The following is a 230686-nucleotide window of genomic DNA, read 5'->3' on the forward strand; positions in this document are numbered from 1 at the left end:
CTGGGGCCAACTGACCGACGAACCCCTGCCCGACCAGACCGACCTGGCCACGCTGACCGCGTACCACATCGGACATTCCCTGCCGCCCAAGGGATCCCTGATCGCCGTGGACACCGGCAATGCGAACTCTGGTTTCAAACACCGCGGTGAACTGGTCTATCTACCGCCGGCCTGGTTCGCCTCGAATCCGCCACCGCGGCTGCCCGCGGTGATGATGATCGGCGGCGAGCTGAACACGCCCGAAGACTGGGCACGGGCCGGCGCGGCGGTGCAGACCGCCGACAACTTCGCCGCCCAGCACCACGGGAACGCTCCGGTGCTGGTGTTCGCCGATGTGGCCGGCGCGTTCAGCAACGACACCGAATGTGTGAACGGTGTCCGCGGAAACGTCGCCGACCACCTCACCAAGGATGTTGTGCCGTTTGTGATCTCGAAGTTCGGGGTGAGCGCCGACCCGGCGAACTGGGGCGTGGCCGGCTTCTCGATGGGCGGCACCTGCGCGGTGAACCTCGTCACCATGCACCCTGACCACTTCTCCAGCTTCGTCGACATCGCCGGTGATATCGCGCCGAACACCGGCAACCGGGAACAGACCATCGATCGCCTCTTCGGCGGCAACGCCGCGGCCTACGACGAGTTCGATCCGGTCACCGTGATGACCCGGCACGGACAATATTCCGGGGTGTCCGGCTGGTTCGCGATCAACGGTGCGGGTGTCTCGCCGCCCCCGCCGCAGGCCGGTGCCGCCAAGACACTGTGCGATGTGGGTACCGCCCACGGCATCGAGTGCGGCATCGTCACCCGACCCGGAAACCACGACTGGGCCTACGCCGGTTCGGCCCTTGCCGAGGCGTTGCCGTGGCTGGCGGCCAAGGTGCACACCCCCGAGGTCGCCCCGGTTCCGATACCCTCCGGTGCGCCGGCACCCGCCGCAGCCCCGGGTGGCCCCGCTCCCGCGGCGCCTGCCGCACCCGCTGCCCCGGTCCCGGCACCCCCGCCGGCTCCGCCCGCACCGCTACCGGCGATGCCGATGCACACCGCACCGGCGGTGCCGGCGGTGCAGCCGGTGGCCAACCATCGGGCCGCTCAGTAATCGCTCTCTGCGGCCAGCACCTCGGCAAGGAAGGCATCGGGAGCGCCATCCCGTAACCGACCCCGCGCGAATGCCCGAATTCGGTCCCTGGCGGCGCGGTCCTCGGTAGCCGGACCACCGACGGTGAGCGACGCGGCACGCCAGTCGTGGTTCCACGCAGCAGGCTCGGCGATCGGCAACTCGACGGTGGCGGTCCCATCGGCGGCCAGCACCGCATCGGCGGTGATCCCATCGCTGCGAAACCGCACGGCGATGCCGTCGGCGGGAGCCGTGACCGCGGCACGCACGGTCAGGACGACCCGGCCCGCACCGTCGACGTGCACCGCCCAGTCGACGGTGTCCTCGGCCGCGTCGAACACCGCCGGTGGCACCGCACCCCAACTGATCGATGCGGTCCCACCGGCGATCGACGCCTGCGCCACCGTGCCGGCTCCCCCGGCGGCCAACGCGTAGTCATCGCGTCGACCCGGTATCGGGACATCGACCGGATCCGGCAGATCCATCAGCTCGGCGCAGGATTGCAGCAGTTCGGTGATCCGGGGGTCGGCCGAACCGCCGAGGCCGGCGAGCACGGCCCGGTGGGGACGCAGCAGCTCCTCGACATCGCTGTCGAAGGTGTCCTCGACGAAGAAGTCCTGGGCGGCCGCCGTCAGGGTCGCGATCTCCGCATCCAGCACCACGGCATCGAGTCCGACGATCGAGTCGCGCATGCTCGCCGGCCACCACCGACGCAGCCAGTGCCCCAACGCCAACCGCCGCAGCGGGGCCAGCACCTCGACGGCCAGCGCCACCCCCGGAACATCGATGACCGCGGACGGCTCCGGCACCGCGTCGCCGACGGCGGCCGCCAGTGCGACGTGCCCGGACTCACCGACCACCCGCCACAGCCAATCTGCCGCACCGATATCGGTGAAGGTCAAGTGAACGGGAGCCGCGGGATCATCGACCGTCCACGCCAACACGGCGCCCGTGACCTCGAGCACCGCCACCGCGGGCGGCTCGGCAGGCGCACCACCGGTCGTCCAGAGACCATCCTGAGCAACCAGCTTCATCGCGTGGCCTCCAGTTGCAGCATCGATTTGATGCGCTGCCGGTGGTCGAGGCTGACCGACCGGGCCACCCCCTCCAGCAACGCACGCATCTCCTCGACGTCCCGGCAGCTCTCCTGCCACACATCCCGGCCGTGCAGACGCGCCCACAACCTGCTCAGGTAGGGCCGGGCGAAGGCAGCAAGGTCCTCGGTGACCTGCTGTTGGCGCGGATGCAGCACCTCACCGGCGGCAAGGAGCCGACGTGCGTGCAACACGTAGGCCTCCTTGCGCAGCCGCGCCTGGATCCGGGCCGCCAATGGGTAGCGCGGCATCGTCGCCTCCCGCAACGGTGCCAGCTCGACAGCCACCTCGATGCCGGCAACCAGCGCGGCTTGGATGTCTTCGGCCAGCAGGCCCCACGGGGCACACGCCCGGTCGACCTCTTCGGCGAGCAGCAGCGGCACATCCGGAAGCTCGTCACGATCCATTGCCCGCCGCAGCGTGGCCCGCACCCGGTCGGAGACACTGCGGTCCAGCGGCCGGTCGGTTTCGCCACCGCCGGTGATCGGGGGCGGCGGCTGCGGCACCGTCGAGCTGAGGCCGATCGCGGTCAGTGACCACGGCAGGTCGGGTTCCGCACAGTGGGCCCGGGCGCCGAGATTATAAGGCGTCGCATCGGACACAAGAGCCTCCCAGACACGTTGTCTGGCAGCAGATTCGCCATGTGTCACCGCATCGCCCAGGACCGTTGCCAACCCGGCAAGAAACGGGCCGGTGATGGCCGGCGACGGCGTCACGTCGGCCCAACTGCGCTGCACCTGGACCGCCAGTGCCCGGACGGTCGGTTCGTCGGCGATATGACGGTTGAGCACCTCGATGGCGTTACGGTCGCGGTCGTCGTGCAGACCACGCAACACACTCACCGCGGTATCTGAATCACCTTGAGCTGGAGCACCTTTGGTGACAGCAAGCTCGAAACACACCGGGAAGTACAACTCTTGGGCATTACCGGTGGTCAATCGCAGCTTGCGTCGGTGCGTCTTGAGCACGGTGAACCATTCGGCAGCGGCGCACAGCGCCACGGAATGGTCAAGTATCGCCCGGTGCATCTGCTGGGCCACCGCGCCGGAGACCACCGGGGCGGAGAACTGGGGATTGGACCGCAAACGCAACACCAGCGGATCGAGAATGCGTTTGACGGTACGACTCAGCGGGCCGCCGTCCGCGGTGCTGAGCACCTCCACGCCGGGCCCGATCGCCCGCCAGGCGCGATCGATGACGGCACGCCGCGGATACGCGGGCGTGACATCGGCGACCCGTGGCGTCGTCTCGGGCACGGTGCTCACTCGATCAGGATAGGCACGGCAGAAAAGTTGGGTTCGGTAGCGCCGCCACGGGGCGAACCTGGACCTCATGTCCGCGCACCCGCTTCTCGTCCTGTTCGCCATCGTCATGGCCGTCGGCCTGGCACTGCTGGTCGCTGCCGGCCGCAGTCGCCCCCGGCGCCCTGCTGCGCCGGCGGGGACATCTGTGGGTATCGGCACGGTGGCCTCCGTGCCGCCGGGCAGCGACACCATCACCGTGGAGGTGCACAGCGTGACCGCCGGGACGTTCACCGGGCGGCTGCTGGTGCCGGACGACCCGGTGGCAGCGGGCATCCGGCCCGGCGTGGTGTTGTTGGTGGCGTTCGACCCCGAAGCGCGCGAGGATCTTTCGCTGCCCGACGACATGGCGGCCATCCGGGCCGCATTCGACCGGATGCTGATCGGCAAGGGTTTGGTCACCGAATCGCAGGCGGACCTGATCCGGCGCGGGGTACGAGGAACCGGCGTGGTGACGGCCGCTCGTCCGACCGGCACCGGCCGGGAAGATCACTGCGAGGTCGTGCTCGATCTGATGGTCCGCCGGCCCGAGGGCGGGCAGTTCCCCGCACACGAGACGGCGTTGATCCCCGTGACCGCGTTGCGCCGGGTCTCCCCTGGTGCGGTGATCGATACCTACTACCTGCGTGACGACGAATCCTCGGTGGCGGTGTGCATCCCGCCCGCCTGACCGACGGCGAAGGTGGCCAGCGCCGCCCAGTACACCGGGGCGGCCAGCCGGTCGCCGGCCCGCCACCGCTGCAGTTGTGCCCGCTGCCAACGGTTCACCGCACACGCTGCATCGAAATCGGCGATCTCCTGGTGGGCCGTGTCCACCGCGGCGATCACCGCGCCCATCGGATCCGGATGCGCCCCGTCGGTGAAGCGACGGTACCCCGCGCTCGTCGGTAGCGACCACAGCGTCGCCGTCACCAACTCCGCGCCGCCCAGGACCATGGCCGCCACCAGACCGGTGGCCTCGTCGAACCGATAGTCACCGCCGGAAGCGCAGGCGAGCAGGGCGACCCGAGTCGGAAAGGTCAGATCGGCGACCAGCAGGTCGGCAGCGGTCAACGGTCGGTGATCGCCGATCGGATCGGCATAGCCGGGGACCGACGACCGGCAGGCCAGATGCAGCGCCGCGCGTTCGGCGTGCCCGACACCGGCCTCGGGGTCAGCAGGCTGCGCGCTGTCGCCCACGCTGGCATGCCCGACGAAGACGAGCCTACCCGGCCGCTGCGCCAGGGCTGCGGCGAGCCAGTGCCGGTCGGTATCGGTCCTACGGAACAACTCGACGGCGGACTCGACCCGGGGCAACACCGTCCGGTTGCGCATCAGCTCGGCGTAGTGCCGCGACAGCACGGTGTCGGCGGACGGGCGTCCCAACACCGACCCGAGCGCGGAGTCGGGCCGCTGACCCGGCACCCGCGGGTCGAGCAGCAGCAGCGGATCTCCCTGCGGTCGAGGCTGATTGACGCGGCGGATCCGGGCGATGTTGGCCGGAACGGCCATCACGACGTCGGCCAGCTCCAGGAGCCGTGCACCGGAGCTCAGCGCGGTCAGCGCACCGGCCGGCCAGGGAATCGCGGCGGGTTGCGGGCCGTCGGGGGTGATGGCGTCCTGGCGCGCCTGCAGCATCGCGGTCGCATCGGGGCGCAACAGTGGTCGGGCCAACACACCCCACGGGATGCGGCCCAACCGTGCGCTCGGCGCGATGTGCAGCACCGGGGCCCGATCGGAATACGCGTCGAGCAGCTGCCAGCCTTCGGATCCGATGAGCAGCACCCCTAGCCGGTAGGCCAGCATCAGCTCGGACTCGGGATCGTTGAACGCGCCGCGGGTCAGCGCCCGCTCCAGCGCGTCGGCCGTTGATTCGGAGCCGCGGGGATCCGGAAGCGCACCCTCGATCTCCTCGAGCGCGGCCAGCAGGATGGTCTCTTCGACCACCCAGGTGGCGGTCAGTTCGGGGTGACCGACGACGCGCAGGCTGGCGTAGGTGGCGATCCCGACGTCGGCGTACCGCAGTATCAGTGCCGGCCGGTCGCTCACCCCCATGTCGGCCAGGCCGGTTCATCGGCGGTGATGCGTCGGCGGTAACGCTGGCGGGCCAGCTGCCGGTACCGAGCCAGGATGGGTTCGGCGCCGGGATCCATCTGCAGCGGCGGCAGCGGTCCGAGCCTGGTCAGCGACGGTCCCCCGGCGACCGAACCGGAGGCGACATCGGCCAGTTCGAGCTCGGCCAGTTCGCGCTCGGGTGGTTCCAGCTCACTGTCCACCAGCACCGCCTGCGCCCCGGCCCACACCGGCGCCTCGGCCTCCTGACCGACTGCGGTGGCGAAACTACCTCGGGCACTGTGATATTCGATGAGTTCGGCGATCAGCACCGTGTTCTCCCACTCCCAGGCCACGGCGAAGGCACCGGCCAACATCGGGGCCGACACCCGGGCCGCCCAATGTGCGCGGGCATCGGCGTCGGCGATGGTGTGGCGCACCGAATCCACCGCGAGGGCGGCGGGCACCTTGAGCAGGGCCGCCTGTTCCAGTTTGGCCATGGCACGGACGAAGCCCGGGCTGTCGGTCTCGGCGTTCGTGGTACCCAGCGAGGCGGCATGCTTGGCCTCCACCTCGTCCCAGCTGTCGTCCGGATCGCCGGACCCGTCGAATCCCAGGTCCGCCAGCGCATCGGCACGCCAGACGGTGCCCAGCTGGTCATCACACCGCGCGTACTGCAGCCAGGTGCTGCGCGGCCAGTCGTCGAGCAGGGTGCGCGCCTGCGCGATGAGTTCGACCGCAGCGCCGAACCTGCCGAAGAATATCGGTATCCAACTGCGTTGCAACAGGATCCGATGAATGTGCAGTGGCTTTCCGAGTTCACGCCAATGCCGCTCGGCATGCTCCCAACATTGGTCGGCATCGGCAAGGGCGCCCGCGGCGAGTTTGGTCAGACCGAGGTGCAACCAACAGCGGGACACATCATGGGCGCGGGCGTATCGCGCGATGACGGGGTAGGCCTCGTTGATCAACTGCTCGACCGAGGTGTGGTCGCCGCGCGACCAGTTGCCGATCGCACGTTCCAATTGTGTCCTGGCGGTGTCGAGTTCCCATCCGTTCGACGCCGCACGGGCCCCCGCGCGGCGCAGCCACGGTTCGGCCTCGGCAAGCCGACCGGTCTGTACGCAGAAGCTGCCGTATCCGATGCCGGCCAGTACCAGCAGCCGGTCGTGGTGGCCTCCGGAATCGGCCGCGAGGTCCAGAGCGTCGAGCACCTGGTCCCAGAGCGGGACGGCCATATGGTGCAGATCGTCGTCGGCGAGCGCCTGGGCGCACAGGATCTGGGCGCAGGACACCAGAAAGCGTTGCTCGGCAGCCAGATCGGCGGGTCCGGATGACGCGGCCAACGTGGCCAGCACGGCGGCGGCCTGTTCATGCTCTCCCCGGGCGGCGTGCATACCGGTCTGCAGGAAATCGGCACGACGGGCGTAGCGGCACATCATGTGTACGGTCTCTTCGCCCGGATCGGGCTGAGCACGGTAGGCGGCGAGGCAGTCCCGGATCCGGGTGATGCATTCGATGACACCGGCATACGCGGTACGCACCAGGTAGATCTCACCGAGTTGGGCGAACACCTCCAGTGCCAGATCGTCGCGGTCGGCGTCCTCGATCAGCGGGAGCTGGGCGAGCAGCAGGTCCTTGGCCGCCGACTCGTCGGATGCCCACGCCAGCCGCCGGGCCCGGCCGAGCGCATCGGTGATCGACACGGCGTCATCATAGGACGGCAGCGGGCGGCGGACGCAGATGCGCGTCCGCCGCCGGCTCTTCGGCGTCAGTTGCAGCTGACCTTGATCTCGAACTTCTTCGTGATCATCCCGGCCATCGGGTTCTTCAGGTCCGCGCCCGTGGCCTCACCGGTGATGTCGTACGTGCTGCCGTCGACCTTGACCTCGGCCGACCCGGTGCTCGCACCGCCCATGGCGGCAACTGCAAGGGCGTTACCGTCGACCACCAGGCCCACCGACTCGACCTTGGGGGTCGCTTCGTCGGTCATCACCACACCGAGGCCCTGCTGGCCACCCACGGCGGCGCTGGCGACGTTGATCTTGCCGCCCGCCTTGACGCAGGTCACCGACTTCAGATCCAGTCCGGCCAGGTCCTGGCCCTCCACCTTGACCTCGGTGTCGCCGCCGGTGGCGACCTGCGCGGTGCTGTTGCCCGCGCTCGACGACGCGGCCGGCTCACTGCCCTTGTCATCGGAGCAGCCGACCAGGATGGTCGTTGCGGCGAGCACTCCGATGCCGGCGGCCAGAACGCGATTCTTCGTCATGTGTGTCCCCTTCATTCGCCCGTCGCCCCTGTGGCGCCGACGTGGGATCAGTACATCGACCCCCGATTGCTACCGATCCCAAACTTCGGTGCGGGTACCGTGACGACATGGCCGATGAGCAGCAGTCTTGTGCCGATGAGCCGCTCGACGTCGACCTTGTGCCGGTCGATCCGTCGCCGCTGCCGCCGGTGTCGGTTCCTGCCGACACCGGTTACACAGAAGCGGGTGTGCCGACCTTCGACTCGGTGCGCGAGAAGATCGAGACCCGCCTGGGTACCGCGATCGGTGGGGTGGAGCTGGCCGAGGAGACACCGGAGGGCCGGACGGTCGCCGAGCAGTACGAGGCGCGGCAGCGCGCCGCCGCGGATCGGCTGGCACAGATCCGCGAATCGATGAAGTCCGGCCAGGACTGACGCGGCGTGGCGGTGCGGGTTTTCACCGTCGCCGAGCGGCGCGCCCGGCTGGGTCGGCGGCACTTCCTCGCCGGACCCGGCGCGTCCGTGGATGAGGTAACGGCCGCGCTGCTCGGGCTGCATGCCACCGACCCGACGACCCCGTATCTGTCGTTGTGGGCCCGGCTGCCCGGATTCGAGCGCGACGACCTGAGCACCGCGCTCTACGACGACCGGCGGCTGGTACGGCAGGTGGCGATGCGGCGGACACTGTGGATGGTGCCTACCGACCGGTTGCCCGCCGTGCAGGTGGCCGCCAGTAACCGGGTCGCCGACACCGAGACCCGCAAACTGATCGCCGATGTGCAGAAGGCCGGGGTCGCCGCCGACGGATCGGCCTGGCTCGACAGGGCCCGCCGCGCCGTGCTCCGCCATCTCGATGACAACGGTCCCACAAGCGCGGCCGACCTGCGGCTGGCGCTGCCCGAGCTGGCCGGGACCTGGGATCCGGCACCCGGAAAGCCATGGGGCGGCCAGACTTCCCTGGCCCCGAGGGTGCTGACGGTGCTCGACGTGCGTGGCGACATCATGCGTGGCCACAACCAGGGTGGCTGGACATCTTCGCGACCGTTGTGGTGCTCGGCCACTGCCTGGATCGGCGAGGTCCCGAACGCCGAACCGGATGCCGCGGCCACCGACATGGTGCGAAACTGGTTGCGCAACTTCGGCCCTGCCACCGTTGCCGATATCACGTGGTGGTTCGGGCACACCCTAGGGTGGGTACGTCGGGCACTCGTCGACATCGGTGCGGTCGAGGTGGACCTGCACGGCTCGCCGGGAGTGGTGTTGCCCGACGATGTGGACATCGATCCACCGCCGCAGCCATGGGTGGCGTTACTGCCGGGTCTGGACGTCACGACGATGGGGTGGACCGAGCGGGACTGGTATCTGAACGACCTACGTGCACAGGTATTCGACACGCGGGGCAATGCCGGCCCGACGGCGTGGGTCGATGGCCGGGTGATCGGCGGCTGGCGTCAGACCGAGGACGCCCGGGTGGAGGTCCAGGTGATCGCCGACGTCGGCCGCGATGCGCGGAAGGCATTGCAACACAACGCGGATCGCCTGACGGAATGGCTCGACGGGGCACGGATCAAACCGCGCTTCCCCTCACCGCTGACGAAGGCCTGACCACCCACCGATCCCGCGGCGCCGGTGGTTATGCCACCGCAGAAGTGGTACCACCGGCAGTACTACCCGGCGCGTGATACTGCCGGTAGTACTACTTCTGGAAGTGCATCATGGCCGGCTGCCGTCAGGCGCTGACCTTGCTGCGGCGCCGTCGCGTCTTGGGCGCAGGCGCCTCCTCGACCGACGGCGGGTCGAGCATCTCCACCAGGAATTGGCCGGTGTAACTCTCGGGCGTGGCCGCGACATCTTCCGGAGTCCCCTGCGCGACAACGGTCCCGCCACCGGCGCCGCCCTCGGGCCCCATGTCCACGATCCAGTCCGAGGTCTTGATGACGTCGAGGTTGTGCTCGATGACGATCACCGTGTTGCCCTTGTCCACAAGGCCGTTGATCACCTTGAGCAACTTGCGGATGTCCTCGAAGTGCAGGCCGGTGGTCGGCTCGTCGAGGATGTACACGGTGCGGCCCGTCGAACGCTTCTGCAGTTCGGCGGCCAGCTTCACCCGCTGCGCCTCGCCGCCGGACAGTGTCGGCGCGGACTGGCCGAGCCGGACGTATCCGAGCCCGACATCCACCAGTGTCTTGAGATAGCGGTGGATCGAGGAGATCGGCTCGAAGAACTCGGTGGCCTCCTCGATCGGCATGTCGAGCACCTCGGAGATGGTCTTGCCCTTGTAGTGCACCTCGAGGGTTTCGCGGTTGTACCGCGCGCCATGGCATACCTCGCAGGGCACATAGACATCGGGCAGGAAGTTCATCTCGATCTTCAACGTGCCGTCACCCGAACACGCCTCACACCGGCCACCCTTGACGTTGAACGAGAACCGGCCCGGCTGGTAGCCGCGGACCTTCGCCTCGGTGGTGGCGGCGAAAAGCGTGCGGATCTTGTCGAACACCCCGGTGTAGGTGGCTGGGTTGGACCGCGGAGTCCGCCCGATCGGCGACTGGTCCACCCGCACCAGCTTGTCGAGCTGATCGATACCGTTGATCCTGGTGTGCCGGCCCGGAACCTGCCGGGCCCCGTTGAGCTTGTTGGCCAGCACGGTGGCCAGGATGTCGTTGACCAGCGTCGACTTACCCGAACCGGAGACCCCGGTGACCGAGGTGAGCACCCCGAGCGGGAACGCCACGTCGACCTCTTTGAGGTTGTGTTCGCGGGCACCGACCACGGTGAGTTGGCGCTTTCGGTCCACCGGCCGCCGGATGGCCGGCACCTCGATGCTCTCCTTGCCGGAAAGATAGGCGCCGGTGAGTGATTCGGGGTTGCGCAGCAGATCCTTGTAGGAGCCGCTGTGCACGATCCGGCCGCCGTGCTCGCCGGCCGCCGGGCCGATGTCGACCACCCAGTCGGCGTGCGCGATGGTGTCGAGATCATGCTCGACCACGATCAGCGTATTGCCCAGATTCCGGAGCCGGACCAGGGTGTCGATCAGCTTGCGGTTGTCGCGCTGGTGCAGGCCGATGGAGGGCTCGTCGAGCACGTAGAGCACGCCGACCAGACCCGAACCGATCTGGGTTGCCAGCCGGATACGTTGTGCCTCACCGCCGGACAGCGTGGCTGCCGCGCGGGAGAGGGACAGGTATTCCAGGCCGACGTCGAGCAGGAAGCCCAGCCGGGACTGGATCTCCTTGAGCACCTGCCCGGCGATAGCCGTCTCACGGGCCCCCAGGGTGAGCGCGTTGAGGAACTCCGCACAGTCGGCGATGGACAGTTCGGCAACCTCGGCGATCGACTTGGGACCGAGCGCTCCTGCCGACAACGACACCGCCAGAATCTCCGGCTTGAGCCGCGTCCCTTGGCATTCCGGGCAGGGAATATCGCGCATGAAGCCCTCGTAGCGCTCCTTCATCTGCTCGGAGTCGGTCTGCTCCATCCTGCGCTGCAGGAAGGCGAGCACACCTTCGAAGTCGGCGTAGTACGACCTGGTACGTCCGTACCGGTTCTTGTAGCGGACGTGCACCTGGTGGTCGGAGCCCTCGAGGATGGCCTTGCGCGCCTTGGCGGGCAGCTTCTTCCACGGGGTGTTGACGTCGAACCCCAGCTCCTCGCCCAGGCCCGACATCATCCTGGTGAAGTACTCGGAGGTGTGCCCCATCGACCACGGAGCGACAGCGCCCTCGGCGAGCGTCAGGTCCGGATCGGGCACGACGAGGTCGGGATCGACCTCCTTCTTGATGCCCAGACCGGTGCACTCCGGGCAGGCGCCGTATGGGGAGTTGAACGAGAACGACCGCGGCTCGAGGTCGTCGACGGCCAGCGGGTGGCCGTTCGGGCAGGCGAGCTTCTCGGAGAACCGCTGCTCGCGATGCGGGTGATCATCCTCGCGGTCGACGAAGTCGAGCACCACGATGCCGTCGGCCAGACCCAGCGCCGTCTCCACCGAGTCCGTGAGCCGCTGCTTGGACGATGCCTTCACGGTCAGGCGGTCGACGACCACCTCGATATCGTGCTTCTCCTGCTTCTTGAGCTTGGGCGGTTCGGAGAGCGGATAGACCACGCCGTCGACCCGCACGCGGCTGTAACCCTGGCTGTTGAGCTTGTCGAAGAGGTCGACGAACTCACCCTTGCGGGTGCGCACCACCGGTGCGAGGACCTGGAACTTGGTGCCGTCCTCCATCGCGAGCACTTGGTCGACAATCTGCTGCGGTGTCTGGCGGGCGATGCGCTCACCACAGACCGGGCAGTGCGGTGTGCCGGCCCTGGCGTAGAGCAGGCGCAGATAGTCGTAGACCTCGGTGATGGTGCCGACGGTGGACCGCGGGTTGCGGTTGGTCGACTTCTGATCGATGGAGACCGCCGGCGACAGCCCCTCGATGAAGTCCACATCGGGCTTGTCCATCTGGCCGAGGAACTGGCGGGCATAGGCCGACAACGACTCGACGTAGCGGCGCTGCCCCTCGGCGAAGATGGTGTCGAAGGCCAGCGAGGACTTCCCCGAGCCCGACAGGCCGGTGAACACGATCAGGGCGTCGCGGGGTAGATCAAGATCGACTCCGCGCAGGTTGTGCTCGCGCGCGCCCTTGACGATCAGACGGTCAGACAACGGGTTTTCCTCCCAAGACAGAATTCACGGCCCATGCTAAGTGCACCCACCGACAAGCCCGAGTCGAGCCGGATAGCGTGGGGGTGTGACCAGCCCTCAGATCCCGCTCAGCGAGTCCTACACCGGCCACGTCGACAGTGGCACCTCCGCTCGGCGCACCCTGCCCGCGGCGACGATCATCAAGGCCTCCGTCGGTCCCATGGACAACAACGCCTACCTGGTGACCTGTTCCACGACCGGGAAGACACTGCTCATCGACGCCGCGAACGACGGCGATGCCCTCCTCGCACTGATCTCCCAGCACGCCCCGGACGTCGCGCTCATCGTGACCACCCACCAGCACTACGACCATTGGCAGGCCCTGGAACAGGTGGCGAAGGCCACTGCCGCGCCGACCGCGGCGCACGCGCTGGACGCCGAACCCCTGCCGGTGGCCCCCGACCGCATCCTGTCCGACGGCGACACCGTCACCGTCGGTGAGCTCGACTTCACCGTGATCCACCTCCAGGGACATACCGAGGGCTCGGTCGCCCTCGCACTGACGGGCGCCGACGGCGAAACCACCCACCTGTTCACCGGGGACTGCCTGTTCCCCGGCGGGGTCGGCAAGACCTGGAAGGACGGTGACTTCGACCGGTTGCTCGGCGACGTGTCCGACAAGTTGTTCGACGTGTACCCGGATTCCACCGTGGTCTACCCCGGCCACGGTGATGACACGACGCTCGGTGCCGAACGCCCGCACCTGGCGGAGTGGAAGGAGCGCGGCTGGTGAAGCCGGTACCCGAGAAGCCCGGCCCCGGTCAGGAATCTGTGTGGGACTACCCACGTCCGCCCCGGCTCGAAGAATTCCGCGGCTCGATCACCGTCGAACTCGGCGGGACCGAGATCGCCACGACCCAACGCGGCTGGCGCGTGCTGGAGACCAGCCATCCGCCGACCTACTATCTGCCCGCCGATGCCTTCCGCCCCGGTGCGCTGCGCACAGCGGGCGGCTCGTCCTGGTGCGAGTGGAAGGGGCAGGCCAGCTATTTCGATCTCGTGTCGGGCGATACCGTCAGCGAGCGGGCGGCCTGGACCTACCCGACACCGACGCGCGGTTTCGAGCCCATCGCCGGCGCGATCGCGGTGATGGCCGCCGCAGTCCAGCGCTGTACGGTCAACGGCGAGACCGTGCTGCCCCAGCCGGGGGGCTTCTACGGCGGGTGGATCACCAGTTGGGTGACGGGACCGTTCAAGGGCATCCCCGGGTCGATGGGCTGGTAACCGGCATACCAACCGAACTCCGTCCGGACACCAGAAAGCCCGGCGCCCGCACTCGCGGCGGACACCGGGCTAACGGCTGTCAGGATGCGATCAGGACGTGTGCACGATCAGCACGTCGACCTTGGACCGGCGCGCGACATTGGCGGGCACCGATCCGAGCAGCCGGCCGGCGATGGTGCTCAGACCCACATTGCCGACGACCAGCAGGTCGGCCTTGACCTGTTCGGCGAGGTCGACCAGCGCATCGACGGGCGCACCGACGACGGCCTTCTCCTCGACCTCTTTGGCACCGGCGGCCTTGGCCCGGTCGGTGGCCTCACGCAGAATTGCGTAGATCGGCGCATTGCCGGTGGTCTTGTAGCCCTCGTCCTTCAAGACGTCGGCGGCGTGATGATCCTCGCTTTGCGGGAAATACGCGGTGGCGATAACCACTTTCGCTCCAGACCCAGCAGCGATCTCGCCCGCACGATCCACCGCACGCAACGACGAGTCCGATCCGTCCGTGCCGACCACGACGGTCCGATAGGCGCTCATTCATGCCCTCCAAGTTCGATGTCAAATCGATAGCTAGCCACCGAGACCCTAACGCCTCGCCCAACGCGCACGGGCGCAATTGGCCACACGACCCGCGGCGGGCGACACCTCGGCAGTGTTCGTCACCTCGAATCGTAGCCCCGATGAGCCCTGCGCAAACCGTTCCGTGACCGAGATGACCAGGCCAGCAGCCCGATCTGCCGTATCGCAGCACCCCCGCCCCGGTGATGTCCGACACCATGATCGACAGCACACGCCACGCGGGTGCCGCGTTTGCTGAGAGCGCGCGACACCACCCGGCCAGGACGCAGTACGGACGGTACCGGGATCGTGGCCGGTACCGTCCGTATCTGGATTTAGCTGTGTGTCACGCGATCTCACTTACCGGTGAGCTTGTCCTTGACGGCTTCGACGCCGTCCTTGACCTTGTCGGCGGCATTGGTGAGGTGATCTTTGACCGCGGCGACGGCCTGGTCGACCTGGCCTTCGGACTCCAGATCCGAATTGCCGGTGGCCGAGCCGACCTTCTCCTTGGCCTGGCCCTTGAGATCCTCGGCCTTGTTCTTGGCGTTGTCGGCGATACCCATTCTTTTCTCCTCTTCGTGTGTGAGCCCGCAGGGTTCTGCGGTCTCGGCCTATTTCGCTGCCCTTTCGGCCAGCAGTTGGAATTCGAGATCGGTGTCGGCGGCGCGGCGAAGGTCGTGCGCGCACCGATGCGCGAGCCGGCGGATCCGGGCCGAGTCGGTGCTCACCGGGAACTCGGCGCTGATGCGGACCACCGGGCGTCCGGACACGGTGCGGGTGGCCGCCTTCGCCGACGTCACCGCAGGGTGGTTACCCAGATCTGCCGCCGCCGCATCGGCCAACCGAGCCAGATCGACGGCTCCGTCGTGGGCGGTCGAGACCGTCCGCACCGAACGCGGCCGCAGGTGCGACAGGGTCAGCCACGCACCGATCAACAGCAGGACCACGCCACCGGCACCGAGCGCCAGCGACCACAGGTGCCACTCGGTCGCGCGTCCGAGCGCGGCGGGGTCGATGCGCGCCGCGGCATCCCTGGCCACGGCGACATCGGCGCCGTAGCCGATCACCCATGCCGCACCGGTCAGAATCAGCACGGCCACCAGTGCCGTGAGCACACGGTCCATTACGCGCAGTGACGTGCTCATCGCACACTCCCCCCGTCATCCCCGAAGTCCTGTTCATCGATCCATTGCCGTTGTCGGCCGCGCCGAACCCAGACGAACTCGTCGACCGGTTCGTGGGTGCGCTTGCGCGGCTTCAGCGCAGTGATCAGCAAGACCACCCCGATGAGCGCCGCCGCGACCGCGGCCGGCCAGCTCCACCACTGCCAGTGCGCGTCGGCCAGTGCCGAGAGCACGGGCGCGATCCACGGGTCATCGGGTGTCAGTGCGTCCCGCAGGGCCACCGCGCCGAGGGCCATCAGCAGGACTGCGACGAGCACGCCGCAGTAGGTGGCGCCGGCGATCCGGCGCGGAGCGAAGCGGCGTGACGCGGCACCGACGGAATCGGGCACCGGGACCTCGGCACAAGCATCCGAGTAGGCATCGGCTACCTGGGCCGGTGTTCGATCCGATTCGACGCGGGTGATGGTCACCTCGACCCGGTCCGGGTGCTCACCGAGCGTGGTGGCCAGTTCGCGCACCACCGCCGAGCGTGCCGAGGCCAGCACCGAGGCACTGTCGACGGGCCATGCCGCGGCGATCTGGACATCCACGCCCGACGTGTGATCGGCGATGGTGACCGAGGGCAGAGTCCGCCCTGGCACCATCGTGCGGTGGGCCACCACGCCCGGCGTGGCCAATACGGCACGTTCGATCACGCGTTCGCGCACCCGGTCGTCGATCAGCGTGCGCCCGCGGGTGGTCGGCTCCGCCACTCGCGTCACCGCCTCGCTCGTCATGGTCAGCTCCCCGACCTGCGACCGAGCGCGGTCAGATCGATGGTGCCGTCGAGGTGGGCACCGATGGCGGCACCTGCGGCACCGAGCACCAGGGCCAGCAGAAAGCCGATCAGCCCGCCGGTCACCGCCGCGATGGCCACCAGCAGGCCCGCGAAAAGCCCTGGTATCACATACTTCTGAGTCATTGCCTTCTCCTCTGAGGTTTAAGTCCGACGGCCTTGATCACGGAGCCGCCACATCTCCCACCACGATCTCCACCGGCACCCCGGCGGCGGTGCTCGCCACCTGCTGCACCCGGGTGGCGGTGTCGAGCAGGTTCCCCCGTAGCGCAAGGACGACGTGAACCTTGCCGTCCTGGGGGCCCAACCGGATCCCGCCGACCGTGCGGCCGGGCAGATACGTGGTCGGGACGCCGGGGCCGGAATGCAGGCCGACCACACCGTCGACGGCGGTCACCGCCGCGACGACGCGATCGACCCGCTCACTCGCGGCGCTCACTGGACGCGGGGTTGCGCGTCGGCCGCGATCTCCTCGCCGTTGTCGTCATCGGCGAAGTGCACGTCGTGCACGGTGATGTTGACCTCGGTCACCTCGAGGCCGGTCATGTTCTCGACCGCGGAGATCACGTTGTTGCGGATGCCGTCGGCGAGGTCATGGATGGCCACCCCGTACTCGGCGACGATGCCAATATCGACGGCCGCCTGACGCTCGCCGACCTCGACATTGACGCCCTGGGTGAGGTTCTGGGTACCGGGCAAAGTCTCGCGCAGTTTCCCCACCACCCGCGCAGCCTGGCCGCCGAGGTCGTAGACGCCGTCGACCTCGCGGGTCGCGATGCCGGCGATCTTGGACACGACGACGTCGGCGATGGTGGTCACGCCATGGTCGGAAGCCAACTTCTCCAACTCCTTGCCTGCGCTGTCCGTCTTGGCTGCGGAGCTGACCTCACGGGACGGTGTTGCGGTGGTCATGCGAGTCTCCTTCACGAGTTCCTCCAGCTCGGAACGTTTGTCCGGCTCATATGCTTAGTCGCGCCCGGGAGCGTGAAGCGCACGCACGGGAGACGTAGAACACAGCGGGTTTGAAATGTGCGCCAAATGGACAACTAGTGCGAGGTGCTCGACTCGCTGCCCGATGAGACGCTCGCCCGACGCGCTCAGCGGGGTGATTCGGCAGCGTTCGACGTGTTGGTCGTCCGCCACGCGCCGGCGTTGCTGAAGTTTGTCAGGCAAACGTATCCGGAGTCCGGCGACTGCGACGATATCGTCCAGGAGACCTTCATCGCCGCATGGAAGGCATTGCCCAACTTTGCATTCCGTTCTGCGTTCCGAACGTGGCTGTACTCCTTGGCGTCTCGCAAGACCGTCGATGCGATGCGCCGCCGGCGACCACAGAACGATCTGGACTCGGCACCGGAGACGCCCGACTTCCGACCTGGCCCCGGCCAGCGGGCCGAGCACGCCGCATTCTTGACGGCCCTGAATCGCGAACTGGCCAAGCTGCCCTACCCGGCGCGCGCCGCGTGGTGGCTCCGCGAGGTCTATGACCTGCCGGTGGCCGAAATCGCCACGGTGCTGCACACGACCGAGGGTTCGGTCCGGGGATTGTTGCAGCGCACCCGGAAACGTCTGGCCACCACACTGGAGGAGTTCCGACCATGAGGACGACCGGCCGGTTTTACAGTGGTGCCTCGGTGCGCAACACTGGAGACGATATGAGCACGGCAGCGCGGGACGATTACGAAGCCACCGCCGAGGCGGCGGCCTGGATCGCCGATGCCACCCGCCGATTTGCCGGTCTGCGCGAACCGGAGGCCGAGAGCGACACCCGTTGGGCCGAAACCAGTTCGGCTCTGTCCGAATTGAGAAGTGGCATTACCCAACGTATTTCGGCGTTGCCGCGACGAGGCAAGCTGATCCGGACCGCACGCAAGGGCATCGGCGTCACACATATCGCGTTGGCCAAGCTGCTCACCTGGGCGCTGGCCGAACCGGCGGCCGAGGTCGCCGCAGCCGTCGCCGATGTCGAACTCTGCGTCCAGGACGATGTCCTGACCGCCGTCCACATCCACCTCATCGGCATCGGCGCCGAGCCGCGACGACACACCTATCTGCAGGATGGTGATTCGCTGCGCCGCGATGCGGCTGTGGTGCTGCGCCAGACGATCGGTGTCGACACCGCCGAGATCACCGCGACCTGGGATGACGTGGTCGTCACCGGTCGGTGACACCGTGTTGGAATGGGCACGTTGAACCGGGTGGCGGCTTGCGACCCGCACCGGTGAGCTAGCGGCAACAGTTAGGGTCGAGCACCGAACACAGTGCGATCAAGGACTCATGGCGGGCGCGGTGATAGACATTCATTCCGCGCCGCTCCGACTCGACGAAGCCCGCTCGCCGCAATTGTGACAGGTGATGACTCACAGTCGATTCCGACAGCTCCACCGCAGCCGCCAGGTCACAACTGCACACTTCGCCCTCGCTGCTACTGAACAGCAATGACATCAATTTCACCCGCACCGGATCGGCCAACGCTTTGAGGCGCAACGCGATCTCCAACGCCGCATCGTCGTCGACCGGGCCGGCGGCGACCGGCGAGCAGCAGACCGGCGCGGATACGTCGATGGTCGGCAGCGCTTTCGGCATGAACCCATCCTGCCACACCTTATTGACAAATATCGAAGAGGTGGAAGGATCGGCTACGCCGGTAGTTCGACATAAGCCACAAAGGTAGGAGGCGGTCATGTCCCGCGCCCAACTCGCCCTCAACGTCGATGACCTCGATCAGGCCATCACGTTCTACTCCAAACTGTTCAACACATCCCCGGCCAAGGTGAAACCGGGATACGCCAACTTTGCGATCACCGAACCTCCGCTGAAACTCGTGCTCATCGAGAACCCCGGCCACGGCGGAACGATCAACCACCTCGGCGTCGAAGTCGAATCCAGCCAGGCCGTCCACGCCGAAATCGCCCGCCTCACCGACGAGGGCATGTTCACCGAAGAGGAAATCGGTACCACCTGCTGTTTCGCCACTCAGGACAAGGTGTGGGTGACCGGCCCGGCAGGTGAGAAATGGGAGGTCTACACCGTGCTGGCCGATTCCGACACCTTCGGCACCGGCACGAGCGCACCGGTCACCGATGGCAGCGGGGCAGGCACCTGCTGCACCGCCGACAGCGCATGACATCCAGAACCGATGCCGGCAGCGAATCGGTCGTCGTCGGGAAACTCTCGAAGCTCGACCGATTCCTTCCGGTCTGGATCGGTGCCGCCATGGTCGCAGGTCTACTGCTGGGCCGGCTGATTCCCGGCGTCAACACCGCCCTCAACAGCGTTCAGGTGCAGGGTATTTCGGTCCCCATCGCCCTTGGCCTGCTGATCATGATGTACCCCGTGCTGGCGAAGGTCCGCTTTGACCGGCTGGACACCGTCACCGGCGACCGCAAGCTGTTGCTGAGTTCCCTTGTCCTGAACTGGTTGATCGGTCCCGCGCTGATGTTCGCGCTGGCCTGGCTACTGGTCCCCGACCTGCCCGAATACCGCACCGGGCTGATCATCGTCGGCCTGGCACGCTGCATCGCCATGGTCATCATCTGGAACGACCTGGCCTGCGGTGATCGGGAAGCCGCGGCCGTGCTGGTCGCGCTCAACTCGCTGTTCCAGGTCGTCATGTTCGCCGTGCTGGGCTGGTTCTACCTGTCGGTGCTACCGGGGTGGCTGGGCTGGGACACCGCGTCCATCAACGCCTCACCGTGGCAGATCGCCCAATCTGTCCTGGTCTTCCTGGGCATCCCCCTGCTGGCGGGCTATCTGTCACGGCGGATTGGTGAGAAAGCCAAAGGCCGCACCTGGTACGAAACCCGATATCTACCGAAGGTCGGGCCGTGGGCACTCTACGGCCTGCTGTTCACCATCGTCATCCTCTTTGCACTGCAGGGCGAACAGATCACCAGCCGCCCGGTCGACGTGGTGCGCATTGCCGCTCCCCTGCTGGTCTATTTCGCCGTCATGTGGGGCGGTGGATACCTGCTCGGAGCCGCGCTCGGACTGGGTTATGAGCGCACCACCACGCTCGCGTTCACCGCAGCCGGCAACAATTTCGAACTCGCCATCGCCGTGGCCATCGCCACCTACGGCGCCACTTCCGGCCAGGCGCTCGCCGGGGTGGTCGGCCCGCTGATCGAAGTACCGGTCCTGGTCGCCCTCGTCTACGTATCCCTGTTCCTGCGCAAGCGCTTCTGGCCCCAGACGAAAGCACCGACCACATGAGCGACACCAGACCCGCAGTCCTGTTCCTCTGCACCCACAACGCAGGGCGCTCGCAGATGGCCATGGGTTTCTTCCGCCATCTCGCCGGGGACCGGGCGGACGTGTACTCGGGTGGATCAGAACCCGCCGCCACCGTGAACCCGGCCGCCGTAGCCGCGATGGCCGAAAAGCACATCGACATCTCCGGCGAGCGGCCGCAGCGGTGGACCCACGACATCGTCGAAACGGTGGATGTCGTGGTCTCCATGGGCTGCGGGGATGAATGCCCCTACATTCCCGGCAAGCGTTACGAGAACTGGGAACTCACCGATCCGGCCGGCAAGGACGTCGACGCGGTTCGTCCCATCCGCGACGATATCGAACGCCGCGTTCGAGAGCTCCTCGACGAACTCGGTGTCCACCAACGGATCTGATCCGCCGGCGGCCAGAGACCAACTGCGGTAGATACGGCTACGAGCGAGTGACGGGATTCGAACCCGTGTAAACGGCTTTGCAGGCCGGTGCCTAGCCACTCAGCCACACCCGCAGCACCGCTCAATCTGCCACCGACGGCGACGAGGTCACAGAGTTGCGCTCGCCGTGATCGTTACTTCCTCGATCTCCGGTCACCCCCGTCGCGCCGTCGTTCTCCCGACCCACCGGACGCTCCGAGGACCGAATCCCCGGTTCGACGGCGCTGGCCTCGGTGCGACTCGGCTCCCGGCCCATCGCCGGACGGTCGGTCTTGTCCGCTGAGCTGTCGTCTGCCGACGACCGACTCGAGGGCCTGGTGAGCTCCGCCCTGATCGACGCCTCGGATGGCTCGGACTCCGCGCGCGTCGGGGTGGTCGTCGGGGTGGTCTCGGCCTCCTCGGTGTCGGTGGACGCCGACGGATCAGCGGCCGGTTCGAGAACCGGTTCCAGCGCCGGGATTTCGACGACGGGCTCCTCCACCACCGGCTCCTCGATGACAGGCTCCTCCACCACGGGCTCGTCGACAACAGGCTCGTCGACCACAGGCACGTCCACTTCCGGGACTTCCTCGACAGGCGCTTCGACAACGGGTTCGACGACGGGTTCGACGACGGGTTCGACGACAGGCTCTTCCAGAACAGGTTCGCCGACAACGGGATCCGCCGACAACGGATCGGTCACCGGTTGGACACCCACCCCACCAACGGTCTCCTCGACGGCGACGGGCAGTTCGGCCGACACCGCCTCGCCCAGCGGTTCGGTGACCGCAGCGCCGAGCGACCGCGGGCTGTCGAGCGCCTCCGGTCCGTCGACCTCCGCCGGCACGTCCGTTCCAACTTGTTCGTCCGCCATGGCCCGCATGCCCGCGCCCACACCGACCGGTTCGGTCGCGGTGCTCGCACCGGAAAGCCCGCCGAGGATCGACCCGAGCAGGTTGGTGACCGCCGAGACCACCCCGGCCACCAGATTCGGCACGAAGCTCAACACCTGGGTCACCACGTGCTGAATGAGTTCCAGCAGCGAGCCCAACGGATTCGACGGGTTGCCCGGATTACCCGGCGAGCACCCGTCCAGACAATCGATCAGCCGCTGGAAGTCACGCAGCGCCTCGGGGCTGCCCTTGAAGTTGCCGTATTCGTCGAACAATCCGAAGAAGCGTTCGTCGCCAATGGCATTCATATCGTCTTTGGTCGTGTACATGAAGATGGGACCGCCGCCGGAGAACGCTTGCCAGGCATTCAGCAGATCGGTGATGAACGCCAGCTGCTTTTCCGGGGTGACAACGCTGGTCGGCAGACCGTATTCACTGATCCAGATCTTGAGTTGTTCCTCGCCCGGTTGCTGATGCTGATCCATCAACTCGCGGATCTTCTGGATCTGGAACAGCGGCATCAGTTCGCGCCAGTCCAAGTCGCCCTGCTCGGAGAATTTGGTGTCGAAATTGTAGGGGTGAATCGAGATCGCATCGAAGAACCCGTCGGCGCCGGCGGCGTACATCGCCTCCACGAAGTCGACGGCGTTCATCGTGGCATCGCCCCAGGTGAGAGTGGCGCTGACGACGGCGCCGACCACGGTGATATCCGGACTGACCGACTTGAGCGAGGTGTAGGTCGCCTGCAACAGCCGGGTGTACTCGACCGGGTCGATGGGGTTCCAGAAGAACGATGCGTTCGGCTCGTTCCACACCTCGTAGGCGGTGATCTTGTCGCGGTACCGATCGGCGACGGCGGCCGCGAAGTCGGCGAAGTCCTGCACATCGGACGGATGCCCGCTGCCGGTCGGGCCGTCGGTCGCCCAGTCGGGCGACCATTGCAGGACACCGAGGATGCCCATTCCCCGACGGTCCGCCTCGTAGACGATCTGATCGAGCTTGGCCCAGTCCAGGTCGGCCGCCCAGTCGACCGGAGCACCCATGGGGTCGGTGGGTTGGACGAAGATCCACGGCACCAGCAGCCGGACGTTCTTCACCCCGAGCGATTCGATCAGGTCGAGATGCTCGATCACCTGCTCGAGGTTGTCGGTGAAGTAGATGTTCGAGTCCGCCATGCCGACGGTCGACGGTGACTCGACTATCGCAGCGACATTGACGACCTCGTGAGCAACCACCCGATGGGTCGCGGGGATAGCAAATTGACTGCCGGTGGCCGCAACCAACGAAACGGTTGCGATGCCAATAACGATTCGGTTGGTAAAAGTGCGTACCAATCGAACACCTCGACCCCACATGTGACCACCCAGCTCTCCAGTAATGGCGTCGAACCTGCAGAGATCGACAATGCAGGGAAATTAGCCGACTGGACCGCCTTTCGCGCAACTTACTCAAAAGTAATGTGAGAATTACTCAGTGGTACATAACTGGACCAGTTGACAGCAAATAATTTTCACGTCGGTAATTTTCATGATTTCTCCGCGGGCGGAGATTCTGGCAAATGTGACAATAACTAGCCCTGCTGCGGCGCCTATGCCGCCGAGGGTCACAGGAGACGCAATAGTCCAGTTGGGAGCAGGCTTCCCAGAAACATCAACGGTTGACCGCCGCCACAGCAGAACTCAGCCGTACCATCACCCACTCTCCAGCTAAGTCCGCCACCGCTGTGCGTCCGGTGCGGGCAAAGTCCGCTCCCGGGTGTGGACAACGAGTGCCGATACCGGACACGGTGCCACTTCTCGACACCTGTCTTGAGATGTGAGATGCCGCCTCAATCGCGGATGCGTCGGTCCCGTCGGGTGGCGCGCCAGGCCGCGACGACGGCCACACACGCCAGCACCGCGAACACGATGAACAGCACCCGGGCTGCGTGCACGTCGTCGGTCGCGGAGTGGTTGACGACGACGCCCGCCAGCCCGGCCCCGAACGCACCGCAGATCAACTGGACGGTGTTGATGGCCGCGGCCGCGACGGGCCCCTCCGCCGGATCGTCGACACCGCCCATGGCCCACGCCGACAGATGGGGCCAGGCCATCCCGATCCCCGTTCCGGTGATCACCAACGCCGCCACCCACAACCCGACCGACCAACCCGCCATCGACTGCTCGACCATCACCGCCGAGCCCACCAGACCGACGACCATCACCACCGGCGAGGCGACCACGATCCGCACCACGACCGCGCGGCGATCGGCCGAAGCGCTCAGGATCTCGCTGACGGTCCAGCCCACGGCCAGTGCCACGCCCAGAAAGCCGGCCGCCAACGGCGCCAGATGTGCGAGCCGCTGACCGAACAACGGGACATACATGTCCACCATGGTCGAGGCCATCAACAGACCCAGCGTGAGATACATCCATTTCAGCGGCCCGCGCCGGAAGGCCGTGCGCGGCAGGACCGAGTGACCCGTCGCCGGGTTGGCCGCCGCCAGCGCCGCCCGGCGATCAACCACGATGAACGCACCGATCAGCGCCCCACTCAGCGCGAGGATCAGACCGGTCATGAGTAGGTCGGACGCCAGACCTGCCACGCTGACCAGCAGGGCCGCGGCGCCCAAGAGCACCAGCGACCAGATCGGAACCCTGCTTGCCGCCGGCCGATCACCGCGGGTGCGTCGGGGCAGCGATATCGGCACCAGTGCCGCGATGACCGCGGTCAGTATCACCAGGGCGCCGAAAGCCCAACGCCACGAGGCGAACTGGGCGAACATCCCGCCGGCTGCCGGCCCCAGGAGCGTCCCGACACCCCACATCGCCGATACCAGCGCCGAGGCTCGCGTCCACAGCGCCTGCGGTAACGCGGTGTTGATCACCGCGTAGCCCAGCCCCGCCAGTAGGCCGCCGGCCCCGCCCTGAACGGTGCGGCCCACCAACAGCAGTTCCATCGTCGGCGCCAACGCACAGGCGATACCGGCCAACCCGAAGACCGTCAACGCGCCGAGATACGCCGACCGCGGGCCGAACCGCGCCAGCACCGCGCTGACGGTCGTCGCAGCGGCCACCGAAGCAACCAGGTAGACCGTCATGACCCACGCATAGAAGCGCTGCCCGCCGATCTCGGCGACGGCGCTGGGCATCAGGCTGATGGTCAGGAACTCGTTGGTGGCATACAGTGCCACCCCGCCGGCCAGAACCGTCGATACGCCAAGGTGTTTCGGTCCGAGCAGCGCGCGCCAGCTGCTGCTGCTCGAGATACGGGTGTCGGTCACCACGCCAACTTAGAAGCTCAACCGCGGTTGAGTTCAAGTCGGCATCGCGCGACGGTCGCCACTCCCCTACTTCAGGCCTGCGGCATCCATGCCGCGCAGCTCCTTTTTCAGGTCCTGGATCTCGTCGCGGATTCGCGCCGCCAGCTCGAACTGCAGATCACGCGCGGCGGTCATCATCTGCTCGGTCAGATCCTTGATCAGATCGGCGAGCTCGGCGCGCGGCATATTCGCCGTGTCACGCCCCTCCACGATGCCGGCGCTGACGGCGCGCCCGGGCTCACCCTGCGCACGCCTGCCGCGCGAGGAGTTGCGGCCCGACCCACCGACCTCGACGTTCTCGGTATCGTCGGCCTCGCGATACACCTGGTCGAGGATGTCGGCGATCTTCTTGCGCAACGGCTGCGGGTCGATGCCGTGGGCCTCGTTGTAGGCGATCTGCTTGGCCCGGCGCCGCTCGGTCTCGTCGATCGCCTCTTTCATCGAGTCGGTGATCTTGTCGGCGTACATGTGTACCTCGCCGGACACGTTGCGCGCGGCACGGCCGATGGTCTGGATCAGGCTGCGCGGTGACCGCAGGAATCCCTCCTTGTCGGCGTCGAGGATTGCCACCAGCGACACCTCGGGCAGATCCAGGCCCTCACGAAGCAGGTTGATACCGACCAGCACGTCGTACTCGCCGAGCCGCAACTGCCGCAGGAGCTCCACACGACGCAGGGTGTCGACCTCGGAGTGCAGATACCGCACCCGGATACCCATCTCCAACAAATAGTCGGTGAGGTCTTCGGCCATCTTCTTCGTCAGCGTCGTGACCAGCACGCGCTCGTCGCGTTCGGTGCGCAACCGGATCTCGCCGATCAGATCGTCGATCTGGCCCTTGGTCGGTTTGACATGCACCTGCGGGTCGACCAACCCGGTCGGGCGGATGACCTGCTCGACGAACTCACCGCCCGCCTGGGCCATCTCGTAATTGCCGGGCGTGGCCGACAGATACACCGTCTGGCCGATCCGCTGGGCGAACTCCTCCCAGGTCAGCGGCCGGTTGTCGACCGCCGACGGTAACCGGAACCCGAAATCGACGAGGTTGCGCTTGCGCGACATGTCGCCCTCGTACATGCCACCGATCTGCGGCACCGTGACATGGGACTCGTCGATGACGAGCAGGAAGTCCTCGGGGAAGTAATCGATGAGGGTGGCGGGGGCCGTGCCCGCACCACGGCCGTCGATATGCCGCGAATAGTTCTCGATTCCCGAACAGAACCCGACCTGCTTCATCATCTCCAGGTCGTAGTTGGTCCGCATCCGCAGTCGCTGCGCCTCCAACAGCTTGCCCTGGCCCTCCAGCTCGGCCAGCCGCTCCTCGAGCTCGGCCTCGATGCTGGAGATCGCCACGGCCATCCGGTCCGGCCCCGCGACATAGTGGGTGGCCGGGAAGATCCGCACCGAATCGACCTTGCGAACCACATCACCGGTCAGCGGGTGCAGGTAGTACAGCGCCTCCACCTCGTCACCGAAGAACTCGATGCGAATGGCCAACTCTTCGTACGCGGGGATGATCTCGACGGTGTCCCCACGCACCCGGAACGATCCACGGGTGAACGAGATGTCGTTACGGTCGTACTGCACATCGACCAGCAGCCGCAGCAGGCCGTCGCGGGGCACATCATCGCCGACCTTCAGCTCGACCGAGCGATCCAGGTAGGACTGCGGAGTGCCCAAACCGTAGATGCAGGACACCGAGGCCACCACCACGACATCGCGCCGGGACAGCAGGCTCGAGGTCGCCGAGTGCCGCAGCCGCTCGACATCGTCGTTGATCGAGCTGTCCTTCTCGATATAGGTGTCCGTCTGGGCGATGTACGCCTCGGGTTGGTAGTAGTCGTAGTACGACACGAAGTATTCGACGGCATTGTGCGGCAACATTTCCCGCAGCTCATTGGCCAACTGGGCGGCCAAGGTCTTGTTGGGTGCCATCACCAGCGTCGGCCGCTGCAACCGCTCGATCAGCCAGGCCGTCGTCGCCGATTTACCGGTGCCGGTGGCGCCGAGCAACACGATGTCACGCTCGCCGGCGCGGACGCGGCGTTCCAGATCATCGATGGCTGCAGGCTGGTCACCCGCCGGTTGGTACTCGCTGACCACCTCGAACTTGCCACCCGAGCGCACGATGCCGTCGACGGCGTCGGCGGCAGGCCGGTATTCCGACTGCGCCAGCACAGGGTGTTCGGTAGCAAAAGCCATATCTCCAGATTAAGCGCGGGTACCGACAAGTTCATTCCCCGCGATCGCCCGGGCCGCGCTACCGTGACGCGGTGTCCGAACCCGCGCGCATCACCCTGCGACTCCATGGACCGATTCTGCTGGTGGGAGGCGTGGGAGGCGCGGTCGCGCGGGTCGCGAGCCGGCCGCTGACGCCCGACCCGCCCCATCTGCGGCGAGGACGCTGATATGCACCCGCCGAAACACGAATACTTCGACCTGTGCGCCGGCACCAACACCGATCCGAAGGGCATCGTGCGTGATGTCGACGTGTTCGACGTGCGCCCCTGGGGCCTCTACATGGCCCGACCCGCCCCGGGGCGAGACCAGTTCCACTACCTGGAGTCGTGGCTGCTGCCGGCGCTGAACCTGCGCGCCACCATCTTCCACTTCAACCCGGGCCACGAACGCGACCAGGACTTCTACCTCGATATCGGGGACTACACCGCCGGCGTGGACGGTTGGTCGGCCGAAGACCACTATCTCGACCTGATCGTGCGCACCGGCCGCGAGGTGGTCCTCACCGACACCGACGAGCTGATCGCCGCGGTGTGTGAGCGGCTGGTGACCCCAGCGGTCGCGGAGCGCGCCATCACCGTCGCCACGGCGACCATCGACGGTTTGGCCCGCAACGGCTATGACCTGGACCGCTGGCTGGCCGGGCACGGTGTGGTGCTGACGTGGCGGGCGTAAAGTCACCATCATGAGTGTTCGCAGGCACGCCGCGGTGCTCGCTGCCACGGCAGCGGGGCTGCTGCTGGCAGGACAGCTCCTTCCGGCTTCGGCGGTTGCCGAGCCCGACGCCGAACAGCCCCAGCCGGCGGCCACCGACCCCGCCCCGGCGCCGCTGCTGCACAACATCACCTACCGCGCGCGGGCCGACGGCACCTCGCGCGGCGCGATCGTGGCCTACAAGGCCGACGATCAGAACGTCAACAGCGAGCAGCCGACTCTGCTGCCGGGCCAGACGTTCGAGGTCAACACCGTGATGACCGACCCGAAACTGGCGGGCCTGGAGCTGTCCATCGAATGGCCGTACGGGTCCAACCTGCACTGCGAGATCCTGGTCGATGATCAGATCGTCGCCCAGGCCGACCAGTTCATCGCGCCGCGGCTCTTCCGGCCCAAGGACGATCCGCTGTACGGCACGATCCAATGCGGTGCGCCGCTGAACGATCCGGCCTCCGGTGCCGCGGCCGCCGGTGTGCCGGCGCTGCCCGGCTACCCCGGACAGCCCGCCGCACCTCCGCCGCCGGCCTGAGAACTCAGCTGCTCCAGCCGGTGCTCTTCGCCCACTCAGCGGCGCGGCGGTAGGCGTCGAGGAACCACGGCTCCTTGGCCTCGGCGTAGTCCGGCACCGTCAAGGCATGCCGCTTGGCGGCCAGATAGTCCTGGCGCACACCGGGGTTGGCCCGCAACCAGTCGACGAACAACAGCGCGAACTGCTGATTGGGCCACCCCTGCACCCGCAGGTGCACATTGGTCGCCCTTCCGGGGTCGGCCGAGGCGTGAAAACGCTTGCGCCACAACGAGTGATCGTCACTGTGCGCGGTGTCCGCGTCGAGACCGTCCACCCTGGGGTAGCCGGCCGTGCGCAGCGCGTCGGCCAGTTCGTCGGCGACCTCCAATGACGGGACCGTCACCTGGATGTCGATGACGTCCTTGGCATCCATCCCGGGGACCGCGGTCGAACCGATGTGATCGATACGCGTCGCGCGATGCCCGCAGGCCGTGTTCAACCGGGCGAGGATCCGCTGCGCCTGATCCGGCCAGCTCGCGTCGTAAGGCACGACCGCGGCATCGCGCCGGGCGGGACGACCCGCCTCCAGATTGTGCGCGAACGGCAGGATGCGCTCATGCCACAGGCCGCGGGCCTGCTCGACGAGCGCACCAGGTGAACCGGAGTTGTCCAGCCAGATATCGGCCACCTTGCGGCGCTGTTCTTCGGTCGCCTGCGCGGCGATGCGGGCCCGCGCGTCGGCCTCGGAGAAGCCGCGATACTCGATGAGCCGGGCGACTCGCAGTTCGACATCGGCGTTGACGATGATGACCAGCGGGAACAGCGGCGCCATCTGCGACTCCACGAGCAGCGGGATGTCCTCGACGATGACGGCGTCCTCGGAGGCGGCGGCGATCAGCTCCGAACGACGGTGTGCCACCAACGGATGGACGATGCCGTTGAGCGTCTTGCGCTTGTCCTCGTCGCTGAACGCGACGGCGGCCAGCGCGGGACGATTCAGGGCGCCGGCATCGGGCCCGTCGGCGTGCAGGATGTCATGGCCGAACGCGTCGACAAGGGCGGCCAGCCCCTCGGTGCCGGGTTCGACGACCTCGCGGGCGATGACGTCACCGTCGACGATGATCGCGCCCAGCTCGCTGAAGGTCGAGGACACCGTCGATTTGCCGGCGCCGATACCGCCGGTCAGTCCGATACGAAGCACGCCCCACAGTCTGTCAGGGCCCCGCGAGCAGACGCAAAAGTGCCGAAAACTGGGCGATTTGAGCAGTTCTGCGTCTGCTCGCCACGAAGCCCGGAGACGACGAACGCCCCGACCCAAAGGGCCGGGGCGTTCGTACTTCAGAACTGCTAGGCGTTGCCTGCGAGCTTCTCCCGCAGAGCGGCCAGCTGGGCGTCGCTGGCCAGCGAACCGCCGGCCGACTCACCCTCGGAACGCGACGAGCTGCTGGAGGACGACGGGCGGGCAGCCTCTTCGGCCTCGGCAGCGGCGAACTTCTCCATCTGCGCGGTGTGCATCTTGTGCCGACGCTCGGCCTCGGCGTACCGGGCCTCCCATTCGGTGCGCTGCTTGTCGAAGCCCTCGAGCCACTCGTTGGTGTCGGCATCGAAGCCCTCGGGGAAGATGTAGTTCCCCGCATCGTCGTAGCTGTCGGCCATGCCGTACTTGCTGGGGTCGAATTCCTCGGTGTAGTCCTCGTTGGCCTGCTTGAGGCTCAGCGAGATCCGGCGACGCTCCAGGTCGATGTCGATGACCTTGACCATGGCGTCGTCGCCGACCTGGACCACCTGGTCCGGAACCTCGACGTGGCGCTCGGACAGCTCCGAGATGTGCACCAGACCCTCGATGCCCTCTTCGACGCGGACGAACGCACCGAAGGGCACCAGCTTGGTGACCTTGCCCGGCACGATCTGGCCGATGGCGTGGGTGCGGGCGAAGTGACGCCACGGATCTTCCTGAGTCGCCTTGAGCGACAGCGAAACCCGCTCGCGGTCCATGTCGACGTCGAGCACCTCGACGGTGACCTCGTCGCCCACGGTGACGACCTCGGACGGGTGGTCGATGTGCTTCCAGGACAGCTCGGAGACGTGCACCAGGCCGTCGACGCCGCCGAGATCGACGAAGGCGCCGAAGTTGACGATCGAGGACACGACACCCTTGCGGATGGCACCCTTGGTGAGCTGGTTGAGGAACTCGCTGCGCACCTCGGACTGGGTCTGCTCCAGCCAGGCGCGACGGCTCAGAACCACGTTGTTGCGGTTCTTGTCGAGCTCGATGATCTTGGCCTCGATCTCCTTGCCGATGTACGGCTGCAGATCGCGGACGCGACGCATCTCGACCAGCGATGCGGGCAGGAAGCCGCGCAGGCCGATGTCGAGGATCAGGCCGCCCTTGACGACCTCGATGACGGTGCCCTTGACGGCCTCGTCCTTCTCCTTGAGCTCCTCGATGGTGCCCCAGGCGCGCTCGTACTGAGCGCGCTTCTTGGACAGGATCAGGCGGCCTTCCTTGTCCTCCTTGGTGAGGACCAGGGCTTCGACCTCATCGCCCACGGAAACGACCTCATTGGGGTCGACATCGTGCTTGATGGACAGTTCGCGGGAAGGGATGACACCTTCGGTCTTGTAGCCGATATCGAGCAGGACCTCGTCGCGGTCCACCTTGACGATGGTCCCTTCGACGATGTCGCCATCGTTGAAGTACTTGATGGTCTTGTCGATAGCGGCGAGGAAGTCTTCCGCGGAGCCGATGTCGTTGACGGCTACCTGCGGGGAAGTGACGGAGGGACTTGGCATGTGGTGGCTTGCTCCGGACAGGTTCAATCGTAGGGACAATGAGTTTGTGCTTTGTGGTTGTGCTGCACAATCGCGGGCCGGGCGGCAGATTCGACACCAGACTCATCGATGATGCGGTGTTCCCGCGGGGCCCGAGACATGACGGAACGCACAGGTACTGTTCGAGGGTACTAGAGGTGGTACACGCTGGACAAACCCGGCCCCCGCGGCCGGCTGTGGTTAGTCTCCTCACGTGCCCGCGCCGACGCCACCTTCGCACCTGCCGATCTGGCCGCCGACCGTTCGTAAGGTCGGTGCCCCGCTGGCGGTGATCATCGGCCTGAGCGTCATCGTCGGGCTGCTGATGATCCTGCTCACCGCGACCAACCCGGTGGGCACCGCCATCGGATTCGCCCTGTCCAGCATCGCGATCACCCTGGTGGTGCTCTGTTATCTGTGGCTGGACCGCTGGGAGCCCGAACCTCCGCGGCTGCTGATCCTGGCCTTTCTGTGGGGCGCCTCGGTGGCCATCATCTTGTCTCTGGTCCTTGAGCTGTGGGCCGATGCCGTGTTCATCCCGACCCCGGGCCTGCCGGAGGGTTTCGAGTCGACCGCATTGCGCGCACCGATCATCGAGGAAGCTGCCAAGGGCCTGTTCCTGCTGATCATGATGACCGGCCGGCGCCGCCACGAGCTGAACTCGCTGACCGACTGCCTGGTGTACGCCGGTCTGGTCGGAGCGGGTTTCGCGTGGTTCGAGGACATCCTCTACATCGCCAACAGCGAGTCGCCGGCCGGCTCGCTGGTGACCGCCGCGCTGCGGCTGATCATGGCGCCGTTCGCCCATTCGCTGTTCGTCTCGGCGCTGGCCGTCGGGGTGTACTTCGCGCTGCATCGGCGCAATCCGCTGGCCAAGCTGGGCTGCATCGTGGCCGGATATGTCGGCGCGGTGGTGCTGCACGCGATGTGGAACGGGTCGTCGGTGATCAGCATCGAGGCGTACTTCCTGGTGTACGTGTTCTGGATGATGCCGGTGTTCGTGCTGGCGATCTGGCTGGCGGTCAAGAGCAGGCACCGCGAGCAGGAGGTGGTGGCCGCCAAGCTGCCGAACATGGTGGCCGCCGGCCTGGTGACCGCGAACGAGGCCAGCTGGCTGCGGTCCATCCGCACCCGCAAGCTGGCCGTCGCCGAGGTCACCCGACATCGCGGCAAGGCCGCGGGCAAGGCGGTGCGGGGTTTCGCATCTCAGGTCGTGGAGCTCGCCTTCGTGCGGGATCGCATCGACCGGGGGTTCGGCGACGCCCGGGTGCAGGCGATGCTCACCGAGGAAGCCCATCGGGTGCATGCGGCGCGGGCCGCCACACCGGATCTGCAGTACCTGGCCGCCTACCGGATACCCGGTCCCTGACGAAGGCCGGCTCGGCGGCCCCGCCGGATCACCTGCCAGCACACCAGCCCGGCCTGCAGACCGAAGGCCACCGAGATCATCGATATCAACGTCGCCGGCAGCGCCGAATCCCCGTCGGCGCCGAACAACTCGGTGACACCGATCAGCCCCATCGAGCCGGGAACCAACAACCAGAACCCGGGCAGAATCATGGTGATCGCGGGCGGCGCGCCACGCCGTCGCGACACCGCCAGCGCCACCAGCGTCAGCACCAGACCGCCGCAGAAGCCGCTGGCGTAGCTGCCGAGCAGCAGGTCGCCGGCGTACTGCGCGGTGAAGGCGGTGTAGGTGATGAGCAGCAGCCAGGGCAGGAACGACACCGGTGGTGCCAGGAACAGCAGCACGCCCAGGCTGTAGACGGCGACGCCGAGCCATGGGGCCCACCAGCCGATGTGGTTGACCGCCTCCGAGCTCAGCTGGTCCTCGCGCATGCCGAGCAGCTGGGAGGCGATGAGAATCCCGAACGCCAGCTGGATGATCTGCACGAAGCCGGCGATCAATCTGCTCGTGCCGGCGATGACATCACGCGAGGTCAGCTCGATCACCGCCAGGGTGATCGCCGCGCCCGGCAAGAACACCGCAAGCGGCGGTATCAGCGCACGCAGCCCGACATGATCGAGGTCCAGTCGCAGCGCCGCCACGATGCAGATCGAGGCGACCGCGAAGGCACTGATCGCGGGCACCAACTGGGCCAGGATCGGGACACGCTGACCGGCGACCAGCAGACCGCCGACCATGGCGCCGAGGGCCAGCGCGGCGAGCACGTTGAGAAATGTGGGTTCCAGCACCAGGGACAACCCGGCGCTCTGGATCCCGTAGCCGATGATGGTCACCCAGGAGGGGTAACGCCGGGCGGTCGCGCCGATGGCATCCAGTCGGCTTTCGCCCTGTTCTGCGGACACCCGGCCGGCCAGGGCATCCGAGACCAGGCGGGCCAGCGGAAAGATCTGATCGAACCGCAGGTCGGCGTCCACCCGGGCACCGTGCACCGAAGTGCCGCCGGAGCCGTCCGGGCCGACCACCTGGACGTGGTTGGGCAGCGCGATGCCGTCGTTGCGCACCCCGAACCGGGCCGCGGTGCGGTCGAGCGTCTGGCGCACCAGCGTCACCGGGTAGTTCGCAGCGCACATGGCCGCACCCAGCCGGGCCAGGAAGCGGATCTGCTGATCGCCGTCGGAGTTCATCGGCACTGGGCCCTGACGCGGCGCTAGTGCGCCGCGGCGTCCCAGCTGCGTCCGAAGCCGACCGAAACCTCCAGCGGCACGTCGAGCGGGTACGCGTTGCCCATGTGTTCGCGCACCAGCTTCTCGAGCTCCCCCCGTTCCCCTTCTGAGACCTCGAACAGCAGCTCGTCGTGCACCTGCAGCAGCATCCGCGATGCCAACCCGGCCGATTTGATGGCCTGGTCGACGTTGATCATGGCCACCTTGATGATGTCGGCGGCGCTGCCCTGGATCGGGGCGTTGAGCGCGGCCCGCTCGGCCGCCTCCCGGACGTTGCGGTTGCTGCTGTCCAGCTCGGGCAGGTACCGGCGTCGACCCAGCACCGTGGAGGTGTAACCGTCCTTGCGGGCCTGGTCGACCACGTCACGCAGGTAGTCGCGGATGCCGCCGAACCGGTCGAAGTACCGGTCCATCTGTTCTTTGGCCTCTTCGGTGCTGATCTTCAGCTGCGCCGAGAGACCGTAGGCGCTCAGCCCGTAGGCCAGGCCGTAGGACATCGCCTTGACCCGGCGGCGCAGCTCCGGGGTGACCTCGTCGATCGGCACGTCGAAGGCCCGTGACGCGACGAACGAGTGCAGGTCCTCACCGGTATTGAAAGCCTCGATCAGACCCTCGTCCCGCGACAGATGCGCCATGATGCGCATCTCGATCTGGCTGTAATCGGCGGTCATCAGTTCGGCGTAACCCTCGCCCACGACAAACCCGTCGCGGATCCGGCGGCCGGCCTCGGTGCGGATAGGGATGTTCTGCAGGTTCGGCTCGGTCGACGAGAGCCTGCCGGTGGCTGCGATGGTCTGGTTGAACGTGGTGTGGATTCGGCCATCTGCGGCCGTCGATGCCAGCAGTCCGTCGACGGTGACCTTGAGCCGGGTGGCATCCCGATGGGCCAACAGGTGCTGCAGGAACGGATGCCCGGTCTTGTCGAAAAGCCCCTGCAACGCATCGGCATCGGTGGTGTAGCCGGTCTTGGTTTTTTTCGTCTTGGGCATCTCGAGCTCGTCGAACAGCACGACCTGCAGCTGTTTGGGCGACCCGAGGTTGATCTGCTTGCCGATCACCGCGTAGGCCGCCTCGGCCGCGTCGCGGATATAGTCGCCGAACTCGTTCTGCAGCCCGCGCAGGAACTCCACGTCTACCGCTATCCCGGTGCTCTCCAGTTCGGCGAGCACCCGCTGCACCGGCAGCTCCATGCGCTCCAGCAGCGAGGAGGAGTCGATCCGGGCCAGCTCTTCGTCGAGCGCATCGGCCAGGTCCATCACCGCGGAGGCTCGCAGCAGCAATGCCTGCACTGCCTGCTCGTCCACGCCCTCGTTATCGTCGAGTAGCGAAAGCTGTTGTTGCTCTGGGTTTTCGGCACGCAGCTCGCGCTTGAGATAGCGCAGCGACAGGTCATCGAGCGCAAAGCTGCGCTGGCCGGGCCGCACCAGGTAGGCGGCCAGCGCGGTATCGGAGGTGACGCCGGCCAGCTTCCAGCCGCGACCCTCCAGGTCGTGCATGGCGAGCTTGGCCTCGTGCAGCGCCTTGGGCGGGCCCGGGTCGGCCAGCCAGGCCGCCAGGGCGGCTTCGTCGTCGGGATGGATCGTGGCGGTGTCGATATAGCGCCCGTCACCGTCGTTGGCGACGATCGCCAGCGCGGTGGCATCACTGTCGAAGGCAAGGTGCGTGCCGACCACGGCGACACCGAACCGGTTGCCCAGGCTGTGCTCGGCCAGCCAGGCCGCCAGCTCGCCGGGCGCCAACGCCCCGCCCCGCACGTCGAAACCCTGGTCGACCTCCGGGTCCGCCGAGGCCAGCGTGTCGAAGAGCCTATCGCGCAGCACCCGGAACTCCAGGTCATCGAAGAGCCGGTGGATCTGATCGCGGTCCCAGGGCAGCATCCGCAGGGTGTCCGGAGTGTGCGGCAGCGGCACGTTCTTGACCAGCTCGGTGAGCTCACGGTTGAGCACCACCGAGGACAGGTTGGCGCGAAGCGCGTCGCCGACCTTGCCCTTGACCTTGTCCACATTGTCGACAAGACCCTGCAGGGAGCCGTGTTCGACGATCCACTTGGTCGCGGTCTTCTCCCCCACCCCCGGGATGCCCGGCAGGTTGTCACTCGGGTCGCCGCGCAGCGCGGCGAAATCCGGGTACTGCGCGGGAGTGAGGCCGTACTTCGCCGCCACCGCTTCCGGGGTGAACCGGGTCAATTCACTGACGCCCTTGACCGGGTACAGGATGGTGACATCGTCGCTCACCAACTGCAGTGAGTCCCGGTCTCCGGTGACCACCAGCACCCGGTACCCGCCGTCCTGGGCCTGGGTGGCCAGGGTGGCGATGATGTCGTCGGCCTCGAATCCGGGCTCGGCCAGCACGGTGATGCCCAGCGCACCGAGCACCTCCTTGGTGATGTCGATCTGCCCGCGGAACTCGTCAGGGGTGGCCGAGCGGCCCTCCTTGTACTCCGGGTACTTCTCCTTGCGGAAGGTCTGGCGGGAGACGTCGAACGCGGCGGCGATATGGCTGGGTTGCTCGTCGCGGAGCAGGTTGATCAGCATCGCGGTGAATCCGTAGACCGCATTGGTGGTCAGACCGCCCTGGGTCTTGAAGTTCTCGGCGGGCAGCGCGTAGAAGGCCCGGAAGGCCAGCGAGTTGCCGTCCAACAGCATCAGGGTCGGCTTCTGACCATCGGTCGACGGGTCGCCGGCCGGTTTCTTGGCGGTGCTCTCGGTCTTCGCGGGGCTCACGCACCCAACTCTAGGCACCCGCTCCGACAGTTCCGCACCGCTACCCTGAGCGGTCGCGGCCTGCAGTCGCCCGATCACGCAGCAGGCGCGCGGCCGGACCGCTCATGTCACGTCGCCACGCCCACACCAGTCGTCCCCGCAGCGCCGGGTCGAGGTCCACCGCGTGCAGTCCGGGGCGGTTGCGGGCCATCGACTCGGGCAGGATCGCGACGCCGAGCCCATGTGCGCCCAGGTCGGCGAGTTCCCGCGGACTGCTCGCCTCGAACGCCACGTTCGCGGTGATTCCTGCTTCGGCACAGGCATTGTCGAGGCGCATCCGCAGTCCCGTCCCGACCGGCAGGGAGATCAGCGGGTGGCCGGACAGTTCGGCCACCGGCAACCGCGACCGGCCGGCCAGCGGATGATCCGCGGCCACCGCCGCGACGACGGCCTCGTCGGTCACCGTGTGGACATCCAGCCCGGGCGGATGCTCGTCGACGCCGAGGGAGACGATGGCCAGATCGAGCCGTCCGTCGGCAAGCTTGTCCAGCAACGCATCGGAATTGTCGGTCGCCAAGGTGATTTCGACCGCCGGGTACTGCGCGTGGAAGTCCGCGATCAGTCCGGCGATATCCACCGGATGCAGTGTCACCGTGCCGATCGCGACCGCTCCCCGGACCAGGCCGGCGACCTCGTCGACCGCGCGTCGGGCCGAGCGCACGGCAGCCAGCGCCGCGCGCGCATACGGGAGGAGCGCTATACCGGCCTGGGTCAGCCGGACATCCCGGCTGGAGCGGGTCAGCAGCGTCTGGCCGACCTGGCGCTCCAGGCGCCGGATCTGTGCGCTCACCGCCGGTTGCGCCACCCGCTCCCGCTCGGCGGCCCTGGTGAAACTGCGCTCCTCAACCACCGCCACGAAGTACTCCAGTTGCCGCAGCTCCATAACTTCTGATTATAGATACTAGAACAAACATGTGTTGGAGTTATTAAGGCTGTTCACGCAGGCTTGTTGACATGGACGAACAGATGGTGATCGCCGGAGCCGGAATCGGCGGCCTGAGCGTCGCGTTGACCCTGCACGCACGCGGTGTCCGCACCGTCAACCTCGAACGCGTGAGTACCTTGCGCCCCCTCGGCGTGGGGATCAACCTGCTGCCGCACGCGGTCCGGGAACTGGACGAACTCGGACTGGCCACCGCGGTACGCGATATCGCGATCGCACCGCATTCGATCGAGTTCTACGCCTCCTCCGGCGACCTCCTGTTCCGCGAACCGCGCGGGCTGGCCGCCGGGGACAGCCACCCGCAGCTGTCGGTCCATCGCGGGAGGCTGCAGATGCTGCTGCTCGACGCCGTCACCGAGCGCCTCGGCGATGGCGCGGTCCGAACCGGAGTCGGTGTCACCGGATTCACCCAGGGTGCCGACGGCGTCCATGTGCACACCACGGCCGGAAAGATCTGCGGCGCAGCGCTGATCGGCGCGGACGGAATCAACTCGGCGGTACGCCGCACCCTTCACCCTGGGGCCGACCCGCTGATGTGGTCGGGTATCACGATGTTTCGCGGGGCCGCCGACATTCCGGCATTCCTCGATGGGCAGACCATGGCGATCGTCAAGGGTGATGACGGAATCGAACTGGTGGCCTATCCGATCGGCGAGCGTTTGGTGAACTGGGTTCTGCAGGTTCCCAACGGATCTGCAGGCGAGCTCGACGGTGACGCCCAGTGGAACTCGACGGCCGACGCTGCGCAGGTGCGCACGCACGTCGCGGACTGGCGGCTGGACCGGCTGAACCCGGCGGCCCTGATCGAGGCAACCGAACAGATTTACCGGTACCCCATGGTCGACCGGGAACCATTGCCGCACTGGGGAACCGATCGGGTGACCCTGCTCGGCGACGCGGCACACCCGATGTATCCGGTGGGGGCCAACGGCGGATCCCAGTCCATCGTCGACGCCAGGGTGCTGGCCGACGCGTATGCCGCGCTAGGGATCCCCGGGCTGCGCCGCTACGCCGAGCAGCGACGCCGCGAGACCGCCGAGGTGATCGTCGCCAACCGCGATATGCAACGCGCGTCCGGTCGCACTTCTGCCGATCTGCAACGCATCACCGCCAAGTACCGCCACGACACGGCGAGGAGTAACCACTGATGCCCACCTACATATTGATTCCCGGAATGTGCCACGGCGCGTGGTGTTTCGATGATCTGGCAGCGGCACTGCGCGCCGAGGGCCACCGCGTGCTGGCAGTGACACTCACCGGTGTCGCAGAACGAGCCCACCTGTTGCCGGGCGGGGTCAACCTGGACACCCACATCCTCGACGTCGTCGGCGCCATCGATGCAGGTGCCGACGGCGATGACGCACTCGTCCTGGTCGGGCACAGCTACGGCGGGATGGTGATCACCGGCGTCGCCGACCGCATACCGCACCGGGTGGCATCGCTGGTGTTCGTCGACGCGGTGGTCCCCCACGATGGTGAGTCCTGCTGGGATCTGGTCAACGAGGAGGAACGTCAGTGGTATGTCGGCGTCGATGCGACCGGTTTCGGCGTCCCACCGATGCCGTTCTTCGACGACCGCGCGACCGCGCACCCGTTGGCCACCGTCCTGCAGCCGCTGCGACTCGACGGCGATCTGAACCGGTTTCGTCGGCGGGTCTTCGTCTACGCATTGGGTTGGCCTGGTGATTCGCCGTTGCGGCCCTCCTACGAGCGGGTGCGCGACGATCCGAGCTGGGTTGTCCACGAACTCGACGGCAAGCACAACCTCATGCGCGACAACCCCGACGATCTGCTGCGCATCCTGCTGGCCCCGACCTGAGAACTGCAACACGTTTCAGTTTCGCGCTCGGTCTGGGTATTCTGACGTCCGTGCCAGCAGCATCGACAGCTCCCGCGGTGGAAGGGTGGTTCGCCACCGACGAGTCCGGGGCCACGCATCTGATCGGCGGTAAGTGCACCGCCTGTGCCACCTATGTCTTCCCGCCCCGGGAAAACAACTGCCCCAACCCCGGCTGCGACAGCGACACCCTGGCCTTGGTCCCGCTCTCCCGGCGCGGCACCGTGTGGAGCTACACCGAAAACCGGTACGCCCCTCCCCCGCCCTATCCCTGCCCAGACCCCTTCGAACCCTTCGCCGTCGCCGCGGTCGAACTGGCCGACGAAGGACTGATCGTGCTCGGCAAGGTCGTCGAGGGCACCCTGGCCGCCGACCTCAAGGTCGGCATGGTCATGGAGCTGACCACCATGACCCTCTACACCGACGACGACGGCACCGCACGCACCACCCACGCCTGGAGGATCGCTCAGTAATGGCAACCGAACCGGTTTACATCCTCGGCGCAGGCATGCACCCCTGGGGCAAATGGGGCCGCGACTTCACCGAATACGGCGTTGTCGCCGCACGCGCCGCCCTGGCCGAGGCAGGCCTGGACTGGCGCCAGATCCAGCTGGTCGCCGGCGCGGACACCATCCGCAACGGCTACCCCGGCTTCGTCGCCGGGGCCACCTTCACCCAAAAGCTCGGCTGGAACGGCATCCCCATCACCTCCAGCTACGCCGCCTGCGCCTCCGGATCCCAAGCACTGCAGAGCGCCCGCGCCCACATCCTGGCCGGCCTGTGCGACGTCGCCCTGGTCATCGGCGCCGACACCACCCCCAAAGGCTTCTTCGCCCCCGTGGGCGGGGAACGCAAAAACGACCCCGACTGGCAACGCTTCCACCTCATCGGCGCCACCAACACCGTCTACTTCGCCATGCTGGCCCGGCGTCGCATGGACCTCTACGGCGCGACCCTCGAAGACTTCGCGAACGTCAAGGTCAAGAACGCCCGCCACGGCCTGAACAACCCCAACGCCCGCTACCGCAAAGAAGCATCCGTCGAGGATGTGCTCGCCTCCCCGGTCGTCTCCGACCCACTACGGCTGCTCGACATCTGCGCCACCAGCGACGGCGCCGCCGCCGTCATCGTCGCCTCCAAAGCATTCACCGAGAAGCACCTCGGTTCGGTTGCCGGTGTCCCGTCCGTGCGCGCGGTGAGCCTGCAGTCTCCGCAGTACCCGCAGCATCTGCCCGAGCTGCCCGATATCGCCACCGACTCCACCGCAGTCGTGCCCGGGCCGGAGCGGGTGTTCAAAGACCAGATCCTCGATGCCGCCTACGCAGAAGCCGGCATCGGCCCCGAAGACCTGTCCCTGGCCGAGGTCTACGACCTGTCCACGGCACTGGAACTCGACTGGTACGAACACCTCGGACTGTGCCCACGCGGCGAAGCCGAACAGCTGCTGCGCTCCGGCGCCACCACCATCGGCGGCAAGGTTCCCGTCAACGCCTCCGGTGGTCTGGCCAGCTTCGGCGAAGCCATCCCCGCCCAGGCCATCGCCCAAGTCTGCGAACTCACCTGGCAGCTCAAAGGCCAGGCCACCGGCCGCCAGGTCGAGGGCGCCACCGTCGGCATCACCGCCAACCAAGGCCTCTTCGGTCACGGCTCCTCCGTCATCGTCGCCACCTGACGCCGATACCCCACCGCACCGGGCCGCGACACCGCTGCACGCACATCCGCGCGAAGATGGTGTCGTGAGCGAGAGCGTCGTCGTGCGGGTCAAACCCGGCAGCCGCAAGGGTCCGCTCGTCGAGGTCGGTGATGACGGGGAACTGACCGTCTATGTGCCCGAGCGCGCGGTGGACGGAAAGGCCAACGCGGCCGTCACCAAGCTGCTCGCCGCCCATCTGGGGGTACCGCGCAGTCGGCTGGAGCTGGTGTCCGGGGCAACCGCGCGGGTGAAGCGATTCCGCATCGCCTGACGTGAGCGTGCGTGAACTCCGCCGCGAACCCGGCGTGTCGGGCTGCAGACACGCACGCTCGCCGGGAAGTGGGAAGAGGGGCAGTTAGGCGACGCCGAGGTAGGCGGCGCGGATGCTGTCGTCGTGCAGCAGGTCGCGGGCGACCCCGGTGCGGGTCACCTCACCGGTCTCCAAGATGTACGCGCGGTCCGAACGGCTGAGCGCCTGCTGCGCGTTCTGCTCGACCAGCAGCACCGTCGTGCCCTGACTGTTGATCTCGGAGATGATCTTGAAGATCTGCGATATCACCATGGGCGCCAACCCCATCGACGGCTCGTCGAGCAACAACACCTTGGGCCGCGCCATCAGCGCCCGACCGATGGCCAGCATCTGCTGTTCCCCACCGGAGAGCGTGCCACCGACCTGCGTGCGTCGTTCGGCCAACCGCGGAAACGTCGTCAACACCCAGTCGAGCTTCTCGTCATGTTCGGCCTTTGACGGGAATTTGCGTCCATAGCAACCCATCTCGAGATTCTCGATGATGGTCATGCCCGGAAACACCCCGCGACCCTCGGGAGCCTGGATGAGTCCGTCGGCAACCCGCTTGTGCGCCTTGACCTTGCTGATGTCGACACCGTCGAACCAGACCGAGCCCGATGTCAACGAGAGCAGACCCGAAATGGCCCGCATCATGGTGGTCTTGCCTGCGCCGTTGGATCCCAGCAGGGTCACCAACTCGCCTTCGTGCACGATCAGCGACACACCGTTGAGGGCTCGGATCCTGCCGTAGTGCACGACGATATCGCGCACCTCGAGAAGGACCTTGCGGGAATCGACATCATGCGAGTTCGTCATCGGGCACTCCCAGGTAAGCGGCGATGACCGCCGGATCCTCGCGGATTTCTGCGGGCAGGCCGTCGGCGATCTTGCGGCCGAACTCCAGCACCACGATGCGGTCGGTCACCCCCATCACCAGCCGCATGTCGTGTTCGATCAACAACACGGTGTACCCGTCATCGCGGATCTTGCGAATCAGGTCGATCAGGGCCGACTTCTCGCTCGGGTTGAACCCGGCCGCGGGCTCGTCGAGGCACAACAGCTTCGGTTCGGTGGCCAGCGCCCTGGCGATCTCCAGGCGACGCTGATCACCGTAGGGCAGATTCTTGGCCTTCTCCTCACCACGATGGGCGATACCCACGAAGTGCAGCAGCGCCGCCGAGCGCTCGATGGCCGACTTCTCTTCCCGGCGGTGCCGACCCGACCGGAACAAGGCGCCGGGCACCGAGGTGTGGTGACGTGCATCGGTGCCCACCATGACGTTCTCCAGTGCCGTCATCTCACCGAACAGCCGGATGTTCTGGAACGTGCGGGCGATGCCGAGGCGGGTGATCTGGTGGCGTTTGATACGCCCGATGGGTGACCCGTCGAAGGTCACCGATCCCGAACTCGGCCGGTACACCCCGGTGATGGCGTTGAAGCAGGTGGTCTTTCCCGCACCGTTGGGTCCGATGAGGCCCAGGATCTCACCGCGTCTGATGTCGAACGTCACCGCGTCAAGGGCGGTCAGTCCACCGAACTTGACCGTGAGATCGTTGGTCTGCAACAAGACGTCGCCCTGATCGGTCTGGATCTCACGGTGCACGCCGGCGATCTCGGCGACGTTGTCCTCGAAGTTCTCCGGCGCGCTCATTTGGCCGGCTCCGTGTCGGTCGGGTTGGCCCGTAACAGTTTTCGTGCCGCCTTCGCGTATGTCAGCAGGTGTTGACGGGCCGGGAACAGACCCTGGGGCCGGAAGATCATGAGCACCACCAGCGCCAGTCCGAAGAAGAGGTACTTGAGGTTGCCCATGTCGATGCCGAGGAAGTGCACACCGAGCAGTCGGTTCGGCAGGTAGACGATGATGAACGCGCCGAGGATGACGCCCAGCTTGTTGCCCTGCCCGCCGAGCACGACGGCGCACAGGAACAGCATCGAGTTGATGATGTTGAAGGTGGGCGGTGCGACGTACTGGACCTGGCCCGCGTACAGCGCACCGGACAGTCCTCCGATGGCCGCGCCGATGGTGAACGCCCAGAGCTTGAACTTGAACGCGTTGACGCCCATCACCTCGGCGGCGTCTTCGTCCTCGCGGACCGCGATCCACGCGCGGCCGACGCGGCTGCGCTCGAGATTGCCGACGAGCAGCAAGATGATGACGACGAGCACGAGACCAAGCCAGAACCACCAGGTTCCGTAGTTGGTGTCACCGCCGGAGTTGGATACCGAGAACACGCCTTCGGGGTGCTGCTCGGTTTCCAGGAAGTGCGGGAAGGCCACTTCGTTGAGGCCGCGCGGGCCGTTGGTGACATCGGAGAGGTTGTCGGCGAGCAACCGGATGATCTCACCGAACCCGAGGGTGACGATGGCCAGGTAGTCGCCGCGCAGTCGCAGCGTCGGGGTGCCGAGGATCAAACCACTGAGCGCGGTGATCGCCATCGCGATGGGCAGGCAGGACACCCAGGCCCACGGCGTGCTGAAGAAGCCCGAGGCGCTCATCTGGTTCCACGGACTCTCCGGGCTGGTCAGCAGCGCCACCGTATAGGCGCCCACGGCATAGAACCCGACATAGCCGAGGTCCAGCAGACCCGCCTGACCGACCACCACGTTGAGCCCGATGGCGATGATGGCGATCATCGCGAACTGCGCCATAGTGCCACCGAAGCTGATGCCCGGCGTGTCGATGAAACCCGGTGTGAAAAGCGGTGAAAGCGCCAACCCGGTGAACAGCACGACGCCGAACACCCATTTCTGCGGGCGATTCAGACCGTCCCACCAGTCCATGACCTTCGCCCAGGGGCTCATACGCGTGCCTTTCCGAGGCTCTCACCCAGGATGCCGGTCGGTCTGACCAACAACACCAGCACCAGGAGGACGAAGGCGACCACATCGCGCCACTGGGTGCCGAAGACGGCCTGCCCGTAGTTCTCCATCACCCCGAGCAGCAATCCGCCGAGCAGTGCGCCGCGCAGATTGCCGATACCGCCGAGCACCGCCGCCGAGAAGGCCTTGATCCCGAGCAGGAATCCGCCAGAGTAGATGATGCCCTGGGGCACCTTCAACGTGTACAGCAAGGCCGCGGCACCGGCGAGCAGGCCGCCGATCAGGAAGGTCGTCATGATTACCCGCTCCCGCGAAACCCCCATCAGGGTGGCGGTATTGGGATCTTGGGCGACGGCGCGCACCCCGCGTCCCAGCTTGGTCCGGTTGAGTGCCAGATCGGTGAGCAGCGCCAGCACCAGCGCCGAGCCGATGATGACGATGGTGGTGTTGGAGATCGCCACCCCGAAGATCTCGAACTGGGTTCTCGGTTGCACCAACACGATCGGTTGTTGGGCGTTGGGTCCGCCGTAGCCGGGGATCAGCGTCGGCAGGATGAACAGCACGAATTGCTGCAGGACGAAGGACATGCCGATGGCGGTGATGAGGAAGGTCAGCGCACGGGCGTTTCGTTTGCGCAGCGGGCGGTAGGCGATGAATTCCAACCCCACCGCCGCACCGCCGGAGACCAGCATGGCGAACAGCATGGCCACGGCCAGGTACAGGATCGTCAGCGCGATGCCCTTGTTGTAGGCATTACCGCTCGGGGTGAAGCCCAGGATGACGTCGAGGGCGAAGTAGGCACCGAACATTCCCAGCATGAAGATCTCGGAATGCGCGAAGTTGATCAGTCGCAGCACACCGAAGACGAGCGTGTAGCCGACGGCGACCAGTGCATAGATCGCACCCCATGACAGGCCGTCGATCGTCAACTGCCAGAAGCTGTCGACCAGCGCACCGACGTTGAAATTGATGTTGGCGGCCAAGTTCATCCGGGACGGGGCTCCTCAGTGTGTCGTGGGCTCGCAATGGTCCGAGACGAACGAAGCGCGTCCGAGGGCAGGCGCTCCCGGACGCGCTTCGCGTCGACGATTACTGGACGTCGTACACCCAGATCAGCGTGGAGGTGAGCTCACCCACGGGCGTCCACTGGTATTCGCGGGCGACTCCCTGACCCTTGTAGTTGCGCACGTAGTCCAGCAGGGCCGGCCGGGTGATGGCACCCGAGTCGATGCCCTTGAGCAGGATGGTGCCCAGGTCGTAACCCTCGGTGCTGTACGTGCCGGGTTCCTGCCCGAACTTGTCGGTGTACTCCTGGGCGAAGCTGCCGGTGGCCGGGCCACACGGGCAGGCCAGCAGCGCACCCTTGGAGGACTCGCCCGCCTGCTTGACGAACTCGTTGTCCTTGCTGCCGTCGGCACTGACGAAGGTGCCGCCGAAGCCGCTGTCGCGCAGCTGCTGCACCAGCGGGGCGGCCTCTGCGTAGTAGCCGCCGAAGAACACCGAATCCGGTGCGGCACCGTTGATCTGGGTCACCGCGGCGGAGAAGTCCTTATCACCCTTCTTGACCGAGATGTTGCAGGCCGAATCGGCGACCGGGCCGAGCGTGTCGCGCACCGCGGTGGCCAGGCCAAGACCGTAGTCGGTGCTGTCATCGACGACGCAGACCTTCTTGTGGCCCAGCGTGTTCTTGAGGTAGTTGGCGACCGAGGGCCCCTGGACACCGTCGTTGGCCAGGCCGCGGAAGAAGGTCTTCCAGCCGTTCTCCGAGAGCGTGACGTTGGTGGCCGATGCGGTGACCGCGGCAAGGCCGGCCTGGTCGAAGACGCCGCCGGTGGCCTTGGTCTCGCCGGAGAACGCCGGGCCGATCAGACCGATCGTGTACTGGTCCTCGATGATGCGCGGGGCGATGTTCGACGCCTTCTGCGGATCACCCTCGGTGTCGAAGGTCTTCAGCTGCACCTGGCAACCCGGGTTGGCGGCATTGTGCTTGTCGACGGCGAGCTGGACGCCGTTGCGGATGTTGATGCCCAGCGCGGCGTCCGGACCGTTGAGCGCACCGGCCATCGCGAGCGACACCGGCGGGCAGCTCGCCTTACCGTCCCCGGCGGGATCGGCCGGGGTCGCGCCTGCCGTCGCGGCGACCTCACCGCCGTTCTCGTCGATCTGGACCTTCTCGACGATCTTCAGATTCGTCTGAGCCGCCTCCTCTTCGGGTGTGCTCTGGCTGCAGCCGGCAATAGCCAGCGCCATCAGACTCGCCCCGCCGAGCGCAAATGCCTTGCGTGCCACGTGACCGCGCACGTCTCACCTCCGGTTCCCTGTTCTCCGTCAGGCATCTTCGGAACGGCCGGAACAGCCGAATCTGGCGATGCTTCGCCGACGACCTTAACCACTACATCGCCGTATCGCGTGCTGTTCGGCGACGTGTGGCGCGGATCGGCTCGGCGAGGAGGCCAAAGAGCGGGGTCGGAAACGCAGTCTTAACCCGCGGTGTCGCGCGGGTGCACTATTTCGGGGGTTCGGCGGCATCCTCGGCGGGGGCGTCCAGCGTCTCCAGCACCACCTCGGCCACGCGTTTCATCGTGGTGCGCCGATCCATGGCGGCCCGCTGGATCCATTTGAACGCCTCGGGCTCGGTCATCCCCTGGTTGGCCTGCAACAGCCCCTTGGCGCGCTCGACGAGCTTGCGTGTCTCCAGCCGCTCCGAGAGGGTGGCCACCTCGTTCTCCAGCGCCGAGATCTCGCTGAATCGGCTGACGGCCAGCTCTATCGCCGGGATCAGGTCGGTGATGGAGAAGGGTTTGACCAGGTAGGCCATCGCGCCGGCATCACGGGCTCGTTCGACGAGTTCGCGCTGGGAGAAGGCCGTCAGGATGACGATGGGCGCGATGCGTTTGGCGGCGATCTCGGAGGCGGCGTCGATACCGTCGCGGCGCGGCATCTTCACATCCATGATCACGAGGTCCGGGTTCAGGCTCTCGGCGAGGTCGACGGCCTCCTGACCGTCACCGGCCTGGCCCACCACCTCATACCCTTCGTCACGCAGCATCTCGGCGAGATCCATCCGGATCAACGCTTCGTCTTCGGCGATCAGCACGCGTCGCGCGGCGGAGGCTTCGGTCATGGATGCCATCATGGCTGACATTGTGTCGCGATTGCCGACATCAGGCGACCGCGGGGTGAACAAGGCCAAGCCGGTCCCTGCGGTCAAGGCACCCGCACGCATCCCTTAAGGTGGGAGACCGCGGCAACGCTCGCCCTCGTATCCCAACTGGCAGAGGAAACGGATTCAAAACCCGTGCAGTGTGAGTTCGAATCTCACCGAGGGCACCAGTAACACCCGTCAGGACCTCCATATGAACCCCAACTCGTCCCCGGCGGATCGATGAACACACTGGTCTTCGCGACGGACTGGGACTCCGCGGCGCTGTGGACGCGCAACGCAGGCGACCTGATCGGCACCGCGGCGTTCGCCATATCTGGAGCATTGCTCGCGATCCGCCGCGACTTCGACATCGTCGGCGCGCTCACCCTGGCCGCCATGACGGCCTGCGGCGGCGGGGTGATCCGCGATCTCATCATCGGCCAAACACCACCCACCGCGTTCGTGGATCTGCGCTATCTGGCTGTCGCCGTCCTGAGCGCCCTGGTGGTCTTCGTGTGGTCGCCACCGGCGCGGCTGTTGGGCCGCCCGCTGGACCTGGCCGATGCACTGGGGCTCGGCGCGTTCTGCGTGACCGGCACGGTCACTGCGGCCAACCACGGCCTCGGTCCGGCGTCCTCGGCGCTTCTGGGCGTGGTCACGGCCGTCGGCGGTGGGGTGATCCGCGATGTGCTCGCAGGGCGGACCCCCAGCATTCTGCGTCCGGATCAGGAGATCTACGCGATACCAGCGCTTTTCGGCGCGGCCATCACGGCCGTGCTCATCGAGTACGAACATTTCGGCGCGCTCACCGGTGGCGCCGTCGCGGCGTCGGTGTTCGTGTTCCGGGCGCTCGCCCTGCACTTCCGTTGGCGCGCCCCGCAGGCGCGCGGGCGCAATCGCGGCTGATACCGACAGACCCGGCACACGAAGACCCCGAACGCGAAGATGCCGCTGCAGGTGCTGAAGCCCTGCAGCGGCATTCCCCTCGCGTATCTAGAGTCGGCTACTCGCTGTCACCAGAAGACGTTGAGGCCGAGACACTTTCGCGCGGACGCTCGCTCGCCTCGGTGCTGGTGCGCACCTCGGTGCCCGATTCGCTGCGCGGCCCCTTCGGGTTCCGGACGCTGATCTCGTCGCGGGCCTTCAGGTTCGGGCGCACCGCATCGGTGTCCTCGGACCGCACCGAGAACTTGGCGTCCCGGCTGCCCTCGGACTCGTTGTCGGCCTTGAGATCGGACTTGAGGTCAGCCTTGAGGTCACCGACCTGCCCCTTGGTGTCCTTCTCGGATTCCTTCACCGACGTCGAGGTGTCCTCCTTCTCGGGAGCCTTCGGGGTGGCGGTCTCGTCGACCACGACCTCGTCGACCGGGGTCTCCTCAACGGGAGCCTCGACGACCGGGGTCTCCACAACCGGCGTTTCCACGACCGGGGTCTCCTCCACCGGGGCCTCCTCGACGGGAGCCTCTGCGACCGGGGTCTCCTCGACGGGAACCTCGGCAACCGGGGTCTCCTCCACCGGGGCCTCGGCCACCGGGGCCTCGACCTGCTCGGAAGCCGGCGTCGATTCGGTCACCGCACCCGCCTGAACACCATGCTCGGACAGTGCCGGCGTCGCGGCTTCGGTTCCGGCCTTGTCGGTCTCGGCCGGCGCATCGGACTCTTCGACCGCTGCCATCCGCATCGCCGATGCCGGCTCGGCGGCGGCGGTCGGCCGGATGCCGAAGATGCCGTTGAAGAAGTTCGACACCATGGCCCCGATGGCGTTGAACAGTCCACCGAAGTTGAAGAGGCTGGTGAACGCCTGCTGGATGGCCTGCAGGAACGCCGCGATCGGATTGAACGGTTCGGCACCCGCGCCGGGGCCCGTTCCCGGACCGGTACCCGGTCCCGGATTGTTCGGGTTGCCGAGGAACTCGATGAGTTCCTTGATGACCTGACCGACGGGCTTCATGGTGCCGTCCGGACGGAAGATGCCCAGGTTGGCCTCGTCGTTGTCGCTCGGCGGGTTCAGCCAGTCCTTGATGGTGTAGAGGAACATCGGACCCGCGCCCTGCATGGTCTGCCAGAACTCGATGATGTCGCGGACGAAGGCGGCCTGGGTGGCCTCGTCGACCCGGTTGGTGGGGATGCCGTACTCGGTGATCCAGATCTTGATCTGCTCCTCACCCGCCTGCAGGTGCGAATCCATCAGTTCGCGGATCTTGTTGAGCTGGTAGAGCGGCATGCCCTCTTTCCACGCCAGGTCCTCACCGACCGAGAACTTCCATTCGAAGTTGTACGGGTGGAATGACAGCGCATCGAAGTATCCGTGTGCGCCGGCGTCGTACATGCCCTTGACGAAGTCGATCGGGTTCAGGGTCAGCCCTGGCCACGTCTTACCTGCGCCGATGACACCACCGATGACCGTGATATCGGTGCCGACCTGGGCGGCCGCCTCCTTGAGCGCGGTGTAGGTCTTCTTCAGCATCGCGGTGTACGCGGCCGGGTCCAGGGTGTTCCAGAACTGGATCGAGTTGGGCTCGTTCCACACCTCGTAGGCCGAGATCTTGTCGCCGTAGCGCAGCGCGACGGACTTGGCGAAGGCGGCGAACTGGTCGAAGTTGGCGGGCTCACCGTTGAGCGGTGTGGTGGACGACGCCCACATCGGGGTCGAGTTCAGCACGCCAAGGATGCCCATCCCGCGAGCCGCCGCGGCATTGACCACCTTGTCGAGCTGGTCCCAACGCGGGGCACCCAGTCCGAACGGGGTATCGGGGTGCAGGGGTTGCACACCGGCCCACGGAACCATGATCCGGACGTTGGTCACACCGAGCGACTGCATCATGTCGAGGCGTTCGTTGATCTCTTCGATGCTGGCCGACATATAGATCTCCGAGTCGGCGATGCCAATGGTCGAAGGAGAGTCCACGATGGCGGCCACGGGCTGCACTTCATATGACTTGTGTTTGCTCGCTGGCAAGACAAAGTAACTAGAAGTCGCCGCGAATAGCGACGCGGCTATCAGTGCTATCGCTCCTCTGATGGCAACTCTGTGGACAGCCTTGGGCATCTTGTCCCACATGGCGACTCCCGTTCTCGGACCTGGTCGTTCGGCGTTGCCTACGCACTCCGCATGAAATTAACCCACCCGACAGCAAATTGCCAAATAAGTAAAAAAGTCGCTCTGAAGTGCAGATTTCCGTGCCGAATAATCCATTTCTAGCAAACTCGTGTCTGAGACTGCAGAATTACGATTCGCCTCCAAAGTGCCGAAGATGGCAAAGAAAACGTGTTTCAAGATCGCATTCGAGTTGCAACCATCTTGTGACCTGAGTCACATCAGTTTGCCCACGTCCGTTAGCTTTTCGTGACGCAGGAGTGATTCGATCTTGATGCGCCCGGCGTGTCAGCGAATATTGACGACAATGTCAGCTAACATGCCGACGTGTCCCCCGATTGGGGGACATGCACCCGAGCCACAGATTTGGACAAGGTTTGCCAGGCGCCTCCGCGGATCCGCCGAAACTGCGGCTGTGAGCCTCCCCACGGGGAGTACGCTCCGAGAGTGGCAGCGAGGGTGCCCGGCCGGTGCCTCCCCGACCTTCCCGAGGGCAGCCGGCAGTATGAGGATGCGGCCAGTCGGCGACTGGCAACTCTGACTGTCAGCACGCGGATCGCGGCCGCGATCGTCGGCATCTACGGCTTTGCCGAGCTGATCCTGGTACCCGAAGTACCGCATATTGGCCTGGTCAACATGGTCAGCGCTGCGCTTTTCCTGGCCACTCCACTGCTCTACCGCTTCGGCTCGTTGGTAGCGCTCGCCGCCTTCGTCACCATCGCCTATGCCAGCACCGCCTACATGTGCAGCCAACTCGGCACCGATACCGGTCTGCAGTTCTACTTCTTCGTCGGCGCGGCGCTGATCATCCTGATGATCGGCACCGACCACCTCGTGATCGCCTCGGCGTTGGCCGCCTCGGGGCCGGTCCTTGCGATCGCATTGGAATGGCTGGTGCCTGACAACACCGGGGTCTTCTCGGAGGCCGCGATGCGTGCCAACTTCGTCATCACGGCCTGCACAGCAAGCCTCATGGTGATCGTCGTCGTGGCCTCGGCGATGCGCCGGATCGACCGCGCCGAAAGTGCGCTGCAGGCCGAATTCGACAAATCCGAGGCGCTGCTCGCCAACATCCTTCCCACGACCATCGCCGACCGACTCAAGGATCGGCGCGACGTGATGATCGCCGACGGATTCGCCGACGCATCCATCCTGTTCGCCGACATCGCCGGATACACCCAGCGCGCCAGCGACACCGATCCCGCGGACCTCGTGCTGTTCCTCAACCGCCTCTACACCGATTTCGACAGCCTGGTCGACCGGCACGGCCTGGAGAAGATCAAGACCAGCGGCGACTCGTACATGGTGGTCTCCGGCGTGCCGATCCCCCGCCCGGACCACCTGGAATCGCTGGCATGCCTGGCGCTGGACATGGCCCACGCCGTCGACGGGCTCCGCGACGCGCAGGGCCGCGAGGTACCGCTGCGCATCGGGATCGCCGCCGGCCCGGTGGTCGCCGGGGTGGTGGGATCACGCAAGTTCTTCTACGACGTCTGGGGTGATGCGGTCAACGTGGCCTCCCGCATGGAGAGCACCGACGAGGAGGGCCGCATCCAGGTGCCCCAGGACGTCTACGAACGCATCAACGATTCCTATCTGTTCGAAGAGCGCGGCGAGGTCGCCGTGAAGGGCAAGGGCTGGATGCACACCTGGTACCTGGTGGGCCGGCGGCCGGCGCACGATCTCACCGGCCCCGCCGCGCTCTCCGGTGGACCTACACCTTGTGATTCTCCGATCGGATGAGCCAGGCCAGCTTCTCCAGGCCGTCGATGAGCTGATGCAGGATGTCCGCGGTGCTGGGGTCCTCGGCGTCGACACCGTCGCGCACACCACGCAACGTGTCGACGGTCGCGTAGATACGGGTGCCGATCAGATCCACCACCTCGGTGGTGTTGCGCTCGTAGGGCGGGAACGCGGGCAGCGTGGTGGTGGCCGCCACGGTGTCGGAGCGGCCGTCGGCCACCGCGTAGAGCGTGCGCATGCGTTCGGCGATGGTGTCGCTGCCCTCGCGGGCGAAGTCGACCAGCTCGTCGAGCTGCAGGTGCAGATCTCGGAAGTTGGTACCGACCACATTCCAGTGCGCCTGCTTGCCCTGCAGATGCAGCTCGATCATGTCGACCAGGACCTGTTGCAGACTTGCCTGCAGCTCTGGTGAGGCCTGGAAGCCCTGGATATCACTTTCGGTGCGCCGTGTTGTCGTCATATGAGAGGCAACGCCAGCTTTTCTGGAATCATTCCAGAATGTGTGGACCGTCGGCGCGCTGCTGATCGTGCTGCGACAGCAGACGCGCATAGCCCGCGCCCATACCGAGCAGCACAAGTCCGGTGACGATGAACACCGCAACCCGGAAGATCCCGTCGAGGGTGCCCAGATCGAAAAGGAACAGCTTGGCCATGGCCGCGGTCACCAGCGCCATACCGCCACCGAGGGGCACCGAACGATCTGCCCGGTCCAGGCGCACCGTGTACCAGAGCAGACCGGCCGCCAGCACGATCCAGCAGATCGTCGCCGCCATGTGCCCGGCCAGAAATCCACCGTCCGGTCCGCCGATCAGCACACCGGCGGTGACGGTGAACACGGTGACCGCGTAGGCGCTGAGCACGGCCGCCCCGGCCAGCAGCAACCGCCCGGTGTCGGCGTCGTGGTGACGTCGGGTCAGAGACCACGTCTGCGCCGCGCCGTAGAGCACCACCAGCAGGCTGGAGATCAGCACCGACACCGCCTCGGCGCCGGGCCGCTCGGTTGCCGTCGTGATCGTGTCCGGGCCCGCCAGGTCCAGGTAGTAGAGGCCCCCGACCGCGCCGAACACCAGCGCGGCGATCTGCGCACCGGTGTTGTGCCGACCGGCCACGGCCACCACCACCGCCAGCGCCAACAGCAGCGGGCCCGCGGCGCGGCCGTCGAAGGCCACCGCGACGGCGACCAGTGCGGCGACCACCGACAGCGCCGACCACACCTGACGGACGGGTCCGGCCAGGCCGGGAATGTGGTCACCGAGCAGCACGACCGCCAGCAAGGACAGTGACAGCGCCGCGATCATGAGCGCGGCGATCCGACCGTCCACCGCGACCGACACCAGCAGCAGCGGTGCCGCGCCGACCGTCGACACCACCGTCATCGACGTGCGATGTGTGCTGTGCGACAACAGAATCAGAGCCGATCCGATCGCCGATACCGCGGCGATGGCCGCCGCACCGGCCAGCCAGGGGTGGTCGGCGGAACCGAAGGCCGCGCCGACCAACGCCAGGAACACCGGCGCGCTGCCCGCCGCCGTCCGGGCCGCATACATCCAGGTCCAGTCGCGGCCGAGCTGCACCGGAAGGGTCGCCGCCGAGAGCGCCAGCATGAATCCGATCAGCAGCAGATCGACATCGCCGACCACAACCGGCGCCAGCACGGTCAGCGGGACCAGCACCAGCAGCGCGAGTTGTTCGGAATCCCAGCGCCGCGCCAGCATCAGGCCACCGCCTGCGATGACGGCAGACAACACCAGCCCGATGACCGGCGCCACCCACTCATAGATCGTGCTGACTGCCACCACATCGATGTACGCGGTCGCGATACCCGTGGCTGCCAAGGCGATGGCACCGACCCGGCCACCCGATCGGGTGGCGAGCCGGAACGCCCCGGCGACCAGGCCGGCCGCCAGTACGGCACCGGCGGCAACCCGGACCGGCGGTGCGAGCAGACCGGCCTGGGCGGCCAGCACCACCAGCAGCGCGACGCCGATGAGCGTCACCGCCACACCGGCGGCGGCCAGCATCTTCCCGATCCAGTTCTGCGGGCGCGCGGTCGGTGTGGCGACGGGGGGCACCGCGGCGGGCCTGACCGGCGCCGGCACCGCCGATGCGGGATAACCGGGGTGTTGCGGGACCGGCGCGTACTGCGGATGTTGTTGGTGCTGTGGGTCCTGCGCATGGGTCGGGTAACCCCACCATGACTGCTGCGGGGCGGCCGGTGCGGACTGGCCGAGGGCGCCGGACAATTGCGTCAGTTCGGCCGACGCGCGGGCCAGCTGCTGGGACATGGCCACGAACTCGGCGGACAGTCGGGTGAGCACCTGTTGCGGTTCGGTCATGGCAGACATCGTCACCCACGAACTCACCGGATGAGATGAGTAGGACTACTCGATTATTCGTCGAGCCCATGCTCGATCGCGTAGCGGGCCAGCTCGACCCGGTTGGCGACCTGCAGCTTGCGGAACGTCGCCTGCACGTGGTTCTCGACGGTCCGATGGCTCAGCGACAGTCGCTCGGCGATCTGCCTGGCCGTCAGCCCCTTCGCGACATGACGCAGAATCTCGGTCTCGCGGTCGGTGAGGCTGGGCACCGCGGGACCGGCCTTGTCGCCGACCGGTTCGGCCGCGATGCGCCGGTATTCGCCGAGCACCAGACCCGCCAGCCCGGGCGTGAACACCGCGCGGCCCGCCGCGGTGGCTCGAACAGCCTCGCCCAGTTCGGTTTTCGACGCACTCTTGACCAGATACCCGGTGGCCCCGGCCTTCACGGCTTCCAGCACGTCGGCGCGTTCATCCGAGGCCGACAACACCAGGATCCGCGAGGACGGCGACACCGCGAGCACCTCCGCGCAGGCCTGGGCACCGGTCCCGTCGGCGAGCCGCATGTCCATCACCACGACCTCGGGATGCACCACCTCGGCCCGGCGCCGCGCCGAGGCCACGCCGTCTGCGGTCGCGACCACCTCGAAACCGTCATCGGCCAGATCGCGCGCCACCGCATCGCGCCAGATCGGGTGATCGTCGACCACCATCACCGTCGGCATCACTATCCTCCCTTGCCCTATCGGGGAACCGTCAGTTCCCACTCGGTGCCGCCGCTGGACGGTGTGGTCAGATCCGCGCGGCCGCCGAGTGCGGCCATCCTGCCCTGGATGGACTTGCTCACCCCGATGCGCCCCTCCGCCGCGGCGGCGGCCAACCGTCCCTCGGGTATGCCGGGCCCGTCATCGCGGATGCTGACCACCACCTCGTCTCCGAGATCCTCCAGCAGCACGAAGGCCCGTGCCTGCGGACCGGCATGGCGTTCCACATTCGTCAGCGCGTTGACCACCGCAGCCTCGAGCTCGGCGGCCACCGCACTGTCCAGGTACACCGGGGCGGCAGGCACACTGACCGATACCCGGTCGGCACTGTGCCTGCGCAACAGCGCGCCCAGATCACTCGCCGCTGTCGGCGGTTGGGCGACAAGGGTGTCCTCGGTGCTGAGCAACCGGCGCAGCGCACGCTCCTGCTCCCCCGCGGCCTTCGCCAGTTCGGCTGTCTCGCCACCTATCTCGCGACCGCGTCGGGCCACCATCGCCAATACCTGCAGCACCCCGTCATGCACATGCCTGGACAGTCGTTCCCGCTCGGCCAGCGCCGCACCGAGCCGGGTCGCCCGCTCCAACTCGGCATGCGCCCGGCGCGCGGTGGTCGCCGCCATCCCGACGGCCAACCCCACCGCCAACTCGATCAGGATGGTGGGGCTGCGCACCAGATCCACCGCGATCGCCCCCTTGAGCGCCGCGGCGGTACCCATCACGGCCAGACCCATCACCATTCCCGCGGCGGGCCCGGCCAGGATCGCCGCCGAGACCACCGCGTTGGTCGCCCACAGCGTGGTCGGCCACGACTGGTTGTCCAGCACCCACTGCCCGGAGGCGACCAACAGGGTGGACCCCATGAACGCGATCACCACCGCGGCCTCGCCGATCACCCAGGTGCGGCACCTGCCGAATCCGCCGAGATAGGCCGCACCGCACGCGACGGTCCACGCCGTCAACAACCCGAACAGCACCCAGCTCAACGCGGGCCAGTCCAGTTCGTGGTACTTGGAAACCTGGAAGTACAGCGCATAGCTCCAGCTGAGCAGCCGGAACACCTGCGCGGCCCGCCACAGCGGGGCGACCGGGTCCACCGTCGCCGCGATCATCGGGGCTACATCACCTTGGACAGGAAGGCCTTCGTGCGCTCGTGCTGCGGATTGCTCATGACCTCGGTCGGCTTGCCGCGCTCCACAACCACACCGGCATCCATGAAGACCAGCTCGTCGGCGACCTCGCGGGCGAAGCCCATCTCATGGGTCACCACCAGCATGGTCATCCCCTCGGAGGCGAGCTTCTTCATCACCGAGAGCACCTCCCCGACCAGTTCGGGGTCCAATGCCGAGGTGGGCTCGTCGAAAAGCATCAGCTTGGGACTCATGGCCAGCGCACGCGCGATCGCGACCCGCTGCTGCTGACCACCGGAGAGCTGGGCCGGGTAGGCGCCGGCCTTGTCGGCCAGGCCGACCTGGTTGAGCAGATCCATTGCCCGCTCGGTGGCCTGCTTCTTGTTCTGCCCCTTGACCTGGGTGGGGGCCTCGACCACGTTGCCCAGCGCGGTGCGGTGCGGGAACAGGTTGAAATGCTGGAAGACCATGCCGACGTCACGACGCTGGCGGGCCACGTCGCGGGGCTTCATCTCGTACAGCTTGCCGCCGCGCTCCTGATAGCCGACGAGGGCACCGTCGACGTAGAGCCGGCCGGCGCTGACGGTTTCCAGGTGGTTGATGCAGCGCAGGAATGTCGACTTACCGGAGCCCGACGGCCCGACCAGGACCAGCACCTGGCCCTTCTGAACCTCCAGGGTGATGCCCTTGAGCACCTTGAGGGCGCCGAAGTCCTTGCAGACGAGTTCGGCCTTGACCATGGGCTGTGCTGTTTCGTTCACCGGCGATGTCGAGGAAGACACTCTCAGGCACCCGTGCCCATCTGCGCCTTGGCCAGCGCCTCGAGTTGTTTGGGACTGAGCTTGCGCGACGCGCCCCTGGAGAAGTAGCGCTCCAGGTAGAACTGGCCGACCATCAGGACGCTGGTGATGACCAGATACCAGGTCGCGGCGACCAGCAGCAGGGGCACCGGTTCGAAGATCCTGGCGGCGATCTCGCGGGTCGCGATGCTGTACAGGTCGAACGCATACGGCACCGCGGTCACCAGCGATGTCGTCTTGAGCAGACTGATGACCTCGTTACCGGTCGGCGGAATGATCACCCGCATCGCCTGTGGCAACACGGTGCGCCGCATCGCCAGACCCCACGACATCCCCAGCGCGGTCGATGCCTCCAGCTGCCCCTCGGGCACCGAGGTGATGCCCGCGCGGACGATCTCGGCCATATAGGCCGCCTCGTTGAGGGCGAGGCCGATCACGGCCAGCGCGAACGGGAACGACAGGTTCTGCAGGTCGATATGGAAGAAGGTCGGTCCGAACGGCACCCCGAGCTGGATCTTCTGGTAGATCGTGGGCATCAGGCCCCAGAACGCCAGCTGCACGTACACCGGAGTGCCGCGGAAGACCCAGAGGAACACCCAGGCGACCGAACTGAGCACGGCATTGTCGGACAACCGCATGATCGTCAGGATGACGCCGAGCACGATGCCGATGACCATCGAATAGACGGTCAGCTGCAGGGTGTTGGACACACCCAACAGGATTCGCTCGTTGAACAGGTATTTCGCGAACGTCGACCAGCCGTAGGCCGGGTTGGTCGCCGCGCCGTAGAGGAACAGGCCGACCACGACGATGATGACGGCCGCCGCCACCCACCGCCACGGATGACGCAGCGGTACGGCGTCGATCGCTTCGGGCGAGTTGGACGGTGGCGGCGAGCCGGCATCACTCATGTGTGTCGATATCCCCTGTGTGTCGATATCGCTAGGAGACCGCGCCGTTGATGACCGGCTTGTCGATCATCCCTTCCTGGAGACCCCAGTTCTCGGCGATCTCCTTGTACTTGCCGTTCTCGATGAGGTGCTCCAGGGCCTGCAGCAGCGACTGCGCCAGCGGCGAGCCCTTCTCCACCGGCCAGCCGTAGGGCGCCGATTCGAACGTCTCGCCGGCCTGCGCCAGCTTTCCGTTGGTCTTCTTGATGGCGTACAGCGTCACCGGCGAGTCCGCCGACATGGCGTCGGCCTGGCCCAGCACCACCGCGTTGGTGGCGGCGTCCTGGCTGTCGAACGGGATGATGTCGATGGCCGGCTTGCCCTCGTCGGTGCACTTCTTGCTGCGGGCGGGCAGCTCGTCGGTCTCCTGGACGGTGGTCGCCTGGACGGCGACCTTCTTGCCGCAGGCATCCTCCGGGTTGATCGAGCCACCGGCGGGCTGGGCCCACAGCGTGCCCGCCGAGAAGTAGGTCACGAAGTCGACCTGCTGCTCGCGCTCCTTGCTGTCGGTGAACGAGGACATGCCGACGTTGAACGTGCCGCCCTGGATCGACGGGATGATCTTCGCGAAGTCGGCCTCGCGGTATTCGGGCTCCAGCCCGAGCGTCCCGGCGATGGCGTTCATCAGGTCCACGTCGAACCCGACGATCTTGCCGGACTCGTCCTTGAACTCGTTCGGTGCGTAGGGGATGTTGACGCCGACGATCAGCTTCCCGGACGCCTTGATGGCTTCGGGGACGGTGTTGGCGATCGCCTCCACCTTCTCGGCCGGAGCGGCCGCGGTCGGGGACTCTTGCCCACCACTCGGTTCCGAGCTCGAACAACCCGACAGCGCCAGCGCGCCGGTCGCAGCGAACACGGCGGCGTAGCGCCAGAGCCTGGTCCGGCGCTCTTGGATTCCACCCAACACGGTGTGCCTCTACTTTCTGTTGCCGAGCCGTCACGGTCTGGTCCGTCGACAGCTCCAGCCGAAGACGTTAACGACCGATGATCCAGCGCGCAGCGCCGGTAACGGAACAGTAGTGGAGCCGTAACGTGCGAGTCGGCCGAACGCCGATCTGACTCGCGCGACGGCCGGGGCCGAGCTGCCCGAGAAAAGCCGACTACCTGGCGACAATGCCCGGCGGCACGATCATCCCGTGTGGGACACTCACCACATGCAAACCCCTGCTCCCCCAAGCCTGTTGCAGCACCTGTGGAAGTCGACGCTCATCTCAGGTGTGTTGGCGGCCGCCCTCGGTATCGCGGTGGTGGCCTGGCCAGGGATCTCGGTCCTGATCGCCGCCATCTTCTTCGGCGCGTACCTGCTGGTGACCGGCATTGCGCAGGTCGTGTTCGCGTTCAGCCTCGACGTGTCGGCCGGTGGCCGGGTGCTGCTGTTCATCAGCGGTGCCGCCTCGTTGGTGCTCGCGGTGCTGGCGTTCCGCCAGCTGGGCAGCGCGGTGCTGCTGCTGGCCATCTGGATCGGTATCGGCTTCATCTTCCGCGGCGTGGCGACGGCGGTCTCGGCGATCAGCGATCCCACCCTGCCCGCACGTGGCTGGAACATCTTCCTCGGCGTCATCAGCCTGATCGCCGGCATCGTGGTGCTGGCCGCACCGTTCGAGTCGATCGGCACACTGGCCCTGGTCACGGGCATCTGGCTGATCGTCATCGGCGTGATGGAGGTGGTGACCGCGCTGGGCATCCGCTCGGCATGGAACAAGCGGGACTCCGTCCACGAGACACCGGCCGCACCCGCAGCGGCCACCGAGACTGTGGCCGCCGAACCGACAGCGCCGGCCGCGCCGACGGATCCACCGACCAGCTGAGTAATCCGCACCACGATTACGCGCGGTGGGACCATCGACCTACTACACTCTGTCGTAGTCGAGCAAGGGAGCTCGACCCACAGCCGAGAAGTTGGTGTCCATGGAAGCGCTCGATGTCGCACGGTGGCAGTTCGGGATCACCACCGTCTACCACTTCATCTTCGTGCCGCTCACCATCGGTCTTGCGCCGCTGATCGCGGTGTTCCAGACCATCTGGGTCGTCACCGACAACACCGCGTGGTATCGACTCACCCGGTTCTTCGGCAAGCTCTTCCTGATCAACTTCGCCCTCGGCGTGGCCACCGGCATCGTGCAGGAATTCCAGTTCGGGATGAACTGGAGCGAGTACTCCCGATTCGTCGGTGACGTCTTCGGCGCCCCGCTGGCGATGGAGGGGCTGGTCGCCTTCTTCTTCGAATCGACGTTCCTGGGGCTGTGGATCTTCGGCTGGACCAGGCTGCCCAAGCTCGTACACCTGGCCTGCATCTGGATCGTCGCCTTCGCGGTCAACGCGTCTGCCTACTTCATCATCGCCGCTAACTCGTTCATGCAGCATCCGGTCGGCGCGCGCTACAACCCCGAGACCGGGCGCGCCGAACTGACCAGCATCACCGAGCTGTTCACCAACAACACCGCGCTCGCGGCGTTCCCGCACGCCGTCGCCGGTGCGTTCCTGGTCGCAGGCACCTTCGTCGCGGGCGTCTGCGCCTGGTGGATGGTGCGCAATCCGGATGGCCCCGATGCACGCACCATGCATCGCCCCGCCGCGATCCTCGGCTGCCTGATCGCCTTCGCCTCCGCGGCCGCGCTGACCTACACCGGTGATGTGCAGGGCAAGCTGATGTTCCAGCAGCAGCCCATGAAGATGGCCTCGGCGGAATCGTTGTGTCACACCGAAACCGACCCGAACTTCTCCGTTCTCACCGTCGGGACCCACAACAACTGCGACAGCGTCATCCACCTGATCGAGGTGCCCTACGTGCTGCCGTTCCTGGCCGAGGGCACGTTCAGCGGCGTGGAACTGCAGGGCGTGCAGGACCTGCAGGCCGCCTACGAGCAGAAGTTCGGGCCCGGTGACTACCGGCCCAACCTGTTCGTCACCTACTGGTCATTCCGCGCCATGATCGGTTTCCTCGCCGTCCCGATGCTGTTCGCGCTGACCGCGCTGTGGCTCACCCGCGGCGGCCGGGTCCCCCACCAACGTTGGTTCGGCACGTTCGCGCTACTGACCCTGCCCACCCCGTTCCTGGCCAACAGCGCCGGGTGGATCTTCACCGAGATGGGCCGTCAGCCGTGGGTCGTGGCCCCCAATCCGACCGGCGACCCGGTATTGCGATTGACCGTGTCGCAAGGGGTTTCACACCACTCGGTGGCCACCGTGCTGACCTCACTGATCGTCTTCACGGCGATCTATGCGCTGCTCGCGGTCATCTGGTTCTGGCTGATCCGCCGTTACGTCGTCGAGGGGCCGCTGGAGCACGACACCGAACCCATCCCGCCGACACCGCCCGGTGAAGACGAGGTCAAGCCACTCTCGTTCGCGTATTAGGAGGCCTGCCATGGACCTTCAGATCTTCTGGTTCATCACTCTGGCAGTCCTTTTCACGGGCTTCCTGGTGCTGGAGGGCTTCGACTTCGGCGTCGGCATGCTGATGGCGCCGCTGGGACGTAGCGCGCGGCGCATAGGTGGCGACCCCGACAAACATCGCCGCGCGGTACTGAACACCATCGGCCCGGTCTGGGACGGTAACGAGGTATGGCTGATCACCGCGGGCGGTGCGATGTTCGCGGCCTTCCCGGGGATGTACGCGACCATGTTCTCCGGGCTGTACCTACCGTTGCTGGCCATCCTGCTCTCGATGATCGTGCGCATCTGCGCCATCGAATGGCGGGGCAAGGTCGACGATCCACAGTGGCGACGCTGGGCCGATATCGGGATCGCCGTCGGTTCCTGGGTGCCCGCCGTGCTGTGGGGTGTCGCCTTCGCGGCTCTGGTGCGCGGCCTGCCGGTCGACGCCGACCATCAGATCGACCTGGGCTTCGCCGATATCCTCAACCCGTACACACTGCTCGGCGGGCTGTCCACCTGCGGGTTGTTCCTGCTGCACGGGGCGGTGTTCATCACCCTGAAGACCGAAGGCGCGGTGCGGGCGGACGCCCGGCGCTTCGCCGCCAGGCTGGCCATACCCGTCACGGTGGTGCTGGCCACCTTCGGGTTGTGGACCCAGTTGTCCTACGGCACCGACTGGACCTGGTTGGTCCTCGGCGTCGCGGTGGTCTGCCAGCTCGGGGTGGTGATGCTGGTGTTCAGCGACGGCGGTGACGGCTGGTCGTTCGCGTTGACCACCGCCGTGGTGATGGCCGTGGTGGTGTTGATCTTCGGCAGCCTGTTCCCGAACCTGATCCCGTCGACGCTGGATCCGGCGTGGAGCCTGACCATCGAGAACGCATCGTCCTCGCCGTACACCCTGACCATCATGACCTGGGCGGCGGTGCTGGTGACCCCGCTCGTGCTGATCTATCAGGGCTGGACGTATTGGGTTTTCCGGCAACGCATCTCGGCTGAGCGCATCCCCGACCCGGCCGGGCTCTCACCGCGTATACCGTGAGTTCGACCGCACCGGGACTGCCGGAGGCACTTCGCTCGACCCAGGCTGGCATGCGCCGCTATATCGCGGCGATGGTGGCCTACGGCACGGTGATCGCGGCGGCCACCATCGCCGCCGCCTGGATCCTGGCCCACATCGTGGCCGGTGTCATCACCGAACCGGCCACCCGCAGCCTGGCCCACTGGCGCCTGCACCTGGGGGCACTGGCGGCCGTCTGGGTGATCCGGGTGGTGGCGCAATGGCTGCAGGCGCGGCTGAGCCAGCGTGCCGCCACGGCGGCGATCGGCGACCTGTCTGCGCGGGTGCTGCGCACGGTGACCGAGATGGACCCGCAGCGCAGGCAGCGGGTACTCGACGAGGCCACCGTGGTGGTGACCCGCGGGCTCGACGGTCTGCGGCCGTACTTCACCGGATACCTACCCACCGTCGCACTGGCCGGAATCCTCACCCCGGCAACCGTTGTCGTCATCGCCGTCGCGGACTGGCAGGCCGCGGCGGTGGTGGCGATCGCCCTGCCGCTCATCCCGCTGTTCATGGTGCTCATCGGCAAGCTCACCGCCGACCGCTCGGCGGCCGCCCTGGCCGCGATGACGATATTGCAGTCCCGGTTACTGGACCTGGTCGCCGGCATTCCCACCCTGCGCGCCCTCGGCCGCGCCGGCGGACCCGCCGACCGTATCGCGACCCTGGCCGCCGCGCACCGGCGCTCGGCGATGCAGACGCTGCGCATCGCGTTCCTGTCGGCGGCCGTGCTGGAACTCATCGCCACCCTGGGAGTCGCACTGGTGGCGGTCAACGTGGGTCTGCGCCTGGTGTTCGGCGATATGACACTGGTGGCGGCGCTGACCGCGCTCCTGCTCGCCCCCGAGGTTTTCTGGCCGCTGCGCCGGGTCGGGGTGCAGTTCCATGCCGCCCAGGACGGCAAGACCGCCGCCGACGCCGCGCTGCACCTGCTCCAGACGCATCCCAGCAGGCCGAACGGAACGCACCACTGCACAGGTGAGCACATCGAGATCGAGCTGCGCGGCCTGACGGTGCGCGGTCGCGACGGCGCCGCCCCGGACGACCTGTCCGAATCGTTGCGGCCCGGTGCGGTCACCGCGCTCACCGGACCCAACGGGGCGGGCAAGAGCACCACCCTGCAGGCCATCCTGGGTCTGCTGGAACCCGACGCCGGGCAGGTTCTCATCGACGGCACCGATCTGGCCGAGATCGATCGGGAACAGTGGTGGACCCGCGTGGCCTGGCTACCGCAACGGCCGGCACTGCTACCCGGCACCATCCGGGCCAACCTGGAACTGTTCGGACCGCTTGTCGACCTCGACGCCGCATGCCGGGCATCGGATTTCGGTTCGGTACTGGCGACACTTCCCGACGGACTGGACACCGTGATCGGCAGGGACGGGATCGGATTGTCGCTCGGGCAGCGGCAACGGCTGGGGCTGGCGCGCGCGCTGGGGTCCTGCGCCCCGGTGCTGCTACTCGACGAGCCGACCGCACATCTGGACGCCGACGCCGAAACGATTGTCCTGGAATCCATTCGGTCCAGGGCGCGGGCCGGATGCACCGTCGTGGTGGTGGGTCACCGCGCTCCGGTGCTGGGGATCGCCGATCGGGTCGTGCCGCTGGGAGGTGCCGTCGATGTCCATCCGTGAGGTCATCGCGCTGCTGCGTCCCCGGCTGCCCCGGCTGGCGTTGGCGGTGCTGTTCGGGACGCTGGCACTGGGCAGCGCACTGGCCCTGGCCGCCGTGGCTGCCTGGTTGATCACCAGGGCCTGGCAGATGCCGCCGGTACTGGATCTGACCGTGGCCGTGGTGGCCGTCCGCGCGCTGGGGATCTCGCGCGGGATCTTCAGCTACTGCGAGCGGCTGGCCATCCACGATGCCGCGCTGCGCGCCGCGGGCAACGCCCGGGTCGGGCTGTACCGCCGCCTGGCCGCCGCGCAGGCGGAATCGGTACTGCGGATCCCCGGCGGCGAGCTGGTGGCCAGGGTCGGGAACTCGGTCGACGAACTTGCCGATGTGCTGGTGCGGTCGGTACTTCCGATGTGTGTGGCCGCCGTGCTCTCGGTCGCCGCGGTGGGCGTCATCGCGGTGATCTCCCCGGCAGCGGCGCTGGTGCTGGCCGCCAGCCTGCTCGTCGCCGGCGTGCTGGCGCCCGCGCTGGCCGGGCGGGCGGCCGCAGCCACCGAAGCACTGGCCGCCCGGCATCACGGCGCGCGCGACACCGCCACCTTGGTCGCCCTCGAGCACGCCGACGAGCTCCGTGTGGCGGGGCGCCTGGCCGGGGTCATCGCCGAATCCGAACGCGCGCACCGAGACTTCGGTGCCGCCACCGATCGGGCGGCCGCACCGGCGGCGGCCGCGGCCGCGGTGTCCACCGCGGCAGTCGGGGTATCGGTGCTGGGGGCCGTGCTCATCGGCATCCTGCTCGCCGACCACACCGCACCGACGGCACTGGCAATCCTGATGTTGCTCCCGCTGTCGGCATTCGAGGCCACCAGCGCCCTGCCGGGGGCCGCCGCGCAATGGGTGCGCTCGACACTGGCCGCGCGGCAACTCGCCGAGCTCACCGCTGCCGGTCCCACCGGCCGGGTCCGGCCGGCCGTCCCGGCCATCGCCGTAGCCCCCGGTGACCGGATCGCCGTCGTCGGCCCCAGTGGCAGCGGCAAGACCACCATGCTCATGGCGATCGCCGCGAAGTATCCCGAAAACCCGCTCACCGCAGCATTCTTCGCCGAGGACGCGCACCTGTTCGACACCACCGTGCGCGACAACCTGCTGGTCGGCCGCGGTGATGCCACCGATGCCGAGCTGAAAGCCGCCCTGAGTCAGGTCGGGCTCGGCGACTGGTTGGCCGGACTGCCCGACGAGCTGGGCACAGTCCTGACCGGAGGCGCTGCCGCGGTATCGGCAGGCCAACGTCGTCGTCTGCTGCTGGCACGGGCGGTGATCACCGATTTTCCGATCGTGCTGCTCGATGAGCCCACCGAGCATCTCGACGCCGCCGACAGTGACCGACTCCTGACCGCGATACTCACCCCCGACGGCCTGTTCGCCGCCCATCGAGCCGTCGTGGTCGCCACCCATCACCTGCCCGATCACCTCGATTGCCCGACGATCCGGATGCCGCAACCTGCCGGGTAACGTGGCCCTCCATGAGCTACCAGCCCGCTGCGGCGCCGCCGCCGTACCCGGTCCGGCAGGCAGGACCCCGCAACGGAGTGGGCGCCGCGGCGTTGGTGGTGGCGGTGGCCGCGCTGGTGTTCTCGTGGAGTGTGATCGGCGGCGTCATCGGCGGCATCATCGCGGTGGTCCTCGGTGTCACCGGCCGCGGCCGCGCGCATCGTGGCGAGGCCGACAACGGCCCGGTCGCGACCGCGGGCACGGCGCTGGGCGCGCTCGCGGTGGTCGTCGGGATCGCGGCCGTCCCGGTGTGGACGGGATTTCTCGGCGATGCCGGGGTCGGCGATTACCTCAGCTGCGTGGAGAGGGCGATCGGCGAATCGGGCACATCACTGGACCCTGCGGCACAGCAGAAGTGCGAGAACGAGTTTCGTGACCGCATCGAGCACATCTCCGGCCTGGGAACCGCCAGGGGTTAGCCCGCGCCGGGGAAATGTTTGACGATGCCTTCCTGCACGATGGTCGCCAGCACCCGCCCGTCGGTGTCGAAGAAGTGCCCACTGCTCAGCCCACGGGAATCCGCCGCCACCGGTGACGAAGTGGCGTAGAGCACCCACTCGTCGAAGCAGATCGGCCGGTGGAACCACACCGAATGATTCATCGTGACGGCGAAGATCCGGTCGAAACCCCAGGACAACCCGTGGGTGGTGATGATCGAGTCCAACACCGTGGTGTCCGAGGAGTACACCAGCGCCGCGGCGTGCAGCACCGGGTCCTCGGGCATCGGCGCGTCGGCGGTCATCCACACCCGGTTGTGCTCCAGCCGGTCACCCTTGTCCCGCATCACCCACGCCGGATCGTTGGTATAGCGCCACTGGATGGGCTTGAGCGCCTCGACGAACAACGGAACGGTCTGCTCGTAGCCGACCAGCAACTCGTCGATGGTCGGCAATCCGTCGGGCTGCGGCACCTGCGGGGCGGGCACGTTGTGCTCAAGCCCGCGCCCGCCCGCCAGATGCGAGACCAGCGCCGTGCCGAGCAGCACGCCGTCCTGGGTGACATCGACCCGCCGGTTGGCGAAACGACGCTCGTCACGCAACCGAACAACCTGGAAATGCAGGTCTTTCGTGGGATCACCACCGGCGATGAAATGCATCGACAGCGTGCTGGGCGGCAGCTTCGGCGACACCGTGCGGCTGGCGGCGACGAAGGCCTGGGCCATCATCTGCCCGCCGAATGTCCGTACGGGGTTGCGGCTAGGGTGCGATCCGGTGAACGCATCCTCACCGTCCGGGCGGAGCGCCAGAACCGTCAGCAGTTCCTCGAGATGTTCCGCCGACAAGTCGCTCCCCTTCGGTCATCGTCTCAGTGGTCGTCCTCACCGATCCGGTGCACGTGGATCAGGTTGGTCGAGCCTACTGTGCCGGGAGGAGCGCCCGCGACGATGACCACCAGGTCGCCGCGCTTGTAGCGACCCAGGTCAAGCAGCGCCTGGTCGACCTGCCGGATCATGCCGTCGGTGGTCTGCATGTGCGGGACGATGAAGGTCTCGGTTCCCCAGGTCAGCGCCAGCTGGCTGCGCACCTCGGGCAGCGCGGTGAACGCGAGCAGCGGCAACGGCGTGTGCAGCCGGGCCAGCCTGCGAACGGTGTCACCGGACTGGGTGAACGCCACCAGCGCCTTGGCCTCCAGCCGCTCACCGATATCGCGGGCAGCGTAGGAGATGACACCGCGCTTGGTGCGCGGGACGTGGGTCAGCGGCGGCGCCTCGGTGGAGTTCGACTCCACCGCCTTGACGATGCGGGCCATTGTGCGCACCGCCTCCAGGGCGTACTTGCCGACGGAGGTCTCACCGGACAGCATCACCGCGTCGGCCCCGTCGAGCACCGCGTTGGCGACGTCGGAGGCCTCGGCCCGGGTGGGCCGGGAGTTCTCGATCATCGACTCCAGCATCTGGGTGGCGACGATGACGGGCTTGGCGTTCTCGCGGGCCATCTGGATGGCCCGCTTCTGCACCAGCGGGACCTCTTCCAGGGGCAGTTCGACGCCGAGGTCACCGCGGGCCACCATGATGGCGTCGAAGGCCAGCACGATCGCCTCGAGGTTCTCGATGGCCTCGGGCTTCTCCAGCTTGGCGATGACGGGCACCCGGCGCCCGACCCGGTCCATCACCTCGTGCACCAGCTCGATATCGGCCGGTGAGCGCACGAACGACAGCGCCACCAGATCGACACCGAGGCGCAGCGCGAACTCCAGGTCGGCGATGTCCTTCTCCGAGAGCGCAGGCACCGAGACGTTCATGCCGGGCAGCGAGAGGCCCTTGTTGTTGCTGACCCGGCCACCCTCGGTGACCTGGCAGACGACATCGTTGCCGTCGATGTGCTCGACGATCAGTCCGACGTTGCCGTCGTCGACGAGCAGTCGGTCACCGGGTGCCGCATCAACGGCCAGCTGCTTGTAGGTGGTGGACACCCGGTCGTGGGTGCCCATGAAGTCGTCGACGGTGATGCGCACCGTCTCGCCGGCCTGCCACAATGTGGCCCCGGTGGCGAACCGACCCAGCCGAATCTTGGGTCCCTGCAGGTCAGCCAGGATGCCGACGGCGCGTCCGGTGTAATCGGAGGCGGCCCGCACCCGGCGGTAGGACTCTTCGTGGTCGGCGTGGTCACCGTGGCTGAAGTTCAGCCGCGCCACATCCATGCCGGCCTCGACGAGGTCACGCACGGACTCGTCGGTGGCGGTGGCAGGGCCGAGGGTACAGACGATTTTTCCGCGTCTATTCACGTCTGGTGAGCTTACTCGTTGATCGATTCAGATGACCATTCAGACCGCGTGTCAGACGACTGCCAAGGGCAGTGACCCAGGCCGCACCGGGGCGGGCAGCTCGGACTCGCCCATCAGGTAGAGGTCGACCGCGCGCGCGGCGCTCCGCCCCTCGGCGATGGCCCACACGATGAGCGACGCGCCGCGATGGGCGTCGCCGCAGACGAACACCCCGGGCTCCTCGGTCTGCCAGTCCGATCCGCAGGGCAGCGCGCCACGGCCGTTGGTGGCGAGCCCGAGACCCGCCAACAGCGGCATCTGCTCGACACCCTCGAAACCGATGGCCAGCAACGCCAGCTCACACGGGATCTCGAACGGGTCGCCCACCGGGACGATCTGGCGGCGGCCGTCATCGTCGCGTTGCACCCGCACCTCGGCGATCTGCACCGCACGCAGCGCCCCCTGCTCGTCACCGAGGAAACGCTGCACCGCGACCTCGAACCGGCGCGCCCCACCCTCGGCGTGCGCCGGTGAGGTCCGCAGCACCAGCGGCCAGGTCGGCCACGGTGAGCGCTCCTCGTCGCGGGTACGCGGCGGTTCCGGGTTGTAGTCGAGCTGGGTCACCGAGAGCGCACCCTGCCGGTGGGCGGTGCCCAGACAGTCCGCGCCGGTGTCACCGCCGCCGATGATGACCACCCGCTTGCCGGCGGCCGTCGGTTCGGCGGCCCGGTCTCCCTCGCACTCCTTGTTCGCCGCGACCAGATGCTCCATGGCCAGGTGGACCCCGCTCAGATCGCGGCCGGCCACCTCGGTATCGCGGGCCCGCAGCGCTCCGACGGCCAGCACGATCGCGTCGTGCTGGGCCCGCAGTGCCTCGACCGAGAGATCGACACCGACCTCACAGTCGGTCACGAATCTGGTGCCCTCCGCGCGCATCTGGGCCAACCGCTGGTCGAGACCGGACTTCTCCAGCTTGTACTCCGGGATGCCATAGCGCATCAATCCGCCGATGCGGTCATCGCGTTCGTAGACGGTCACCTCGTGACCGGCCCGGGTCAGCTGTTGGGCGGCCGCCAGACCCGCCGGACCCGAACCGACCACGGCCACACTGCGTCCCGTCGAGATGGCCGCCGGCTGCGGCACCACCGCACCGGTCAGCCAGGCGTGATCGGCGATGGTCTGTTCTATCCGCTTGATCGTGACACTGCCGCCGGTGGCGGGCTCGGCGATGGACAACACGCAGGCCGCCTCGCACGGTGCCGGGCACAGCCGGCCGGTGAACTCGGGGAAGTTGTTGGTGGCGTGCAGCCGATCACTGGCCGCGTCCCAGCGACCGCGCCGGACCAGGTCGTTCCATTCCGGGATCAGGTTGCCCAGCGGGCAGCCCGCGGTTCCGGAGTGGCAGAACGGGATACCGCAATCCATACAACGACGGGCCTGTTGGGACACCTCGCCCGCCCGCTCGGCGGGCGGCCGGATCTCGTAGACCTCATGCCAGTCCCCCACCCGTTCGTCGACCGGGCGCTTGACGGCATCGTGCTTACCGACGCGCAGAAAACCGGTGGGATCAGCCACGGCTCGCCTCCATGATCGCGGTCTCCACATCACGGCCCTCGGCGCGGGCCAGTCGGGTGGCCCGCAGCACCCGCTCGTAGTCGATCGGCATGATCTTGGTGAATCCGGCACTGCGCCGCGGCCAGTCGGCCAGCAGCGAGATGGCCACCGTGGAACCGGTGGCCTGCGCGTGCCTGCTCACCACGTCGTGCAGCCAGCTCAAATCTTCGGCCTCCAACTTCTGCAACGCCACCATCTCGGTGTTGACCTTGGCCGGGTCCAGTCCCAGGACGAATGCGATACCCCCGGACATGCCGGCGGCCATGTTGCGGCCGGTGTCGCCGAGCACGACCACCCGGCCGCCGGTCATGTATTCGCACGCATGGTCACCGACACCCTCGACGACGGCCAGCGCCCCGGAATTGCGCGCGCAGAAGCGCTCCCCGACCCGCCCGCGCAGGAATACCTCGCCCGAGGTGGCGCCGAACAGCAGCGTGTTGCCGGCGATGACGTTGTCCTCGGGCAGGAAGAGCACATCGTCGGGTGGTCGCACGACGACCCGTCCACCCGAAAGACCCTTGCCCACATAATCGTTGGCGTCACCGATGAGGTCGAGGGTGATTCCCGGCGGCAGGAACGCGCCAAGGGACTGGCCTGCCGACCCGGTCAGCATGACCATGATGGTGTCATCGGGCAGACCGGTCGCACCGTAACGGCGGGTGACTTCGGCGCCGAGCATGGTGCCCACCGTGCGGTTGACGTTGCGGACCGGCAGTTCCAGCCGGACGGGGTGGGCATCCTCCAGCGCGCCCTCGGCCAACTGGATGAGAGTCTGGTCCAGCGCCTTGTCCAGCCCGTGGTCCTGGCCGCGCAGCCGGCGCCGGGCGATCGCCCCGTGCGGGCCGGACGGGGCGGCGAAGATCGGGCTGAGGTCCAGTCCGGCACTCTTCCAATGCGCCACGCCCGTGGCGGTATCGAGCATGTCGACCCGTCCGATCGCCTCATCGAGACTCCGGAAACCCAACTCGGCCAGCATCACCCGGAGATCCTCGGCGATGAACTCGAAGAAGTTCTGCACGAACTCCGGTTTGCCGGTGAATCGGGCACGCAACTCCGGGTTCTGGGTGGCCACCCCCACCGGGCAGGTGTCCAGATGGCACACCCGCATCATGATGCAGCCGGCGACCACCAGCGGCGCGGTCGCGAAACCGAATTCCTCGGCACCCAGCAGCGCGGCCACCATGACATCGCGGGCGGTCCGCATGCCACCGTCGCACTGCACGGTGATCCGGTCACGTAAACCGTTGAGCATCAGCGTCTGCTGGGTGTCGGCCAGCCCGATCTCCCACGGGGCGCCGGCATGTTTGAGACTGGTCAGCGGGGCCGCACCGGTACCGCCGTCGTAGCCGGAGATCAGCACCACATCGGCGTGCGCCTTGGACACCCCGGCGGCCACGGTGCCGACACCGACCGAGCTGACCAGCTTGACGTGGACGCGGGCGGTGTCGTTGGCGTTCTTCAGATCGTGAATGAGCTGGGCCAGGTCCTCGATCGAGTAGATATCGTGATGCGGCGGTGGTGAGATCAGTCCGACCCCCGGCGTGGAGTGCCGGGTCTTGGCGATGTTCGGGTACACCTTGTATCCGGGAAGCTGGCCGCCCTCACCGGGTTTGGCCCCCTGGGCCATCTTGATCTGGATGTCGGAGGCATTCACCAGGTAGTCGCTGGTGACCCCGAACCGGCCGGAGGCCACCTGCTTGACGGCGCTGCGCCGCACGGGATCGTAGAGCCGGTCGGCATCCTCACCACCCTCACCGGAGTTCGACCGCCCGCCGAGGGTGTTCATCGCGATGGCCATGGTCTCGTGCGCCTCGGCGGAGATGGAGCCATAGCTCATCGCACCGGTGTTGAAGCGAGCGACGATATCGGCAACCGGTTCGACCTCGTCCAGCGGCACCGGCGTCCCGGCGCGGAACTCGAACAGGCCACGCAGGGCACCACCTTCGCGGGCCAGCCGGTTGACTTCCTCGGAATACCTCGCGAAGACGTTCCGCCTGCCGGTCCGGGTCGAATGCTGGAGCAGGAAAACGACTTCCGGGGTGAACAGATGCAGCTCACCGTCGCGCCGGAACTGATACTCACCGCCGACGGAGAGCCTGCGGTATGCCCGCTCGGTCGGATTCTCCGGATAGGCCCGCCGATGCCGGAATCTGACCTCCTCGGCCAGCACGTCGAGTCCGACCCCGCCGAGTTGCATCGGGGTGCCGGTGAAGTATTCGTCGATGACGGCGCGGTCCAGACCGATGGCCTCGAAGGCCTGCGCACCGGTGTAGGAGGACACCGTCGAGATGCCCATCTTGCTCATCACCTTCATGACACCCTTGCCCAGTGCGGTCAGGTAGTTGCGCACCGCGGCGGCCGGGTCGATACCGGTCAGTTCACCCTCGCGGATCAGGTCTTCGATCGATTCGAAGGCCAGGTACGGGTTGACCGCTGCCGCACCGAAACCGATCAGCAGCGCGATGTGGTGGACCTCCCTGGCATCACCGCTCTCGACCACCAGCGCGACACAGGTGCGTTGTTTGGTCCGCACCAGATGATGATGGACCGCCGCAACGGCCAGCAGCGACGGGATGGGGGCCCGGGTGTGGTCGGAATCGCGGTCGGACAACACCAGTGTGCGTGCGCCCTTGGCGATGGCATCACTGGCACGCGCACGCAGTTCATCGAGCGCCTCGGCCAGCGCCTCACCGCCGCGCTCGACATCGTAGAGAGCGCGCAGGACCGCGGTGCGCAAGCCGGGATGTTCGCCGTCGTCGTTGATGTGCACGATCCTGTTCAGATCGTCGTTGTCGAGCACCGGCCAGCTCAGTGCGATCTGCCGACACGATGCGGCCGTCGGTTCGAGCAGATTCTGTTCCGGGCCCATCACCCGGCGCATGGAGGTCACCACCGACTCCCGGATGGCGTCCAGCGGCGGGTTGGTCACCTGTGCGAACAGTTCGACGAAATAGTCGTAGAGCAGTTTCGAACGCTGCGACAGCACGGCCAGCGGGGTGTCGGTGCCCATGGAGCCCAACGGTTCGGCACCGGTGGCGGCCATCGGCGTGAGAAGCAGCCGCAGTTCCTCCTCGGTGTAGCCGAACGCGACTTGGCGCCGTACCACCGAATCGTGGTTGGGCTGGACCCGCACCCGGCTCGGCAGGGTCGTGATATCGAGCAGCCCGGCATGCAGCCATTCGTCATACGCCTCGGCGCCGGCGAGCTCGTCCTTGAGCTCGTCATCGGTGACGATGGCGCCCTTGGCCGTGTCGACGAGGAACATCTTTCCCGGCTCCAGGCGGCCTTTGGCCACCACCTGCGCGCTGGGGATGTCGAGTACGCCGCTCTCGCTGGCCAGGATGATCCGGTTGTCGATCGTGCGCCACCAGCGGCCAGGACGGAGTCCGTTGCGGTCCAGCACCGCTCCCACCACGGTGCCATCGGTGAACGTCACGCACGCCGGTCCGTCCCATGGCTCCATCAGCGAGGCGTGGTACTGCCAGAAGGCACGCCGCGCCGGATCCATCCCGGTGTTGTTCTCCCACGCCTCCGGGATCATCATCAGCACCGCGTGGGGCAGGCTTCGGCCGCCCAGATGCAGGAGTTCCAGAACCTGGTCGAAGGACGCCGAGTCGGATGCCTCGGGCGTACAGATCGGCGAAAGCCGAGCCAGGTCACCGGGAATCAGAGTTCCGCCGAGTTTCGCTTCACGGGCGTGCATGCGGTTGCGATTTCCCCGCACCGTGTTTATCTCACCGTTGTGGGCGACGAACCGGAAAGGGTGCGCCAGCGGCCAGGACGGGAACGTGTTCGTCGAAAACCGGCTGTGCACAATGGCGATGGCGCTCGCACAGCGATCGTCACGCAGATCCGGGAAGAACAGCGGAAGCTGCATGGTGGTGAGCATGCCCTTGTAGGCCATGGTCCGGCTCGACAGGGAGGCGAAATACACGCCCAGATCCTCGGATTCGGACCGTTTGCGCAGCGGGTACACCATGCGGTCGAGGTCGATACCACCGCAACGCGCGGGCGCCGCCACGAAAAGCTGTGCCATGTGCGGCATACAGCCGAGCGCGGTGGCGCCGATCTGGGCACCGTCGGGATCGATCGGGACGGTGCGCCAACCGAGGACCTGCAGACCCTCCTCGTCGGCGATCTGCTCGATCCGGGCTTGGGCCGCCGCGCGCTGCGCCGGGTCCTGCGGCAAGAAGCAGATTCCCGCGGCGAAGTTGTTCGTCCCATCGACTGCCCCGGCGGGCAGCTCGAAATCCACCACCGCCCTGAGCAATTCGACCGGTAGCTGAATCAGGATCCCGGCGCCGTCACCGCTGTTGGGTTCGGCACCGGCCGCACCCCTGTGCTCGAGGTGCGCCAGGGCCGTGAGTCCGTCGGCGACGATCTCGTGGGAGCGGCGCCCCTCGACGTCGACGAGCATGGCGACGCCGCAGGAATCGGATTCGTTGTCCGGGTCATAGAGACCCTGAGCTGGTGGGAGCGCTGAGAACAGCAACCGGGTGCCTCCGCAGTCTTCGTGGTGAATCGAAGGGACTGCATCGGCCCGCACCAGCAGTGTATCAGCGCGGGAGGTTCACTACCCGGTGGAAACCGTCGGTACCAGCGGAAAGCCCGGCCAGTTCCGCACTACCGTCCAGGCCACCAGGGCCAGCACCACGGTGACCGTGGCGGCGGGTGGCATGAGCGTGCGTCCCTGCCGCCAGCGCACCGCCAACCACAGCAGCAGCATCGGGATCCCGGCGAGCATGAAGACGTTGTCGACCACGGCGGCGGCAAAATCAGCGTGCAGCACGTCGTGGGTCATCCGGAGGCCGCCGCACGCCGGGCATTCGAAACCGGTCAGGGTCTTGAACGGGCAGGCCGGGAAGAAACCGGGCCGGTGCGGGTTGCCGAGGCCGATATAGGTCAGTGCACCGGCCAGGCCGAGCCCGGCCCCGAGGACACCGGCCCGCCCGAGTGCGGTCGTGCTAGGTGCCATCACGCAGGGGTCGGCCGTGCGGATCGCGCACCTTGTCGGTGAGGATCAAGATGGCATCGATGAGACCCCAGATGACTGCGCCGATGCCGCAGGTCGCCAACCCCACGATCAACTGGGCGATGCCGAAACCCGTCTGCCCGAGATAGATGCGGCCGATCCCGACCAGGCCGAAGAGCCCGAGCAACTGCAGCAGACCGGCGATCGTCTTGGACTTGTCCGATAACGGTTCACCGGTCACCGGGTGCCTGCCGAACGGGGCCGACGGGTCGTAGCCGGGCAGGCCGCCAGGCCCCGGGTATCCGCCGGGGTACGGCGGGGGGAATTGATTCGCTTGGTACTGGGGCGGCTGGTAGCCCGGCGGCGGGCCGAAATTCCCGGGGTCGGGCGGCTGCGGATAGGACTGCGGATCCGTCATGCCCTCAGGATGCCAGAAGCCCGAACTCGGCGCGGTGACGCCACGACTCCCATTGCCGGGGAAACCACCGTCGCAACAGGTCGATCATGATGGGCACCGAAGTCGACGCCCCTGGCGAGGCGCCGAGCAGACCCGCGATGGTGTCGTCGGCCGAGACGACCAGTTCGGTTCCCGTGCGCAGCGCGCCGTTCGGTGCGACAAGTTGGGCGCGCTGGCCGGCGGTGACCCATTCCCAGTCCCGTGGATCGGCGTCCGGGTAGTAGCGGCGCAGCTGGTCGAATCGGCGTCCGTGCGAGGCCAGTAGCTGACCGATCAGATACCGGATGAGGTCACGATTCCCGGTGATCGCACGGATCAGCGCGCGCATGTTGTGCGGGCGGACGGTACCGAAGAAGTCGGTGATACGGCCGCTGGTGAGCAGTCGGGTGCTGAAGGTGGCGTACGGACCGAACAAGAGGTGGGCGTCCCCGTCGACGACCCGACGGTCGAGGTGCGGCACCGACATCGGTGGCGCACCGATGGGCGCCTGACCGTAGACCTTGGCCGCGTGGTGTCTCGTGATCTCCGGATCGGAGCAGCGCAGAAAGGCCGCACCGACCGGTAGCACCCCGTAGCCCTGGATATCAGGCAAGCCTGCGCGTTGCAGCAGCGTCAGCGTGCGCCCGCCGGCGCCGACGAACACGCGGTCGGCGTCCAGTTCGAATCGCTCCTGGCCGCACCGCCCGGCGATCCGCCAGCCGCCGCCCGGCGTCCGCGTCAGCGTGCGGACCTCGTGGCCGAGCAGCGTGTCCCCGGTGATCAGCCGCGCAAGGTCGCGGGTGAGCGCCCCGAAATCGATATCGGTGCCCGCCGGATGCCAGGTGGCGGCCACCCGCTGCGCGGGGTCGCGCCCGGCCATGACCAGCGGTGCCCACTCGGCGATGACCGCGGGATCCTGCGAGTACCGCATCTCGGCGAAGGCCGCAACGGTGCGCAGCGTGTCGAAGCGGCGCCGCAGATAGGCGATATCGCGGTCACCGAAGACCACATCCATGTGGGGGGCGGTGGTGACGAAGCCGGGTTCGAGCAGACCCGTGTCCACGAGGTGGGCCCACCATCGCCGGGAGAGCGCGAATTGCTCGGCAATAGCGGCCGGGGTGCCGGCGTCGGCGGGATCGGGCATGTAGTTGAGCTCGCAGTATCCCGAGTGCCCGGTGCCGGCGTTGTTCCACGGGTGACTGCTCTCGGTGGCGATATCGTCGGCGCGTTCGACGATACTGACCCGCCAATCCGGTTGTAGTAGTGCAAGCATCGCGCCCAGCGTGGCGGACATGATGCCGCCACCGATGAGTGCGAGATCGACTGGATCGGTGCTGGTATCGGTCGTCATGCCAGAAGGATCGACCTGTCGACATCGATCCGTCCAATGAATGTTCTGGTCGTTATCATCCGAATATGGATCAATTGGCGGGCCTGCTGGCACCGCATCTGCGGGCCCTCGACGAGCTGGTGGCCTGCGATGGACACATCACACGCGCGGCCGAGCGACTGGGCATCCCGCAGTCCTCGATGAGCAGGCGGATTCACGCGCTGCAGAAATCACTCGGTGTGCCGCTGGTGATCCAGGACGGTCGGACGGTGCGTCTCACCCCGGCCGCGATACGGCTGGCGGATCGAATCCGCGATCCGCTGCGTGCCATGGAATCTGGTATCGAGTCCGTCATCGGCGACGCGGACGCCGAACACGGAACCGTCCGGTTCGGCTTTCCGCTGACCATGGGTTCGGGCCGATTGCCCACGCTGATCGCGGATTTCCATCGCCGGGCACCCGGCATCCGGCTGCAGATCAAACAGGCGCACGGTTCGGCATTGGCAGCCGATGTCCATGCCGGAGAACTCGATGTCGCCGTCCTCATCCCGGCACCGCAACGTCTGCAGCACAGTGTGATCGGCATGCAGCCGGTTCAGGCCGTGCTTCCGGCCGACCACCGGCTTGCCAATCAGCGTCGGATCCGGCTGTCCGAACTGCGCGATGAGACCTTCATCGCCAACCCCACCAGTTACAACCTGCGCCGGCTGACCGAGAACTGGTGCCAGGCGGCCGGATTCACACCCAGAATGGCATTGGAGATCACCGAGTTCGCCACCATGCGTGAACTCATCGGTCGCGGACTCGGTATAGCCCTGCTACCCCACGACGGCCGGGTCGCGCCGGGCACCACCGAGGTAGCCCTGAGCCCCGCCACCTATCAACGCGAGATCGCGCTGGCGTGGTCGCCGACCGCCGCGACCCCGGCGGGCCGGCGGTTCCTGGGCTTCTTGCGCGAGCACTTCTGAGAACCCGTCAGCCGCGATCCGACCACCGGAACACCGCCAGACAACCGACCAAACCGCCGATACACCACGCGGTCAGGACGAAGAAGATGCGCCAATGCTCCCAGTTTCCGGCCGGCTCGACCGCGGCGAGCTCCGGGGGCAAGAGCACCGACCGGAACCCCTGCGCCATCCACTTCACCGGAAACAGCGAACCGATGACCAGCATCCAGGTGGGCAGCGCCATGATCGGGACGTAGGTGCCGGACACGAACTGCAGGCCGACCGCAGGCCCGTTGGTCAGCGCCGCAGCCGACACCGCATTGCTGGCGATATTGCTGATGAGCACCCCGAGCAACGAACAACTGATGACTCCGAGCAGGAACACCCAGGTCAGGGTGAACCAGCCGAACAGGCCGGCGGGCAGCCTCAGCCCGAAGGCCAGAACCCCCACCAGAAGAAGCAGGATCGCCTCGGCCAGGCTGACGACGAGGACGAGCATGATCTTGCCGATGAAATAGGACGTGGCCGTGGTCGGTGTGCCACGCAGCCGCCGCAACGCACCGGTATCCCGGTCGGCGGCGATGCTGATGCCCAGATTGACAAACGATGTGGACAGGATCCCGTAGGCGAGCATGCTGGCCGCGATCACCGAGCCCGTGCCGACCCCGCCGATCGGCAACTTCTCCGAGAAGATCGAACCGAGCAGCAGACAGATCACCGCGGGCATCGAGAACGTCAGCACCATCTGTTCGGGCCTGCGGTAGAACATCTTCAGCTCGGGCAGCACCCGGGAGAACCCGATGCGCACCACCGAGGGAACCGGGCGGGCATGCGCGCCGGCGCTCATGAATGACCGATCAACTGAAGGTAGGCCTCCTCGAGGGTCGGCCGCGACACCGTCAAACCCGTCAGCTCACGCCCGTCGGCGCCGAGCCTGCTGATCAGCTCCGTCGGCGTCGCGGTCCGCTCGGTGCGCTCGATGTCACCGTCGAACCAGCGGACCGTGGCCGCGGTGTCGACGTGTTCGGTCAAGCGTGTCGGCGAATCCACCGCCACGACGGTTCCCGCGGCCACCACCGCGACCCGGTCGGCGAGCGCGGCGGCCTCTTCCAGGTAGTGCGTCGTCATCAGGATCGTGGTCCCGTCGGCGGCGAGCAGTCTGATCAGCTCCCAGAACTGTTGGCGCGCTTCGGGATCGAAACCGGTGGTCGGCTCGTCCAGGAACAGCAGCTCAGGCTCGCCGACAATCCCCAATGCCACGTCGAGTCGACGCCGCTGACCGCCCGACAGCGTCCTGACCTTGGCATCTGCGGCACCGTCGAGGCCCACGAGGCCGAGCACATCCCGCGGCCGACGCGCCGCACCGTAGCAGCTGGCGAACATCCGGACGGTCTCGCGGACCGTCAGCATCCCGGCATCGCTGACCTCCTGGAGCACGATGCCGATGCGCGCCCGCCAGTACCGACCGGCGGTGCCGGGATCCTGACCGAGGACGAGCACCTGCCCCGCGTCGCGGCGCCGGTTACCCTCCAGGATCTCGATCGTCGTCGATTTGCCCGCACCGTTCGGGCCCAGGATCGCGAAGACCTCGCCATACTCCACGTCGAGCTGCAGATCCCGTACCGCACACCGATCGCCGTAACTCTTGGACAGCCCGCGCACATGCACGGCCGTGCTGGGGAAATCCACCGTCACGGAGCGGTCGCCTCACCGTCGGACATCTCCCCGTCCGCTTCGAGCTCGGCCAGCAGGGTGCGCAACTCTTCGTCGGTGAGATCTGCCAGCAGATCGTCCACATCGGCGCCTTCGGTGGCATCGGGTTCGGTGGAATCGCCTTCGCTGGAATCGGTTTCGTCGACCGGCACCGCACCGTGGATGGCATGCAGCTCGCCGAGGATCCGGTCGGACAACGAGTTGACGCTGACACCGCGCAGGATCTCCAGTACGGGGACGTCGATGGAGAACACGGCGTTGATGCGCACCCGGAAGTCCATCGCCATCATCGAGTCCAGCCCGATATCGTCGAGCATGTCATCGGGGCGGATATCGGCTATCCCACAATCGAATACGTCGGCAACCACGCGCTGCACCTGTTCGGCGATCAGGCTGCGTCGTTGCGCCTCCGGAGTCGCGGCAAGGACATCGAGGATCGACGAGCCCGCCCCCTCGGCGGTCACGGACGAGCCGGCCGATTCGAGGTCGGCGAACATGGCGGGCAACCGGCCGCCCATACCGGCCTGCCTGGCACGGTCCCAATCGGCGGTGATGGCAACGACACTGGGGATCCGCTGACTGATCAGCCGGCCCAGGATGCGGGCACCCACCGCCGGGGTGATCAGCTCGATCCCCCGCTGTGCGTAGATCTTCTCCAGCTTGAGTTCTTCGACCATCCCCACCGACCAGGGCCCCCATCCGATGGTCAGCGCCGGCACACCCTGTGCCCGCCGATGGTCGGCGAAGGCGTCGAGGAAGGCGTTGGCGGCCGCGTAGTTGGCCTGCCCCGGCGCGGCGATCGTCGATCCGGCCGACCCGAACAGCACGAAGAAATCCAGTTCGTGACCGGCGAACACATCATGCAACACCCTGGCGCCGGTGACCTTCGGGGCCAACACCCGCGCATAGTCCTGCTCGCTCATGTTCACGATGAGCTGGTCGTCCACCGACCCCGCAGCGTGCACGATGCCCCGGACCGGCCGGCCGCCGCCGCGCAGGTGCCCGGTCAACCACCGGTTCATCTCCTCGGCATCGGTGATATCGGCACTGACGGTCTCGATCTGGGCACCAAGACGCTCGATCAACCGGAATGCGGTGACAGCCTTGATGTGCGGATGCTCCTCGGACAGCTCCGACCACTGGTCACGGGGCGGCAGTGCTGTTCGTCCGATCAGCGTGATGTGCCGCGCGCCGCGCTCGGCCAGGAATCCGGCGACGACCCGACCGAGCGCACCCGCACCTCCGGTGACGACATAGGTGGCATCGGCGGACAATTTCATCGGGAACGGCTTGGTGAGCCCGGCGCACAACCGCAGTCGCGGGACCAGGGTGGCGGTACCGCGGATCGCGATCTGGTCCTCGGCCGCGCCACCGAGCACGTGCTCGCATATCCGGGTGGCGATCAGCGCGCCGTCATCGGCGGCATCGATATCGATGAGCCCACCCCAGATATCCGGGAACTCCTGATGACCGATGACACGGCCGAGCCCCCAGATGCTCGCCTGATCGAGGTTGGCCACCGCGGTGCCCGGCGTCGCCTGGGCATTGGCGGTGACCAGAAAGATCTTGGGCTTCAGCGTCGGGCGGTCGGCCAGCGTTTTGACCAGCCGCAGGATGCTGAACGGACCGACGTCGAGATTGTCCGGCGACCCGTCGACCATGTCCATCGGCCAGCAATCGATGATGCCGCCGAGGTCGCCCCCGAAGTCGCCGTCGTGCTCGTCGATGATTGTCGCCCAGTCGATTCCGTCGGTACGGTGGCGCAGCGTACGCACCCGTCGGCCGTGCGCACGCAGCGTGGCGGCGACCTGCTCCCCCACGCCCGCACCGTCGGTCAACACCAACCAGCAGGAGTCGTCGACCGCGGTGGGTGCGGACTGGCCCGTATCGTCGGCCGGCGACCAGTGCAGCTCGTAGAGCCCCTTGTCGATGTGGTCGACCGACATCCGCGACGAGGAGTTCAGCGATTGCACGGTGAACCCGTCGAAGATCGCGAGCACCCGATCGTGCGGATCGGTGATGGTGATATCGCATTCGACGGCATCCCTGGTCGCCGATACGACGTGCACCTGCACGGTCATGCTGGGTGTGGGTGATCCGTACACCGCGCAGCGCCGTATCCGCGTCGGCAGGTAGGGGTCTTCGTTCTCCTCCTGCCCGGAGAACGGTGCGCCGAACAGGGTCTGGAATGCCCCGTCGATCAGGGCGGGGTGGAATCGGTAGTCGCCCAGCTCACCGGCGATCTCGGCTGGTACCCGCAATTGGGCGGTGGCCCAGTCGTGTCCGGCTCGAACGGCGGTCACCGAGCGGAACGCGCCGCCGTAATCGAAACCGATCGCCTGGGTGCCCCGGTAGAACTCGTCACCATCCATCGAGCTGGACGGACCGGTCCCAGCGGGGCGTGCGTGCGCGACCGTGGGACAGGTGCCGAGTTCGGCCGTCGCGGTGATCGCCCACTTGAGATCGCCGTCCCCGGTGGCCGTGAACGACGCGAATTCGACGGTACCGTCGTCCTGATTCAGCGTGGTCCGGATGATGGGGTCGCATCGGTCGTCGAGCAGCACAGCGCGGTGCAGCGCCAGATTCTCGACGCTGTGCTCGGATCCATAGGTCTGCCTCCCCGCGGCCAACGCCATCTCGACGTACACGGCACCGGGCACCACCACACTGCCTTGGATACGGTGTCCTTCGAGGAATCCGTGTGCGGCCGTGCTGATCTCGACCTCCCAGGTCGGGTGCACACCACGTACCGGCTGGCCGAGCAGCGGATGCACCGGCGTGTAGAACAGCGCCTCGTCGACCTCGTAGTTGTCGTACCAGTACCGCTTGGTCTGCCACGGGTAATGCGGCAGGCCGGCCACCTGAGATCGATTGCCGGGGTAGACCCGGTCCCAGGCCACCTCGTGTCCGGCATTGTGCAGCGCACCGAGGCAGGTCAGCAGGGTGCGGAGATCGTCGTGCTCGCGCCGTTGCGCGGACATCACCGAAACACGTTGCACACCAGACGTTTCCAGGATAGAGGCGGCCAGAACCGGATGTGGTCCGAGTTCGACGAAGTGGGTGTAGCCGTCATCGAGCATCCGGCGCAGCGCGGGCTCGAACAGCACCGTCGCCCTGGTGTTCTGCCACCAGTAGGAGGCACCGGCGTCATAACCGTCGAGCAGCTCACCGGTGACGGTCGAATAGAGCGGTAGGCGCGCCGGGTCGGCCGACAGTCCCGCCAGCGAGTCGAGCAGATCCGCGCGCACCGCGTCCATGTAGTGGGTGTGATACGGAACCTGCACGGCCAGATACCTGTTGAAGATCTGCGCCTCGTCGAGCTGCCTGGCGATGTCTTCCAGGACGTCACCGTCACCGGCGACGGTCACCGCCGACGGGCTGTTGATCGCCGCGATCGACACCCGACGGCCGAACTCGTCGGCAATCTTCTGGTCGATGGTCTTCATCAGGGTTTCGGCGTCCAGCCCCACGGCGAGCATCCGTCCCTGCCCGCTGGTGCGCTGTTGCAGCCGGCTGCGGTGATAGATCACCCGGACCGCCTGCTCGAAACTGAGCAGGCCGGCGAGGTGGTGGGCGGCCACTTCCCCTGCGCTGTGGCCGATCACAGCATCGGGAACGATCCCGAACTCGGCGAGCTGCGCGGCCAGCGCCACCTGGATCGCGAAATTGGCCGGCTGGGCGATCTCGGTATCTGCCATCCGGGACTCGGATTCGTCGCGATTCAGCTCCTCGATCAGCGACCAGTCGGCGTACCGCGACAGCTCACGATCGGTACGGCGGATGCTCTCGGTGAACGCCGGTGCCACGTCGAGAAGCCCGCGACACATCCGCCACCACTGTGGACCCATCCCGGTGCAGACGAAGGCCAGCTTCGCTGCCCCCGAACCGATTCGATCGGCCTCGACGGTACCGCCGTCGGCCAGCGCGCGCAGCTGCTCGCGGACGTCGGCGAGGTCCTCGGCGATGACGGTGTGCCGGTGACTGAGATGGGTGCGCCGGCGGGCCAGCGTGTAGCCGAGATCGGTCAGCGCGATATCGGGGTGTGCCTGGAGGTGGTCGGCCAGCCGGCCCGCGGCGGCGACAAGGGCCTCGGCGCTGCGGGCAGAGATCGGGATCGCGGCCAGCGGCAGCGGATTCACCGCCGCGGGCGTGGTCGTCGGCGCCGGGGGTTCGGCGAGCACGACGTGGGCATTGGTGCCGCCGAAACCGAAGGAGTTCACCCCGGCGATGCGGCGTGCCGCCGGCGGAAACGGCCGGCCCGTCGGCGGGATCTCGAGCTTGAGCTCGGCGAGCGACACGTGCGAGGTCGGATTCTGCAGGTGCAGATTGGCCGGGATGAAACCGTGTTTGACCACCATGGCGGCCTTGATCAACCCGGCGACACCGGCCCCGGCCTCCAGGTGGCCGATGTTCGTCTTGACCGAACCGATGACCAGCGGCCTGCTCGCCGGACGGTCCGTCGTGAGCGCCTGCGCCAACGCCCGCATCTCGATCGGATCGCCGACCGGGGTGCCGGTTCCGTGCGCCTCGACATAGCCGATCTGGTCCGGGTCGAGCTCGGCGCGCTGCAGGGCGGCCTTGATCGCCACCCGCTGGGCATCCTCACGGGGCACCGTGATGCCGTCGGTGTGCCCGTCCTGGGACACCGCCGTGCCGAGGATCTGGGCGTAGATGTCGTCACCGTCGCGCAGCGCCTGCTGCAACGGTTTGATGATCACCACGGCGCCGCCCTCACCGCGGGCATAGCCGTCGGCGGCGTCGTCGAAGGCCCGGCTGCGGCCCTGTGGGCTGAGAAAACCGCTTCGGGATTCGGCGATCGCCGTGTTCGGTCCCACCATGATGTTGACTCCGCCTGCAACGGCCAGCTCGCACTCACCGTTCCAGATGCTCTGGGCCGCCAGATGTGCGGCGACCAGCGAACTCGAGCACGCCGTGTCGACGGTCATGCTGGGGCCCCGGAAATCGAAGGCATGCGACAGGCGATTGGCCAGCATCGTCATCATCATGCCGGTGGCCGAATGCGGCTTGAACCGATATCGGCTGGTCCGCCCCTGGTTCTGTATCAGCTGATAGTCGAGGGTGAACCCACCGATGAAGACGCCCACATCGGTGCCGGCGACCTGGTCGACCGGGATGCCGCCGTCTTCGAACGCCTCCCAGGTGACCTCCAACAGCAGCCGCTGCTGCGGGTCGAGCGAATGCGCCTCCCGCGGCGAGATTCCGAAGAACTGGGGGTCGAACTGGTCGATTTCGGAAAGGAACCCGCCCCGGCGAGTCACCACCTTGCCCATCTTGGCCGGGTTGGGATCGTGATACCGCTCGGCGTTCCACCGCGTCGACGGGACGTCGCCGGTGGCGTCGACCTCGTCACGCAGCAGACGCCAGAAACTGGTCGCGGAGTCGGCGCCGCCGGGAAAACGGCAGCCGATCCCCACAATCGCCAGGGGTTCACGGTGGGTGGGCAGTACGGTCACAGACATCGGCACTTTCTCGCGGCGCTACACGGCTCCACTGCATTCGTAGCCGCGACGGGGTTGGACGGGTACCACCGTTCTTTTTCAGGTGCCGACGTCCGTGGCGATCAGCCGGCTTGCAGCGCCGGCGACCGGGTGACGATCCATTCGCCGATGATCGGATCGGTGCCCTGCTCACGGCGATAGGTGTTGCGCAACTCGCGCAGCAGCCCGTCACGCTGCCACTCCTGGACCTGGCGCATCACCCGGTCGTCGTCGAAGTTTGTCGACTTGGCCGCGAGGACGGTCTCCACGAGTTGCCCGGCGATCTGGCGCAGCAAGCGGGCGTTGGCGGCGAACTGGGTGTCGAAATCCGGTCGGGCTTCCATCATCGCGTGGTGCAGCGTCACCATGAAGTTCAGCGGTGCATACAGGTCCAGGAACGGCACCGCCACCCCGGAATCCTCCACCGCGGACCACTCCCGGAAAAACTGCTGCATCCGGTTGCTCAAGGCGATCAATCCATCGAGCTGCGGGACGAATTCCGGATCGTCGGTCAGGCGAACATAGCGATCGTTCATGTAGAGCAGGCCGATGAATCCCCAGTAGAATCCGATATCCCAGACCACCTTCGCCGACATCACGGCCGGGGTGCCCATCACGGCGTACTGGTCCTGGTAGATCGCCAGCCACATCTCGGTCAGCGAACGGAACAGCGTGTCGCTGACCGCCGCACGGGCCGTGACGTCCTCACCGGCCATCTCACGGTGGATCAGATCGGTGATCAGTCCGTTGCCGATGGCGACGAGGTCGAGGCCCGAGGAGTACAGCGGGTCGAGGAAGATGCCGGCGTCTCCGGTCAGTCCCCAGCGCTGTGCGCCGTCATAGACCTTGCTGACCCCGTGGCTGTACTTCTTCATCACCCGGAAGTCCATGATCTGGTCGTCGTGCTCGGCCAGCACCGCCGCACACTGCGGTTCGTGCTCGCTCAGCCATGCCTTGGCTTTGTCCAGGGTGTTGAACCCGTCGAACGGGTGCAGCGCCGGGTCTGCGACGATCCCGACGCTGGTGGCGCCCGATCCCAGCCGGATCAGCCACACCCAGTAGCCCTCACCCATGAGGTGGTTGGTGGACATGGCCCGGTCGCCCTCGACCAGCCGGGAATGGTAGCCCGGATCGTCACTCCAGGTGTTGATGTCGATCTCGGTGGCGACCCGCAGCCACGCGGCGTTGCAGTGGTGCTCATTGGTGAGCTTGAGGTCCAGCTGTCGCGGCAACGTGCGGTTGCGCCCGGAGGCGTCGATGACCCAGCGGGCGGACACCTCGACCTCGGCGGTGTCGGTCTGATAGGTGACGACGCTCGGGTCGGCCCCGAGCTCGACCGAACGCGCACGACCGCAGCGTATTTCGACGCCCGCAGCCAGACACCGGCGGTGCAGTTCGTTCTCCAGCCGCCCGCGGTCGATCTGATAGGTGACCTGCGGCACGAAAGAGGAACCACCGAGTTCCATCCGCGTCGCGATATCGGTGTTGCCGCCGTCGGAGAAGAACATCCGCAGTCCCATCTTGCGCAGATGGGCGGTGCTCAGGTGATCGCCCAGCCCGAGCGTCTCGCGCAGATAGTGCGCCGAGATCTCCACGGTGGATTCGCCGACGGTATGGGTGATCTCGGCCAGCGGATAGCTTTTCGGCTCGATGATCAGCACCCGGACGTCGGGACGTCTGTCCCGCAATTGCAGGGCCAGACCCATCGCGGCGACACCGCCGCCGATGATGACGACATCGCGATCGGCCGACGGGCCGTCCGCCGGCAGCTGGTTTCTGATCTTCCGCGCAAGAGCTGCTCGCGTCCGCGCGTCGAGGTGGGCCAGTTCAGGGCGCATGAAATTCAACATACCGATCGCGCCCGGGACTCGACGGTTACTGGGGAATCTCGGCGGGCTGCCGATGTCGTCCGTAGACAAGCTCGAAGATCGGCGAGGTCATCAACGTGGTGACCACCGCGACGATCACGAGGATGGTGAACAGGGTGGGAGTGATGATGCCGGCCTGGAGTCCGATGTTGAGCAGGATCAATTCGATCAGCCCGCGGGCATTCATCAGGGCGCCGAGGGCCACCGATTCACGCATCGGCACGCGACTGATCCGGGCCGCGACCGCGCACGCGACGCCCTTGCCCACGATGGCGACGATCAGCAGTCCCGCTGTGATGGCCCACAGCCGGGGGGTGTTGACCAGGCCGATCTGCGTGTTGAGCCCGGAGTAGACGAAGAACAACGGCAGCAGCAACTTGGTGGTCAGGGGTTCGATCTTGTCGGTGAGCTGGCCGGCGAAATAACCCGACGGCATCGCGATGCCCAGGATGAATGCGCCGAAGATCGCGTAGATGCCGATGGTGTCGGTGAACCAGGCGCATGCCGTCAGCAGGATCAGGACCGTGCTGAGCATCGATCCGCTGATGGCCTGCTGCTGCTCGGCCTTGGCTCCCATCGGTGCCAGGGCGCGCTTACCGATGGTCAGCACCACCACGGTGTAGAGCACGCCACCGCCGATGGCGAGGACGGCGAGCATCGGGCTGTTCTTGTAGACGGCCAGCACGACGGCAAGGATGCACCAGGAAATGGCATCCGAGGTGGCACCGCACGCCAGCGCGAGCGTGCCCAAAGAGGTGCCGGTCAAACCCTTTTCGAAGATGATTCGGGCGAGCATGGGGAATGCGGTGATGGCGATCGACGCGCCGAGGAACATCATCGCCATGCCGAGGTTGACGCCTTCGCCGAAGAACTCACCGCCGCCGAGCAACGGGATCGCCGCGAGCGCGCCGATGATCAGCGGCGCGAAGGTCCCGGTGGCCGAGACCGCGGCGGCGGTGCCGGCCCGCTGCCGGACGTGTTCGACGTCGAAATTCATGCCGATGACGAACATGTAGAGCACCAGGCCGACCTGCGCGGTGGTGTACAGCACGATGTTGGACGTCCCCGACGGGAACAGACCGGCCTGCAGGTCGGGGGCGATGCGGCCGAGCAGCGACGGCCCGAGGACCACCCCGGCAATCATCTCACCGACGACGGGCGGCTGCCCGACGCGTCCGGCAACGATGCCGGCCAGCCGGCAGGCAGCCAGGATGACGGCAAGTTGCAGAAAGAACTGGATCGCGATGTCCGCGGGCATACGTCAGGTTAGCCAGCCGAAAACTGTCACCGCGGCACGGTCTGCTTGAGCGTGGTCAGTGCGGCCGCGGTCAGCCCGGCGAACTCGGCAGCCTCCGCCGATTCCCATGCGGTGCCGACGAGTTCGGCCATGCGTCGATCGGTCACGTTCTCGACCTCGGCATAACGGTCCTTTTTGTCCGCACCGTCGGCGAACGGTTCGGGCCAGCCGAACATTGCCGCATACCGCGGCCCCTTGTTCAGCATGTGCGCCTCGATGGGGCTGATCCCGGACAGGCTGAGGGCGTTGAAGTGCAGACCGGCCCGCAATTCACGCAGCACGAACATGACCTGTAGGGCCCGCGCTGGTGCGTCCTCGGCCAGCGGCATGACCTTCCAGCCGGCGAACAGCGGGACCGAGGCGGTCGGCGCGGCGGCGATCAGCCGCTCCCCCAGCTCGGCGACACGGTCGAGCCCGTCTGCCGCAGCCAGGTACCGGCGGCCGAACTCCGCGGCCTGTTCCCAGTACACCTGCGCCGCGGTGGCGGCGCCGCGGACGGCGATGCCCTGTTCCCACAGGGCGGCAAGGCCGGTGGGCTCGAAGACGGCGAACACCGCCGCGACGGTGGCGCCGGTGGCCTCTCCGAGCACGCCGCCGCGCCCGGCGACATACCCGGCGAGCGGATTCTGGTAACCCGCCGCGATGCTCTCGGCGTAGGTCTGCGGGTGCAGCATGAACACGGCGACCGCCTGCTCCACGGCGGCTCCGGCCGCGGCGGCGTGCTCGACCAGATCGGTATCAGTCATCCTCAGGCCTTTCGGTGGCATCGGTGTCGGCTCGAACAGTAGACGGCGGCCGATCCGGGGCGGCCGAGTTCGATGGGGATGTCGGACAGACGGCCTCCGGCAGCACCTTTGGTCGAGCTGCTTGATCTCAGATTTTTCTTTGGTCTCGTCTGTCTCTGGTGTCACATCGTGGCGTGTTATGTCGGTGGTCGCACGTATGTTCGAGTCATGGGATCGGATGTGGTGGCCAGCCGGGAGTCGGTGCAGCATGCCCTCTCCGATCGCGCCGCGTCGGTCAAAGCACTGTTGGATGCCGACTTCTCGGTGTTCGACACCGCCGAGCTGTTGGCGTTGCAGTCCGAACGCGACCAACGCGCCCGCGCCGATGCGGTCATCGATGCCCGCATCCAGGCCGCAATCATGCAGCGCAGCACCGCACATGAGATCGGCGCCAAATCCTGGGCCGATGTCCTGATCACCCGGATGCGCCTGTCCGCCCGCGAGGCCGCAACCCGGGTGCGCCGCGCCGAACAACTGGCCCCCAGACGGTGCGTGACCGGGATCCTGCTCGATCCCGCGCTGCCGTTGTGCGCCCAGGCCTTGGCCGACGGCGACATCAACGAAGGCCACGTCACGGTGATCGCCGAAGCGGTGCGGACGGCCACCAAATACGTCGATGCCACCAAAGCTGCGGAGCTCGAAAAGATCCTGATCCCGGTCGCCCGCGTGAGTAGCCCCGAGACGGTGCACGCCACCGCGGTACGGGCGCTCTACCTGATGAATCAGGACGGTCTGGGCCCGGATATCGCCCGCCACAAACGCGGCATCACCGTGGGCACGCAGGATCCTGACGGGTTGACCCGCATCACCGGCTGGGTCGATGCCGAACTGGCCGCCTACCTGGGCACGGTCAACGACACCTGGGCCCGCTCCGGAATCAACAACCCCGAGGACCCCCACTCACCGGCCAACCCCGAGACCGACGCGGATTCCCAGGCCGGGGTCGGTCCAGATGCGAAAGACACTGCCGTGCAGCCCGACCCGGCTGCACCATCCAAGGATCCGTCCACGCTCTGGGAACAACTGCCCCTGCCCACCGATCTGGGTGAACTGGCCGACCGAATCGAGGCCGTTGACGCTGCCGCCGCAACCGCGGCGTCCCCCGCACCGGCACTGCCACCGCTGACCGGGCCCGCCGGCCGCGACACCCGCACCGCTGCGCAACGCAACCACGACGCCCTCAAAGCCGTCCTACGCGACACCATCGCCTCCGGACGCCTCGGCCAACACAACGGGCTACCGGTCACCGTCGTGGTCTCCACCACCCTGGCCGAACTCGAAACCGCCGCCGGCATCGCGGTCACCGGCACCGGCACCCTCATGCCCATGGCTGACCTGATCCGCCTGGCCGAGCACGCCCACCACTACCTGGTCGTCTACCGACACCACACCGCCGAACCGCTCTACCTGGGCCGCACCAAACGCCTGGCCACCAAAGCCCAACGCCTACTGCTCCACAACCGCGACCGCGGCTGCACCCGCCCCGGCTGCACCCGATGCGCCAACCACTGCCAAGCCCACCACGCCCAACCCAGCTGGGCCCGCGGCGGACGCACCGACGCCCCCACCCTCGGGCTGGGCTGCCCACCGGACAACCGCCTCGCCGAACTGGGCTGGACCACCGCAATCGACCCCACCAGCGGCCGAGTCCACTGGCACCCACCACCACTACTGGACACCGGCAGCGACACCATCAACCACCACTTCCACCCCGAAGAACTACTCAACCACCCCGAAGAAGCGGTGGATGATCTTGAGCGACAGGACGATTCGGGATGAACGGTGCGTCACTCCGCGGGCTTGACCGCCAGCACCGGCTTCGGGCACTCCAGGATGAGCTTCTGCGCAACGCTGCCCAGCAGCAGCTTGCCCACCGGACTGCGATGTCGGATCCCGACGACCAGCACTTCGGCGTCCGGAGCGTCCATCGCGGTCAGCAGCTCGTCGACCGCGTCCACCCCGACGGGCTGACGCAGTTCGAATTCGACACCACACCCGGCGAGCCGTGCCTCGACATCGCGAACCTCCGCGCCGCCGGCGAACCGCGAATCCACGTAAGACTCACCGGAGGTCGAGTTGATCACCAACAGACTCGTCTTGCGCAGTTTCGCCTCGGCGATGCCGTGCTCCAACGCGGCGTGCCCGAACTGGTCTGCGGTGTAACCGATGACAATCACTGTTGCTCCTCACACAAGCGTCGGTCGGTCACAGCTGGCCGGCCTTCGTCTTCTGGTCCTTGTCGTCCTCGACGATCAACAGGCTCTCCTCGCTGCGGTTGAACAGTCGCAGCACCAGCGGGGCCAGCAGCAGCAGCGCCATGAGGACATAGGTGACGATCGCGACCGGCTCGGTGAACAGGCTGCTCCAGTCGCCGCCGCCGAGCTGCAGGCTCTGTCGCAGCTGGCGCTCGATTCGCGGGCCGAGGATCACACCGATGATCAACGGCAGCACCGGAAGTCCGAATCGGCGCATCATCAAACCCATCAACCCGAAGATCAGCAGCAGCAACAGATCGAGCGGTTGCAGGTTGACCGCGAAGGCTCCGAGCGCGGCGAAGAACAGGATTCCGGCGTACAGGTACGGCCGAGGGGTGCGCAGCAGCTTGGCCCACAGCGGCGCCAACGGGAGGTTCAGTGCCAACAGCATGAAGTTGCCGATGAACAGACTGGCGATCAACGTCCAGATGAGCAGCGGTTCCTTGTCGAACAGCGTGGGGCCGGGCTGGATTCCGTAGGAGACAAACGCGGTCAGCATGACGGCCGCGGTGGCATTGGTCGGCAGACCCAGCGACAGCATCGGCACCAGAGTGCCTGCGGCCGAGGCGTTGTTCGCCGCTTCCGGGCCGGCGACACCCTCGATGGCACCCTTGCCGAACTCCTCGGGATGCTTGCTCAACTTTTTCTCGGTGATATAGCTCAAGAAGGTCGGCAACTCCGCACCACCGGCGGGCAGCGCACCGAACGGGAAACCGTACGCGGTACCGCGCAGCCACGGCTTCCACGACCGCTTCCAGTCGCTCTTGCCCATCCAGGGCCGCCCGACCGGGATGACATCGGCCGGACGCCGGCGCAGATGGGCGCACACCCAGAGCGCCTCGCCGACGGCGAAGACCGCGACGGCGATGACGACGATGTCGATACCGTCGGCCAGCAACGGCACGCCGAAGGTGGCCCGGTTCTGACCGGTCAGCGAGTCGATACCGACGATGCCGATCGCGAGACCGAGCAGCAGCGAGATCAGTCCGCGCAGTTTCGAGGAGCCCAGCACCGCGGTGACCGCGACGAGTGCGAACAACATGATCGCCAGATACGAGGGCGCACCGAGGGTGACGGCGAACCGGGACACCACGGGCGCGAAGGCGGCCAGCAGTACGGTGCCGATGGCGCCCGCGACGAACGACCCGATGGCGGCGGTGGCCAGCGCCTGTGCGGCGCGGCCTGCCTTGGCCATCTTGTTGCCCTCGATCGCGGTGATCACCGACGAGGATTCACCGGGAGTGTTCAGCAGGATCGACGTCGTCGACCCGCCGTACATGCCGCCGTAGAAGATGCCCGCGAACATGATGAAAGCCGCACTGGGGCTGACGTTGTAGGTGATGGGCAGCAGCAGGGCCACCGTCATCGCCGGCCCGATGCCCGGCAGCACGCCGACCGCGGTGCCCAGCAGCACGCCGATCGCGGCGTACAGCAGATTCATCGGGGTGGCCGCCTCGGCGAACCCCTGCAGGAGCCAGTTGAAATTCTCCATTTACAGGATCCCATCCAATATGCCGGCGGGCAGCGGGATTCCGAGCCCGGAATAGAACGCATAGAAGCTCACCAGCGCCAGCACGACGCCGATCGCGATATTGCGGACGTAGTGGCGACTGCCCAGCACGGTGGCGCAGCCGGCGAAGAACAGCGCGCTGGTGATCGCCCAGCCCAGCGGGTTCACCAAGACGATCAGCATGACGAACAGCCCGATGAGCATCCCCACGGTGCGCCAGTCGCTCGGCATGTCCGGATCGATGTCCTCACCGGCATCGGCCTCACCGCGCGACCCCCGCGGAATCGCGACGGCCAGGACGACGGCCATCACCAACAGCCCGGTACCGATGAGGATCGGGAAGAACCGCGGCCCGATGGGATCCACCTCGGCATAACCACCGGGCATGGACAGTGCGTCGTAGATGAGGAATGCGCCGACGGCGACCATCACCACACAGACGATGTACTGCGCGTAATCCGGCCGCACCTTCTCGGCCTGCACTTCGGTACTCACACCAGCCCCAGATCGGTCAGCGTCGTCTCGACCCGGCGATCCTGTTCGGCAAGGAACTCCTCGAATGCCGGACCGGTCAGGAACGCATCCGTCCACCCGTTCTTCACCAGCGCTTCCTTCCATGCATCGGTTGCGTGCAACTCTTCGAGCACCTTCACCATCGCGTCGCGGTCGGAATCCGAGATGCCGGGCGGGGCAAGGATTCCGCGCCAGTTCGTGAAGGTCAGATCGATACCGGCCTCCTGCAGCGTCGGGGCATCGACACCCTCGACACGCTCACTGCCGGACACCGCGAGAACCCGGACCTGGCCGGCTTCGATCTGGTCGACGTATTCGCCGAGACCGGAGGTACCTGCTGCAATCTTGTTGCCCAGCAAGGCAGTCAGCAGATCGCCACCACCGTCGTAGGAGATGAAGTTCACCTTGGTCGGGTCGACACCGACGGCCTTGGCGGTCTCCATCGGGAACAGGTGGTCGGGACCACCGGGGTTGGACCCACCACCGACGGTGACCTTGGACGGGTCGGCCTTCCAGGCGTCGACGAAGTCCTGCACCGTCCGGAACGGGGAATCGGCCGGGACCAGGATGCCCTCCTGCTCCTCGACGACCTTCGCCAGCGCGGTGGCGTCCGAGGCGCGGGCGCTGGACCCGTTGGTGAACACCGCACCGACCACACCGAGGCCCATCATCATCATGAGATCGCCGTTGCCCCGCTCGTTCATCAAGCGCGCCATCGCGACGGTGCCACCGGCGCCGATCACGTTGAACACCTCGACCCGACCGGTGATCTTGTCGTCTTCCATGATCTTGACCGCGGTACGCGCCGTCAGGTCGTAACCGCCACCGGGACTGTTCGGCACCATCATCCGCAACCGGTGTAATCCGGACTCATCGCCGCGGGTGACCCCGCAGGCCGAGAGCACCAGCGCGGCGACCAATGCGATGACCAACGAGACCGTGATCCGCCGGCCGCCGGACTGCCCTACGTACATATCGACCCCAATCAATTGTGATGCTCAGCAATACTGGACCCTGCTGGTGACTCAGGTCACTCATATGAACGCAAAGGAAGTTGTGGTCATTAAGAACACGAGTTGGGGACGCAGCCTCGGCGGTCAGTTCCTGGCGTTTCAACTTGTCGTCGTGGCCGTCGTCCTGGTCGCGGTGGCCGCGGTCTCGGTCGCGCAGTCGACCAGCGAGTTCCGCGAGGTGCGAGGTCAGCGAATGATCGCTGTGGCCGAGAACATGGCGTCGACCCCGATCGTCCGCGAACGTTATGACGACCCGTTCGCCGCACGCACCCTGGCGCCGGAGGTGGACCGGGCGGTGGCCCTGTCGGGTGCCGACCTCGCCGAGATCCTCGGGCCGGACGGCACCGTGCGGGTCTCCTCGGACCCGTCACGGATCGGCGCCCCCACCGACCTGGGGCCAAGCCGCGCCGACGAGGGCCGCGCCTGGTTCGGTGACGAGGATGTGGCGGGCTCACACAGTCTGGTCGGGCAGGTGCCGATCCTGTCCACCGATGGCGAGGTGCTGGCCGTGGCATCGGTCAGCGAGGGTTACCCGTCGACATGGGAACTGCTCAGCGGCGCGGGCGAGCGGCTGCTCATCTACCTCGGACTGGGCGCCGCGCTGGGCCTTGCCGCGTCCTGGCTGCTGTCCCGGCGGATCAAGCGGCACACGCGCGGGTTGGAGATCGCCGAGATCGCCGGGCTGGCCGATCATCGGGAGGCCTTGCTGCACAGCATTCGTGAGGGTGTGGTGGCGGTCAACACCGACGGCATCATCACCGTCGTCAACGACAGCGCCCAGCGACTGCTCGGTATCGGCCCCGATGCGGTGGGCCGGCGCGCCGATGAGGTGGGGCTGGAACCGGCGGTGGTGGAGTTCTTGCTGTCGGGCTCCGGTGAACACGCCGACGAACATGACGTGGTGATCGCGACCGGCAGTCACATCCTGGCCCTCAATCGCAGCACCGCCCTGAGCCAAGGGCGCAGCCTGGGTACGGTCACCACCATGCGCGACAGCACCGAACTGGCTGCCCTGCAGGCACAGTTGTCCTCACACCGCAGCGTCACCGATACCCTGCGGGCCCAGACCCACGAGTTCGCCAACCAGCTCCACACCATCTCGGGCCTGGTCCAGCTGGGCGAGTTCGATGCGGTGCACAATCTGGTCGGCACGCTCACCCGCCGGCGAGCCGAGATCAATGATGCCGTCACGCAACGGGTTTCCGATCCCGCGGTGGCCGCCCTGCTGATCGCGAAGACGTCCCTGGCCGCCGAGAGCGGGGTGCTGCTGCACCTCGATCCCGGCAGCCGCCTCGGCGCGCTGTCACCGGCGTTGGCCACCGATGTCATCACGGTCCTCGGCAACCTGATCGACAACGCCGTCGAGGCGTCGGTGGGATCGGATCCAGCCAGGGTCACGGTGCGGATCGAGGATCGGGACGGGCTCGTCATCAGCGTCAGCGACACCGGTCCCGGTGTGCCGCAGGCGCTTCGAGAGGAGATTTTCGCCCGCGGGGTCACGTCCAAGACCGCCGGCGGGCCCGCCGAGCAGCGCGGTATCGGGCTGGCGCTGGTGCGGCTGGTGACCGCCCAGCACGGTGGACATGCCGAGATCGGCGATGCCGAGGGCGGTGGCGCGTCGTTCGTGGTGCGCCTGCCCCGGGCGAGCGAAGCGACGGGAAAGACAGCACAGGCGAGCGAAGCGACGGGAAACAAGTCCCAGGCGAGCGAAGCGACGGGAGTGCCCGGTGCGTGACGTGCTGATCGTCGACGACGATTTCATGGTCGCCGACATCCACCGCCGGTTCGTCGAACGCATCGACGGGTACCGCCCCGTTGCCGTGGCCAGCAGCGGTGCCGAGGCGCTGATGAAGGCGGCCGAGCTGCGCCCGGCGCTGATCCTGCTCGATGTCTACCTGCCGGACATGACCGGCCTGGAGGTGTTACACCGGCTGCGGGCCGGCGGTGATCACGTCGGGGTCATCATGATCACCGCCGCCAGGGAACTGGACACCGTGCGTGGCGCGCTCGACGGTGGCGCGGCCGACTACCTGATCAAACCGTTCGAGTTCGATCAGCTGCGCGCCAAGCTGGTGGCCTTCGCCACCCGCGCCGACGCGCTGGCCGCCGAGGGCGGTGTGGACCAGAGCATGGTCGACGCACTGTTCGGCGGTACGGCCGCCGCGGACACACCCGATGTGCTGCCGAAGGGTCTGGGCGCCGAGACGGGACGGCTGGTTCTCGACGCGGTGCGTGGTGCCGGCGAGGTGTCCGCGGCCGAATGTGCCGACCTGGTCGGGATCTCGAGGGTGAGTGCGCGGCGTTACCTGGAGCACTATCTGAGCACCGGTGTGGTGGAGCTGCGTCTGCAGTACGGGTCGGGGCGGCCCGAGCGGCGCTACCGAGTGCCACGATGACGAGTAGATTCTCGGTGTGGCACCCACCGTCCTCTTCCTCCACAACGATCCCATCGCCACCGAGGCGATGCTGGGGAACGCTTTCACCGACGCCGGTTTCGATGTGTCGACCTTCACGGTCGTGCCCGCCGAGCAGGCCGACTCCCCCGCGATCGACATCACCTTCCCCGACCCGACCCACTACGACGTCATCGTCCCCCTCGGTGCGCGGTGGCCGGTGTACGACGAGGCGCTCAAGGCCACGTGGGTCGGCGCCCAGACCGAGCTGGTCCGTACCGCGGCCGCGGCGGGAATCCCGACGCTGGGTGTCTGCTTCGGCGGGCAGCTGCTCGCCCAGGCCTTCGGCGGCACGGTCGAGCGCTCGGCGCTGCCCGAGATCGGCTGGTATGACATCGTTTCGGATCAACCCGAACTGATCCCGCCCGGCCCCTGGTTCGAATGGCATTTCGACCGTTTCACGTTGCCGCCCGGCGCGGTCGAGATAGCCAGAACGGCAACGACATTGCAGGCGTTCGCGCTGGGACGCACCGTCGGGCTGCAGTTCCACCCAGAGCTGGACCCGCAACTGCTGGAGATCTGGCTCGACGATGACCGTGATGCCGGTGAGGCCGGAGCGCTCGGCGTGAGTCACGACGAGTTACGCGCACGCACCAGGGATATGCACCAGGACGCGGCCCGACGCCTCCACGCGCTGGTGAACGGGTTCCTGGCCTATACCGCGCGTCAGCCGTGCCCCAGTTCGTGAGCCAGCGCGGCGTCCACGGTGGGCCGGCGGAATCGGTGTCCACGCGCCTCCAGCTTGGCGGGCACCACCCGTTGATCGGCCTCGGCCAGTTCGCGGGCGCCCTGCGCACCGAGCAGTAGCTTCGGCCCGAACGAGGGCACCGGCAGCAACGTCGGGCGGTGCAGCACCCGGCCGAGTGCGGCAGTGTATTCGTTGTTGCGCACCGGAACTGGTGCCACCGCGTTCACCGGACCACTGAGTTCGGTGTCATACAGCGCACGGTGGTAGATGTCGAGCAGGTCGTCGAGCCCGATCCAGGCCAACCACTGCCTACCGCTGCCCAACCGTCCGCCGAGGCCGGCCGCGAACAACGGCCGCATCAGCCGCAGCGTCCCGCCGTTGGCGGATTGCACCACTCCGGTGCGGACGTTGACGACCCGGATGCCTGCGTCGGCCGCCGGCGCGGTCGCGGCCTCCCAGTCGGCCACCACATCGGCGAGGAAACCGTCACCGCGGGACGCGTCCTCGGTCAACAGCGAGTCGCCGCGCTCGTAGCCGTAGAAACCGACGGCCGACGCGCTCACCAGTACTCGCGGTCCGTTCTCGGTCGCGGCGGCCAACTCGGCCAACGCGCGGGTCGGGCCGATGCGGCTGTCGCGGATGGCCCGGCGGTGCGCATCGGTGAAACGGCCGGCGATCGACGCGCCGGCCAGATGGACGACCGCGTCGACACCGGACAGCAGATCCGCCGCAGGTTGGTCCGGATTCCACTGGCGCTCATCGGCATTGGTGGCAGGTCCGCGGACCAGCCGGATCACCCGATGCCCACCGCTGCTGAGAAAGGCACTCAACGCGGTGCCGACCAGACCTGAGGAACCGGTGACGGCAACGGTCAGCGGTGTCAGTCCGGCCGCGGCGGCATCCCGGTGGGCGGCCAGATCCTCGGCCAGCTGCGTGTGCCGGTAGACGAACATGGGGCGCAGCGCGGCGGCAGGAACCACCGTCTCGACGTGATCGGAGACCCTGGTACCGGAGCCCTCCGCGGCGAAATCGTGGGTGTGTCGCCACGTTCCGACGGCGCGCACCGGCCAGGTGATCGGGCCGTCGCTGGACAGCACGTCGACGAACCGGTGTGGCGGGTCGTACTCGTCGGCTTGGTGCTGGGCAACCCAGCGCAGGCCGCCGGGCAGACCGAGTACGGCTTTGCCATCGGCAAGCGACTCGGTCTCGGCGACGACCGTCATCGGCTGCCATGGCGGAACCAGGCGCCGCATCGCGCCGGGGCGGCTGTGCCAGGCGAAGACATCGTCGATCCGATGCGGGACCACGCTGTCGAACTCGATGCTCACGGGTTACGCCGGTCCGTTGGATTCACGGGCGCGGGGATACCCGGGCACGGCTGTGATCAAACCCGCCGGGCCCTGCCGTCGATCAACTCTTGGGCGGGGCGTCCGGATCGGGTGAGATGTCGACCGCGCCGCCGGCATCGCCGCCGTCCTCGGTCTCCGAGTCCGTTTCGGTCTCCGAATCGGTGGCGCCCGTCGAGTCGGTGTCGGTGACACCGGCGATCTCGGGGTCGGACTCGGCTGCCGAATCGGACTCTGGCTGGGTCACGGTGACCTCGTCTTCCGGGTAGTCCTCGACGGCATCGGGCACCGACTCGGCCGCGATGACCGTGTCCTGGTCTTCGGTGTCGTCGGTGTGATCGGCGTCGGTGTGATCGGTGTCGTCATCGGTGCCGCCGCGCCGCGCGCGCAGCGCGTCGGCGATCAGCAGCAACACACCGATGACGCTGGCACCGATACACACCCAGGCGATCAGCTCGTTGCTCGTCACGACCGCGGCCACCAGGGCCGCGAGGCCGACAAGAGCCAGAACCAGCGCAATGATCAGCATCGACGAAGCCTAGTGGGTGCCGACCCGGTCAGTTCGCGCCGCGGTTGAACTGGTTGAAACCGCCACCCTCGTTACCGGCCGCGGAATCGACCGGTGCCGCAGAACCGCGCTGGCCCAGCTCTTCGAGCTGCGATTCCAGGTAGGTCTTGAGCCGGGTCCGGTACTCGCGCTCGAAGGTGCGCAACTGCTCGAGGCGACCTTCCAGCACGGTGCGCTGCTGGTTGATGGTGCCCATGATCTCGGAGTGCTTGCGCTCGGCATCGGCCTGCAGGGCGTCCGCCTTCTCCTGAGCCTGACGCAGCTGCGTCTCGGAGCGGTTCTGCGCATCGGAGAGCAACGCGTCGGCCTTGGCGCGCGCGTCGGCGACCGTGGTCTCCGCGGTCTGGCGCGCCTCGGTGACCAGTGCGTCGGCCTGGGCCCGCGCATCGGCGAGCAACTTGTCCGACTCGGCCTTCGCGGTGCTGGTCAGGCGATCGGCAGTGTCCTGGGCCAGGCTCAGCACCTTGGCCGCACGGACGTGATGATCCTCCGACACCGGGGCGGCCTGGGCCACCGGCTGCGGCGCGGCGGGCGCCTCGTAGACCGGCTCGGGCTCGGGCTCGGGCTGCGGCGCCTGGTAGGGCGGCAGCGTCTGGGTGGCGGCCACGCCACCGCCGGCACGCGCGCCCGCCAGTTCGGAATCGAGCTCGGAGACGCGCTGACGCAGGTCGGCGTTCTCCTCGATGAGCCTGGTCAGCTCGTTCTCGACCAGGTCGAGGAAGGCGTCTACCTCGTCCTCGTTATAGCCACGTTTGCCGATGGGCGGCTTACTGAACGCGACGTTGTGAACGTCGGCTGGAGTGAGCGGCATTCTCTGCCCCCTTGAAGTCTGGACCGTCAACCGGTTTCAAAGTGTAAAGCGTCGGTAGAAGTAACTGGCGTCCATCCTGTCACAGCTGACCCGGCGGTTGCACAGGAGCCTCATAATTAAGAGCGAAATTCAATCTCCCACGCCGCAGCCGACCGCCGCTGTACCAGGTCAGGCGGTGCCGGCCGCCGCGCCGAAAGCCAGCTGCATGCCGATGAACGCGACCAGCAACAACACCATGATCGAGAGATCGAATCGGACGGCGCCGATCGTCAGCTGCGGGATGAGCCGGCGCAGCAGTTTCACCGGCGGATCGGTGACGGTCAGGATGAGTTCCAGGATCACCACCGTCGCACCGCGCGGATGCCAATCCCGACTGAAGGACCGGATGAACTCGACAACGACCCGTGCGATCAGCAACAGCCAGAAGACGAACAGGGCGAAACCAAGGATTTGAAAGACCATCGACAAGGGAGCCGAACCTCACTACGGCGGATGAGCAGGGCAGGTAGAGCGACATTCGGGCACAGAAGCGGACTTCATGCCCTCGACGTCAGCCTACCTGCCACTCCGGCTGGGGTTCTGGCCCCCAGCGGACGAGCTCGTGCTCGCCCTACTGGTAGGCGTAGAAGCCGGCCTCGGCGATCCGGCGCCGCTCTTCGGCACTGACGTCGATATCGGCCGGCGAGAGCAGGAAGACCTTGGTCGCGACCTTGTCGAACGAACCGCGCAGCGCGAAGGCGAGTCCGGCGGCGAAGTCGACGAGCCGCTTGGCGTCGGCGTTGTCCATCGACACCAGGTCCATGATCACCGGGGTGCCGTCGCGGAAGCGCTCACCGATGGTGCGGGCCTCGCTGTAGTCCTTCGGACGCAGCGTGGTGATCTTGGCCAGCGGACTGCCCTCCTCGAAGAGCGCGGCCATCCGGCGCGGCTCCATGGCCAGGGCGCTCGCGCCCCGGGTCGGTGCGGCGAACCGCGGTGCGGGACGGTCGAATTCGGGGCGCGGGGCGCGCAGGCGGCCCTCGAAGCGAGGTGCGTCACCATAGCCGCCGCGGTAGGCGCCGGGGATGTCGTCGTACTCGCGGGACGGGACGCGGTCCTCGAAGCCGCGGACGTCACGCGGGTCGCGGCCTTCCCGGCCGTAGCTGTCCTCGTCGAAACGGTCTTCGGCGGCGCGGCGCGGGTACCCGCCGCGGGCGGGGCGCTCGTCGTCGTAGTACTCGTCGTCGTAATCGTCCATCGGCGCCATACCGAAGTAGGCCTTGACCTTGTGCAGAGTGCTCATCGCCTGCCCCTTTAACGACTTGTGTCTGTGTTGTCTGTGATGAAGATGTGACTGGAGTGACTACTCAGGGTGACGTTAGAGGACGTTGCCCCATCAACGCGGTTCCGACACGCACACACGTGGATCCGTGTCGCACAGCAATCTCCATATCGCCGGACATCCCCGCCGACAGACCCAACGGGTGCCGATAGGACCGCTGCACACGGTCGTGTTCGGCGGCCAATCTGACGAATGCCTCCTCGGCGTCCCAGTCCAGCGGCGGGATGCCCATCAACCCGGCGAACTCGAGGGCATCGATGGCATCTATTGCGGCACAGAGCTCGTCGACCAGATCGGCGTTGCCGATGTCGACCCCACCGCGATCGGGATCACCGTCCAGACTCACCTGCAGATAGACCCGCAGCGGCGCCGCGCGCTGACCGTCGGCCAACGCCTGTTCGGCACCACCACCCAGCGCGGCGATCACCTTGGCGCTGTCCACCGAGTGAACGGTGTGTGCCCAGCGGGCTATCGCGCGGGCCTTGTTGCGTTGGATGTGACCGATCATGTGCCAACGGATCTGGTCACCGGGGAACTGTGCGGCCACATCGGCGACCTTGCGTGCGGCCTCCTGCTCGCGGGACTCACCGAAGTCCGCACACCCCAACCGATGCAGGATGGCCACATCGGTGGCCGGGAAGAACTTGGTGACCGGCAGCAGTTCGATGTCGTGGACCCCACGGCCGGCCGCCTCGGCGGCCCGGGCCAACCGCGCCCGCACCGCCGCCAGCGAGCCGGCCAACTCCGAATCGCGGTGCTCGCTCATTGCATCCACACCAGCGAGGCAAGGCGGCCGGTCGGCGCGCCGCGCCGATGACTGAACAGCGCCCGGTCGGAGACCGTGCAGCGCGGATCCACATCGATCGACGTCACGCCGAGGCGCTGCAGCTGACCCACCAGCCCGGCCCGGATATCGAGCCCCGGTGTGCCGCGGGCGGTCCGGCACCGGCTGCCCGGCAGCGTCTTCTCCACCTCGGCGGCCATCTGCTCGGGCACCTCGTATTGGCGACCACTGACCGCCGGTCCGAGCAGCACCGACACATCGGCGACCTGTGCGCCCGCCTCGACCATCTTCTCCAGGGTGCGCTCCACGATGCCGAGCTGCGCACCGACCCGGCCGGCATGGGCCGCGCCGATGACTCCGGCGCGGGCGTCGGCCAGCAGCACCGGGACGCAGTCGGCGGTGATCACGGCCAGTGCCAGACCCCGCGCGGTGGTCACCACCGCGTCGGTATCGGGCAGCGCCGCAGGCTGCGGACCGTCCACCACGGCGACGCGGTCAGAGTGGACCTGGTTCATCCACACCACCGCATCCGCGGCGAGACCGAGTGCGTCGGCAAGCCTGCGACGATTGGCCGCTACCGCAGCCGGATCGTCGCCGACGTGATCGCCGAGGTTGAACGTGTCGAATGGCGGCTTCGACACCCCACCCGCGCGGGTGGTGGTGACGCGCCGGACCCGGACGGGCACGTCCGCGTCAGTGGCGCATGAACGGCGGCACGTCGACGTCGTCATCGGAGATGCCACCGTCGTCGGGCCCGCCGATCTTCACCGTCGCGCCGTTGGTGTGCGCCGGCACCGACATGGCGTCGGCCGGCTCGAAGATGCTGGAGCGGACCTTGCCGGCCGTGCCGGACGCCACACCCGAGGTGCCTTCGCCGACAACGGGTTTACGGCTCGGTCCGGTGCTGTCGAAACCGGCCGCGATGACCGTCACACGCACCTCGTCACCGAGTGAATCGTCGATGACGGTGCCGAAGATGATGTTGGCCTCGGCATGGGCGGCTTCCTGCACCAGCGAGGCGGCCTCGTTGATCTCGAAAAGGCCCAGATCGCTGCCGCCGGCGACCGAGAGCAGCACGCCCTGGGCGCCCTCCATGGAGGCTTCCAGCAGCGGGGAGTTGATGGCGATCTCGGCGGCCTTCAGCGCCCGTCCGTCACCACGCGCCGAGCCGATGCCCATCAGGGCGGTGCCCGCCCCGCTCATCACACCCTTGACGTCGGCGAAGTCGACGTTGATCAGGCCGGGGGTGGTGATCAGGTCGGTGATGCCCTGCACGCCGTTGAGCAACACCTCGTCGGCGCTGCGGAAGGCATCCATCAGCGAGACCGCGGCGTCACCCATCTGCAGCAGACGGTCGTTCGGGATGACGATCAGGGTGTCGCAGCTCTCGCGCAGCGAGGTGATGCCATTCTCGGCCTGGTTGGAGCGGCGCTTGCCCTCGAAGGAGAACGGCCGGGTGACCACGCCGACGGTCAGCGCGCCGAGCTTGCGCGCGATGGTGGCGACCACGGGGGCGCCACCGGTGCCGGTGCCACCACCCTCGCCTGCGGTCACGAACACCATGTCGGCGCCGCGCAGCAGTTCCTCGATATCGTCCTTGGCGTCCTCGGCGGCCTTGCGGCCCACCTCGGGGTCGGCGCCTGCGCCGAGACCGCGGGTGGAGTCGCGACCGACATCGAGTTTGACGTCGGCATCGCTCATCAACAATGCCTGCGCATCGGTGTTGATGGCGATGAACTCAACGCCCTTGAGTCCGTGCTCGATCATCCGGTTGACGGCGTTGACGCCGCCGCCGCCGATGCCGACCACCTTGATAACGGCGAGGTAGTTATGCGGGGGGGTCATCGGTCGCCTTTCCTGCCCATTGGAGCCTGCCCGTTGGAGTACTTGTCTTCGGTGTTGCCGATCTGCCCGAAACCCTAAACCTCAACCATAGGTTTATAGTTATGTCAAGTAGATCCGTGCAAACAGAACGGTAGGGTCACGCGGCACCATAGGGCCGCAGGCGCGCCGAAGCGACACGATCGAATTTGGTGCAGAACTACTTGACGGTCGGCAGGTCCGGGCTCGACACGTCATAGGTCTGACCGGGCTGGGTCAGCAGCGCCGCCAGCTTCAGCGCCTTCTCCTGGGTGCGATCGGTGGTGCCCCACACCACTTTTCGGCCATCGAACAGAACCAGCGTGATGGCCGCCACCGACGGCGCCTCCACCCGGCTGACCTGCCCGGACACCTCCGGCGGCAGCGATGTCAGCACCTGCAGACCGGCGAGGGTGGCCGGATCGCGCGGTCCCGGCGTCTCGGTGTCGATATAGGGCAGCCCCGGTGGCGGCGGCGCGGTCACGAAATCCACACCGTCGCGGTCGAACAGGTGCGGCCCGTCCGGATAGTCCTTGACCACCACCGGCACGCGTTCCGCCACGGTGATGCGCAGCGTCGAGGGGTACTCGCGCTGGACTCTGGCGCTGGCCACCCGCCGGATCGAGGCCACCCGTTCGGCCACCGCATCGGTGTCGATCTGCAGCAGGGGTGTCCCCTCCGCAACCGCGGCCACCTGCCGCACCTCGTCCTCGCTGAGCGCGGTCAATCCGGTCACCACCGTCTCGCGCGCGGACATGATCGGCGTGAAATACAGCAGCAAGCCCACACCGACCACCACCACCGCCAGCACCGCCGTCCACATCAACACCTTGAGACCGCGGATCACACCGCGCGGCGCCTGCTTCGGCTTCTCCTCGGTCCGGCCCTGGGCACGGCGTTTGGCCTCCCGGCGGGCCTGCTCGATGGCCATCGCCCTGGCCTGCGCCGCGCGGCGTTCCTCACGTTCCCGCCGGGCACGTCGACGCGGTCCCTCCAGATCCGGCTCGGCCGGATCGGCCGGATCGGCATCGGGTTCGCCGGCGGTGGCGGTCTCGGCCGCGCTCGGCTCGGTGGCCGGGTCGGCAGCCGACTCGGCAACGAGATCGGGATCGGGATCGGCTCCGGTGGCCGCCGGCTCGGGTGGGACCGTCATCGATCCGCCGCCCGATCGGCGCGCCCACCCACCGCATCCAGGATCTCGTTGCCGAGCAGGGTCACATCACCGGCGCCCATGGTCACCACCACGTCACCGGGTCGGGCGATCTCGGCGACCCGGCGGGCCACCGCGGAGAAATCGGGCACGTAATGCACCGGGGCCGTGACGTGTTCGACGATGCTGCGCCCGCTGATCCCGGCGATCGGCTGCTCGCGGGCGGCATAGACGTCCAGCACGACCGCCTCGTCGGCCAGGCTCAGGGCCGCACCGAACTCCTTGGCGAATGTCTGTGTGCGCGAATACAGATGGGGCTGGAAGACGACGATCGCGCGGCCCTGCGATTCGGCGGCCAGCGTACGCACCGTCGTCAGCGCGGCCGTCACCTTCGTCGGGTGGTGGGCATAATCGTCGAAAACGCGGACACCTGAGCGCACGCCCACCAGCTCGAACCGGCGGCGCACCCCCTCGAAATCGGCCAGTGCCTCCAACACCGCATCCGGCGGCGCCCCCGCCTCGACGGCGGCCAGCAGGGCCGCCAGTGCATTGAGCGCCATGTGCCGGCCGGGCACGGCCAGCCGCATCGTTCGTCGGGCGGACTCCCCCGCGAGCTGCACCGTGGCCACCGCCCGGGTGCCGCGTTGCTCCCAGTCGAGCAATGCGCCCGCCAGATCCGCACCGGAGCTGCCGTAGCGCAGCACCCGGATGCCGAGCGCTTCGGTGCGTTCGGCCAACGCCGCGGCACCGGGATCGTCGACGCAGACCACCAGCGCCCCGCCCGGCTGCAGCCGCTCGATGAACGCGTCGAACACGTCGACATAGGCCTGCTCGGTGCCGAAGAAATCCAGGTGGTCGGCCTCGATATTGGTGACGACCGCGATATCGGGCCGGTACTGCACCAGTGAGCCGTCGCTCTCGTCGGCCTCGGCCACGAAGTACGGGCCACTGCCGTGGTGGGCGTTGGTGCCCGCCGCGCCGAGATCGCCGCCGACGGCAAACGACGGATCGAAACCGCTGTGCTGCAACGCGACGATGAGCATCGAGGTCGTCGTGGTCTTGCCCGCGGTTCCGGTGACCATCAGCGTCCGGTCACCGACCATCAACTTGGCCAGCACCACCGGCCGCAGGATGACAGGAATGCCCCGCTGCCGCGCCGCAACGAGTTCGGGGTTGGTCTTCGGGATGGCCGCATGGGTGGTGACGACCGCGGTGGGACCGCCTGCCAGCATGTCCAGCGCGGCGGCGTCGTGACCGATCTGGATCTGCGCTCCCCTGGCCCGCAATGCCGCGATCCCGCGTGATTCCTTGGCATCGGAACCGGAGACCTGTCCCCCGCGGTCGAGCAGGATGCGAGCGATTCCCGACATGCCGGCCCCGCCGATACCCACCATGTGCACCCGGGCGAGCTCCGGTGGCAGACCCTTCACCGCAACGACTTCCGGACGGCGCGGTGGGCACGGGCCACCTCGATCGCGACCTCGGCGACCCGGCGGGCGGCATCGCGGTGGCCGGCCAGCGCGGCCGCCGCGGTCATCTGCTGCAGGCGTGGTGCGTCGTTGAGCACACCGACGACAGTCTCGGCGACCAGCTGCGGGGACAGCTCGGCATCGTCGATGAGCAGACCACCGCCGGCCTGCACCACCGGCAGCGCGTTGAGCCGCTGCTCACCGTTGCCGATCGGCAATGGCACGTACACCGCGGGCAACCCGACGGCGCTGACCTCGGCGACCGTCATCGCCCCGGACCGGCAGATCGCCAGATCGGCAGCGGCATAGGCCAGGTCCATCCGGTCGAGATAAGGCACGGCCACATAGGGCGGGCCGGACGGCGCGGGCAGATCGAGGGTGTTCTTCGGACCGTGCGCGTGCAACACCGAAACACCCTTGGCCGCAAGCTCGGTGGCGGCACCGGAGACGGCGCGGTTGATCGACTGCGCGCCCTGGGAGCCGCCGAACACCAACAGCACCCTCGCGTCCTCGGCGAAGCCGAAGGCGGCCCGTGCCTGGGCCCGCAACGCCGCGCGATCCAGCGCGGTGATGCTGGCCCGCACCGGGACGCCCACCACCTCCACCGGGCCGAGACCCGGGTCGGGCACGGCCGAGAGCACCCGGCGGGCCGACCGCGCCCCCAGCTTGTTGGCCCAGCCCGCGCTGGCATTGGCCTCGTGGATCACCACCGGGACCGACGGCCGGCGCACACCGCGCCGCGCCGCCAGATACGCGGGCACCGAGACATACCCACCGAAGCCGATCACCACGTCCACCCCGACGGTGTCGAACACTGTGCGGGTCTGCCGGACCGCGGTGCGCAGCCGCAACGGGAGCCGAAGCAGGTCCGCGGAGGGTTTGCGCGGCAACGGCACCGGGGTGATGAGCTCGAGGTCATATCCCCGTTCGGGGACCAACCGGGTCTCCAGACCGCGCTGGGTGCCCAGCGCAGTGATCCGGACCCCGGGATCCAGCTCGGTCAACGCATCGGCCACGGCCATCGCAGGTTCCACATGACCTGCCGTTCCCCCGCCGGCCAGGACGACCGATAACGTGCTCACCCGTAACGCTGACCTTCCAATGAGCGGGCTCGGCCCTGTTGACCTCGCGCCTGCCGCGGCTCGGCGCGGCCCCGTTGGGAGGCGCGCCGGCCCTCACCATGATGCCCTGTGCTGCGGACCGCTCGATCGGCCGGATGGCCCTCACGATTTCCCTCACGACGGCCCGCTCGCCGGGCATCGACCGCGGGCGTCTGGCGCGGCTTCCTGGCCACCGCCTTGCCCTTGCTCTTGGCAGGCGACTTCTGCTTGGCCGGTGCCTTGCCCGGCTTACCGGGCTTGCCCCTGGTCCGCAGGCGGTCGCGGGCGACCTCGAGGCGGCTCGGCACATACGGTTCGGGCAGCGGGAGCCGCAGCAACCTGGTGACCCGGTCGTCGCGGCCGGCGCGCAGCGCGGCCACGGCCTCGGGTTCGTGCCGGGCGGCATTGGTGATGACGCCGAGGATGAGCATCGTCGTGGCCGTCGAGGTGCCGCCCGCGGAGATCAGCGGCAGCTGCAGACCGGTGACCGGGAGCAGCCCGACCACGTAGCCGACGTTGATGAACGCCTGCCCGATCACCCACAGCGTGACGGTGGCCGTCAGCAGGCGCAGGAACGGATCGGCCGAGCGGCGCGCGATGCGCATCCCGGTATAGGCGAAAAGCCCGAAGAGGCACAGCAGGCCGGCGGCGCCGACATAACCGAGCTCCTCGCCGATGATGGCGAAGATGAAATCGTTGTGTGCGTTGGGCAGATAGTTGTACTTGGCCGTGCCCTGGCCGAGTCCGTTGCCGAACACGCCACCATTGGCCAGCGCGAAGCGGGCCTGCCTGGCCTGATACCCCGCGCCGCCGGGGTCGGCCCCCGGGTTGAGCCAGGACTGCACGCGGTCGGAGCGGTAACCGGCCGAAACGGCGAGCACGCCGGCGGCGACCACCATCGCCCCCAGTGAGCTGGCGAACACCCGCAGCGGCAGACCTGCATACCAGAGCAGGCCGAGCAGGATGATGCTCAACGTCACGGTCTGGCCGAGGTCGGGCTGCAGGACGATCAGCGTCAGCGCCAGACCGGCGGCGGGAACCAGCGGGATCAGCATCTCCCGCATCGACGCCTGCTCCAGGCGCCGCGCCGCCAGCAGGTGCGCTCCCCAGATGGCGAATGCGATCTTGGCGAGCTCGGAGGGCTGCATGCTGAAGCCGCCGATGACGAACCAGCCGCGAGAACCGTTGGCCACCTTGCCGATACCGGGGATGAGCACCAGGACCAGCAACACGATGGTGAAGATGAAGGCCGGGAACGCCAGCCGGCGCATGAGCGAGACGGGCATGCGCAGCGCCAGGTAGAAGGCGATCAGCCCGACGCCGGTCCACAGCGACTGTTTGGCGAAGACCGTCCACGGCGAACCGCCGGAGTCATAGGAGTACACGCCGGAGGCCGAGAGCACCATGATCAGGCCGAGCGTCACCAGGATGGCCGCGACCGCGATGATCAGGTGGAACGAGGTCATCGGCCGGCCGAGCCACTGCCCGAACCGGGTCCGTGGCATCGCGGTCGCCGCTTTGGTCGCCGGGCTGGTGGCCAGGCTCTTCCCGACGGTCTGCCCGGACGTGCCGTCGGCGGACCGCGCACTGGTGAACCTCGCCCGTACCCCGGCGAGCGGATTCCTCACCTGGCACCCGCAAGAGTCACAGGCGTAACGCCAGCCTCAATAGTCTCTTGCACCCCAGAATCCTCCCCCGCCGCGGACCGGTAGTCGCGGATCTCCGGCAGGTGTGTCGCGACGGCCGACGATTTCAGCTAACGATCCCGCGCACCGAGAGAGACGAAAAGGTCGTCACCCGGGCCCGTCGGGCAGCCATAACGTCACTCTCGGCGCCTACGCGCCGACGGAACCGACGCGCGGCGGCTACGCGCCGACGATCGACAGCCATTCGCCGTAGAACAGCGCCACACCCAGACCACAGGCGATCGCCGTCAACAGCCAGAACCGGATGATCACCGTCGTCTCGGCCCACCCGACCAGCTCGAAGTGATGATGGAACGGCGCCATCCGGAAGACCCGCCGGCCCGTCGTCCGGAACGCCAGGATCTGCACCACCACAGAGGTCACCTCGGCCACGAAGAGCGCACCGAGCACCACGGCCAGGATTTCGGTGCGGCTGGTCACCGACAACCCGGCGATGATGCCGCCGAGCGCCAGCGAACCCGTATCCCCCATGAAGATCTTCGCCGGCGCGGCGTTCCACCACAGGAAACCGATACAGGCCCCCGCCGTCGCCGCCGCCACCAGCGCGAGGTCCAGCGGATCGCGGACGTTGTAACACCCCAGGCTCGGGCTGGCCGCGCAGTCGTTGCGGTACTGCCAGAACGTGATCAACACGTAGGCGGCGCTGACCATGGCCATCGCCCCCGCGGCGAGGCCGTCCAGCCCGTCGGTCAGGTTCACCGCATTCGACCAGGCACTGACCAGCACCACCACGAACACGACGAACACCATCGGCGCCAGCGTGACGGTGGCGATCTCACGTACATAGGACAGCTGCGCACTGCCCGGCGTCAGTCCCTCGGCATTGCTGAACTGCAACACCAGCACCCCGAAAAGCACCGCCGCGGTCAACTGGCCGATGGTCTTGGCCCGCTTGTTCAGGCCCAGATTGCGGGACCGCCGGATCTTGATCAGGTCGTCGATGAACCCGACGATGGCCAGCGCGGACGCCAGCCCCAACACCAGCAGACCCGACGCCGAAGGACCCTCGCCGCCGAACGGCAGGCCGAACAGGTGCGTGCCCAGGTAGCCGGCCCAGATGCCGGCCATGATGGCCACCCCGCCCATCGACGGCGTGCCGCGCTTCTTCTGATGGCTGGCCGGGCCGTCCTCACGGATCTCCTGCCCGAACCCCTGCTTGGTGAACAGCCGGATCAGCACCGGCGTCAGCACGATCGACACCGAGAGCGCGATCGCGACCGCTACCAGGATCTGCTTCATGCCTGCTCGTCCCCCTGCTCGGCGAGACGATCGGCAAGCGTGCCGAGCCCGGCCGCGTTGGACGCCTTCACCAGCACCACGTCACCGGGACTCAGTTCGGCCGCCAGCAACGCCAGCGCGGCGTCGGCGTCGGGCACCAGGACGGATTCACTGCCCCACGACCCTTCCATCACCGCCCCCTGATGCATGGCGCTCATCGCTCTCCCGGTTCCCACGACTATCAATCGAGAGACATCTAAGCGCACGGCCAACCGGCCGATGCGATCGTGTTCGGCAATCGCGTCCTCGCCGAGCTCGGCCATCTCGCCGAGCACCGCCCAGCTGCGTCGCCTGCCCCCCTGCCCGCCGGCGCGCGCCATCCAGGCCAGCGCCTTCAAACCCGCCGCCATCGAATCCGGATTCGCGTTGTAGGCATCGTTGACGACGGTGACGCCGTCGGCGCGGGTGCTGACATTCATCCGGCGCGCCGAGACCGGACCGGCGCCGGCCAGTGCCGTCGCCACCTGCTCCAGGCTCGCACCGCATTCCACCGCGACCGCCGCCGCGGCCAGCGCGTTGGACACCTGATGCTCCCCGTGCACGGCGAGGGCGACCTGCACCGCACCGGCCGCGGTGTGCAGGGTGAACCGCGGGCGGGCCAGTTCGTCGAGATGCTCGTCGGCCGACCAGATATCGGCCCCCGGTGCGCGCGAGAACCGCACCACCCGCGCCGAGGTCTTCTCGGCCATCGCCGATACCGCCGAGTCGTCGGCATTGAGGATCACCACTCCGGATGCGGGAACCGATTGCGGCAGTTCGGATTTGGTGGCCGCGATCACCTCGCGTGATCCGAACTCACCGAGATGGGCCGTCCCGACATTGAGCACGACGCCGATCGACGGGGTCGCGATGGCCGCCAGCGCGGCGATGTTGCCCGGATGCCGCGCCGACATCTCCAGGATCAGGAAGTCGGTGTCGGTCGTGGCGCGCAGCACCGTCCATGGATGGCCGAGCTCGTTGTTGAACGACCCGGGCGGGGCCACTACCTCACCCAGCGGTGCCAGCACCGCCGCCAGCAGATCCTTGGTCGAGGTCTTGCCCGACGAACCGGTGACACCGATGATGCGCAGGCCGGCCGCACTCAACTCCGTCGCGACGGCCGCGGCCAGCTTGGCCAGCGCGGCAAGCACCGCGGCACCCGAGCCCGCGGCATCGTCATGCTCCACCGCACCGGAACCGGCGTCGCCGGCCACCGCAGGCGGTACGACGATGGCGGGCACCCCGACCGGGCGGGCGGCCAGCACCGCCACCGCTCCGGCCGCGACGGCGCCCGCGGCGAAATCGTGCCCGTCCGAGCGCGCCCCCGGCAGCGCCAGGAACAACCCGCCCGGCGTGACCGCGCGCGAATCGAACTCGACGGTTCCGGTGATGCGGGTGTTCGCGGCGTCCGCGGCGCTGATATCGGCCAGTTCGCCACCCACGATATCGGCCACCTGAGCCACGGTCATCTCGATCATCGGTTCTGCCTCAATGCATTCAGCGCGGCGGTCAGTTCGACCCGGTCGTCGAAGGGGCGGGTGGATCCGTCGGCGGTCTGCCCGGACTCGTGGCCCTTGCCCGCGATGAGCACCACGTCGCCGGTGCGTGCCCAGCCGACCGCGTGATCGATGGCCGCGCGACGATTACCGATCTCGACCACCTCGGCGGCCGATCCACCGGTGCCGGCCCGGATCGTCGCCCGGATCAGCTTCGGGTCCTCGTTGCGCGGATTGTCGTCGGTGATGACGACCAGGTCCGCCAGCTCGGCCGCGATCTGACCCATCGGTTCGCGCTTGCCCGCATCGCGGTTGCCGCCGGCGCCGAACACCACCGCCAGCCGGCCGTCGGGGTGCTGCTCACGCAGGGTCGCCAACACCGCCTGCAACGCGCCCGGTTTGTGCGCGTAGTCCACCAGTGCCAGGAAGTCCTGCCCGGCGTCGATCGACTCCAGCCGCCCCGGCACCGCGGCCGAACCGAGCCCCGGCGCAGCCTGTTCGGGCGACACGCCCACGACGTCGAGCAACGCGATGGCCAACAGCGCGTTGGCGATGTTGTACCGGCCCGGCAGGCCGATCCGAAGTCGGTGCGCCACCCCGGCCGGGTCGACGGCGACGAACTCCTGGCTGCCACGGGCGAGGACGGACACCGACTCGATGCGCCAATCGGCGTCGACGCCGGTGGTCGCGACCCGAACCGCTCCGGCGGCACGCGACGCGATCTCACGTCCGGCCTCGTCGTCGACGCACACCACGGCCCGATCGGCGCGGTTGGGTGAATCCGGTTCGAACAAGCGCGCCTTGGCATTCAGATAGTCGGCCATGGTGGGGTGAAAATCGAGGTGATCGCGCGACAGATTGGTGAAACCGCCGGCGGCGAACGATGTGCCGTCCACCCGGCCCAATGTCAGCGCGTGGCTGGACACCTCCATCACGACGGTGTCGACACCGCGTTCCACCATCACCGCGAGCAGTGCCTGTAGATCCGGCGCCTCGGGGGTGGTCAGCGAGCTGGGCTCGTCGCGACCGTCGATGCGGATGCCGACGGTGCCGATCAGGCCGGCGACACGACCGGCCGCCCGCAGTCCCGCCTCGACGAGGTAGGTGGTGGTCGTCTTGCCCGATGTGCCCGTGACGCCGACGACACGCAATGCCGCCGACGGGTTTCCGTAGACCTCGGCGGCCAGCCCGCCGAGCACGGCGCGCGGGTCGTCGTGCACGAGCACCGGCACCTGGCTGATGGCGAACTCGGCGACACCGGCCGGGTCGGTGAGCACCGCGACCGCGCCGGCGGCGACGGCCTCGGCGGCGAATCGGGCACCGTGCGCGCGTTGTCCCGGCAGGGCGGCAAACAGGTCACCTGGGCGCACATCCTGACTGCGCAGCGTCACCCCGGTGACCCGGACGTCTGGATCGGACACCGCGGCAGCACCGATGCGCTGCGCCAACACACCCAGGTGGGCACCGGCGGGATCGGAGGGACGCAGTGTCATGGCCTTGCCACAGTACCGGGGTGGCTCGGGATCACTCCGCCTGCAGCGTCAGCGGCGGTCCCGGGTCGGCGGACAGCGGCACGTTCTCGCGCTGCAGCAACCACGAGGCGATGTGGTGGAACAGCGGCGCCATCGTGGTGCCGGGCAGGCCGTCGGCGGTGCGGGCGGGGTTGTCGGCCATGATGCCGACGACGTAGCGCGGATCGTCCGCCGGCGCCATCCCGGCGAAGGTGATCCAGTAGTGGTCGTCGTAGTAGCAGCCACAGTTCGGGTTGATCTGCTGGGCCGTGCCGGTCTTGCCCGCGATCTGATAACCCTCGACCGCCGCCTGCCAGCCGGTCCCCTGCTGCACACCACGCGGATCGCGCTGGATCGTGGCGCGCAGCATATTGCGCACGGTGGCAGCGGTTTCCGGCGACACCACCCGGACGCCCTGCGCCGCGGGCTCGACGTTCTCCTTGCCGTCGGCTTCGATGATCGCCTTGATGATGCGGGGCGGAATCCGGACACCGTCGTTGGCGATGGCCTGGTACATCCCCGTCATCTGCAGCAGCGTCATCGAAAGGCCCTGTCCGATGGGCAGGTTGGCAAAGGAGCTGCCCGACCACTGGTCCATCGGCGGCACCAGGCCCGCGCTCTCACCGGGTAATTCGATCCCGGTGCGCTCACCGAGACCGAACTTCGCCAGCATCTCGGCGAACTTCTCCGGGCCGAAGCGCTGGGCCAGCATCAGGGTGCCCACGTTGGAGGACTTTCCGAAAACGCCGGTGCTGGTGTATCGGTCGACACCGTGGTTCCAGGCGTCCTTGACCGTGACCCCGCCCATATCGATGGAACCGGGCACCGAGAGCACCTCGTCGGGGTTGGTCAGACCCAGCTCGATGGCGGTGGCGGCGGTCACGATCTTGTTCACCGAACCCGGCTCGAACGGTGAGGACACCGCGGGGTTGCCCATCTGCCTGCTGCCCTGCCTGCCGATGTCCTGCGAGGGGTCGAAGGTGTTGTCGTTCGACATCGCCAGCACCTCACCGGTTTTGGCGTCCAGCACAACCGCGGAGACGTTGGCGGCACCGGATTTGTCCTTGGCCTGCTGCACCTGCTGCTGCACGTAGAACTGGATGTCGTCGTCCAGGGTCAGCTGCACGGTCTGGCCGTCGACGGCCTCGTGCCGGTTGCGCATGCTGCCGGGGATCATCACGCCGTCGGACCCGCGGTCGTAGGTGACCGATCCGTCGGTGCCGGCGAGCTTGGCGTCCAGGGAATCTTCGAGACCGAGCAGTCCGTGACCGTCCCAGTCGATACCGCCGACGATATTGGCCGCCAACGAGCCACCGGGGTACTGGCGGATGTCCTGACGTTCGGAACCGACCTCGGGGAACTTCGTGGTGATCGCGTCGGCGATCGCCGGGTCGACCGCCCTGGCCAGATAGGCGAAGGTGTCCTTGCTGCTGAGTTTGGCCAGCAGGGTCTTGGCATCGGGCTTGTTGTTGAGCCGGGTGGCGATATCGGCGGCGATGGCCCGCAGGCGGGCGTCCGGGTCGGGTGCGTAGTCGGGATTCTTGGCCCGCTCCTCCTCCAGCTGCTTGCGGATGCGCGCCGGCTGGAAGGTCAGTGCCCTGGCTTCGATGGTGAACGCGAGCTTGTCGTTGTTGCGGTCGACGATGCTGCCGCGCACCGCTTGCTGGACGTCGGTCACCTTCAGCTGGCTGGCCGCTTCGGCCCGCAGCCCGGCGGCATTGGAGATCTGCAGGTTGAACAGCTGTGCCGCGGCGACCACCAACACCAGGAAGATGACCACGTTGCCGGCCCGGTGCCGGAAGACGAACGAGGAGCTGCGCAGCCCGGCTGTCGGGGCCTGTGCGGGACGCCGGATCCGGCGGTCGGTTGCCGAATGCTCCTGGCCGCGTTGACCGCGGGTCATGCCGGAACACCCGGGACGGGAACCTCGACCGGGACTTCGGCGGGCACCTCGGGAGCGGGACCCGCTGCCGGGGGCGCGGGAAGATGCTCAGGGTTGGCTGCCGGGCCGGGCTGGGCGGGCAGCTCGGGGGTTCCCAGATGCGGCAGCCCCTCGGCAGGCACCGGTGCGGGCACGCCCGGGATCGGCACGACAAGGGGCGCGGCGACGGGCGGGACCTGGTCTGCCGGTGCGGCGACGGGAGGTAGCTGCGCCGGGTCGACGGGCGCGGCGGGCAGCGGCGCGGTCAACGGTGCCGATCCGGCCTGCGGGGCTGCCGGTGCGGTCAGTGGCGCGGCCGGCGCGGCGGTGGCCCGTGGCGGAACGCGGACCACGACCTCGCGCGGGTCGACGACCCGCGGAGCCGGCGGTCCCGCGGCGGCAGGAGCAGCCGACGCGGGCGCGGCGGGTCGCTCGTCGGGCAGCGGTGTGTTCAGCGGAGGCGGGGGTGCGCCCTCGGCCGGTTTCGGGGTGCCGACCACGACCCAGGCTCCGGTCGCGTCCTGCACCAGGTGCGCGGTATCCCGCGACGGGATCATGCCCAGACCGCGGGCGGCCTCGGCCAGCGCGGGCGGCGCCTGCGCCTCCAGCACATCACGCTCCAGCGCCTCTTTCTGTTGCAGCAGAGCCTGGTTGAGCTGGCGGGCGTGGCCCAGCTGATACGAGCGGCTGGCGGCATCGGTGGACAGCCACAGGGTGACACCCAACCCGACACCGAGTGCGGCGATGACCAGCACCACGAACGGCACCCTGGCGGCCAGCGTCCGCGGATTGAAGTCGACGGTCGCCAGCCGGGTCAGCAGGCGCTCCCGAAGCGGTGGACGAACGATCTTGGGGGCCTTGGCCTTCCGCGCCTTGGCGCGCGCCTTGGCCTGGCTGGCGTTCTTGGCCCGTGCCGGTGTGTCGACCGGCCTGCGCACCGGCGAGGTCTGCGGTGCCGAACGGGACGGACGTTGTTCGGGCGCGCTGCGGCGCTTGCGGGCGGGCGCCTCGGACTGCCGGCGTGCCGTCGGCCTGCCCTTGGGCGGAGTCTTGCGCCGGCGCTCGTCGGTGCTGCGCTCCGGGGTGGACCGCTTTCCCTTCATGAGTCTTCCTTTCCGGCGATCTTCTCCAACGCCCGCAACCGCACCGGGGCACTGCGCGGGTTACGTTCGATCTCATCGGCGTCTGCCTGCTCGGCGCCGCGGGTCAGTGCTGCGAATTCGGCTTCATAGCCGGGCAATTCGACGGGTAGGCCGGGCGGGGTGCGCGACGCCGTGGCCGAGGCGAACAGACTCTTGACGATCTTGTCCTCCAGCGACTGATACGCCATCACCACGATGCGGCCACCGCCGGAGAGTGCGGCCATGGCCGCGGGCAGCGCGTCGCGCAGCGAGTCGAGCTCGCCGTTGACCGCGATGCGCAACGCCTGGAAGGTGCGCTTGGCCGGATGCCCGCCGGTACGCCGGGTTGCCGCCGGGATGGCCTCGTAGAGCACCTCGACGAGTTCACCGGTGCTGACGAACGGCTTGGTTGCCCGCCGCCGGACCACCCTGGCGGCGATCCGGTTGGCGAATCGCTCGTCGCCGTACTCGCGCAGCAACCGCGTCAACGCCCGCTCGTCATAGGTGTTGAGGATCTCGGCGGCGGTGAGCGGCGCATCGGGATCCATCCGCATGTCCAGCGGCGCGTCGTGGGCGTAGGAGAAGCCGCGGTCGATCAGGTCGAGCTGCATGGAGGACACCCCGAGGTCGAACAGGACGCCGTCGACGACGGGCTCCCGCCGGTCGTCCCAGTAGCCGTCGTAGCGGGTGCGTTCGAACCGGACACGGTCACCGAACCGGGCCAGTCGGTCGCCGGCGATGCGCAATGCGTTCGGGTCACGGTCGAGGCCGACGACGCGCAGTCCCGGCAGATCGGTGAGGAACCGCTCGGTGTGGCCACCGGCGCCGAGGGTGGCATCGACGAGGACGGCACCGGAGCCGTCGGCGTGGTGCCGGGTGAGCGCCGGGGTCAGGAGTTCGACGCACCGGTCGAGCAGAACGGGAACGTGGCCGTGCTCGCCGGACTTGGGCGCAGGACCTGACTGAGGTGAGTTCACAGAGTGTGGCGAATCGTCGGAATGAGGCACAGAGACTCCCCTGTCGAGAAGGGGCGCCCCTGCAACGAGGTCCCTGTCCGAGGCGGACCTGGCGTCGGGGAAGTACGTCAGGGCCGGTTCGGACAGAGGCCTCGTTGCACGGGCTTGTTGGTCAGATGATGTCGCGAAGAGTGTCATCGCTGGCCGCGGAGAAGGTCTCTTCGTGTGTCTCCTGGTATTGCTGCCACGCTTGGGCGTCCCAGATTTCCAGGTGCCCCAGCGAACCGGTCACCACGCATTCCTTGGACAGGTTGGCGTAGCGGCGGTGTTCGGCCGACAAGGTGATCCGGCCTTGCGCGTCGGGATGCTGTTCGTCGGCACCGGCGGCCAGGTTGCGGACATAGGCACGAGCCTGCGGGTCGCTGCGCGAGGCCTGCATCGCCTTCTCGGCCAGCTTCTCGAACTCCGCCCGCGGGTACACGGCCAGGCTGTGATCTTGACTCTTGGTGACCATCAACCCTCCTGCCAGTGCGTCGCGGAATTTGGCGGGCAGTGTCAGCCGCCCTTTGTCGTCGAGCTTGGGCGTGTAGGTGCCGAGAAACATCCCGCCACCTCCCACCACTCGGTTGGATTCCGAGTCGCTTCTGCCCGCTGTGCGGAGTTCCGGTTCCTCCGCTGTCCGCCACTTTACCCCACAATCCCCCACTTAGCTCCATTTGCTGCCACCGAGTTGCACCCACGCCCCACTGCCCCGCGATTCATGGTGCGTCGGAACCCGCACGGCGGACCGGACCCACGGCGCGAACGAGGAAAAACCCCAGCTAGAAGCCTATTGAGCGGCCACCGGAAGCCACGTGGGTGACAGTGGGGAAAAAGTGGGGCGGGCGCCCTGCCGCACCCGACACGCCGAGGTGTTTGCGGGGCCGAACAGGGCTCTACGGCCGGAAAACGACACGAAAAAGGGCGGCTCCGGGTGGAGCCGCCCCTCGGGTGGGGATCGGTGGGGAACTAGTGCAGACGGGTACCGGTCACTCGTCGAAACGACGGCGGAACCGATCCTCCATCCGGCTGGTGAACGAACCACCGCTCGCGGGCTTGCCGCGCTTACCCGGACGGACCGGACCGGCGCCGGACACGGTCTTGTCGGCCGCACCCGCCACGCGCGGACCGGTGATCGCGAACACCACGCCACCGAACATCACGATGAAGCCGATCACCGAGAGAATCGGGAAGCTGCCGATCATGGTGGCCTTGATGGCAACGCCACACACCAGCATCGCCAGGCCAGCGACGAAGAGCGCGATGCCCTGCAACCGGCGCCGGGCGGAGGGCGCGCGCAGATTGCCACCACGCACGCTCGAAGCGAACTTGGGATCTTCCGCGTACAGCGCGCTTTCGATCTGGTCGAGCATGCGCTGCTCGTGATCGGAGAGTGGCATCCGTCCCTCCTGGTACGCGCCGTGGGCTCCGGGGAGCCGAATTCTCAAATAGGGCCGCCGCCCGCGTTTTACGGGTGACTGTTCCCATGATACGAGGTCATTCTGACCCGTACCACCTACTTGACACACGATTGTATGACGTCTGCCACCAGGAGCGGTCCGTCCCTCATCACCGGAGCGCCCCACCGCTGTCTCACCCCGCCCCGAGACCGGGCGCGGCTTCCCGGCGATCGAGACCGATAATGGGGATGACCCGTCCACAGCGACCGACCCGAAGGACCCCCGTTGGCGACATTTCTGGTGGACCTGTCGGCGGAGGTCATGCGCCAACGGCTCCGTGAAGCGCTGACGGTGTACGTCCAGGCGATGAACTATCCTCGCGGCACCGAGGAACAGCGTGCCTCGATGTGGCTCGAGCACACCCGCCGCTCCGGCTGGAAGGCCGTCGCCGCGCTGCGCACCGACGCCACCGACGTGGATTCGACCGCCGTCCTGGACTCGGCGCAGATGCTGGGCATCGCCTACGGCTATCGCGGCGCGCCCGATCAATGGTGGCAGCAACAGGTCGTACACGGGTTGCGCCGGCGCGGGGCCGAAGGAGCCCGCGCCGAACCGCTGCTCGCGGACTATTTCGAATTGACCGAACTGCACATCCACCCCCAGGCGCAAGGCCAGGGACTCGGCGAGGCGCTGGCGCGGCGGCTGTTGGCCGGCCGCGGCGAGGCCAACGTCCTGCTCTCCACCCCGGAGATCAACGAAGAGGCCAACCGTGCCTGGCGGCTCTACCGCAGACTCGGCTTCGGCGACGTCATCCGGGACTACCATTTCGCCGGCGACCCGCGCCCCTTCGCCATCCTGGGCCGACCATTACCCCTTGACCAGGCGCCCGGCACCGATTGACCGCGCGGGTCTGGCACGATTAGCGGGTGTTCGCCCGCTCACACCGCCCACGGCGCCGTCGGCTCGCCGCGCTGGTCCTGCTGCTGCTGATCCTGGCTCCGTTCGCCGTGGGCTGCGTGCGGGTGCGCGCGTCGATCACGGTCTCCCCCGACGACCGCGTCTCCGGCCAGATCGTGGCGGCCAGCAAGGCGCGCGACGGCGAGGACAAGGGGCCGCAACTGCTGAACTCGCTGCCGTTCAGTAACAAGGTCGCCGTCTCGCGGTACGAACGCGGCGACTACGTCGGATCCCAGGCGGTGTTCTCCGACCTGACCTTTGCCGAACTTCCGCAACTGGCGAACATGAACAGCGATGCCGCCGGCGTGGACATCTCGCTGCGTCGCGCCGGTGACCTCGTCATCTTGGAGGGCCGGGTCGACCTGACCACCCTCAACGACCCCGAAGCCGATGTCACACTCAGCGTCGCGTTCCCCGGCGAGGTCACCTCCACCAACGGTGACCAGGTGTCCGGCGAGGTCGTCGAGTGGAAGCTCAAACCGGGCATCGTCACCACCATGAACGCCCAGGCGCGCTACACCGACCCCAGCGCGCGATCGTTCACCACCGCGGCGATCTGGCTGACCGTCGGCTCCTTCGTGGTCGCCGGCCTACTCGGCTGGCTGGCCTGGGCGAGTCGGGACCGGTCACCGAAGGTCGGCGAAGGGGCCCAGCTGTCGTGAGATGGCCGACGTGGCCGAGACCGTGCCGGGTCGTCATCGCGCGCGATCCCGCGGCGGGAAAGCATAATGACGTCGTCGCGAGCGCGCCTACCCACCGATCACCGGGCGGGACGCTCTAGGCTAGAGAGAGTCGGGGGTCGAGAAACCGACATCAGAAAGGGGCGTCCGCTGAGCGTCGATACAGCGGCACCGACAGCCGTGGAACTGGTCAATGCCGTCGTCGAGGAACTGCGTCAGTACCTCGACGAACGCCGCCGCGAGTCCGCCTACATCGGTCCCGAGTACGCCGAGCTGACCGCCGCGCTCGAGGAGTTCGTGTTGCGCGGCGGCAAACGCCTGCGCCCCGCGTTCGCCTACTGGGGCTGGCGCGCGGTCGCCGGGACGAACCGGTCCTCCGACACCCAGGCCCTGCGGTTGTTCTCCGCGCTGGAACTGCTGCACGCGTGCGCGCTGGCCCACGACGACGTGATCGACGCGTCGGCCACCCGTCGCGGGCTGCCCACCGTGCACCGCCACTTCGCCGACCGGCATCGCGCCAACAACTGGCACGGTTCCCCCGAACAGTTCGGCCTGTCGGCCGCGATCCTGCTCGGCGATCTGTCACTGGTGTGGGCCGATGACATCGTGGCGACCGCCGATCTGCCCGCCGACGCCCACCTGCGGGTGCAGAAGGTATGGGCCGATATCCGCACCGAGGTGCTCGGCGGCCAGTACCTGGACATCGTCGCCGAGGCCAGCGGTGCGGACACGGTGGCATCGGCGATGAACGTCAACACCTACAAAACCGCGTCCTACACGGTCTCGCGCCCGCTGCAGCTCGGTGCTGCCGCCGCGGCCGATCGGCCCGACATCCAGCAGATCTTCCACCAGATCGGCAACGACCTCGGGGTGGCCTTCCAGCTGCGCGACGATGTGCTCGGCGTGTTCGGCGATCCCGCGGTCACCGGCAAGCCGTCCGGCGACGACCTGCGCTCCGGCAAGCGGACCGTCCTGCTGGCCGAGGCGGTCGAACTGGCCCAGCGCACCGATCCCGCCGCGGCCAAGCTGATCGGCGAGTCGATCGGGACCGAACTGACCGATGTCGCGGTCAAGGAGGTGTGTTCGGCCATCGAGTCGGTCGGCGCGCTGGCCGCCGTCGAAGACCGCATCGAGCAACTGCATCGGCGGGCCCTCGATGCGCTGAACGCCGCCGATATCGATCAGCAGGCCAAGATCGGCCTCGCCGAACTGGCCGGCCTGGCATCGAACCGGTCCGCCTGAGGACATGACCGCATCGGTATCGGACGCGCCGCAAACGCGCGGACACCTCGCTCGGCTGTGGGCGTTCGCCATGTCGGCCGAGGCGCGGCCGGCCCGATTGGGGTTCCTGGGGGCGGTACTGATCGCCGCGGGTGGACTCGGCGCAGGTAGCACCCGGTTACACGATCCGCTGTTGGAATCGCTGCACATGTCCTGGCTGCGATTCGGCCACGGTCTGGTGCTCTCCTCGATCCTGCTGTGGGGCGGGGTGGCCGTGATGTTGCTGGCCTGGCTGTGGCTGGGTCGGCGCGTGGTCGATCGCACCGCGACGCAGTACACGATGCTGGCCACCACCGGGTTCTGGTTGGTGCCGCTGCTGCTGAGCGCGCCGGTGTTCAGCCGCGACACCTACTCCTACCTCGCCCAGGGCGCGCTGCTGCGCGACGGTTTCGACCCCTATGTGGTCGGACCGGTCGAGAACGTGAACTCGTTGCTGGACAACGTCAGTCCGATCTGGACGACGACCACGGCGCCCTACGGTCCCGCATTCATCCTGGTGGCCAAATTCGTCACCATGATCGTCGGCAACAACGTCGTCGGCGGCACCATGCTGCTGCGCCTGTGCATGTTGCCGGGACTGGCCCTGCTGATCTGGGCCACCCCGCGGGTGGCCCGCCACCTGGGCGCCAACCCGGCCGCCGCACTGTGGATCTGCGTGCTGAACCCGCTGGTGATCATCCACCTGATGGGCGGGGTGCACAACGAGATGCTGATGGTCGGCCTGATGATGGCGGCGATCGCGCTGACCTTCGGTGGCCGGCCGATCCTCGGCGTCGGTTTCATCGCCACCGCGGTCGCGGTCAAGGCGACGGCGGGAATCGCGTTGCCGTTCATGGTCTGGGTGTGGATGAGACGACTGCGCGACACCCGAGGCTACGGTCCGGTGCCTGCGTTCGCCTTCGCCACCGCGGCGTCGGTGGTGATCTTCGGCGCCGTGTTCGCGGTGCTGTCCCTGCTGGCCGGGGTCGGGCTCGGCTGGCTGACCGCACTGGCCGGTTCGGTCAAGATCATCAACTGGCTGACGCTGCCGACGGCATTCGCGAACGTGATCAACGCCCTCGTCGGCATGGTCATGCCGGTGAACTTCTACGCGGTCCTGGAGATCACCAGGATCATCGGCATCGCGATCATCGCGATCAGCCTTCCGCTGCTGTGGTGGCGGTTCCGCCACACCGACCGCGAAGCGCTGGTGGGCACCACGCTGGCGATGGGCGTCGTGGTGCTGTTCGTCCCGGCCGCGCTGCCCTGGTACTACACCTGGCCGCTGGCGACGCTGTCGACGCTGTGGCAGAGCCGTACGGCGGTCGCGCTGATCGCCGGCTTCTCCACCTGGATCATGGTGATCTTCAAGCCCGACGGCTCGCACGGCATGTACTCGCTGCTGCAGGTCGCACTGGCGACCGGGTGTGCGACCCTGGCCTGGTATCTGCTGTCACGGGCGCCGGAGGAACCGGCAACGCCAGGACGGCCGCGCCGTCTGATAGCTAATACGCCATGGCCTGCGCGCGGCGGAGGACCTCACGCGCCTGGTGTGAGCGCAGCGCGTCGACCGGCCGCGCATTGGCCTGCTTCTCGGTGCTGCCGTCGCGACTGAGCGTCAGCGAGGGGTCCGGGGTGAACAACCAGCGCATCGACTCGGTGACGTCGAACCCACCGTCGCGCAGCACCACCAACAACCCGGGCAGCGGTTTGACGACCCGGCCGTTGTCATCGAAGAACACCTTGGGCACGACCACGGCACCGTCGCGGCGTACGCCGACGAGATGACCGTCGCGCAGGTGCTGGTTGACCTTGGTGACCGAGACGCCGAGCAACTTCGACACCTGGGACAGGTCGAGTACGGCTTCGTCGGGATCGAGGATGTCAGCGGATGCCGGGATGCTCACCGCACAGAGTCTAGGGGCCCGGGCCCAGCTCGGAGGTGGAAGGTCGATGCAAACCCGATCCGTACCATGTCTGCGGTGGACACCTACCAGCGCACCGACCCGCTCGTCGGAAGCCTGCTGGAGGGGCGCTATCTGATCGAGACCAGCATCGCCGCCGGTGGGATGTCGACCGTGTACCGCGGTGTGGACACCCGGTTGGACCGTCCCGTCGCCGTGAAGGTGATGGATTCCCGGTACTCCCGCGACGAGGCGTTCCTGGTCAGGTTCCAGCGCGAGGCCCGGACCGTGGCGCGGCTCAAGGGCGACGGGCTGGTCGCCGTCTACGACCAGGGCGGCGGCGGACCCGACGGGCCCGCGCCGTATCTGGTGATGGAGCTGGTCGACGGTGGCACGCTGCGTGAGTTGTTGCGTGAGCGCGGGCCGATGCCACCGCACGCCGCGGCCGCCGTGCTCGGCCCGATATGTCGAGGACTGGCGGTGGCCCACGCCGCCGGGTTGGTGCACCGGGACGTCAAGCCCGAGAACGTGCTGATCTCCGATGACGGCGAGGTCAAGATCGCCGACTTCGGGCTGGTCCGGGCGGTGGCCGAAGCGGGTATCACCTCCACCAGTGTCATCCTGGGCACCGCGGCGTACCTGTCCCCCGAACAGGTCGCCACCGGCGACAGCGCGCCGAGCAGTGACGTGTATGCCGTCGGCGTGCTCGCCTACGAATTGCTCACGGGCCGAACCCCGTTCACCGGGGACACCGCGCTGTCGGTGGCCTACCAGCGAATGGACAACGACGTGCCGCCGCCGAGTGCGGCGATCGCCGGGGTGCCCGTCCAGTTCGATGCGCTGGTCGCGCGGGCGACCGCTCGCGACCCGCACGCCCGTTTCGCCGACGCCGGTGAACTGGGTGAGGCACTGGCCGATGTGGTCGACGAACTGGGTCTGCCGCCGTTCCGGGTTCCGGCGCCGCGCCAGTCGGCCCAGCACCGGGCCGCCACCGCGGCGCAGCGCCTCGGCGGCCACGACGACCGCGCCGCTGCCCGACCACCGGCGCCCTACCGGCCGACCCGCCAGCTGCCCGCCATCGGATCCGAGGACCCGACCAACGCCCACCACCCCGCCGAGCTCCGGGACGCCGATTACCAGGACGCCGAATACCGGCCGGTGACAGGACAATTCGCCGGTGTCGAGCTGGAGGAGTTCCACTGGGCCCGGCAGCGCGCCAAACGTGTGCTGCTGGCCTGGGTCCTGGTCATCCTGACGCTGGCCGGGCTGCTCGCCGCCGGCGCCTGGACGCTGGGCAACAACCTCGCCAACCTGATCTGAATCCCTTAGCCGCGCAACATCTCCGCGACCAGGAAGGCCAGCTCCAGGCTCTGCTGGGTGTTCAGCCGCGGATCGCACGCGGTCTCGTACCGGCCCGCCAGATCATGGTCGGAGATGTCCTGCGCCCCTCCGAGACATTCGGTGACGTTCTCGCCGGTGATCTCGACGTGGATACCGCCGGGGTGGGTGCCCAGCGCGCGGTGCACCTCGAAGAAACCCTGCACTTCGTCGACGATGCGATCGAAATGGCGGGTCTTGTATCCGGTGGAGGATTCGTGGGTGTTGCCGTGCATCGGGTCGCACTGCCAGATCACCTGATGACCGGCGGCCTGCACCTTCTCGATGATGGCGGGCAACACATCGCGGACCTTTTGATTGCCCATCCGGCTGATCAGGGTCAGCCGGCCCGCCTCGTTGCGCGGATCGAGGCGTTCGACGTATTCGACGGCCAGCTCCGGGGAGGTGGTCGGTCCGATCTTGATGCCGATGGGGTTGGCGATCACCTCGGCCAGCGCGACGTGCGCCCCGTCGATCTGACGGGTCCGCTCCCCGATCCACAGGTAGTGCGCGGACAGGTCGTAGAGCTTGGGTGCCGACGGTTCGGCCACCGGCTCGGCCGGGTCGGCGGTGTCCATCCGCAGCATGGCCCGTTCGTAATCCAGCACCAGCGCCTCGTGGCTGGCGTAGATCTCGGCGGTGTCCAGGTTGCGGTCGTTGACACCGCAGGCGCTCATGAACCGCAGACCGCGGTCGATCTCCCCGGCCAGCGCCTCGTAGCGGGCCCCCGCCGGAGAGGTACGGACGAACTCGCGATTCCAGTCGTGCACGGCCTGCAGCGAGGCCATCCCCGAGGAGGTCAGCGCGCGCACCAGATTCATCGCGGCACTGGCGTTGGCGTAGGCGCGCACCAGCCGGGAGGCGTCGTGCTGGCGCACCGCGTCGTCGGGGGCGAATCCGTTGATCATGTCGCCGCGGTAGGACTTCAGCCCCAGCGCGTCGGTGTCCGAGGAACGCGGTTTGGCGTACTGCCCGGCGATGCGGGCCACCTTGACCACCGGCATGCTGGCGCCGTAGGTCAGCACCACGGCCATCTGCAGCAGCGTGCGGATGTTGGCCCGGATATGCGGTTCGGTGTTGTCGACGAAGGTCTCGGCGCAGTCCCCGCCCTGCAGCAGGAATGCCTCACCGCGGGCGACCGCGGCCAGCTGGGTCCTGAGTTTCTCGACCTCGGTGGGCACCGTGATCGGCGGCACGCTCTCCAGCACGGTGCGCATGGCCTTGGCCTGACCGGCATCCCAGCTCGGCTGCTGCAGTGCCGGCTTGGCCAGCGCGGCGTCGAGCCGTTGCCGCAGGTCCCCCGGCAGCGGTGGGAGGTCCGGCAGCTGATCGATGGGCACGTCGACGGTCCAGTTCACCGCTCCATGGTAGCGGTGAACGAAATCCGTTCGGACGGGCCATACCTGCAGCTCAGGCGGCCCCCACCGGCGGGTGCCATCAGCCGCCCGAGCGCGCCGCCCAGGCCCCGTCGTCGGTCATCAGCTCGTAGCGCCGCAAGTTGTGCCGCGCATCGACAAGCGCATCGTGGGCATCGCGCGGTCGCGGTGGCATCCGCGGTGAGCCCCGCTCCTCCCAGAACTGGCGCAGCTCCCTGGTGAAGCGCGGGATCGCCGGCGGCAGGTCGGTCATCGGACCCCACAGCTGGCACAGCACCACATGGTCGTAGGCCCCCACCCACGCCCACAGCTCGATGGGTTCGTCACCATCGATATCGAAGAAGTCCTCCAGCTCGCTGCGGATCTGGCGGCGCGAGCGCCACAGCTTCGACGACGGTGACGGCAACTTGGGCAGCACGTTCTTGCGCACCCAGCTGCCGGCCCGATCGGGGTCGAATTCGGTTGATATGGCGTAATACTCGCGACCGTCCTCGGCGGCCACCCCGATCGAGATCAACTCGATGGTGCGGCCGTCGTCGATGAACTCGGTGTCGTAGAAATAGCGCATCTCAGGCCGCTCCCTGGCTGGGCGCCGGAGCGGCGTGGATCTCGCGGTCCAATTCCTCGTTGACCAGCTTGTCGTCCGGGAAATGCGGCTCTCCGGCCACGACGTGCTGGACCCACAATTTGGCCTGCACCACGGGCCTGCGCAGGCGCCGCTCCCGTTCCAGCGCCTTGTGCATCTTGCGCGGCCTGCGCGTATAGCGCCACCGTGCCCACGGCGCGTGCGGTCGCGACAGCCGGATCGCCCCGACGAACAGCAGCGGGGTGATGAACATACCGACCAGACCGGTCCACACCTTGCCCTTGAGCAGCACCACCACCGCCAGCGCCAGGGTGAGCACCGCGGACACGATCACCGCGATTCGCGCCTCGATGGAGTCGTCGGACTCCCAGATGTCGATATCGAAGAAGGACAGCGGGCTGAACCCGAGCACCAGCAGCCCGGCCACCGCGATGGCCACGAACACCGCGTCCACCGAGGTCCGTCCGTCCTCGGACCAGTACACGTCCTGCAGGTGCAGGATCAATGCGAACTCGTCGAGCACCAGCGCCGCGCCGATACCGAAAAAGACTGCCGCGACGGTGAACTCCGTCACTCCCCCATTGACGGCCAGGGTCACCATCGCCACGCCGGAGACCATCACCAGGATGATGCCGATCACCACGTGATGCAGATGCACACCGCCGCCGACCGAAAGATTGCGCGGTTGCCACCACTTGCGCGGCCCGTCGGTGCTCGGATGACTCCTGATGTACCGCACCACCAGACGGGTCAGCACGAACGTCATGATGAAGGCGATCAGGCAGCACAGCAGCGGAAGACGGTCAGCCGGGACGAGGTCCGGCTGCAGATTCGGGGACACGGCGTTCGAATTTACGCCGGTCCAGCGAATTCGCGGGGTATCGGCGGACCTGTCACGTCCAGCGCGTCGCCGCGCACCGATAGGCTTGGCGGCGACATGAGGATTCAGCGGTCGCCCGATGGGGGCAGTGTGCTCGGGCGGACCGGGGTCGGTCGGGCCCTCGGCAGCGTGTGGGCGTGGCGGCTGTTCCAGCTGTTGACGCTGGCCGCGCTGGGCTGGGTGGGCTGGCGGCTGCTCGGCGAATCCAGCTACCGCATCGATATCGACGTCTACCGCCTCGGCGGTCGGGCCTGGCTGGACGGCGTCCCGCTCTATGCCGACAGCACCGAATTCCAGACCCAGGCCGGGATCGACCTGCCGTTCACCTACCCACCGCTGTCGGCCGTCGCCTTCGCGCCGTTCGCGTGGTTGCCACTGCCCGCGGCCAGCGCCGCCATCACCGTGACCACCATGGTGTTGCTGGTGGTCTCCACGACGATCGTGCTGACCCGGCTGCGTGTGGGTGACAGCTGGCATCGCCGGGCCTGGCTGGCCGGTGCATTGGTGGCGCCCGCGGTGGTGTTCGCCGAGCCGTTGCGGGCGAATCTGGAATTCGGTCAGATCAACGTGGTGCTCATGACGCTGGTGATCGCCGATTGCGTGCCGCGGCGCACACCGTGGCCGCGTGGGCTGCTGCTCGGGCTCGCCATCGCGGTCAAGCTCACCCCGGCGGTCTTCCTGCTGTACTTCCTGTTACGCCGCGATATGCGGGCGGTGCTGGTGACGACGGCCTCCGCGGTGGGGGCGACGCTGCTGGGATTCGCGCTGGCCTGGCGAGACTCCTGGGTGTATTGGTTCCAGACGCTGAGCGATACCGACCGGATCGGCTCGGCGACGCTGAACACCAACCAGAACATCTCCGGGATGCTGGCCCGGTTCGGCGTCGGCGACGACACCCGTTTCCTGCTGTGGGTCGGATTGTGCTTCGTGGTGCTTGGCCTGACGGTCTGGGCGACCCACCGCACGGTGCGGGCCGACGCGCACGGTGATGCCGCGGTGCTGGGACTCATCTGCGTGGCGATGTTCGGTCTGGCGGTCTCGCCGGTGTCCTGGTCGCACCACTGGGTCTGGGTGCTGCCCACGGTGCTGGCAACCGCCGTCGTCGGCTATCGCACCCGCACCGCCGCGCTGCTCGTGGTCGCGGCGATCGGCATCGCGCTGACGGTGTGGACCCCGATCACGCTGATGCCGCCACACAACGAGACATCGGTCTCGCCATGGCTGCGGGTCGTCGGCGGTTCCTACCTGTGGTGGGCGCTGGCGGTGATCGCGGTGATCGGTGCGGTGGCCCCGCGGCTGTCCCGGCGCAACGAGTCTGACGACGCGAGCGCCGCTGCCGAGATCGCCGCGGCGAGCTAGCGAGGCGGCTATCCGGCCTTCGCGGTCACCTCTGGTTTGGCCTGTGCGTCGATGGACTCGGCCTGGGTTTTGACATCCGCGGCGTAGAGGTCGACGTACTCCTGACCACCGAGACGCATGAGCTCGTACATCACCTCGTCGATGACCGCCCGCTCGATGAAGCGGTTGCCCGCCAGTCCCTCGAAACGGCTGAAATCCATCGGCTTGCCGAACCGGACCTCGACGCGGCCGAAATGCCACATCTTGGATCCGGGCGGGTTGACGACGTCGGTACCGACCATGGCCACCGGGATGACGGGAATACCGCTTTCGAGCGCGACCCGGGCCAGCCCGGTCTTGCCCTTGTAGAGCCGGCCGTCCGGGGAACGGGTGCCCTCGGGATACATGCCGAGCAGCTTGCCTTCGCCGAGGATTCGCTGCGCCGTCGTCAGCGCGGCCTGTGCGGAGTCGGCATCGGTGCGGTCGATGGGTACCTGGTTGGTCGAGGAGTAGAAGAACTTGGTCAGCTTGCCCTTGAGCCCGGTGCCGGTGAAGTACTCGGCCTTTGCCAGGAAGGTGATGCGCCGCTTGACCACCAGCGGTAGGTAGAAGCTGTCGGCGACGGCCAGGTGGTTACTGGCCAGGATCACCGCGCCGGAGTCCGGAACGTATTCCAGCCCTTGCACTTTGGGGCGTCCCAAAAAGGTCAGCAACGGGCCCATCAAGATGTACTTGTAGAACCAGAACCACATGAGCCCTCCTGCAGCGGCGCCCCACCAGGACGGGGCCGGATCGGACCAACTGTACCCAGCGGAAGTGAGTGCGACCACACCACAGTCGCTGCGCCGTCCGCTCAGTCGTCGAGCGTCACCGGGATCTGCTCGTAACGCCCGCTCGGCCGGTCCGCCGGCTCGGGCGGCGGTGGGGGCACATCGGTGGGCGGCCCGGTTTCGGCGACCATCGCGCGGATCACCGTCAGCAGGGCCACGCTGTGATCGGCGATCACCGACAGCAGCGGATGCTGCTCGCCGTTGATCAGCGCGGCCAACGCGCACACCGGACACCACACCTGTTGACAGGCGCCCGCGCCGGCACCCTCGGCGGCGGCTCTGGCGGCCATGATCCGCACCGCGGGATCGAGCTTGTCCAGGATCGCCTGGGCCAGCTGACGCAGTTCGGGCGGGATGTCCGAATGGGTGGGGCTCACGTCGGCCACACCTCCGGATTAGGTCGAAAACGCACGGTCAGCACGCCGGCCCGCAGATTCGCATCGATCACGATGCAGCGCCGCAACACGGATGCCAGCCGCACCCGACGCCGCATACCCCCGGAGCCGATCACAAGGTCATCGTCGACCCGGCCCAGCCGCAGCGCGCCGGGATCGACCTGCGGCAACTCTAACCGCATCCGATAGACGGCCTCCAGGCCGGACCCCGACTCGCGGTCGACCACCGGCCGCAGCGGTCCCGGCGGTGCCGAGCCATCCCGACGACGCGCCGCGTCGAGCAGCTCGCCGAGCGCCTTGTGCCCGATCGGCTCACCGGCCAGATGCGGGACCAGCACCAGCGCGATATCGCCGATCGAACGTTCCAGGTCGTCGAGCACACCGCGTTGCTCGGCGATGCGCTCGGTGTACCAGTCGAAGGCCGGGTGCGCGGGCAGGTTTCGATACTCGTAGGAATCATCTTGCAGCAACACTTGATTCACCAGCAGTTCGGTGACCTTGACCCCCATCAACGCCAGCGAGCCCAGCGTTCGGGCCGCCTCCGCGGCGACCACCCGCTCGGCGGTCAGCACCAGGTGCGCGCCGACGCGGGCATTGTCGGCCAACAGCGTGGAGAGGCGTTCGGTCCCCTCGGCGATCCGCTCCACCAGCATCAGCGTCGCCACCGAGCCCAGGTCCGCCGGCGAGAGCGACAACCTGCGATGCCGGGGCCAACTGCGTTCCAGATAGAGATTGAACGTCGCGGGCAGGGTCAGCATGCGCAACGCGTCGGCGGTGGAGGCGCAGTCGACCACCACCTCGTCCCACTGCCCGGAGTCGGCCAATTCGGCGACCTCGTGCAGGCCGAGCACCTCCTGGATCCCCGGCAGAGCCGAAAGTTCCTCCGGAGCAAGGCTTCCCAGATCGGAATGTGGGAATCGGCCGGCCAGCACGCCGGCGATCTCCCGCCACCGCGTCTCCAGTAGCGACAGGGTGTCCAACGCCAGCGCGTCGAGAGACCCGCCCGCATCGGCGGGCCCGGCGTCCAGATCGGTCAGGACGCGCGTGGGCGTGCGCGATCCGGTCGGTTCGACGGCAACACCCAGCACATCTCCGGTGGAGTGCGCCTGGTCGGTGGACACGATCAGCACCCGCGCCCCGCTTCGGGCAGCACGCACCGCGGTGGCCGTGGCCAACGTCGACTTGCCTACCCCTCCCTTGCCGACGAAAAGGCAGATCCGGGCGGGCACAGCTGCGCCATCTGCACTCAGCTCACTGCCACCTCTACTCGCTTCTTGAGGTCTTTGAGCGCGGTGTCGGTCAGACGCCGCTCGGCCTTGCGCTTGAGCAGGCCGATCATGGGGATCATCAGGTCGACCGACAACTCATAGGTCACATCGGTACCAGAACCCTTGGGCGACAGTCGATATGCGCCTTGCAGCGCACGCAACAACGAGCTCGATACCAGTGTCCAGGTGACGGATGTGCGATCGGCGGGCCACTGATAGGTGAGCACCATGGTGTCCTTGAGCACCGCGGCGTCGAGCACCAGCCGGGCCGTCTTCGGGTTGCCGGCGTCGTCGAGCTCGAGCACCTCGGCTTCCTTGTACTCGGCAACCCACTCCGGGTAGGAGCCGATATCTGCGATGACGTCCATCACCGTCGAGGGATCGGCCGCGATATGGATGGTCTGCGCCGTCTTCTCCGCCACGACCAGAAATCTACCCCCACCACACAGCGGCGGCTCATTCCTCAGGCCAGCCGTGACACTCCCACCGGCCGGTTGGCCTCCAGCCGAGCCTTGACCTCGAAGGACATCTTCTTGCCCGCCACCCGGCGAGCATGGTTGAGCGCAGCGAGATTCATCCCGGCCAGCTCATGGCCGCTGACCCCGGTCGGCTCGGCGTGCAGGAAATAGTGCAGCAGAACACCGTCCATCATGGGCTCCAGCCAAACCTCCATGGTGCCGGTCAGCGCCCCGGCCACCGTCCAGCGTTGGCCTGCGGGCCCGCGGTCCTCGACCACGGTGAGCGCGAGATCCGGCCACCACCGCCGCCAACTGGACACCTCGGCGACGGCGCGGCCGACCTCGGCGGGATCGGCACACACAAAGGTCTCATCGGCGATCTGAACGCTGTTCATGGCCACCTAGCTTCACATACGCCCTGCCGCGGGTGTGACACAGGCGACTAGGCTTACCGGCTAGTAACCACCCCTCCCAGTACCCGAGGTGCCCAGAATCGTGCGTGAGTTCTCCGTTCCGGCTTCGTTCGAGATCGCCGAATACGACAGCGTCGTCAGCTCGGTCTACACCCATGAACGCGACGATCCCGACCACGTCATCCTGCAACGACAGGTCGACGGCGCCTGGACCGACGTCACCTGTGCCCAGGCCGCGCAGCAAATCCGGTCGGTGGCGCTGGGACTGCTCGCCAACGATGTCGCCCCGGGTGACCGGGTGGCCATCCTGTCGGCCACCCGGTACGAGTGGGCGATCATCGATTTCGCGATCCTGTCCGTCGGCGCGGTCACCGTCCCCATCTATGAGACCTCCTCCCCCGAACAGATCAAGCACGTGCTCAAGGATTCGGGCGCCGTACTGGTCATCGCCGAGACGGCGGCGCACGCCGAGCGCGTGGAACAACAGGCCGACGAACTGCCCGCGGTGCGGGCGGTGCTGCGCATCGACAATCCGGCCGCCCCGGCCCTGCAGGTCCTCGCCGAGGCGGGCAAGGATGTCGACCCCGGACTGCTGGACGCCCGCGTCGCCGCCATCAAGTCCAGCGATCCCGCCACCCTGATCTACACCTCGGGCACCACCGGCCTGCCCAAGGGTTGCCAGCTGACGCACTCCAACCTGCTCTACGAGATCCGCGGCGCCAAGGCCGCCTTCCCGACGCTGCTGCGCAAGGGCGAACGCCTGTTGGTGTTCCTGCCGCTGGCGCACGTGCTGGCCCGCGCCATCACCATCGGCGCATTCGCCAACAAGGTGACCCTCGGCTTCACCAGCGATATCAAGAATCTGGTGCCGATGTTCGGGGTGTTCAAGCCGACGCTGGTGGTGTCGGTCCCGCGGGTGTTCGAGAAGGTCTACAACACCGCCGAGCAGAACGCGCGCAACGACGGCAAGGGCCGCATCTTCGAGATCGCCGCCGACACCGCCATCGAATTCAGCAAGGCCCAGGACAGCAGCGGCGGTCCCGGGTTGCTGCTGCGACTCAAGCACGCCGTGTTCGACAAGCTGGTCTACGGCAAGCTGCGCGCCGCGCTCGGCGGCAACTGCCGTGCCGCCATCTCCGGCGGGGCACCGCTGGGCGCCCGGCTCGGGCACTTCTACCGCGGCGTCGGATTGACCATCTACGAGGGATACGGCCTCACCGAGAGCAGCGCCGCCGTCACCGCAAACCAGGTGGGCGACATGTTAGTCGGATCGGTCGGAAAGCTGTTGCCCGGCAACAGCATGCGCCTGGCCGACGATGACGAGCTGCTGCTGAAGGGCGGCGTTGTCTTCAGCGGTTACTGGAACAACGAGCAGGCCACCGCGGACGCCTTCACCGACGGCTGGTTCCACACCGGCGACCTGGGCGCCATCGACGCCAACGGGTTCCTGACGATCATCGGCCGCAAGAAGGAGATCATCGTCACCGCGGGCGGCAAGAACGTCGCACCCGCGGTGTTGGAGGACCGGCTGCGGGCCCATCCGCTGATCAGCCAGGCCATGGCGGTCGGTGATGCCCAACCGTTCATCGCCGCGCTGATCACCATCGATCCCGAGGCCTTCGAGGGGTGGAAGGAGCGCAACGGCAAGGGTGGGTCGGTCACCGTCGCCGACCTGGTCGAGGACCCGGACCTGGTCGCCGAGGTGGAGTCGGCCGTCAAGGACGCCAACCAGGTGGTCTCCAAGGCGGAGGCGATCCGGACCTTCCGCATCCTCCCGGTCGATTTCACCGAGGACACCGGTGAGCTGACGCCCACGCTGAAGGTCAAGCGCAAGGTGGTCGTCGAGAAGTTCGCCGCGCAGATCGCGGCGATCTACAGCTGATCGGCTTCAGCCGAGCAAGCGGGTGAGCCGGGCGCCCTGGGTGCGCCACTGCCAGTTGGCGACCACCCAGTCGCGCCCGGCCGCGCCCATCCGGGCCGCGGTCCGCGGATCGGCAAGCAGGTCGCCGACCGCGGTGGCGATGGCATCCACATCGGTGCCGTCGACCACCCAGCCGGTCTCCCCGTCGCGCACCGTCTCGGGCGCTCCGCCGGACCGCCCGGCCACCACCGGCACCCCGCTGGCCGAGGCCTCCAGGAAGACGATGCCGAGACCCTCGACATCCAGCCCGGCACCGCGGGTCCGGCACGGGATGGCGAACACATCGGCCATCGCGTGATGGGCCGCCAGCTCGCCGGCGGGCACCCCGCCGGTGAAGACGACATCCTCGGCGACGCCGGTGCGGTGCGCCAGCTTCTCCAGGTCCGCCCGGTACGGCCCGCCGCCGACGATCACCAGCGCCGCGCCCGGCACCCGGCGGCGGATCCGGTCGAATGCGCGGATCAGCATGTCCTGCCCCTTGCGCGGTACCAGCCGCGACAGGCACAGCACCACCGGTCGATCGCCCAACCCGTAGCGCACCCGAAGCTCAGCGCGGGCGACACTGTCGGAGGTGAACCGGTCGATGTCCACCCCTGGGGACAACCGCTCCAGACACGCACCGCGACCGAACGCGGCGGCGAACCGGCCGCGGGTGTAGTCGCTGACGTAGGTGATCACGTCGGCGTCCTCCCCGATGCGGCGCAGCGCCGAACGCGCCACCGGGAGCATCGACCACCCCACCTCGTGGCCGTGTGTGCTGGCCACGATGCGCCCCGCGCCGGCCCGGCGGGCCAGCGGTCCCAGCAGTGCCAGCGGGGCCGCCGCACCGAACCACACCGTGTCGATGGCGTGTTCGTCGATCAGGTCGCGCATCCGGTTGGCGACCGTCGGCTCGGGCAGCATCAGGGTGCTGCGGTGACGCACGACGCGGTATCCGGCGTCGGCCGCCCGCCGGTCGTAGTCGTCACAGTCCTTCCACGTCGGCGCATACACCGTGAGGTCATGTGTCCCGGCGTGCAGCAGTTCGCCGACGAACGCCTCCAGGTAGGACTGGATCCCGCCGCGGCGCGGCGGAAAGTCGTTGGTCAGCAACAGGACCCGGGTCATCCGGCCCACGCTATCGGGTCATCCAGGCACGCCATTGCGCCACCACCTCGTCCAGATCGGTTCCCAGGGTCTCCCGCACGGCGGTGGCGGGGTCGGGATGGCCGGCCCCGCAGGCCCGCAGGTAGAGCGCTTTGAGCGCCGGGGCGCCGTACCGCTCGGCGACGAACCGGCTGAACCACCAGGCCCGGTCATAGGCGTCCGAACGCGCCGGGCCGGGGGTCTGCAGGTCGGCATCCGTCGGCAGCTGCGCCAGTCGCGCGCCGTCCGGCGGGGGCGGTTGGGCCGGGCGCCCGACGTAGTCGGCCACCCCCTCGGTCAGCCAGAGCGGAGCGTCGGCCACGGTCTGTGCACGGGCCGCATAGTGGAACAGTTCGTGGCGGACCACGATGCCCAGGGCGGTCGCGCTCATATCGGCGGCGCCCGGAGCAAACACCATGCCGTCGGCGGTGGTGGCGGCCGCGATATCGGCACTGCCGTTGGCGAGCACCCGGAACTGCTCGTTTGATTCGGTCACCACGACCACGATCTCGCCAGGCCAGTCCGTCCCCCAGAATGCGGTGACGGCCTCCACCGCACCGGGAAGTGCGGCGGTGATCCGGTCGATCAAGGGCTGGCTGCGCGCACCGCCGAGCCCGCGCAGTGCGCCGGTGCGGCCACCGGGCAGGGCCACGGTGGTGGTGACGGCCGTGCCTGCCGGTGCCTTCACTGCGGGGGTCGCGGTGCTCGCATCGGAACCTGACGCGGCCGGCGCAGGCGTAGACGTGGTCTGGCAACCGGTGAGCAGTACCGCGGCGGCTGTGGCGGCTATGGCGGCTGTGGCGGCCAGGGCAGCCCTGGAGCCGCGCAGGGCGACCTTCAGCGGATCAGTACCGGCGCACGTTGTGGATGGGTGCGTTGTTGACCGGGGCCACCACGACGGGCTGTCCGAAGGTGGAGGCATGCACCATCATGCCGTTGCCGATGTAGATCCCGACATGCGAGGCATCGGAGTAGTAGGACACGACATCACCGGGCTGCATCTGGTCGGTCGAGACCGGTTGGCCACCGGCGGCCAGGGCGTAGCTGGAATGCGGCAGGGAGATACCGGCCTGCCCGAATGCCCACTTCACCAGACCGGAGCAGTCGAAGGCCCCGGGGCCCTCGGCGCCCCACGAGTACGGCGAACCGAGGCGCGTCAACGCGGCCTGCACGGCGGCCGAGCCTCCGCCGGATCCCGGCGCGGCGGCCGGCGGGGCGATATCACCGGGCGGGATACCCGCGGGCGGCGCTGCCAGCACACCGGGATCGTCTGCGGGCAACGGTGCCGGCGGGGGCGGGACGACGCCCTCGGGCACCGGCGGGATCGCGGCAAGCGTCTCGCGCTGGGCCGGAGTCAGCCGCTCGTACTGCGACTTGACGATGGCGATCTCGACCTGCAGCTTGCTTTGCTTGGATTGCAGATCAGCGCGCACCGCGGCGGCCTGCTCTGCGGCGGTCTTGGCATCGGCTGCCGAGCGCGCCGAGGCGGATTCGGCCTGCGCGGCAACGGCGCTGGTCTGCTTGAAGTTGTGCATCTGGGCCGACATCTCGGTGGCCATCACCCGCTGCACGGCAAGCTGGTCGATGAGCACCTGCGGGGAGCTCGCCGTCAGCATGGCGTCCAGCCCGTCGGTGCGACCGCCCATGTACTGCGCGGCGGCGATGTTGTTGACCGAGGTCTGGAACTTTGCCAGGTCGGCCTTCGCCGCGTCGGCGGCGGCGAGGTCGGCGTTGTGCTTGTCCTCCGCGGCGGCCTGCGCAGCCAGCTTCTCGTTGAGATCGAGCTGGGCGGCGTGCATGTTCTCGGTGGCGATCTCGGCCTGATGGGACAGCTCGTTGAGCTTTGCCAGCGCATCCTCGGCCGGGTCGGCATTGACACCGGTGGCCAGCGATCCACCCAGGATGGTCAGGCCCGCCAACGCACCGATGAGGGCTCGCTTAACGCCACGCTTACGCCGGTCCGACAAATCAGGCCTCAAGGTATTGCGTCCTTACAACTGCGAGTCAGCCGCGACGAACTACTGTTAGGTCTCGAACAGGTTACGAAACGGCATCGGGCTTGTCCAACGGAGGGCGTGAATTCGACAGGCGTCCGGGATTAAATTTTTGCTTCCCGTGGTTGATCACGTGTCATCACGCCACACCAGTTCTACCATCCGTAGGCCCTTGCCGACGGATCGGAACCAGCCGCAGCCGCGGCGCCAAACCGACATCGGCCAACACCTCCAGCGCCTGACGCTCGTCATCCAGCAAAGTTTCCGGAACTCCGAGCAACACGCTGACCACGCAGTCCTGGCAGCCCGGACCGCGCACGGCGCAGTCATCGCAGTCGATGGTCACCGAGCCGTGCCCGGGTACCGGTGCCGCACCGCTGAACTCCTCGAAATCCTCACCCATCGGGTGTGTCATGGCCGTCCGTCCTTCCCTGCGCCGGGTCGTCCGGCGATTCCCCCGCACCGTAACGACGGGCACCGACAGGGCCCGCCGGTCGAGAGTGCGCACGCGGCCGGGGATGTCACCGCCCACGGTTACCGTCACCGATGTGCCGCAGCTGAGCTTCGCCGACCTCGACGGTTCGGCCGATGGTTGGGCCGGTGGTTGGGCCAAAGGTTGGGCCGACCCGCTTGCCGATCCGGAAGCCGGGATCGCGCTGGCCGACACGACCTTCGTGGTGGTCGATCTGGAGACCACCGGCGGCAGCCGTGAGCACGACGCCATCACCGAGATCGGTGCGGTCAAGATCCGCGGCGGCGCGGTACTCGGGGAGCTGGCCACCCTGGTCGACCCCGGCTGCGTCATCCCGCCGCAGATCGTCGAGCTCACCGGAATCACCACGGCGATGGTGCGCGACGCGCCGAAGATCCACACGGTGCTCCCGGCCTTTTTGGAGTTCTCCCGCGGCGCGGTCCTGGTCGCCCACAACGCCGGTTTCGACATCGGGTTCCTGCGAGCCGCCGCGCAACGACAGGGACTGGCCTGGCCGCGGCCACAGGTGCTGTGCACGGTCAAACTCGCCCGCCGGGTGCTGACCCGCGACGAGGCGCCCTCGGTCAAGCTCTCCGCGCTGGCCCGGCTGTTCGGCGCCTCGACCACGCCGACCCACCGGGCCCTCGATGACGCCCGTGCCACCGTCGACGTCCTGCACGGCCTGATCGAACGGGTCGGCAACCAGGGCGTGCACACCTACTCCGAACTGCGTGGCTACCTACCCGACAAGAGTGCGCCACAACGTCGCAAACGCCATCTGGCCCAGGGTGTTCCGAGCAGCCCGGGGGTCTACCTGTTCCGCGGGCCTGCCGACGAGGTGCTCTACGTGGGCACCGCGGTCAACCTGCGCCGCCGGGTCGGCCAGTACTTCACCGGCGCCGATCCGCGCACCCGGATGAAGGAGATGGTCGCGCTGGCCACCCGCGTCGACCATGTGGAGTGCGCGCACCAGTTGGAGGCCGGGGTGCGCGAACTGCGGCTGCTGGCGGCCCACGCGCCGCCCTACAACCGGCGGTCGAAATTCCCGCGCAAGTGGTGGTGGATCACCCTGACCGAGGAGGCATTCCCCCGGTTGTCGGTGGTCCGCCGCCCGCGCAGCCCGCGCGCGCTGGGGCCGTTCAGCGCACGAGCCGACGCCGTCGACACCGCCGAGGTGCTGGCCCGCGGCGCCGGTCTGCGCACCTGCACCGCCCGGCTGTCCCGCAGCGCGCAGCACCGCTGCGCCGAACGCGAGCTCTCCCCCTGCCCGGCCCCGCCCGGTGCGGATATGGCCGGGTACGCCTCGGCCGCGCGCCGGGCGGCCGATCTGATCGACGGCGTCGACCACCGCGTCATCGCCCATGTCGTCGGCCAGATCGAGGAGCTGGCCGGCCAACACCGCTACGAGACCGCGGCCCGCTTGCGCGATCACACCGCGACCGCGGTCGAGAAGATCGCCCGTGGCCAACAGCTGCGCGCCCTGGCCGATGTCGATCAGATCGTGGCCGCCCAGCCGGATGGCCAGGGCGGCTGGCACCTCGCGGTCATCCGGCACGGGCAGCTCGCCTCGGCCGGCTGCGCCCGCCGCGGTGTTCCCCCGATGCCGGTGGTGGACGCCATCACCGCTGCGGCACAGACGATCCTGGTCGAGGACGCCCCGCTGGGCGGTGCGTTGGTCGAGGAGACGGGGCTGATCGCGCGGTGGCTGACCACTCCCGGGGTGCGCATCGTGACCGCCGAGCCCGGCTACGCGTCACCGATCGGATCGGCGATGCACTGGGCCGGCTGGGCGGTGCGTGCACGCACCGCACAGCTGGCGGCGGGCAGACCCGAGACCGATCTGCTCGACGACCGCTACGGCGTGCATCCGCCGCGCCGGGCGGACCGCGCTAGCTTGCGGCCTTCTGGGTGAAGCGCACCCAGTTGGCCAGCAGTCGCTCCGCCGCGCCCGAGTCGATCGACTCGGCGGCCCGGGCCAGCGCGGACTCCCAGGACGGCGTCCATTGCGCATCACTGGTCAGTCCGGCGTGGGCGACCATTGCGCCGGCGGCATTGAGGATCACCGCATCGCGCACCGGGCCCTGGGCCCCGCCCAGCACCGCGCGCACCGAGGCAGCGTTTGCCTCGGCATCGCCGCCGACGAGTTCGCTGAGATCGGCCCGCCGGAAACCGAACGCGGCGGGGTCCAACGTCAGCCGGTCCACCGTGCCTGCCTGCACCCGCCAGATGGTGCTGGTGGTCGTCGTGGTCAGTTCGTCGAGACCGTCATCGCCGTGCACCACCAGCGCGCTGGCACCGCGGGCGGCGAAGACCCCGGCCATCACCTCGGCCAGATCACCCCAGGCGCAACCGAACAGCCCGGCACGCGGCGCGGCCGGGTTGGTCAGCGGACCCAGCAGGTTGAAGACCGTGGGCACGCCGATCTCGCGGCGGACCACCGAGGCATGCCGGTAGGACGGATGGAACTGCGGCGCGAAGGCGAAGGCGATACCGACCTCGGCGACGCTGCGGGCCACCTCGTCGGGTCCCAGGTCGATGCGCACGCCCAGCGCCTCCAGGGTGTCGGCGCCACCGGACAGCGACGAGGCGGCGCGGTTGCCGTGTTTGACCACGGGGATGCCGGAGGCGGCGGTGACGATGGAGGCCATCGTCGACAGGTTCACGGTGTTGGCGCCGTCGCCGCCGGTGCCGACGATGTCCACGGCATCGGCCGCCCGGTCACCGATCAGTGCGGCCGGGATCCGGCGGGCATGCTTGAGCATGGTGTCGGCCAGTTCGGTCACTTCGGCCGACGTCGGTCGCTTCATCCGCATCGCGACCGCGAACCCGGAGATCTGTGCCGGGGTGGCCGAGCCGGTCATGATCTGGTCCATGGCCCACGCCGACTGGCCGCGCGACAGATCCTGATGCGTGGTGAGCCGACCCAGGATCAGGGGCCAGGTGAGGTTCTCGGAGACGTTCTCAGCGGATGACACGCCGTGATGTTATCGCCCGTACGCACACCGTTATCCGGCCGTCACCAGTGGTGCACCGCCTCGGGTTTCCGCCCAATTCTGAACCCGGCTGGTGTTCGTCAACTACAAAGCGTCATACTTGCACCTGTGACGAGCGCTGTTGGGACCTCGGGGACCGCGATCACCACTCGCGTACATTCGCTGAACAGGCCGAATATGGTCAGTGTCGGCACCATCGTGTGGCTTTCCAGTGAGCTGATGTTCTTCGCTGGACTGTTCGCGATGTACTTCACTGCGCGAGCTCAGGCACAGGGCGCATGGCCGCCCGAGCCGACCGAGTTGAACCTGTGGTTGGCCGTACCGGTCACCGCGGTTCTGGTCGCCTCCTCCTTCACCTGTCAGATGGGTGTCTTCGCCGCCGAGCGGGGTGACGTCTTCGGGCTGCGCCGCTGGTACGTGATCACGCTGCTGATGGGCACGTTCTTCGTGCTCGGCCAGGGCTACGAGTACATCCACCTGGTCGAGAACGGCACCACGATCCCGGGCAGTGCATACGGGTCGGTGTTCTATCTGGCCACCGGCTTCCACGGCCTGCACGTGATCGGCGGTCTGGTCGCCTTCATCTTCCTGCTGATCCGCACCCGGATGAGCAAGTTCACTCCCGCACAGGCCACCGCCGCGATCGTCGTGTCGTACTACTGGCACTTCGTCGACATCGTGTGGATCGCGCTGTTCGCAGTCATCTACTTCGTACGGTGACCGGCTCGCCGATGCGTCCGTTGACCTCAAAGATGAGAAGGGGATCGATGTCGTCCACCAAGTCCCGCCGTCGGTTTCGACGCCGTGTGTCGGCAGCGCTGCTGCTGCTGCTCGGGTTGTCGGCAGCCGGTGTAGTCGCCGCAACGCTGACGCCGACACCTCAGGTGGCGGTGGCCGACGAGTCGCAGTCGGCGCTGCTGCGCACCGGTAAGCAGCTGTTCGACACCTCGTGCATCAGCTGCCACGGCGCGAACCTGCAGGGTGTCACCGACCGCGGTCCCAGCCTGATCGGCACGGGTGAGGCCGCCGTGTACTTCCAGGTCTCCACCGGCCGGATGCCCGCGATGCGCGGCGAGGCGCAGGCCCCGCGCAAGGACCCGGTCTTCGACGAGCATCAGATCGACGCACTGGGCGCCTACGTCCAGGCCAACGGTGGCGGGCCGATCGTCCCGCGCGAGGCCAACGGCCAGATCGCCGATGAGTCCCTGCTGGCCGGCGACGTCGCCCGCGGTGGCGACCTGTTCCGGTTGAACTGCGCCTCCTGCCACAACTTCACCGGCAAGGGCGGAGCCCTGTCCTCCGGCAAGTACGCTCCCGACCTCGGTGAGGCCGCGAAGGTCCCCGCGCAGGTGTACACCGCGATGCTCACCGGACCTCAGAACATGCCGAAGTTCTCGGATCGTCAGCTCACCCCCGAGGAAAAGGCCGACATCGTCACCTATGTGGTCGAGGCCGCCAACACCCCGGATCCCGGCGGCTACGGTCTCGGCGGCTTCGGCCCCACCACTGAAGGCATGGCCATCTGGATCATCGGGATCGTGGCCGCAGTCGGCATCACGATGTGGATCGGAGCTCGTGCATGAGCGCGAACATCAAGGGTAGTGACACCTCGGGCGGGCCGGTCCCCGGTCAGCCCAGTGACGAAGAACTGGCGAAGATGTCCCGCGAGGAGCTGCTCGAACTGGGCGGCAAGCTCGACGGTGTCGAGATCGTCTACAAGGAGCCGCGCTGGCCGGTCGAGGGCACCAAGGCCGAGAAGCGCGCCTCGCGCACCGTCGCCTACTGGCTGTTGCTCGGCGGTTTCTCCGGGCTGGCCCTGCTGCTGGTCTTCCTCTTCTGGCCGTGGGAGTACGTCCCCTACGGCGGCGAGGGCGAGCGCCTCTACACGCTGGCCACCCCGCTCTACGGCCTGACCTTCGGACTGTCGATCCTGGCGATCGGTGTCGGCGCGGTGCTCTTCCAGAAGAAGTTCATCCCCGAAGAGATCACCATCCAGGACCGCCATGACGGCGCGTCGGCGGAAATCCACCGCAAGACCATCGTCGCGAACCTGACCGATGCGCTCGAGGGTTCGACGATCAAGCGTCGCAAGCTGATCGGCCTGTCGGCCGGTATCGGCCTGGGCGCCTTCGGCCTCGGCACCCTGGTGGCCTTCATGGGCGGCCTGATCAAGAACCCGTGGAAGCCGGTCGTGCCGACCGCCGAGGGCAAGAAGGCCGTGCTCTGGACCTCCGGCTGGACCCCCCGCTACGAGGGCGAGACGATCTACGTGGCCCGCGCGACCGGTCTGCCCGGCGAGTCGGCGTTCGTCAAGATGCGTCCCGAGGACATCGACGCCGGCGGCATGGAGACCGTGTTCCCGTGGCGTGAGTCCGACGGCGACGGCACCACCGTCGAGTCGTCGCACCACCTGTTCGAGATCGCGATGGGCGTCCGCAACCCGGTCATGCTCATCCGCATCAAGCCCCAGGACATGCCGCGCGTGGTCAAGCGTCAGGGCCAGGAGAGCTTCAACTTCGGTGAGCTGTTCGCCTACACGAAGGTCTGCTCGCACCTGGGCTGCCCGTCGTCGCTGTACGAGCAGCAGACCTACCGGATCCTGTGCCCGTGCCACCAGTCGCAGTTCGACGCGCTGCACTTCGCGCGCCCGATCTTCGGCCCCGCTGCCCGAGCCTTGGCGCAGCTGCCCATTACCATCGACAAGGACGGCTATCTGGTCGCCAACGGCGACTTCATCGAACCCGTCGGACCGGCATTCTGGGAGCGGAAATCATGAGTCCCAAGCTCGCTGATATCGCAGCCGCACAAGGTGATGCGATCGATTCCCGCTATCACCCCTCGGAGGCGGTGCGGCGCGGAGTCCTGAACAAGGTCTTCCCCACCCACTGGTCGTTCCTGCTGGGTGAGATCGCTCTGTACAGCTTCATCATCCTGCTGATCACCGGTGTGTGGTTGACGCTGTTCTTCGATCCGTCGATGGCACACGTCACCTACGAGGGCGTCTACCAGCCGCTGCGCGGTATCCAGATGTCACGGGCCTACGAATCGGCCCTTGAGATCAGCTTCGAGGTCCGCGGCGGCCTGTTCGTCCGACAGGTCCACCACTGGGCGGCCCTGCTGTTCGCGGCGTCGATCATGGTGCACCTGGCGCGCATCTTCTTCACCGGTGCGTTCCGCAGGCCACGCGAGGCCAACTGGGTCATCGGCTCGCTGCTGCTGATCCTGGCGATGTTCGAGGGTTATTTCGGCTACTCGCTGCCCGACGACCTGCTCTCCGGCACCGGCCTGCGCGCCGCGTTCTCCTCGATCACCCTCGGTATGCCGGTCATCGGAACCTGGCTGCACTGGGCGCTCTTCGGCGGCGACTTCCCCGGCGAGATCATCATCCCGCGCCTGTACGCACTGCACATCCTGCTGATCCCGGGCATCATGCTCGCGCTCATCGGCGTGCACATGGCGTTGGTGTGGTTCCAGAAGCACACCCAGTTCCCCGGCCCCGGCCGCACCGAGAAGAACGTCGTCGGCGTGCGCGTCATGCCGGTGTTCGCGGTCAAGTCCGGTGCCTTCTTCGCCATGATCACCGGCCTGCTGGGCCTGATGGGCGGTCTGCTGCAGATCAACCCGATCTGGGTGCTCGGCCCGTACAAGCCCTCGCAGATCTCGGCGGGTAGCCAGCCTGACTTCTACATGATGTGGACCGACGGTCTGGCCCGTACCTGGCCGGCCTGGGAGTTCTACATCGGCAACTACACCATCCCGCAGTCGGTGTGGGTCGCCATGGGCATGGGCCTGGTGTTCGTGCTGCTGATGGCCTACCCCTTCATCGAGAAGAAGCTCACCGGCGACGATGCGCACCACAACCTGCTGCAGCGTCCGCGTGACGCTCCGACACGGACCGCAGTGGGCGCCGCGGCGATCTCGTTCTACATCCTGCTGACCTTCATGTGCATGAACGACATCATCGCGCTGAAGTTCCACATCTCGCTCAACGCGACCACGTGGATCGGCCGTATCGGCATGGTCGTGCTGCCGATGATCGTCTACTACATCACCTACCGGTGGGCGATCAGCCTGCAGCGCAGTGACCGTGCGGTGCTTGAGCACGGTATCGAGACGGGCATCATCACCCGCCTGCCGCACGGCGCCTACATCGAGCTGCACCAGCCGCTCGGACCGGTCGACGAGCACGGACACCCGATCCCGCTGGAGTACCAGGGTGCTGCGCTGCCGAAGCGGATGAACAAGCTCGGGTCCGCCGGTTCGCCGGGTACCGGTAGCTTCCTCAAGGCCGATCCGATCGAAGAGCACGAGGCGCTCACCGAGGCGGCCCACGCCGCCGAGCACAAGGCGCTCGCGGTGCTCAGCAAGAGCCAGGGCACCAACGGTTCCAACGGCTCGAACGGAAATGGCTCCAACGGACACCACTAGAGATCGACCGAAAGAGGCCCGCGCAGTCTGACTGCGCGGGCCTTTTTCGTGCTCCACTCCCCTACCCCGGTGGCTAGTCTGAGGCTCATGTCCGTCGACCCGCCATGGGAGCCACCCCTGTCCGGCTCCGAGGAACAGCATCTGCTGGGCGTACTGGACCGGCTGCGGTATACGTTCCGGTGGAAGGCCGACGGCCTGGACGCCGCAGGGTTGGACACCCGGATCGGGGCCTCCACACTCACCCTCGGCGGATTGCTCAAACACCTGGCACGTGCCGAGGCACAGCGATTCGGCCCCGGTCTGGACGATTCCGCCATGGGCGAGCCCTGGGACAGCGTTTATCAGGACGAAGCCGACTGGGATGCCGACCCGGACTGGGATTTCACCTCCGCCGCGCAGGACTCCCCCGCTCGGCTGTACGCGCTGTGGGATGAGACCGTCGCGCGGTCGAGGACCAGGCTCGCGGCGGCGCTGGCCGACGGCGGCCTCGACCAGCCGGTGAGCATCGTCTGGTCCGATGGTCGCCGGGCGAGCCTGCGGCGCAGCGTGTGCGATCTGATCGAGGAGTACGGCAGGCATACCGGGCATGCCGATCTGCTGCGTGAGGCCGTCGACGGCCTTGTCGGCGAGGACCCACCGCAGGATTGGCGCCCGGGCTCCGGTTAGCCCGGCCTACCTGTGTTCAGTCAGAGCGGCACCGTCCGCGTCGACACGGCATTCAGGTAGGTCCGCCGGGCCACATCCCCTACCCCGGTTCAGCTTCGGCGGCCAACCCACCGTTACGACTGAAGGCAGGGAGACGCTCGTCGACTCCCGAAAACCTCAGGCTGCGGGTGTGCCCAACCCCAGCACCGAGCGCAGCTCGCGCAGGAAGAACCACGGCAGCGCGGGCATGGCGAGGGTGACCAGCCCGGCGATGATGAAGAGCGCCATCGCACCGGTCTCGTTGTCGCCGGCCAATAGATAAGTCGCCACGGCCACGGCGAGGGTGCCCGCGCCGACGGCGGCGAGCACGCTCGCTGTGCAGCGCAGATAGACCTGTTCGACGACCGCGGGCAGTGCACCGGCACGTACGGCGGTCTCGGTACCGACGACCGGCGTCTCGGCGGCGCGTCGTCGACCAGGTCGAGGCGTGATCGCGGCGATGTCCTCGGACACCGACCCCCCGGCCGGGGTGAAGCTGCGCACCGGGCGCTCGCTGCTCTGCTTACGGGCCCGGACCAGCAGTGGGATCGCCACCGCGATGACCACGGCGGACACCCCGATGACGGTGTAGAGGACCCACGGCGTCTGCGAACCGGAGGCCTCGGCCAGCTCGGCGCGCACCGTGCCGCGCCCACTTCCCAGGTCGACGAGGCGCACCGCGGCCGCGACGGACACACCGAGGGCGGCCAGCCACACCGCGGCGCACACGCCGAGCAGGATGCGGTCGAGGTCGGGCGGGCCCGACAGTGTCCGCGATGTCCTTGGTGTCGTGATATCCGGCATCAGCAGCTCGTCTGCGCGGCGTTGCCGGTATTGGACGACAGGACTGTCCCGTCACTGGTGGTGATGGAGCAATTCAGCCGGCTCACCAGGAACAGACTGGACGCTTGCACCGAGCCCACCTCCGACTGCGATATCGGGGTCACCGTCAGCGACCAGGGAATGTAGACATTGCGCTGGGTGCGGCTGCGGCCCGACGCGTCGATATAGGTGACGGTGATGATGTCACCGGGAGCCTTGGTGCCGGTCACCGTGTAGGTGACCTGCCGCGGTCCCGCGGGCCGCGTCGTCGTCGGCGGAGGCGGGGGCGGCGCCTCGCTGGTGGCCGGCGGCGGTGCCGGCTCCTCGGCCGGCGGCGGAGGAGGCGGGGGCGGCGGCTCCTGGGTCACCGTCACCGTTTCCGGCGGCGGGGGCGGCGGCTCCTCGGTGGTCGGCGGCGGCGGTGGTGGTGGCGGAGGCGTGGTAGTGGTGATCGCATCCTGCACCGGCGGCGCCGTCGTGGTGGACGTCGTGGGATTGGCCATGTTGTCGCTATCGGTACGCGTCACCAGCAGGGCGACGGAGGCGACCAGGGAGATCGCGGCGACGATGGCCACGACACCGACCACCCACGGCCAGCGCGGCGGCCGGTCGTCCTCGGGTTCCAGCGGTGCGTAGTTGTCGTAGTCGTAGAGCGCCGGGTCCGGCGGCACGTACGGAGCGCTGACGAACTGTTCGGATTCGGGGGCGGAGTACGCCCGCGAATGGATATCGGTCTCGTCGGACCGGGACTTCTTATCCCTGTCCCCGCCCGAAGACTCCGGTCCTGACGGCCCGCTCATCTGCAACTAAACCTCGGCCTATCCATCTCGACTGCTGCCTCGGCAAGATTACCCAACACCGCGACCATCCGGACCGGGCCGACACTGGACGCCGACCAACTGACGCACGGTTGTGACCTGGCCGAAGGTGGGTCAGTGCTTCTCGGGGCCGGTGTAGTACTCGAAGACCAGTCCGGCGGCAGACGCCAGCACGAAGCAGATGCCCGCGACGATCAGCCACGGCAGCCACAGCGCCGCACCGACGGCGGCGGTGGAGAAGGACAGCGCGATCAGGATGGGCCACCAGCTGTGGGGGCTGTAGAAGCCCAACTCGCCGGCACCGTCACTGATCTCGGCGTCTTCGTAGTCCTCGGGCCGGGTGTCCAGGCGCCGTGCCACGAAGCGGAAGAAGGTGCCGGTGATGAGCGTCAGACCGGTGGACAGCACCAGCGCGGTGGTACCCGCCCACTCGATGCCACCGTTGGCGAACAGCGCGGTCAGCACTGCGTACACCACTGCGGCCACCACGAAGAATCCGGTCAGGAATTCGAACAGCCTGGCTTCGATATGCATGCGTGGTCCTTACTTGCTCGCCTGCGCGGGGGCGCCGACCTGCTCACCGCGGCGGGTGTCGAACGGGAAGGTGGTGGTGGCCAGCGGGTCCTGACCGATGGCCTGCAACGCCTGGGCGTTGGTGGCCTCCGGGTTGGCCTCGCGGTACTCAAGGTAGGCCTTGAAGTCGTTGGGCTCCACGACACGAACCTCGAAGTTCATCATCGCGTGGTACGTGCCGCACATCTCGGTGCAGCGCCCGACGAAGGCACCGGTCTGCTCGATCTCGCTGACCTGGAACACGTTGTCGGAGTTGTTCTCCTTGGGATTGGGCAGCACGTCCCGCTTGAACAGGAACTCCGGCACCCAGAAACCGTGGATCACATCGGCCGAGGCGATGACGAACTCGATGCGCTTGCCCTTGGGCAACACCAGGACCGGGATCTCGGTGCTGGTACCGAGCGTCTCGATCTTGTTGAAGTTCAGGTAGCTGCGGTCTTCGCTGTTCTTGCCCGCCAGCGGCCCGACGCGCTCGATACCGTGCTCGTCGACGCCCTCGGGCACCGAACGCATGGCTTCCTTGCGCTCGTTGTCGACACCGTCGTAGGCCAGCGTGCCATCGGCGAAGTCGACCTTCTGGTAGCCGAACTTCCAGTTCCACTGGAAGGCGGTGACGTCGACGACGACCTCGGGATTGGGATCCTTGTGCAGCATCCGCTCCTGCACCACCACGGTGAAGTAGAAGAGCACCGAGATGATCAGGAACGGCACGACGGTGAGCACGAGCTCAAGCGGCATGTTGTAGCCGAACTGACGAGGCAGTTCGGTGTCGGTCGCCTTCTTGCGGTGGAAGACGCTGGTCCAGAAGATCAGCGCCCACACGATACCGCCCACGACGAACGAGGCGATGACCGACCACACCCACAGGTCGCGGTTCAACCGCGCCTCCGGGGTGATGCCCTGCGGCCAGCCGAGTCCGAAGATCTCCTGGTAGCTGCAGCCGCTCAGCAGGATGGCCGTACCACCCAAAACCAATGACAACGCCACCAAACGAACCCCGCGAGCGGTCACGTTGGCGCCTCCTAGATGAAGTCGGTGAACCGCAGTGCGGTCGGTCAAACTTGGCGAATACTACGCAGCGTAGACCACGCCCGCCGGGTCGAGCGAAGCGACCGCACGATTCGGCATACTGGCGCGGTGTGCGGACTGCTGGCGTATCTGACCGACCCGACCGTTCAGACCACTCCGATGCTGGTCGAAGCGGTTTCGGGGGCCTCGCATCTGATGCGTCACCGTGGCCCCGACGAACCGGGAACATGGTCCGACGAGGATGTCGTGTTGGGTTTCAACCGACTGTCGATCATCGATATCGCGCACAGTCATCAGCCGCTGCGCTGGGGACCCGCCGAGGCCCCCGATCGCTACGCGCTGGTGTTCAACGGCGAGATCTACAACTACCTGGAGTTGCGGGAGGCGCTGCGCGAGGAGTTCGGCGCGGTCTTCCATACCGACGGTGACGGTGAGGCGATCGTCGCGGGCTTCCATTTCTGGGGCACCGATGTCCTGAATCGGCTGCGCGGCATGTTCGCCTTCGCGCTCTGGGACACCCAGACCGCCGAGCTGCTGTGCGCCCGCGATCCGTTCGGCATCAAACCCCTCTACATGGCCACCGGGCCGGGCGGGACCGTCGTCGGCAGCGAGAAGAAGTGCCTGATCGACCTCGCCCCGACGGCCGGGCTGGATCTCGATATCGACGAGCGCGCCGTGCAGCACTACACCGTGCTGCAGTACGTGCCCGAGCCCGAGACGCTGCACCGCGGGATCCGTCGGCTGGAATCGGGCAGCTACGCCGTCATCCGGCCCGGCCGGGCGCCGGTGGTCAGCCGCTACTTCCGCCCGCGGTTCGCCGCGGTGCCCTTCGTCGACGGCGCCGAGCAGGCCCGCTACGACGAGATCACCGCGGTGCTCGAGGACTCCGTCGCCAAGCACATGCGCGCCGATGTGACGGTCGGTGCATTCCTGTCCGGCGGTATCGATTCGACGGCCATCGCGGCGCTGGCGATGCGGCACAATCCACGACTGATCACCTTCACCACCGGTTTCGAGCGGGAGGGGTTCTCCGAGGTCGATGTCGCCGTCGAATCGGCGAAGGCGATCGGGGCGCGCCATGTGACGAAGGTGGTCAGCGCCGAGGAGTTCGTCGCCGCACTGCCCGAGATCGTCTGGTACCTCGACGAACCGGTGGCCGATCCCGCGCTGATACCGCTGTTCTTCATCGCCCGCGAGGCTCGCAAGCACGTCAAGGTGGTGCTCTCCGGCGAGGGCGCCGACGAGCTCTTCGGCGGCTACACCATCTACCGGGAGCCGTTGTCGCTCAAGGCGTTCGATTACATTCCGCGGCCACTGCGGCGGTCGCTGGGCAAGGCGTCGCGCCCGTTGCCCGAGGGCATGCGGGGCAAGAGCCTGCTGCACCGCGGTTCGATGACGCTGGAGCAGCGCTACTACGGCAACGCCCGCAGCTTCTCCGACGAGCAGTTGCGCGCCACCCTGCCCGGGTTCCGGCCGGACTGGACCCACACCGACGTGACCGCGCAGCTGTACGCCGAATCGGCGGGCTGGGATCCGGTGGCGCGCATGCAGCACATCGACCTGTTCACCTGGTTGCGCGGTGACATCCTGGTCAAGGCCGACAAGATGACCATGGCCAACTCGCTGGAACTGCGGGTGCCGTTCCTGGACCCCGAGGTGTTCAAGGTGGCCTCCCGGCTGCCCTACGACCAGAAGATCACCCGCACCACCACCAAGTACGCGCTGCGCCGCGCGCTGGAGCCGATCGTTCCCGCGCATGTGCTCAACCGGCCCAAGCTGGGCTTCCCGGTGCCGATCCGGCATTGGCTCAAGGCCGGCCCGCTGCTGGACTGGGCTCAGCACACCATCGAGACGTCGCAGGCAGGCGATCTGGTCGATCTGGCCGCGGTGCGCACCATGCTCGACGATCACCGCGCCGGATCCGGCGATCACAGCCGCCGGTTGTGGACGGTGCTGATCTTCATGCTGTGGCATGCCATCTTCGTCGAGGGCACGGTGTCACCGCAGATCAGCGAACCGACCTACCCGGTGCAGCTGTAACTACCCGGTGGCGCCGATCGCCGCACCGATCTCGGCGGCGGCCTCGGCGCCGAAGGCCTCGGAGATGCGCGCCACCGCGGAGTCGCGGTCCCAGGTCCACTCCTGCGGACCGGTGGCTTCCAGCACCAGGGTGGCCACCAGCGAGGCCAGCTGAGCCGACCGTTCCAGGCTGAGCCCGGCGGACCGGCCGGTCAGGAACCCGGCACGGAACGCGTCGCCGATGCCGGTCGGGTCGGCCTGATGGCGCTCCGGGACGATGCCGACGTGCACGAAGGTGCCATCGCTTCCGACGATGTCGACGCCCTTCTCCCCCAGCGTCGTGACGCGCAACTTGATCTGGCCCATGACCTGGGCCTCGGACAGTCCCGACTTCTGCAGCAGCAGATCCCACTCGTAGTCGTTGGTGAACAGGTAGGTCGCGCCGTCGATCAGGCGGCGGATCTGCTCACCGTCGAGGCGGGCCAGCTGCTGGGAGGGGTCGGCGGCGAAGGCCAGGCCCAGTTCGCGGCACTGGTCGGTGTGGCGGAACATGGCGTCCGGGTCGTTGGCACCGATGATCACCAGTTCCGGTGCACCGCTGCGCTTCACGAGTTCGGCGAGGTCGATGTTGCGGGCCTCGGACATCGCGCCCGGGTAGAACGACGCGATCTGGGCCATCGCCTCGTCGGTGGTGCAGACGAACCGCGCGGTGTAGGCGCTTTCGGAGATCAGCACGTTCTCGGTGTTGACGCCGTGGTCGTCGAGCCATCGGCGGTACTCACCGAAATCCTGGCCTGCCGCGCCGACGAGGGCGACATCACCGCCGAGCACGCCGATCGCGAAGGCCATGTTGCCCGCGACGCCGCCGCGGTGCATCACCAGGTCGTCGACCAGGAAACTCAGCGACACCTTCTGGAGGTGATCCGGCAGCAGCTGCTCGGAGAACTTGCCGGGAAACTTCATCAGATGGTCAGTCGCAATGGATCCGGTCACCGCAATGGTCACGAAAAAACGCCCTTCGAAAGTCATCAAGTTAGCTAGGCGCACCTTACAGAGGCATGGACGGCGGTGCTTCGGCGCCGATGCCGTAGGCCCGGGGTGCGCTAGCCTGCTTATCAGTCCGATCTTCATCCCAGACTGCGGAAAGCACCCCATGTCCGGCCCCGCGCCCTATCCCGATTCCCCTCCCCCGCAAGGTTTTCCACCGCCGAGCGGGCCGCCGGGAGCCGGGCAGTTCGGGTATCCGGGCGCCCTGCCCCCGCCGGTGCCGTACCCCAGGAGCAACCGGCGGCGATACCTGGTGATCGGCGCGGTCGCCGTCGCGATGGTCGCGGTGGTCGCCGGGACCGCGGTGGTGCTCACCGGACGGGACTCCGGCCCCGAGCCGATGACGGCCCAGACCGTGCAACCGGCCATCCAGGGTTTTCTGGACGCCCTGGCCGACGGGGATGTCGAGGTGATCGCCCGGCACACCCTGTGCGGGTTGTACGACGAGGTCACCGACCGTAAGTCCGATCTGGCGCTGGCCGAGCTGAACGCCGACGGATTCGAGAAACAGTACGGCCGCGTCCAGGTCACCTCGATCGACAAGCTGGTGCCGTGGTCGACCAATCAGGCCCAGGCGTTGTTCACCATGCGGGTCACCGAGTCCGGACGGGGTCGCGGCGCGGTGCCGGTGGGCACCGATATGCAGGCCGTCGGCCAGCTGTTGGCGTTCGACGACGAGATCCTCGTGTGTTCTTACGTGCAGCGCACGGGCTGACAGAGTGCAGCGCACGGGCTGACAAAGCGCAACGGACCGGCTGAACGAGTCAGCCGGTCCGGGAGAGCGTGATCGACCTGCCGGCGTGCGGCCGGCCGGTCAGATCAGTTGAACGAGTCGCCGCAGGCGCAGGACCCGGTGGCATTGGGGTTGTCGATCGTGAAGCCCTGCTTCTCGATGGTGTCGACGAAGTCGATGGTGGCGCCCTGGATATACGGTGCGCTCATCCGGTCCACGGTCAGCGCCACCCCACCGAACTCGGTGGTCAGGTCACCGTCAAGGGTGCGGTCGTCGAAGAACAGGTTGTAGCGCAGTCCGGCGCATCCGCCCGGCTGCACGGCGATGCGCAGCGCCAGGTCGTCGCGGCCTTCCTGGTCAAGCAGCGCCTTGGCCTTGGCCGCCGCGGCGTCGGTCAGCACCGCACCATGGGTTTCGGTGGTGGTGTCGTCCTGAACAGTCATTGCATCTCCTGAAGAAGTGCTGGTGCAATCGCGATGTCTTCAACGGTACCTTGCTCGGTCGCTATTCCCGAGCCGTGCGGGCCAGTCGGCCGCGGTGCGCCGGGCCAGTCCGGTCAGCTGGGCCTGCGCATCGTCCATGGCCAGCTGTATCGAACCCGCGAAATCGGTCACCGAATGGGCGGCCGCGATCCCCGCCTCGGCCAGTGCCGCCGGGTCCAGGGTGACCTGGCCCGCCAGCACCAGCACGGGGACATCGCGTTCGCGCACGCCACCGGCCAGCGCACTGACCACCTTGCCGTGCAGCGACTGGTCGTCGAAACGGCCCTCACCGGTGATGACGAGGTCGGCGGCGGCCAGATCGTCGGCCAGCCGGGTGTGCTCGGCGATCACGGCGGCCCCGGATTCGCGGCGGCCGCCGAGGGCCAGCAGCGCGGCGCCGAGCCCACCGGCCGCGCCTGCCCCGGCCTGTTCTGCGATACCCGGCCCGAGTTGGCCCGCCCACTCGGTGAGCCGCTCTTCGAGCAGCGCGACGGTCGCGGCGTCGGCACCCTTCTGCGGGCCGAACACCGCTGCCGCGCCCATCGGTCCCAGCAGCGGGTGTTCGACGTCACTGGCCGCGATCAGTTCGATCCCGGCGAGCCGCCGACGGGCGGCGGACAGTCCGCCAAGTGCCTCGACCAGACCCCGGCCGCCGTCGGTGGTCGCGCTGCCGCCGAGGCCGACGACGATCCGCCGGGCGCCCGCCCCGACGGCCGCCGCGACGAGTTCCCCGACCCCGCGGGTGTCGGCGGTGACGGCGGTCTCCGGATCCGGGCGCCTGCCGAGCAGGGTCAGACCACACGCCTGCGCACACTCGATATAGGCGGTCTCGCCGTGGTGCACCCAGTGCGCGTCCACCCAGCCGCCCAGCGGTCCGTGCACCGTGACCGGCCGCAGCCCGCCGAGCCTGCTGGCCAGGACCTCGACGAAGCCCGGGCCGCCATCGGATTGCGGGGCAAGGGTCAGGGTGTCGGCCGGGCGGGCCTCGGCCCATCCCGCGGCGATCGCCCGGGCGGCCTGCACCGCGGTGAGGGTGTCGCCGAAGCAGTCCGGCGCTATCAGTACCGCCAGGCCAGTCATGCCAGCAGCGTAGAGGGTGGCTTTGGCAGGTGCATGCCGGGCCTCGGGGCTCGGGCAAGTAACCTTGCGGGCGTGAAGCTGCTCGGCCGAAACAAGGACAATCCCGAACCGGAGGACGCGGAATCCGCCGGACGGTCGGGCTCGGCGGCCGATGTTGCCGAGGCCAAGAACTCGGGGACGAACACGGGGACCGCGCCGAAGGGCCGACCGACCCCCAAGCGCAGCGAGGCGGCCCGTAAGCGCGGTCCGGTGGCGCCGGCGCCCATGACGACGGCCGAGGCCCGTAAGCGCCGTAAGGCCGTCGCGGGACCGAAGTTGTCCAAGGAGGAGCGCAAGGCCCAGAAGCTGACCCGGCGCGCCGATATGGCCGATCGCCGGGAACGCATGATGGCCGGTGACGACGCCTACCTGCTGCCCCGCGACAAGGGCCCGGTGCGCCGCTACGTGCGCGACCTGGTCGATGCCCGCCGCAATCTGCTCGGGTTGTTCATGCCGATCGCGCTCGGCCTGATCCTGGTGACCCTGTCGGTCCCCTCGCCCGCCGTGCAGCAGCCGCTGTCGTTCGCGATGCCGGTGCTGCTGGTCGTGATGGTCATCGACGGGGTGATCGTGGGCCGCTATGTCAACCGCAAGGTCGACGAGAAGTTCCCCGACAACACCGAAACCGGGTTCAAGTTGGGTTTCTATGCCGCCAGCCGCGCCTCGCAGTTGCGCCGGATGCGCGCCCCACGCCCGCAGGTCAACCGCGGCGACGACGTCTGAGTCGGGCCCATGCCCACTCGCCCGGCCCGGTCCGGGGTGCGTGCGCTCGTCCTCGGCGGTATCCGGTCGGGTAAGTCACGCCATGCCGAGGGCCTGCTCGCCGCGTCCCCGACCGTGCGTTATCTGGCCACCGGGCCGGTGCCCGCGGGTGCGGACAGTTGGTCGGCGCGGGTGGCCGCCCATCGCGACCGCAGGCCACCGCACTGGCACACCGTCGAATCTGCCGATGTGGCAACGCATTTGCGCGATGATCCGATGACCCCGACGCTGGTCGACGATATCGGCGGCTGGCTCACCGCGGTGATGGACCGCCGCGATGCATGGACCGGCGGGTCGGTTCGCGCCGATATCGATGAGCTGTGCGCCGCGGTCGACACCGTCACCGGGCCGTTGGTGCTGGTCAGTCCGGAGGTCGGGCTGACGGTGGTCTCGGCGACGCCGGCCGGCCGACTGTTCACCGATGAGCTCGGCACGCTCAACCAGCGGCTTGCCGAGGTGTGCGACCGGGTGGTGCTCGTCGTCGCCGGCCAACCGCTGGCCGTGAAGGAGTTGTCATGACCACAGAATTCCCCACCGAGGTTCCCGCTGGGTTCCCCGACGTGTTCCCCACTGTGCTCACGCCCGACGTCGACGCCGGGCAGGCCGCCTTGCTCCGCCAGCTCACGCTGACCAAACCCCCCGGCTCGCTGGGGCGCCTGGAGGCGCTCTCGGTGTGGGTCTCGGCCTGCCAGGGCCTGTGTCCGCCGCGGCAGTTCGAACGGGCCAGGGTGGTGGTGTTCGCCGGGGACCACGGTGTGGCCCAGGCCGGTGTGTCCGCGTTTCCCCCGGAGGTGACCGCGCAGATGGTCGCCAACTTCGCCGCGGGCGGTGCCGCCATCAATGTGCTCGCCGAACTGGCCGGGGCCGGCGTCCGGGTCGCCGATATCGCGGTGGACGCCGAGCAGACGTCCGACGCCGTCGGCAGCCACCGGATCCGGCGCGCCAGCGGCAATATCGCGGTCGAGGATGCGCTGACCGCCGAGCAGACCGATGCGGCGATCACCGCCGGGCGCGCGATCGCCGACGAGGAGGTCGACGGCGGTGCGGATCTGCTGATCGCCGGCGATATGGGGATCGGAAACACCACGCCGGCAACCACATTGATCGCCGCCCTGACCCGCTCGGAGCCGGTGGCGGTGATCGGGCGCGGCACCGGGATCGATGATGCGGGCTGGGCGCGCAAGGCCTCGGCCATTCGCGATGCGCTCTATCGGGCCCGCGCCGTGGTGGCCGATCCGGTCGGGCTGCTGCGGGTGTGCGGCGGTGCCGACCTGGCGGCCATGGCCGGGTTCCTGGCCCAGGCCGCGATCCGCCGGACGCCGGTGCTGCTGGATGGCGTGGTCGTCACCGCCGCGGCGCTGGTGGCCGAGGAGCTGGCGCCGGGAGCGCGCGCCTGGTGGCAGGCCGGACACCGGTCCACCGAGCCGGCCCACACCTTGGCGCTGCAGCGCCTTGAGCTCGAACCGATCATCGACCTGGGCATGCGACTGGGTGAGGGCAGCGGCGCCGCGGTGGCGCTTCCGGTGCTGCGCGCGGCGGTCGCCACGCTGGCCTCGATGGCCACCTTCGCCGAGGCCGCGGTCACCGGCGCACCCGACACGACCCCGTGATCGGCCCGCTGGCCTCGGCTTTCGCCTTCGGCACGGTGCTACCGGTCAGGACGGAGCACCCGTTCGGCCGCGGCGCGTTGACAGCGTTGCCGGTGGTCGGCGCGGCGCTGGGGGCGGTGGCAGCGCTGGTCGGCGTCGGCGCGACGGCGTTGTGGGGTCCGGGTCCGCTGGCCGGTGTGCTCGCCGTCGTCACGGTGCTGTTGTGCACCCGCGGACTGCATATCGACGGGCTGTCGGACACGGTGGACGGGCTGGGGTGTTACGGCGCGCCCGAGCGGGCGCTGGCGGTGATGCGCGACGGGACCGCGGGCCCGTTCGGGGTGGCTGCCATCGTCGTGGCGATCGTGGTGCAGGGACTTGCGTTCGGCGCGCTGGGGCCTGCGGCGATGATCGTCGCGGTCGCGGCGGGCCGGGTCGCGGTGGTGGCGACCTGCCGCCGTTCGGTACCGGCCGCGCCGGGCAGCACACTGGGCAGTCTGGTCGCGGGTTCCCAGCCGCGGTGGGTCGTGGCGGCGTGGGCGGCCGTCCTCGCCGTGGCCGCCGCCTTCGTCTCGCCGCGGCCATGGCAGGGCCCGCTGGTGGTGCTGGTGGCGCTGGTGGTCTGCGCGCTGCTGGTGGGTCATTGCGTGCGCCGCTTCGGCGGCGTCACCGGTGATGTGCTCGGGGCTTCGGTGGAGGTCACGACGACGCTGACGGCGCTGGGCCTGGCGGTCGGCTAGCGTCGGAGGGATGACCGCGTCGACCGTCGCGCTGGACAACCGCTTTGCCAGAGAACTTCCCGAGCTGGCCGTCAGCTGGCAGGCCGTTACTCCGCCGCAGCCCACCCTGGCCGTCCTCAACGAGCCGCTGGCCGCCGAGCTGGGCTTGGACCCGCAGTGGTTGCGATCCGGTGAGGGCATCGGTTTGCTCACCGGTACGCGGTTGCCGCCCACCGCGTCGCCCGTCGCGCAGGTCTACGCCGGACACCAATTCGGCGGGCTGCAACCGCGCCTGGGCGACGGCCGCGCATTGCTGCTCGGCGAACTCCCCGACGGTCGCGATCTCCATCTGAAGGGTTCCGGCCCGACTCCGCTGTCCCGCGGCGGGGACGGGCTGGCCGCGCTCGGGCCGATGTTGCGTGAGTACATCGTCAGTGAGGGGATGCACGCGCTGGGGGTCCCCACCACGCGGTCGCTGTCGGTGGTGGCCACCGGTGCGCCGGTCCACCGGGAGACGGTGCTGCCCGGCGCGGTGTTGGCTCGCGTTGCCGCCAGCCATCTGCGGGTGGGCAGCTTCGTCTACGCCGCGAGCACCGGGGACGCCGCGTTGCTGCGCAGAGTGGCCGATCACGCCATCGCCAGACACCACCCGGAATGCGCCGATGCGCCCGATCCGTACCTGGCGTTGTTCGATGCCGTCATCACGGTGCAGGCCGAACTGGTCGCGCGGTGGATGCTGGTGGGCTTCATCCACGGGGTGATGAACACCGACAACGTGCTGGTCTCCGGCGAGACCATCGATTACGGTCCGTGCGCCTTCCTCGACGTGTTCGACCCGGCGACGGTGTACAGCTCGATCGACAGCTGGGGCCGCTATGCCTATGGCAATCAGCCGGCGATCACCGGCTGGAATCTGGCCCGTTTCGCCGAGACCTTGTTGCCTCTGTTGGCGCAGTCCGGCGGTGGCACCGACGCGGCGATCGAGCTCGCCACCGCCACCCTCGGTGAGTTCGCGCCGCGGTATCAGGCCGCGTGGCGATCCGGTATGCGCGCCAAACTCGGTCTCGGACAAGAGCATTCGAATGACGCATTGATCGACGAACTGCCCGGGCTGCTGGCCGAGCACGCCGTCGACCACACATCCTTCTTCCGCGGACTGGCCCGTGGCGACGTGCCGTTGGGACTCATGGAATGGGTGACACGCTGGCGTGCGCTCGCTCCGGACACCGCCGCGATGAACCGCGTGAATCCCGTCTACATCCCGCGCAATCACCTGGTCGAGGAGGCGCTGGCGGCGGCCACCGGCGGGGACCTGGCCCCGACGCACCGACTGTTGGATGCGATCGGCGACCCCTTCACCGAACGGCCGGGCCTGCAGCGCTACGCGGCGCCGGCCGATCAGGAATTCGCGGCCGGTTACCGCACCTTCTGCGGCACCTGAGCGCAGCGGCAAGCATTAGCTGGCCGGTGGCCCCGGTCTCGGATGCGGCGCCCACCGGATACACCCGCCGCGACGCGGTAGATGCCGCGCGGACACTTTCAGCAACGATTTCAGCGTTTGCCAGAATTGCCTTTGAGCTGCAATTAACGCTCACAGCTGGTTGCGCATCGACCGATAACGGATGTCGCGAAACCCGCCAACCAGTGCGGTACCCGCAAAGATGTCGTTGCAAACGCATATTCAATTTACGGATCTGATAATTTCTGCGAAGTTGCTGTGCGCCTCGGGTGCAGCACCTAACGTGCCGTTGCACCGGGACAGGATCCAACAGGGATCGCGCCGGTCGGGAAAGGAACAAACCTCGTGGATCCAAGCCGCCGACGGCGCCGCCGCATACCCACCGAACCGCCGACCCGTCGATACGATCCCCCGGCCGCGCCGATCGCCCGCCGGCTCACGGCCTGGGTGGCCGCCGGCGCGCTCGCGGTGGGACTGGGCGCGGCCATGTTCACCGGCGCCGCCGCCGCGGCGGCAGAAACCGAATCCACCGGTTCGGAGTCCAGTTCCAGCAGCGCGGCGGGCACCGACGCGGGCGCGGGTTCGGCGACCAGCACGGACACCGCCGACAGCAGCACCAGCCTCAGCGGCCCCACACCCGCCGGCTCCGGTGGCACCGGAGCCGGGGACAACCGATCCGATGACACCCGGGCCGATGACGACACCTCGGGCACCGGTCGTACCGACACCCGCACCGAGGACACCGGTTCCGATGCCGCGACCGCGGCGCTGCACCGGGCCGAACTTCGCGCTTCGCTGACCGAACAGCGCGACACCGCGTTGACGGCGGCCACCGCCGATACCACCGCCGATACCACCGACGACACGACCACACCGACCGAATCGACGGCGCCACCGGCCACCACCGGCGAACCGGCCGCGGGTGAGGTCATCATCGACGAAACCGAGATCACCGCTCCCGAGGGCCAGAACGGCACCCCGGGCACCGAGGAGTCCGCGGCGACCCCGCGGGCCGGACCGTCCTCGGGCTCGTCGAACACCGCCACCCAGAACGCCCAACCGACGCCGGCGGCCGAACCGGCCATTGAGTCGAACTCGCTGTGGGACAACATCGTCCGGCATCTGCGGTTCATCTTCAACAATGCCGCTCCGACCTTGGAGAACGGCAAAGCCGAGCAGGTGCCGGGCACCGGCGTGGTCGGCACCGTGGTCGGGCAGAGCAACAACGGCTTCGACCTGACCTACCGCGTCGCCGAACAGGCCACCTACGGGACCGTCACCGTCGATCCCGTCACCGGGAAGTACACCTACACCGCCAAGCCCATCCTGCAGGCGCCCGGAACCGTCGACTACTTCGTCATCGAAGCCGACAACGGCACCGCGGCCCGACTGCCCGGCCTCGCGGGACTGGCCCAGCACGTCCTGCACTCGCTGGCCGTCGCGTTCGGCCTGTCCCGGCCGAGCACCACCCGGATGGAAATCCTGATCGAGTTCGGCGGCACCGGACAGTACGGCGACCCGCTGGTCGGCCGGCAGTTCTACGTGCACCAGAACGACGACGATTGCGCCGTGATGGCGGTTGCCTCGGTATGGGGACGACTCACCGGCACGCGGCCGACGGCCACCACCGAGCAGGAGTTCCTGAACCTGGCCAAGGAAACCCCCAGCATCTCGCACCCCGGCACGATGTGGATCGACGAGGGCACCAACGGCCTGACGACCGAGGACACCGCCCAGCTGCTGCGCGTGCTGGGAATGCAGGTCGAGACCTACCGCATGAACGAGTTCAACGACGGGGACGCCACCTACCGCACCGGTCAGGATGCGCTCGGCCAGCTCAAGGAGGCGCTGGTGGAGGGCAAGGGCACCATCACCATGATCAGCGCGGGCAGCATGTGGAGCTCGCTGGGCTACGGCGACGGCTCGACCATGGTGACCACCAATCACGCGATCTCGGTCATCGGCATCAACCTCGCGGTGCCCAACCCGAACAGCCCCGGAGGTACCTTCGCCGTCGTGTACGTCAATGACAGCGGGCTGAACGAGCCCGTCGGTCAGGGCATGGCGGTTCCGCTGGCCACGTTCATGACTGCGTGGGCGGCGAGCGGCTATGAGCTGATCACGGCCACCAACCCGAATCCGGTTGCCCAGCAGCTGGTCTGGGAGTTGGCCGCCTAGCGGACGACCGCAGATGCGATGAGGGCGGGTGTGCCGGCCACCGCCGGCGCACCCGCCCTTGTCGAATCTTGTGAATCAGTTGAGCCGCGACATCCAGCCGTGCGTATCGGCGAAGGTGCCGCGCTGGATACCGGTCAACGTGTCTCGCAACGCCATGGTGATCTCACCGGGCTGGCCGTCGGCGATGGTGAACTCACCGTCGCGATGCTTGACATGCGACACCGGGGTGATGACGGCGGCGGTGCCGCAGGCGAACACCTCGGTGATCTCCCCCGCGGTGGCCTTCTTCTGCCACTCGTCGACATCGATCTTGCGCTCCTCGATGGCGAAACCCGCGTCGGTTGCCAACTGCAACAACGAATCCCGGGTGATCCCCGGCAGCAGCGAACCGGACAGTTCCGGGGTGACCAGGCGTGCCGAGCCGCCGCTGCCGAACACGAAGAACAGGTTCATCCCGCCCATCTCTTCGACATAGCGGCGTTCCAGCGCGTCCAGCCACACCACCTGATCGCAACCGTGCTCGGCGGCCTGGGCCTGAGCCAACAGCGACGCGGCGTAGTTGCCGCCGAACTTGGCCGCGCCGGTACCGCCGGGCGAGGCGCGCACGTACTCGTTGGACAGCCACACGCTGACCGGCTTGATCCCACCCTTGAAGTAGGCGCCGGCGGGCGAGCCGATCACCAGGTAGCGGTACTCGTCGGAGGGGCGCACCCCGAGTCCGGGTTCGGTCGCGATGACGAACGGCCGCAGATACAACGAGGCCTCACCACCGGCGGCAGGCACCCATTTCTCGTCGACGGCGATCAGCTGTCGCAACGACTCCAGGAACACCTCGGTGGGCAGCTCCGGGATCGCCAGCCGGTTGGCCGAGGCCTGCAGTCGGGCGGCGTTGGCCTCGGGCCGGAACGACACGATCGAACCGTCGGCCCAGCGATAGGCCTTGAGCCCCTCGAAGATCTCCTGCGCGTAGTGCAGCACGATGGCCGACGGATCCAGCTCGATCGGCCCGTAGGGCAGCACCTGCGCGTCATGCCACCCATCGGCGCGGGTGTAGCTCAGCGAGACCATGTGGTCGGTGTGGAAACGGCCGAAACCCGGGTCGGCCAGGATGGCGTCCCTTACCTCGTCGCTTGCCGGTGAGGTGTTGCGGGCAAGCGAGAATTCGAGGGGGCCGTCAGTCATGACCCGATTGTATAACCCGTTGGCTAGCGGTTTTGCGTGTGCCAGCGGGTGCTATCGGGTGCGCGCGGAAACGAACGGCGGCTTGAGGACCTCACACTCCAGCGCCCGGCCGCGGACGTCGACGGTGACGGTCTGACCGTCCTCGATACCGGCCGCGGTGTCGATGAGCGCCAGCGCGATACCGACCTTCAGCGACGGCGAGAACGTCCCCGATGTCGTCGTGCCCACCACCGTCTCACCGTCGAGGACGGTCAGATCCGCGCGCAGCACGCCGCGTCCCAGCGCCTTCAGTCCGCGCAGGGTGCGGGTGGGCCCGGCCTGCTTCTCGGCCAGCAGCGCATCGCGGCCCCAGAACGCTTCCTTCTTCCACCCGACGGCCCAACCGGTGCGGGCCTGCAGCGGCGATATGTCCAGCGACAGTTCGTGCCCGTGCAGCGGGTAGCCCATCTCGGTGCGCAGGGTGTCGCGGGCACCCAGTCCGGCCGGTTGCCCGCCTGCGGCCTGAACGGCCGTGGCGAGTGCGTCGAAGACGATGTGAGCGCGCTCCCATTCGGGCAGCAGCTCGAAACCCTGTTCACCGGTGTAGCCGGTGCGGCACACCCGCACCGGCACACCGTCGTATTCGGCGTCGGCGTAACCCATGTAGTCCATCGAGGTGGGCAGCCCCAACCCGCCGACGATCTCGGCCGATTTCGGCCCCTGCACCGCGAGCACCGCGTAGGAACGGTGCTCATCGGTGATGGTCAGTCCGTCCGGTGCGTGACGCTGCAACTCGGCGACCACCGCCGCGGTGTTGGCGGCATTGGGCACCAGGAAGATCTCGTCCTCGGCGACGTAATAGGCGATCAGATCGTCGATCACTCCTCCGGAGTCGTTGCAGCACAACGTGTACTGCGCCTTGCCGGGGCCGATCCGCTCCAGGTCGTTGGTGAATGCGCTGTTGACGTAGGCGGCCGCCCCCGGACCCTTCACCAGAGCCTTGCCGAGGTGGCTGACGTCGAACAGACCGACGGTCTCCCGGGTGGCGGTGTGTTCGGCGACGGTGCCCGCGTAGGACACCGGCATCAGCCAGCCGCCGAACTCGGCGAAGCTGGCGCCCAGGGCGCGGTGTTGTTCTTCCAGCGGGCCGTGCAGCAGGTCATCACTCACGAACTCACCCTAGTGCGGCATCCCCTGCTGGCACACTTGCCCGGTGGTGGATTTCGACGCGCTGGTCGCCGGCGGGATTCCCGATGCGCGTGAGCGGGCGCCGCTCATCGAATACCTCGACGGTCTCGGCTTCACCGCCGAAGAGATGATCGACGCCGAGCGGCGCGGCCGGTTGTTCGGCCTGGCCGGGGATGCCGTGCAACTGTCCGGCCCGCCGGTACACAGCGTGCGCACCGCCGCCGCGGCGCTGGGCATGACGGTCACCGAGGTCGAACACGCCTGGGCCGCGCTCGGGCTCACCGTCGCCGGGCCCGACGAGATCGTGCTCAGCGGGCCCGATGTGGACGGCCTGGCGCTGTGGGCGGAGATGCGGCGGGCGTTGGGTGACGAGCCGGCCACCGGGCTGCTGCGGGTCATCGGCTCGGTGTTGGCCCGGTTGTCGGAGGCGGTCGCGTCCACCATCCGCCATGCCAGCCCGGCGATCCAGATCGAGCAATCCCACGACGAACTCGTCACCGCCCGCGCCTACCGCGAGGCCTCGGCGTTCGTGCCGCGCCTGGGTGCGTTGATCGATGCCGTGCACCGGCATCACCTGCAGAACACCCGCCGCTACCTGGAGCTGGTGGCACACGAGGACTCCGCGACCGTGGTGTGCGGTGTGGGATTCGCCGACCTTTCCGGGTTCACTGCGCTGACCCAGACCCTGGAAACGCTGGAGCTGGCCGCACTTCTCAACGAATTCAGCGGTGCCGCAGCCGATCTCATCCATGCTGCGGGCGCCCGGTTGGTCAAGTTCATCGGTGACGAGGTCATGTGGGTGGCCCCGAGCCCCACCCAGCTCGTTGCGGTTGCCGTCGGCCTGGTCGGTCACCCCAGAGCCGCCGAGGCCGGACTGCCGATCCGCGCCGGGCTGGATTTCGGCACCGTGCTGGCCACCGGCGGCGATTACTTCGGCAGTCCGGTGAATCGGGCGGCCCGGCTGGTGGCCGCCGCCGAACCCGGGCAGATCCTGGTGTCGGCGACGCTGCACGAGCTGCTGCCCGGTGTCGCGGTGAGCGCGCCGGCCGCGCTGACCCTGAAGGGCTTCGCCGAGCCGGTCACCGCGTACCCGCTGATTCCTGATTAGGGTTGTCCGGGTGAGCAGCGCACCCGGATACCAGGCCCCCACCGTCACCGTCAGCTCGTCCCTGCCCGGCAGGGGTGTCTCCGACGCCGTCCTGCTGGTCGCTGTGGTCGCCGGCGAGGACGGTCCCACGGTGGCCGAGGACCAGACCCACCTCGGCGCCGACGCCGCGACGGCCATCGAGTCCGCCCTGTCGGCACTGAACGCCACCGGCGGCGAAGGACAGCTGCACCGGCTCGTCATCGCCGGCCTACCGGTGGCCAGCGTGTTGACCGTGGGCCTCGGCGAACCACGGGATGACTCAGCCCCGTGGGCGTCAGATACTGTCCGCCGCGCCGCAGGCGCCGCGGCGCGCTCCCTCGACAAGGTCGGCACCGTCGTCGCCGCGCTGGCCGCACTCGATCTGGAGGCATGCGTCGAGGGGCTGATCCTCGGCGCCTACCGGTTCACCGATTTCCGCAGCGACAAGACCGCACCCAAGGACAAGGGCCTGACCAAGATCGTGGCGCTGGCCGCCGACACCAAGGCCGCCACCAAGGCGCAGGTGCAGCGCGCCGTGGACATCGCGTCCTCGGTGGCCACCGCCCGAGATTTCGTCAACACCCCGCCGAGCCATCTCTACCCCGCCGAATTCGCCAAGCAGGCACAGGCTTTGGGGCAGGCGGTCGGTTTGACCGTAGAGGTCCTGGACGACAAGGCACTGACCAAGGGCGGCTACGGCGGCATCATCGGTGTCGGCAAGGGATCGTCGCGGCCACCGCGCCTGGTGCGCCTCGCCCACTCCGGTGGCGGCCGGCGCGCCAAGAAGGTTGCGCTGGTCGGGAAGGGCATCACCTTCGACACCGGCGGCATCTCGATCAAGCCGGCGGCCAACATGCACCACATGACCTCCGATATGGGTGGGGCGGCGGCCGTGGTCGCCACCGTCGTGCTGGCCGCCAAGCAGAAGCTGCCCATCGACGTCATCGCCTACGTCCCGATGGCCGAGAACATGCCCTCGGCGACCGCGCAGCGCCCCGGCGATGTGCTGACCCAGTACGGCGGGACCACCGTCGAGGTGCTCAACACCGACGCCGAGGGACGACTGGTGCTCGCCGACGCGATCGTGCGGGCCTGCGAGGACGACCCCGACTACCTGATCGAGACGTCCACCCTGACCGGCGCCCAGACGGTGGCGCTGGGTGCGCGCACCCCGGGGGTGATGGGGAGCGAGGACTTCCGCGACCGGGTCGCCGAGCTGTCGCAGGCCGTCGGCGAGAACGGCTGGGCCATGCCGTTGCCCGAGGAACTCAAGGACGACCTGAAGTCCCAGGTGGCAGACCTGGCCAATGTCAGCTCATCGCGCTACGCCGGGATGCTGGTGGCCGGGGTGTACCTGCGGGAGTTCGTCGCCGAGGGTGTCGAGTGGGCGCATATCGATATCGCCGCGCCGGCCTACAACACCGGCGGGCCGTGGGGTTACACCCCCAAGGGCGGCACGGGGGTACCGACCCGGACCATGTTCGCGGTCCTGGAGGACATCGCGGCCAACGGCTGATTCACCCGCCGAGTGGCCAGTTATCGCACGCTTTTCACGAGAAGCCGTGTCACAAGTGGCCACTCGCGGGTCTGCCGCCGCGGCTCAGCCGAGCTTGACGCGCGCGGTGCTGCGCATCACCTGCGGTAACGCATGTGCCGCACCGTAGACCAGATAGGCCTCGGGGGTCACCGGCCGCACCGGGGTGTTGTTCTGCACCGCCGCTACGATGGCCTTGGCGACCTTCTCCGGTCCGTAGCGACGCAGTTTGAATCCCTTGACGATCTGGGCCCGCATCGCCTCCACTGCGGAATCGCCGGCCGACGGCATGTCGAACTGTGTGGTGCTCACGATGTTGGTGTCGATCACGCCGGGGCACACCGTGGTCAGGCCGATGCCCGCCGAATCCAGTTCTGCGCGTAGACAGTCGGAGAACATGAACACCGCGGCCTTGCTGGTGGCGTAGGCGTTCATCGACTGGGTCGGGGCGTATGCGGCCATCGAGGCGACATTGACCACGTGACCGCCCAGGCCGCGATCGACCATCCGCGCGGCAAAGGCCCGGCAGCAGTTGACCACTCCGCCGAAGTTGATGTCCATGACGCGGTCGAAGTTCGCGGCCGGGGTGTCCAGGAAGAACCCGGCATGCCCCACCCCGGCGTTGTTGACCACGATGTCGGGCACACCGTGGGTGTCACACACCTGCTCGGCGAAGCGTTCCACGGCGTCGGCGTCGGCGACGTCCAGCCGGTAGGCGTGCGCGGTCCCGCCCGCGGCACCGATCTGCGCGGCGGTCTCGGCGGCCGCGTCCTCGTCGATATCGCTGACGACGATCTCGGCGCCGCGTTCGGCGAAGGCCAGCGCGGTGGCGCGCCCGATACCGCTGCCTGCTCCGGTGATCGACACCAGCTGGTCACCGAACGGCGGCCGGGAGACACCGACCTTCGCCCTGGCCAGCGTGCGCGCCGCCGGTGCGCCCTGCAGATGGTCGACCAACTCACCGACGGCGGCGGCCAGCTGGGCCGGATGTGACATCGGCGCCCAGTGCCCGGCGTGCAGATCGCGGCGCCACAGCTGCGGCACCCATTTCGCGATGTCGTCATAGGCATAGGGCCGCACATAGGGGTCGCGCCGGTTGACGATCACCTGGACCGGCACGTGCACGCCGTGCTCGGCGCGCGGCTGACGCAGCGTGCGGAAGTAGTTGGCCCGGTAGACCTTCATGCTGCGGGCGGCGTCGGCGGCCAGCGCCGGGGAGTGATGGATGTCGTGCGGGTCGACACCGTCGCGCCGCAGGCGGCGGTCCATGGCGCCACGGGAGAACGCCCACCGCACGGCCGCCGGGGCCAGCACCGGCACCGAGAACGCACCCATATAGGACAACCGGGCCAGCTGGGCGGCCCCGCGGGCGAACCGGCGCGGCAGGTACGGCCTGCGCAGCCCGTCCTTGATATAGCGGTTCAGATGCCGCGCGCTGGGTCCGGACACCGAGGTGAACGACGCCACCACCGATGACGCGTTGGGCCTGCCCAGGTACTCCCATACCCCGACCGAGCCCCAATCGTGGGCCAGCACGTGCACCGGGTGTTGCGGGCTGACGGCGGCGGCCACCGCGGCGAAATCGTCGGCGAAGCGGGCCATGGTGTAGGCGGCGGTGTCGCTGGGCACGTCGGAATTGCCGACACCGCGGTTGTCATAGCGCACCACCCGGAATCGTCCGGTCAGCAGCGGCGCCACACCGTCCCACAGCACGTGTGAGTCGGGCCAACCGTGCACCAGGACGATGGTGGGGGCGGCCTGCCCGGCGGTGCCGCTTTCCTCGTAGACGGCGATGCGTGTCCCGTCGGCGCTGGTGACGAACCGTTCGGCGACTGCTGACATGGCTACCCCTCTAGTTCACGGCGGCGTTCCCGGTCGCGTTCGATCCGGCGTCGGGCATCGTAGTCGCGCATCCGCTGCGGATAGCCGACCTTCTGGACGTCGTAGACCGGGATGTCGAGTTGCCTGCTGAGCCGTTTGGCTCCGGCCTCCCCACCGGTACGCCTGCGCGTCCATTCGCCGTCGACGGCCACCAGCACCACGGTGACCTCGGTGACCGTGGTCTGAGGTTCGACGAATGCCTCGACTCCGGTGTGTGTCGCGACCCAATGACGCAGATACTCCAGGTCGGCCGATGCCTGTTTACGGGCCAGGCCCCGCGAGCCACCGCGCGGCCGCCGCCACTTGTCCAACAGTCCCAACTGCGGATTCTCCTCTCCGACCCTTGATTCGATGGTGCCAGAGCATCGAGTCGGCGGTCCGCGACGACCGCGACCGGCGGACATGACAGGATGGAAGGGCACCGCATTCGACACGTGACGATGACTTTCGAGGAGTCAAAACCCATGGCAATCTCAGTCCAGATGCCCGCACTCGGTGAGAGCGTCACAGAGGGGACCGTCACACGATGGCTCAAGCAAGAGGGCGACACCGTCGCCGTCGACGAGCCACTGCTCGAGGTTTCCACTGACAAGGTCGACACCGAGATCCCGTCACCGGCCGCCGGCGTGCTCACCAAGATCATCGCGGCCGAGGACGATGTCGTCGAGGTCGGTGGCGACCTCGCCCTGATCGGCGAGGAGGGCGAGTCCGCCCCGACCGGTGACTCGACCCCCGCCGAGGAAGCCGAGCCGGAGGCCGAACCCGAGCCCGCCGCCGAGGAAGCCGAGCCCGAAGAGTCCGCACCGGAACAAGCCAAGCCTGCCAAGCCGGCGGTGTCCGGCGGCGGTGACGCGACGTCGGTGAAGATGCCCGAGCTGGGCGAGTCGGTCACCGAGGGCACCGTCACCCGCTGGCTGAAGAAGGTCGGCGACGAGGTCGCCGTCGACGAGGCGCTGGTCGAGGTGTCCACCGACAAGGTCGATACCGAGATCCCGTCACCGGTCGCGGGCACCCTGCTGTCGATCAGTGCCGAAGAGGACGATGTGGTCGCCGTGGGCGGCGAGCTGGCCAAGATCGGTGACGCCGGTGCCGAGGCTGCCGCCGAGCCCGAGCCGAAGGAAGAGCCCAAGCCCGAACCCAAGCCCGAGCCCAAGCAAGAGGCCAAGCCGGAACCCAAGCCCGAGCCGAAGCCGGAGCCCAAGGCCGAGTCCGCCCCCGCTCCCAAGGCAGCCGCCCCGGCCGCGGCGGGCAGCGAGTCCGATGCCAATCCGTACGTCACACCGCTGGTGCGCAAGCTGGCCGCCGAGAACAACGTCGACCTGTCCTCGGTGAAGGGCACCGGCGTGGGCGGGCGCATCCGCAAGCAGGATGTGCTCGCGGCCGCGGAGGCGGCAAAGGCACCGCAGGCACCCGCGGCCGGTCAGGACAAGGGGGCCGCCGCGCCGGCGGCCGGCCAGAAGAAGGAGGCCGCCCCGGCCCCGTCGCTGGCACATCTGCGGGGCAGCACGCAGAAGGCGAACCGTATCCGGCAGATCACCGCGAAGAAGACCCGCGAGTCCCTGCAGACCACCGCGCAGCTGACCCAGGTGCACGAGGTCGACCTGACCAAGATCGTGGCGCTGCGCGCCAAGGCGAAGAAGAGCTTCTCGGAGCGCGAGGGCGTCAACCTGACGTTCCTGCCGTTCTTCGCGGTCGCCGTCGTCGACGCCCTCAAGGCGCACCCGAACATCAACGCCAGCTACAACGAGGACACCAAGGAGATCACCTACTACGACGCCGAGCACCTCGGTTTCGCGGTGGACACCGAGCAGGGTCTGCTCTCCCCCGTCGTCCACAACGCCGGTGATCTCTCCCTCGGCGGCCTGGCCAGGGCCATCGCCGATATCGCCGCGCGCGCCAGGTCGGGCAACCTCAAGCCCGACGAGCTGTCCGGCGGCACCTTCACCATCACCAACATCGGCAGCCAGGGCGCGCTGTTCGACACCCCGATCCTGGTCCCGCCGCAGGCGGCGATGCTGGGCACCGGTGCGATCGTCAAGCGCCCGCGCGTCATCTCCGACGAGTTCGGCAACGAGTCGATCGGTGTGCGGTCGGTGGCCTACCTGCCGCTCACCTACGATCACCGCCTCATCGACGGTGCCGACGCCGGCCGCTTCCTGACCACGGTCAAGCGCCGGCTCGAAGAAGGCGCGTTCGAGGCCGATCTGGGGCTGTAACCGGTGGCCGGGCAGGTCATCGCTGTCGCGGGGTCGTCGGGGCTGATCGGTTCAGCCCTGACGACCGCGCTGCGCACCTCCGATCACCGGGTGCTGCGCCTGGTGCGCACCTCACCATCGGGTCCCGACGAGGTGTTCTGGAATCCCGCCACCGGCCAGCTCGACATCGACGCCTTGGTCGGCGTCGATGCGGTGGTCAACCTGTGCGGTGTCGGAGTCGGCGACAAACGCTGGTCGGGCTCGTTCAAGCAGAGCCTGCGGGACAGCCGGATCGGCCCGACCGAGGTGCTCGCCGCGGCCGTGGCCGATGCGGGCGTCCCGCTGCTGGTCAACGCCAGCGCGGTCGGCTACTACGGGGACACCCGGGGCCGAGTGGTCGACGAGACCGCACCGTGTGGCGCGGGGTTCCTGGCCCAGCTCTGCGCGGACTGGGAGGCCTCGACCGCGGTCGCCGAGGACGCCGGCGCCAGGGTTGTGCTGCTGCGCACGGGGCTTGTGCTCTCCCCCGCCGGTGGCATGCTCAACCGGTTACGCCCCATCTTCGGTCTCGGCCTCGGCGCCCGCCTCGGCAACGGGCGGCAGTACTTCCCGTGGATCAGCCTGGAGGACGAGATCCGGGCGATCCGCTTCGCGCTGACCGATGAGCAGCTGGCGGGCCCGGTCAACCTCACCGGTCCGGCGCCGGTGACCAACGGCGAGTTCACCGCCGCGCTCGGCAGGGCCCTCAACCGCCCCACCCCGATGATCGTCCCCGGCTTCGCGCTACGTGCAGCCCTCGGGGAGTTCGCCGACGAGGGTCTGCTGGCCGGTCAGCGGGCCATCCCCGCGGCGCTGGAGCGCGCCGGTTTCGTCTTCCACCACAACACCGTCGGTGCCGCGCTGAGCTATGTGACCGCCGGTGTCCCACCGGCGTAACGTCTCTCGGGTGACCTCCATCCGTTCCTCCGCCGCACCGCTGCAGGTGCGCGTGCTGGGCAGCATGGACTACGTGCAGGCCTGGCAGCTGCAGCGGGAGATCGCCGACGCGCGGGTGGCCGGCGGCCCGGACACCCTGCTGCTGCTCGAACACCCGCCGGTCTACACCGCGGGCAAGCGCACCTTGGAGCACGAGCGGCCGGTGGACGGCACGCCCGTCGTCGATACCGACCGCGGCGGCAAGATCACCTGGCACGGACCCGGCCAGCTCGTCGGGTATCCGATCATCGGACTGGCCGAACCACTCGATGTGGTGAATTTCGTTCGGCGCCTTGAGGAGGCGCTCATCACGGTGTGCACCGACCTCGGTCTGCACACGACGCGGGTCGACGGGCGGTCGGGAGTCTGGGTGCCCGCCGGGCCTGCGGGTCCCGCGCGCAAGATCGGCGCCATCGGCATCCGGGTGGCCCGCGGGGTCACCCAGCACGGCTTCGCGCTCAACTGCGACTGCGACCTCGGCGCGTTCGGTGGGATCATCCCCTGCGGGATCGCCGATGCCGGGGTCACCTCACTGACCGCCGAACTGGGCAGGCATGTGCGAGTGAAAGATGTCACCGACGCGGTGGCAGAGGCCGTCTCGGGTGCTTTGGACGGACAGATCCGCGTAGCATCGACGTCGTGAGTGTCGTCCCTGAAGGCCGTAAGTTACTGCGCCTTGAGGTGCGCAATGCCGAAACTCCCATCGAGCGCAAACCGCCGTGGATCAAGACCAAACTGCGCACCGGCCCGGAGTACACCGAACTCAAGAGCCTGGTGAAGCGCGAGGGTCTGCACACCGTGTGTGAAGAGGCCGGCTGCCCCAACATCTACGAATGCTGGGAGGACCGCGAGGCCACCTTCCTCATCGGTGGCGAACAGTGCACCCGGCGCTGCGATTTCTGCCAGATCGACACCGGTAAGCCCGCCGAGCTCGACCGCGACGAACCGCGCCGCGTCGCCGAGAGCGTCCAGGCCATGGGTCTGCGCTATTCGACGGTCACCGGGGTGGCCCGCGACGACCTGCCCGACGGCGGCGCCTGGCTCTACGCCGAGACCGTCCGTCAGATCCACCAGCTCAACCCGAACACCGGTGTCGAGCTGCTCGCCCCGGATTTCAACGCGATACCCGAACAGCTCGCCGAGGTGTTCGAGTCCCGCCCCGAGGTGTTCGCCCACAATGTCGAGACGGTGCCGCGCATCTTCAAGCGCATCCGACCCGCCTTCCGATACCAGCGCAGCCTCGACGTCATCACCGCCGCCCGTGATTTCGGGCTGGTGACCAAGAGCAACCTCATCCTCGGCATGGGCGAGACCCCCGAGGAGGTGCGCACCGCGCTGGTCGATCTTCACGAAGCGGGCTGCGATATCGTCACCATCACCCAGTACCTGCGGCCCTCACCGCGCCACCATCCGGTCGAGCGCTGGGTGCGGCCCGAGGAATTCGTCGAGCATTCCGACTACGCCAAGAGCATCGGTTTCACCGGTGTGCTGGCCGGACCGCTGGTCCGGTCGTCCTACCGGGCGGGCAAGTTGTACGCCGAGGCTGCGCGGGTCAGAGCAGCCTCCGGCGCATCGTAAACTTGTCGAATGGCGAAATCGCGTAATCCCGCCCAGACCAAGGCTGCCAAGGCCGAGGCGAAGGCCGCCCGTAAGGCTGCGTCCAAGCAGCGCCGCAGTCAGCTGTGGCAGGCCTTCCAGATTCAGCGCAAAGAGGACACCCGGCTGCTGCCGTACATGATCGGCGCGTTCGTGCTGATCGTGGGTGTCTCGATCGCGCTCGGCGTGCTGGCCGGCGGTTTCACCTTGTACATGATGATCCCGCTGGGCATCATCCTCGGTGCGCTGGTGGCCTTCATCATCTTCGGTCGCCGCGCCCAGAAGTCGGTGTACCGCAAGGCCGAGGGACAGACCGGTGCGGCCGCCTGGGCGCTGGACAACCTGCGTGGCCGCTGGCGCGTCACCCCCGGCGTCGCGGCGACCGGGCACTTCGACGCCGTGCACCGGGTGATCGGCCGCCCGGGTGTCATCCTGGTCGGCGAGGGTTCGGCCAGCCGGGTGAAACCGCTTCTGGCGCAAGAGAAGAAGAAGACCGCACGGCTGGTCGGCGACGTTCCGATCTACGACATCGTGGTGGGCAACGGCGAGGGCGAGGTGCCGCTGGCCAAGTTGGAGCGTCACCTCGGCAAACTGCCCGCCAACATCACGACCAAGCAGATGGATTCGCTCGAATCGAAGTTGGTGGCACTGGGCTCCAAGATCGGTCCGGCCGCCATGCCCAAGGGCCCGCTGCCCAACCAGGCCAAGATGCGCGGCGTCGGGCGCACCGTCCGTCGCAAGTAGGGCACAGTCGCAAGTAGGGCAGAGTCGCACGTAGGGCACAACGGCGCAACCGCGATTTTCAGCGAGTTGCCGTCGCCGGCGCACCCCGGTTGCTTAGATACACCCATGACAGCCGGGCGGGTGCATGTGCACCGCATGTGAATGGGCACCGCACTTCTCCGCACTGACCAACCGGCGCACCGTGTTGCGCGCGGCAACCATCGTCGCAGCCACCGCCGCCGTCGGCACGCTCGCCGCCTGCGCCCCGGGTTCCTCACCGGCGCCCGCCCCTGGCGCTGATCCCGGCCCCGGACCGGGTGACCCGGCGACCACCGTTTTCCGCAACGGCCGGGTCTATACCGTGGCAGGACCGGCGCCGTGGGCCCAGGCGGTGGCGGTCACCGGGAAGACCATCAGCTACGTCGGCGACGACGCCGGCGCGATGGCACTGGCCGGCCCGGACACCACGGTGATCGACCTGGGCGGCAAGCTGCTGATGCCCGGTTTCGTCGAGGGGCACACCCATCCGTTCCTCGGTGCGTTCCTGACCTCCGGTGTCGACCTGCAGGTGCCTACGCTGGCCGAGGCCCAGGACGCCATCGCCGCCTACGCCAAGGCCAATCCGACCGGCCCGGTGCGTGGATTCGGTTGGCGCGTCGACATGTTCGGCCCGCAGGGACCCACCCGCGCCGATCTGGACCGGGTGCTACCCGACCGGCCCGGCTTCTTCTTCGCCATCGACGGGCACAGCCTGTGGGCCAACAGCAAGGCCCTGGAGCTCGCCGGCGTCAGCCGCGACACCCCGGATCCGATCCCGGGCTTCAGCTACTACGCGCGCGACGAGAACGGTGAGCCGACCGGGTACGTCCTCGAGGTCAACGCGGTGCTCGGCCTCGTCGACGCCGTCGAACCGATCTCCCCGGACACCATGGCCACGCTCGTGAAGGGCTGGCTGCCCAAGGCCTCGGCGGCCGGTATCACGTCGGTCTTCGATGCCGGGGTGCCGCCCATCGGTGACGATCAAGCCGCGATCCTGCGGATCTACACCGATATCGAGCAACGCAACGAACTGCCGTTCCGGGTGGCGGCCTCGTACTCGGTGCGGGGCGCCCCGATCGAGGGCACCGTCGAGAAGTTCACCGCGGTGCGCGATGCGGTCTCCAGCGAGCTGGTGACGGTCGGTGTGGTCAAGATCGTCGGCGACGGCACCCAGGGTGGGTACACCGCCTGGCTCATCGAGCCCTATGCCGACAAACCCGACTCCACCGGAGCGTCCCCGTTCACCGAGGAGCAGTGGCATCGGTTGGTCAACGATGTCGACGCGGCGGGTTACGACGTGCACATCCACGCCTGCGGTGAACGCACGGTGCGGGTGGGGCTGGACGCCGTCGAACGCGCCATCGCGGCCAACCCGCCCCGGGACCGGCGCCACACGATCGCGCACCTGGTCTACGTCGAGGACTCCGACGCGCCGCGTTTCGCCCAGTTGGGCGTCACCGCGCAGTTCTCGGCGAACTGGATGTCGGCCGATCCCGACACCATCGAGAACATGGGAGCCCGCTACGGCGCACCGCGCAAGGATCTGCTCTATCGGCCGCAGGCGGTGCTCGGTTCAGGCGGGCGCATATCGCTGGGCACCGATTGGCCCGCGGCGGGCTACTTCTCCACCTACAAGCCTTTGGACTCCATCCAGATCGGCGTCACCCGTCAACTCGTGGGCAAGCCGGATGCCGAGGTCCTCGCCCCAGCCGACCAGAAGCTGACCGTCGAGCAGGCCGTACACGCCAACACCCTCGGCGCCGCGTATCAGATCCGGCTGGAGGACAAGGTGGGCTCGGTGGAGGTGGGCAAGTTGGCCGACCTGATCGTGCTGGACCGCAACATCTTCGATATCGACCCGCACGACATCCATGCCGCAGGCGTGACGATGACGATGATGAACGGTCAGGTCCGCCACCAGGCCTGACCGAATCAGCGCCGCACGACGGCGGTCTTGGTGGCCAGATCGTGCAGGCTGCGCTGGTCGGAGTCGGTGAACAGGGCCGGGATCACCAGTGCGGCCAGCAGGCCGCGCACCACCGCCCTGCCCAGTCCCACGTGCTGACGGTTGTCCACCGACACCACCATCAGGCCGAGCGCGAGCTGACCAGGGGTGAAACCGAACAGGCGCACCGACACCGCACCCAGGACCAACCACACCAGCAGGACCGCCGTGGACATCATGGTCAGCGAGACCAGCCCGAAGGACATGCCCAGTGCGGTGAGACCGTAGGCGATCAGCCAGTCGATCAGCAGTGCGGCCGCACGCCTGCCGAAACCCGCGATCGAGCCCGATCCGTGCTGCGGTAATCCCAGTCGGTGCCCGGGATAGTCGCCGCGGTCCTGCCCGGGGGCACCTGCGGCCGAATCGAAGGGCTCCGGTCCGGACAACCAGGATGAGATCTCACGGGCCATGCCCCAAGCATAGGTTCCCGGTCCCGACGGGCCATTGCGTAACGTCTACGCAACATACGGTTGATGACCGTGCAACATGGTGTCCATAGCGTCAACGCGCGGGTCACCAGAAAAGGAGAATTCGTAGTGGCAGAAAAGACCTCCGATGACATCTTCAAGCTGATCAAGGACGAGAACGTCGAATACGTCGACATTCGGTTCTGCGATCTGCCCGGTGTCGTCCAGCACTTCTCTATCCCGGCCTCGGCGTTCGACGAGAGCGTCTTCGAGGACGGACTGGCCTTCGACGGCTCTTCGGTGCGCGGCTTCCAGTCGATCCACGAGTCGGACATGATGCTGCTGCCCGACCCCAACACCGCGCGCATCGATCCGTTCCGGGCAGCCAAGACGCTGAACCTGAGCTTCTTCGTGCACGATCCCTTCACCCGTGAGGCTTACTCGCGCGACCCGCGCAACGTCGCCCGCAAGGCGGAGAACTACCTCGTCAGCACCGGTATCGCCGATACCTGTTACTTCGGTGCCGAGGCCGAGTTCTACATCTTCGACTCGGTGAGCTTCGACTCGAAGATGAACGGCACCTTCTACGAGGTGGACTCCGAGTCCGGCTGGTGGAACAGCGGTGAGCCCTACGAGGCCGACGGCTCCCCCAACCGCGGCTACAAGGTGCGACCCAAGGGCGGCTACTTCCCCGTCGCGCCGTACGACCACTACGTGGATCTGCGCGATGAGATGGCCACCAACCTGACCAACGCCGGCTTTGTGCTCGAGCGCGGTCACCACGAGGTGGGCACCGCGGGCCAGGCCGAGATCAACTACAAGTTCGACACCCTGCTGGCCGCCGCCGACGATGTGCTGCTGTTCAAGTACATCATCAAGAACACCGCGTGGCAGAACGGCAAGACCGTCACCTTCATGCCCAAGCCGCTGTTCGGTGACAACGGTTCGGGTATGCACGCCCACCAGTCGCTGTGGAAGGACGGCAAGCCGTTGTTCCACGACGAGTCCGGTTACGCCGGCCTGTCGGATCTGGCCCGCCACTACATCGGCGGCATCCTGCACCACGCCCCGTCGCTGCTGGCGTTCACCAACCCCACGGTGAACTCCTACAAGCGTCTGGTGCCGGGCTACGAGGCCCCGATCAACCTGGTGTACAGCCAGCGCAACCGCTCGGCCTGTGTGCGCATCCCGATCACCGGCAACAACCCCAAGGCCAAGCGCCTTGAGTTCCGTTGCCCGGACAGCTCGGGTAACCCGTACCTGGCGTTCGCGGCCATGCTGATGGCCGGTATCGACGGCATCAAGAAGAAGATCGAGCCGCTGGCACCGGTCGACAAGGATCTCTACGAGCTGCCGCCGGACGAGGCCGCCAACATCCCGCAGGCCCCGACCTCGCTGGCCGCGGTGATCGACCGCCTGGAAGAGGACCACGAATACCTCACCGAGGGTGGCGTGTTCACCGAGGATCTCATCGAGACCTGGATCTCCTACAAGCGGGAGAACGAGATCATGCCGATCCAGATCCGTCCTCACCCGTACGAGTTCAGCCTGTACTACGACGTGTAATCAGACGTCTGAAGCAAGACAGTAGACAGAAGTGCCCCAGGTCGTATGACCTGGGGCACTTCTGCTTTCGCGGGGAAGTTCCACGGTGCCCCCTAAGCTCTGGTCCATGACTCCGCGGATGCAGTGGACCGCCGAACTCCGTGCCCTCCCGCGGACGAGTTGGCCGCGCTATCTGGACGAACATTCCGGGCTGCCCGGCCCACGGGCCAACACCGAGCTGGCGCTGGCCTTCGGCGCGCTGGCCGATCAGGAAGATGTCGACCGCGTGGTCGACAGTGCCGACGAGTACCGCGCCATGTGCGGTGCCGTCGCGCTCGGCGCCCGCGCGACCGACACCGCGGCTCGGGCGCGGGCGCACACCGCGGCCTCCGACCCGCGCTGGCGGGTCCGCGAGGGGGTGGTCCTCGGCCTGCAGTTGTTGGCGGACAACGATATCGGCACCGTGCAGAAGCTGGTCGCGCGGTGGGCCCGTGACAGGGACCCCCTGGTGGTGCGCGCCGCAGTCGCCGCGATCTGCGAGCCCAGACTGCTGGGCACCGAGCCCGCGGCGGCGTGTGCCATCGACACCTGCACCACCGCAACAGCCGTCGTGGCGGGGTGGCCCGCCGACGCGCGCCGGGACCCCGCGCTGCGCACCCTCCGTCAGACGCTGGGCTATTGCTGGAGTGTCGCGGTGGCCGCGGCACCGGACTCCGGCCTGCCGGCGTTCTCGTCCCTGGACGACACCGATCCGGACGTGTCCTGGGTGATCCAGCAGAACCTGAAGAAGAAGCGGCTCATGCGGATCCTCGCCGCCGGTGGGTAGGGTCGGACGACATGATCAATCTGTCCGATCGCCTCAGTGCGGCGGCCCCTGCGGTGCTGAGTCTGGTCCGGGTCGTCTTCGGGTTCCTGTTCACCCTGTTCGGCACCTCGAAGATATTCGGGTGGCCCATCGCGATGGAGATGCCGCTCTGGTCGTGGCCGGTCTGGTACGCCGGGCTGATCGAGCTGATCGCCGGTGTGCTCATCATGGCCGGTCTGTTCACCCGAGGCGCGGCGTTCATCGCGTCGGGATCGATGGCGGTGGCCTACTTCTGGCAGCACCAGCCGCTGGCGCTGTGGCCGATCGTCAGCCCCGAATACGGTGGTAACGGCGGCCTGGACGCCATCCTGTTCTGCTTCGTCTTCCTGCTGTTCGTGTTCACCGGGGGCGGCGCGTATTCCCTCGACCGAGTGAGAAGTCGCACGCCGGTGGACTAGATCCAAAACGGACCACGGTCCTATTATCGGATCCATGTCATCCACAGGTCTGGAATCCAAGCTCGCCCCGTTCACCCCGCTGGCACTGTCGGCATTCCGAATCGTGTTCGGACTGCTGTTCACCGTGCACGGCACGCAGAAGCTCTTCGGCTTTCCCACCGCCATGGAGAGCGGCACCGTGCCCGTGGGCACCTGGCCCTACTGGTATGCAGGGGTGATCGAGCTCGTCCTTGGCCTGCTGATCCTGACCGGACTGTTCACCCGGATCGCGGCCTTCGTCGCCTCCGGCGAAATGGCCTACGCCTACTTCACCGCGCATCAGCCCACGGCACTGTGGCCGATCGACAACGGCGGCGAGGTCACCGTCCTGTACTGCTTTGCATTCTTGCTGCTGGTATTCATCGGCGGCGGCTCGATCGCGTTGGACAGCGTCATCGGCAAAAAGCGCGGCACGGTCGCCAGCTAGACCGCTGGGCGCGCCCAGGCCGGCATGACGAAGATGCCCTCGGCTTCCACCGTGGGACCGTCGGCATCCAGAATGTGCCCGCGGGCAAAGGCTTTCACGCCGTCGATGCGGTCCACCCAGGCTTCCGCCCGCAGCCGGCCCAGCGGTGTGCCCCGTCGGTATCGCAGTGTCAGGGTCCCGGTGAACCTCGGTTTCACCAGACCCTCGCTGGCCACCTCGCCCAGGATGTGATCGAGCACCAGGGCACAGATCCCGCCGTGCACCCGCCCCGGCGGGCCCTCATACGGCGACCCGAGACTGAACTCCGACCAGCACCGGCCGTCGTCACCGTGCTCGATGTCCAGCGGCGGCGCGATGGCATTGCGCAGACCGATCGCCGGGTCGGCCCAGGTGACCGGCCGCCCGGTCTCGGCATGGCGCATGGTGCGCGGCGCATCGTGTTGGCGGCCCTCCAGCGCCTCGGCCGCCGCCTCGATCGCCGACTGCGCGGCGCGCACCGTATCGGCGTCGGCACCGGTGCGGATGCCGGCGGCGACGAGCCGGCGGATCGCCGCCGTGAGCGGACCGTAGAGGTCCCGCTGACGGTCATGCTCGTCGGCGGTGATCTCGGGGAAGGGCTGCATCTCAGGCTCCGAACACGTTGCGCACCACGTTTTTCGCGCGTCGGGTGACGCGCAGGTAGTTGTCGAGGAACTCGCCGCCGTCGCCACCCGGCCATCCCGCTGCCGCCGCCACCGCGTTCAGTTGCCGGCCAGGGCCCGGCAACTGATCGGTCGCCTTGCCGCGCACCAGCACCAGCGCGTTGCGGGCCCGGGTGGCCGTCAGCCAGGCCTCCCGCAGTTGCGCGACATCCCCCTCGGCGAGCAACTCCGCCGCGCCGATGGCATCCAACGTCGCCAATGTCGAGGTGTTGTGCAGCGCCGGTATCTCGTGGGCGTAGCGCAGCTGCAGCAGCTGGACGGTCCATTCGATATCGGCCAATCCACCACGGCCCAACTTGGTGTGGGTGTTGGGATCAGCACCGCGCGGCAACCGCTCGGCATCCACGCGTGCCTTGACCCGGCGGATCTCCTGGACCGCCTCGGCCGACACCCCGCCCGCCGGATATCGGGTCTTGTCGACGAGATGCAGGAACCGCTCCCCCAGCTCCAGATCACCGGCCACCCGGTGTGCCCGCAGCAGCGCCTGGATCTCCCACGGCTGCGCCCACTGGGAGTAGTACGCCTCGTAGGAGGCCAGCGTGCGCACCAGCGGACCGTTGCGGCCCTCCGGCCGCAGACCAGTGTCGACCTCCAACGGCGGGTCGGCACTGGGGGTTCCGAGCAGGGCGCGCACCTGTTCGGCGATCGTCACCGACCACTTGACCGCGACCGACTCCTCGGCGCCGTTGTCGGGCTCGCAGACGAACATGACATCGGCATCGGAGCCGTACCCGAGTTCACCGCCGCCGAGGCGGCCCATCCCGATCACCGCGATGCGCGCGGGCGCTCCCCCGGCGGGGGTCTTGTCCCGGATCACCACATCGAGCGCGGCTTGCAGCACCGCCACCCAGATGGAGGTCAGCGCCCGGCACACATCGGTGACCTCGAGCATGCCCAACAGATCGGCCGAGGCGACCCGCGCCAGCTCACGACGGCGCAGGGTGCGTGCCGCGGCGATCGCGCGGGCCGGATCCTGGTACCGTGCGGCCGAGGCGACCAGCGCCCGACCGACCGTATCCGGGTCGGCGTCAAGGAGTTTGGGACCCGAGGGCCCGTCGGCGTAGAGCTGGATAACCTCCGGGGCGCGCATCAACAGGTCGGGGACATACGCCGAGGTGCCCAGCACCCGCATCAGGCGTTTGGCGACCGCCCCCTCGTCACGCAGCGTGGACAGATACCAGCGCAGATCACCGAGCTCCTCGCTGATGCGCCGGTAGGCCAACAGCCCCGCGTCGGGGTCGGGGGTGTCGGACAACCAGTCCAGCAGCGTCGGCAACAACACCTGCTGCACCCGCCCGCGGCGGCCGCCCTCACCCGTCAGCGCGGCAAGGTGGGTCAACGCACTGCTCGGACCCTCGTAACCCAGTGCGGCCAGCTGCCGTTCGGCCGACTCGGTGGACATCACGTCCTGGATGCCGGGCTTACCGACCGACTCCAACAGCGGCTGATAGAACAGCTTGGCATGCAACCGTGACACGCGGTGGCTCTGCCGTTTGAGCTCGTTGCGCAGCACGCCGAGGGCGTCATGCCGGCCGTCGGGCCGGACATGGGCCGCGCGCGCCAGCCAGCGCAGCGCCTCCTCGTCATCGGTTTCGGGCAACATGTGTGTGCGCTTGAGCCGCTGCAACTGCAGCCGATGCTCGAGCAGCCGCAGGAACTCGTAGGAGGCAGTCAGATTGGCGGCATCGTCGCGGCCGACGTACCCGCCGCTACCCAGTGCGGCCAGCGCATCGACGGTGGACGCGACGTGCAGCGTGTCATCGGTGCGGCCGTGCACCAGTTGCAGCAGCTGCACCGCGAATTCGACATCGCGCAGGCCGCCGGTGCCCAGTTTGAGTTCGCGGTCACGCACACCGGCCGGTACCAGCTCGACGACGCGGCGACGCATGGCCTGCACATCGGGGACGAAATCCTCACGCTCGCAGGCGGTCCAGACCATCGGCATCAGCGCCTCGATATAGCGCGCGCCCAGCTCGGGGTCCCCGGCGGCCGGGCGGGCCTTGAGCAGCGCCTGGAATTCCCAGGTCTTGGCCCACCGTTCGTAGTAGGCGACATGCGATTCCAGCGTCCGCACCAGCTGGCCCTGTTTGCCTTCCGGACGCAGCGCCGCGTCGACCTCGAAGAAGGTGTCCCCGGCGAACCGCATCATCTCACCGGCGACCCGGGTGGTGATCGCGTCGGCGTTCTCCACGACGAAGATGACGTCCACGTCGCTGACGTAGTTCAGTTCGCGCGCACCGCATTTGCCCATCGCGATGACCGAGATGACCGGCGCCTTCTCAGGGTCGTCGCACACGGTCCTTACCGCGATCACCAGCGCCGCGGCCAGTGCGGCGTCGGCGAGATCGGACAGCTGCTCGCCGACCGTGCTGAACTGCAGCACCGGCTCGTTCTCCACGGTCGGAGCCAGGTCCAGACCGGCCAGCACCGTCAGCCGGTCGCGGTAGAGCGTCTGCAACGGCAGGCTGGCCAGTCGGGTGTCGGTGACCTCATGCGCGGCGGCGACGAACTGCTCGACCAACGCATCGCGGTCCGGCAGGCGCACCACACCCGCCAACAGCCGCCAGGACTGCGGGCGCGCGACAAGGTGATCACCGAGGGCGAGCGAACCGCCGAGGACGGCGAACAATCGCCCGCGCAGCGACTTGTCGGTCAGCAGCGCGGCGTTCAGCTCGTCCCAGTCGCTGTCCAGGGCATCGGCGAGACGCACCATCGTGCGCAGCGCGGCATCGGCATCGGGCGCGCGCGAGAGCGACCACAACAACTCGACATGGTCGTCGGTGTTCCAGCCGAGCCGGTCCAGGTCCGCCCGGGCGGTCAGCTCGACCAGGCCCAGGCGCCCGACACCGGGCAGCTTGGGACGCTGTGTGACGGGTTTGGACACCCCCCCAAGCTACAGCGACAGGTAGTTCTTCAGCTCGAACGGGGTGACGGTGCTGCGGTAGTCCTCCCACTCCGTGCGCTTATTGCGCAGGAAGTAGTCGAACACGTGCTCCCCCAAGGCTTCCGCCACCAGCTCGGAGCTCTCCATCTCCTGCAGCGCCACGCCGAGGCTGCCCGGCAGCTCCTTGTAGCCCATGGCGCGCCGTTCCTCGGGCGTCAGGCTCCACACATTGTCCTCGGCCTGCGGACCGAGCACGTAGTTCTTCTCGACACCACGCAGGCCGGCGGCCAGCAGCACCGCGTACGTCAGGTACGGGTTGCAGGCCGAGTCCGGGCTGCGCACCTCGATGCGCCGCGACGACGCCTTGCGCGGGGTGTACATCGGCACCCGCACCAGCGCCGAGCGGTTGGCCGCACCCCACGACGCCGCGGTCGGCGCCTCGCCGCCGTGCACCAGCCGCTTGTAGGAGTTCACCCACTGGTTGGTGACGGCACTGATCTCGCTGGCGTGCTCAAGGATTCCCGCGATGAACGACTTGGCGACATCGGAGAGCTGCAGCGGGTCGTCGGGGCTGTGGAAGGCGTTGGTGTCGCCCTCGAACAGGCTCATATGGGTGTGCATCGCCGAACCGGGATGCTCGGAGAACGGCTTGGGCATGAAGGAGGCCCGCACACCATCGCTGAGGGCGACCTCTTTGACCAGATAGCGGAACGTCATCACGTTATCGGCCATGGAAAGCGCATCGGCATACCGCAGGTCGATCTCCTGCTGGCCGGGCGCACCCTCGTGGTGGCTGAATTCAACCGAGATGCCCATCTGCTCGAGGGCATCGATGGCGTGCCGGCGGAAGTTGGGGGCCGAGTCGTGCACGGCCTGATCGAAATAGCCGCCGTTGTCGGCCGGTACCGGCGGTGCTTCGTCGTTACCCGGCTTGAGCAGGAAGAACTCGATCTCCGGGTGCACATAGCAGGAGAAGCCGAGATCACTGGCCTTGGCGAGCTGGCGGCGCAGCACGTGCCGCGAATCCGCCCACGACGGGGAACCGTCGGGCATGGTGATATCGCAGAACATCCGCGCCGAGTGATGCCTGCCGGCGCTGTCCGACCACGGCAGCACCTGGAAGGTGGACGGATCGGGGCGGGCGACCATATCGGCCTCCGACACCCTGGCGAAGCCCTCGATCGAGGAGCCGTCGAAGCCGATGCCCTCCTCGAAGGCGCCCTCGAGTTCGGCGGGCGCGATCGCCACCGACTTGAGGTACCCGAGCACGTCGGTGAACCACAACCGGACGAAACGGATATCGCGTTCCTCCAGCGTGCGCAGCACGAATTCCTTCTGGCGGTCCATAGGCGAAGCCTAGGTACCGGCTGTTAAATCTGTGTTACGCGGCCGAGTCCGGTGGCGACGAATCGGCCGTTTCAGCACCGCAACCCGGCCGGCGGCGGGGTCAGATCGGTCAGGAAGGCCAGCACCGAGGTGTCGACGCAGGCGTCGCCGTTGAACACCACCGTGTGCTGGCTGCCCTCGAAGGTCACCAACGGCGCCTGCAGCTGGGCGGCCAGGTTCACCCCGGCCTGGTACGGGGTCGCCGGATCACGCGTGGTGGACACGACGATGACCTTGCCCGGCCCCGGCGAGACGGCCGGGTGCGGCTCGCGGGTGGAGAACACCGGCCACAGCGCGCAGATATCGCGCGGCGCGTACCCGGTGAAGCTGCCGTACTCCAGGAAGGGTGCGGCCTCCCGGGTGCGCCGGTCGGCGTCCACCCACACGGCGGGGTCCGTCGAGAAGCGGGAATCGGCACAGCGGATCGCGGTGAAGGCGTCCTGCTGGCTGCTGTAGCGACCATTCGCATCGCGGCCCAAGTAGTTGTCGGCGAGCATCAGCAGGTCGCCGGCATCGGTGCCGTGGGCCAGTCCCAGCAGACCGCTGGTCAGATACGGCCAGTACCGCTTCGAATAGAGCGCATTGGCGGTGCCGGTGATCGCGTCGGAGTAACTCAGCCCGCGCGGGTCGGAGGTGGCGCCCGGCCGCTGGACCAGCGGGTCGATCAGCGCGTGGTAGCGGCTGACGAAGGCGGCGGGGTCGGTGCCCAGCGGGCAGGCCGGCGAGCGGGCACAGTCGGCGGCGTACTCGTCGAAGACACCCTGGAAACCGGCCAGCTGGGCGACGTTCCGCTCGATCGGACCCACCGTCGGGTCCAGCGCACCGTCGAGCACCATGGCGCGCACCCGATCCGGGTAGCGCTCGGCGTATGCGGTACCGAGCGCGGTGCCATAGGAGAAGCCGAGGTAGCTCAGTTGCTCCTCACCGAGGGCGGCGCGGACGGTGTCCATGTCGTCGGCGGCGGTATCGGTGCCAAGACCGGCGAGGAACGGCGCCCCCAGCTGGTCGAGACAGCGTTGACCGAACCAGCGGTAGACCTCTTCGATGTGCGCGATCCCGGTCGGGCTGTAATCGACCATCGGCTCGCGCCGGTAGGCGTCGATATCGGCGTCGGTGCGGCAGCGCAGCTGCGGTGTGGAATAACCGATTCCGCGCGGATCGAAGCCGACGAGATCGAAACGCCTGCCGATCTCGGTGTCCGCCAGGGCCGTCCCCATATCGGCGACGGTGTCCACCGCCGAGGCACCGGGACCACCGGGATTGACCATCAGGATCCCGATCCGCTCCCCCGATGCGGGTACCCGGATGACCGCAAGCTGCGCCCCGTCGACGGCGACGGTGCCGCACTGCGCGGTGGCGATGACCGGCCGGTCACCCAGCAGCTGTGCGCAGCCGCCCCACGAGACGGCGGCCTGCGCCGGCACGACGAGCACGCCGGCCAGCAGCAGTGGGGCCAGCAGCATCGCGAAAAGCCTGCCCGCCAGCCACATGCGGGCCATGCTCGCACGGGTCGGCGCGCCCGCTCGGCTGCGCACCGCCGCGGAGACCAGACGGTGACGCAGCCGTGACCTGTCGGCCGCCGGTCAGCAGCGGGTGCCGGGTGGCGGGACCTGGAGGTCGACAAGGTACTTGCTGGAGATGTCGTCGACGCACCGGTCGCCCTGGAACACCACGGTGTGCTGGGTGCCCTCGTAGGTCAACAGCGTTCCGCCGAGCTGGCGGGCCAGGTCGACGCCGGCCTGGTACGGCGTCGCCGGGTCGTTGGTGGTCGACACCACCAGGGTGGGCGGCATGTTCTGCACCCGCAATTCGTGCTGCTCCGAGGTGGGCGGCACCGGCCAGAACGCGCAGGTTCCCATCGGCGCGTTACCGGTGAACTCGCCGTAGCTCAGGAACGGTGCGACCTCGCGGGACTTGCGGTCCTGTTCGATGACGACATCGCGATCGGTGATCGGGGGTTCGTCGACGCAGTTGACGGCGACCCGCACGTCGGTCGAATTGTTGTAGTGGCCGTCGGCGTCTCGACCCATGTAGAGGTCGGAGAGCGCGAGCATGGTGTCTCCACGGCCCGCGCGCAGCTCGGTCAACGCATCGGTCAGATGGCGCCACAGGCTGGGCGAGTACAGCGGCAGGATGGTGCCGACCACCGCATCGCTGTACCCGAGCCCGCGCGGATCGCGGGTCCGTGCCGGTGTGTCGACCAGTGGATCGACCAACGATTTGTACACCTCGGTGGCCTTGGCCGGATCGGTGCCCAGCGGGCAGTCCGGATCCTTGGCACAGTCGGCGGCGTAGTCGTCGAATGCGGTCTGGAAGGCCTTGGCCTGACGCAGATCGGCCTCCAGCTGATCGGCGTTGGGATCGACCGCGCCGTCGAGGATCATCGCGCGCACCTTGTCTCCACCGAACAGCTCGGCGTAGGTGGCTCCGATCCTGGTGCCGTAGGAGTACCCGAGGTAGGTCAGCTTCTCGTCACCGACAGCCTGTCGCATGGCATCGAGATCCTTTGCCACACTTTGGGTTCCGATATTGGCGAGGAACTCTTCGCCCATCTTGTCCACGCAGCGGTCCACGAAGGCCTTGGTCTCGGCCTCGATATGTGCCACGCCCTCGTCGTCGTACTCGACCGTGGGGTCCGCACGTTGGCGGTCGTTGTCCTCATCGGAGTTGCACCACAGCGCCGGCCGGGACGCGCCCACCCCGCGCGGGTCGAAGCCGACCAGGTCGAAGCGTTCCCGCACCGGCTGGGGCAGGCTACTCACCAGCGAGGCGGCCGCCTTGACGCCCGACTCGCCGGGGCCGCCGGGATTGATGAACAGGGTGCCGATCTTGGTGCCGGTGGCCTTGATCCGCATCATCGCGATCTGGGCGACGTCACCGTCGGGCTTGTCGTAGTCGACCGGCACGGACAGCAGCCCGCATTCGGCACCGGTGGGGATCTGCGACTCCCCCGCACCCGCCTCGCACGGCGCCCACTGCACGGGGGTGCCGGGCCGCGGCGCGGACAGCACGGCGCGACCCTCGATGGCGTTGCTGCATCCGGATACCAGCAGCAGTGTCATCGAGGCCGCGAGAATCCCGCGCGTGAGGTTCATGGCTGACCATGCTGCCATGCGCCGACATCACAGCAGGTGAGGGCGAGGTCAGGCGCGCGCCGCGGCGAGCAGGTCCCCCAACTCCACGGTGAAATCGTCGGCCATCTCCCACAGGTCGGGCAGCAGTTCAGGGCAGGAGACGATGCCGACGTCGAGCTTGCCGCGCAGCGACATCACGGTGATGTTGAGCCCCGAGCCGTGGAAGATCGGGCCCAGCGGGTACATCGCGTTCACCTCGCAGCCCAGCAGGTACAGCGGGACCTGCGGTCCCGGCACATTGGAGACCACCAGGTTGTGCACCGGCGCGGCGGCCGAGAGCTTGCTGCGGGCGTACACGCGCATGGCGATGCCGAACACCGCCGGGGCCGCGAACTGCGTCCAGTCCTGCAGCAGGGTGGCCCCGATGGCCGAGCTGTGTTGCTTGGCCACCGAATTCGCCTCGGCGATGGCCCTGAGGCGCTCGACCGGATCAGCGATGTTGGTGTGCAGCGAGGAGAACATGCCCGAGACCTGATTGCGGCCGGGCCGATCGGACCTGTCGTGCACCGATACCGGGATCATGGCCACCAGCGAGGACTCCGGCAGCTCGTCACGGTCGAGCAGGTACCGGCGCAGGACCCCGGCGACCAGGGCCATCACCACGTCGTTGACCTTCACCCCGAAGCGGTCCTTGACGGTCTTGATATCGGCGAGGTCCAACTCGGCGAACGAAATGTTGCGGTGTCCGGTGACATTCGCATTGAACGGGGTCTTGGGCGCGGCGAACGGGGCCGCCATGGTCAACCCCTTGGTGGCCCGACGCGCGGTGTCGACGACAGTGGACACGGTCGACGGCAGCACATTCATCAGCTTCAACGGCCGGGTGACGAACCGAAAGGCACCATTGATCGCGATCTCCAGCTCGGTCGCCGAGCCGGGGCCGTCCACCGGGTCCGGCGGCGGGGCATCGGGCTCGGTGGTGCACAACGTCGACATCAGGTTGGCGCCGGTGACACCGTCGACCGCGGCGTGGTGCACCTTGGTCAACAGTGCCAGCCGCCCGCCGGAGTGCGCGTCGGTGCCCGCGACGTTCTCGATGACCCACATCTCCCACAGCGGACGGCTGCGGTCCAGCGGCAGGGAGGCGATGTGACCGCAGATCTCCGACAGCTCCGCGCGGCCGCCGGGCGCGGGCAGGCCGATCCGGTGTAGGTGGCGCAGCACGTCGAAATCGGGGTCCTCGACCCACACCGGATGGTCGAGGTTGAGACGGCTGTCGGCGAGCTTCTCCCGGAACTCGGGCATCGCCTTGACCCGCATGGCGAGTTCGTCGCGCAACCGGTCGAAGGTGTAGCCGCCGGGCATCGTGGAGGTGTCCAGCTCGAGGATGGAACAGACGTGCAACGGCTGGGCTGCCGTCTCCAGATAGAGGAAGCTGGCATCGAGCCCACTGAGTCGTTGCATGCTGCCGATGGTAGGGCTGCCGGTGACCGGTGTGAGCAAATCCACTCGACGACGCTGTTCTCCCGATAGACCCGAAGGTGGCAGACTTGTCGGCGTCAGAAGACCCGGGGACCCGAATGGGCCTCGAGGACTACCCGACAACCCACATCGAAGGACAAAGATGTCTGAACAGTCCGTTTATGGTGCCGGCAATACTCCCGTGAAGGTGCGCACCCACCACCTGCAGAAGTGGAAGACCGAGGGCCACAAGTGGTCCATGCTGACCGCCTACGACTACTCCACCGCCCGGATCTTCGATGAGGCAGGCATTCCGGTGCTCCTGGTCGGCGATTCCGCGGCCAACGTGGTGTACGGCTACGACACCACCGTCCGCGTCACCATCGACGAACTGATCCCGTTGGTCAGCGCGGTCGTTCGCGGCGCCCAGCACGCGCTGGTGGTCGCCGACCTGCCCTTCGGCAGCTACGAGCGCAGCGTGGACCAGGCGCTGGAGACCGCGACCCGGTTCATGAAAGAGACCGGGGCGCACGCGGTGAAGCTGGAGGGCGGCGAGCGGGTCGCAGCGCAGATCGCCGCATTGACCCAGGCGGGCATCCCGGTGATCGCCCATATCGGGTTCACCCCGCAGAGCGTCAACGGCCTCGGTGGGTACCGGGTGCAGGGGCGCGGCGACAACGGTGACCAGACCATCCACGATGCGATCGCGGTGGCCGAGGCCGGCGCGGTGGCCGTGGTGCTGGAGATGGTCCCCGCCGAGCTGGCCACCCAGATCACCGGCAAGCTGACCATCCCGACCATCGGCATCGGCGCCGGTCCCAACTGCGACGCGCAGGTGCTGGTGTGGCAGGACATGGCCGGACTGACCTCCGGCAAGACGGCGAAGTTCGTGAAGCGGTTCGCCGAGATCGGCACCGAGCTGGGGCGTGCGGCTCGGCAGTACGCCGACGAGGTCGCCGGCGGGGTGTTCCCCGCCGACGAACACTCCTACTAGACCTCGGCCTGTTCTTCGGCCCGTTCTTCGGCTCAGCCGAAGGCAGGCGTCCGTTTACCCACGAATGCCGCGACGCCTTCTCTGCCATCGGCGGAGGAGGCGTTCGTGGCGATATGGCGCGCCTCGTTCTCCAGCTGTGCCTCGTATCCATTCGCGTAGCTGTACAGCAGCAGCTGTTTGACCGCCGAGTTGGAGCCGCGGGCGCCCGCAGCGATCTGCTCGGCCAGCTCGGCCAGCGTGTCGGGCAGCTCGGCGTCGGGAACGACGGTGGTGACCAGACCCCAGTCCAACGCCTCGGCGGCCTTGACGACCCGGTTGGTGATCATGAGTTCCTGGGTGCGGCGCAGACCGATCAGCCGCGGCAGCACGTAGCTGGCTCCACCGTCCGGGCTCAACCCGGCCTTGGTGTAGGCCATCGTGAACGATGCCGATTCGGCGGCCAGCACCAGATCACCGGAGACACCGAGGGAGAATCCGGCTCCGGCGGCGACACCGTTGACCGCGGTGATCAGGACGGCGTCCATCCGGGCGAAGGTGGACATGGCCCGGTGCAGGTCGTTGGCCATGGATTTGACGAAGGCGCCCGGGTCGTCGGCGGCGGCCATGGCCTTCAGATCACCGCCCGCGCAGAAGAACCGGCCGGCGCCGGTCAGGGTGACCACCTTGGTGTCCGGGGTGTCGCAGAGCGTGGCGGCGGCGGCCAGGTCGCGCGTCATCTCCGCGTTCATGCCGTTGGCGGCATCGGGCCGGTCCAGGACGATGGTGACGACGGACCCGTCCCTGGTGAACTTCAGCGTCTCGAAAGCGGTCATGGCGCACACCGTATTACCTCACCACCGCCAGGCGTCCCACCCGCCCCGGTTTCGGCCCGCTCCCGCGCCCGGTGGATCGTTCACCTGAATGTGGCACGCTGTTCACAACAAGAACCGGGTGCCACATCGAACAAGGGTGAACATGCCGACCGACAAACCAAAGACGTCGCGCCACACCGAGGTTGAGCGCAAGTTCGACGTCGTCGAGAGCACGGTCTCGCCGTCGTTCGAGGGTCTCGCGCTGGTGTCCAGGGTTCAGCACGAACCGACCCAACTGCTGGAGGCCGTGTACTACGACACGCCGTCCCATGATCTGGCCGCCCACAAGATCACCCTGCGCCGCCGCACCGGGGGCACCGACGAGGGCTGGCATGTGAAGTTGCCCGCCGGGCCGGATGCGCGGACCGAGGTGCGGGCCCCGTTGGCAGACTCGGTGCCCGCGGACATCCGCGATGTGGTCGCCGCGATCGTGCGGGACCGTCCGCTGTCGGCCGTTGCGCGCATCACCACCAACCGGACGGTGTCGCTGTTGTTCGGCGCCGACGACACACCGCTGGCCGAGTTCTGCGATGACCAGGTCGACGCGGCGGCGTTGCGGCCCGACAGCGAGCCGCAGACCTGGCGGGAGTGGGAGCTGGAGCTGATTGGCCAGCCGCGCAAAGCCGCCGATGTGTTGGACCGGCTGTCCAACCGGCTGTTGGACGCGGGCGCGGTACCGGCCGGGCACGGGTCGAAGCTGGCGCGCGTGCTGGCTACCGGTGAGCCGACGACGGCCGGAGTCGAGACCTCCGATCCGGTGCGCCGGGCGGTGGCCGAGAACGTCGCCGAGCTGCTGGTGTGGGATCGGGCGGTGCGCGCCGACGCGTGGGATTCGGTGCACCAGATGCGCGTCACCACCCGCAAGATCCGCAGCCTGCTGGCCGACGAGTCGTTCGGGTTGCCCGAGGATTCCTGGATCCTCGACGAGCTGAAGCTACTGGCGGGCATCCTCGGGGTGGCCCGTGACGCCGAGGTGCTCGCCGAGAAGTACGAGAAGGCGCTGGACTCGTTGGCCCCGGAGTTGGTGCGCGGTCCGGTGCGGGCCCGACTGGTCGACGGTGCCAAGGCCCGCTATGCGGGTGGGTGGCGCCGGTCGTTGATGGCGATGCGCTCCGAGCGGTACTTCCGCCTGCTCGACGGTCTCGACGAGCTGGTGGCCGCGCCGTCGGAGACCACCGAGAAGTCCGGGTCGGAGTCGGCGGCGGCGAGCATGGCGGCGGCCTACAAGAAGGTACACAAGGCGGCGAAGGCTGCCGCCGAGGATGGCACCGACGAGTCTTTGCACCGGATTCGCAAGCGTGCCAAGCGACTTCGTTATACCGCCTCGGCGATCGGTGACACCGCGGTGGAGGCCAAGGCCAAGACGATCCAGAGCTTGCTCGGTGACCACCAGGACAGCGTGGTGAGCCGGACCCATCTGCTGCACGAGGCCGATGCCGCGCATGCCGCCGGTGAGGACACCTTCACCTACGGCGTGCTGTATCAGAAAGAGGTCGAGGTGGCCCTGGAGGCCGAGGCCGGGATCGACGAGGCGTTGGCGTCGCTGAAGAAGGCCGTCAAGAAGTAGGCCGTCAAGAGGTAGCGGGCGGACGAGTTGGCCTGTAAGCCGGAACTTGTTCGCTGGGCGTTTGACGAGTTTGCCGTGTTGGCCTGGCGCGAAATGTCCTGGTCAGCGCGTTGGTTTTGTTGGGCTTAGTTGAGGCTCACGAAATCTACTGCGGACGGACTGCGGACGCGTGCACAATGCCAGCCATGGGGGATTACTACGACGTCAATATCGTTCCGCAAGCCAACGGGGACCACGAAGTCCACACTCGCACCTGCACCTTCCGGCCGTGGGTCGAGAATCGAATCGAGCTTGGCTATCACTACTCATGCCATACAGCCGTGGAGCAGGCGAAGCGGCACTACCCAAAGTCGAACGGGTGCTGGCACTGCTCACGACCGTGCCACACGGGTTGACGGCGGCTCTGGGCGCAGGATGCCGCTCGGGCCATCTATTACCCGTCATGGCGACACCTTGCCCCGCAGAAAGGAAAGAACACGCGGGGTTTGACGCCCAGAGCCACCTGGTCTACTCGACGGTCGTGGTGATGAGTTCGTAGTGGTGGAGCCGGCCGCGCAGCATGTGGCGTTCGACGGTGCCGTCGACCCGTAGGCCGGTGGCGTTGTCGTCGGGGTCGATGACGAACGCACCCCACCCCAACCGGAGGTTGTCGCCGACGGTGGGCGGGATGTTCACGGTGGGGGCGAGGACCATCCGGTAGCGGCTGGACACGATGGCGTCCTGCACGACGACCTCGGAGCCCAGCGGGAACACCTCGGCCCGGACCGTCTCATCCACGGTGTTGAACTGTTCCTCGCCGTAGTCGTTGTACACCGGCGGGTCGTAGGACACCTGGAACTGGACGGTCACGGTGTCGTGGAGGATCACAGTGCCCGTACCCGGTACCGGTTGAGCACGAACGTCTCAGCGAGAGTGAACCCTTGGAAGCCGCCGCGGATCTCGACGGAACCCACCTTGCTCGGGAGCTGTTCGGGATTGGCGACCATCCGCGCGGATGCGGTGGTGATCACCGCTGCCAACTCGGCGTTGGGTTCGGTGCCGTCGAATCCCCTGTTTCGGGTGTAGGCGCGCACCATCGCGGCGATGACGGGCACGACCTCCCCGGCCAGGGCCACCAGTGTGGTGTCAGAACCCTGACCGAGGAAGTCGGCGACGCCTTGTCCGGTGACCACTTAGGCCTCGGTGAGCAGCGTGACGGCCTTGTCCTGCAGCAGACCGACATCCCAGCGGGACACCACGCGGATACCGATGCTGTCGTAGTCGCCCCACGTCTGGTCGAGGATCTTCACTTCGGCGTCGACATCGCGGGCCACGACGACCTTGGACATGTCGACCAGTCCGACGCGCTTCTTGGTCGAGGCGGCGGGGATGTTGTCGGTGATGATGACGGGCAGGCCGAGCAGCCGGAAGTCGGTGCCGTTCTGGATGGTCTGCGGGTCGATCACGTAGCGCCGGTCCCCGGTGCCGACCTTGACCTTGCGGATGGCGGCGAAGCTGGCGGCGGTCATCACCCAGTGGGTGGGCTTGACCTTGTTGCCCTGGGCGACGGCGAGACCGTCGATCAGGCTGTCGGGGTCGGTGAGGTCCAGGGTGCCGGTGGCGATACCGGTCTGGCGCAGGATGCCCTTGATGGTGTTGCTGGTGCCTGCACCGTCCCAGAGGGCGGCGTCGAGGGTCTTGGCGACATCGGTGACCAGGCGGGTCCGCAGCACCGACTCGAGTCCGACGACGCTGGTGCGGATCAGTTCGTTGGTGAGCTTCACCAACACCTTGAGGCCTTTGAGGGTCGAGGGCAGCAGGGTCACTTCGTCGAACGCGACATCGCCGTCGGTGATCTGTGCGCCTTCGGCGACGAACCCGGCGGTGACACCGTTGGCGACGCGGGGCACCCGGATCGGGCTGGACGAGTCGAGGATGACGGGGCCGGCGGCCAGGAACGTCGACTCCTGCTCCAGGGGCTGTACGAGCAGGTTGGCGACTTCGGTCTGAATGAGGGTGGAGTTACCCGAGGTGGTTTCGATAGCCACGATTGAACGTCCTTACGAGAGTGTCTGATTGGGTGTCGACACGTCGCCAGGACGTCAATCGTGGTGTGGGCGCCAGGCCCATCACCTTGAGTGTACCTCGCTCAGGTCAGATCCTTGAGGGTCTGCAACAGGCTGAACGGTTGGGCGGTAGATCCACGTTGGCCCTGCCCGATGTCGCCGACCGGGCGGCGGCTTGCAAGGTGGGGCTTCGCTTCGAGCAGCGCGTCGATGGCAGCGACCATGTTCCCGGCGTCGGCAAGATGGTCCTCGTCGAACGGGAGGTCGGTGGGGTCGGCCAATCGTCCTGTCGCCTTGACCATCTCGGTGTGCAGGCGTTGGGCGTAGGTGTCGGCCTGCTGGGCGCGCTGCCGGTATTTGCCGTTCTCCTTGCGCAGATCCTCCACGACCTGCCGGGGGAACGTGTCCTCGGGCTGGTCGTCAGAATTACCGGATTCGGTAATAACGGATTCGTCATTGTCGGGCGACTGGGGTTCTTCGGGAACCTCGGTGTCGGTCGTGGTGTCGGTCATGCTTGCTCCTTGTCGGTGTTGAAGATTTCCAGTGCTCTGGGCTTTTTCAGTGAGGCGACGGCATCGGCCAGTTCGTTGGCCAGGTGCAGTGCCTCGGCGGCATCCATAGCGAATGCGAACCCGCCGGTGCGTAACCTGATGGGCAGCACCGCATCCGGGGACACTCGGACTTCCGGTTGGACGTTGCGTGCGCTAAGCCGCATCGGAACCACCCTGCTCGGTCGGTGTGGCGGTGATCTTGCTGATCTCGTCGTCGGAGTAGCCGAGCTTGCCCAGCGCGTACGCCTGGGGCAGCAGACCAGCCTGGAACAGCTTCACCACGGCGTCGGCCTCCTGGGCCACCGAGCGGGTCGCGGCGTCAGCCCAGTGCACCCGGATATCGTCGATCAGGTTCGGGTCACGACCGTCTCGCACCGCGATCATCAGTCGGGCCACCTGCTCCCACGACCTACCGAACGTCTGCTGCCGGGCCTCGGCGCGCGCCGTCAACGATGCCTCCGCAGCCCGCAGCGCATCAGCAGACGGCGGTGTATCCGTCATGACACCGAGCATGTGCGCCGGGAGCGCACTGACAGCCGAGATCTGGGTGAGCAGGACCCGCACCGACGCCTCGTACCCACCGAGGTCGGCGGCGTTGAGCTGACCGAACTTCGCCTCGTGGTTCTCCGAGATCATCGCCCGATGCCCCTCGGGAATCGGGTTGACCTCCCGCATCACCGGCTGCTCGTCCTCATCAAGCACCGGGTCACCGTTATCGTCGAGCACCGGTTCTTCTGAGAGCTCGATGCCGGTAGCCCACCGTCGCGGACGACCCACATACTCGGAGGTGGTCATCATGTCGGCCAGGGACTTATTCAACCCATCCACAAGGGGTTTCAGATCTTCAATCTCCGACATACCCCACTCGCCGACGATGCGGTCGGTGTTGCGCAGCCCGACGACCGGCACCACACCGAGGGGGTTGGCGATGGACTCGACGGCAGTGAACCCGGTGATGGCACCGACCTGTTGGGCCACCAGGCGGGTGATCTTGTCGGGTTCGTAGAGCACCGCGTGAGTGATGTTGCGGTCCTTGTCTTCCCAGCGTTTCACCGCGGCGGTGATCTGTCGGGTACCGGGGTCGGTTTGCACGGCTACCTGCTTGGCCGATTCGACCGTCACCGAGGGCCGGCCGAACCTGTCAGCCCAGACGATGACGAAGCTGTCGCCGAGCAGCAGGGCTTCCCGGTGCGCGACACCGCTGGTCTGGTCGAGGTCGCAGCGCACCCAATCAGCCCACAGGCCGGTATCTCCGGTGAACCCGACGATGCGCAGCCGTTCCGCCAACGCTGTCACCGACAGGCGGGGGATGTTGCTGCTCATGAGACCGAACCTGTTGCCCAGGGCGGTTTTTGCTTCCGGGGAAAGGAACGCCAACGGCTGCTTGCCCTCGTAGTAGCGGTCCAGATCTGAGTACCGGGCCAACGGCATGTTGAGCCGCTGAATCAGTACGGTCAACAGTTCATCCTGGGTCATGATGCGAAACTCCTTGCTCTCTTACGGGATTTGGTCGCGCACCAGGTGGCACGCGAATGGGCCTGCAGCATGGCCGCTGCAAGGTCGATACGGGCTTTCGAGCCGCGCTTGGCCTTATCCAGGCGCACACCCTTGGCGTCCTCTCGGAGGACAGCGTTGGCGACGTGACGGGCCAGACGGGGATCGCCGGAATGCGACAACTCGCCACTGACCGCCGCCCTAAACAGCTCCGTCGTGGCCGGGGTGATCCGGGCAGGCGACCACGGGAACGCCACCACCGGGACACGTTCGGCCTCAAGGCTCTGCATCACCAGCGCGTACCTGAACGGGTCGAACACCACCTCGGTCACCCGGTACTTGCGGCACGCCCTGCGGATCTCATCCATCACGTCGTGCAGCGGCACCGACCAGTCATCGGCCCGCTCTGGCGGTTCCCAATAGTTGAGGACATCGAAGTGCGGTCGCTTGCTCACCGTGGCCACGACCAGCCCCGTGCCGTCCGAGTTGTACGAGCCGTCGCAACTGATCACCACCTCCGCACCCGCCGGGATCGGTCGCCCCGTCGACAACCCATCCCACACCCCTGCTGGTAGCCACGAACCTGCCGCCGATACCCGCTGATTCAGGTGATACCGCCGGAACGCCGCCTCCCGCGTGGTGCCCAGCACCGTCGCCAGATGGTCCGGGTCCAGGGTGTCACCGAGCATCGGATTGGCCGCCGCCCACGCATCCCGGTCAGACAGCTCGCACCCAATCGGTGCGGTGTACTCCCGGAAGGCGAACGACCGATCCTCGCCGAACCTGCCGTGCTCAACCAAGCGGGCCATCAAATTGTCCGGGTCATCCCCACACTCGGTGGACAGGCCCAGCGTCAACGGGCGGGCACGGGTACCGCCAGCCAACGCCAACGCATCCCACGTATCCGCATCACTGACATGCACCTCGTCGATCAGCGAGCACGACGGGTTCCGGCCCTGCAGGTTCTTCGCGTTCGCCGGTAGCGGCTCCAGCACCGAATCCGTCTCCGGCACATACAGGCGATCCTGGAAGATCTGCGTGACACCAGCCAGCCGGTCATCCAGCTCCACCATCCGGCGCGCCACCTTGAAGATCACCTCGGCGGTCCGCTGATCCGACGACGCCAACAACACCTCGGCAGACTCCTCATCGTCCGCGTACAGGTGATACAGCGCGATCGACGCACCCAACAGGCTCTTGCCGTTCTTCCGGGCCACCGACAACAGGCCCTGACGGGGACGAGGCTCCGGGTCATACACATCGGCCAGGAAGTCGCGCTGCCAGTCCCGCAGCCTGATCAACTCCCCCGCCGGGTTGCCCTTGCCGCCCTTGACCACCCGGCAGTACGTCTCGATGAACGCCGCCACCCGCGCCGAACCACCCTCAGGCAGCTCGTAGAGCGGCAGCGGATCACCCTTCGGTGCCGCCTTAGGCCCCGCGCGCATCGGCCACCACCCCCGGTGTGTAACTGGCAAGAAGGCTGGGCGGTCCGACGTGGGCTTTTGCTGGGGGTGTCCCCCCTGGTGTGGGTCGTGCTTGTCCTCGGTTGGTGTTGCATGGTCCGCACACGACGTCGATGTCCTTGAGGCGGATGGTTTTGCCTGCTGCTCGTCGTGCCCACGCTTCGGGTGAGTGGTCGCACTGCAGGTTTTCCCGAGATCCGCAGTCTGAGCACCAGGGCTGTTGCTTGCGGGCCTTCTTGGACAGTCGTTCCCATTCGCTGTCGTATCCACGGCACGGTGGGCAGCGGGTCGAGGCCGACAGGTCACCGCAGTCGAGGCAGGGGCGGAGCGTCACTGGACCTCCTGCCATGCCGTTAGGAAGCTATTGACCTGGTGAAGCTGCTGGGCGCTGAGCAGTCCCATAAGCTCGTCGTCATCCCACGAGTCCCAGGCGTAGTCATCGAGGATGTCCGGGTCGACGGCCTTGATGGCTAGACGCAGGCTGACGCTGCGCGGGTTCATGTGTCGCCCTCATCTTGCTGGCGCCGCTGTTCCGCACGCACCATGTTGTCGAGCAGCTGCTGCTGCACGGCGATTCGCGGGTCGGGGTGCAGAGGGGCTGTGTCGAAGTTCGGGCCAGCCTGAAGGACGGCATCCTCCCAACGGATGCCTTGTTCGCCGACCAGGATGTAGCGGCCCGTCTCGATGCCGTAGTCCCACGCGTGCTGCCAAGCCAGTTTCGGTGTGCCGTCGTTCATGCCGTCTTCTCCTCCATAGTGGGTGCGCCGCTCTGACTGTCTTCCATCGCAGCGCGCAGCGTGGTGAGTACGGCGATGTTGCCGTCCAGCTCGGCCCGGTCGTTGTCGTTGAACCGAGCGCAGGCTTTGGACCAACGCGGGTCGTCGACCAGATCCCGCATGCCGCAGGCGACGGTGCTCAGAATCTTGATGGACTCGCGGTAGGCGGTGGGGATCTGCACCTTGCGGGTACTCACCGGTTCCGGCTCTGGTGTCGGTTCGACGACGGGTTCCGGCTCGGGTTCCTTCTTCGGCTTGGGCTTGCGCTTCTGCTTGGTGTACGTCTTGCCGTCGACTCCGGTCACCGTGGAGGGCTTGGCGTTCTTCAATGCGTCGGTCAGTTCGTCGGCGAGAGCGGCGTCGCCGTCTGCCAACGCCTCGACGACATCCGAGGTGTCCCGTTGTGGGACAGCTGAATCCGGGGCGCCCGCAACATCAGGTGTCCCGCCGTGGGACACCTGAGCGAGGTCCCGATCCACCGTCGACTTGCTGACCCCCGTAGCGGTCGCAATCGCCCGGACCGACATGCCCTCCCCGGCGAGCACCTGAACCATCGCCTGACGCGCTTCGCCCGACAACTGGAGCTGACCGCCGAGAGCATCCGCGACATAAGCTGTCCACGACTTGAAGCCGAGGGCCTCATGCACCCTGCCCTGCTTGGCCTCATCGAGAAGGCGACCGACCTTCTCGAAGTTCTCCCGCGTCGTCTGCGCCATCAACCGGATGCGCTTATCCAGCCGCTCAGCATCCTGTACACCCAGAGGTACCAGCACCTCGGTGGGCTCCACTACCTGCACTTCACTCATGTCCTGTTCCTTTCAAAAAGATTGAGGGTCATTTGTATTCGTCGAATGGGCTGGGACCGGCACCGCGCCACTGCACGTTCTCGGCACCGGCGGCGAGACGCAGGTGGTCACCCTCTGGTCCTGGCCTGTCCTTGCCTGGCCTGTCCTGTCCTGTGTTGTCCGGCGGGACGTCCCCCGGGACTGTCCCCGGGACACCGGCATCGCCACTGGTCGCTGCGTCACGCTTGGCCGCCCGCTGCCGGGCCTTCTTCTCCCGCTCCCGCACCCGGATGTTCTCCAGAGCCTTGAGCTGGTCTCGGCTGGTCTGAGTAACCGCATATTCGGTGATGCTCCAGCCCTTCTCCAGTGGAGACCACAGGCCAGCTGAGACGAAGGACTGAACCGCACCCGCCGAGAAGTTGGGGATCAGTCCCAGATCCTCGGGTTCGATGACGCCGTCCGTTCGGTTGGACACCGACCACGCCAGGGAGGTGATGAAGGCCCGGAAGTGGCTGTCCGTCAGCCGTTGGAGACGGCGGTCGGACAGCCACCGATCCGGGAACCTTGCATCTGTCATCTACTTGCCGGCCTCCTCGATCTGGTCGGCGACGGCCACAAGGTGAGCGGCGAGCTGCCGGGCCTCATCGGCGGTCAGGTGCATGTCGGCGTCGAGGTACATGTGTTCGCGGTCGCTGGGTCGATAGAAGTGCAGCTTCACAAGTTCGCGGTGCGCGGGCGTGCTCCGGTGCGCGTACGGGGTGATGCTGTTGTCCTCGGCGGAATCCCAATACTCCGTCGTGAGATGCACCTTGTGGATGTCCTCGCCCCAGCAGGCGGGATCAGCGGCGTGGTCCGCGACGCACCAACTGGTGCAGGTTTTGCGGCGGCCGTCCACGTCCTGAGTGACGGTCATCGCTTCACCCCCGCCCACTCATCCGCGAGGTCGGCAGCTCGGATGATCGACTGTGCAATGGCCCGCGCGTCTTCGGGGAGAAAGTCACTTCCACCGACATAGACGAGAGGGGCGTCATCGGGATTGTCGTCACCATCTGCGATGCTGCCGTCGTCGAACTGGACCACGACGACGCGGATGTCGAGGCAGGGTTCGTATGACGGCGACCAGATCAGCCGGTAGTTTCGTCGGCCGTCCTCGGTGGGCTGCCAGTCATCGAGGCAGTCGGGGTTGGAATCTGCCCCAGGCGGTAGTGGGATGTCTGCGGTTGGGGTTATCGTGGTCATCGGATTGTCCTTTCAGTCAACGGCTGGGATGGTTCCGACGGCTCCCGCCGGTTGCGTCAACAACCGGGTTCACGGGAGCCGTCAGCATTTCGGTGTGGTCGTCGTCGATCAGGCCACGGTCTTCAAGAGCGTCTCGGTCGTCCTGCATGACGTGGGGATGGCTCACGCCGCGTCGCCCCCACCACGCTGGGACGCCGACTCCTGTTCAGCGATCCAGCGGAGAACCGCGCCCCTCCGCCAAACGCGCCTGCCCTGAAGCTTGAAGCTAGGCGGACCGACTCCCGTGCTGTCCCAGTAACGGACGGTGCCTGCGGGCGCGCCCGTCAGGCGCGCGACCTCCGGCACCCGGATGATCTCATCCTCTTCGCTCATGTGTACGACAACCTTTCGTTGTTGGATGCTTACAACTATCAGGTATACCACATACCGGTGTTGATGCAAGACAACGTTTGGTTGTACCGTTGGCGCGTGGAAGAACGCGCAGACGAGGATTTGAAGATCGGCGCGAATGTGGCGCGCATGCGGGCCGCACGTTCGTTGTCACAGGCAGAGTTGGCCGAACGGATCGGTGTGGCGCAGCAGACGGTTGCAAAGATTGAAAAGGGCACCCGCTCACTGAAATTCATGGAGGCCCGCAGGATTTGCATTGCACTCGAACTTCCGATGGCCTTGCTCGAACAGGAGGATGGACGCGCATCCAATTCGGCTCAACTGATCGCACACTCGACTGAGATGAACTCACTTTCGAAAGAACTCCACGAGTTCGCCAAGCGGTTGGCGCCCGCACTCACGCAGCTGGCGTTCACCGTTGCGCACATGCGCGACATTGGCGAATACGACCGACCAGCACAGTCCGACCTGGACAGGGCGGCATCGTGGCTAAAGGTGAATTGGGGTGACGATCTCAATGACCAAATTGCGCGGGCGCTACCTACGGACGATGAAATCGAATCGATCAATAAGGACGTTGATGCTCAGACGTACGGAGAGGCCCTAGCGAGAATTGCGCGACTAAAGGTTGAGATCCATGACCCCGAGACGTAATCGCCGGTCTGGTGTTGAGGATCGCTGGCGTCGAGTTGACGGCACCCCCGCAGCAGCCGATGGTAAGGGAAAACGCTGGCGCGCAAGATATGTCGACCCCGATGGAAAAGAGCATGCCCGTGGGTTTGCCCGCAAGACGGATGCGCAGCGTTGGCTCGACGAGGTGACGGCGGCGGTCGTCACCGGGCAGTACGTCGACCCGAAGGCTGGCCAGGTGATGTTCCGCGATTACGCCGAGCGGTGGCGGGAGATCCAGGTGCAGCGGCCGAGCTCGCGCGCACACGTCGAGACGATGCTTCGCCGCCATGCCTACCCAACCCTCGGCGATAAGCCGTTGTCGTCGATCCTGCCGAGCGATATCCAGGCGTGGATCAAGAGCTTGGAGTTGGCACCTGCCACGGTCGGAGTCATCCACGGCATCGTGTCGACGATCATGAAAGCCGCTATCCGGGACCGCCGCATCGTCGCAAATCCGTGCGACGGGACCAAGCTACCGAAGGTGCAGCGCCAACAGATCGTGCCATTGACTACCGAACAGGTGTCGGCCGTCCGGAACGCGCTACCCGCAGAATTGCGGGCGCTCGTCACTCTCGCGGCCGGCACCGGTATGCGGCAGGGCGAGTGCTTCGGCCTTACGGTCGATCGAGTGCGGTTCCTTGAGCGCAGTGCGACGGTGGACCGTCAGCTGGTCACGCTGCAGGGGCAGGAGCCGACGTTCGGGCCGCCGAAGACTCAAGCGAGTAACCGGATCATTCCCTTACCCCAAGTCGTTGTCGCCGAGCTCGCCGCGCACCTGGCCGCGTTCCCGACCGACCCTGACGGGTTGGTCTTCACGCTCGCTGGGAAGTCCATCACCCGGCAGGCGTTCGGCCATAAGTGGCGGGCGGCGGTCAAGACGGCCGGCCTGCCGACCGGCACCGGCTTCCATGCCCTGCGCCATTACTACGCAAGCCTGTTGATCCGGCATGGCGAGAGCGTCAAGACGGTGCAGGTGCGCCTCGGTCACGCAAGCGCAGTCGAGACGCTCGATACCTATAGTCACCTTTGGCCGGACTCCGACGACCGCACACGGGACGCGATCGACTCGGTTCTGGGATCTACTGCGGACGGACTGCGGACGGAAACGGGCTCCGCTACCTAAAAGCCCTGTTCAAGAGGCGGGGGCGGACGAGCTGGCCTGTAAGCCGGATTCTGTACCGGCCTCCTGACGGAGGACCGATAGGCGACCATCCATCTGGACACACCGTCGCCGGGTGCCTCAAGCGGCCTACCCGCAAGCTCGGGCGAGCAGCCCTCGAACGCTCGCGCGACCGCAACCAGGTTGCGGCCTTCTTGGCCTTGCTTCGGGTGGGGTTTGCCTAGCCATCCCGGTCACCCGGGATGCTGGTGCGCTCTTACCGCACCGTTTCACCCTTACCGCCCTTGCGGGCGGCGGTCTGTTTTCTGTGGCACTTTCCCGCGGGTTGCCCCGGATTGCCGTTAGCAATCACCCTGCTCTGTGAAGTCCGGACTTTCCTCGAACCCCGGGTCGCCCCGTGGCCCGCGGCCGCCCGGCCAACTCGTCCGCGCGCGCAACGGTAGCACCACATCGCCGCCTGCCCACCATTGTCGGGCGGCGGTGGTGAGCTGACGACAGAGCTTCCCGTGTCAGAACGGCGGGTCACTGTCGAGGGCGATAGCGGCGGCGTTGCGGGCGCGTTCGGCGTTGATGCGGTAGTCGCGGTCGTGTTGTCGGGTGCGTTGGCGTCGCGGGATGTCGGGTTCGCGGTCGGGGTGATCGATCAGGGTGATGTGCCGCGCTCGTGGGATCTCGACGTCAACGCTGCTGTGTGGGAACAGAATCGGCCCCAGTGGCATCGTTGTGTACCGGTGCCCGGTGGGTGAGGTCCATTCGGTGGTGCCGTCGGGGTGCGCTTTCGGGGTCCACCCAACTTTCACGGTTTTGAGCAGGTGATGTTCGCGGCAGAGCGGGCGCAGGTTGCCCGGGTGGGTGGCCCCCGCGGGCCAGGGGGTGACATGGTCCAGGTCGCAGCGTTGGGCGGGTTTCCCGCACCCCGGGAAGCAGCACGTCATCGATGTCATGCGGACGTAGGCGGCCAGTTTCGCCGACGGGCGGTAGCGGGGTTCGGAGCCCAGGTTGGTTGTGCTGCTCAGGGGTCGGACTGTCGCGCCGCCGGCGATGAGGTCCGCGAGCAGGTGGGCGGGGATGATCGCCCCGTCAAGGGTGATCCCGGCACCCACGCCGGGCCGAGTGCTGGCGGCCGGTGCGGTAGGTGTCGAGGGCGTCGAGGGTGGCTGTGGTTCGGCCCCGAACTGGGTGGGCGCGGGTTCCGCGGGCGCTGCTGGTCCCTGCGTGCCGCTGTCATCAGGCGTGGGCCCGGTATCCGGCTTCGCCCCCTGCCCGGTGTCGGGTTCCTGTCCGGTGAGCACGTAGATGGTGACCGCCCCTGCCCGAGGGTCTTTTCCCGATCCGGTGCATTCTTGGTTCCCGCACAGGCAGGTGAGTCGGTCGGCGCCGGCCAGGACCGCGGCCAGAGCGTCGGCGCGGCGTTCGGCCACGGTGCGCGGATCGCCATCGCAGACACCGTTGGCGAGGTCGTTGAGCCGGGTGTCACTGAGCGCAGCGTCGGTGGTGCGCATTCGTCCCCAGAACGAGACCACCCCGTCTGGGTCGTCGTTGTCGCCGAAGTCGATGTAGCGGTCTTTGGCCGCGGCCCTCGACCGGATGACCGCGATCGGATCGAACTTATGCACCCAGAAGTCGACAGCCCGAATCAACGCGTTCTCCGACAATGCGCCGTATTGGTGGGCGGTGCCGGCGATCCCGGCGTCGATCAACGCCAGCGCCTCCTCATCACAGACCAGCTGGGTGCGCCAGCAGATCGCGGCGATGACCTTGGCCGAGACCGAGCCTTGCGTGAACACCTCGGCGGTGCGGGGTAGCCGGTCACGCAGGGCCATCGCAATACGCATCTGGGCGCTGGCGGCGCGCGCACCGAGGGTGCAGGCCGCACTGATCTCGGCTTTGGCCAGTGCCCATCCGTCGATCAACTTCAACGCCGACGATTCGTCTTCGTCCTCGCAGTGTCGTGCAGTGACCTCGGCGATCGCGGCCAGCCGCCGGGCCGCCGCAGCCGCCTCAGCACGGGTGGCATCGGTGACCTCGGCAATGAGCGCCTCATCGCTCAACCCCGACAACCCCGCACGTTCGAACATATGAGCGAGTCTACCCGCGTCCACCGACGAGACAAGGCCGATCGCGACCCCTGTGGATAACCCCGTAACGCCTGCTCAAGGTGCCGAAAGGGTGATGATCAGCATGGGATCTGCGGTCGGTGCGACGAGTCGTTGCCTCACCGAAAGTGCGCGCATCAGCGTCGGCGCAGCACCATCACATTGTCGGTCAAATGCCCCGGTTGCCCGTCCGGCCCCACGGCGTCGCGACCCACCGCCTCGACGCGCACCCGCTCCCAGCCCTCGCCAAGTTCCAGGCCGGCCACCACCTCCTCTGCCGACGGGAACTCGACGTGCTGATGGTTCGACCATGGCGGCGCATCGCCGTGGTCGACGATCAGCAGCACCCCACCCGGCGCCACCGCCTCGGCCGCCCGCCGCAACACCCGCACCCGGTCCATCGGCAGCTTCGAATGCAGGAACTGGGCCGACACCAGATCGAACTGCCCATCGGGGAAGCTGACCTCCAGATCGTGATGCTGAAAGTCGATGTGGCTCAACAGCTCCCCCACATCCTGCTGCGCCCGCTCCAGCGCGACCTCCGAGACGTCGGTGGCCACCACCGACCAGCCGCGCGAGGCCAGCCACATGGCATCGGCGCCCTCGCCACACCCCAGATCCAACGCCCGTCCCGGCGCCAGTTCGGCGGCGATCTCGGACATCCGGACGTTCACCCGGCCGCTCCAGATCCGTTCCCGCTGACCGTAATGCTGATCCCAATGCTGCTGGGCATCCGGAACCGGCCACGGCGGCACGGGCAGCCCGACGTCATCGGCGAGCAGGCTCTGCACGACGGCCGTTGCCGCCATGGACCCGCTCGCCACGGCCGCGGCCACCTGGGGCATCTGCACACTGACATCGCCCGCGGCGAAGACACCGGGCACGGTGGTGCGTTGGAACTGGTCCACCACGATGGCATCGGCGGACACCGGCGTGGGCGGCGCAAACGCCACCCCCAGCTGCGCCGCCAGCGACGAGCGCTGGTGCAGCGTCGCCGCCACCAACACACCCCGGCGGGCGAGCGGTGCACCGTCGGCAAACACGATTTCGGTCAGTTCACCGTTATCCGAACGGAATTCGGTCACCACCCGGTCGTCCACCACGATGCCGTCGACGGCGGGCGCCGTCCCGCCATTGGTCAGCAGGACGATGTCTTCACTCCAGCCGCGCAGCATCAGCGCCATGTGCACCGCCCGATCACCGTCGGCGAGCACGGCCAGCGGCTGATCCCGCATCTCCCATCCGTGACAGAACGGGCAGTGGAAGGCCGAGCCACCCCACAGTGCCTCCAGTCCGGGGATCGTGGGCGGCCGATACTCCATACCGGTCGCCAACAGAATGCGACGGGCACGTTCCCGGCCACCGTCGGCCAACTCGACGACGAAGTGCCCGTCGTGAGCGGCGGCGCCGACGACACGTGACGACCGGAACTGCACGCTCGAATACTTCTCCAGCTCACGACGGCCGTCGGCGTAGAGCTCGGCGGGCGGGCGCCCGTCATGGCCGAGCAGACCGCCGATACCGTGGGCGGCCAGGTTGCTCTGCTCACCCTCGTCGACCACCAGGGTGGCGCGGCGAGCCCGACCGAGCACCAGTGCCCCACTCAGCCCCGCCGCTCCCCCGCCGACCACCACACAATCCCAGACGTTGTCCATGGCATCGAGCTTGCCGACATCATCGCAGAATGCCAAGCTGGTTTGCCATGGAGGCAAACAGCGTCGATGAGACGGTCCGGCGTCGGCTGAAGGACCTGCGTACCCGACAGGGGTTGACCCTGCAGGACGTCGCCGGTCGCGCGAATATCGACGTCTCGACCTTGAGCCGGCTGGAATCCGGCAAGCGCCGCCTCGCGCTGGACCACCTGCCGCGGCTGGCCACTGCGCTGGCCGTCAGCACCGACGAACTGCTGCGCGAACCAGAATCGGAAGACCCGCGCGTCCGCGGCAGCTCACACACCCGCCACGGCGTCACGTATTGGCCACTGACCCGCGAGGGCGCCGTCGGCGGCAGGCACACCTTCAAGGTGCGGATCAGCAGCCGGCGCAGCACACCACCCACCGAGTTGCCGACCCACGAGGGCCAGGAATGGATGTACATCCTCTCCGGCCGCCTGCGGCTGGTGCTGGGCGAACGCGACTTCATCATCAAACCCGGTGAGGCCGTACAGTTCTCAACCTGGACGCCACACTGGTTCGGCACCGTGGACGGTCCGGTGGAGGCGATCATGATCTTCGACGTCCACGGTGAACGCCTGCACCTGCACTCGGATTGAGCGTCTAGAGATACGACGTCTGGTTCACCAGCCGCACCGAAGCCAGACCGTCCGGATAGAACTCGGCGATGCTCAACGACGCGAGATCCAGATGCAACCGGTACAGGATTCCCGAGCCACCATCGAGCGCCAGGCGCAGCAGGGTCTTGATGGGCGTCACATGCGACACCACCAGCACGGTGGAACCGGCATACTCGGCGATGATGCGGTTGCGGGCGTCGCGCACCCGCTCGGCGACAGAATCGAAGCTCTCACCGCCGGGCGGGTTCACGCTGGTGTCGCGCAACCATCGGCGGTGCAGATCCGGATCCTGTTGTGCGGCTTCGCTGAACGTCAGTCCCTCCCAGGAGCCGAAGTCGGTTTCGATCAGTCCGTCGTCGACCGTCACATCCAGATCCAGCACCTTCGCCGCCGCCGCAGCGGTGTCCTGCGCGCGTTGCAGCGGCGAGGACAGCACCGCCGACACCGGGCCCAGGGTGCCCAGATACCGCGCCGCGGCGTCGGCCTGGGTTCGGCCCAGCTCGGTCAGCGCTGGATTGCCCCGCCCCGAATACCGTCGCTCGACCGACAATTCGGTCTGCCCGTGGCGTAAGAGCAGCATCTGCGTCGGCTCACCGCGCGCACCGCTCCAGCCCGGCGAGGAGTTCGGCACCGGCGCCGAATCCGCACCGTCCATCGCCTCGTTGGCCAATCGGTCGGCGTGCGAGTTCTGCGCCCGCGGGATCCACGCGTACTGCACATCGGCGAAGCGTCGTGCGGCCTGGGTTGCTTCGCGGTGCAGTTCCAGCAGATCCGGGTGTTTGACACGCCAGCGACCCGACATCTGCTCGACGACGAGCTTGGAGTCCATGTACACCGCCACCTCGGTGGCGTCGAGTTCCGCGGCCGCTTCCAGACCGGCGATCAATCCGCGGTACTCGGCGACATTGTTGGTGGCACGGCCGATCGACTGCCGCCGCTCGGCCAGCACCGCCGAGCGGTCCGCGCTGAAGACGACCGCGCCGTAGCCGGCCGGACCAGGGTTACCGCGGGACCCACCGTCGGCCTCGACGACAACCCTCACGGACGGAACCGCAACAGGATCGCCCCGCATTCCGGGCAGCGCAGGACATCGTCGTCCGCGGCCGCGGTGATCCGGGCGATCTCACCGCGATCGATCTCGATACGGCATGCCCCGCACCGCCTGCCCTGTAACAAGCCGGCGCCGGCGCCGCCGCCCGCGCGCACCTTCTCATACAGCGCCACCAGGTCGGGATCCAACTGCGACACCAGTTCGGCGCGGCGCGTCCCCGAGACCTGGCGGATGTTGTCGAGATCGACCAATGCCGCATCCCTGGCCAGCTGCGCGGCCGACAGCGCATTCTGCAGGGTGTCGATGCGGGCCAACTCCTCGGATTGCTTGCGCTGCACCTCCTCCCGACGCTCCATGACCTCCAGCAGCGACTCCTCCAACGAGGATTGCCTGCGCTCCAGGGTCTCCAGCTCGTGCTGCAGCTCGCTGAGTTGCTTGGCGTTCACCGTGCCGCCCGCCAACAGCTCACGGTCGCGGTCCTCACGCTGACGCACCGAGTCGATCTCGCTCTCCAGCTTGCCGATCTGGCCTTCGAGATCCTCCAATGCGATGGCCACCACGGCCAGTTGGTCATTGGCGGTCTGGTGCTCGGCGTGAATCCGGTCGAACTCCTGTTGCTCGGCGAGATTCTTCGCCCGATGCTCCACGCGACGCATCTCGGCGTCGAGCTCCACCAGGTCCAGCAGCGAACGCTGCTGGGTGACTGCGGCTTTCATGATTGACGTCCTCCATCGATATTCCATGGATCGGTGCGCACGGAACTCACCCGCACCGGTAGATCTGTTCCGAAGTGCCCGCTCAGCAGGGCCGCGGCCTGGTGGCACCACGGGTATTCACTGGCCCAGTGGGCGACGTCGACCAATGCCACATCGGAGACGCGGCCATGCTCATCGGCGGGGTGATGACGCAGATCGGCGGTCACGTAGGCCTGCACGCCGGCGCGGGCCACGGTGCTCAGCAGCGAGTCCCCGGCGCCTCCGCAGACGGCCACCCGGGACACCACGGCGTCGGCGTCCCCGGCGGCGCGCACACCCCAGGTGGTCGACGGCAGCGTGCCGGATACCCGGGCGACGAAGGCCGACAACGTTTCCGGCTCCGGCAGCGAGCAGATCCGTCCGATCCCCACATCGGCGGGCAACGGTGCCAGGGCGAACACGTCGAAGGCGGGCTCCTCGTAGGGATGCCCGGCCCGCAGCGCGGCGAGCACGCGGGCCCGCAGCCGCGCGGGTGCGATCACCTCGATGCGATCCTCGGTCACCTGCTCGACGGTGCCCACCGCGCCGATGGTTGGCATCGCACCCTCGTGGGGCAGGAACTGGCCCGTTCCGGAGACACTCCAGCTGCAGCAGGAGTAGTCACCGATCTGACCGGCACCGGCGGCGAACAGCGAATCGCGCAGCGCCGCGGCGTGATCGGTGGGGACGAACACCACCCACTTGTCCAGGTCGGGACCCGACGGCGCCGGCGAGAGCACCTCCTCGACCACCAGACCCAGCGTGTCGGCCAGCGCATCGGACACCCCGGGGGTGGCCGAATCGGCATTGGTGTGCGCGGTGAACAGCGACCGCCCGGTCCGGATCAGCCGATGGAGCAACGCGCCCTTGGCTGTGGACGCAGCGACGGTGTCCACCCCGCGCAACAGCAGCGGGTGGTGCGCCAGCAGGAGTCCGCCCCCGGGGACCTCGGCGGCCACCGCATCGGTGGCGTCGACGGCGATAGTCACCGAGGTCACCGGCTCGTCGGGATCACCACACACCAGCCCGACCGAATCCCAATCGTGAGCCAGTTCGGGCGGATAGGCGGCGTCCAGAACGCCGATCACCTCGGACAGCGGCACACTCATCGGAGTACCTCCTGCAGTTTCCGCACCAGCTGCGGCCACTCCGGGCGCACGGCCACGCGCAGGTAGCCGCTCTCGAGGCCGACGAACGTATCGCAGCGGCGCACCGCAATCCCCTTCTCATCGAGGTGCTTTCGCACCAGCTCGGCATCCGCGACGCGCAGCAGCACGAAGGGCGCCCGGCCGTCGAGAACGTCGATACCGGCCGCGCACAGCCCGTGCACCATCTCGCTGCGCAGCTGCGCGAGCCGCACCGCGCCCGCATCGGCTTCGGCGACCGCGGCCGGTGCACAGCAGGCCGTCACCGCCTCCAACTGCAGCGTGCCCAGCGGCCAGTGCGCTCGGCGCGCGGACAGCCGGGCGAGCACATCCGGGGCGCCGAGTGCGTAGCCCACCCGCAGGCCGGCCAGCGACCACGTCTTGGTCAGGCTGCGCAGCACCAGCACGTCGGGCAGCGACCGGCCCGCCAGCGACTCGGGCTCACCGGGCACGGCATCGGCGAAAGCCTCGTCGACGACGATGATGCGACCCGGGCGGCGCAAACCGAGAATGGCGTCGGCCGGGTGCAGCACCGATGTCGGGTTGGTCGGATTACCCACCACCACCAGATCGGCATCATCGGGCACGGTGCCCAACGCGAAGGGCGGGTCCAGCACGACGTGGGTGAACGGCACCCCGGCCGCGGCCAGCACGGCCTCCGGCTCGGTGAACGAGGGCGCGATCAGCGCCGCCAACCGGGGTTGCAGGTTCGGCAGCAGTGCGAACCCCTCCGCCCCGCCGGCCAGCAGCAGCACCTCCTCACGCGGTCTGCCATGCCGGGCGGCGACGGCGTCGACGGCGCGGTGCACATCGGTTGCCCTCGGATAGCGGCCCAGGTCGGTCAGCCGCGAGGCCAGCCGCTCGACCAGCCACGGCGGCGGCCCGCCGGCCCGCACGTTGACCGCGAAGTCCAGCATCCCGGGGGCCACGGCCTCATCGCCGTGGTACCGCGCCGCCTGCCGGACCTCGTCTGCCACAGCACGACCCTAGTGCGCCGCCCAGGTGCACAGGTACATCGGCGACAATGGGATGCGTGACCGAGACCGTGCCAGAAACCGTGACCAGCAGTCCGCAGCTGGTGCTGTTCGATCTCGACGGCACCCTGACCGACTCCGCCGAGGGCATCGTCGCCAGTTTCCGGCACGCGCTGACCACGGTCGGGGCGACCGTTCCCGACGGTGACCTGGCGGGCCGCATCGTCGGCCCGCCGATGCATCACACGCTGAACGCGATGGGGCTCGGGGCGCGCGCCGACGAGGCGATGGCCGCCTACCGGGCCGACTACACGACCCGCGGCTGGTCGATGAACCGGGTGTTCGACGGCATCCCCGAGCTGCTCGCCGACCTGCAGCGGGCCGGGGTCCGGCTGGCGGTGGCCACCTCGAAGGCGCAGCCGACCGCCCACCGGATCCTGACGCATTTCGGCCTGGACGAGAGCTTCGAGGTCATCGCCGGGGCGAGCCCGGACGGCAGCCGGGCCGCCAAGCACGAGGTCGTCGCCTATGCCCTCGAACGGCTGACCCCACTGCCCGAGCGGGTGTTGATGGTCGGCGACAGGTCCCATGACGTGGAGGGCGCCGCCGTGCACGGTATCGACACCGTGGTGGTCGACTGGGGATACGGCGACGGCGACTTCGACGGCCCGGACGCGCCGGCCCCACTGCGCCGGGTGGCGACGATGGCCGAGCTGCGGGAGGTGTTGGGTGTCTGAGACTGAGCCGCTGCATGTGACGTTCGTCTGTTCGGGCAACATCTGCCGCTCCCCGATGGCCGAGAAGATGTTCGCCCACCAGATCGAGGGACGCGGGCTGGCCGACCTGGTGCGCGTCACCAGTGCAGGGACCGGCGGCTGGCATGCCGGCGACGGCGCCGATCGCCGCACCGACGCGGTGTTGCGCGCGCACGGTTACCCGACCACTCACCGTGCCGCGCAGCTGGCCGACGATCACCTGGCCGCGGATATGGTGGTGGCGATGGGTCGCAACCATGCACGATTCCTCGCCGATATGGGCGTCCCGCCGGAGCGGCTGCGCATGATGCGGGCCTTCGATCCGCGGTCGGGCGCGCATCCGCTCGATGTCGAGGATCCCTATTACGGCGGCCCGGAGGATTTCGAGGCCGTCTTCACCGTCATCGAGTCCGCACTGCCCGGGTTGCACCAGTGGGTCGACGAGCGGCTGGCGGCGCGATGAGGCGGTGGGCCTTCCTGTTCCGGCCGCAGTGGCTGGCGCTCTACGTCGTGGTCGCGGCCTTCGCCTGGTTGTGTTTCACGGTGCTGGCGCCCTGGCAGCTCGGCAAGAACACCACCACCTCGCGGGAGAACGCGCAGATCGCCGCCTCGCTGAACACCGACCCGGTGCCGGTGACCTCGTTTCTGCCGCAGCAGGATTCATCGGCCCACGAGCACCAGTGGCAGCGGGTGACGGCGACCGGTCACTATCTGCCCGAGGCGCAGGTGCTGGCCAGGTTGCGTTCGGTGGACGGCGCACCGGCCTACGAGGTGCTGGTCCCGTTCGTCGTCGACGGTGGTCCCACGGTGCTGGTGAACCGCGGTTATGTGAAGCCGGAGCAGGGCACGGCGGTGCCGCCGATCGCCGATGCGCCGACCGGTCGGGTCGACATCACCGCGCGGCTGCGCGACCCCGAAGGTGTGGTGCCGGGCAAGGATCCGCTTTTCGCCGAGGGTGCCCGGCAGGTCTACACCATCAACCCGGGGCAGATCTCCGAACTGACCGGGGTGCCGCTGGCAGGCTCGTATCTACAGCTGGTGGAGAACCAGCCAGGAGGTCTCGGGGCGATCCCGCTGCCGATCCTGGATTCCGGCCCGTTCCTGTCCTACGGGATCCAGTGGATCGCGTTCGGCATCATCGCCCCGATCGGGGTGGGCTACTTCGTGATGTCCGAGGTGCGCATCCGGCGCCAGGAGAAGGCGGCCGCCGTCGCCAGGGAGGCCGCGTCGGCGACCACGACGTCCGGGTCCGCGGGCACCGGCAAGGACGCCGGGAATCCTACCGAGGCGCCCCAGCTGACCACCGAGCAGAAACTCGCCGACCGCTACGGTAAGCGACGCTGACAGCCAGCGCCGTCGCGCCGGCCTGCACTCTCTTGGACAACCTGCCCGCCCGGCGCAGGTCCGCCGCGCCCGGCGCCGGCCCGTCGCCGAGCGCCGGGCGCATCTCGAGGCGGTGCGCGTACTGGGTCGGCCCACCGAGAGTCACCCCGAGCCCGCCGGCGAAAGATGCCTCCGCGACACCGGCGTTGGGGCTGGGATGCTTGCCGGCGTCGCGCCGCCACGCCCGCCACGCGCGTGTGGGTGCTCCGGACACCGCGACGGTGATCAGTCCGGTCGCCCGCGCACCCAGATAGTTCACCGCATCGTCGAATCGGGCTGCCGCCCAACCGAAGCGCAGATATCGCGGTGACTTGTGCCCGATCATCGCATCGAGGGTGTTGGCGCCGCGGTAGACCAGCAGGCCGGGCACCCCCGCCACCGCACCCCACAGGATGGGGGCAACCTGGGCGTCGGAGGTGTTCTCCGCCACCGATTCCAGTGCGGCGCGGGCCAGCCCGTCGGCGTCCAGCGCGGCCGGGTCACGGCCACACAGCGACGGCAACAGGCCGCGGGCACCGTCGATATCGTCGGCGTCGAGTAGATCCGCGAGCCGCCCACCGGTGCGCGCCAACGAGGTGCCACCGAGCACGACGTAGGTCGCAGCGGCGGTGGCCGTCGCCGTCCATATCGGGCCGCGACGAGCGGCGGCCCGCTCGACGACGGCACCGAGGGCGCCCAGCGCCGCGAGCAAGGTGGCGGTGTGCACGGCGCCCGCGGCGCGGTTGTCCGCATAGCTGCGTCGCTCCAGTGCCGCGGCGGCCGTGCCGAACAAGGCGACCGGGTGGCCGCGTTGCGGATCGGTGAAGATCAGGTCGGCCAGGTATCCGACGGCCAGACCAGCGGCACGGGCGGGACCTCGGTGCGCACTCACGTCGGCAGCGTCTCACATCGCCGGTGTGGCCGTGCACACGGGCCGGTTCCCGCGGCGCGAACGGACTTCTGCACACAGGTTAACGCTCATGCCGAAGCGCTGTCACGACTTTCATATCCGACGCATAGATTCTGTAATCGGTTCGACGTCAACGTATTTGAGCATTCTATGCGTCCATGGTCCGGCGGTGGCAACGGCCATACGGTGAGAGTCGTAAGCCAGTTCCCCACCGCTACAGGAGAAGTCATGAAAACGTTCGCCTTCACCGCCGCCACCATCGCCGTCGCACTGACCCCGGCTATACCGCTGGCGGCCAGCGCAGCCGCCGCCGGCCCGACCGGATCGAGCGTCGCGCAGACCGTCGACGACCTGCGCGCCCAGGGTTACAGCGTCCAGGTCAACGGCGCGGGCCGCAGCGGATCGCTGGCCAATTGCTCGGTCAGTTCGATACGTGAGCGCAAGAGCCTCGGCGCCTCGGTGAAATCCGTGTACGTCCATGTCAACTGCCCGCTGGGATACGACAACCGCTGAGTGGGTACCCCACCCGACATGCTCAACAGGATCATCCAGCTCGCCGAGGGTGTCGGCGGCATCGTCGGTATCAGATCAGGCACCGAGGAGCCTTTCTACCTGGTCGAAGGTCGTGTCGGCCGCGCCGAGATCCGGCGGTACGGGCCGCGCATCGCTGCTCAGACCGCCGTGTCCGGCGCTGGGCAGGACGCCCGCAGCACCGGATTCCGGCGGCTGGCCGGCTACATCTTCGGCGACAACGACCGATCCGACAAGATCGCCATGACCGCCCCGGTCGCCCAATCCGCCGCCGAGGGCGGGTCCGTGATCCGCTTCTATATGCCGTCCAAATGGTCGCTGGATACTTTGCCCGAACCCGAGGACGGATCGGTCACCGTCGTCGAGATCCCCGGCGAACGCTATGCCGTGTTGAGTTTCACCGGTGATCGCAGCCCGGCGGCCGTCGCCGCGAAGTCCGCCGAGCTGCTGGCCGAGCTCGACGGCAGTGAGGTCACCCCCGATGGTGAGCCCATCGCGTGGTTCTACGACCCGCCGTGGACGGTGCCGTTCCTGCGGCGCAACGAGGTGGCGGTGCGACTCGTGGCGTGAGGCCGGACGCTCTCGTGCTCGACGTTCTCGTGCCTGACGTTCTCGTGGCTGACAACGTTGAGCGCGGCGTCCAGCCCGGCCAGTTGCACCTGAAAGCGACAACCGGTCATCAGGGTCAGGATGTCGTCGGCGGTGGCACCGTCGAGATGAAAGCGTGTCACCGGCACCGACCCGTGGGCCGCGGCCAGCTTCAGGATCTCGAAAAAGCCACCGTCGGCGTTGTCGATGGCACCGAGGTCTACGGCATCCACCCACACACTGTCGGCCACACCGGGCGTGCACGCCACCTGCACCGTGATCGCCACGACGCACCAGCGTTGCCGGTCCAGGCCGGCAACGGCCTCCAGCCGGGGTCCGAGCGTCACATCCTGGTCCAGTACCGCGGTGCCGATCCAGTCCGAGAACGGGCGCGGGGCGGCATGTGTGTGCCGGCTCGGCCGGTGCTGCGGCCGGCTCATCCGATGCGCAGATCGTGTAGGGCGGACCGGGCGGCGTTGAACCCGCACATACCGTGCGCTCCGACCCCCGGTGGGGACGCCGCCGAGCAGAGGTACATACCGGGTATCCCGGTGGCGTAGGGGTCGACGGCCGGCCGCGGGCGGATCAGAATCTGCCACGGGTCGTTGCGGCCTGTCGCGATATCGCCGCCGACATAGTTGGGGTTGTGCTCCGCCAGGGCGACGGGCCCGCGTCTGTGGATCGCCAGGATGCGTGCGCGCACCCCCGGCGCGAAGCGTTCGATCTGGTCCAGGATTGCCTCGGTCGCATCACCGCGATATCCATGCGGGACATGCGCGTAGGCCCAAATCGGGTTGCGGCCACCCTCGCTTCGGCTCGGATCGGCCAGGTACTGCTGGCATACCAGCACGAACGGACGCGTCGGCATCCGACCGGCACCGACTTCGCGCTCTGCGGCCACGATCTCGGCGGTGCTGCCCGCGACGTGCACGGTGCCTGCGCGCGCGCAATCGGGGTTGGTCCAGGGGATGTCACCCTCGAGGGCGATATCGATCTTGTAGGCCGCGGCCCCGTGCCGATAACGGCGGTAGGCGCGGGCGACCCGCGTCGGCAACCGGTCGCCGGTGATATCGGCCACCGCGCCCGGCGCCAGATCGAACATCACGATATCGGCCCGGGGCAGCTCGGACAGCGCACGCACGCGGATCCCGGTCTCGGTCGTGCCACCCAACTGCCTCAGCCGTGCGACCAGCGCCTTGGCGATAGCCCCCGATCCCCCCTCGGCGACCGGCCAGCCGTACCGATGCCCCGCGGCGGTGATCATCAGTCCCACCGAGGAACTCGCGGGCCGCGTCAGCGGATAGTAGACGTGCGCGGCCACTCCCATGAACAGCGCCCGGGCCTGCTCGGTGCGCCACAACCGTGCCAGCGCCGTGGCCGGGAGCAGCGCGCCCGCTCCGAATGAGCCGAGCGCCAACGGGTGTCGTGGCACGTGCAGGATGGGCCGGAACACATCCTCGCGCAACGCGTCGAAGTTGCGGGCCAGCGGACCGAAGACGGCTCGCCAGGCCCGTTGGTCGCGACCGGCGAATTGTGCTGCGGTGTCACCGATGGAGGTGTGCAGCACGGCCGCGCCGCCGTCGTCGAACGGGTGCGCCATGTCGATCTCGGGATATCGCCAGACCAGCCCGTGCTCGGCGAGAGGCTGGCGCTGGATGAACGGTGAGGCCGCGGTCATGGTGTGGATGGCCGAGCAGTCGTCGTGCAGCAGTCCGGGCAGGGTCAGCTCACTGGTGCGGGTACCACCGCCCAGCGTGTCGGCGGCCTCCACGACGGTGACCCCGACACCCTGCTCGGCAAGGGTGATGGCCGCGGCGAGGCCGTTGGGTCCAGACCCGACGACCACCGCGGTGCTCAACGCGCCGCCCCTACGGTGGGTTCGGTGCCGTGCAGGCGCACCGGGAAAACGTCCCCGGGCTCCGGCCAGGGTTGGCGGGCGATCATATCGGCCACCTCGACGTAACCGCGTTCGATGACACCGGTTTTCGCGTCGACGATGCGGTAGGCCTGCCAACTGCGGTGGATGGGCTGCCCCTCCAGCAACACCACGCGCACGTCGCCCTCGGCGAAATCGCAGCGCCGCTGCAGGGCCTCGATCAGCTGTTCGTTGTGCAGGTGTCCCTCACCGAAGTTCCAGCCGATCAGCGGCCCGGCCATGTACTCACCATCGCGCACCACATACCCGGACTCGTCGTCGACCGCGCGGGCGACCAGACCGTTGAGCGCACGGCCGTGGGTGTGCATGGAACGCCAGGCCATCATCTTGTCGAGCATCACCTCGGCGATCTGAGGGCCGTACAGCGTGGCCAACTGCCGGTTGGCCAGTGCGGAGCACTTGGTGACGTTGGCCTCGATCCGGTCCTCCACGCCGGGGCGCAGACACCATGCACTGGCCGCCCAGTTGCCCGCGTAGTACCGCATCGCCGGCAGGAAGGACACCTTGTCCGGCAACAGGTTTCCCACCACCGGCACCGCCACCAGGGAGGCGGCCAGGATGGCCAGCAGCAGCGGGGAATCCATATCGCTGACGCGGTAGTCGCCGTAGCCGCCGTACAGGTAGAACAGCGACACGATGAAGAAGGCGTTCCACTCCAGCGGCACACCCATCGGGATGGTGGAGGCGATGGTCAGGTGGAAGGCCACCATGTAGAGCACCGCGGCCCACAGCAGCGGACCATGCGAGGGGGCAAAGAACACCAGGTAGAAGGGCACCACGAACTCCGAGAGGGTGCCACCGACATGGGCCAGCAGCCGCGGCAACGCCGACGGGCGCAGGTCGTGCGTCGCGTCGCGCCACATGCGCCGCTTGGCCCACTTGGCCGGGATGAGCACGGGGTTGTTGCTCATCATCACCGCCATCACATACGGGAAATGGTGGTTGAGCTTGGAGGTCGCCGCGCCCCACCACAGCGCCAGCAGAATCAGCTTGAACGCCGCGATCTGATCGGTGATCGGGAAGAAGAACACGATCAGTGTCAGTGCGTAATGCTCGGCGCGGGCGGCCAGGAACACGGTCTTGTCCCGCAGTCCCAGCAGCGCCAGGGCCGCCAGCGTCGGAACGACGAGCATGGGGTCGAGCAAACCGACATCGCCACGAGCGGTGACCGGTCCGCCCACGCCAGGCGCCAGCAGCGTCCACACCAGGGAGCCGAGCACCACGGCGTACAACACGACATCGGCCACGGTGCGGGTGTCGCCACGGGTCAGCGGCACCCTGTCCGGCCAGGGTGGCAGCCGGATGGTGCCGGGGCGCAACCAGTACAGGAATCCGCCGAGCGGGGGCACGAAGCGCAGTGTCAGCGGGCCCGAGCCGCAGCCCAGCCCGAGCACCTCGAACAGCAGGGTGAAAACCACCAGCTTCTGGTAGACGATGGGTTGGGTCCACCAGCTGGTCAACTCACCGAGACCGCCCAGGCCGGGTGTCAGGGAGATGACCGCCGCCGCGCCCCCGAGATAAGCGGCGATCTTGACGACATAGAGCACATACACGCCGTGGGGCGTGCCGAAACCGTTGTCGGTCCAATGCCGGGTCATGATCTGCAGCCGCTGCCAGCGTGGCAGCTGGGGCCAGGTGGCCGGGTCGATGTCCGCGGGCAGCGTGGGCTTGGTGAACGTCATCGTCTTCCTACTTCGCGTTGCTCACCGGCGTGGCGAATTCGCGACGCAGCGCCGGTTTGTCGATCTTGCCGACCGGGTTCTTGGGAATCGACTCCACGAATATCAGTTCGGGACGCTTGTACTTGGCCAGCGAACCTGTCAGGTGCTCCCCCAGATCCCGGGAGCTCAGTCGCGCACCGGGTTTCACGGTGACGAACGCGACGGGAACCTGCCCGTAGACCGGGTCCGGACGTCCCACCACCGCGGCCTCGGCGATCGCATCGTGTTGGTAGAGCACGGATTCGATCTCCTTGGGGTAGATGTTCTCCCCGCCGCGGATGATCATGTCCTTGGCCCGGTCCACCAGCGTCAGGTAGCCGTCGTCGTCGAGGACACCGATATCGCCGGTGCGCAGCCAGCCCTCGACGATGGTCTCCGCGGTTTCCTGCGGCCGGTTGAGATAGCCGCGCATGACGGTCGGTCCCTTGATCCGCACCTCGCCGGGGACGCCCGCCGGCACCGGCGCACCGTCGGGACCGACGACGGTGATCTGCTGGCCCGGCAATGCACGACCGACCGTGCCCGGTTTGCGAAGACCGTTGCGCGGGTTGGTGGTCGAGGCACAGGTGCCCTCGGACAGCCCATACCCCTCGACGATCGGGATCCCGTAGCGGGTCTCGAAAGCGGTGATGAGCGGAGCAGGCATCGGGGCGGCTCCGCAGATGGCGAACTGCAGCGAGCCGACGTCGGGGAGCACATCGGCCGGCAGGCCGGCGAGCATCGCGTAGATGGTGGGGACCGCGGAAAAGTAGGTGGGGCGGTACTTTTCGACCAGGTCGAAGAACGTGCGGGGATCGAAACGGCCGGCGACGGTGGCGCGGCCGCCGAACAGCAGCGGGGAGAGCACGCTGACCACGATGCCGTTGACGTGGAACAGCGGCAGGATCAGCAGCGAGTGGGTGTCCGCGCCGCTGCCCATGGCGGTGCCGATGGATTCGGCCATGGCGTGGACGTTGTCGTGGGTCAGTTCGACACCCTTGGGGCGGCCGGTGGTGCCGCTGGTGTAGACCAGCAGCGCCAGATCCGAGCCCGCGACAGCAACGGGAGCGCCGGGGCCATCGCCGCCGGGCTCGGTCGGTGTGTCGATGTCGAGCACCGGTACCGACCACGCGGTGTCGTCGTCGGTGAGCAGAACCCGGGCGCCCGAGTCCCCGAGCTGGTGTTCGACCTCGGTGGCGGTCAGTGACGGGTTGACCGGCGTGACCGCCGCGCCCAGCCGCCACGCGGCGAACATCGCGAGAACGAACTCGACCCGATTGGGCAGTTTGACGGCCACGACATCACCGGGCCGGACTCCCGCGGCGGTGAACCGGTCCCGCAGCGCGTCGATACGTGCGGCGGTGTCGGCATTGGACAACACGCCGTTGTGCTCATCAGCCAAGGCCGGATGGTCGGCGGCCTTGGCAGATCTGCGGTCGAACAGTTCGACGAGTCGCATCAACACTCCTGAAATACCATGTGAGAGAAAGGATCGATTCACACTAGGAGCGATAGTGTGACCGGCGCCATATGCGTGCCCCATGAACTCCACGTGGCGTTTTGTGCTCAGCGCACGAAGGCGCCGTCAGTGGCGCGTCGAGGGGATCAGCAGCGTCTTGCCCATCCAGCGGCACGCCAGCAGGGCGATCTGGACGTGCATCAGGACCTCGGGGTCGTCGAAGGAGGCCCCGCAGGCCTGCATGGCGTTGCCGACGCGGTACTGGATGGTGTTGCGGTGCAGGAACAGCGCTTCCGCGGCGGCGGCGTAGCTGCGATTGCGGATCAGGAACTCGCACAACGTTTCTCGAAGGGCATTCCGGCGATCGTCATCGACCGCGAGGTCGCCGAGGGTGCGCTGCACGAAGGTACGCAGGTCGCCGGGGTGGGCCGCCATCAGCGCGACCGGGGCGACGTGCGCGTGGCACACCACCCGGCTCACCGCAGGCCCGGCGGCCAGGGCCACGACCTTGCTCTGCTCGGCTTCCCGCAGCGAGCGACGGAAACCGTCGACCCCGAATCCCAGGTCCCCGGTCGCCACCCGCACCGGGGCGTCGGCGAGCGCTCCGGCCAACGCGGTCATGTCCACCGAATCGGCGGTGACCGGCCACCACAGGCGCGCCTCGCGCTCGTCGGTGGGCACCATCAGCGACGGACCGTCGGCCCCGGTCGCCGCACCGAGCACCGCGCGCGTCCGGTCGAACAGGTCGGCCACGTCGCGGGTGGGCACGGTGTCATCGGGCCACATGACAGCGGCCAGGTGGTGACGTTCGAGCCGGTAGTCGAGGGCCTCTTCGACCTTGCCGATATCGACCGCGGCGCCGGAGAGCAATTCGTTGACCCAGTGCTGGCGCAAGCCGCTACGGCTGCTGACCCAGCGATCACGCTCGGTCTCGTAGGCGATCCCCACCTGGTCGCAGATCCGGTCGATCCAGGCGGCCGCGCGATGCACCAGCTCCCGGGCCGCCGGCAGCGACAGATCGGCGGGCGTCTGGGTCGCCAGCAGTGCCATCGCCTCGTCGACGAAACGGCCGTGCCCGATTCGGTAGGCACGGATGAGCGCCGAGAGGGCGACATCGCGCTGGGCCAGGGCACGCGCATAGGCCAATGCCGCTGCCGAGGCCTCGATCTCGGCGGCGGTCGGATCGTTCGCCCCGTGTTCCAGGTAGTGGATGGCCGCGATCACGTTCTCGGTGATGCTGGCGTTGAGCAGGTCGATCATGCGCGAGTCGTTGTCCAGCGGCTGGATCTCGACGCGGGTCACCAGCACCAGGGCGTCGATGAAGCCGTCGCGGCGGGCACTCATCTGCTGGGCCACTCGGGACACGACGGCCGAGGCGGTGTCCGTCACGCCGGCACCTCCGCTCAGCCGTGATGGTGGGCGCGGACGGTATCGAACCGCCGACCGCTGGTGTGTAAAACCAGAGCTCTACCACTGAGCTACGCGCCCCGTCGCAGGCAACTTACACGCCGTGCCCGCATGCGGAGAAATCCCGTCTTGCCGAAGTCCTAACCAGCAGTCCTAACCCAGCGCGGCCAGCGCCCGCCGCCAATCGGCCTGATCGCGTGCGACGCCGGGCTCCTTGCACTCGGCGAACCGGATCACACCGGCCGAGTCGATGGCGAAGGTGCCCCGGTTGGGATAGCCGGTGTCGGGGTTGAACACCCCGTAGGCCTGCGCGACGGCACCGTGCGGCCAGAAATCGGCCAGCACCGGGAAGGTGAACCCGTTCTCGTTCGCCCAGGTCTTATGCGTCGGGGGCGGCCCCACCGAGACGGTGAGCACAGCGCGGTCGTCGTTCTGGTAATCGAGCAACCGCTGCTGGATCTCACCGAGTTCACCCTGGCAGATCGGGGTGAAGGCCAGCGGGAAGAAGACCAGCAGGACGGCACGGGGACGCAACGCGGACAACGTGACGGGACGGCCGTTGTGGTCCTTGAGCGTGAAGTCCGGTGCGGGAGTCCCGACCTGGAGCACGATTACCGCCTGCCGGCGGCCTTGGACTTGGGCTGCACCAGCCGGCTGGCGATCCAGCCACCCAGGTTCGCCGAAGAGGTCTGCATCAGACCCGCGGTGGGCGCGGACTCCGCGATCTCGGCGGGCTGCACATGACCGGGCTTACCGGTCTTGGGCGTCACCACCCAGATGACTCCGTCATCGGCCAGCGGCGCGATGGCGTCCATCAGCCGGTCGACGAGGTCCCCGTCGTCGTCGCGCCACCACAGCAGCACCACGTCGACCACCTCGTCGGCGTCCTCGTCGAGCAGTTCACCCCCGCTGGCGTCCTCGATATCGGCCCGGATGTCGTCGTCGGTGTCCTCGTCCCACCCCAACTCCTGGACAACCTGGCCCTTCTCGATGCCCAGACTGCGGGCGTAATTGGGGTCAGATTCCTTCCCCGCCGCGACCACCTTTGTCCTCCTCCTGATGTTTGTTCTTCCGCACAAGCGCGTGACGCCTATCGTCGCACGTCGTGTCCCGTCAACCGCCCTCCTGGGCGCAACTTCGGGTCAACTTTTGATCAACTTCGTTCCGATACCCGTTACAAGACCCGTCTAAATGCCCGTCAATATGCGGCATCGCAGAGGTCCAGGGCCAGCGTTCGGGAGTCGTTCAGCCGGTTGATCGCGTCGTTGAACGGACTGGGCCCGATATCCTCGGAGATCGCCGCGGACACCGCGCGCGCGGCATCGGCCCAGCCCAGCAGCGCGTCGCGCAGGTCCGGGCGCAGCGGATCGGAGATGCTGCCCGCCACCAGGTCGGCGCTGGTGTTCAGCGCGGCGATCGCCGGCCGGGCCGACGCCGCGACATCGGCATTCGCATTACGGGCATCAACGTAGGCATTGACCGACGTGATGGCATCGGCACTGCTGGAACTGAGCGCCTCGCACGAGGTGTGCACCGCCTCGCGGGTGATCGACGACTGCCGGGAGGCTTCCTTGGAACTGGACACCGAGGATGACTCGGCGGCCGACGCCGATACCGAGGCCTGGTAGACCGGCGCATCCGCGGTATCGACGGTGGCGGTGCCCCCGACGGTGCTGCTGCAGCCCACCATGCCGACCGCGGCTCCCAGCGCGCAGATTGTCGCGAGGCCACCCCGCCAACTCATCAGCATCGCCATCGAACCTACCGCCTCGCCCGACGGATCGCCGGATCATTGCACGAGGCCACCCCGCACGGTGATGTCGGGCACGATAGGGGGAGGATATGAGATGCCACAAGCAACAGATCCACCCTGTGAAAGCACCTTCTACCGAGGAGCCGTAGTTGACCACCGAGTTCGCGCGCCAAGACCTGGCCCAAAACTCTGGCACTGCAGGCGAAACCGATCGGGTCCGCGTGATCCGTGAGGGCGTCGCCTCCTATCTGCCCGATATCGATTCCGACGAAACCGCCGAGTGGCTGGAGTCGTTCGACCAGTTGGTCGAGCGGTCCGGCCCGGCCCGTGCGCGCTACCTGATGTTGCGTCTGCTGGAACGCGCGAGCGAGCAGCGTGTCGCCATCCCCGCGTTGACCTCCACCGATTACGTGAACACCATCCCGACCGAACTGGAACCCTGGTTCCCCGGCGACGAGGACGTCGAACGACGCTACCGGGCCTGGATCCGGTGGAACGCGGCCATCATGGTGCACCGCGCGCAGCGCCCGGGAGTCGGTGTGGGCGGCCACATTTCGACCTATGCCTCGTCGGCCTCGCTCTACGAGGTCGGCTTCAACCACTTCTTCCGCGGCAAGGCCCACCCCGGCGGTGGTGACCAGATCTTCATCCAGGGGCACGCCTCCCCCGGCATCTACGCCCGCGCCTTCCTCGAGGGCCGCCTCACCACCGACCAACTGGACGGTTTCCGGCAGGAGCACTCGCATTCCGGCGGCGGGCTGCCGTCCTATCCGCATCCGCGGTTGATGCCCGACTTCTGGGAATTCCCGACGGTCTCGATGGGCCTGGGTCCGATGAACGCCATCTACCAGGCCCGGTTCAACCATTACCTGCACGACCGCGGCATCAAAGACACCTCGGATCAGCATGTGTGGGCGTTCCTCGGCGACGGCGAGATGGACGAGCCCGAGTCCCGCGGCCTGATCCAGGTCGCCGCCAACGAGGGCCTGGACAACCTGACCTTCGTGGTGAACTGCAACCTGCAGCGCCTGGACGGCCCGGTCCGCGGTAACGGCAAGATCATCCAGGAGCTGGAGTCCTTCTTCCGGGGCGCCGGCTGGAACGTCATCAAGGTGGTGTGGGGCCGCGAATGGGATGCCCTGCTGCATGCCGACCGCGACGGCGCGCTGGTGAACCTGATGAACACCACACCCGATGGTGATTATCAGACCTACAAGGCCAATGACGGCGCCTACGTGCGTGATCACTTCTTCGGCCGCGACCCGCGCACCAAGGCCCTCGTCGAACCGATGAGCGACCAGGAGATCTGGAACCTCAAGCGCGGCGGCCACGATTACCGCAAGGTGTACGCGGCCTACCGGGCGGCCATGGAGCACAAGGGCCAGCCCACCATCATCCTGGCCAAGACCATCAAGGGCTACACGCTGGGCCAGCACTTCGAGGGCCGCAACGCCACCCACCAGATGAAAAAGCTTGCGCTGGAAGACCTCAAGACCTTCCGCGATGTCACCAGGGTGCCCATCACCGACGCGCAGCTGGAGAAGGACCCCTACCTGCCGCCGTACTACCACCCCGGCCCCAACGCCCCGGAGATCCGGTACCTGCTGGACCGCCGCCGCACCCTCGGTGGGTTCCTGCCCGAACGGCGCACCAAGGCCAAGCCGCTGACGCTGCCGGGCACCGACACCTATAAGGCGCTGAAGAAGGGCTCCGGCAAGCAGCCGGTGGCCACCACCATGGCGACCGTGCGCACCTTCAAGGAACTGTTGCGGGACAAGAACATCGGGCCCCGCATCGTGCCGATCATCCCGGACGAGGCACGCACCTTCGGGATGGACTCCTGGTTCCCCAGCCTGAAGATCTACAACCGCAACGGCCAGCTCTACACGGCCGTGGACTCCGAGCTGATGCTGGCCTACAAGGAGAGCGAAGTCGGCCAGATCCTGCACGAGGGCATCAACGAGGCGGGCTCGACGTCCAGCTTCACCGCCGTGGGTACCTCGTACTCCACCCAGAACGAACCGATGATCCCGATCTACATCTTCTATTCGATGTTCGGGTTCCAGCGCACCGGCGACGGCCTGTGGGCCGCCGCCGACCAGATGGCGCGCGGGTTCGTCCTCGGCGCCACCGCGGGACGCACCACGCTGACCGGTGAGGGGTTGCAGCACGCCGACGGGCATTCGCTGCTGCTGGCGTCGACCAATCCGGCGGCGGTCACCTACGACCCGGCGTTCGCCTACGAGATCGCCTACATCGTGGAAAGCGGCCTGAAGCGGATGTACGGGGAGAACCCGGACAACGTCTTCTTCTACATCACCATCTACAACGAGCCCTACGTGCAGCCCGCCGAGCCGGAGAACTTCGATCCCGAGGGGGTGCTGCGCGGGATGTACCGCTTCCGGCGGGCGCCGGAGAAGCGCACCAGCACCGCGCAGATCCTGGCCTCGGGCGTGTCGATGCCCGAGGCGATCAGGGCCGCGGACATGCTGGCCGACAAGTGGGATGTGGCCGCCGACGTGTGGTCGGTGACCAGCTGGGGCGAGCTCAACCGCGACGGTGTGCAGACCGAGAAGCAGCGCCTGCGCCATCCCGACCGCGAGGCACCGACGGCCTATGTCACCAAGGTGCTCGCCGATGCCACCGGACCGGTGGTGGCGGTATCGGACTGGATGCGCGCGGTGCCCGAGCAGATCCGGCCGTGGGTGCCCGGCACCTACCTGACACTGGGCACCGACGGGTTCGGTTTCTCCGACACCCGGCCGGCGGCGCGGCGCTACTTCAACACCGACGCCGAGTCGGTGGTGGTCGCCGTGCTGGAGGCACTCGCCCGCGACGGTGAGATCGATCCGTCGGTGGCGATCGCCGCGGCCAAGGAGTACCGCATCGACGATGTCCAGGCCGCCGAGGTCTCCTACGCGGACACCGGTAGCGCCTAGTTCTAGCGCCCAGTTGTAGCGCCTAGTTGTGGCGTGTGGAGCCCCGCCCGGAGCGAAAAGGGCGGGGCTCCACAAACGCGACGGTAAAATTTTAGAGGTGCCCGACAATTCTTTCCCCGAGCCGCGCTCTCCGCTCACCATCCTGGAGGACGTTCCGGAGTCGCTGCGCCGTCGACTGAAGCAGTACTCGGGTCGGCTCGCCACCGAGACGGTGCAGGCCATGCAGGAGCGGCTGCCGTTCTTCGCCGATCTGGAGGCCTCGCAGCGCGCGAGCGTGCAGCTGGTGGTCCAGACCGCCGTCGTCAACTTCGCCGAGTGGCTGCACGACCCGGGCAGCGACCTCGGCTACACCGCTGAGGCCTTCGCCCTGGTGCCGCAGGAACTGACCCGCCACGTCGCGCTGCGCCAGACCGTGGACATGGTGCGGGTGACCACGGAGTTCCTCGAGGAACTGCTGCCGATGCTCGGCCGCAACGAGGAGCAGACCAAGGCCCTGACCGTCGGCATCCTGCGCTACAGCCGCGATCTGGCGTTCGCCGCCGCCGCGAGCTACGCCGACGCGGCCGAGGCGCGCGGGGCCTGGGACACCCGGATGGAGGCCAATATCGTCGACGCCATCGTGCGCGGCGACGCGGGCAGCGGGCTGCAGTCGCAGGCGGCCGCCCTGAACTGGGACGCGACCGCTCCGGCCACCGTCATCGTCGGCACGCCGCGTCCGGATCGCATCGACCTGGCCATCGGTGACGTGCATGCCGCGGGCAACCGGCACAACCGGGCCACCCTCTCCGATGTACACGGCACCTGGCTGGTGGCCATCGTGGCCGGATCGCTGTCGCTGACCGACCGCTTCCTGGCCGACCTGCTCACCGTCTTCGACGACGGACCCGTCGTCGTGGGTCCGACCGCGGCAAGCCTGTCCGGCCTGCACCGCAGTGCCGCGGAGGCGATCGCCGGCATGCATGCCGTCGCGGGGTGGAGCGGCGCCCCGCGGCCGGTATCGGCCCGCGAACTGCTCCCCGAGCGAGCGCTGCTGGGCGACGAGAATGCGCTCGCGGCGCTGGAATCCGAGGTGATGCATCCCCTCGCCGATGCCGGCCCGGCGCTGACCGAAACGCTGGACACCTATCTCGATTCGGGTGGTGCCATAGAAGCGTGCGCCCGCAAATTGTTCGTTCATCCAAACACCGTGCGCTACCGACTCAAACGGATCGCCGATTTCACCGGGCGTGATCCCACCGTCCCCCGCGATGCGTACGTCCTGCGCGTCGCCACCACGGTCGGACGACTACAACGTGACCTGGGCCACTTCAACACGACAAATGGCAGTACAACGGGGCCCGTGGGGCCGCTGGGCACCCGATGGTTGGGACCTCTGCGGTAAGTGGATATCGCGCCGAGGTCACGCGCAGGTCGCTTCACGTGCTGTTTTGTAGAAACTCCACAAAAGAATAAGACAAGGTTCATAATCTCTTACACGGCGCTATGAGCGACTCACAGTGTTTTCTTAATCCCGTGCTTGCTTTGCTTGCTCCCGGCCAGGGATCCCAGACGCCCGGCATGCTGACCCCGTGGGTCGAGCTGCCCGGCGCCGTCGACCGTCTGACCACATGGTCGGACATCAGCGGACTGGACCTCGTCCGCCTGGGCACCACCGCCACCGCCGAGGAGATCACCGATACCGCGGTGACGCAGCCGCTGGTCGTGGCCGCCACGCTGCTCGCCTACGAGGAGCTCACCAAGCGCGACGGCCTCGCCGGTAAGTCCGCCGAAAATGGCACGGTCGTCGCCGGGCATTCGGTCGGTGAGATCGCCGCGTACGCCATCGCGGGCGTCATCTCCGCCGATGACGCGGTCAAGCTCGCGGCCACCCGTGGCGCCGAGATGGCCAAGGCCTGCGCGCTGGAGCCCACCGGGATGGCCGCCGTACTCGGCGGTGACGAGGCCGAGGTACTCGCACGGCTGGAATCCCTCGACCTGATCCCCGCGAACCGCAATGCCGCCGGCCAGATCGTCGCCGCCGGCGCCGTCGCCGCGCTGGAGAAGCTGGCCGAGGATCCCCCGGCCAAGGCGCGGGTGCGGGTGCTGGCCACCGCCGGCGCGTTCCACACCCACTACATGGCCCCGGCCGCCGAGGGTTATGCCGCCGCCGCGGCCGGTGTTGCGACCGCCGAACCGACCAGGACCCTGCTGTCCAATGCCGACGGCAAGCCGGTGGCCGACGCCGCCGACGCCATGACCAAGCTGGTCGCCCAGATGACCCGCCCGGTGCGCTGGGACCTGATCAACGAGACGCTGCGCGGTATGGCGGTGTCGGCGCTGGTCGAGTTCCCGCCCGCCGGAACACTCGTCGGCATCGCCAAGCGCGAGCTCAAGGGCACGCCGACCAAGGCCATCAAGGCCCCCGAAGACCTGGACGGGCTCGCCGAGCTCTGACCCGGAGTAGGAACGAACGACAGACTCGAACCATCCCGACAGCCGGGATGGCCAAACAAAGAAGGAGCCATCGTGGCCGCCAGTCAAGAAGAAATCATCGCCGGTCTCGCCGAGATCATCGAAGAGGTCACCGGCATCGAGCCTTCCGAGGTCACCCCGGAGAAGAGCTTCGTCGACGACCTGGACATCGACTCGCTGTCGATGGTCGAGATCGCCGTCCAGACCGAGGACAAGTACGGCGTGAAGATCCCCGACGAGGACCTCGCCGGTCTGCGCACCGTGGGTGACGTCGTCGGCTACATCCAGAAGCTCGAGGCCGAGAACCCCGAGGCCGCTGCCGCCCTGCGCGAGAAGTTTGGCTCGGAATGACCAAACCTTCCACTGCTAACGGCGGGTTCCCGAATGTCGTGGTAACCGCCGTCACGGCGACCACGTCGCTGGCACCGGACATCGAGAGCACGTGGAAGGGCTTGCTGGCCGGCGAGAGCGGCATCCGCAAGCTCGAGGACGACTTCGTCGAGAAGTGGGACCTGGCAGCCAAGATCGGTGGGCACCTCGCGGAGCCGCTCGATCCGCTGATGTCACGTCTGGAAATGCGACGGATGTCCTACGTGCAGCGGATGGCCAAGTATCTCGGCAACCAGCTCTGGGAGACCGCGGGCAAGCCGGAGGTCGATCCCGACCGTTTCTCGGTCGTGATCGGCACCGGGCTCGGTGGCGGCGAGAAGATCGTCGAAACCTATGACGCGATGAACGAGGGCGGGCCCCGCAAGGTGTCCCCGCTCGCCGTTCAGATGATCATGCCCAACGGTGCCGCCGCCGTCGTCGGCCTCGAACTCGGGGCCCGTGCCGGCGTCATCACCCCCGTCTCGGCGTGTTCGTCGGGCTCGGAGGGTATCGCCCACGCGTGGCGTCAGATCGTCATGGGTGACGCGGACTTCGCGGTCTGCGGTGGCGTCGAGGGTGCCATCGAAGCGCTGCCCATCGCGGCGTTCTCGATGATGCGTGCGATGTCGACCCGTAACGACGATCCCGAGGCTGCCTCGCGTCCGTTCGACAAGGACCGTGACGGCTTCGTCTTCGGCGAGGCGGGTGCGCTCATGATCATCGAGACCGAGGAGCACG

The 230686-nt window shown here is 67.7% G+C and carries 214 protein-coding genes, 3 tRNA genes, 1 other RNA gene and 1 pseudogene (2 of these 219 running past the window's edge); 82 read left to right on the plus strand and 137 right to left on the minus strand.

Annotated elements, in window-relative coordinates; genetic code table 11:
* Positions 1 to 1093, plus strand: the 3' portion of a protein-coding gene (locus tag FBY28_RS03320; protein ID WP_216847477.1) for an alpha/beta hydrolase. 380 nt of this gene lie to the left of the window's left edge; only the last 1093 of its 1473 coding nucleotides appear in the window; the start codon falls outside the window, past its left edge; it ends in the stop codon at positions 1091 to 1093.
* Here FBY28_RS03320 and FBY28_RS03325 read toward each other — a convergent pair.
* Both FBY28_RS03325 and FBY28_RS03330 read right to left on the minus strand, forming a co-directional pair.
* Positions 1087 to 2145 (minus strand): hypothetical protein, encoded by a 1059-nt coding sequence (locus FBY28_RS03325; RefSeq protein ID WP_141864233.1) that lies wholly within the window; start codon positions 2143 to 2145, stop codon positions 1087 to 1089. The two genes, FBY28_RS03320 and FBY28_RS03325, sit on opposite strands and share 7 nt — an antisense overlap.
* Complete coding sequence (locus FBY28_RS03330) at positions 2142 to 3470, minus strand: hypothetical protein (protein ID WP_141864235.1); 1329 nt, start codon at positions 3468 to 3470, stop codon at positions 2142 to 2144. The genes FBY28_RS03325 and FBY28_RS03330 overlap by 4 nt, the downstream gene beginning before the upstream one ends.
* Before the next feature lie 67 nt (positions 3471 to 3537).
* Between FBY28_RS03330 and FBY28_RS03335 the strand changes: the two genes are divergently transcribed.
* On the plus strand, positions 3538 to 4176 hold the full coding sequence (locus FBY28_RS03335; protein WP_141864238.1) for a hypothetical protein: 639 nt from the start codon (positions 3538 to 3540) through the stop codon (positions 4174 to 4176).
* On the opposite strand, the gene FBY28_RS03340 is transcribed toward FBY28_RS03335, so the two are convergent.
* The 3 genes from FBY28_RS03340 to FBY28_RS03350 all read right to left on the minus strand — a co-directional run bounded on the left by FBY28_RS03340 (position 4125) and on the right by FBY28_RS03350 (position 7806).
* Complete coding sequence (locus tag FBY28_RS03340; RefSeq protein WP_141864240.1) at positions 4125 to 5540, minus strand: CHAT domain-containing protein; 1416 nt, start codon at positions 5538 to 5540, stop codon at positions 4125 to 4127. The two genes, FBY28_RS03335 and FBY28_RS03340, sit on opposite strands and share 52 nt — an antisense overlap.
* The gene (locus tag FBY28_RS03345) at positions 5531 to 7243 is read right to left on the minus strand and encodes a hypothetical protein (RefSeq protein WP_141864242.1); all 1713 of its coding nucleotides are present in this window, start codon (positions 7241 to 7243) and stop codon (positions 5531 to 5533) included. Before FBY28_RS03345 ends, FBY28_RS03340 begins: the two co-directional genes overlap by 10 nt.
* 65 nt (positions 7244 to 7308) lie before the next feature.
* Positions 7309 to 7806, minus strand: a complete 498-nt coding sequence (locus FBY28_RS03350) for a lipoprotein LpqH (RefSeq protein WP_174241528.1) — start codon at positions 7804 to 7806, stop codon at positions 7309 to 7311.
* Between the two features lie 107 nt (positions 7807 to 7913).
* On the opposite strand from FBY28_RS03350, the gene FBY28_RS03355 reads away from it, so the two are divergent.
* Both FBY28_RS03355 and FBY28_RS03360 read left to right on the plus strand, forming a co-directional pair.
* A complete protein-coding gene (locus FBY28_RS03355) occupies positions 7914 to 8219 on the plus strand; it encodes a hypothetical protein (protein WP_174241529.1) in 306 nt (101 codons plus the stop codon).
* Positions 8220 to 8225: 6 nt separating this feature from the next.
* The gene (locus FBY28_RS03360; RefSeq protein WP_286177701.1) at positions 8226 to 9389 is read left to right on the plus strand and encodes a winged helix DNA-binding domain-containing protein; all 1164 of its coding nucleotides are present in this window, start codon (positions 8226 to 8228) and stop codon (positions 9387 to 9389) included.
* Between the two features lie 124 nt (positions 9390 to 9513).
* Here the strand turns inward: FBY28_RS03360 and uvrA are convergent, their stop codons facing one another.
* Positions 9514 to 12432, minus strand: a complete 2919-nt coding sequence (gene uvrA, locus FBY28_RS03365) for an excinuclease ABC subunit UvrA (protein WP_141864246.1) — start codon at positions 12430 to 12432, stop codon at positions 9514 to 9516.
* Between the two features lie 85 nt (positions 12433 to 12517).
* On the opposite strand from uvrA, the gene FBY28_RS03370 reads away from it, so the two are divergent.
* Both FBY28_RS03370 and FBY28_RS03375 read left to right on the plus strand, forming a co-directional pair.
* Positions 12518 to 13204, plus strand: a complete 687-nt coding sequence (locus tag FBY28_RS03370) for an MBL fold metallo-hydrolase (protein ID WP_141864249.1) — start codon at positions 12518 to 12520, stop codon at positions 13202 to 13204.
* Positions 13198 to 13695, plus strand: coding sequence for a DUF427 domain-containing protein (locus FBY28_RS03375; RefSeq protein ID WP_141870025.1), 498 nt, complete (start codon positions 13198 to 13200; stop codon positions 13693 to 13695). Before FBY28_RS03370 ends, FBY28_RS03375 begins: the two co-directional genes overlap by 7 nt.
* A 90-nt stretch (positions 13696 to 13785) precedes the next feature.
* On the opposite strand, the gene FBY28_RS03380 is transcribed toward FBY28_RS03375, so the two are convergent.
* From FBY28_RS03380 to FBY28_RS03410, 7 genes are all read right to left on the minus strand, one after another.
* A complete protein-coding gene (locus tag FBY28_RS03380) occupies positions 13786 to 14229 on the minus strand; it encodes a universal stress protein (RefSeq protein ID WP_019511520.1) in 444 nt (147 codons plus the stop codon).
* 377 nt (positions 14230 to 14606) lie between these two features.
* Positions 14607 to 14816, minus strand: coding sequence for a CsbD family protein (locus FBY28_RS03385; protein ID WP_019511519.1), 210 nt, complete (start codon positions 14814 to 14816; stop codon positions 14607 to 14609).
* A gap of 48 nt (positions 14817 to 14864) precedes the next feature.
* Positions 14865 to 15398 carry a hypothetical protein gene (locus FBY28_RS03390; protein ID WP_141864251.1) on the minus strand — a complete coding sequence of 178 codons (534 nt, stop codon included), beginning with the start codon at positions 15396 to 15398 and terminating at the stop codon, positions 14865 to 14867.
* Positions 15395 to 16153, minus strand: coding sequence for an Asp23/Gls24 family envelope stress response protein (locus FBY28_RS03395; protein WP_141864253.1), 759 nt, complete (start codon positions 16151 to 16153; stop codon positions 15395 to 15397). Before FBY28_RS03395 ends, FBY28_RS03390 begins: the two co-directional genes overlap by 4 nt.
* 2 nt (positions 16154 to 16155) lie before the next feature.
* Positions 16156 to 16338: a DUF2273 domain-containing protein gene (locus FBY28_RS03400; RefSeq protein ID WP_141864255.1), complete on the minus strand. Its 183-nt coding sequence runs from the start codon at positions 16336 to 16338 to the stop codon at positions 16156 to 16158.
* 37 nt (positions 16339 to 16375) lie between these two features.
* Entirely contained in the window at positions 16376 to 16651 is a 276-nt protein-coding gene (locus tag FBY28_RS03405; RefSeq protein WP_141864257.1) for a hypothetical protein, read from the minus strand.
* Positions 16648 to 17124, minus strand: coding sequence for an Asp23/Gls24 family envelope stress response protein (locus tag FBY28_RS03410; protein ID WP_141864259.1), 477 nt, complete (start codon positions 17122 to 17124; stop codon positions 16648 to 16650). Before FBY28_RS03410 ends, FBY28_RS03405 begins: the two co-directional genes overlap by 4 nt.
* Positions 17125 to 17268: 144 nt before the next feature.
* Between FBY28_RS03410 and FBY28_RS03415 the strand changes: the two genes are divergently transcribed.
* Together FBY28_RS03415 and FBY28_RS03420 are read left to right on the plus strand one after the other, a co-directional pair.
* Entirely contained in the window at positions 17269 to 17814 is a 546-nt protein-coding gene (locus FBY28_RS03415) for an RNA polymerase sigma factor (RefSeq protein ID WP_141864261.1), read from the plus strand.
* A 53-nt stretch (positions 17815 to 17867) separates the two neighbouring features.
* Entirely contained in the window at positions 17868 to 18380 is a 513-nt protein-coding gene (locus tag FBY28_RS03420) for a hypothetical protein (RefSeq protein WP_141864263.1), read from the plus strand.
* A gap of 58 nt (positions 18381 to 18438) precedes the next feature.
* On the opposite strand, the gene FBY28_RS03425 is transcribed toward FBY28_RS03420, so the two are convergent.
* Complete coding sequence (locus FBY28_RS03425; RefSeq protein ID WP_286177702.1) at positions 18439 to 18897, minus strand: Rv2640c family ArsR-like transcriptional regulator; 459 nt, start codon at positions 18895 to 18897, stop codon at positions 18439 to 18441.
* Between FBY28_RS03425 and FBY28_RS03430 the strand changes: the two genes are divergently transcribed.
* Genes FBY28_RS03430 through FBY28_RS03440 form a run of 3 tightly spaced genes read left to right on the plus strand, consistent with a single transcriptional unit; the run spans position 18896 to position 20837 of the window.
* Positions 18896 to 19339, plus strand: coding sequence for an ArsI/CadI family heavy metal resistance metalloenzyme (locus FBY28_RS03430; protein ID WP_141864265.1), 444 nt, complete (start codon positions 18896 to 18898; stop codon positions 19337 to 19339). The genes FBY28_RS03425 and FBY28_RS03430 overlap by 2 nt on opposite strands.
* Complete coding sequence (gene arsB / locus FBY28_RS03435) at positions 19336 to 20424, plus strand: ACR3 family arsenite efflux transporter (RefSeq protein ID WP_141864266.1); 1089 nt, start codon at positions 19336 to 19338, stop codon at positions 20422 to 20424. Before FBY28_RS03430 ends, arsB begins: the two co-directional genes overlap by 4 nt.
* Positions 20421 to 20837 (plus strand): arsenate reductase ArsC, encoded by a 417-nt coding sequence (locus FBY28_RS03440; protein WP_141864268.1) that lies wholly within the window; start codon positions 20421 to 20423, stop codon positions 20835 to 20837. The genes arsB and FBY28_RS03440 overlap by 4 nt, the downstream gene beginning before the upstream one ends.
* A gap of 42 nt (positions 20838 to 20879) precedes the next feature.
* Here FBY28_RS03440 and FBY28_RS03445 read toward each other — a convergent pair.
* Positions 20880 to 20950 (minus strand) — tRNA-Cys (locus FBY28_RS03445).
* An 8-nt stretch (positions 20951 to 20958) separates the two neighbouring features.
* Positions 20959 to 22923, minus strand: coding sequence for a cellulase family glycosylhydrolase (locus tag FBY28_RS03450; protein WP_160145458.1), 1965 nt, complete (start codon positions 22921 to 22923; stop codon positions 20959 to 20961).
* 48 nt (positions 22924 to 22971) lie between these two features.
* Between FBY28_RS03450 and FBY28_RS25715 the strand changes: the two genes are divergently transcribed.
* Positions 22972 to 23211, plus strand: coding sequence for a hypothetical protein (locus FBY28_RS25715; RefSeq protein ID WP_160145459.1), 240 nt, complete (start codon positions 22972 to 22974; stop codon positions 23209 to 23211).
* Between the two features lie 365 nt (positions 23212 to 23576).
* On the opposite strand, the gene FBY28_RS03455 is transcribed toward FBY28_RS25715, so the two are convergent.
* Both FBY28_RS03455 and uvrB read right to left on the minus strand, forming a co-directional pair.
* Positions 23577 to 25010 (minus strand): MFS transporter, encoded by a 1434-nt coding sequence (locus tag FBY28_RS03455; RefSeq protein ID WP_174241531.1) that lies wholly within the window; start codon positions 25008 to 25010, stop codon positions 23577 to 23579.
* A gap of 66 nt (positions 25011 to 25076) precedes the next feature.
* On the minus strand, positions 25077 to 27248 hold the full coding sequence (gene uvrB / locus FBY28_RS03460) for an excinuclease ABC subunit UvrB (RefSeq protein ID WP_023985943.1): 2172 nt from the start codon (positions 27246 to 27248) through the stop codon (positions 25077 to 25079).
* Positions 27249 to 27455: 207 nt separating this feature from the next.
* Between uvrB and FBY28_RS03465 the strand changes: the two genes are divergently transcribed.
* A complete protein-coding gene (locus FBY28_RS03465; RefSeq protein WP_141864274.1) occupies positions 27456 to 27959 on the plus strand; it encodes a ribonuclease FAU-1 family protein in 504 nt (167 codons plus the stop codon).
* 10 nt (positions 27960 to 27969) lie between these two features.
* Positions 27970 to 28527 (plus strand): hypothetical protein, encoded by a 558-nt coding sequence (locus tag FBY28_RS03470; protein WP_174241532.1) that lies wholly within the window; start codon positions 27970 to 27972, stop codon positions 28525 to 28527.
* Positions 28528 to 28531: 4 nt separating this feature from the next.
* Here FBY28_RS03470 and coaE read toward each other — a convergent pair whose 3' ends face one another.
* Both coaE and rpsA read right to left on the minus strand, forming a co-directional pair.
* Positions 28532 to 29707 (minus strand): dephospho-CoA kinase, encoded by a 1176-nt coding sequence (gene coaE / locus FBY28_RS03475; protein WP_141864276.1) that lies wholly within the window; start codon positions 29705 to 29707, stop codon positions 28532 to 28534.
* A 146-nt stretch (positions 29708 to 29853) separates the two neighbouring features.
* The gene (rpsA, locus tag FBY28_RS03480; protein WP_019511500.1) at positions 29854 to 31299 is read right to left on the minus strand and encodes a 30S ribosomal protein S1; all 1446 of its coding nucleotides are present in this window, start codon (positions 31297 to 31299) and stop codon (positions 29854 to 29856) included.
* Between the two features lie 232 nt (positions 31300 to 31531).
* Between rpsA and FBY28_RS03485 the strand changes: the two genes are divergently transcribed.
* Positions 31532 to 32686: a PrsW family intramembrane metalloprotease gene (locus FBY28_RS03485; RefSeq protein WP_141864278.1), complete on the plus strand. Its 1155-nt coding sequence runs from the start codon at positions 31532 to 31534 to the stop codon at positions 32684 to 32686.
* On the opposite strand, the gene FBY28_RS03490 is transcribed toward FBY28_RS03485, so the two are convergent.
* The 3 genes from FBY28_RS03490 to FBY28_RS03500 form a co-directional block, all read right to left on the minus strand.
* Positions 32665 to 33909, minus strand: coding sequence for a threonine/serine exporter family protein (locus FBY28_RS03490; protein ID WP_141864280.1), 1245 nt, complete (start codon positions 33907 to 33909; stop codon positions 32665 to 32667). The genes FBY28_RS03485 and FBY28_RS03490 overlap by 22 nt on opposite strands.
* 23 nt (positions 33910 to 33932) lie before the next feature.
* On the minus strand, positions 33933 to 36593 hold the full coding sequence (gene polA / locus FBY28_RS03495; RefSeq protein WP_174241773.1) for a DNA polymerase I: 2661 nt from the start codon (positions 36591 to 36593) through the stop codon (positions 33933 to 33935).
* Positions 36594 to 36711: 118 nt separating this feature from the next.
* Positions 36712 to 37593: a LysR family transcriptional regulator gene (locus tag FBY28_RS03500; protein WP_141864285.1), complete on the minus strand. Its 882-nt coding sequence runs from the start codon at positions 37591 to 37593 to the stop codon at positions 36712 to 36714.
* A 71-nt stretch (positions 37594 to 37664) separates the two neighbouring features.
* Between FBY28_RS03500 and FBY28_RS03505 the strand changes: the two genes are divergently transcribed.
* The 5 genes from FBY28_RS03505 (at position 37665) to FBY28_RS03525 (ending at position 41454) form a co-directional block, all read left to right on the plus strand.
* Positions 37665 to 38801 carry an FAD-dependent monooxygenase gene (locus FBY28_RS03505; RefSeq protein ID WP_216847478.1) on the plus strand — a complete coding sequence of 379 codons (1137 nt, stop codon included), beginning with the start codon at positions 37665 to 37667 and terminating at the stop codon, positions 38799 to 38801.
* Positions 38801 to 39472, plus strand: coding sequence for an alpha/beta fold hydrolase (locus FBY28_RS03510; RefSeq protein WP_141864287.1), 672 nt, complete (start codon positions 38801 to 38803; stop codon positions 39470 to 39472). The genes FBY28_RS03505 and FBY28_RS03510 overlap by 1 nt, the downstream gene beginning before the upstream one ends.
* 50 nt (positions 39473 to 39522) lie before the next feature.
* Positions 39523 to 39963 carry a Zn-ribbon domain-containing OB-fold protein gene (locus FBY28_RS03515; protein WP_141864289.1) on the plus strand — a complete coding sequence of 147 codons (441 nt, stop codon included), beginning with the start codon at positions 39523 to 39525 and terminating at the stop codon, positions 39961 to 39963.
* The gene (locus FBY28_RS03520; RefSeq protein ID WP_141864290.1) at positions 39963 to 41162 is read left to right on the plus strand and encodes a lipid-transfer protein; all 1200 of its coding nucleotides are present in this window, start codon (positions 39963 to 39965) and stop codon (positions 41160 to 41162) included. Before FBY28_RS03515 ends, FBY28_RS03520 begins: the two co-directional genes overlap by 1 nt.
* A gap of 64 nt (positions 41163 to 41226) precedes the next feature.
* On the plus strand, positions 41227 to 41454 hold the full coding sequence (locus FBY28_RS03525) for a DUF167 domain-containing protein (protein ID WP_141864292.1): 228 nt from the start codon (positions 41227 to 41229) through the stop codon (positions 41452 to 41454).
* 84 nt (positions 41455 to 41538) lie between these two features.
* Here the strand turns inward: FBY28_RS03525 and FBY28_RS03530 are convergent, their stop codons facing one another.
* The 6 genes from FBY28_RS03530 to FBY28_RS03555 form a co-directional block, all read right to left on the minus strand.
* Positions 41539 to 42288: an ABC transporter ATP-binding protein gene (locus tag FBY28_RS03530; RefSeq protein ID WP_141864294.1), complete on the minus strand. Its 750-nt coding sequence runs from the start codon at positions 42286 to 42288 to the stop codon at positions 41539 to 41541.
* Positions 42272 to 43123: an ABC transporter ATP-binding protein gene (locus FBY28_RS03535; RefSeq protein WP_141864296.1), complete on the minus strand. Its 852-nt coding sequence runs from the start codon at positions 43121 to 43123 to the stop codon at positions 42272 to 42274. Before FBY28_RS03535 ends, FBY28_RS03530 begins: the two co-directional genes overlap by 17 nt.
* Positions 43120 to 44274 (minus strand): branched-chain amino acid ABC transporter permease, encoded by a 1155-nt coding sequence (locus FBY28_RS03540; protein WP_141864298.1) that lies wholly within the window; start codon positions 44272 to 44274, stop codon positions 43120 to 43122. Before FBY28_RS03540 ends, FBY28_RS03535 begins: the two co-directional genes overlap by 4 nt.
* Complete coding sequence (locus FBY28_RS03545; protein WP_036462328.1) at positions 44271 to 45281, minus strand: branched-chain amino acid ABC transporter permease; 1011 nt, start codon at positions 45279 to 45281, stop codon at positions 44271 to 44273. The genes FBY28_RS03540 and FBY28_RS03545 overlap by 4 nt, the downstream gene beginning before the upstream one ends.
* Before the next feature lie 100 nt (positions 45282 to 45381).
* Positions 45382 to 46581, minus strand: coding sequence for a branched-chain amino acid ABC transporter substrate-binding protein (locus FBY28_RS03550; RefSeq protein ID WP_286177706.1), 1200 nt, complete (start codon positions 46579 to 46581; stop codon positions 45382 to 45384).
* Between the two features lie 217 nt (positions 46582 to 46798).
* Positions 46799 to 47425: a two-component system response regulator PdtaR gene (locus tag FBY28_RS03555; protein WP_524912038.1), complete on the minus strand. Its 627-nt coding sequence runs from the start codon at positions 47423 to 47425 to the stop codon at positions 46799 to 46801.
* Between the two features lie 123 nt (positions 47426 to 47548).
* Between FBY28_RS03555 and FBY28_RS03560 the strand changes: the two genes are divergently transcribed.
* Both FBY28_RS03560 and FBY28_RS03565 read left to right on the plus strand, forming a co-directional pair.
* Positions 47549 to 47625: transfer RNA gene (locus tag FBY28_RS03560), tRNA-Leu, on the plus strand.
* A gap of 52 nt (positions 47626 to 47677) precedes the next feature.
* A complete protein-coding gene (locus tag FBY28_RS03565; protein WP_141864304.1) occupies positions 47678 to 48343 on the plus strand; it encodes a trimeric intracellular cation channel family protein in 666 nt (221 codons plus the stop codon).
* Positions 48344 to 48440: 97 nt separating this feature from the next.
* On the opposite strand, the gene FBY28_RS03570 is transcribed toward FBY28_RS03565, so the two are convergent.
* Entirely contained in the window at positions 48441 to 50357 is a 1917-nt protein-coding gene (locus tag FBY28_RS03570) for a cellulase family glycosylhydrolase (RefSeq protein WP_160145460.1), read from the minus strand.
* Between the two features lie 624 nt (positions 50358 to 50981).
* Between FBY28_RS03570 and FBY28_RS03575 the strand changes: the two genes are divergently transcribed.
* Positions 50982 to 52277 (plus strand): adenylate/guanylate cyclase domain-containing protein, encoded by a 1296-nt coding sequence (locus tag FBY28_RS03575; protein WP_216847479.1) that lies wholly within the window; start codon positions 50982 to 50984, stop codon positions 52275 to 52277.
* On the opposite strand, the gene FBY28_RS03580 is transcribed toward FBY28_RS03575, so the two are convergent.
* The 7 genes from FBY28_RS03580 to FBY28_RS03610 are packed head-to-tail and all read right to left on the minus strand — an operon-like array spanning position 52249 to position 59143.
* Positions 52249 to 52737 (minus strand): Dps family protein, encoded by a 489-nt coding sequence (locus FBY28_RS03580; RefSeq protein ID WP_141864308.1) that lies wholly within the window; start codon positions 52735 to 52737, stop codon positions 52249 to 52251. The genes FBY28_RS03575 and FBY28_RS03580 overlap by 29 nt on opposite strands.
* A 28-nt stretch (positions 52738 to 52765) precedes the next feature.
* Positions 52766 to 54613, minus strand: a complete 1848-nt coding sequence (locus tag FBY28_RS03585; protein ID WP_141864310.1) for a DUF2339 domain-containing protein — start codon at positions 54611 to 54613, stop codon at positions 52766 to 52768.
* Between the two features lie 53 nt (positions 54614 to 54666).
* On the minus strand, positions 54667 to 55317 hold the full coding sequence (locus FBY28_RS03590; RefSeq protein ID WP_141864312.1) for a response regulator: 651 nt from the start codon (positions 55315 to 55317) through the stop codon (positions 54667 to 54669).
* 17 nt (positions 55318 to 55334) lie between these two features.
* On the minus strand, positions 55335 to 56465 hold the full coding sequence (macS, locus tag FBY28_RS03595; protein ID WP_141864314.1) for a MacS family sensor histidine kinase: 1131 nt from the start codon (positions 56463 to 56465) through the stop codon (positions 55335 to 55337).
* Between the two features lie 5 nt (positions 56466 to 56470).
* Entirely contained in the window at positions 56471 to 57223 is a 753-nt protein-coding gene (locus FBY28_RS03600) for an amino acid ABC transporter ATP-binding protein (RefSeq protein WP_019511477.1), read from the minus strand.
* 44 nt (positions 57224 to 57267) lie between these two features.
* Positions 57268 to 58194: an amino acid ABC transporter permease gene (locus tag FBY28_RS03605; protein WP_141864316.1), complete on the minus strand. Its 927-nt coding sequence runs from the start codon at positions 58192 to 58194 to the stop codon at positions 57268 to 57270.
* A 31-nt stretch (positions 58195 to 58225) separates the two neighbouring features.
* A complete protein-coding gene (locus FBY28_RS03610; RefSeq protein WP_141864318.1) occupies positions 58226 to 59143 on the minus strand; it encodes an ABC transporter substrate-binding protein in 918 nt (305 codons plus the stop codon).
* 247 nt (positions 59144 to 59390) lie between these two features.
* Here FBY28_RS03610 and FBY28_RS03615 point away from each other — a divergent pair, with 247 nt between their 5' ends.
* The 6 genes from FBY28_RS03615 (at position 59391) to FBY28_RS03640 (ending at position 66258) form a co-directional block, all read left to right on the plus strand.
* On the plus strand, positions 59391 to 60044 hold the full coding sequence (locus FBY28_RS03615) for an HdeD family acid-resistance protein (protein WP_216847480.1): 654 nt from the start codon (positions 59391 to 59393) through the stop codon (positions 60042 to 60044).
* A 100-nt stretch (positions 60045 to 60144) separates the two neighbouring features.
* A complete protein-coding gene (locus FBY28_RS03620; protein WP_019511473.1) occupies positions 60145 to 61593 on the plus strand; it encodes a cytochrome ubiquinol oxidase subunit I in 1449 nt (482 codons plus the stop codon).
* Between the two features lie 10 nt (positions 61594 to 61603).
* A complete protein-coding gene (gene cydB / locus FBY28_RS03625) occupies positions 61604 to 62653 on the plus strand; it encodes a cytochrome d ubiquinol oxidase subunit II (RefSeq protein ID WP_141864320.1) in 1050 nt (349 codons plus the stop codon).
* A complete protein-coding gene (cydD, locus tag FBY28_RS03630; RefSeq protein ID WP_286177714.1) occupies positions 62650 to 64308 on the plus strand; it encodes a thiol reductant ABC exporter subunit CydD in 1659 nt (552 codons plus the stop codon). Before cydB ends, cydD begins: the two co-directional genes overlap by 4 nt.
* The gene (locus tag FBY28_RS03635; protein WP_141864322.1) at positions 64295 to 65800 is read left to right on the plus strand and encodes an ATP-binding cassette domain-containing protein; all 1506 of its coding nucleotides are present in this window, start codon (positions 64295 to 64297) and stop codon (positions 65798 to 65800) included. The genes cydD and FBY28_RS03635 overlap by 14 nt, the downstream gene beginning before the upstream one ends.
* A gap of 11 nt (positions 65801 to 65811) precedes the next feature.
* Complete coding sequence (locus FBY28_RS03640; protein ID WP_141864324.1) at positions 65812 to 66258, plus strand: DUF4190 domain-containing protein; 447 nt, start codon at positions 65812 to 65814, stop codon at positions 66256 to 66258.
* Here FBY28_RS03640 and FBY28_RS03645 read toward each other — a convergent pair.
* The 7 genes from FBY28_RS03645 to FBY28_RS03675 form a co-directional block, all read right to left on the minus strand.
* Positions 66255 to 67121 carry an acyl-CoA thioesterase II gene (locus tag FBY28_RS03645; RefSeq protein ID WP_141864326.1) on the minus strand — a complete coding sequence of 289 codons (867 nt, stop codon included), beginning with the start codon at positions 67119 to 67121 and terminating at the stop codon, positions 66255 to 66257. The two genes, FBY28_RS03640 and FBY28_RS03645, sit on opposite strands and share 4 nt — an antisense overlap.
* Before the next feature lie 23 nt (positions 67122 to 67144).
* Complete coding sequence (gene pyk / locus FBY28_RS03650; RefSeq protein ID WP_019511467.1) at positions 67145 to 68563, minus strand: pyruvate kinase; 1419 nt, start codon at positions 68561 to 68563, stop codon at positions 67145 to 67147.
* A 51-nt stretch (positions 68564 to 68614) separates the two neighbouring features.
* Positions 68615 to 70117: a glutamate synthase subunit beta gene (locus FBY28_RS03655; protein WP_141864328.1), complete on the minus strand. Its 1503-nt coding sequence runs from the start codon at positions 70115 to 70117 to the stop codon at positions 68615 to 68617.
* The gene (gene gltB / locus FBY28_RS03660; protein WP_141864330.1) at positions 70110 to 74648 is read right to left on the minus strand and encodes a glutamate synthase large subunit; all 4539 of its coding nucleotides are present in this window, start codon (positions 74646 to 74648) and stop codon (positions 70110 to 70112) included. Before gltB ends, FBY28_RS03655 begins: the two co-directional genes overlap by 8 nt.
* Before the next feature lie 81 nt (positions 74649 to 74729).
* Positions 74730 to 75131 carry a DUF2752 domain-containing protein gene (locus FBY28_RS03665; RefSeq protein ID WP_141864332.1) on the minus strand — a complete coding sequence of 134 codons (402 nt, stop codon included), beginning with the start codon at positions 75129 to 75131 and terminating at the stop codon, positions 74730 to 74732.
* Positions 75121 to 75546: an NINE protein gene (locus FBY28_RS03670; protein ID WP_141864334.1), complete on the minus strand. Its 426-nt coding sequence runs from the start codon at positions 75544 to 75546 to the stop codon at positions 75121 to 75123. The genes FBY28_RS03665 and FBY28_RS03670 overlap by 11 nt, the downstream gene beginning before the upstream one ends.
* A 4-nt stretch (positions 75547 to 75550) precedes the next feature.
* A complete protein-coding gene (locus tag FBY28_RS03675; protein WP_141864336.1) occupies positions 75551 to 76915 on the minus strand; it encodes a malate:quinone oxidoreductase in 1365 nt (454 codons plus the stop codon).
* Positions 76916 to 76980: 65 nt separating this feature from the next.
* Here FBY28_RS03675 and FBY28_RS03680 point away from each other — a divergent pair, with 65 nt between their 5' ends.
* On the plus strand, positions 76981 to 77862 hold the full coding sequence (locus FBY28_RS03680) for a LysR family transcriptional regulator (RefSeq protein ID WP_141864338.1): 882 nt from the start codon (positions 76981 to 76983) through the stop codon (positions 77860 to 77862).
* A gap of 7 nt (positions 77863 to 77869) precedes the next feature.
* Here FBY28_RS03680 and FBY28_RS03685 read toward each other — a convergent pair whose 3' ends face one another.
* The 6 genes from FBY28_RS03685 to FBY28_RS03710 all read right to left on the minus strand — a co-directional run bounded on the left by FBY28_RS03685 (position 77870) and on the right by FBY28_RS03710 (position 88963).
* On the minus strand, positions 77870 to 78688 hold the full coding sequence (locus FBY28_RS03685; RefSeq protein WP_141864340.1) for an ABC transporter permease: 819 nt from the start codon (positions 78686 to 78688) through the stop codon (positions 77870 to 77872).
* Positions 78685 to 79536: an ABC transporter ATP-binding protein gene (locus FBY28_RS03690; protein ID WP_174241534.1), complete on the minus strand. Its 852-nt coding sequence runs from the start codon at positions 79534 to 79536 to the stop codon at positions 78685 to 78687. Before FBY28_RS03690 ends, FBY28_RS03685 begins: the two co-directional genes overlap by 4 nt.
* On the minus strand, positions 79533 to 85034 hold the full coding sequence (locus FBY28_RS03695) for a type I polyketide synthase (protein ID WP_141864342.1): 5502 nt from the start codon (positions 85032 to 85034) through the stop codon (positions 79533 to 79535). Before FBY28_RS03695 ends, FBY28_RS03690 begins: the two co-directional genes overlap by 4 nt.
* A gap of 101 nt (positions 85035 to 85135) precedes the next feature.
* The gene (locus tag FBY28_RS03700) at positions 85136 to 86890 is read right to left on the minus strand and encodes an NAD(P)/FAD-dependent oxidoreductase (RefSeq protein WP_141864344.1); all 1755 of its coding nucleotides are present in this window, start codon (positions 86888 to 86890) and stop codon (positions 85136 to 85138) included.
* A gap of 37 nt (positions 86891 to 86927) precedes the next feature.
* The gene (locus FBY28_RS03705; RefSeq protein WP_141864346.1) at positions 86928 to 88178 is read right to left on the minus strand and encodes a cation:proton antiporter; all 1251 of its coding nucleotides are present in this window, start codon (positions 88176 to 88178) and stop codon (positions 86928 to 86930) included.
* A 26-nt stretch (positions 88179 to 88204) separates the two neighbouring features.
* Positions 88205 to 88963: an SCO6745 family protein gene (locus FBY28_RS03710; protein WP_174241535.1), complete on the minus strand. Its 759-nt coding sequence runs from the start codon at positions 88961 to 88963 to the stop codon at positions 88205 to 88207.
* Between the two features lie 207 nt (positions 88964 to 89170).
* On the opposite strand from FBY28_RS03710, the gene FBY28_RS25950 reads away from it, so the two are divergent.
* Positions 89171 to 90781, plus strand: coding sequence for an HNH endonuclease signature motif containing protein (locus FBY28_RS25950; protein ID WP_216847481.1), 1611 nt, complete (start codon positions 89171 to 89173; stop codon positions 90779 to 90781).
* Positions 90782 to 90789: 8 nt separating this feature from the next.
* Here the strand turns inward: FBY28_RS25950 and FBY28_RS03720 are convergent, their stop codons facing one another.
* Genes FBY28_RS03720 through FBY28_RS03735 form a run of 4 tightly spaced genes read right to left on the minus strand, consistent with a single transcriptional unit; the run spans position 90790 to position 94254 of the window.
* Positions 90790 to 91179, minus strand: coding sequence for a universal stress protein (locus FBY28_RS03720; RefSeq protein WP_141864352.1), 390 nt, complete (start codon positions 91177 to 91179; stop codon positions 90790 to 90792).
* Positions 91180 to 91207: 28 nt separating this feature from the next.
* Positions 91208 to 92749 (minus strand): tripartite tricarboxylate transporter permease, encoded by a 1542-nt coding sequence (locus tag FBY28_RS03725; protein WP_019513246.1) that lies wholly within the window; start codon positions 92747 to 92749, stop codon positions 91208 to 91210.
* A complete protein-coding gene (locus tag FBY28_RS03730; protein WP_141864355.1) occupies positions 92750 to 93262 on the minus strand; it encodes a tripartite tricarboxylate transporter TctB family protein in 513 nt (170 codons plus the stop codon).
* The gene (locus tag FBY28_RS03735; RefSeq protein ID WP_141864357.1) at positions 93259 to 94254 is read right to left on the minus strand and encodes a Bug family tripartite tricarboxylate transporter substrate binding protein; all 996 of its coding nucleotides are present in this window, start codon (positions 94252 to 94254) and stop codon (positions 93259 to 93261) included. Before FBY28_RS03735 ends, FBY28_RS03730 begins: the two co-directional genes overlap by 4 nt.
* A 64-nt stretch (positions 94255 to 94318) precedes the next feature.
* Here FBY28_RS03735 and FBY28_RS03740 point away from each other — a divergent pair, with 64 nt between their 5' ends.
* Genes FBY28_RS03740 through FBY28_RS03750 form a run of 3 tightly spaced genes read left to right on the plus strand, consistent with a single transcriptional unit; the run spans position 94319 to position 97434 of the window.
* Complete coding sequence (locus tag FBY28_RS03740) at positions 94319 to 96028, plus strand: sensor histidine kinase (protein ID WP_141864359.1); 1710 nt, start codon at positions 94319 to 94321, stop codon at positions 96026 to 96028.
* Positions 96021 to 96689: a response regulator gene (locus FBY28_RS03745; RefSeq protein ID WP_141864360.1), complete on the plus strand. Its 669-nt coding sequence runs from the start codon at positions 96021 to 96023 to the stop codon at positions 96687 to 96689. Before FBY28_RS03740 ends, FBY28_RS03745 begins: the two co-directional genes overlap by 8 nt.
* 16 nt (positions 96690 to 96705) lie before the next feature.
* Positions 96706 to 97434: a type 1 glutamine amidotransferase gene (locus FBY28_RS03750; protein ID WP_141864362.1), complete on the plus strand. Its 729-nt coding sequence runs from the start codon at positions 96706 to 96708 to the stop codon at positions 97432 to 97434.
* Here FBY28_RS03750 and FBY28_RS03755 read toward each other — a convergent pair.
* The 20 genes from FBY28_RS03755 to FBY28_RS03850 all read right to left on the minus strand — a co-directional run bounded on the left by FBY28_RS03755 (position 97413) and on the right by FBY28_RS03850 (position 119250).
* Positions 97413 to 98762, minus strand: coding sequence for a TIGR01777 family oxidoreductase (locus tag FBY28_RS03755; RefSeq protein WP_141864364.1), 1350 nt, complete (start codon positions 98760 to 98762; stop codon positions 97413 to 97415). The two genes, FBY28_RS03750 and FBY28_RS03755, sit on opposite strands and share 22 nt — an antisense overlap.
* An 82-nt stretch (positions 98763 to 98844) precedes the next feature.
* Positions 98845 to 99309: a hypothetical protein gene (locus tag FBY28_RS03760; RefSeq protein WP_174241498.1), complete on the minus strand. Its 465-nt coding sequence runs from the start codon at positions 99307 to 99309 to the stop codon at positions 98845 to 98847.
* A gap of 28 nt (positions 99310 to 99337) precedes the next feature.
* Positions 99338 to 100159: a DivIVA-like cell division protein Wag31 gene (gene wag31, locus FBY28_RS03765; protein WP_141864367.1), complete on the minus strand. Its 822-nt coding sequence runs from the start codon at positions 100157 to 100159 to the stop codon at positions 99338 to 99340.
* A gap of 168 nt (positions 100160 to 100327) precedes the next feature.
* Positions 100328 to 100621 (minus strand): YggT family protein, encoded by a 294-nt coding sequence (locus FBY28_RS03770; RefSeq protein WP_019513255.1) that lies wholly within the window; start codon positions 100619 to 100621, stop codon positions 100328 to 100330.
* A 148-nt stretch (positions 100622 to 100769) separates the two neighbouring features.
* Positions 100770 to 101441, minus strand: a complete 672-nt coding sequence (locus FBY28_RS03775; protein WP_141864369.1) for a cell division protein SepF — start codon at positions 101439 to 101441, stop codon at positions 100770 to 100772.
* Positions 101442 to 101505: 64 nt separating this feature from the next.
* Positions 101506 to 102246: a YggS family pyridoxal phosphate-dependent enzyme gene (locus FBY28_RS03780; protein WP_141864372.1), complete on the minus strand. Its 741-nt coding sequence runs from the start codon at positions 102244 to 102246 to the stop codon at positions 101506 to 101508.
* The gene (gene pgeF / locus FBY28_RS03785; RefSeq protein WP_141864374.1) at positions 102243 to 102950 is read right to left on the minus strand and encodes a peptidoglycan editing factor PgeF; all 708 of its coding nucleotides are present in this window, start codon (positions 102948 to 102950) and stop codon (positions 102243 to 102245) included. The genes FBY28_RS03780 and pgeF overlap by 4 nt, the downstream gene beginning before the upstream one ends.
* Positions 102951 to 102957: 7 nt before the next feature.
* Positions 102958 to 104109, minus strand: coding sequence for a cell division protein FtsZ (ftsZ, locus tag FBY28_RS03790; RefSeq protein ID WP_141864376.1), 1152 nt, complete (start codon positions 104107 to 104109; stop codon positions 102958 to 102960).
* A gap of 196 nt (positions 104110 to 104305) precedes the next feature.
* Positions 104306 to 105277 carry a cell division protein FtsQ/DivIB gene (locus FBY28_RS03795; RefSeq protein ID WP_141864378.1) on the minus strand — a complete coding sequence of 324 codons (972 nt, stop codon included), beginning with the start codon at positions 105275 to 105277 and terminating at the stop codon, positions 104306 to 104308.
* Positions 105274 to 106704 carry a UDP-N-acetylmuramate--L-alanine ligase gene (gene murC, locus FBY28_RS03800; protein ID WP_141864380.1) on the minus strand — a complete coding sequence of 477 codons (1431 nt, stop codon included), beginning with the start codon at positions 106702 to 106704 and terminating at the stop codon, positions 105274 to 105276. The genes FBY28_RS03795 and murC overlap by 4 nt, the downstream gene beginning before the upstream one ends.
* Positions 106701 to 107825: an undecaprenyldiphospho-muramoylpentapeptide beta-N-acetylglucosaminyltransferase gene (gene murG, locus FBY28_RS03805; protein ID WP_174241536.1), complete on the minus strand. Its 1125-nt coding sequence runs from the start codon at positions 107823 to 107825 to the stop codon at positions 106701 to 106703. The genes murC and murG overlap by 4 nt, the downstream gene beginning before the upstream one ends.
* Positions 107822 to 109471, minus strand: a complete 1650-nt coding sequence (gene ftsW, locus FBY28_RS03810) for a putative lipid II flippase FtsW (RefSeq protein ID WP_216847483.1) — start codon at positions 109469 to 109471, stop codon at positions 107822 to 107824. Before ftsW ends, murG begins: the two co-directional genes overlap by 4 nt.
* Before the next feature lie 237 nt (positions 109472 to 109708).
* Complete coding sequence (mraY, locus tag FBY28_RS03815) at positions 109709 to 110788, minus strand: phospho-N-acetylmuramoyl-pentapeptide-transferase (RefSeq protein ID WP_141864385.1); 1080 nt, start codon at positions 110786 to 110788, stop codon at positions 109709 to 109711.
* Positions 110785 to 112284 carry a UDP-N-acetylmuramoyl-tripeptide--D-alanyl-D-alanine ligase gene (locus tag FBY28_RS03820; protein ID WP_141864387.1) on the minus strand — a complete coding sequence of 500 codons (1500 nt, stop codon included), beginning with the start codon at positions 112282 to 112284 and terminating at the stop codon, positions 110785 to 110787. Before FBY28_RS03820 ends, mraY begins: the two co-directional genes overlap by 4 nt.
* A complete protein-coding gene (locus tag FBY28_RS03825; RefSeq protein ID WP_141864389.1) occupies positions 112281 to 113795 on the minus strand; it encodes a UDP-N-acetylmuramoyl-L-alanyl-D-glutamate--2,6-diaminopimelate ligase in 1515 nt (504 codons plus the stop codon). Before FBY28_RS03825 ends, FBY28_RS03820 begins: the two co-directional genes overlap by 4 nt.
* A gap of 31 nt (positions 113796 to 113826) precedes the next feature.
* Positions 113827 to 115716 (minus strand): peptidoglycan D,D-transpeptidase FtsI family protein, encoded by a 1890-nt coding sequence (locus FBY28_RS03830; RefSeq protein WP_141864391.1) that lies wholly within the window; start codon positions 115714 to 115716, stop codon positions 113827 to 113829.
* A complete protein-coding gene (ftsL, locus tag FBY28_RS26135) occupies positions 115713 to 116837 on the minus strand; it encodes a cell division protein FtsL (RefSeq protein WP_141864393.1) in 1125 nt (374 codons plus the stop codon). The genes FBY28_RS03830 and ftsL overlap by 4 nt, the downstream gene beginning before the upstream one ends.
* A complete protein-coding gene (gene rsmH, locus FBY28_RS03840; RefSeq protein WP_141864395.1) occupies positions 116834 to 117832 on the minus strand; it encodes a 16S rRNA (cytosine(1402)-N(4))-methyltransferase RsmH in 999 nt (332 codons plus the stop codon). The genes ftsL and rsmH overlap by 4 nt, the downstream gene beginning before the upstream one ends.
* 151 nt (positions 117833 to 117983) lie before the next feature.
* The gene (gene mraZ, locus FBY28_RS03845) at positions 117984 to 118415 is read right to left on the minus strand and encodes a division/cell wall cluster transcriptional repressor MraZ (RefSeq protein WP_019512748.1); all 432 of its coding nucleotides are present in this window, start codon (positions 118413 to 118415) and stop codon (positions 117984 to 117986) included.
* A 424-nt stretch (positions 118416 to 118839) separates the two neighbouring features.
* Complete coding sequence (locus FBY28_RS03850; RefSeq protein WP_141864397.1) at positions 118840 to 119250, minus strand: SCO2097 family morphological protein; 411 nt, start codon at positions 119248 to 119250, stop codon at positions 118840 to 118842.
* Positions 119251 to 119535: 285 nt separating this feature from the next.
* On the opposite strand from FBY28_RS03850, the gene FBY28_RS03855 reads away from it, so the two are divergent.
* The 4 genes from FBY28_RS03855 to FBY28_RS03870 all read left to right on the plus strand — a co-directional run bounded on the left by FBY28_RS03855 (position 119536) and on the right by FBY28_RS03870 (position 123762).
* A complete protein-coding gene (locus FBY28_RS03855) occupies positions 119536 to 120150 on the plus strand; it encodes a GNAT family N-acetyltransferase (protein WP_141864399.1) in 615 nt (204 codons plus the stop codon).
* A gap of 26 nt (positions 120151 to 120176) precedes the next feature.
* Positions 120177 to 120869, plus strand: coding sequence for an LppM family (lipo)protein (locus FBY28_RS03860; RefSeq protein WP_141864401.1), 693 nt, complete (start codon positions 120177 to 120179; stop codon positions 120867 to 120869).
* Between the two features lie 198 nt (positions 120870 to 121067).
* Positions 121068 to 122129, plus strand: coding sequence for a bifunctional (2E,6E)-farnesyl/geranyl diphosphate synthase (gene idsA2, locus FBY28_RS03865; RefSeq protein ID WP_216847484.1), 1062 nt, complete (start codon positions 121068 to 121070; stop codon positions 122127 to 122129).
* 4 nt (positions 122130 to 122133) lie between these two features.
* On the plus strand, positions 122134 to 123762 hold the full coding sequence (locus tag FBY28_RS03870; protein WP_141864403.1) for an alpha-(1->6)-mannopyranosyltransferase A: 1629 nt from the start codon (positions 122134 to 122136) through the stop codon (positions 123760 to 123762).
* Here the strand turns inward: FBY28_RS03870 and FBY28_RS03875 are convergent.
* Positions 123653 to 124054, minus strand: a complete 402-nt coding sequence (locus tag FBY28_RS03875; protein ID WP_019510963.1) for an Rv2175c family DNA-binding protein — start codon at positions 124052 to 124054, stop codon at positions 123653 to 123655. The genes FBY28_RS03870 and FBY28_RS03875 overlap by 110 nt on opposite strands.
* Positions 124055 to 124129: 75 nt before the next feature.
* Here FBY28_RS03875 and FBY28_RS03880 point away from each other — a divergent pair, with 75 nt between their 5' ends.
* On the plus strand, positions 124130 to 125371 hold the full coding sequence (locus tag FBY28_RS03880; protein WP_216847485.1) for a protein kinase domain-containing protein: 1242 nt from the start codon (positions 124130 to 124132) through the stop codon (positions 125369 to 125371).
* A gap of 5 nt (positions 125372 to 125376) precedes the next feature.
* On the opposite strand, the gene FBY28_RS03885 is transcribed toward FBY28_RS03880, so the two are convergent.
* The 3 genes from FBY28_RS03885 to FBY28_RS03895 all read right to left on the minus strand — a co-directional run bounded on the left by FBY28_RS03885 (position 125377) and on the right by FBY28_RS03895 (position 128231).
* Positions 125377 to 126786, minus strand: coding sequence for a class II 3-deoxy-7-phosphoheptulonate synthase (locus tag FBY28_RS03885; RefSeq protein ID WP_141864407.1), 1410 nt, complete (start codon positions 126784 to 126786; stop codon positions 125377 to 125379).
* 79 nt (positions 126787 to 126865) lie between these two features.
* Complete coding sequence (locus FBY28_RS03890; protein ID WP_019510966.1) at positions 126866 to 127372, minus strand: polyadenylate-specific 3'-exoribonuclease AS; 507 nt, start codon at positions 127370 to 127372, stop codon at positions 126866 to 126868.
* Position 127373: 1 nt separating this feature from the next.
* Positions 127374 to 128231 (minus strand): hypothetical protein, encoded by an 858-nt coding sequence (locus FBY28_RS03895; RefSeq protein WP_141864410.1) that lies wholly within the window; start codon positions 128229 to 128231, stop codon positions 127374 to 127376.
* A 96-nt stretch (positions 128232 to 128327) separates the two neighbouring features.
* Between FBY28_RS03895 and FBY28_RS03900 the strand changes: the two genes are divergently transcribed.
* Positions 128328 to 129629 carry a glycosyltransferase 87 family protein gene (locus FBY28_RS03900; protein WP_141864412.1) on the plus strand — a complete coding sequence of 434 codons (1302 nt, stop codon included), beginning with the start codon at positions 128328 to 128330 and terminating at the stop codon, positions 129627 to 129629.
* Positions 129630 to 129637: 8 nt separating this feature from the next.
* On the opposite strand, the gene FBY28_RS03905 is transcribed toward FBY28_RS03900, so the two are convergent.
* The 5 genes from FBY28_RS03905 to FBY28_RS03925 form a co-directional block, all read right to left on the minus strand.
* Positions 129638 to 130360 carry a lysophospholipid acyltransferase family protein gene (locus FBY28_RS03905; RefSeq protein ID WP_141864414.1) on the minus strand — a complete coding sequence of 241 codons (723 nt, stop codon included), beginning with the start codon at positions 130358 to 130360 and terminating at the stop codon, positions 129638 to 129640.
* A 101-nt stretch (positions 130361 to 130461) separates the two neighbouring features.
* A complete protein-coding gene (locus tag FBY28_RS03910) occupies positions 130462 to 130815 on the minus strand; it encodes a hypothetical protein (RefSeq protein WP_141864416.1) in 354 nt (117 codons plus the stop codon).
* On the minus strand, positions 130812 to 132062 hold the full coding sequence (locus FBY28_RS03915) for an ArsA family ATPase (RefSeq protein WP_216847486.1): 1251 nt from the start codon (positions 132060 to 132062) through the stop codon (positions 130812 to 130814). The genes FBY28_RS03910 and FBY28_RS03915 overlap by 4 nt, the downstream gene beginning before the upstream one ends.
* A gap of 17 nt (positions 132063 to 132079) precedes the next feature.
* The gene (locus tag FBY28_RS03920; RefSeq protein WP_141864420.1) at positions 132080 to 132523 is read right to left on the minus strand and encodes an SRPBCC family protein; all 444 of its coding nucleotides are present in this window, start codon (positions 132521 to 132523) and stop codon (positions 132080 to 132082) included.
* A gap of 41 nt (positions 132524 to 132564) precedes the next feature.
* Positions 132565 to 132954 carry a polyketide cyclase / dehydrase and lipid transport gene (locus FBY28_RS03925; protein WP_141864422.1) on the minus strand — a complete coding sequence of 130 codons (390 nt, stop codon included), beginning with the start codon at positions 132952 to 132954 and terminating at the stop codon, positions 132565 to 132567.
* Between the two features lie 100 nt (positions 132955 to 133054).
* Here FBY28_RS03925 and FBY28_RS03930 point away from each other — a divergent pair, with 100 nt between their 5' ends.
* Positions 133055 to 134854: an AMP-dependent synthetase/ligase gene (locus FBY28_RS03930; RefSeq protein WP_141864424.1), complete on the plus strand. Its 1800-nt coding sequence runs from the start codon at positions 133055 to 133057 to the stop codon at positions 134852 to 134854.
* 6 nt (positions 134855 to 134860) lie between these two features.
* Here the strand turns inward: FBY28_RS03930 and FBY28_RS03935 are convergent, their stop codons facing one another.
* The 4 genes from FBY28_RS03935 to FBY28_RS03950 form a co-directional block, all read right to left on the minus strand.
* A complete protein-coding gene (locus FBY28_RS03935) occupies positions 134861 to 136000 on the minus strand; it encodes a glycosyltransferase family 4 protein (protein WP_141864426.1) in 1140 nt (379 codons plus the stop codon).
* 10 nt (positions 136001 to 136010) lie between these two features.
* A complete protein-coding gene (locus FBY28_RS03940) occupies positions 136011 to 136706 on the minus strand; it encodes a hypothetical protein (protein WP_216847487.1) in 696 nt (231 codons plus the stop codon).
* A gap of 157 nt (positions 136707 to 136863) precedes the next feature.
* Positions 136864 to 137997, minus strand: a complete 1134-nt coding sequence (gene ripC, locus FBY28_RS03945; protein ID WP_216847488.1) for a peptidoglycan hydrolase RipC — start codon at positions 137995 to 137997, stop codon at positions 136864 to 136866.
* Positions 137998 to 138151: 154 nt separating this feature from the next.
* Entirely contained in the window at positions 138152 to 138427 is a 276-nt protein-coding gene (locus FBY28_RS03950; RefSeq protein ID WP_353618506.1) for a hypothetical protein, read from the minus strand.
* Between the two features lie 133 nt (positions 138428 to 138560).
* Between FBY28_RS03950 and FBY28_RS03955 the strand changes: the two genes are divergently transcribed.
* Positions 138561 to 140396, plus strand: a complete 1836-nt coding sequence (locus FBY28_RS03955) for a DEDD exonuclease domain-containing protein (protein ID WP_216847489.1) — start codon at positions 138561 to 138563, stop codon at positions 140394 to 140396.
* On the opposite strand, the gene trpD is transcribed toward FBY28_RS03955, so the two are convergent.
* The gene (trpD, locus tag FBY28_RS03960) at positions 140374 to 141459 is read right to left on the minus strand and encodes an anthranilate phosphoribosyltransferase (protein WP_141864430.1); all 1086 of its coding nucleotides are present in this window, start codon (positions 141457 to 141459) and stop codon (positions 140374 to 140376) included. The two genes, FBY28_RS03955 and trpD, sit on opposite strands and share 23 nt — an antisense overlap.
* Before the next feature lie 126 nt (positions 141460 to 141585).
* Here trpD and ctaE point away from each other — a divergent pair, with 126 nt between their 5' ends.
* The 5 genes from ctaE to FBY28_RS03985 all read left to right on the plus strand — a co-directional run bounded on the left by ctaE (position 141586) and on the right by FBY28_RS03985 (position 146571).
* Positions 141586 to 142197, plus strand: a complete 612-nt coding sequence (ctaE, locus tag FBY28_RS03965; protein WP_141864432.1) for an aa3-type cytochrome oxidase subunit III — start codon at positions 141586 to 141588, stop codon at positions 142195 to 142197.
* 47 nt (positions 142198 to 142244) lie between these two features.
* Positions 142245 to 143060: a cytochrome bc1 complex diheme cytochrome c subunit gene (gene qcrC / locus FBY28_RS03970; protein ID WP_110807243.1), complete on the plus strand. Its 816-nt coding sequence runs from the start codon at positions 142245 to 142247 to the stop codon at positions 143058 to 143060.
* Positions 143057 to 144253 carry a cytochrome bc1 complex Rieske iron-sulfur subunit gene (gene qcrA / locus FBY28_RS03975; RefSeq protein WP_019513626.1) on the plus strand — a complete coding sequence of 399 codons (1197 nt, stop codon included), beginning with the start codon at positions 143057 to 143059 and terminating at the stop codon, positions 144251 to 144253. The genes qcrC and qcrA overlap by 4 nt, the downstream gene beginning before the upstream one ends.
* Positions 144250 to 145905 (plus strand): cytochrome bc1 complex cytochrome b subunit, encoded by a 1656-nt coding sequence (gene qcrB, locus FBY28_RS03980; RefSeq protein ID WP_141864434.1) that lies wholly within the window; start codon positions 144250 to 144252, stop codon positions 145903 to 145905. Before qcrA ends, qcrB begins: the two co-directional genes overlap by 4 nt.
* An 87-nt stretch (positions 145906 to 145992) precedes the next feature.
* The gene (locus FBY28_RS03985) at positions 145993 to 146571 is read left to right on the plus strand and encodes a mycothiol transferase (RefSeq protein ID WP_141864436.1); all 579 of its coding nucleotides are present in this window, start codon (positions 145993 to 145995) and stop codon (positions 146569 to 146571) included.
* A 156-nt stretch (positions 146572 to 146727) separates the two neighbouring features.
* Here the strand turns inward: FBY28_RS03985 and FBY28_RS03990 are convergent, their stop codons facing one another.
* The 4 genes from FBY28_RS03990 to ctaC form a co-directional block, all read right to left on the minus strand.
* Complete coding sequence (locus FBY28_RS03990; protein WP_141864439.1) at positions 146728 to 147393, minus strand: DUF2561 family protein; 666 nt, start codon at positions 147391 to 147393, stop codon at positions 146728 to 146730.
* Positions 147393 to 148211, minus strand: coding sequence for an MmpS family transport accessory protein (locus tag FBY28_RS03995; protein ID WP_141864441.1), 819 nt, complete (start codon positions 148209 to 148211; stop codon positions 147393 to 147395). Before FBY28_RS03995 ends, FBY28_RS03990 begins: the two co-directional genes overlap by 1 nt.
* Positions 148212 to 148343: 132 nt before the next feature.
* The gene (locus FBY28_RS04000; protein WP_141864443.1) at positions 148344 to 148763 is read right to left on the minus strand and encodes a cytochrome c oxidase subunit 4; all 420 of its coding nucleotides are present in this window, start codon (positions 148761 to 148763) and stop codon (positions 148344 to 148346) included.
* A 9-nt stretch (positions 148764 to 148772) separates the two neighbouring features.
* Positions 148773 to 149813, minus strand: coding sequence for an aa3-type cytochrome oxidase subunit II (gene ctaC / locus FBY28_RS04005; RefSeq protein WP_141864444.1), 1041 nt, complete (start codon positions 149811 to 149813; stop codon positions 148773 to 148775).
* A gap of 126 nt (positions 149814 to 149939) precedes the next feature.
* Here ctaC and asnB point away from each other — a divergent pair, with 126 nt between their 5' ends.
* Positions 149940 to 151871, plus strand: a complete 1932-nt coding sequence (asnB, locus tag FBY28_RS04010) for an asparagine synthase (glutamine-hydrolyzing) (protein ID WP_141864446.1) — start codon at positions 149940 to 149942, stop codon at positions 151869 to 151871.
* On the opposite strand, the gene FBY28_RS04015 is transcribed toward asnB, so the two are convergent.
* Entirely contained in the window at positions 151872 to 152855 is a 984-nt protein-coding gene (locus tag FBY28_RS04015) for a carbohydrate kinase family protein (protein WP_141864448.1), read from the minus strand.
* A gap of 148 nt (positions 152856 to 153003) precedes the next feature.
* Here FBY28_RS04015 and FBY28_RS04020 point away from each other — a divergent pair, with 148 nt between their 5' ends.
* Positions 153004 to 153612: an Rv0361 family membrane protein gene (locus tag FBY28_RS04020; RefSeq protein WP_141864451.1), complete on the plus strand. Its 609-nt coding sequence runs from the start codon at positions 153004 to 153006 to the stop codon at positions 153610 to 153612.
* 104 nt (positions 153613 to 153716) lie between these two features.
* On the opposite strand, the gene FBY28_RS04025 is transcribed toward FBY28_RS04020, so the two are convergent.
* Both FBY28_RS04025 and FBY28_RS04030 read right to left on the minus strand, forming a co-directional pair.
* Positions 153717 to 154073 carry a HesB/IscA family protein gene (locus FBY28_RS04025; RefSeq protein ID WP_019512416.1) on the minus strand — a complete coding sequence of 119 codons (357 nt, stop codon included), beginning with the start codon at positions 154071 to 154073 and terminating at the stop codon, positions 153717 to 153719.
* A gap of 39 nt (positions 154074 to 154112) precedes the next feature.
* Positions 154113 to 155192 carry a glycerate kinase family protein gene (locus FBY28_RS04030; protein WP_141864453.1) on the minus strand — a complete coding sequence of 360 codons (1080 nt, stop codon included), beginning with the start codon at positions 155190 to 155192 and terminating at the stop codon, positions 154113 to 154115.
* A 72-nt stretch (positions 155193 to 155264) separates the two neighbouring features.
* Here FBY28_RS04030 and FBY28_RS04035 point away from each other — a divergent pair, with 72 nt between their 5' ends.
* The 6 genes from FBY28_RS04035 (at position 155265) to FBY28_RS04060 (ending at position 161938) form a co-directional block, all read left to right on the plus strand.
* The gene (locus FBY28_RS04035) at positions 155265 to 155954 is read left to right on the plus strand and encodes a DUF3043 domain-containing protein (protein WP_141864458.1); all 690 of its coding nucleotides are present in this window, start codon (positions 155265 to 155267) and stop codon (positions 155952 to 155954) included.
* Between the two features lie 9 nt (positions 155955 to 155963).
* Positions 155964 to 156512: a bifunctional adenosylcobinamide kinase/adenosylcobinamide-phosphate guanylyltransferase gene (locus FBY28_RS04040; RefSeq protein WP_216847491.1), complete on the plus strand. Its 549-nt coding sequence runs from the start codon at positions 155964 to 155966 to the stop codon at positions 156510 to 156512.
* Entirely contained in the window at positions 156509 to 157603 is a 1095-nt protein-coding gene (gene cobT, locus FBY28_RS04045) for a nicotinate-nucleotide--dimethylbenzimidazole phosphoribosyltransferase (RefSeq protein WP_141864460.1), read from the plus strand. Before FBY28_RS04040 ends, cobT begins: the two co-directional genes overlap by 4 nt.
* Positions 157600 to 158322, plus strand: coding sequence for an adenosylcobinamide-GDP ribazoletransferase (locus FBY28_RS04050; RefSeq protein ID WP_141864463.1), 723 nt, complete (start codon positions 157600 to 157602; stop codon positions 158320 to 158322). Before cobT ends, FBY28_RS04050 begins: the two co-directional genes overlap by 4 nt.
* Before the next feature lie 10 nt (positions 158323 to 158332).
* On the plus strand, positions 158333 to 159742 hold the full coding sequence (locus tag FBY28_RS04055) for a protein adenylyltransferase SelO (protein ID WP_141864465.1): 1410 nt from the start codon (positions 158333 to 158335) through the stop codon (positions 159740 to 159742).
* A gap of 363 nt (positions 159743 to 160105) precedes the next feature.
* A complete protein-coding gene (locus FBY28_RS04060) occupies positions 160106 to 161938 on the plus strand; it encodes a hypothetical protein (RefSeq protein WP_141864467.1) in 1833 nt (610 codons plus the stop codon).
* Positions 161939 to 162013: 75 nt separating this feature from the next.
* On the opposite strand, the gene FBY28_RS04065 is transcribed toward FBY28_RS04060, so the two are convergent.
* Together FBY28_RS04065 and gcvT are read right to left on the minus strand one after the other, a co-directional pair.
* Positions 162014 to 163120, minus strand: coding sequence for a branched-chain amino acid aminotransferase (locus tag FBY28_RS04065; protein WP_019512408.1), 1107 nt, complete (start codon positions 163118 to 163120; stop codon positions 162014 to 162016).
* Positions 163121 to 163171: 51 nt separating this feature from the next.
* Positions 163172 to 164269, minus strand: a complete 1098-nt coding sequence (gene gcvT, locus FBY28_RS04070) for a glycine cleavage system aminomethyltransferase GcvT (protein ID WP_141864469.1) — start codon at positions 164267 to 164269, stop codon at positions 163172 to 163174.
* Positions 164270 to 164312: 43 nt separating this feature from the next.
* Here gcvT and FBY28_RS04075 point away from each other — a divergent pair, with 43 nt between their 5' ends.
* On the plus strand, positions 164313 to 165395 hold the full coding sequence (locus FBY28_RS04075; RefSeq protein WP_141864471.1) for an adenylate/guanylate cyclase domain-containing protein: 1083 nt from the start codon (positions 164313 to 164315) through the stop codon (positions 165393 to 165395).
* Positions 165396 to 165405: 10 nt separating this feature from the next.
* On the plus strand, positions 165406 to 166929 hold the full coding sequence (locus FBY28_RS04080) for a leucyl aminopeptidase (protein WP_141864473.1): 1524 nt from the start codon (positions 165406 to 165408) through the stop codon (positions 166927 to 166929).
* An 84-nt stretch (positions 166930 to 167013) separates the two neighbouring features.
* Here FBY28_RS04080 and FBY28_RS04085 read toward each other — a convergent pair whose 3' ends face one another.
* Together FBY28_RS04085 and FBY28_RS04090 are read right to left on the minus strand one after the other, a co-directional pair.
* On the minus strand, positions 167014 to 168789 hold the full coding sequence (locus tag FBY28_RS04085) for an SDR family oxidoreductase (protein WP_141864476.1): 1776 nt from the start codon (positions 168787 to 168789) through the stop codon (positions 167014 to 167016).
* 2 nt (positions 168790 to 168791) lie between these two features.
* Entirely contained in the window at positions 168792 to 169232 is a 441-nt protein-coding gene (locus FBY28_RS04090) for an oxidoreductase (protein ID WP_286177728.1), read from the minus strand.
* Positions 169233 to 169292: 60 nt separating this feature from the next.
* On the opposite strand from FBY28_RS04090, the gene sucB reads away from it, so the two are divergent.
* The 6 genes and pseudogenes from sucB to FBY28_RS04120 all read left to right on the plus strand — a co-directional run bounded on the left by sucB (position 169293) and on the right by FBY28_RS04120 (position 176283).
* Positions 169293 to 171044, plus strand: coding sequence for a 2-oxoglutarate dehydrogenase, E2 component, dihydrolipoamide succinyltransferase (gene sucB, locus FBY28_RS04095; RefSeq protein WP_141864478.1), 1752 nt, complete (start codon positions 169293 to 169295; stop codon positions 171042 to 171044).
* A gap of 3 nt (positions 171045 to 171047) precedes the next feature.
* Positions 171048 to 171959, plus strand: coding sequence for a TIGR01777 family oxidoreductase (locus FBY28_RS04100; RefSeq protein WP_141864481.1), 912 nt, complete (start codon positions 171048 to 171050; stop codon positions 171957 to 171959).
* A 64-nt stretch (positions 171960 to 172023) separates the two neighbouring features.
* A complete protein-coding gene (gene lipB / locus FBY28_RS04105; RefSeq protein ID WP_524912039.1) occupies positions 172024 to 172641 on the plus strand; it encodes a lipoyl(octanoyl) transferase LipB in 618 nt (205 codons plus the stop codon).
* A pseudogene (lipA, locus tag FBY28_RS04110) lies at positions 172638 to 173543 on the plus strand (lipoyl synthase); the annotation flags it as partial. The gene lipB and the pseudogene lipA, both read left to right, overlap by 4 nt.
* 42 nt (positions 173544 to 173585) lie before the next feature.
* Positions 173586 to 174338 carry a DUF4191 domain-containing protein gene (locus FBY28_RS04115; RefSeq protein WP_019512398.1) on the plus strand — a complete coding sequence of 251 codons (753 nt, stop codon included), beginning with the start codon at positions 173586 to 173588 and terminating at the stop codon, positions 174336 to 174338.
* A gap of 124 nt (positions 174339 to 174462) precedes the next feature.
* Complete coding sequence (locus tag FBY28_RS04120; protein WP_174241538.1) at positions 174463 to 176283, plus strand: amidohydrolase; 1821 nt, start codon at positions 174463 to 174465, stop codon at positions 176281 to 176283.
* Between the two features lie 5 nt (positions 176284 to 176288).
* On the opposite strand, the gene FBY28_RS04125 is transcribed toward FBY28_RS04120, so the two are convergent.
* Complete coding sequence (locus tag FBY28_RS04125; RefSeq protein WP_141864487.1) at positions 176289 to 176771, minus strand: RDD family protein; 483 nt, start codon at positions 176769 to 176771, stop codon at positions 176289 to 176291.
* 126 nt (positions 176772 to 176897) lie between these two features.
* Between FBY28_RS04125 and glnA the strand changes: the two genes are divergently transcribed.
* The 4 genes from glnA (at position 176898) to FBY28_RS04145 (ending at position 180042) form a co-directional block, all read left to right on the plus strand.
* Positions 176898 to 178334 carry a type I glutamate--ammonia ligase gene (gene glnA / locus FBY28_RS04130; RefSeq protein WP_141864489.1) on the plus strand — a complete coding sequence of 479 codons (1437 nt, stop codon included), beginning with the start codon at positions 176898 to 176900 and terminating at the stop codon, positions 178332 to 178334.
* Between the two features lie 106 nt (positions 178335 to 178440).
* Positions 178441 to 179139 carry a HEAT repeat domain-containing protein gene (locus FBY28_RS04135; RefSeq protein ID WP_141864491.1) on the plus strand — a complete coding sequence of 233 codons (699 nt, stop codon included), beginning with the start codon at positions 178441 to 178443 and terminating at the stop codon, positions 179137 to 179139.
* Positions 179140 to 179150: 11 nt separating this feature from the next.
* Complete coding sequence (locus FBY28_RS04140; protein ID WP_141864494.1) at positions 179151 to 179576, plus strand: DoxX family protein; 426 nt, start codon at positions 179151 to 179153, stop codon at positions 179574 to 179576.
* 34 nt (positions 179577 to 179610) lie between these two features.
* Positions 179611 to 180042, plus strand: a complete 432-nt coding sequence (locus tag FBY28_RS04145) for a DoxX family protein (RefSeq protein ID WP_141864496.1) — start codon at positions 179611 to 179613, stop codon at positions 180040 to 180042.
* Here the strand turns inward: FBY28_RS04145 and FBY28_RS04150 are convergent.
* From FBY28_RS04150 to FBY28_RS04175, 6 genes are all read right to left on the minus strand, one after another.
* Entirely contained in the window at positions 180039 to 180665 is a 627-nt protein-coding gene (locus FBY28_RS04150) for a PaaI family thioesterase (RefSeq protein ID WP_141864498.1), read from the minus strand. The two genes, FBY28_RS04145 and FBY28_RS04150, sit on opposite strands and share 4 nt — an antisense overlap.
* Position 180666: 1 nt before the next feature.
* On the minus strand, positions 180667 to 183627 hold the full coding sequence (locus FBY28_RS04155; protein WP_141864501.1) for a bifunctional [glutamine synthetase] adenylyltransferase/[glutamine synthetase]-adenylyl-L-tyrosine phosphorylase: 2961 nt from the start codon (positions 183625 to 183627) through the stop codon (positions 180667 to 180669).
* 9 nt (positions 183628 to 183636) lie between these two features.
* The gene (locus FBY28_RS04160) at positions 183637 to 184974 is read right to left on the minus strand and encodes a glutamine synthetase family protein (protein WP_141864504.1); all 1338 of its coding nucleotides are present in this window, start codon (positions 184972 to 184974) and stop codon (positions 183637 to 183639) included.
* Positions 184975 to 185045: 71 nt separating this feature from the next.
* Complete coding sequence (locus FBY28_RS04165) at positions 185046 to 186512, minus strand: alpha/beta hydrolase (RefSeq protein WP_216847492.1); 1467 nt, start codon at positions 186510 to 186512, stop codon at positions 185046 to 185048.
* Positions 186513 to 186596: 84 nt separating this feature from the next.
* Positions 186597 to 188108 carry an alpha/beta hydrolase gene (locus FBY28_RS04170; RefSeq protein WP_286177733.1) on the minus strand — a complete coding sequence of 504 codons (1512 nt, stop codon included), beginning with the start codon at positions 188106 to 188108 and terminating at the stop codon, positions 186597 to 186599.
* 48 nt (positions 188109 to 188156) lie between these two features.
* Positions 188157 to 189551: a WS/DGAT/MGAT family O-acyltransferase gene (locus FBY28_RS04175; protein WP_141864508.1), complete on the minus strand. Its 1395-nt coding sequence runs from the start codon at positions 189549 to 189551 to the stop codon at positions 188157 to 188159.
* Positions 189552 to 189711: 160 nt separating this feature from the next.
* Between FBY28_RS04175 and panB the strand changes: the two genes are divergently transcribed.
* Positions 189712 to 190542 carry a 3-methyl-2-oxobutanoate hydroxymethyltransferase gene (gene panB, locus FBY28_RS04180; protein ID WP_141864510.1) on the plus strand — a complete coding sequence of 277 codons (831 nt, stop codon included), beginning with the start codon at positions 189712 to 189714 and terminating at the stop codon, positions 190540 to 190542.
* A gap of 32 nt (positions 190543 to 190574) precedes the next feature.
* Here panB and FBY28_RS04185 read toward each other — a convergent pair whose 3' ends face one another.
* Positions 190575 to 191354 carry an enoyl-CoA hydratase/isomerase family protein gene (locus tag FBY28_RS04185; RefSeq protein WP_141864513.1) on the minus strand — a complete coding sequence of 260 codons (780 nt, stop codon included), beginning with the start codon at positions 191352 to 191354 and terminating at the stop codon, positions 190575 to 190577.
* A gap of 142 nt (positions 191355 to 191496) precedes the next feature.
* Between FBY28_RS04185 and FBY28_RS04190 the strand changes: the two genes are divergently transcribed.
* Positions 191497 to 192960: a CYTH and CHAD domain-containing protein gene (locus tag FBY28_RS04190; RefSeq protein ID WP_141864515.1), complete on the plus strand. Its 1464-nt coding sequence runs from the start codon at positions 191497 to 191499 to the stop codon at positions 192958 to 192960.
* A gap of 507 nt (positions 192961 to 193467) precedes the next feature.
* Here the strand turns inward: FBY28_RS04190 and FBY28_RS04200 are convergent.
* The 13 genes from FBY28_RS04200 to FBY28_RS04260 all read right to left on the minus strand — a co-directional run bounded on the left by FBY28_RS04200 (position 193468) and on the right by FBY28_RS04260 (position 201313).
* On the minus strand, positions 193468 to 193809 hold the full coding sequence (locus FBY28_RS04200; protein WP_141864520.1) for a hypothetical protein: 342 nt from the start codon (positions 193807 to 193809) through the stop codon (positions 193468 to 193470).
* 14 nt (positions 193810 to 193823) lie between these two features.
* Positions 193824 to 194132: a hypothetical protein gene (locus FBY28_RS04205; RefSeq protein WP_141864522.1), complete on the minus strand. Its 309-nt coding sequence runs from the start codon at positions 194130 to 194132 to the stop codon at positions 193824 to 193826.
* Positions 194133 to 194987 (minus strand): phage major capsid protein, encoded by an 855-nt coding sequence (locus tag FBY28_RS04210; RefSeq protein ID WP_141864525.1) that lies wholly within the window; start codon positions 194985 to 194987, stop codon positions 194133 to 194135. It abuts the gene before it with no gap.
* Between the two features lie 101 nt (positions 194988 to 195088).
* On the minus strand, positions 195089 to 195517 hold the full coding sequence (locus FBY28_RS04215; RefSeq protein ID WP_141864527.1) for a hypothetical protein: 429 nt from the start codon (positions 195515 to 195517) through the stop codon (positions 195089 to 195091).
* The gene (locus FBY28_RS04220; RefSeq protein WP_141864529.1) at positions 195514 to 195720 is read right to left on the minus strand and encodes a hypothetical protein; all 207 of its coding nucleotides are present in this window, start codon (positions 195718 to 195720) and stop codon (positions 195514 to 195516) included. Before FBY28_RS04220 ends, FBY28_RS04215 begins: the two co-directional genes overlap by 4 nt.
* Positions 195710 to 197032 carry a phage portal protein gene (locus FBY28_RS04225; RefSeq protein WP_141864531.1) on the minus strand — a complete coding sequence of 441 codons (1323 nt, stop codon included), beginning with the start codon at positions 197030 to 197032 and terminating at the stop codon, positions 195710 to 195712. The genes FBY28_RS04220 and FBY28_RS04225 overlap by 11 nt, the downstream gene beginning before the upstream one ends.
* Positions 197029 to 198495 (minus strand): terminase large subunit domain-containing protein, encoded by a 1467-nt coding sequence (locus FBY28_RS04230; protein ID WP_141864533.1) that lies wholly within the window; start codon positions 198493 to 198495, stop codon positions 197029 to 197031. Before FBY28_RS04230 ends, FBY28_RS04225 begins: the two co-directional genes overlap by 4 nt.
* Positions 198496 to 198843: 348 nt before the next feature.
* Positions 198844 to 199014: a hypothetical protein gene (locus tag FBY28_RS25725; RefSeq protein WP_160145461.1), complete on the minus strand. Its 171-nt coding sequence runs from the start codon at positions 199012 to 199014 to the stop codon at positions 198844 to 198846.
* Positions 199011 to 199250: a hypothetical protein gene (locus FBY28_RS04240; protein WP_141864535.1), complete on the minus strand. Its 240-nt coding sequence runs from the start codon at positions 199248 to 199250 to the stop codon at positions 199011 to 199013. Before FBY28_RS04240 ends, FBY28_RS25725 begins: the two co-directional genes overlap by 4 nt.
* Positions 199247 to 200095: a hypothetical protein gene (locus FBY28_RS04245; protein WP_141864537.1), complete on the minus strand. Its 849-nt coding sequence runs from the start codon at positions 200093 to 200095 to the stop codon at positions 199247 to 199249. Before FBY28_RS04245 ends, FBY28_RS04240 begins: the two co-directional genes overlap by 4 nt.
* 28 nt (positions 200096 to 200123) lie before the next feature.
* Positions 200124 to 200651, minus strand: coding sequence for a hypothetical protein (locus FBY28_RS04250; RefSeq protein ID WP_141864539.1), 528 nt, complete (start codon positions 200649 to 200651; stop codon positions 200124 to 200126).
* Positions 200652 to 200987: a DUF6907 domain-containing protein gene (locus tag FBY28_RS04255; RefSeq protein ID WP_141864541.1), complete on the minus strand. Its 336-nt coding sequence runs from the start codon at positions 200985 to 200987 to the stop codon at positions 200652 to 200654. It abuts the gene before it with no gap.
* Complete coding sequence (locus tag FBY28_RS04260) at positions 200984 to 201313, minus strand: hypothetical protein (RefSeq protein WP_141864544.1); 330 nt, start codon at positions 201311 to 201313, stop codon at positions 200984 to 200986. Before FBY28_RS04260 ends, FBY28_RS04255 begins: the two co-directional genes overlap by 4 nt.
* 468 nt (positions 201314 to 201781) lie before the next feature.
* On the opposite strand from FBY28_RS04260, the gene relB reads away from it, so the two are divergent.
* Together relB and FBY28_RS04275 are read left to right on the plus strand one after the other, a co-directional pair.
* On the plus strand, positions 201782 to 202357 hold the full coding sequence (gene relB / locus FBY28_RS04270; RefSeq protein ID WP_160145462.1) for a type II toxin-antitoxin system RelB family anti-toxin: 576 nt from the start codon (positions 201782 to 201784) through the stop codon (positions 202355 to 202357).
* The gene (locus FBY28_RS04275) at positions 202341 to 203498 is read left to right on the plus strand and encodes a site-specific integrase (RefSeq protein WP_141864551.1); all 1158 of its coding nucleotides are present in this window, start codon (positions 202341 to 202343) and stop codon (positions 203496 to 203498) included. The genes relB and FBY28_RS04275 overlap by 17 nt, the downstream gene beginning before the upstream one ends.
* Positions 203499 to 203521: 23 nt before the next feature.
* Here FBY28_RS04275 and rnpB read toward each other — a convergent pair.
* The 3 genes from rnpB to FBY28_RS04290 form a co-directional block, all read right to left on the minus strand.
* An RNA gene (gene rnpB, locus FBY28_RS04280) (RNase P RNA component class A) lies at positions 203522 to 203919 on the minus strand.
* Between the two features lie 85 nt (positions 203920 to 204004).
* On the minus strand, positions 204005 to 205573 hold the full coding sequence (locus FBY28_RS04285) for an HNH endonuclease signature motif containing protein (RefSeq protein WP_141864553.1): 1569 nt from the start codon (positions 205571 to 205573) through the stop codon (positions 204005 to 204007).
* Between the two features lie 155 nt (positions 205574 to 205728).
* Positions 205729 to 207282 carry a bifunctional NAD(P)/FAD-dependent oxidoreductase/class I SAM-dependent methyltransferase gene (locus FBY28_RS04290; protein WP_216847493.1) on the minus strand — a complete coding sequence of 518 codons (1554 nt, stop codon included), beginning with the start codon at positions 207280 to 207282 and terminating at the stop codon, positions 205729 to 205731.
* On the opposite strand from FBY28_RS04290, the gene FBY28_RS04295 reads away from it, so the two are divergent.
* Positions 207276 to 207863, plus strand: coding sequence for a helix-turn-helix domain-containing protein (locus FBY28_RS04295; protein WP_286177736.1), 588 nt, complete (start codon positions 207276 to 207278; stop codon positions 207861 to 207863). The two genes, FBY28_RS04290 and FBY28_RS04295, sit on opposite strands and share 7 nt — an antisense overlap.
* 4 nt (positions 207864 to 207867) lie before the next feature.
* Here the strand turns inward: FBY28_RS04295 and FBY28_RS04300 are convergent, their stop codons facing one another.
* Genes FBY28_RS04300 through cobC form a run of 4 tightly spaced genes read right to left on the minus strand, consistent with a single transcriptional unit; the run spans position 207868 to position 211791 of the window.
* The gene (locus tag FBY28_RS04300; protein WP_141864555.1) at positions 207868 to 208926 is read right to left on the minus strand and encodes a bifunctional RNase H/acid phosphatase; all 1059 of its coding nucleotides are present in this window, start codon (positions 208924 to 208926) and stop codon (positions 207868 to 207870) included.
* Positions 208923 to 209651 carry a zinc ribbon domain-containing protein gene (locus tag FBY28_RS04305; protein ID WP_141864557.1) on the minus strand — a complete coding sequence of 243 codons (729 nt, stop codon included), beginning with the start codon at positions 209649 to 209651 and terminating at the stop codon, positions 208923 to 208925. Before FBY28_RS04305 ends, FBY28_RS04300 begins: the two co-directional genes overlap by 4 nt.
* Entirely contained in the window at positions 209648 to 210778 is a 1131-nt protein-coding gene (locus tag FBY28_RS04310) for a Nif3-like dinuclear metal center hexameric protein (RefSeq protein WP_141864559.1), read from the minus strand. The genes FBY28_RS04305 and FBY28_RS04310 overlap by 4 nt, the downstream gene beginning before the upstream one ends.
* Positions 210775 to 211791: an Rv2231c family histidinol phosphate aminotransferase CobC gene (gene cobC / locus FBY28_RS04315; protein ID WP_141864561.1), complete on the minus strand. Its 1017-nt coding sequence runs from the start codon at positions 211789 to 211791 to the stop codon at positions 210775 to 210777. Before cobC ends, FBY28_RS04310 begins: the two co-directional genes overlap by 4 nt.
* A 56-nt stretch (positions 211792 to 211847) precedes the next feature.
* Between cobC and FBY28_RS04320 the strand changes: the two genes are divergently transcribed.
* From FBY28_RS04320 to FBY28_RS04330, 3 genes are read left to right on the plus strand one after another with little or no spacing between them, the layout of a single operon-like run.
* Entirely contained in the window at positions 211848 to 212525 is a 678-nt protein-coding gene (locus FBY28_RS04320) for an HAD-IA family hydrolase (protein WP_286177738.1), read from the plus strand.
* On the plus strand, positions 212518 to 213006 hold the full coding sequence (locus FBY28_RS04325; RefSeq protein ID WP_141864565.1) for a low molecular weight protein-tyrosine-phosphatase: 489 nt from the start codon (positions 212518 to 212520) through the stop codon (positions 213004 to 213006). Before FBY28_RS04320 ends, FBY28_RS04325 begins: the two co-directional genes overlap by 8 nt.
* Entirely contained in the window at positions 213003 to 213887 is an 885-nt protein-coding gene (locus FBY28_RS04330; RefSeq protein WP_141864567.1) for an SURF1 family cytochrome oxidase biogenesis protein, read from the plus strand. The genes FBY28_RS04325 and FBY28_RS04330 overlap by 4 nt, the downstream gene beginning before the upstream one ends.
* Here the strand turns inward: FBY28_RS04330 and FBY28_RS04335 are convergent.
* A complete protein-coding gene (locus FBY28_RS04335; protein ID WP_141864569.1) occupies positions 213823 to 214797 on the minus strand; it encodes a cobalamin biosynthesis protein in 975 nt (324 codons plus the stop codon). The genes FBY28_RS04330 and FBY28_RS04335 overlap by 65 nt on opposite strands.
* 246 nt (positions 214798 to 215043) lie before the next feature.
* Here FBY28_RS04335 and FBY28_RS04340 point away from each other — a divergent pair, with 246 nt between their 5' ends.
* The gene (locus FBY28_RS04340; protein WP_141864571.1) at positions 215044 to 215328 is read left to right on the plus strand and encodes a hypothetical protein; all 285 of its coding nucleotides are present in this window, start codon (positions 215044 to 215046) and stop codon (positions 215326 to 215328) included.
* Complete coding sequence (locus FBY28_RS04345) at positions 215329 to 215916, plus strand: SOUL family heme-binding protein (RefSeq protein WP_216847495.1); 588 nt, start codon at positions 215329 to 215331, stop codon at positions 215914 to 215916. It abuts the gene before it with no gap.
* Here the strand turns inward: FBY28_RS04345 and FBY28_RS04350 are convergent.
* From FBY28_RS04350 to FBY28_RS04390, 9 genes are all read right to left on the minus strand, one after another.
* A complete protein-coding gene (locus FBY28_RS04350) occupies positions 215850 to 216374 on the minus strand; it encodes a hypothetical protein (RefSeq protein WP_216847496.1) in 525 nt (174 codons plus the stop codon). The genes FBY28_RS04345 and FBY28_RS04350 overlap by 67 nt on opposite strands.
* Positions 216371 to 217792, minus strand: a complete 1422-nt coding sequence (locus FBY28_RS04355) for a phytoene desaturase family protein (RefSeq protein WP_141864573.1) — start codon at positions 217790 to 217792, stop codon at positions 216371 to 216373. Before FBY28_RS04355 ends, FBY28_RS04350 begins: the two co-directional genes overlap by 4 nt.
* The gene (locus FBY28_RS04360) at positions 217789 to 219552 is read right to left on the minus strand and encodes a DUF3556 domain-containing protein (RefSeq protein ID WP_141864575.1); all 1764 of its coding nucleotides are present in this window, start codon (positions 219550 to 219552) and stop codon (positions 217789 to 217791) included. Before FBY28_RS04360 ends, FBY28_RS04355 begins: the two co-directional genes overlap by 4 nt.
* Before the next feature lie 7 nt (positions 219553 to 219559).
* Entirely contained in the window at positions 219560 to 221029 is a 1470-nt protein-coding gene (locus tag FBY28_RS04365) for a class I adenylate-forming enzyme family protein (protein ID WP_141864577.1), read from the minus strand.
* A 126-nt stretch (positions 221030 to 221155) separates the two neighbouring features.
* Entirely contained in the window at positions 221156 to 222418 is a 1263-nt protein-coding gene (locus FBY28_RS04370) for a PucR family transcriptional regulator (protein ID WP_216847497.1), read from the minus strand.
* A 24-nt stretch (positions 222419 to 222442) separates the two neighbouring features.
* A tRNA-Val gene (locus FBY28_RS04375) sits at positions 222443 to 222517 on the minus strand.
* Between the two features lie 72 nt (positions 222518 to 222589).
* Complete coding sequence (locus tag FBY28_RS04380; RefSeq protein WP_141864580.1) at positions 222590 to 223045, minus strand: peroxiredoxin; 456 nt, start codon at positions 223043 to 223045, stop codon at positions 222590 to 222592.
* Positions 223046 to 223047: 2 nt separating this feature from the next.
* Entirely contained in the window at positions 223048 to 223479 is a 432-nt protein-coding gene (locus FBY28_RS04385) for a DUF3052 domain-containing protein (RefSeq protein WP_019513346.1), read from the minus strand.
* A 155-nt stretch (positions 223480 to 223634) separates the two neighbouring features.
* A complete protein-coding gene (locus tag FBY28_RS04390; RefSeq protein ID WP_216847498.1) occupies positions 223635 to 224192 on the minus strand; it encodes an Rv2240c family protein in 558 nt (185 codons plus the stop codon).
* A 218-nt stretch (positions 224193 to 224410) separates the two neighbouring features.
* Between FBY28_RS04390 and aceE the strand changes: the two genes are divergently transcribed.
* The 5 genes from aceE to kasA form a co-directional block, all read left to right on the plus strand.
* Positions 224411 to 227128, plus strand: coding sequence for a pyruvate dehydrogenase (acetyl-transferring), homodimeric type (aceE, locus tag FBY28_RS04395; protein WP_353618553.1), 2718 nt, complete (start codon positions 224411 to 224413; stop codon positions 227126 to 227128).
* Between the two features lie 97 nt (positions 227129 to 227225).
* Entirely contained in the window at positions 227226 to 228509 is a 1284-nt protein-coding gene (locus FBY28_RS04400) for a PucR family transcriptional regulator (protein WP_141864585.1), read from the plus strand.
* Positions 228510 to 228640: 131 nt separating this feature from the next.
* The gene (locus tag FBY28_RS04405; RefSeq protein ID WP_141864587.1) at positions 228641 to 229561 is read left to right on the plus strand and encodes an ACP S-malonyltransferase; all 921 of its coding nucleotides are present in this window, start codon (positions 228641 to 228643) and stop codon (positions 229559 to 229561) included.
* A 72-nt stretch (positions 229562 to 229633) separates the two neighbouring features.
* Positions 229634 to 229930: a meromycolate extension acyl carrier protein AcpM gene (gene acpM / locus FBY28_RS04410; protein WP_019513341.1), complete on the plus strand. Its 297-nt coding sequence runs from the start codon at positions 229634 to 229636 to the stop codon at positions 229928 to 229930.
* Positions 229927 to 230686, plus strand: partial view of a 3-oxoacyl-ACP synthase KasA gene (kasA, locus tag FBY28_RS04415; protein WP_141864589.1) — the 5' portion only. The gene runs 491 nt beyond the window's last position; 760 of the gene's 1251 nt are visible here — the first part of the coding sequence; its start codon is at positions 229927 to 229929; its stop codon lies off the right edge, out of view. The genes acpM and kasA overlap by 4 nt, the downstream gene beginning before the upstream one ends.

The sequence above is a fragment of the Arthrobacter sp. SLBN-53 genome, from assembly GCF_006715585.1.
GTDB classification, from domain to species: domain Bacteria; phylum Actinomycetota; class Actinomycetes; order Mycobacteriales; family Mycobacteriaceae; genus Mycobacterium; species Mycobacterium neoaurum_A.

Excerpts from the sequence above, each read along its gene's own strand:
- FBY28_RS03325 (WP_141864233.1), bottom strand. The coding sequence starts at position 2,145 with ATGAAGCTGGTTGCTCAGGATGGTCTCTGGACGACCGGTGGTGCGCCT.
- FBY28_RS03335 (WP_141864238.1), top strand. The coding sequence starts at position 3,538 with ATGTCCGCGCACCCGCTTCTCGTCCTGTTCGCCATCGTCATGGCCGTC.
- FBY28_RS03340 (WP_141864240.1), bottom strand. The coding sequence starts at position 5,540 with ATGGGGGTGAGCGACCGGCCGGCACTGATACTGCGGTACGCCGACGTC.
- FBY28_RS03350 (WP_174241528.1), bottom strand. The coding sequence starts at position 7,806 with ATGACGAAGAATCGCGTTCTGGCCGCCGGCATCGGAGTGCTCGCCGCA.
- FBY28_RS03355 (WP_174241529.1), top strand. The coding sequence starts at position 7,914 with ATGGCCGATGAGCAGCAGTCTTGTGCCGATGAGCCGCTCGACGTCGAC.
- FBY28_RS03380 (WP_019511520.1), bottom strand. The coding sequence starts at position 14,229 with ATGAGCGCCTATCGGACCGTCGTGGTCGGCACGGACGGATCGGACTCG.
- FBY28_RS03385 (WP_019511519.1), bottom strand. The coding sequence starts at position 14,816 with ATGGGTATCGCCGACAACGCCAAGAACAAGGCCGAGGATCTCAAGGGC.
- FBY28_RS03390 (WP_141864251.1), bottom strand. The coding sequence starts at position 15,398 with ATGAGCACGTCACTGCGCGTAATGGACCGTGTGCTCACGGCACTGGTG.
- FBY28_RS03395 (WP_141864253.1), bottom strand. The coding sequence starts at position 16,153 with ATGACGAGCGAGGCGGTGACGCGAGTGGCGGAGCCGACCACCCGCGGG.
- FBY28_RS03400 (WP_141864255.1), bottom strand. The coding sequence starts at position 16,338 with ATGACTCAGAAGTATGTGATACCAGGGCTTTTCGCGGGCCTGCTGGTG.
- FBY28_RS03410 (WP_141864259.1), bottom strand. The coding sequence starts at position 17,124 with ATGACCACCGCAACACCGTCCCGTGAGGTCAGCTCCGCAGCCAAGACG.
- FBY28_RS03420 (WP_141864263.1), top strand. The coding sequence starts at position 17,868 with ATGAGCACGGCAGCGCGGGACGATTACGAAGCCACCGCCGAGGCGGCG.
- FBY28_RS03430 (WP_141864265.1), top strand. The coding sequence starts at position 18,896 with ATGTCCCGCGCCCAACTCGCCCTCAACGTCGATGACCTCGATCAGGCC.
- FBY28_RS03425 (WP_286177702.1), bottom strand. The coding sequence starts at position 18,897 with ATGACCGCCTCCTACCTTTGTGGCTTATGTCGAACTACCGGCGTAGCC.
- arsB (WP_141864266.1), top strand. The coding sequence starts at position 19,336 with ATGACATCCAGAACCGATGCCGGCAGCGAATCGGTCGTCGTCGGGAAA.
- FBY28_RS03440 (WP_141864268.1), top strand. The coding sequence starts at position 20,421 with ATGAGCGACACCAGACCCGCAGTCCTGTTCCTCTGCACCCACAACGCA.
- FBY28_RS03450 (WP_160145458.1), bottom strand. The coding sequence starts at position 22,923 with ATGGCGGACTCGAACATCTACTTCACCGACAACCTCGAGCAGGTGATC.
- uvrB (WP_023985943.1), bottom strand. The coding sequence starts at position 27,248 with ATGGCTTTTGCTACCGAACACCCTGTGCTGGCGCAGTCGGAATACCGG.
- FBY28_RS03465 (WP_141864274.1), top strand. The coding sequence starts at position 27,456 with ATGCACCCGCCGAAACACGAATACTTCGACCTGTGCGCCGGCACCAAC.
- FBY28_RS03470 (WP_174241532.1), top strand. The coding sequence starts at position 27,970 with ATGAGTGTTCGCAGGCACGCCGCGGTGCTCGCTGCCACGGCAGCGGGG.
- rpsA (WP_019511500.1), bottom strand. The coding sequence starts at position 31,299 with ATGCCAAGTCCCTCCGTCACTTCCCCGCAGGTAGCCGTCAACGACATC.
- FBY28_RS03490 (WP_141864280.1), bottom strand. The coding sequence starts at position 33,909 with ATGAACTCCGACGGCGATCAGCAGATCCGCTTCCTGGCCCGGCTGGGT.
- polA (WP_174241773.1), bottom strand. The coding sequence starts at position 36,593 with ATGCTGTTGGACGGCAACTCGCTGGCCTTCCGGGCCTTCTACGCGCTG.
- FBY28_RS03500 (WP_141864285.1), bottom strand. The coding sequence starts at position 37,593 with ATGGAGCTGCGGCAACTGGAGTACTTCGTGGCGGTGGTTGAGGAGCGC.
- FBY28_RS03505 (WP_216847478.1), top strand. The coding sequence starts at position 37,665 with ATGGACGAACAGATGGTGATCGCCGGAGCCGGAATCGGCGGCCTGAGC.
- FBY28_RS03510 (WP_141864287.1), top strand. The coding sequence starts at position 38,801 with ATGCCCACCTACATATTGATTCCCGGAATGTGCCACGGCGCGTGGTGT.
- FBY28_RS03520 (WP_141864290.1), top strand. The coding sequence starts at position 39,963 with ATGGCAACCGAACCGGTTTACATCCTCGGCGCAGGCATGCACCCCTGG.
- FBY28_RS03530 (WP_141864294.1), bottom strand. The coding sequence starts at position 42,288 with ATGACGAACTCGCATGATGTCGATTCCCGCAAGGTCCTTCTCGAGGTG.
- FBY28_RS03535 (WP_141864296.1), bottom strand. The coding sequence starts at position 43,123 with ATGAGCGCGCCGGAGAACTTCGAGGACAACGTCGCCGAGATCGCCGGC.
- FBY28_RS03540 (WP_141864298.1), bottom strand. The coding sequence starts at position 44,274 with ATGAGCCCCTGGGCGAAGGTCATGGACTGGTGGGACGGTCTGAATCGC.
- FBY28_RS03545 (WP_036462328.1), bottom strand. The coding sequence starts at position 45,281 with ATGAACTTGGCCGCCAACATCAATTTCAACGTCGGTGCGCTGGTCGAC.
- FBY28_RS03555 (WP_524912038.1), bottom strand. The coding sequence starts at position 47,425 with ATGGCATCCATGACCGAAGCCTCCGCCGCGCGACGCGTGCTGATCGCC.
- FBY28_RS03565 (WP_141864304.1), top strand. The coding sequence starts at position 47,678 with ATGAACACACTGGTCTTCGCGACGGACTGGGACTCCGCGGCGCTGTGG.
- FBY28_RS03580 (WP_141864308.1), bottom strand. The coding sequence starts at position 52,737 with ATGACGACAACACGGCGCACCGAAAGTGATATCCAGGGCTTCCAGGCC.
- FBY28_RS03585 (WP_141864310.1), bottom strand. The coding sequence starts at position 54,613 with ATGACCGAACCGCAACAGGTGCTCACCCGACTGTCCGCCGAGTTCGTG.
- FBY28_RS03590 (WP_141864312.1), bottom strand. The coding sequence starts at position 55,317 with ATGCCGACGGTGATGGTGGTCGACGATCACCCGATCTGGCGCGATGCG.
- macS (WP_141864314.1), bottom strand. The coding sequence starts at position 56,465 with ATGATCGCGGCGACGGTGGACCCGGTCGCCCCGCTGTGGCGGGCCGCG.
- FBY28_RS03600 (WP_019511477.1), bottom strand. The coding sequence starts at position 57,223 with ATGGTCAAGGCCGAACTCGTCTGCAAGGACTTCGGCGCCCTCAAGGTG.
- FBY28_RS03605 (WP_141864316.1), bottom strand. The coding sequence starts at position 58,194 with ATGAGTGATGCCGGCTCGCCGCCACCGTCCAACTCGCCCGAAGCGATC.
- FBY28_RS03615 (WP_216847480.1), top strand. The coding sequence starts at position 59,391 with ATGCAAACCCCTGCTCCCCCAAGCCTGTTGCAGCACCTGTGGAAGTCG.
- FBY28_RS03620 (WP_019511473.1), top strand. The coding sequence starts at position 60,145 with ATGGAAGCGCTCGATGTCGCACGGTGGCAGTTCGGGATCACCACCGTC.
- cydB (WP_141864320.1), top strand. The coding sequence starts at position 61,604 with ATGGACCTTCAGATCTTCTGGTTCATCACTCTGGCAGTCCTTTTCACG.
- FBY28_RS03635 (WP_141864322.1), top strand. The coding sequence starts at position 64,295 with ATGTCCATCCGTGAGGTCATCGCGCTGCTGCGTCCCCGGCTGCCCCGG.
- FBY28_RS03640 (WP_141864324.1), top strand. The coding sequence starts at position 65,812 with ATGAGCTACCAGCCCGCTGCGGCGCCGCCGCCGTACCCGGTCCGGCAG.
- FBY28_RS03665 (WP_141864332.1), bottom strand. The coding sequence starts at position 75,131 with ATGGCACCTAGCACGACCGCACTCGGGCGGGCCGGTGTCCTCGGGGCC.
- FBY28_RS03670 (WP_141864334.1), bottom strand. The coding sequence starts at position 75,546 with ATGACGGATCCGCAGTCCTATCCGCAGCCGCCCGACCCCGGGAATTTC.
- FBY28_RS03675 (WP_141864336.1), bottom strand. The coding sequence starts at position 76,915 with ATGACGACCGATACCAGCACCGATCCAGTCGATCTCGCACTCATCGGT.
- FBY28_RS03680 (WP_141864338.1), top strand. The coding sequence starts at position 76,981 with ATGGATCAATTGGCGGGCCTGCTGGCACCGCATCTGCGGGCCCTCGAC.
- FBY28_RS03685 (WP_141864340.1), bottom strand. The coding sequence starts at position 78,688 with ATGAGCGCCGGCGCGCATGCCCGCCCGGTTCCCTCGGTGGTGCGCATC.
- FBY28_RS03695 (WP_141864342.1), bottom strand. The coding sequence starts at position 85,034 with ATGTCTGTGACCGTACTGCCCACCCACCGTGAACCCCTGGCGATTGTG.
- FBY28_RS03700 (WP_141864344.1), bottom strand. The coding sequence starts at position 86,890 with ATGCGCCCTGAACTGGCCCACCTCGACGCGCGGACGCGAGCAGCTCTT.
- FBY28_RS03705 (WP_141864346.1), bottom strand. The coding sequence starts at position 88,178 with ATGCCCGCGGACATCGCGATCCAGTTCTTTCTGCAACTTGCCGTCATC.
- FBY28_RS03710 (WP_174241535.1), bottom strand. The coding sequence starts at position 88,963 with ATGACTGATACCGATCTGGTCGAGCACGCCGCCGCGGCCGGAGCCGCC.
- FBY28_RS25950 (WP_216847481.1), top strand. The coding sequence starts at position 89,171 with ATGGGATCGGATGTGGTGGCCAGCCGGGAGTCGGTGCAGCATGCCCTC.
- FBY28_RS03725 (WP_019513246.1), bottom strand. The coding sequence starts at position 92,749 with ATGGAGAATTTCAACTGGCTCCTGCAGGGGTTCGCCGAGGCGGCCACC.
- FBY28_RS03735 (WP_141864357.1), bottom strand. The coding sequence starts at position 94,254 with ATGTACGTAGGGCAGTCCGGCGGCCGGCGGATCACGGTCTCGTTGGTC.
- FBY28_RS03740 (WP_141864359.1), top strand. The coding sequence starts at position 94,319 with ATGAACGCAAAGGAAGTTGTGGTCATTAAGAACACGAGTTGGGGACGC.
- FBY28_RS03760 (WP_174241498.1), bottom strand. The coding sequence starts at position 99,309 with ATGCTGATCATTGCGCTGGTTCTGGCTCTTGTCGGCCTCGCGGCCCTG.
- wag31 (WP_141864367.1), bottom strand. The coding sequence starts at position 100,159 with ATGCCGCTCACTCCAGCCGACGTTCACAACGTCGCGTTCAGTAAGCCG.
- FBY28_RS03770 (WP_019513255.1), bottom strand. The coding sequence starts at position 100,621 with ATGGTCTTTCAAATCCTTGGTTTCGCCCTGTTCGTCTTCTGGCTGTTG.
- FBY28_RS03775 (WP_141864369.1), bottom strand. The coding sequence starts at position 101,441 with ATGAGCACTCTGCACAAGGTCAAGGCCTACTTCGGTATGGCGCCGATG.
- FBY28_RS03780 (WP_141864372.1), bottom strand. The coding sequence starts at position 102,246 with ATGAGCGAGCACCGCGATTCGGAGTTGGCCGGCTCGCTGGCGGCGGTG.
- ftsZ (WP_141864376.1), bottom strand. The coding sequence starts at position 104,109 with ATGACCCCCCCGCATAACTACCTCGCCGTTATCAAGGTGGTCGGCATC.
- FBY28_RS03795 (WP_141864378.1), bottom strand. The coding sequence starts at position 105,277 with ATGACGGTCCCACCCGAGCCGGCGGCCACCGGAGCCGATCCCGATCCC.
- mraY (WP_141864385.1), bottom strand. The coding sequence starts at position 110,788 with ATGAAGCAGATCCTGGTAGCGGTCGCGATCGCGCTCTCGGTGTCGATC.
- FBY28_RS03820 (WP_141864387.1), bottom strand. The coding sequence starts at position 112,284 with ATGATCGAGATGACCGTGGCTCAGGTGGCCGATATCGTGGGTGGCGAA.
- FBY28_RS03825 (WP_141864389.1), bottom strand. The coding sequence starts at position 113,795 with ATGACACTGCGTCCCTCCGATCCCGCCGGTGCCCACCTGGGTGTGTTG.
- FBY28_RS03830 (WP_141864391.1), bottom strand. The coding sequence starts at position 115,716 with ATGACCCGCGGTCAACGCGGCCAGGAGCATTCGGCAACCGACCGCCGG.
- ftsL (WP_141864393.1), bottom strand. The coding sequence starts at position 116,837 with ATGAAGGGAAAGCGGTCCACCCCGGAGCGCAGCACCGACGAGCGCCGG.
- mraZ (WP_019512748.1), bottom strand. The coding sequence starts at position 118,415 with ATGTTTCTCGGCACCTACACGCCCAAGCTCGACGACAAAGGGCGGCTG.
- FBY28_RS03850 (WP_141864397.1), bottom strand. The coding sequence starts at position 119,250 with ATGCCACTCTCCGATCACGAGCAGCGCATGCTCGACCAGATCGAAAGC.
- FBY28_RS03870 (WP_141864403.1), top strand. The coding sequence starts at position 122,134 with ATGACCGCATCGGTATCGGACGCGCCGCAAACGCGCGGACACCTCGCT.
- FBY28_RS03890 (WP_019510966.1), bottom strand. The coding sequence starts at position 127,372 with ATGCGCTATTTCTACGACACCGAGTTCATCGACGACGGCCGCACCATC.
- FBY28_RS03900 (WP_141864412.1), top strand. The coding sequence starts at position 128,328 with ATGAGGATTCAGCGGTCGCCCGATGGGGGCAGTGTGCTCGGGCGGACC.
- FBY28_RS03905 (WP_141864414.1), bottom strand. The coding sequence starts at position 130,360 with ATGTGGTTCTGGTTCTACAAGTACATCTTGATGGGCCCGTTGCTGACC.
- FBY28_RS03925 (WP_141864422.1), bottom strand. The coding sequence starts at position 132,954 with ATGAACAGCGTTCAGATCGCCGATGAGACCTTTGTGTGTGCCGATCCC.
- FBY28_RS03935 (WP_141864426.1), bottom strand. The coding sequence starts at position 136,000 with ATGACCCGGGTCCTGTTGCTGACCAACGACTTTCCGCCGCGCCGCGGC.
- FBY28_RS03950 (WP_353618506.1), bottom strand. The coding sequence starts at position 138,427 with ATGACACACCCGATGGGTGAGGATTTCGAGGAGTTCAGCGGTGCGGCA.
- qcrC (WP_110807243.1), top strand. The coding sequence starts at position 142,245 with ATGTCGTCCACCAAGTCCCGCCGTCGGTTTCGACGCCGTGTGTCGGCA.
- qcrA (WP_019513626.1), top strand. The coding sequence starts at position 143,057 with ATGAGCGCGAACATCAAGGGTAGTGACACCTCGGGCGGGCCGGTCCCC.
- qcrB (WP_141864434.1), top strand. The coding sequence starts at position 144,250 with ATGAGTCCCAAGCTCGCTGATATCGCAGCCGCACAAGGTGATGCGATC.
- FBY28_RS03985 (WP_141864436.1), top strand. The coding sequence starts at position 145,993 with ATGTCCGTCGACCCGCCATGGGAGCCACCCCTGTCCGGCTCCGAGGAA.
- FBY28_RS03990 (WP_141864439.1), bottom strand. The coding sequence starts at position 147,393 with ATGCCGGATATCACGACACCAAGGACATCGCGGACACTGTCGGGCCCG.
- FBY28_RS03995 (WP_141864441.1), bottom strand. The coding sequence starts at position 148,211 with ATGAGCGGGCCGTCAGGACCGGAGTCTTCGGGCGGGGACAGGGATAAG.
- FBY28_RS04000 (WP_141864443.1), bottom strand. The coding sequence starts at position 148,763 with ATGCATATCGAAGCCAGGCTGTTCGAATTCCTGACCGGATTCTTCGTG.
- FBY28_RS04020 (WP_141864451.1), top strand. The coding sequence starts at position 153,004 with ATGTCCGGCCCCGCGCCCTATCCCGATTCCCCTCCCCCGCAAGGTTTT.
- FBY28_RS04025 (WP_019512416.1), bottom strand. The coding sequence starts at position 154,073 with ATGACTGTTCAGGACGACACCACCACCGAAACCCATGGTGCGGTGCTG.
- FBY28_RS04030 (WP_141864453.1), bottom strand. The coding sequence starts at position 155,192 with ATGACTGGCCTGGCGGTACTGATAGCGCCGGACTGCTTCGGCGACACC.
- FBY28_RS04040 (WP_216847491.1), top strand. The coding sequence starts at position 155,964 with ATGCCCACTCGCCCGGCCCGGTCCGGGGTGCGTGCGCTCGTCCTCGGC.
- cobT (WP_141864460.1), top strand. The coding sequence starts at position 156,509 with ATGACCACAGAATTCCCCACCGAGGTTCCCGCTGGGTTCCCCGACGTG.
- FBY28_RS04055 (WP_141864465.1), top strand. The coding sequence starts at position 158,333 with ATGACCGCGTCGACCGTCGCGCTGGACAACCGCTTTGCCAGAGAACTT.
- FBY28_RS04065 (WP_019512408.1), bottom strand. The coding sequence starts at position 163,120 with ATGACTGACGGCCCCCTCGAATTCTCGCTTGCCCGCAACACCTCACCG.
- FBY28_RS04085 (WP_141864476.1), bottom strand. The coding sequence starts at position 168,789 with ATGTCAGCAGTCGCCGAACGGTTCGTCACCAGCGCCGACGGGACACGC.
- FBY28_RS04090 (WP_286177728.1), bottom strand. The coding sequence starts at position 169,232 with ATGTCCGCCGGTCGCGGTCGTCGCGGACCGCCGACTCGATGCTCTGGC.
- sucB (WP_141864478.1), top strand. The coding sequence starts at position 169,293 with ATGGCAATCTCAGTCCAGATGCCCGCACTCGGTGAGAGCGTCACAGAG.
- lipB (WP_524912039.1), top strand. The coding sequence starts at position 172,024 with ATGGACTACGTGCAGGCCTGGCAGCTGCAGCGGGAGATCGCCGACGCG.
- FBY28_RS04115 (WP_019512398.1), top strand. The coding sequence starts at position 173,586 with ATGGCGAAATCGCGTAATCCCGCCCAGACCAAGGCTGCCAAGGCCGAG.
- FBY28_RS04120 (WP_174241538.1), top strand. The coding sequence starts at position 174,463 with ATGTGCACCGCATGTGAATGGGCACCGCACTTCTCCGCACTGACCAAC.
- FBY28_RS04125 (WP_141864487.1), bottom strand. The coding sequence starts at position 176,771 with ATGGCCCGTGAGATCTCATCCTGGTTGTCCGGACCGGAGCCCTTCGAT.
- FBY28_RS04135 (WP_141864491.1), top strand. The coding sequence starts at position 178,441 with ATGACTCCGCGGATGCAGTGGACCGCCGAACTCCGTGCCCTCCCGCGG.
- FBY28_RS04140 (WP_141864494.1), top strand. The coding sequence starts at position 179,151 with ATGATCAATCTGTCCGATCGCCTCAGTGCGGCGGCCCCTGCGGTGCTG.
- FBY28_RS04145 (WP_141864496.1), top strand. The coding sequence starts at position 179,611 with ATGTCATCCACAGGTCTGGAATCCAAGCTCGCCCCGTTCACCCCGCTG.
- FBY28_RS04150 (WP_141864498.1), bottom strand. The coding sequence starts at position 180,665 with ATGCAGCCCTTCCCCGAGATCACCGCCGACGAGCATGACCGTCAGCGG.
- FBY28_RS04160 (WP_141864504.1), bottom strand. The coding sequence starts at position 184,974 with ATGGACCGCCAGAAGGAATTCGTGCTGCGCACGCTGGAGGAACGCGAT.
- FBY28_RS04165 (WP_216847492.1), bottom strand. The coding sequence starts at position 186,512 with ATGGCCCGCATGTGGCTGGCGGGCAGGCTTTTCGCGATGCTGCTGGCC.
- FBY28_RS04170 (WP_286177733.1), bottom strand. The coding sequence starts at position 188,108 with ATGAACCTCACGCGCGGGATTCTCGCGGCCTCGATGACACTGCTGCTG.
- FBY28_RS04175 (WP_141864508.1), bottom strand. The coding sequence starts at position 189,551 with ATGCAACGACTCAGTGGGCTCGATGCCAGCTTCCTCTATCTGGAGACG.
- panB (WP_141864510.1), top strand. The coding sequence starts at position 189,712 with ATGTCTGAACAGTCCGTTTATGGTGCCGGCAATACTCCCGTGAAGGTG.
- FBY28_RS04185 (WP_141864513.1), bottom strand. The coding sequence starts at position 191,354 with ATGACCGCTTTCGAGACGCTGAAGTTCACCAGGGACGGGTCCGTCGTC.
- FBY28_RS04190 (WP_141864515.1), top strand. The coding sequence starts at position 191,497 with ATGCCGACCGACAAACCAAAGACGTCGCGCCACACCGAGGTTGAGCGC.
- FBY28_RS04215 (WP_141864527.1), bottom strand. The coding sequence starts at position 195,517 with ATGACCGACACCACGACCGACACCGAGGTTCCCGAAGAACCCCAGTCG.
- FBY28_RS04220 (WP_141864529.1), bottom strand. The coding sequence starts at position 195,720 with ATGCGGCTTAGCGCACGCAACGTCCAACCGGAAGTCCGAGTGTCCCCG.
- FBY28_RS04225 (WP_141864531.1), bottom strand. The coding sequence starts at position 197,032 with ATGACCCAGGATGAACTGTTGACCGTACTGATTCAGCGGCTCAACATG.
- FBY28_RS04230 (WP_141864533.1), bottom strand. The coding sequence starts at position 198,495 with ATGCGCGCGGGGCCTAAGGCGGCACCGAAGGGTGATCCGCTGCCGCTC.
- FBY28_RS25725 (WP_160145461.1), bottom strand. The coding sequence starts at position 199,014 with ATGAACCCGCGCAGCGTCAGCCTGCGTCTAGCCATCAAGGCCGTCGAC.
- FBY28_RS04240 (WP_141864535.1), bottom strand. The coding sequence starts at position 199,250 with ATGAACGACGGCACACCGAAACTGGCTTGGCAGCACGCGTGGGACTAC.
- FBY28_RS04245 (WP_141864537.1), bottom strand. The coding sequence starts at position 200,095 with ATGAGTGAAGTGCAGGTAGTGGAGCCCACCGAGGTGCTGGTACCTCTG.
- FBY28_RS04250 (WP_141864539.1), bottom strand. The coding sequence starts at position 200,651 with ATGACAGATGCAAGGTTCCCGGATCGGTGGCTGTCCGACCGCCGTCTC.
- FBY28_RS04255 (WP_141864541.1), bottom strand. The coding sequence starts at position 200,987 with ATGACCGTCACTCAGGACGTGGACGGCCGCCGCAAAACCTGCACCAGT.
- FBY28_RS04260 (WP_141864544.1), bottom strand. The coding sequence starts at position 201,313 with ATGACCACGATAACCCCAACCGCAGACATCCCACTACCGCCTGGGGCA.
- FBY28_RS04275 (WP_141864551.1), top strand. The coding sequence starts at position 202,341 with ATGACCCCGAGACGTAATCGCCGGTCTGGTGTTGAGGATCGCTGGCGT.
- FBY28_RS04285 (WP_141864553.1), bottom strand. The coding sequence starts at position 205,573 with ATGTTCGAACGTGCGGGGTTGTCGGGGTTGAGCGATGAGGCGCTCATT.
- FBY28_RS04295 (WP_286177736.1), top strand. The coding sequence starts at position 207,276 with ATGCCAAGCTGGTTTGCCATGGAGGCAAACAGCGTCGATGAGACGGTC.
- FBY28_RS04305 (WP_141864557.1), bottom strand. The coding sequence starts at position 209,651 with ATGAAAGCCGCAGTCACCCAGCAGCGTTCGCTGCTGGACCTGGTGGAG.
- FBY28_RS04310 (WP_141864559.1), bottom strand. The coding sequence starts at position 210,778 with ATGAGTGTGCCGCTGTCCGAGGTGATCGGCGTTCTGGACGCCGCCTAT.
- FBY28_RS04330 (WP_141864567.1), top strand. The coding sequence starts at position 213,003 with ATGAGGCGGTGGGCCTTCCTGTTCCGGCCGCAGTGGCTGGCGCTCTAC.
- FBY28_RS04340 (WP_141864571.1), top strand. The coding sequence starts at position 215,044 with ATGAAAACGTTCGCCTTCACCGCCGCCACCATCGCCGTCGCACTGACC.
- FBY28_RS04350 (WP_216847496.1), bottom strand. The coding sequence starts at position 216,374 with ATGAGCCGGCCGCAGCACCGGCCGAGCCGGCACACACATGCCGCCCCG.
- FBY28_RS04360 (WP_141864575.1), bottom strand. The coding sequence starts at position 219,552 with ATGACGTTCACCAAGCCCACGCTGCCCGCGGACATCGACCCGGCCACC.
- FBY28_RS04365 (WP_141864577.1), bottom strand. The coding sequence starts at position 221,029 with ATGCGACTCGTCGAACTGTTCGACCGCAGATCTGCCAAGGCCGCCGAC.
- FBY28_RS04390 (WP_216847498.1), bottom strand. The coding sequence starts at position 224,192 with ATGGCGATGCTGATGAGTTGGCGGGGTGGCCTCGCGACAATCTGCGCG.